Source organism: Streptomyces sp. NPDC027185, assembly GCF_055567035.1.
Window position 1 is genome coordinate 759,430 of sequence record NZ_JBVHRF010000001.1, and the last position, 230,686, is coordinate 990,115.

173 protein-coding genes, 6 tRNA genes and 2 pseudogenes (2 of these 181 running past the window's edge) are annotated in these 230,686 nt (G+C 73.1%); 65 read left to right on the forward strand and 116 right to left on the reverse strand.

Annotated elements, in window-relative coordinates:
• Positions 1-971 carry the 5' portion of a carbohydrate kinase family protein gene (locus ACZ4M8_RS03260; protein ID WP_467602928.1) on the reverse strand. It extends 175 nt beyond the left edge of the window, so the window shows 971 of its 1,146 coding nt (coding positions 1-971); its start codon is at positions 969-971; the stop codon falls past the left edge of the window.
• Between the two features lie 106 nt (positions 972-1,077).
• On the opposite strand from ACZ4M8_RS03260, the gene ACZ4M8_RS03265 reads away from it, so the two are divergent.
• Positions 1,078-2,415: a family 4 glycosyl hydrolase gene (locus ACZ4M8_RS03265; protein WP_467602930.1), complete on the forward strand. Its 1,338-nt coding sequence runs from the start codon at positions 1,078-1,080 to the stop codon at positions 2,413-2,415.
• Positions 2,416-2,705: 290 nt separating this feature from the next.
• On the opposite strand, the gene ACZ4M8_RS03270 is transcribed toward ACZ4M8_RS03265, so the two are convergent.
• The 3 genes from ACZ4M8_RS03270 to ACZ4M8_RS03280 all read right to left on the reverse strand — a co-directional run bounded on the left by ACZ4M8_RS03270 (position 2,706) and on the right by ACZ4M8_RS03280 (position 5,908).
• Positions 2,706-3,335 carry an MBL fold metallo-hydrolase gene (locus ACZ4M8_RS03270; RefSeq protein ID WP_467602931.1) on the reverse strand — a complete coding sequence of 210 codons (630 nt, stop codon included), beginning with the start codon at positions 3,333-3,335 and terminating at the stop codon, positions 2,706-2,708.
• Complete coding sequence (locus ACZ4M8_RS03275; RefSeq protein ID WP_467602933.1) at positions 3,335-4,420, reverse strand: S-(hydroxymethyl)mycothiol dehydrogenase; 1,086 nt, start codon at positions 4,418-4,420, stop codon at positions 3,335-3,337. Before ACZ4M8_RS03275 ends, ACZ4M8_RS03270 begins: the two co-directional genes overlap by 1 nt.
• Positions 4,421-4,579: 159 nt before the next feature.
• Positions 4,580-5,908, reverse strand: coding sequence for an enolase C-terminal domain-like protein (locus ACZ4M8_RS03280; RefSeq protein ID WP_467602935.1), 1,329 nt, complete (start codon positions 5,906-5,908; stop codon positions 4,580-4,582).
• Positions 5,909-6,362: 454 nt separating this feature from the next.
• Between ACZ4M8_RS03280 and ACZ4M8_RS03285 the strand changes: the two genes are divergently transcribed.
• Entirely contained in the window at positions 6,363-7,196 is an 834-nt protein-coding gene (locus ACZ4M8_RS03285; RefSeq protein WP_467602936.1) for an HAD family acid phosphatase, read from the forward strand.
• A gap of 25 nt (positions 7,197-7,221) precedes the next feature.
• Here ACZ4M8_RS03285 and ACZ4M8_RS03290 read toward each other — a convergent pair whose 3' ends face one another.
• The 4 genes from ACZ4M8_RS03290 to ACZ4M8_RS03305 form a co-directional block, all read right to left on the reverse strand.
• Positions 7,222-8,388: an FHA domain-containing protein gene (locus ACZ4M8_RS03290; RefSeq protein ID WP_467602938.1), complete on the reverse strand. Its 1,167-nt coding sequence runs from the start codon at positions 8,386-8,388 to the stop codon at positions 7,222-7,224.
• Between the two features lie 4 nt (positions 8,389-8,392).
• Positions 8,393-10,201 (reverse strand): serine/threonine-protein kinase, encoded by a 1,809-nt coding sequence (locus ACZ4M8_RS03295; protein ID WP_467602939.1) that lies wholly within the window; start codon positions 10,199-10,201, stop codon positions 8,393-8,395.
• A gap of 162 nt (positions 10,202-10,363) precedes the next feature.
• The gene (locus tag ACZ4M8_RS03300; protein ID WP_467602941.1) at positions 10,364-11,269 is read right to left on the reverse strand and encodes a ribonuclease Z; all 906 of its coding nucleotides are present in this window, start codon (positions 11,267-11,269) and stop codon (positions 10,364-10,366) included.
• Positions 11,270-11,287: 18 nt separating this feature from the next.
• Complete coding sequence (locus ACZ4M8_RS03305) at positions 11,288-11,644, reverse strand: histidine triad nucleotide-binding protein (RefSeq protein ID WP_467602942.1); 357 nt, start codon at positions 11,642-11,644, stop codon at positions 11,288-11,290.
• A 267-nt stretch (positions 11,645-11,911) separates the two neighbouring features.
• Between ACZ4M8_RS03305 and ACZ4M8_RS03310 the strand changes: the two genes are divergently transcribed.
• On the forward strand, positions 11,912-12,343 hold the full coding sequence (locus ACZ4M8_RS03310) for an OsmC family peroxiredoxin (RefSeq protein ID WP_467602944.1): 432 nt from the start codon (positions 11,912-11,914) through the stop codon (positions 12,341-12,343).
• A gap of 236 nt (positions 12,344-12,579) precedes the next feature.
• On the opposite strand, the gene ACZ4M8_RS03315 is transcribed toward ACZ4M8_RS03310, so the two are convergent.
• The 4 genes from ACZ4M8_RS03315 to hrcA all read right to left on the reverse strand — a co-directional run bounded on the left by ACZ4M8_RS03315 (position 12,580) and on the right by hrcA (position 16,819).
• A complete protein-coding gene (locus ACZ4M8_RS03315) occupies positions 12,580-13,323 on the reverse strand; it encodes a 16S rRNA (uracil(1498)-N(3))-methyltransferase (protein WP_467602945.1) in 744 nt (247 codons plus the stop codon).
• Complete coding sequence (locus ACZ4M8_RS03320) at positions 13,320-14,414, reverse strand: nitronate monooxygenase (RefSeq protein ID WP_467602947.1); 1,095 nt, start codon at positions 14,412-14,414, stop codon at positions 13,320-13,322. The genes ACZ4M8_RS03315 and ACZ4M8_RS03320 overlap by 4 nt, the downstream gene beginning before the upstream one ends.
• Positions 14,415-14,662: 248 nt before the next feature.
• Positions 14,663-15,802, reverse strand: coding sequence for a molecular chaperone DnaJ (gene dnaJ, locus ACZ4M8_RS03325; RefSeq protein WP_391643679.1), 1,140 nt, complete (start codon positions 15,800-15,802; stop codon positions 14,663-14,665).
• On the reverse strand, positions 15,803-16,819 hold the full coding sequence (gene hrcA, locus ACZ4M8_RS03330) for a heat-inducible transcriptional repressor HrcA (protein WP_030283805.1): 1,017 nt from the start codon (positions 16,817-16,819) through the stop codon (positions 15,803-15,805).
• A 182-nt stretch (positions 16,820-17,001) separates the two neighbouring features.
• Here hrcA and ACZ4M8_RS03335 point away from each other — a divergent pair, with 182 nt between their 5' ends.
• Positions 17,002-17,736, forward strand: coding sequence for an MBL fold metallo-hydrolase (locus ACZ4M8_RS03335; protein WP_467602949.1), 735 nt, complete (start codon positions 17,002-17,004; stop codon positions 17,734-17,736).
• 59 nt (positions 17,737-17,795) lie between these two features.
• Positions 17,796-18,629: a DUF3097 domain-containing protein gene (locus ACZ4M8_RS03340; protein WP_467602950.1), complete on the forward strand. Its 834-nt coding sequence runs from the start codon at positions 17,796-17,798 to the stop codon at positions 18,627-18,629.
• Here ACZ4M8_RS03340 and ACZ4M8_RS03345 read toward each other — a convergent pair.
• The 5 genes from ACZ4M8_RS03345 to lepA form a co-directional block, all read right to left on the reverse strand.
• Positions 18,607-19,212, reverse strand: coding sequence for a Uma2 family endonuclease (locus tag ACZ4M8_RS03345; protein WP_467603458.1), 606 nt, complete (start codon positions 19,210-19,212; stop codon positions 18,607-18,609). The genes ACZ4M8_RS03340 and ACZ4M8_RS03345 overlap by 23 nt on opposite strands.
• 79 nt (positions 19,213-19,291) lie before the next feature.
• Positions 19,292-20,524 carry a radical SAM family heme chaperone HemW gene (hemW, locus tag ACZ4M8_RS03350; RefSeq protein ID WP_467602951.1) on the reverse strand — a complete coding sequence of 411 codons (1,233 nt, stop codon included), beginning with the start codon at positions 20,522-20,524 and terminating at the stop codon, positions 19,292-19,294.
• Positions 20,525-20,813: 289 nt separating this feature from the next.
• Complete coding sequence (locus ACZ4M8_RS03355; protein WP_467602953.1) at positions 20,814-23,060, reverse strand: SpoIIE family protein phosphatase; 2,247 nt, start codon at positions 23,058-23,060, stop codon at positions 20,814-20,816.
• A 212-nt stretch (positions 23,061-23,272) separates the two neighbouring features.
• On the reverse strand, positions 23,273-25,162 hold the full coding sequence (locus ACZ4M8_RS03360) for an AMP-dependent synthetase/ligase (RefSeq protein ID WP_467602954.1): 1,890 nt from the start codon (positions 25,160-25,162) through the stop codon (positions 23,273-23,275).
• A gap of 310 nt (positions 25,163-25,472) precedes the next feature.
• Entirely contained in the window at positions 25,473-27,341 is a 1,869-nt protein-coding gene (gene lepA, locus ACZ4M8_RS03365) for a translation elongation factor 4 (protein ID WP_345084007.1), read from the reverse strand.
• A 281-nt stretch (positions 27,342-27,622) separates the two neighbouring features.
• On the opposite strand from lepA, the gene rpsT reads away from it, so the two are divergent.
• Positions 27,623-27,889 (forward strand): 30S ribosomal protein S20, encoded by a 267-nt coding sequence (gene rpsT, locus ACZ4M8_RS03370; RefSeq protein ID WP_030283819.1) that lies wholly within the window; start codon positions 27,623-27,625, stop codon positions 27,887-27,889.
• 1,096 nt (positions 27,890-28,985) lie between these two features.
• Here rpsT and holA read toward each other — a convergent pair.
• A complete protein-coding gene (holA, locus tag ACZ4M8_RS03375; protein WP_467602956.1) occupies positions 28,986-29,969 on the reverse strand; it encodes a DNA polymerase III subunit delta in 984 nt (327 codons plus the stop codon).
• Between the two features lie 79 nt (positions 29,970-30,048).
• On the opposite strand from holA, the gene ACZ4M8_RS03380 reads away from it, so the two are divergent.
• Complete coding sequence (locus tag ACZ4M8_RS03380) at positions 30,049-30,294, forward strand: hypothetical protein (RefSeq protein ID WP_467602958.1); 246 nt, start codon at positions 30,049-30,051, stop codon at positions 30,292-30,294.
• Positions 30,295-30,797: 503 nt separating this feature from the next.
• Here the strand turns inward: ACZ4M8_RS03380 and ACZ4M8_RS03385 are convergent.
• The 7 genes and pseudogenes from ACZ4M8_RS03385 to ACZ4M8_RS03415 all read right to left on the reverse strand — a co-directional run.
• Positions 30,798-33,422, reverse strand: a pseudogene (locus ACZ4M8_RS03385) (ComEC/Rec2 family competence protein); the annotation flags it as partial.
• Positions 33,419-34,153, reverse strand: coding sequence for a ComEA family DNA-binding protein (locus tag ACZ4M8_RS03390; protein WP_467602959.1), 735 nt, complete (start codon positions 34,151-34,153; stop codon positions 33,419-33,421). The gene ACZ4M8_RS03390 and the pseudogene ACZ4M8_RS03385, both read right to left, overlap by 4 nt.
• 684 nt (positions 34,154-34,837) lie before the next feature.
• Positions 34,838-35,683, reverse strand: a complete 846-nt coding sequence (locus tag ACZ4M8_RS03395; protein ID WP_467602961.1) for a DegV family protein — start codon at positions 35,681-35,683, stop codon at positions 34,838-34,840.
• 209 nt (positions 35,684-35,892) lie between these two features.
• A complete protein-coding gene (locus ACZ4M8_RS03400; RefSeq protein ID WP_467602962.1) occupies positions 35,893-36,654 on the reverse strand; it encodes a hypothetical protein in 762 nt (253 codons plus the stop codon).
• Positions 36,655-36,806: 152 nt separating this feature from the next.
• Positions 36,807-39,698 (reverse strand): leucine--tRNA ligase, encoded by a 2,892-nt coding sequence (gene leuS, locus ACZ4M8_RS03405; protein WP_467602963.1) that lies wholly within the window; start codon positions 39,696-39,698, stop codon positions 36,807-36,809.
• Positions 39,699-39,986: 288 nt separating this feature from the next.
• Positions 39,987-41,945: a S53 family peptidase gene (locus ACZ4M8_RS03410; RefSeq protein WP_467602965.1), complete on the reverse strand. Its 1,959-nt coding sequence runs from the start codon at positions 41,943-41,945 to the stop codon at positions 39,987-39,989.
• A 574-nt stretch (positions 41,946-42,519) separates the two neighbouring features.
• Positions 42,520-42,592, reverse strand: a tRNA-Ala gene (locus tag ACZ4M8_RS03415).
• A gap of 152 nt (positions 42,593-42,744) precedes the next feature.
• On the opposite strand from ACZ4M8_RS03415, the gene ACZ4M8_RS03420 reads away from it, so the two are divergent.
• Positions 42,745-44,052: a glycosyltransferase 87 family protein gene (locus ACZ4M8_RS03420; RefSeq protein WP_467602966.1), complete on the forward strand. Its 1,308-nt coding sequence runs from the start codon at positions 42,745-42,747 to the stop codon at positions 44,050-44,052.
• Positions 44,053-44,188: 136 nt separating this feature from the next.
• Here ACZ4M8_RS03420 and ACZ4M8_RS03425 read toward each other — a convergent pair whose 3' ends face one another.
• The 9 genes from ACZ4M8_RS03425 to ACZ4M8_RS03465 all read right to left on the reverse strand — a co-directional run bounded on the left by ACZ4M8_RS03425 (position 44,189) and on the right by ACZ4M8_RS03465 (position 49,622).
• Positions 44,189-44,422 carry a hypothetical protein gene (locus ACZ4M8_RS03425; protein WP_030283838.1) on the reverse strand — a complete coding sequence of 78 codons (234 nt, stop codon included), beginning with the start codon at positions 44,420-44,422 and terminating at the stop codon, positions 44,189-44,191.
• A 3-nt stretch (positions 44,423-44,425) separates the two neighbouring features.
• A complete protein-coding gene (locus ACZ4M8_RS03430) occupies positions 44,426-44,644 on the reverse strand; it encodes a hypothetical protein (RefSeq protein ID WP_467602968.1) in 219 nt (72 codons plus the stop codon).
• Positions 44,645-44,880: 236 nt separating this feature from the next.
• A tRNA-Ala gene (locus ACZ4M8_RS03435) sits at positions 44,881-44,953 on the reverse strand.
• 114 nt (positions 44,954-45,067) lie between these two features.
• A complete protein-coding gene (locus ACZ4M8_RS03440; protein ID WP_467603460.1) occupies positions 45,068-45,721 on the reverse strand; it encodes a histidine phosphatase family protein in 654 nt (217 codons plus the stop codon).
• Positions 45,718-46,152, reverse strand: coding sequence for a ribosome silencing factor (rsfS, locus tag ACZ4M8_RS03445; protein ID WP_467602969.1), 435 nt, complete (start codon positions 46,150-46,152; stop codon positions 45,718-45,720). The genes ACZ4M8_RS03440 and rsfS overlap by 4 nt, the downstream gene beginning before the upstream one ends.
• 365 nt (positions 46,153-46,517) lie before the next feature.
• Positions 46,518-48,458, reverse strand: a complete 1,941-nt coding sequence (locus ACZ4M8_RS03450; protein WP_467602970.1) for an LCP family protein — start codon at positions 48,456-48,458, stop codon at positions 46,518-46,520.
• Between the two features lie 24 nt (positions 48,459-48,482).
• Positions 48,483-49,094 (reverse strand): nicotinate-nucleotide adenylyltransferase, encoded by a 612-nt coding sequence (gene nadD, locus ACZ4M8_RS03455; protein ID WP_467602971.1) that lies wholly within the window; start codon positions 49,092-49,094, stop codon positions 48,483-48,485.
• A 50-nt stretch (positions 49,095-49,144) separates the two neighbouring features.
• Positions 49,145-49,294, reverse strand: a complete 150-nt coding sequence (locus ACZ4M8_RS03460) for a hypothetical protein (RefSeq protein ID WP_467602972.1) — start codon at positions 49,292-49,294, stop codon at positions 49,145-49,147.
• Positions 49,295-49,436: 142 nt separating this feature from the next.
• Positions 49,437-49,622, reverse strand: a complete 186-nt coding sequence (locus tag ACZ4M8_RS03465; protein ID WP_467602973.1) for a hypothetical protein — start codon at positions 49,620-49,622, stop codon at positions 49,437-49,439.
• Positions 49,623-49,753: 131 nt separating this feature from the next.
• Between ACZ4M8_RS03465 and ACZ4M8_RS03470 the strand changes: the two genes are divergently transcribed.
• Entirely contained in the window at positions 49,754-50,848 is a 1,095-nt protein-coding gene (locus tag ACZ4M8_RS03470) for a M48 family metallopeptidase (RefSeq protein ID WP_467602974.1), read from the forward strand.
• Here ACZ4M8_RS03470 and ACZ4M8_RS03475 read toward each other — a convergent pair.
• The 5 genes from ACZ4M8_RS03475 to proB all read right to left on the reverse strand — a co-directional run bounded on the left by ACZ4M8_RS03475 (position 50,811) and on the right by proB (position 56,288).
• Positions 50,811-51,935 (reverse strand): SCO2583 family membrane protein, encoded by a 1,125-nt coding sequence (locus tag ACZ4M8_RS03475; RefSeq protein ID WP_467602975.1) that lies wholly within the window; start codon positions 51,933-51,935, stop codon positions 50,811-50,813. The genes ACZ4M8_RS03470 and ACZ4M8_RS03475 overlap by 38 nt on opposite strands.
• 102 nt (positions 51,936-52,037) lie before the next feature.
• Positions 52,038-52,604, reverse strand: a complete 567-nt coding sequence (locus ACZ4M8_RS03480) for an SCO2584 family spore wall biosynthesis protein (RefSeq protein ID WP_467602976.1) — start codon at positions 52,602-52,604, stop codon at positions 52,038-52,040.
• A gap of 106 nt (positions 52,605-52,710) precedes the next feature.
• Positions 52,711-53,979 (reverse strand): glutamate-5-semialdehyde dehydrogenase, encoded by a 1,269-nt coding sequence (locus tag ACZ4M8_RS03485; protein WP_467602978.1) that lies wholly within the window; start codon positions 53,977-53,979, stop codon positions 52,711-52,713.
• A 464-nt stretch (positions 53,980-54,443) separates the two neighbouring features.
• Positions 54,444-54,935: a hypothetical protein gene (locus tag ACZ4M8_RS03490; protein ID WP_467602980.1), complete on the reverse strand. Its 492-nt coding sequence runs from the start codon at positions 54,933-54,935 to the stop codon at positions 54,444-54,446.
• A 276-nt stretch (positions 54,936-55,211) separates the two neighbouring features.
• Positions 55,212-56,288 (reverse strand): glutamate 5-kinase, encoded by a 1,077-nt coding sequence (gene proB / locus ACZ4M8_RS03495; RefSeq protein WP_467603462.1) that lies wholly within the window; start codon positions 56,286-56,288, stop codon positions 55,212-55,214.
• A gap of 539 nt (positions 56,289-56,827) precedes the next feature.
• On the opposite strand from proB, the gene ACZ4M8_RS03500 reads away from it, so the two are divergent.
• The 5 genes from ACZ4M8_RS03500 (at position 56,828) to ACZ4M8_RS03520 (ending at position 63,193) form a co-directional block, all read left to right on the forward strand.
• Positions 56,828-58,897: a hypothetical protein gene (locus ACZ4M8_RS03500; protein ID WP_467602981.1), complete on the forward strand. Its 2,070-nt coding sequence runs from the start codon at positions 56,828-56,830 to the stop codon at positions 58,895-58,897.
• A 182-nt stretch (positions 58,898-59,079) separates the two neighbouring features.
• Positions 59,080-59,844 carry a FadR/GntR family transcriptional regulator gene (locus tag ACZ4M8_RS03505; protein WP_467602982.1) on the forward strand — a complete coding sequence of 255 codons (765 nt, stop codon included), beginning with the start codon at positions 59,080-59,082 and terminating at the stop codon, positions 59,842-59,844.
• Between the two features lie 399 nt (positions 59,845-60,243).
• The gene (locus tag ACZ4M8_RS03510; RefSeq protein ID WP_467602984.1) at positions 60,244-61,011 is read left to right on the forward strand and encodes a (Fe-S)-binding protein; all 768 of its coding nucleotides are present in this window, start codon (positions 60,244-60,246) and stop codon (positions 61,009-61,011) included.
• A complete protein-coding gene (locus ACZ4M8_RS03515; RefSeq protein ID WP_467602985.1) occupies positions 61,008-62,561 on the forward strand; it encodes a lactate utilization protein B in 1,554 nt (517 codons plus the stop codon). The genes ACZ4M8_RS03510 and ACZ4M8_RS03515 overlap by 4 nt, the downstream gene beginning before the upstream one ends.
• Positions 62,558-63,193: a LutC/YkgG family protein gene (locus ACZ4M8_RS03520; RefSeq protein WP_467602986.1), complete on the forward strand. Its 636-nt coding sequence runs from the start codon at positions 62,558-62,560 to the stop codon at positions 63,191-63,193. Before ACZ4M8_RS03515 ends, ACZ4M8_RS03520 begins: the two co-directional genes overlap by 4 nt.
• 88 nt (positions 63,194-63,281) lie before the next feature.
• Here ACZ4M8_RS03520 and obgE read toward each other — a convergent pair whose 3' ends face one another.
• The 8 genes and pseudogenes from obgE to ACZ4M8_RS03560 all read right to left on the reverse strand — a co-directional run.
• Entirely contained in the window at positions 63,282-64,718 is a 1,437-nt protein-coding gene (gene obgE / locus ACZ4M8_RS03525) for a GTPase ObgE (protein WP_467602988.1), read from the reverse strand.
• A 132-nt stretch (positions 64,719-64,850) separates the two neighbouring features.
• The gene (gene rpmA / locus ACZ4M8_RS03530; RefSeq protein WP_009717948.1) at positions 64,851-65,108 is read right to left on the reverse strand and encodes a 50S ribosomal protein L27; all 258 of its coding nucleotides are present in this window, start codon (positions 65,106-65,108) and stop codon (positions 64,851-64,853) included.
• Between the two features lie 14 nt (positions 65,109-65,122).
• On the reverse strand, positions 65,123-65,443 hold the full coding sequence (gene rplU, locus ACZ4M8_RS03535; RefSeq protein WP_399091067.1) for a 50S ribosomal protein L21: 321 nt from the start codon (positions 65,441-65,443) through the stop codon (positions 65,123-65,125).
• Between the two features lie 229 nt (positions 65,444-65,672).
• Entirely contained in the window at positions 65,673-69,488 is a 3,816-nt protein-coding gene (locus ACZ4M8_RS03540) for an Rne/Rng family ribonuclease (protein ID WP_467602990.1), read from the reverse strand.
• A gap of 216 nt (positions 69,489-69,704) precedes the next feature.
• Positions 69,705-70,508, reverse strand: coding sequence for a TIGR03936 family radical SAM-associated protein (locus ACZ4M8_RS03545; protein WP_467602991.1), 804 nt, complete (start codon positions 70,506-70,508; stop codon positions 69,705-69,707).
• A 146-nt stretch (positions 70,509-70,654) separates the two neighbouring features.
• Entirely contained in the window at positions 70,655-71,386 is a 732-nt protein-coding gene (locus ACZ4M8_RS03550) for a hypothetical protein (RefSeq protein ID WP_467602993.1), read from the reverse strand.
• 290 nt (positions 71,387-71,676) lie between these two features.
• Positions 71,677-73,605 carry a TIGR03960 family B12-binding radical SAM protein gene (locus tag ACZ4M8_RS03555; protein ID WP_467602994.1) on the reverse strand — a complete coding sequence of 643 codons (1,929 nt, stop codon included), beginning with the start codon at positions 73,603-73,605 and terminating at the stop codon, positions 71,677-71,679.
• A 194-nt stretch (positions 73,606-73,799) separates the two neighbouring features.
• Positions 73,800-74,684: pseudogene (locus ACZ4M8_RS03560) on the reverse strand (CHAD domain-containing protein); the annotation flags it as partial.
• A gap of 526 nt (positions 74,685-75,210) precedes the next feature.
• On the opposite strand from ACZ4M8_RS03560, the gene ACZ4M8_RS03565 reads away from it, so the two are divergent.
• Positions 75,211-75,753 (forward strand): ATP-binding protein, encoded by a 543-nt coding sequence (locus ACZ4M8_RS03565; protein WP_467602996.1) that lies wholly within the window; start codon positions 75,211-75,213, stop codon positions 75,751-75,753.
• Here ACZ4M8_RS03565 and rodA read toward each other — a convergent pair.
• The 9 genes from rodA to ACZ4M8_RS03610 all read right to left on the reverse strand — a co-directional run bounded on the left by rodA (position 75,663) and on the right by ACZ4M8_RS03610 (position 86,349).
• On the reverse strand, positions 75,663-76,853 hold the full coding sequence (gene rodA, locus ACZ4M8_RS03570) for a rod shape-determining protein RodA (RefSeq protein WP_467603463.1): 1,191 nt from the start codon (positions 76,851-76,853) through the stop codon (positions 75,663-75,665). The genes ACZ4M8_RS03565 and rodA overlap by 91 nt on opposite strands.
• A 20-nt stretch (positions 76,854-76,873) precedes the next feature.
• Positions 76,874-79,018, reverse strand: a complete 2,145-nt coding sequence (mrdA, locus tag ACZ4M8_RS03575) for a penicillin-binding protein 2 (RefSeq protein WP_467602997.1) — start codon at positions 79,016-79,018, stop codon at positions 76,874-76,876.
• 42 nt (positions 79,019-79,060) lie between these two features.
• Positions 79,061-79,780, reverse strand: coding sequence for a rod shape-determining protein MreD (gene mreD, locus ACZ4M8_RS03580; protein WP_467602998.1), 720 nt, complete (start codon positions 79,778-79,780; stop codon positions 79,061-79,063).
• Positions 79,781-79,783: 3 nt separating this feature from the next.
• On the reverse strand, positions 79,784-80,716 hold the full coding sequence (gene mreC / locus ACZ4M8_RS03585; RefSeq protein WP_467603000.1) for a rod shape-determining protein MreC: 933 nt from the start codon (positions 80,714-80,716) through the stop codon (positions 79,784-79,786).
• 284 nt (positions 80,717-81,000) lie between these two features.
• Positions 81,001-82,020: a rod shape-determining protein gene (locus tag ACZ4M8_RS03590; RefSeq protein ID WP_003985182.1), complete on the reverse strand. Its 1,020-nt coding sequence runs from the start codon at positions 82,018-82,020 to the stop codon at positions 81,001-81,003.
• 298 nt (positions 82,021-82,318) lie between these two features.
• Entirely contained in the window at positions 82,319-82,732 is a 414-nt protein-coding gene (gene ndk, locus ACZ4M8_RS03595) for a nucleoside-diphosphate kinase (RefSeq protein ID WP_467603001.1), read from the reverse strand.
• A 161-nt stretch (positions 82,733-82,893) separates the two neighbouring features.
• Positions 82,894-83,247 (reverse strand): DUF4233 domain-containing protein, encoded by a 354-nt coding sequence (locus tag ACZ4M8_RS03600; protein WP_467603002.1) that lies wholly within the window; start codon positions 83,245-83,247, stop codon positions 82,894-82,896.
• Positions 83,248-83,249: 2 nt separating this feature from the next.
• A complete protein-coding gene (folC, locus tag ACZ4M8_RS03605) occupies positions 83,250-84,761 on the reverse strand; it encodes a bifunctional tetrahydrofolate synthase/dihydrofolate synthase (RefSeq protein ID WP_467603004.1) in 1,512 nt (503 codons plus the stop codon).
• Between the two features lie 139 nt (positions 84,762-84,900).
• Positions 84,901-86,349: a peptidoglycan D,D-transpeptidase FtsI family protein gene (locus ACZ4M8_RS03610; RefSeq protein WP_467603005.1), complete on the reverse strand. Its 1,449-nt coding sequence runs from the start codon at positions 86,347-86,349 to the stop codon at positions 84,901-84,903.
• 224 nt (positions 86,350-86,573) lie between these two features.
• Here ACZ4M8_RS03610 and ACZ4M8_RS03615 point away from each other — a divergent pair, with 224 nt between their 5' ends.
• A complete protein-coding gene (locus ACZ4M8_RS03615) occupies positions 86,574-87,794 on the forward strand; it encodes a hypothetical protein (protein WP_467603465.1) in 1,221 nt (406 codons plus the stop codon).
• Here ACZ4M8_RS03615 and ACZ4M8_RS03620 read toward each other — a convergent pair.
• The gene (locus tag ACZ4M8_RS03620) at positions 87,760-90,378 is read right to left on the reverse strand and encodes a valine--tRNA ligase (protein ID WP_467603006.1); all 2,619 of its coding nucleotides are present in this window, start codon (positions 90,376-90,378) and stop codon (positions 87,760-87,762) included. The two genes, ACZ4M8_RS03615 and ACZ4M8_RS03620, sit on opposite strands and share 35 nt — an antisense overlap.
• Before the next feature lie 137 nt (positions 90,379-90,515).
• On the opposite strand from ACZ4M8_RS03620, the gene ACZ4M8_RS03625 reads away from it, so the two are divergent.
• Complete coding sequence (locus ACZ4M8_RS03625) at positions 90,516-91,466, forward strand: hypothetical protein (RefSeq protein WP_467603008.1); 951 nt, start codon at positions 90,516-90,518, stop codon at positions 91,464-91,466.
• A 75-nt stretch (positions 91,467-91,541) separates the two neighbouring features.
• Here ACZ4M8_RS03625 and clpX read toward each other — a convergent pair whose 3' ends face one another.
• The 5 genes from clpX to ACZ4M8_RS03650 form a co-directional block, all read right to left on the reverse strand.
• The gene (gene clpX, locus ACZ4M8_RS03630) at positions 91,542-92,825 is read right to left on the reverse strand and encodes an ATP-dependent Clp protease ATP-binding subunit ClpX (protein ID WP_467603009.1); all 1,284 of its coding nucleotides are present in this window, start codon (positions 92,823-92,825) and stop codon (positions 91,542-91,544) included.
• A gap of 158 nt (positions 92,826-92,983) precedes the next feature.
• Positions 92,984-93,661, reverse strand: coding sequence for an ATP-dependent Clp protease proteolytic subunit (locus ACZ4M8_RS03635; protein ID WP_467603010.1), 678 nt, complete (start codon positions 93,659-93,661; stop codon positions 92,984-92,986).
• 67 nt (positions 93,662-93,728) lie between these two features.
• Entirely contained in the window at positions 93,729-94,331 is a 603-nt protein-coding gene (locus ACZ4M8_RS03640) for an ATP-dependent Clp protease proteolytic subunit (RefSeq protein ID WP_467603468.1), read from the reverse strand.
• A gap of 287 nt (positions 94,332-94,618) precedes the next feature.
• Complete coding sequence (gene tig / locus ACZ4M8_RS03645) at positions 94,619-96,004, reverse strand: trigger factor (protein ID WP_467603012.1); 1,386 nt, start codon at positions 96,002-96,004, stop codon at positions 94,619-94,621.
• 300 nt (positions 96,005-96,304) lie between these two features.
• Positions 96,305-96,381, reverse strand: a tRNA-Pro gene (locus ACZ4M8_RS03650).
• Positions 96,382-96,517: 136 nt separating this feature from the next.
• Between ACZ4M8_RS03650 and ACZ4M8_RS03655 the strand changes: the two genes are divergently transcribed.
• Both ACZ4M8_RS03655 and ACZ4M8_RS03660 read left to right on the forward strand, forming a co-directional pair.
• A tRNA-Gly gene (locus tag ACZ4M8_RS03655) sits at positions 96,518-96,588 on the forward strand.
• 77 nt (positions 96,589-96,665) lie between these two features.
• Positions 96,666-97,043: an arsenate reductase family protein gene (locus ACZ4M8_RS03660; RefSeq protein ID WP_467603013.1), complete on the forward strand. Its 378-nt coding sequence runs from the start codon at positions 96,666-96,668 to the stop codon at positions 97,041-97,043.
• A gap of 77 nt (positions 97,044-97,120) precedes the next feature.
• On the opposite strand, the gene ACZ4M8_RS03665 is transcribed toward ACZ4M8_RS03660, so the two are convergent.
• Positions 97,121-97,315, reverse strand: a complete 195-nt coding sequence (locus tag ACZ4M8_RS03665) for a hypothetical protein (protein WP_030283919.1) — start codon at positions 97,313-97,315, stop codon at positions 97,121-97,123.
• Between the two features lie 699 nt (positions 97,316-98,014).
• On the opposite strand from ACZ4M8_RS03665, the gene ACZ4M8_RS03670 reads away from it, so the two are divergent.
• The 3 genes from ACZ4M8_RS03670 to ACZ4M8_RS03680 all read left to right on the forward strand — a co-directional run bounded on the left by ACZ4M8_RS03670 (position 98,015) and on the right by ACZ4M8_RS03680 (position 101,457).
• Complete coding sequence (locus ACZ4M8_RS03670; RefSeq protein WP_467603015.1) at positions 98,015-99,232, forward strand: acyltransferase family protein; 1,218 nt, start codon at positions 98,015-98,017, stop codon at positions 99,230-99,232.
• Positions 99,233-99,286: 54 nt separating this feature from the next.
• A complete protein-coding gene (locus ACZ4M8_RS03675; RefSeq protein WP_467603016.1) occupies positions 99,287-99,877 on the forward strand; it encodes a hypothetical protein in 591 nt (196 codons plus the stop codon).
• Between the two features lie 344 nt (positions 99,878-100,221).
• Entirely contained in the window at positions 100,222-101,457 is a 1,236-nt protein-coding gene (locus ACZ4M8_RS03680) for a cation:proton antiporter (RefSeq protein WP_467603017.1), read from the forward strand.
• Here ACZ4M8_RS03680 and ACZ4M8_RS03685 read toward each other — a convergent pair.
• Complete coding sequence (locus ACZ4M8_RS03685) at positions 101,438-102,583, reverse strand: SpoIIE family protein phosphatase (protein WP_467603019.1); 1,146 nt, start codon at positions 102,581-102,583, stop codon at positions 101,438-101,440. The genes ACZ4M8_RS03680 and ACZ4M8_RS03685 overlap by 20 nt on opposite strands.
• 126 nt (positions 102,584-102,709) lie before the next feature.
• Here ACZ4M8_RS03685 and ACZ4M8_RS03690 point away from each other — a divergent pair, with 126 nt between their 5' ends.
• Positions 102,710-103,939 carry a GNAT family N-acetyltransferase gene (locus ACZ4M8_RS03690; protein ID WP_467603020.1) on the forward strand — a complete coding sequence of 410 codons (1,230 nt, stop codon included), beginning with the start codon at positions 102,710-102,712 and terminating at the stop codon, positions 103,937-103,939.
• A gap of 88 nt (positions 103,940-104,027) precedes the next feature.
• Here ACZ4M8_RS03690 and ACZ4M8_RS03695 read toward each other — a convergent pair whose 3' ends face one another.
• On the reverse strand, positions 104,028-104,846 hold the full coding sequence (locus tag ACZ4M8_RS03695; protein WP_467603022.1) for an Fpg/Nei family DNA glycosylase: 819 nt from the start codon (positions 104,844-104,846) through the stop codon (positions 104,028-104,030).
• Positions 104,847-104,923: 77 nt separating this feature from the next.
• On the reverse strand, positions 104,924-105,409 hold the full coding sequence (locus ACZ4M8_RS03700) for a ribose-5-phosphate isomerase (protein WP_467603023.1): 486 nt from the start codon (positions 105,407-105,409) through the stop codon (positions 104,924-104,926).
• A 190-nt stretch (positions 105,410-105,599) separates the two neighbouring features.
• On the opposite strand from ACZ4M8_RS03700, the gene ACZ4M8_RS03705 reads away from it, so the two are divergent.
• The gene (locus ACZ4M8_RS03705; RefSeq protein ID WP_467603024.1) at positions 105,600-107,048 is read left to right on the forward strand and encodes an amino acid permease; all 1,449 of its coding nucleotides are present in this window, start codon (positions 105,600-105,602) and stop codon (positions 107,046-107,048) included.
• A gap of 134 nt (positions 107,049-107,182) precedes the next feature.
• Here ACZ4M8_RS03705 and ACZ4M8_RS03710 read toward each other — a convergent pair whose 3' ends face one another.
• Positions 107,183-107,779, reverse strand: a complete 597-nt coding sequence (locus ACZ4M8_RS03710) for a biotin transporter BioY (RefSeq protein WP_467603026.1) — start codon at positions 107,777-107,779, stop codon at positions 107,183-107,185.
• Between the two features lie 307 nt (positions 107,780-108,086).
• On the opposite strand from ACZ4M8_RS03710, the gene ACZ4M8_RS03715 reads away from it, so the two are divergent.
• The 3 genes from ACZ4M8_RS03715 to ACZ4M8_RS03725 all read left to right on the forward strand — a co-directional run bounded on the left by ACZ4M8_RS03715 (position 108,087) and on the right by ACZ4M8_RS03725 (position 112,077).
• Entirely contained in the window at positions 108,087-109,499 is a 1,413-nt protein-coding gene (locus tag ACZ4M8_RS03715; RefSeq protein ID WP_467603027.1) for an amino acid permease, read from the forward strand.
• 292 nt (positions 109,500-109,791) lie between these two features.
• Positions 109,792-111,237 carry an amino acid permease gene (locus tag ACZ4M8_RS03720; protein ID WP_467603029.1) on the forward strand — a complete coding sequence of 482 codons (1,446 nt, stop codon included), beginning with the start codon at positions 109,792-109,794 and terminating at the stop codon, positions 111,235-111,237.
• A gap of 198 nt (positions 111,238-111,435) precedes the next feature.
• Positions 111,436-112,077, forward strand: coding sequence for a superoxide dismutase (locus ACZ4M8_RS03725; RefSeq protein WP_450957907.1), 642 nt, complete (start codon positions 111,436-111,438; stop codon positions 112,075-112,077).
• Between the two features lie 155 nt (positions 112,078-112,232).
• On the opposite strand, the gene ACZ4M8_RS03730 is transcribed toward ACZ4M8_RS03725, so the two are convergent.
• Positions 112,233-112,877 (reverse strand): mycothiol-dependent nitroreductase Rv2466c family protein, encoded by a 645-nt coding sequence (locus tag ACZ4M8_RS03730; protein ID WP_467603030.1) that lies wholly within the window; start codon positions 112,875-112,877, stop codon positions 112,233-112,235.
• Positions 112,878-113,027: 150 nt separating this feature from the next.
• On the opposite strand from ACZ4M8_RS03730, the gene pepN (ACZ4M8_RS03735) reads away from it, so the two are divergent.
• Positions 113,028-115,607: an aminopeptidase N gene (pepN, locus tag ACZ4M8_RS03735; protein ID WP_467603032.1), complete on the forward strand. Its 2,580-nt coding sequence runs from the start codon at positions 113,028-113,030 to the stop codon at positions 115,605-115,607.
• A 360-nt stretch (positions 115,608-115,967) separates the two neighbouring features.
• Complete coding sequence (locus ACZ4M8_RS03740; RefSeq protein WP_467603033.1) at positions 115,968-116,984, forward strand: hypothetical protein; 1,017 nt, start codon at positions 115,968-115,970, stop codon at positions 116,982-116,984.
• A gap of 173 nt (positions 116,985-117,157) precedes the next feature.
• Here the strand turns inward: ACZ4M8_RS03740 and ACZ4M8_RS03745 are convergent, their stop codons facing one another.
• Entirely contained in the window at positions 117,158-118,903 is a 1,746-nt protein-coding gene (locus ACZ4M8_RS03745) for a TIGR03767 family metallophosphoesterase (RefSeq protein WP_467603034.1), read from the reverse strand.
• Between the two features lie 332 nt (positions 118,904-119,235).
• Between ACZ4M8_RS03745 and ACZ4M8_RS03750 the strand changes: the two genes are divergently transcribed.
• A complete protein-coding gene (locus ACZ4M8_RS03750) occupies positions 119,236-120,267 on the forward strand; it encodes an aspartate-semialdehyde dehydrogenase (protein WP_467603036.1) in 1,032 nt (343 codons plus the stop codon).
• Positions 120,268-120,355: 88 nt separating this feature from the next.
• On the opposite strand, the gene ACZ4M8_RS03755 is transcribed toward ACZ4M8_RS03750, so the two are convergent.
• Positions 120,356-120,919 (reverse strand): Uma2 family endonuclease, encoded by a 564-nt coding sequence (locus ACZ4M8_RS03755; RefSeq protein ID WP_467603037.1) that lies wholly within the window; start codon positions 120,917-120,919, stop codon positions 120,356-120,358.
• A 119-nt stretch (positions 120,920-121,038) separates the two neighbouring features.
• Here ACZ4M8_RS03755 and pepN (ACZ4M8_RS03760) point away from each other — a divergent pair, with 119 nt between their 5' ends.
• Complete coding sequence (gene pepN / locus ACZ4M8_RS03760; protein ID WP_467603039.1) at positions 121,039-123,609, forward strand: aminopeptidase N; 2,571 nt, start codon at positions 121,039-121,041, stop codon at positions 123,607-123,609.
• Positions 123,610-123,955: 346 nt separating this feature from the next.
• Here pepN (ACZ4M8_RS03760) and alc read toward each other — a convergent pair whose 3' ends face one another.
• The 7 genes from alc to ACZ4M8_RS03795 all read right to left on the reverse strand — a co-directional run bounded on the left by alc (position 123,956) and on the right by ACZ4M8_RS03795 (position 129,466).
• The gene (gene alc, locus ACZ4M8_RS03765; protein ID WP_467603040.1) at positions 123,956-125,098 is read right to left on the reverse strand and encodes an allantoicase; all 1,143 of its coding nucleotides are present in this window, start codon (positions 125,096-125,098) and stop codon (positions 123,956-123,958) included.
• 110 nt (positions 125,099-125,208) lie between these two features.
• A complete protein-coding gene (locus tag ACZ4M8_RS03770) occupies positions 125,209-126,210 on the reverse strand; it encodes a LysR family transcriptional regulator (RefSeq protein ID WP_467603041.1) in 1,002 nt (333 codons plus the stop codon).
• 59 nt (positions 126,211-126,269) lie between these two features.
• Complete coding sequence (locus ACZ4M8_RS03775) at positions 126,270-126,479, reverse strand: EamA family transporter (RefSeq protein WP_467603043.1); 210 nt, start codon at positions 126,477-126,479, stop codon at positions 126,270-126,272.
• 238 nt (positions 126,480-126,717) lie between these two features.
• Positions 126,718-127,695 carry an acyl-ACP desaturase gene (locus tag ACZ4M8_RS03780; RefSeq protein WP_467603044.1) on the reverse strand — a complete coding sequence of 326 codons (978 nt, stop codon included), beginning with the start codon at positions 127,693-127,695 and terminating at the stop codon, positions 126,718-126,720.
• 206 nt (positions 127,696-127,901) lie between these two features.
• Positions 127,902-128,150, reverse strand: coding sequence for a hypothetical protein (locus tag ACZ4M8_RS03785; RefSeq protein WP_399090942.1), 249 nt, complete (start codon positions 128,148-128,150; stop codon positions 127,902-127,904).
• A gap of 199 nt (positions 128,151-128,349) precedes the next feature.
• Positions 128,350-128,616, reverse strand: a complete 267-nt coding sequence (locus tag ACZ4M8_RS03790; RefSeq protein WP_399090939.1) for a hypothetical protein — start codon at positions 128,614-128,616, stop codon at positions 128,350-128,352.
• Positions 128,617-128,929: 313 nt separating this feature from the next.
• Complete coding sequence (locus ACZ4M8_RS03795) at positions 128,930-129,466, reverse strand: HNH endonuclease (protein ID WP_030283966.1); 537 nt, start codon at positions 129,464-129,466, stop codon at positions 128,930-128,932.
• 319 nt (positions 129,467-129,785) lie between these two features.
• On the opposite strand from ACZ4M8_RS03795, the gene ACZ4M8_RS03800 reads away from it, so the two are divergent.
• From ACZ4M8_RS03800 to ACZ4M8_RS03845, 10 genes are all read left to right on the forward strand, one after another.
• On the forward strand, positions 129,786-130,874 hold the full coding sequence (locus tag ACZ4M8_RS03800; protein WP_467603046.1) for a mechanosensitive ion channel family protein: 1,089 nt from the start codon (positions 129,786-129,788) through the stop codon (positions 130,872-130,874).
• A gap of 294 nt (positions 130,875-131,168) precedes the next feature.
• A complete protein-coding gene (locus tag ACZ4M8_RS03805) occupies positions 131,169-132,305 on the forward strand; it encodes an ROK family transcriptional regulator (RefSeq protein WP_467603047.1) in 1,137 nt (378 codons plus the stop codon).
• A 58-nt stretch (positions 132,306-132,363) separates the two neighbouring features.
• Positions 132,364-133,704 carry an extracellular solute-binding protein gene (locus tag ACZ4M8_RS03810; RefSeq protein WP_467603048.1) on the forward strand — a complete coding sequence of 447 codons (1,341 nt, stop codon included), beginning with the start codon at positions 132,364-132,366 and terminating at the stop codon, positions 133,702-133,704.
• Between the two features lie 11 nt (positions 133,705-133,715).
• Positions 133,716-134,669 carry a carbohydrate ABC transporter permease gene (locus ACZ4M8_RS03815; RefSeq protein WP_467603050.1) on the forward strand — a complete coding sequence of 318 codons (954 nt, stop codon included), beginning with the start codon at positions 133,716-133,718 and terminating at the stop codon, positions 134,667-134,669.
• 4 nt (positions 134,670-134,673) lie between these two features.
• The gene (locus ACZ4M8_RS03820) at positions 134,674-135,579 is read left to right on the forward strand and encodes a carbohydrate ABC transporter permease (RefSeq protein ID WP_467603051.1); all 906 of its coding nucleotides are present in this window, start codon (positions 134,674-134,676) and stop codon (positions 135,577-135,579) included.
• A 16-nt stretch (positions 135,580-135,595) separates the two neighbouring features.
• The gene (locus ACZ4M8_RS03825; protein ID WP_467603052.1) at positions 135,596-136,849 is read left to right on the forward strand and encodes a 6-phospho-beta-glucosidase; all 1,254 of its coding nucleotides are present in this window, start codon (positions 135,596-135,598) and stop codon (positions 136,847-136,849) included.
• Entirely contained in the window at positions 136,840-137,820 is a 981-nt protein-coding gene (locus ACZ4M8_RS03830; protein WP_467603054.1) for an N-acetylglucosamine kinase, read from the forward strand. The genes ACZ4M8_RS03825 and ACZ4M8_RS03830 overlap by 10 nt, the downstream gene beginning before the upstream one ends.
• Positions 137,821-138,114: 294 nt before the next feature.
• The gene (locus tag ACZ4M8_RS03835) at positions 138,115-139,398 is read left to right on the forward strand and encodes a hypothetical protein (RefSeq protein ID WP_467603055.1); all 1,284 of its coding nucleotides are present in this window, start codon (positions 138,115-138,117) and stop codon (positions 139,396-139,398) included.
• Positions 139,399-139,576: 178 nt separating this feature from the next.
• A complete protein-coding gene (locus ACZ4M8_RS03840) occupies positions 139,577-140,962 on the forward strand; it encodes a PP2C family protein-serine/threonine phosphatase (protein ID WP_467603470.1) in 1,386 nt (461 codons plus the stop codon).
• Positions 140,963-141,317: 355 nt separating this feature from the next.
• On the forward strand, positions 141,318-143,252 hold the full coding sequence (locus tag ACZ4M8_RS03845; RefSeq protein WP_467603056.1) for an FHA domain-containing protein: 1,935 nt from the start codon (positions 141,318-141,320) through the stop codon (positions 143,250-143,252).
• A 50-nt stretch (positions 143,253-143,302) separates the two neighbouring features.
• On the opposite strand, the gene ACZ4M8_RS03850 is transcribed toward ACZ4M8_RS03845, so the two are convergent.
• The gene (locus tag ACZ4M8_RS03850) at positions 143,303-144,322 is read right to left on the reverse strand and encodes a methyltransferase domain-containing protein (protein WP_467603058.1); all 1,020 of its coding nucleotides are present in this window, start codon (positions 144,320-144,322) and stop codon (positions 143,303-143,305) included.
• Positions 144,323-144,384: 62 nt separating this feature from the next.
• Here ACZ4M8_RS03850 and ACZ4M8_RS03855 point away from each other — a divergent pair, with 62 nt between their 5' ends.
• The 4 genes from ACZ4M8_RS03855 (at position 144,385) to ACZ4M8_RS03870 (ending at position 152,147) form a co-directional block, all read left to right on the forward strand.
• Positions 144,385-144,789, forward strand: a complete 405-nt coding sequence (locus tag ACZ4M8_RS03855; RefSeq protein WP_467603059.1) for a globin — start codon at positions 144,385-144,387, stop codon at positions 144,787-144,789.
• Between the two features lie 119 nt (positions 144,790-144,908).
• A complete protein-coding gene (locus ACZ4M8_RS03860; RefSeq protein ID WP_467603060.1) occupies positions 144,909-148,223 on the forward strand; it encodes an FtsX-like permease family protein in 3,315 nt (1,104 codons plus the stop codon).
• Position 148,224: 1 nt separating this feature from the next.
• Positions 148,225-150,900, forward strand: coding sequence for an FtsX-like permease family protein (locus tag ACZ4M8_RS03865; protein WP_467603062.1), 2,676 nt, complete (start codon positions 148,225-148,227; stop codon positions 150,898-150,900).
• Between the two features lie 182 nt (positions 150,901-151,082).
• The gene (locus tag ACZ4M8_RS03870; protein WP_467603472.1) at positions 151,083-152,147 is read left to right on the forward strand and encodes an ABC transporter ATP-binding protein; all 1,065 of its coding nucleotides are present in this window, start codon (positions 151,083-151,085) and stop codon (positions 152,145-152,147) included.
• A gap of 280 nt (positions 152,148-152,427) precedes the next feature.
• Here ACZ4M8_RS03870 and ACZ4M8_RS03875 read toward each other — a convergent pair whose 3' ends face one another.
• The 7 genes from ACZ4M8_RS03875 to ACZ4M8_RS03905 all read right to left on the reverse strand — a co-directional run bounded on the left by ACZ4M8_RS03875 (position 152,428) and on the right by ACZ4M8_RS03905 (position 162,417).
• Positions 152,428-153,165: a DUF8010 domain-containing protein gene (locus ACZ4M8_RS03875; RefSeq protein ID WP_467603063.1), complete on the reverse strand. Its 738-nt coding sequence runs from the start codon at positions 153,163-153,165 to the stop codon at positions 152,428-152,430.
• A complete protein-coding gene (locus tag ACZ4M8_RS03880; protein ID WP_467603064.1) occupies positions 153,162-153,596 on the reverse strand; it encodes an acyl-CoA thioesterase in 435 nt (144 codons plus the stop codon). Before ACZ4M8_RS03880 ends, ACZ4M8_RS03875 begins: the two co-directional genes overlap by 4 nt.
• 4 nt (positions 153,597-153,600) lie before the next feature.
• A complete protein-coding gene (gene ettA / locus ACZ4M8_RS03885) occupies positions 153,601-155,265 on the reverse strand; it encodes an energy-dependent translational throttle protein EttA (RefSeq protein ID WP_467603066.1) in 1,665 nt (554 codons plus the stop codon).
• Between the two features lie 304 nt (positions 155,266-155,569).
• Positions 155,570-156,958 (reverse strand): LAETG motif-containing sortase-dependent surface protein, encoded by a 1,389-nt coding sequence (locus ACZ4M8_RS03890; protein WP_467603067.1) that lies wholly within the window; start codon positions 156,956-156,958, stop codon positions 155,570-155,572.
• Positions 156,959-157,352: 394 nt separating this feature from the next.
• Positions 157,353-158,003 (reverse strand): single-stranded DNA-binding protein, encoded by a 651-nt coding sequence (locus ACZ4M8_RS03895; RefSeq protein ID WP_467603068.1) that lies wholly within the window; start codon positions 158,001-158,003, stop codon positions 157,353-157,355.
• Between the two features lie 380 nt (positions 158,004-158,383).
• Positions 158,384-160,627, reverse strand: a complete 2,244-nt coding sequence (locus ACZ4M8_RS03900; RefSeq protein ID WP_467603070.1) for a GTPase — start codon at positions 160,625-160,627, stop codon at positions 158,384-158,386.
• Positions 160,624-162,417 (reverse strand): ATP-binding protein, encoded by a 1,794-nt coding sequence (locus ACZ4M8_RS03905; RefSeq protein ID WP_467603473.1) that lies wholly within the window; start codon positions 162,415-162,417, stop codon positions 160,624-160,626. The genes ACZ4M8_RS03900 and ACZ4M8_RS03905 overlap by 4 nt, the downstream gene beginning before the upstream one ends.
• Positions 162,418-162,728: 311 nt before the next feature.
• On the opposite strand from ACZ4M8_RS03905, the gene ACZ4M8_RS03910 reads away from it, so the two are divergent.
• A tRNA-Arg gene (locus ACZ4M8_RS03910) sits at positions 162,729-162,804 on the forward strand.
• A gap of 721 nt (positions 162,805-163,525) precedes the next feature.
• On the opposite strand, the gene ACZ4M8_RS03915 is transcribed toward ACZ4M8_RS03910, so the two are convergent.
• A complete protein-coding gene (locus tag ACZ4M8_RS03915) occupies positions 163,526-164,491 on the reverse strand; it encodes a hypothetical protein (RefSeq protein WP_467603071.1) in 966 nt (321 codons plus the stop codon).
• Positions 164,488-164,685 carry a helix-turn-helix transcriptional regulator gene (locus ACZ4M8_RS03920; protein ID WP_467603072.1) on the reverse strand — a complete coding sequence of 66 codons (198 nt, stop codon included), beginning with the start codon at positions 164,683-164,685 and terminating at the stop codon, positions 164,488-164,490. The genes ACZ4M8_RS03915 and ACZ4M8_RS03920 overlap by 4 nt, the downstream gene beginning before the upstream one ends.
• Before the next feature lie 582 nt (positions 164,686-165,267).
• On the opposite strand from ACZ4M8_RS03920, the gene ACZ4M8_RS03925 reads away from it, so the two are divergent.
• The 5 genes from ACZ4M8_RS03925 (at position 165,268) to ACZ4M8_RS03945 (ending at position 169,700) form a co-directional block, all read left to right on the forward strand.
• The gene (locus tag ACZ4M8_RS03925; protein WP_467603074.1) at positions 165,268-165,750 is read left to right on the forward strand and encodes a hypothetical protein; all 483 of its coding nucleotides are present in this window, start codon (positions 165,268-165,270) and stop codon (positions 165,748-165,750) included.
• A 100-nt stretch (positions 165,751-165,850) separates the two neighbouring features.
• Positions 165,851-166,174, forward strand: coding sequence for a hypothetical protein (locus tag ACZ4M8_RS03930; RefSeq protein WP_467603075.1), 324 nt, complete (start codon positions 165,851-165,853; stop codon positions 166,172-166,174).
• On the forward strand, positions 166,171-166,869 hold the full coding sequence (locus tag ACZ4M8_RS03935) for an ATP-binding protein (protein ID WP_467603077.1): 699 nt from the start codon (positions 166,171-166,173) through the stop codon (positions 166,867-166,869). The genes ACZ4M8_RS03930 and ACZ4M8_RS03935 overlap by 4 nt, the downstream gene beginning before the upstream one ends.
• Before the next feature lie 738 nt (positions 166,870-167,607).
• Entirely contained in the window at positions 167,608-168,000 is a 393-nt protein-coding gene (locus ACZ4M8_RS03940) for a plasmid mobilization protein (protein ID WP_467603078.1), read from the forward strand.
• 5 nt (positions 168,001-168,005) lie between these two features.
• Entirely contained in the window at positions 168,006-169,700 is a 1,695-nt protein-coding gene (locus ACZ4M8_RS03945) for a relaxase/mobilization nuclease domain-containing protein (RefSeq protein ID WP_467603080.1), read from the forward strand.
• A gap of 76 nt (positions 169,701-169,776) precedes the next feature.
• On the opposite strand, the gene ACZ4M8_RS03950 is transcribed toward ACZ4M8_RS03945, so the two are convergent.
• From ACZ4M8_RS03950 to ACZ4M8_RS03965, 4 genes are all read right to left on the reverse strand, one after another.
• Positions 169,777-170,322 carry a class IV adenylate cyclase gene (locus ACZ4M8_RS03950; protein WP_467603081.1) on the reverse strand — a complete coding sequence of 182 codons (546 nt, stop codon included), beginning with the start codon at positions 170,320-170,322 and terminating at the stop codon, positions 169,777-169,779.
• A gap of 28 nt (positions 170,323-170,350) precedes the next feature.
• Positions 170,351-171,445: a radical SAM protein gene (locus tag ACZ4M8_RS03955; RefSeq protein WP_467603083.1), complete on the reverse strand. Its 1,095-nt coding sequence runs from the start codon at positions 171,443-171,445 to the stop codon at positions 170,351-170,353.
• A 168-nt stretch (positions 171,446-171,613) separates the two neighbouring features.
• The gene (locus ACZ4M8_RS03960) at positions 171,614-171,820 is read right to left on the reverse strand and encodes a hypothetical protein (RefSeq protein ID WP_467603084.1); all 207 of its coding nucleotides are present in this window, start codon (positions 171,818-171,820) and stop codon (positions 171,614-171,616) included.
• A gap of 107 nt (positions 171,821-171,927) precedes the next feature.
• Positions 171,928-172,494 (reverse strand): ATP-binding protein, encoded by a 567-nt coding sequence (locus tag ACZ4M8_RS03965; protein ID WP_467603086.1) that lies wholly within the window; start codon positions 172,492-172,494, stop codon positions 171,928-171,930.
• Between the two features lie 465 nt (positions 172,495-172,959).
• On the opposite strand from ACZ4M8_RS03965, the gene ACZ4M8_RS03970 reads away from it, so the two are divergent.
• Positions 172,960-173,955, forward strand: coding sequence for a transcriptional regulator (locus ACZ4M8_RS03970; RefSeq protein WP_467603087.1), 996 nt, complete (start codon positions 172,960-172,962; stop codon positions 173,953-173,955).
• Positions 173,956-174,098: 143 nt separating this feature from the next.
• On the opposite strand, the gene ACZ4M8_RS03975 is transcribed toward ACZ4M8_RS03970, so the two are convergent.
• Together ACZ4M8_RS03975 and ACZ4M8_RS03980 are read right to left on the reverse strand one after the other, a co-directional pair.
• A complete protein-coding gene (locus tag ACZ4M8_RS03975) occupies positions 174,099-175,187 on the reverse strand; it encodes a hypothetical protein (protein WP_467603088.1) in 1,089 nt (362 codons plus the stop codon).
• Positions 175,188-175,916: 729 nt separating this feature from the next.
• Positions 175,917-176,804: an HNH endonuclease signature motif containing protein gene (locus tag ACZ4M8_RS03980; RefSeq protein WP_467603090.1), complete on the reverse strand. Its 888-nt coding sequence runs from the start codon at positions 176,802-176,804 to the stop codon at positions 175,917-175,919.
• A gap of 923 nt (positions 176,805-177,727) precedes the next feature.
• Here ACZ4M8_RS03980 and ACZ4M8_RS03985 point away from each other — a divergent pair.
• Positions 177,728-177,916: a hypothetical protein gene (locus ACZ4M8_RS03985; RefSeq protein WP_467603091.1), complete on the forward strand. Its 189-nt coding sequence runs from the start codon at positions 177,728-177,730 to the stop codon at positions 177,914-177,916.
• 229 nt (positions 177,917-178,145) lie between these two features.
• On the opposite strand, the gene ACZ4M8_RS03990 is transcribed toward ACZ4M8_RS03985, so the two are convergent.
• Entirely contained in the window at positions 178,146-178,604 is a 459-nt protein-coding gene (locus tag ACZ4M8_RS03990; protein WP_467603092.1) for an ASCH domain-containing protein, read from the reverse strand.
• Between the two features lie 17 nt (positions 178,605-178,621).
• Positions 178,622-180,679, reverse strand: coding sequence for a GNAT family N-acetyltransferase (locus ACZ4M8_RS03995; RefSeq protein ID WP_467603093.1), 2,058 nt, complete (start codon positions 180,677-180,679; stop codon positions 178,622-178,624).
• A gap of 177 nt (positions 180,680-180,856) precedes the next feature.
• Here ACZ4M8_RS03995 and ACZ4M8_RS04000 point away from each other — a divergent pair.
• From ACZ4M8_RS04000 to ACZ4M8_RS04010, 3 genes are all read left to right on the forward strand, one after another.
• Positions 180,857-180,954 (forward strand) — tRNA-Arg (locus ACZ4M8_RS04000).
• 792 nt (positions 180,955-181,746) lie between these two features.
• Positions 181,747-182,388 carry a GNAT family N-acetyltransferase gene (locus tag ACZ4M8_RS04005; protein ID WP_467603095.1) on the forward strand — a complete coding sequence of 214 codons (642 nt, stop codon included), beginning with the start codon at positions 181,747-181,749 and terminating at the stop codon, positions 182,386-182,388.
• A 312-nt stretch (positions 182,389-182,700) separates the two neighbouring features.
• Complete coding sequence (locus ACZ4M8_RS04010; RefSeq protein ID WP_467603096.1) at positions 182,701-184,527, forward strand: hypothetical protein; 1,827 nt, start codon at positions 182,701-182,703, stop codon at positions 184,525-184,527.
• A gap of 263 nt (positions 184,528-184,790) precedes the next feature.
• Here ACZ4M8_RS04010 and ACZ4M8_RS04015 read toward each other — a convergent pair whose 3' ends face one another.
• Positions 184,791-186,977 carry a tetratricopeptide repeat protein gene (locus tag ACZ4M8_RS04015; protein ID WP_467603098.1) on the reverse strand — a complete coding sequence of 729 codons (2,187 nt, stop codon included), beginning with the start codon at positions 186,975-186,977 and terminating at the stop codon, positions 184,791-184,793.
• Between the two features lie 469 nt (positions 186,978-187,446).
• On the opposite strand from ACZ4M8_RS04015, the gene ACZ4M8_RS04020 reads away from it, so the two are divergent.
• Both ACZ4M8_RS04020 and ACZ4M8_RS04025 read left to right on the forward strand, forming a co-directional pair.
• Positions 187,447-188,358, forward strand: a complete 912-nt coding sequence (locus ACZ4M8_RS04020) for an SAM-dependent methyltransferase (RefSeq protein WP_467603099.1) — start codon at positions 187,447-187,449, stop codon at positions 188,356-188,358.
• Between the two features lie 2 nt (positions 188,359-188,360).
• Complete coding sequence (locus ACZ4M8_RS04025; RefSeq protein WP_467603101.1) at positions 188,361-189,506, forward strand: terpene synthase family protein; 1,146 nt, start codon at positions 188,361-188,363, stop codon at positions 189,504-189,506.
• A 127-nt stretch (positions 189,507-189,633) separates the two neighbouring features.
• On the opposite strand, the gene ACZ4M8_RS04030 is transcribed toward ACZ4M8_RS04025, so the two are convergent.
• From ACZ4M8_RS04030 to iolC, 14 genes are all read right to left on the reverse strand, one after another.
• Positions 189,634-191,037, reverse strand: a complete 1,404-nt coding sequence (locus tag ACZ4M8_RS04030; RefSeq protein WP_467603102.1) for a cytochrome P450 — start codon at positions 191,035-191,037, stop codon at positions 189,634-189,636.
• Between the two features lie 25 nt (positions 191,038-191,062).
• On the reverse strand, positions 191,063-191,686 hold the full coding sequence (locus ACZ4M8_RS04035) for a GTP-binding protein (RefSeq protein WP_467603104.1): 624 nt from the start codon (positions 191,684-191,686) through the stop codon (positions 191,063-191,065).
• Positions 191,667-192,029, reverse strand: coding sequence for a DUF742 domain-containing protein (locus ACZ4M8_RS04040; protein ID WP_399090823.1), 363 nt, complete (start codon positions 192,027-192,029; stop codon positions 191,667-191,669). Before ACZ4M8_RS04040 ends, ACZ4M8_RS04035 begins: the two co-directional genes overlap by 20 nt.
• Positions 192,030-192,093: 64 nt before the next feature.
• Positions 192,094-192,501 carry a roadblock/LC7 domain-containing protein gene (locus tag ACZ4M8_RS04045; RefSeq protein WP_399090820.1) on the reverse strand — a complete coding sequence of 136 codons (408 nt, stop codon included), beginning with the start codon at positions 192,499-192,501 and terminating at the stop codon, positions 192,094-192,096.
• 2 nt (positions 192,502-192,503) lie between these two features.
• Positions 192,504-194,120, reverse strand: coding sequence for a sensor histidine kinase (locus ACZ4M8_RS04050; protein ID WP_467603475.1), 1,617 nt, complete (start codon positions 194,118-194,120; stop codon positions 192,504-192,506).
• A gap of 595 nt (positions 194,121-194,715) precedes the next feature.
• Complete coding sequence (gene mreB, locus ACZ4M8_RS04055) at positions 194,716-195,795, reverse strand: rod shape-determining protein MreB (protein ID WP_467603105.1); 1,080 nt, start codon at positions 195,793-195,795, stop codon at positions 194,716-194,718.
• A 312-nt stretch (positions 195,796-196,107) separates the two neighbouring features.
• Positions 196,108-198,222 carry an FUSC family protein gene (locus ACZ4M8_RS04060; protein ID WP_467603107.1) on the reverse strand — a complete coding sequence of 705 codons (2,115 nt, stop codon included), beginning with the start codon at positions 198,220-198,222 and terminating at the stop codon, positions 196,108-196,110.
• Positions 198,223-198,737: 515 nt separating this feature from the next.
• Positions 198,738-199,628 (reverse strand): ABC transporter permease, encoded by an 891-nt coding sequence (locus ACZ4M8_RS04065; RefSeq protein WP_467603108.1) that lies wholly within the window; start codon positions 199,626-199,628, stop codon positions 198,738-198,740.
• Entirely contained in the window at positions 199,625-202,327 is a 2,703-nt protein-coding gene (locus tag ACZ4M8_RS04070) for an alpha/beta fold hydrolase (RefSeq protein WP_467603110.1), read from the reverse strand. Before ACZ4M8_RS04070 ends, ACZ4M8_RS04065 begins: the two co-directional genes overlap by 4 nt.
• Before the next feature lie 412 nt (positions 202,328-202,739).
• On the reverse strand, positions 202,740-203,981 hold the full coding sequence (locus tag ACZ4M8_RS04075; RefSeq protein ID WP_467603111.1) for a hypothetical protein: 1,242 nt from the start codon (positions 203,979-203,981) through the stop codon (positions 202,740-202,742).
• Positions 203,982-204,085: 104 nt separating this feature from the next.
• Positions 204,086-205,579, reverse strand: coding sequence for a CoA-acylating methylmalonate-semialdehyde dehydrogenase (locus ACZ4M8_RS04080; RefSeq protein WP_467603112.1), 1,494 nt, complete (start codon positions 205,577-205,579; stop codon positions 204,086-204,088).
• Positions 205,580-205,616: 37 nt separating this feature from the next.
• Positions 205,617-207,491: a 3D-(3,5/4)-trihydroxycyclohexane-1,2-dione acylhydrolase (decyclizing) gene (iolD, locus tag ACZ4M8_RS04085; protein WP_467603114.1), complete on the reverse strand. Its 1,875-nt coding sequence runs from the start codon at positions 207,489-207,491 to the stop codon at positions 205,617-205,619.
• Positions 207,488-208,423, reverse strand: coding sequence for a 5-deoxy-glucuronate isomerase (gene iolB / locus ACZ4M8_RS04090; RefSeq protein ID WP_467603115.1), 936 nt, complete (start codon positions 208,421-208,423; stop codon positions 207,488-207,490). Before iolB ends, iolD begins: the two co-directional genes overlap by 4 nt.
• Positions 208,424-208,595: 172 nt before the next feature.
• Positions 208,596-209,588, reverse strand: coding sequence for a 5-dehydro-2-deoxygluconokinase (gene iolC / locus ACZ4M8_RS04095; RefSeq protein ID WP_467603117.1), 993 nt, complete (start codon positions 209,586-209,588; stop codon positions 208,596-208,598).
• A gap of 360 nt (positions 209,589-209,948) precedes the next feature.
• On the opposite strand from iolC, the gene ACZ4M8_RS04100 reads away from it, so the two are divergent.
• The 5 genes from ACZ4M8_RS04100 to ACZ4M8_RS04120 all read left to right on the forward strand — a co-directional run bounded on the left by ACZ4M8_RS04100 (position 209,949) and on the right by ACZ4M8_RS04120 (position 214,180).
• Positions 209,949-210,869, forward strand: a complete 921-nt coding sequence (locus tag ACZ4M8_RS04100; RefSeq protein ID WP_467603118.1) for a sugar phosphate isomerase/epimerase family protein — start codon at positions 209,949-209,951, stop codon at positions 210,867-210,869.
• Positions 210,870-210,911: 42 nt separating this feature from the next.
• A complete protein-coding gene (locus tag ACZ4M8_RS04105; protein ID WP_467603120.1) occupies positions 210,912-211,925 on the forward strand; it encodes a Gfo/Idh/MocA family protein in 1,014 nt (337 codons plus the stop codon).
• Positions 211,926-212,195: 270 nt separating this feature from the next.
• Positions 212,196-212,588: a peptidoglycan-binding domain-containing protein gene (locus tag ACZ4M8_RS04110; protein ID WP_467603121.1), complete on the forward strand. Its 393-nt coding sequence runs from the start codon at positions 212,196-212,198 to the stop codon at positions 212,586-212,588.
• A 349-nt stretch (positions 212,589-212,937) separates the two neighbouring features.
• Positions 212,938-213,132, forward strand: coding sequence for a helix-turn-helix transcriptional regulator (locus ACZ4M8_RS04115; RefSeq protein WP_143940123.1), 195 nt, complete (start codon positions 212,938-212,940; stop codon positions 213,130-213,132).
• 124 nt (positions 213,133-213,256) lie between these two features.
• On the forward strand, positions 213,257-214,180 hold the full coding sequence (locus ACZ4M8_RS04120; RefSeq protein ID WP_467603123.1) for a 2-dehydropantoate 2-reductase: 924 nt from the start codon (positions 213,257-213,259) through the stop codon (positions 214,178-214,180).
• Between the two features lie 195 nt (positions 214,181-214,375).
• Here the strand turns inward: ACZ4M8_RS04120 and ACZ4M8_RS04125 are convergent, their stop codons facing one another.
• The gene (locus ACZ4M8_RS04125) at positions 214,376-215,092 is read right to left on the reverse strand and encodes a DedA family protein (protein ID WP_467603125.1); all 717 of its coding nucleotides are present in this window, start codon (positions 215,090-215,092) and stop codon (positions 214,376-214,378) included.
• Between the two features lie 262 nt (positions 215,093-215,354).
• Between ACZ4M8_RS04125 and ACZ4M8_RS04130 the strand changes: the two genes are divergently transcribed.
• Positions 215,355-215,648 carry a heavy-metal-associated domain-containing protein gene (locus tag ACZ4M8_RS04130; RefSeq protein ID WP_467603126.1) on the forward strand — a complete coding sequence of 98 codons (294 nt, stop codon included), beginning with the start codon at positions 215,355-215,357 and terminating at the stop codon, positions 215,646-215,648.
• A 556-nt stretch (positions 215,649-216,204) separates the two neighbouring features.
• On the opposite strand, the gene ACZ4M8_RS04135 is transcribed toward ACZ4M8_RS04130, so the two are convergent.
• On the reverse strand, positions 216,205-217,494 hold the full coding sequence (locus ACZ4M8_RS04135; protein ID WP_467603476.1) for a citrate synthase: 1,290 nt from the start codon (positions 217,492-217,494) through the stop codon (positions 216,205-216,207).
• A gap of 157 nt (positions 217,495-217,651) precedes the next feature.
• Positions 217,652-219,889: an SF1B family DNA helicase RecD2 gene (recD2, locus tag ACZ4M8_RS04140; protein ID WP_467603127.1), complete on the reverse strand. Its 2,238-nt coding sequence runs from the start codon at positions 219,887-219,889 to the stop codon at positions 217,652-217,654.
• 216 nt (positions 219,890-220,105) lie between these two features.
• Here recD2 and ACZ4M8_RS04145 point away from each other — a divergent pair, with 216 nt between their 5' ends.
• A complete protein-coding gene (locus tag ACZ4M8_RS04145; RefSeq protein WP_467603129.1) occupies positions 220,106-221,935 on the forward strand; it encodes a glycoside hydrolase family 3 protein in 1,830 nt (609 codons plus the stop codon).
• 84 nt (positions 221,936-222,019) lie between these two features.
• Here the strand turns inward: ACZ4M8_RS04145 and ACZ4M8_RS04150 are convergent, their stop codons facing one another.
• The 3 genes from ACZ4M8_RS04150 to ACZ4M8_RS04160 form a co-directional block, all read right to left on the reverse strand.
• Positions 222,020-223,432 carry a S28 family serine protease gene (locus ACZ4M8_RS04150; RefSeq protein WP_467603130.1) on the reverse strand — a complete coding sequence of 471 codons (1,413 nt, stop codon included), beginning with the start codon at positions 223,430-223,432 and terminating at the stop codon, positions 222,020-222,022.
• Between the two features lie 115 nt (positions 223,433-223,547).
• The gene (locus tag ACZ4M8_RS04155) at positions 223,548-227,456 is read right to left on the reverse strand and encodes an ABC transporter ATP-binding protein (RefSeq protein ID WP_467603132.1); all 3,909 of its coding nucleotides are present in this window, start codon (positions 227,454-227,456) and stop codon (positions 223,548-223,550) included.
• A gap of 473 nt (positions 227,457-227,929) precedes the next feature.
• Positions 227,930-230,686, reverse strand: the 3' portion of a protein-coding gene (locus tag ACZ4M8_RS04160; protein ID WP_467603133.1) for a discoidin domain-containing protein. Its footprint extends 63 nt past the window's final position; 2,757 of the gene's 2,820 nt are visible here — the last part of the coding sequence; its start codon lies beyond the right edge, outside the window; the stop codon is at positions 227,930-227,932.

The window sequence follows — 230,686 nt, forward strand, 5'->3', positions numbered from 1 at the left end:
GCGGCGAGGGAGCCGCCGAACTCCTGGACGGAGAGGGCGGCGGTCAGCCCGGCGAAGGCGAGCCGGTCGGCGAGCGGCCAGGCGGCGAGGGTGCCGGTGACGAAGCCCGCGACGAAGACGTCACCGGCGCCGGTCGGATCGAGCGCCTCCACGGCGATGGCGGGCACCTCGGCGCTCTCGCCGGTACGGCCGTCGACGGCGCAGGCGCCCTCGGAGCCCATGGTGACGACGGCGAGCGGCACCCGCTCGGCGAGCTTGCGGGCCGCGGCGCGCGGATCGGAGGTGCGGGTGTAGCGCATCGCCTCCTCGGCGTTGGGCAAGAACGCCTCGCAGTGGGCGAGCCCGTCGAGGTCGGCCGGGTCCCAGCGGCCGGTGTCGTCCCAGCCGACGTCGGCGAAGATGCGGCTGCCGCGGGCGGCGGCGCAGCCCAGCCACGCCTCGGGGCGGCCGGGCACCAGCGAGGCGACGCAGGCGCGGGAGGGCGGCGGGCAGCCGGGCGCGTGGCCGCCGTCGAAGGCGGTCTCCGGGGGCGGCGCCTCGTGGCCGTGCGAGACCATCGTGCGTTCGCCCTCGTACGCCATGGAGACGGTGACGGGGGAATGCCAGCCGGGGACGGTGCGGGAGTGGGTCAGGTCGATGCCCTCGCCGTGACTGAGGGCGTCCCAGCAGTACTCGCCGTACATGTCGTCGCCGAACGCGGCGGCGAGGGAGGTGCGCAGGCCGAGGCGGGCGAGGGCGGTGGCCATGTTGGCGACGCCGCCGGGGCTGGAGCCCATGCCGCGGGCCCAGGACTCGGTGCCGCGGACCGGCGCGGAGTCGAGGCCGGTGAGGATGATGTCGAGGAAGACGGTGCCGGTCAGATAGACGTCGGTGGCCGGGTCGGCGGCGGTGCGCACCCCGGCGAGGGGGTCGAGCACCGGCGTCGTGGCGCCCTGCCGTGCGGGCTGCTGCTTCTGTCCCCGTCCGCTCACCGTGCTCGCCTCTCTCCCGCCGGTCCGGTCCCGGTGGTTCCCGTCGCGTGCGTCCCCGTCCCGGCGGTGCCGACAGTGTGCCTGATGCTGCGGTACGTTCCGGCCCATGAGGCTCACGATTCTCGGCGGGGGCGGCTTCCGGGTGCCGCTGGTGTACCGCGCGCTGCTGGACGACCCGGCCCGCGCGGTGGACGAACTGACCCTGTACGACACCGATCCGCGGCGGCTCGCGGTCATCGGCGAGGTGCTCGAACGGCAGGCGCAGGGGCACCCGGCGCCGGTGCGGGTACGGCGGGCGGAAAGCCTGGAAGCGGCGGTGACCGGCGCGGACTTCGTCTTCTCGGCGATCCGGGTGGGCGGCACCGCGGGCCGGGTGCGCGATGAGCGGATCCCGCTGGCCGAGGGCGTGCTGGGTCAGGAGACGGTGGGCGCGGGCGGGGTGCTCTACGGGCTGCGGACGGTCCCGGTGGCGCTGCGGATCGCGGAGTTGGTGGCACAGCTGGCACCGCGCGCGTGGGTCATCAACTTCACCAACCCCGCGGGGATGGTGACGGAGGCGATGGCGGAGGTGCTGGGCGAGCGGGTCATCGGGATCTGTGATTCGCCGGTGGGGCTGGTGCGGCGGGCGGCGCGGGCGGCGGGCGTGGACGGCGCGGCGTTCGCCGAGGGCCGGGTCGCGTACGACTACACGGGTCTCAACCACCTCGGGTGGCTGCGGTCGTTGACGCTGGACGGGCGGGAGCTGCTGCCGGGGCTGCTGGCCGATCCGGCGGCGCTGGGCTCGTTCGAGGAGGGCCGGCTGTTCGGCGCCGAGTGGCTGGCGGCGCTGGGCGCGCTGCCCAACGAGTACCTGCACTACTACTACTTCCGCCGGGAGACGCTGGCGTCGGTGCGGGAGGCGGCCGTCACGCGCGGGGAGTTCCTCGACGGGCAGCAGGGCGGGTTCTTCGCGCGGGCGGCCGAGGCGGGCGGTCCGGAGGAGGCGTACGCGCTGTGGGAGGCGACCCGGCGCGAGCGCGAGGAGACGTACATGGCGGAGAGCCGGGAGGCGAGCGGCGGCTGGCAGCGCGACGCCTGTGATCTGGAGGGCGGCGGGTACGACCGGGTGGCGCTGGCGCTGATGCGGGCGTTGTCGGGCGGTGCGGGCGGCCGGCTGATCCTCAATGTGCGCAACGGGACGACGGTGCCGGAGCTGGCGCCGGACGCGATCGTGGAGACGGTCTGCGAGGTGGGCGCGGACGGGCCGGTGCCGCTGCCGTGCGCGCCGCTGCGCGCCGATCAGCTGGGGCTGATGCTCCAGCTCAAGGCGGTGGAGCGGGCGACGGTCGAGGCGGCCGTACGCAAGGACCGGGCGGCGGCGCTGCGGGCGATGGCGCTGCACCCGCTGGTGGACTCCCCGGCGGTGGCCGCCCGGATCCTGGAGCGGGCGGCCGCCGAGGGGTGAGGGTCGGGCCGAGCGGGGCTCCGGGGCCGGATCGTGGACGGCCCCTCTCCCGATCGGTGGCGGGTGCGCTTTCGCCCGGTGGCGGGTGCGGTGGTGGGGTCGGGGGTGGGGTTACGGACTGCTCCGCTTTACGTCCGTAACCCCACCCCCGACCCCACCACCTTCTCGCCGTGCAGAGGGTTCCGGTCGGTTGTGGCCGGGGCGGGCGCTTCGCCTTCGGCGAAGGCCGGAGGCCGGGAGGGGCGGCGCGGGCGTCGGAGCTGACGGTCCGGCGCCCGCGTCTGTTGGGCTCAGTGCCCCCGCTTCACCCATTCCTCCAGGTGGGGGGCTTCGTCGCCGATCGTGGTGGGGTCGCCGTGGCCGGTGTGGACGAGGGTCTCCGGGGGGAGTTTCAGCAGTCGGTCGCGGATCGAGTCGATGATCGTCGGGAAGTCCGAGAACGACCGGCCGGTGGCGCCGGGGCCGCCCTGGAAGAGGGTGTCGCCGGTGAAGACGGCGCCGAGGCCGGGGGCGTACAGGCTGACGGCGCCGGGGGCGTGGCCCGGGGTGTGCAGCACCGTCAGGTCCGTACCGGCGATGGTCAGGACCTGGCCGTCGGAGAGTTCCCGGTCGGGCGGGGTGCCGGGGTGGGTCTGCTGCCAGAGGGGCAGGTCGGCGGGGTGGAGGTGGATCAGCGCGCCGGTGCGGGCCGCGAGGGCGGGGGCCGCGTCGATGTGGTCGTTGTGCGCGTGGGTGCAGACGATGGCGCGCAGGGTGCGGCCGCCGAGCGCGGTGAGGATGGCGTCGGCGTCGTGGGCGGCGTCGATGACGATCGCCTCGTCGTCGTCCCCGACGATCCAGACGTTGTTGTCGACGTCCCAGGTCCCGCCGTCGAGGGAGAAGGTGCCGGAGGTGACGAGGTGGTCGATGCGGGCGGCCATCAGAGCGTCACCACCGAACGCAGCACATCGCCGGCGTGCATCCGCGCGAAGGCGCCCTCGACGCCGTCGATGCCGATGGTCTCGGTGACGAAGGCGCTCAGGTCGATCCGGCCCTGCTGGTGCAGGTCGATCAGCATCGGGAAGTCGCGGGACGGCAGGCAGTCGCCGTACCAGGAGGACTTGAGGGAGCCGCCGCGGCCGAAGACGTCGAGGAGCGGCAGTTCCAGCTTCATCTCGGGGGTGGGGACGCCGACGAGGACGACGGTGCCGGCCAGATCGCGGGCGTAGAACGCCTGCTTGTACGTCTCGGGGCGGCCGACCGCCTCGATGACGACGTCCGCGCCGAAGCCGCCGGTCAGCTCGCGGATCGCCTCGACGGGGTCGGTGGTGCGGGAGTTGACGGCGTGGGTGGCGCCCATGGTGCGGGCGGTGTCCAGCTTCCGGTCGTCGACGTCCACCGCGATGATCTTCGCGGCGCCGGCCAGCCGGGCGCCGACCACCGCCGCGTCACCGACGCCGCCGCAGCCGATGACCGCGACGGTGTCGCCGCGCCCGACGTTGCCGGTGTTGATGGCGGCGCCGATCCCGGCCATCACCCCGCAGCCCAGCAGCCCGGCGACGGCGGGCGAGACGGACGGGTCGACCTTGGTGCACTGCCCGGAGGCGACCAGCGTCTTGTCGGCGAAGGCGCCGATGCCCAGCGCGGGCGACAGCTCGGTGCCGTCCGTCAGCGTCATCTTCTGTTCGGCGTTGTGGGTGTTGAAGCAGTACTGCGGGCGGCCACGCAGACAGGCCCGGCACTGGCCGCACACCGCGCGCCAGTTGAGGACGACGAAGTCGCCGGGCGCCACGTCGGTGACGCCCGCGCCGACGGACTCCACGATCCCGGCGGCCTCGTGGCCGAGCAGGAACGGGAAGTCGTCGTTGATGCCGCCCTGCTTGTAGTGCAGGTCGGTGTGGCACACCCCGCACGCCTGGATCTGCACCACGGCCTCACCGGGGCCGGGATCGGGCACCACGATGGTCTCCAGCCGGACCGGTTCGTTCTTCCCCGGCGCGATGACGCCGCGTACTTCCTGTGCCATGGGACAGCCCCTCTCGAAGATCAGTACGGGATCACTGTGGCGTACCACCACCGAGCCGTGCCACACCGTACGCGGGGCGGGCGGCCGTCCGCAGGAGCCGGGACGGATTCCGTGATCTTGGCTACGCGAACGGGCGCGGGCCGCCCCGCCCACCCCCGCTCACCAGCGCGGCACGGCCGGAACCCGCCACTTCGGATCCGCCCGGCGCATCGCGGCGGCGTCGTCGCGGGAGCGGAGCGCGCCGTCGTCCTCGCGCCAGCGGCGGTGCAGGGCGGCGAGCCGGTCACGGTCGAGGGTGACGCCGAGGCCCGGCGCGTCGCTCACCGTCAGCGCGCCGCCGTGGAAGGCGAGGCGTTCGGTCAGGACGTCCTCGGTCTGCCACGGGTAGTGGGTGTCGCAGGCGTGGTCGAGGCGCGGGACGACGGCGGCGGCGTGGGTCATCGCGGCGAGGGAGATGCCCAGGTGGGTGTTGGAGTGCATGGACAGGCCGACGCCGAACGTGGCGCAGAGCGCGGCGAGTTCGCAGGTGGCGCGCAGTCCGCCCCAGTAGTGGTGGTCGGAGAGGACGACCTGTACGGCGCCGCGGGTGAACGCCTCGGGGATCTCCTCGAAGGTCGTCACGCACATGTTGGTGGCGAGCGGCAGCGGGGTGGTGCCCCGGGCGCGCAGCGCGGCGGCGATCTCGGCCATCGGGCCGGTCCCGGCGGCCGGGTCCTCCAGGTACTCCAGGGTGCCGTCGAGCGCGGCGGCGACACGCAGCGAGGTGGCGACGGACCAGGCGCCGTTGGGGTCGAGCCGCAGCGGTGCGCCGGGGAAGGCGGCGGCGAGAGCGCGGACGGCGGCGATCTCCTCGTCCGGCGGGAAGACGCCGCCCTTGAGCTTGAAGGAGCCGAAGCCGTGCTCGGCGGCGAGGCGGCGGGCCTGGGCGACGACACCGTCCGGGTCGAGGGCCGCGCCCCAGCCGTCGGCCTCGCCGCGGCCCTGCGGGTGCGCGGCCCACCGGTAGAAGAGGTAGGCGCTGTAGTCGACACGGTCGCGGACCTTGCCGCCGAGGAGCGCGTGGACGGGCAGCCCCGCCGCCTTCCCCCAGGCGTCCAGGCAGGCCACCTCGACGGCGGAGACGACGGAGCGGCGGAGCTTGTCGGCGGTGCGCACGCCGCGCAGTCCGGCGGCGTCGACGGCGCCGGGCCCGCCCGCGTCCGGGGAGTCGCCGCAGACCCGGGCGGCGAGCGCGGGCAGGGCGTTCAGATCGGTGACCCGCAGGCCGGGCAGCGCGTCGGCCAGCGGCCGGGCCAGTTCGAGGTAGGCGGCATCGCCGTACGTCTCGCCGACGCCGGTGACGCCGTCCGCGGTGACCACCTCGACGATCAGCCGCGGGGTGTACGGCTGGTGGACCCCCTGGGTGTTCAGCAGCGGCGGATCGGCGACCAGGACGGGGGTGAGCCGGACCTCGGTGACGGTGAGGCCGTGAGCACGGGTGGCGGCCAAGGGACGCACTCCTGTCTCAGAGGGGCGCCGCCGTCCGGCGGCACCACACATGTCCGCGTATGTGGACGGCGTCCACGGACGGGAAGGGAGGCTAGGAGGGCGGGAGGGGGCCGTCAACGGGGCGTCGGGCCGGGGAGCCGGGCGTCCCGGCGTGCGGCGGGCGGGAGTTGACGTGTCCGGCCGGGAGCCGGGGCGCTCCCTTCCGGGCGCGGGCGGGCCCGGACCGTCCGGCCACGGGCGCGGCGCGCGTCCACCGGGGCCCCGGCCCCGGCCCCCGGCGGCTCGCGGGCCCGGCCCCCGGCCCGCCCGGCAACCCCGCCTCTTTGCCAATCGTTGAATCTTCGCGCGTAGATCCCGCGCCGCGCCTCTGCTACATCTACCTGGTCCGGGCAGGTCAGGCCCGGCCCCGCGCGGACCCCGCGCGGATCCCCACCGCTTCCCGAAGGAGCCGCGCATGCCCCGCTCTTCCCTGTCCCGCCGCCTCCCGGGCGCCCTCCGCTCCCGCCGGGCGCGGATCGGCGCCGTGACGGTCGCCGCGCTCGTCGCCGGCACCGCCGCGTTCGGCGCCGGCCAGGCCACCGCGGAGCACTCCGTGCCGCGGACCGACAAGGAGATCCCCAACCTCACCCTCGTCCAGGACAGGATCAAGGCGTACTACGGCGACACCGTCACCGCCGACGGCGAGCACTACGCCTCCCCGAAGAGCAACTACGCCCGGCAGGTCCGCGCGATCGAGACGAAGGCGCGCGCCTACCTCGACCGCGTGCTCGCCCGGCACCACGCGCACCCGGACAAGGGCGGCGCCAAGCCCGCCATCGTCCTCGACATGGACGACACCACGCTGCTGACGTACAACTACGAGCTGCGCGAGGGCTTCCACTTCACCGAGAAGAGCCAGGACGCCTACCTCGCCTCGACCGACATGGCCCCGGTCTTCGGCATGGACCGCCTGGTCAACCGGGCCCACGCCAAGGGCGCCGAGGTCTTCTTCCTCACCGGGCGCAAGGAGGCCCAGCGCGAGTGGAGCGTGCGCAACCTCAAGAACGTCGGCTACGGCGTCCCGCTCGACCGCGGCCACGTCTACCTGAAGGACAAGGAGCACCCGCCGGCGTACCTGCCGTGCGGCGCCACCTGCACCACGGTCGAGTTCAAGTCCGGCACCCGTAAGCACATCGAGTCGCTGGGCTACGACATCGTCGCCAACTTCGGCGACCAGTACAGCGATCTGCGCGGTGGCTACGGCGACCGGACGTTCAAGCTGCCGAACCCGATGTACTACCTGCCGTGAGGGCGCCGGGAGTGACCGGCGCCGGTCACTCCCACCGCGTCCCGGCGCGGGCGGACGCCTCCGGCACCCGCCGCGCCGCCCGCTGCCACGCCGCGGCGATCTCCGCCGGATAGCGCCGGGCGCTGCGGGTGAGCCGGACCCCGGCGGTCAGCTCGACGATGTCGTTGACCCGCAGCATCGCCGGCTCCGCGCCGCTCAGCGCCGACCAGTCCCGGGCGCCGTACGGGAGCAGACGGCTGCCGTGGGCGCTGAGGTTGCGCAGCCGCAGGGTGCCCGCCGCGTCGACGGCGACCTCCACATGGCGGCGGCTGACGCGGGCCAGCAGCCGCTCCGGCAGGACGCCGTGGAGCGCGATGCCGCTCTCGCCGGGCGCCCGGCCCAGCACCGCGGTGGTGCCGGCGTCGAGGGTGACGCGGTGGACGCAGGCGTCGTCGGCCATCACCTTCAGCTGGGCGACGCCGGTGCGCGGCCCGTCGTCGGTCAGCGGGGCGCGGTGCAGTTCGCACACCGGCACCCCGCGCCGCATCACCGGGAGGCGGACGGCGTCGCCGCGGCGGGTGTCGTAGAGGGTGCAGCCGCGCTCCGGGCAGCGCCAGGAGCGTTTGACGACGGCGGTGAGCGGGCGGCGGTGGCGGCCCTCCAGCAGACCGTGCGCCTTGAGGTCGGACTCCTCGATCTTCCGGGAGATCTGTGCGGGGGTGCGCACGCCCATGTCCCGCTCGTACAGCTCGACGGAGCGGCCGGGGCCGGGCCGCATGCCCAGGAACTGGGTGGTGTTCCCCTGGATCCAGGGGTGGACGAGCCGGAAGTCCTTGAAGTCGTCGCCGGAGACGACCGGCAGGCCGGTCACGTCGGCGAGGTCCAGCAGCGGTTCGTCGGCGTCCGGCACCTCCGTGACCAGGCCCTGGCCGATCCAGTCGGCGAGCAGCCGCGGTTCGGACCGGTCGGGGTACTCGTGCGCGGGGTGCCGCAGGCTGCGGTCGGCCAGGGCGTGCACCCGGACCTCGCGGTCGCTGGTGCGCTGCGCCAGCGCCTCGACGACCAGCCGCAGCCGGTCCAGGGAGCGCGGGTGGCGGGCGCCGAAGCGGTCGTCACGGACGACGTTGGAGAGGTCGATCAGCGCGTCGGCGTCCCGGGCGGTGGGGGCGAGATGGCGGACCAGTCCGGCCGGTCCGGCGGGGTGACGGGTCAACGGATCAGCCCTTCTTCCAGACCGTCAGCCGCGTCTCGACGTCCGGCAGATCGCCGTCGTGGGTCGGTGTGACGGCGGTGACCTTCAGCATCGCGAGGTTCTTGTCCTTGGTCACGGTGCACAGCAGGGTGCCGACCGGGATGGTCTTGGCGAACTCGCCCTCGTCGACGGAGGACGGCAGCGCGTTGGACTGCGCGCCCTCCAGACACTTCTCGGGCGTCTCCCCGGCGGCCTTGCCCATGGGTGTCTGGAACTCCCAGCGGTCCTTGAGGACACTGCCGATCATGATCTCGTCGTTGTCGTAGTCGGTGCCGTTGCTGTTCACCCGCGGGACGTCGAGGTCGACGCCCGCGTCATCGGACGCGCGCGGCGCCCGCAGCGCGAACGGACGGCCCTTGACCAGCGCCTTGTACGCGGGCGGCGGCGGGCCGGTCGGCCCGGTCGGGCCCGTGGTCGGATCGGTCGGCGTCGGCGTCGGACTGTCCGTCGGCCCCGGGCCCGGCCCCGGCGTCGTCCCCGGCCACACCGCCTTGACCACGACGACGGCCAGCACCACCGTGACGACCGCGGCCACCGCTATCAACGCCCGGCTGCGCAGCGCCGCCGGGCCGCCGCCGGGCGGCGCCGCGGGCCCCTGGCCGTATCCGGCGCCCGGCCCACGGACCGTCCCGTACGGGGTGGCGGGCCCCGCGCCCGGCGGGTACCCGGAGCCGGAGGTGAACCCCGGTCCGGACGGCGGCCCCGGGGGCGGCGGGACGGTGGTGCGGTCCCGCGTCCGCCGCTCGTACGGCGGCGGGGTGGCGCCGGGCGGCCTCGTCTCCCGGTCCGCCTCGTCGGTGGCGCCACCGGACGGGCCGGGGCCCGGCGCCCCTGGGGCGGGCCCGGTCTCCGGCTCCGGAGGATGCGCGGCGGCCCGCTCCCGCCGGTCGATCGCGGCGGCCAGCGGGGCGGGCAGCCAGCCGTCGGTGTCCCGCAGCGGGCGCCCGGCGCCGCGCTCGCACAGGGCGGCCAACTCATCTGCGGTGATCCGCGCCGCCGGATCCACGGCCAGACAGCCCGCCAGCAGCGGCCGCAGCGCCTCGGGGTAGCCGGAGAGGTCCGGCGGCCGGGCCGCGCTGTTGGCGATCTTCGCGGCGACCGTCATCCCGCCGCCCTCGCCGTACGGATGCCGCCCGGTCGCCGCGACCGCCGCGATCAGCCCCAGCGCGAAGAAGTCCCCCGCGTACCCCACCTCCTCGCCGAGCGCGTGCTCCGGCGACATGTAGTGCGGGGTGCCGATCCGGCCGCCGGTGCTGGTCAGCTGGGTGGCGTCGGCGGCGCGGGCGATCCCGAAGTCGATGACGTACGGGCCGGACGCGGCGAGCATGATGTTGCTGGGCTTGAGGTCGCGGTGCACGACCTCGGCGGTGTGGATCGCCGCCAGCGCCCGCGCGACGCACCCCACCAGCTGGAACACGACGGGCAGCGGCAGCGGCCCGTACTCCTCCAGCGCGGCGTCCAGCGGCACACCTGCCACGAACTCCGAGGCGATCCACGGCAGTTGCCCGGTGGTGTCGTGGTCGACGACCGGTACGAGGTGGTAGCCCTGCACCCGGCGGGCCGCGCGCACCTCCTGCTCGAAGCGGAGCCGGAATCCGGCGTCGCGGCGGTACTGCGGCAGGATCAGCTTGAGCGCCACCGGCTGCCCGCCGCGGGTCCGCGACAGATAGACGGTGCCCATCCCGCCCTCACCCACCCGGCCGAGCAGCCGGTATCCGGCGATCTCGCGCGGATCCTCGGGCAGCAGCGGTCCGATGGCGGCACCGGCGTCCATAGCGATGACGACCTCCCCGTATGCCGCCGCGCCCGCGGCACCGGCCCCCCGGCCGCACCCGCGCCCCCGCGGCGGCTTCCTTCTCGTCCGCCGACCATCTCAGCACATCGGCGAGGAAGATCCCAGCGGTCCACCGGGAGCGGCCGGCCAACGCCCCGGCGGTCAGCGCCTCTTGGGCACCGGCACCCGCATCAGGTCCCGGGCGACGGTCAGTTCACCGGTGAACCCGGCGTCCCGCGCCTGCTGTTCGAAGACCGACGGATCGGAGTAGCGCTGCGAGAAGTGCGTCAGCACGAGATGGCGCACCCCGGCCTCCACCGCCACCCGCGCCGCCTGACCAGCCGTCAGATGACCGTGCTCGGTGGCCAGCCGTACGTCCTCGTCGAGGAAGGTCGACTCGATGACCAGCAGGTCCGCCCCCTCGGCCAGCGCGTACACCCCGTCGCACAGCCGGGTGTCCATGACGAACGCGAACCGCTGCCCGCGCCGCACCTCGCTGACCTCGTCCAGCCGCACCCCGCGCAGCTCCCCCTCCCGCTGGAGACGGCCGACGTCGGGCCCGGCGATGCCGTGTGCCGCGAGCCGGTCCGGCAGCATCCGCCGCGCGTCCGGCTCCACCAGCCGGTAGCCGAACGCCTCGACGGGGTGCGACAGCAGCCGCGCCTGGAGGGTGTACGCCGGCGTCCTCACCAGCACCCCGTCCGCCGCGACCGGCTCCTGCCGCAGCCGTACGGTCTCGCGGTACGCGGTGGAGTACCGCAGCCGGTCGAAGAAGCGCTGCCCGCTCGCCGGGTAGTGGGCGGTGACCGGGTGCGGCACCCGGTCGAGGTTGATGCGCTGGATCACCCCGGCGAGGCCCAGCGAGTGGTCTCCGTGGAAGTGGGTGACGCAGAGGCGGTTGAGGTCGTGGGCGGCGACCCCGGCGCGCAGCATCTGCCGCTGCGTGCCCTCACCGGGGTCGAACAGCAGCCCCTCGCCGTCCCAGCGCAGCAGATAGCCGTTGTGGTTGCGGTGCCGGGTCGGCACCTGGCTCGCGGTGCCGAGGACGACCAGTTCGCGTACGGACAACTCTCCGCCTTCGCCCCGTCAGACCAGGCTCTGCAGGTCACGCCCGCCGAGCACATGGGCGTGGGCGTGGAAGACCGTCTGCCCGGCGCCGGGGCCGGTGTTGAAGACGATGCGGTAGCCGGTCGCGTCGACCTTCTCGTCGGCGGCCACCTCACCCGCCTCGCGCAGCACGTCACCGGCGATGGCCGGTTCGGCGGCGGCCAGTTCGCGGGCGTTGGCGTAGTGCACCTTCGGGATCACCAGGACGTGGGTCGGCGCCTGAGGGTTGATGTCGCGGAAGGCGAGGGTGGTCTCGCTCTCGCGGACGACGGTCGCCGGCACCTCCCCCGCCACGATCTTGCAGAACAGGCAGTCGGCCTGCGGTTCTCCCGCCACCGGTGGGCTCCTCCCGGGTCATCGGCCGCCGCACCCGCCGGAGCGGGAGAGCCGCGCGATGGCCGCCCTCGTCACGTCCCGGCACACCCGGCGGACCCCGTACGCACCCTGCGTACGCCCTCGGATGCTACCGGCCCGGCCCGCCGTACGGCCGGTCGGGCCGACCACGCCGGAGCGCGGGTCCGGGGACCGCCGGGGCGGACCGCCCGGCACCTAAGCTGACCGCGCACACCCGCCATTCCCCCACAAACCGGGAGTTGACGCACCATGGCAACCACGCGCACCGCCACCACCCACTGGGAGGGCAACCTCCTCCAGGGCAAGGGCGCCGTCACCCTGAACTCCTCCGGCGCCGGGACCTTCCCCGTCAGCTGGCCGGCCCGCGTCGAGCAGCCCAACGGCGTCACCAGCCCCGAGGAACTGATCGGCGCCGCGCACTCCGCCTGCTACTCCATGGCCCTGACGCACGGCCTCGCCGAGCAGGGCCACACCGCCGAGATCATCGACACCCAGGCCGACGTCACCCTCCAGGTGGGCGTGGGCATCACCGCCATCGCCCTGACCGTCAGGGCCCGCGTCCCGGGCCTGTCGGAGGGCGACTTCCAGGCGGCGGCGCAGAACGCCAAGGCCAACTGCCCGGTCAGCCAGGCGCTCAAGGGCGTCGGGAACATCACCCTCGACGCCGAACTCGTCGGCTGACGGCAGCCCGGCCGGTACGGGCGCCGGCCGCCCGGCGCCCGTACCGAGGGGCGGGCGGGCCGGATACGGGGCGGATGACCGGCGCCACGCACCGGGCCCGGCAACCGGCGGACCGAGCGGACAAGCCGGGTGGCGGGCCGGACACGCGACGCACGGCCGGTGCGGTGCGGCCTGGTGGGCGGGCAGGCGGCCGGTGCGGGCGGGCGGTGGCACACCCGGCCCCGGCCCGCCCGCCCTCAGCTCCAGCGCCCGGTCCGCCCCAGCAGCAGCGCCGTCGCGGCCGTACCCGCCGTGGAGGTGCGCAGCACCGTCGGTCCCAGCCGGTACGGGGCGGCGCCCGCCGCGGCGAAGGCGGCCAGCTCGTCCGGGGCGACGCCGCCCTCGGGGCCGACGACCAGCACCACCGAACCGGCCGCGGGCAACTCCGCGGTGGCCAGCGGGGTGGCGCCCTCCTCGTGCAGCACGGCCGCGAAATCGGCCGCCGCCAGCAACTCGGCCACCTGCTTGGTGGAGTGCGCCGCGGCCACCTCGGGGAAGGTCAGCCGCCGCGACTGCTTGCCCGCCTCCCGGGCCGTCGCCCGCCACTTCGCCAGCGACTTCGCGGCCCGCTCACCCCGCCACTGCGTCACACACCGCGACGCCGCCCAGGGCACGACGGCGTCCACCCCGGTCTCCGTCATCGTCTCCACGGCCAGCTCCCCGCGGTCCCCCTTGGGCAGCGCCTGGACGACGGTGATCCGCACCGGCGGCGCGGGCTCCGTACGGACCTCCGCCACCGCGACCGTCAGCCGGTCCTTGCCCTCGGCCGCCGCGACCGTGCCGTACGCGCCGGTCCCGGCGCCGTCCGTCAGCACCACGTCCTCACCGGCCCGCAGCCGCCGCACCGACACCGCGTGCCGACCCTCGGGGCCGTCCAGCACCAGCGTGCCGCCGGGCCGCGCGCCCGCCAGCGAATCCACCACGAAAACCGGTGCCGTCATCCCTCGTCCCTCACCTTACGACCGTTCAACTCCCCGAGCGCCGCGTCCAGTTCGGACGCCAGCAACGCCACCAGCGCACCGGCGGGCAGCTCCCGCGCCAGCCGGTGCCCCTGCCCGGCCCACAGCGCCATCCCCTGCGCGTCCCCCGCCTGCGCGGCAGCCTTCCGCAGCCCGGCGGTCAGCTGATGCACCGCCGGATAGGCGGCCGGGGCGTACGGTCCGTGCTCCCGCAGGAAGCGGTTGACCAGGCCCCGCGCCAAACGCCCCGTGAACGCGCGGGTCAGCTCGGTACGGGTGAACAGCGGGTCGGTCAGCGCGCTCTTGTGCAGCGGGTGCGCACCGGACTCGGGGGTGGCGAGGAAAGCGGTGCCCAACTGCGCCGCGGTGGCCCCGGCGGCGAGCACCGCGGCGATCTGCGCACCGCGCATCAGCCCTCCGGCGGCGATCACCGGCAGCCGCACCGCCGCCCTGACCTGCGCGATCAGCGAGAGCAGCCCGAACGGCGCGCCGGTGCCGTCGGCATGCGGATCATCCCGGTGGGTGCCCTGATGACCACCCGCCTCGACGCCCTGCGCACAGACCGCGTCCGCACCCGCCGCCTCGGCCGCCCGCGCCTCGTCCGGCGTGGTGACCGTGACGACGGTGTACGTCCCGACCGCGGCGAGCGAGGCGAGCACCGCGCGGGAGGGACAGCCGAAGTGGAACGACACCACCGGCACCGGATCCTCGCGCAGCACCGCCAGCTTCGCCTCGTACCCGTCGTCCGAGCCGCCGTACGGATCGACCTCACCGAGACCCGCCCCGTACCACGCGGCCTCCGCGGCGAGCTGCTCGCGGTAGACCTCGACGGCGGCGGGGCCGGCGAGTTCGGGCTGCGGGAGGAAGAGATTGACGCCGAAGGGGCGGCCGGTCAGCCCGCGCACCCGCTTGATCTCCTGGTACATCCCGTCGGCGGTCTTGTGCCCGGCGGCGAGGAACCCGAGCCCGCCCGCCTCACCGACGGCGGCGGCCAGCTCCGGACCGGAACCGCCGCCCGCCATCGGCGCCTGCACGATCGGATGACGGCAAAGAGCGGTCAGCGCGGTGGACATGGCCACATCGTGTCATGCCCCGCGCACCGCACCGAAACGGGCAGACCCACCCGCCCCGGCCACCGCACAAGATCGGCCACCTGTCGCCGGACACACGTGAGGCCCGGGAGAACCCCGGGCCCCACCTGCACAGATCCCCAACGGCCTACCGCCCGTTGAACGCATCCTTCAACCGCGAGAACAGCCCCTGCTGACCGGGCTGACGGTGCCGCCCCGGAGGACGACCCCCGGACCCCCGGCCGGTACGCCTACCGCCCGTTGAACGCGTCCTTCAACCGCGAGAACAGCCCCTGCTGCCCCGGCTGGAACTGGCCCGTCGGGCGTTCCTCGCCGCGGAGCTTGGCCAGGCGGCGCAGCAGCTCCTCCTGCTCGGGGTCGAGCTTGGAGGGGGTCTGCACCTCGACGTGGACGATCAGATCGCCGCGGCCGTTGCCCCGCAGATGGGTCACACCGCGCTGGTGCAGCGGGATCGACTGGCCGGACTGCGTGCCGGGCCGGACATCGATCTCCTCCACCCCGTCCAGCGTCTCCAGCGGGCACTTCGTGCCCAGCGCCGCCGCCGTCATCGGGATGGTGACCGTGCAGTGCAGATCGTCGCCGCGCCGCTGGAAGACGGGGTGCGGCTGCTCGTGGATCTCGACGTAGAGGTCACCGGCGGGACCGCCACCGGGGCCGACCTCGCCCTCGCCCGCGAGCTGGATACGGGTGCCGTTGTCGACACCCGCCGGGATCTTGACGGTCAGCGTGCGGCGCGAGCGGATGCGGCCGTCACCGGCGCACTCCGGGCACGGCGTCGGCACGACCGTGCCGAAGCCCTGACACTGCGGGCACGGCCGCGACGTCATGACCTGACCGAGGAAGGACCGCGTGACCTGCGAGACCTCACCGCGACCGCGGCACATGTCACAGGTCTGCGCGGAGGTGCCGGGGGCCGCGCCCTCACCGGTGCACGTGGTGCACACGATGGCGGTGTCGACCTGGATCTCCTTGGTCGTCCCGAACGCCGCCTCGTCCAGCTCGACGTCGAGACGGATCATCGCGTCCTGGCCGCGCCGGGTCCGCGAGCGCGGTCCGCGCTGCGAGGAGGCACCGAAGAACGCGTCCATGATGTCGGAGAAGTTGCCGAAGCCGGCACCGAAGCCACCGGCTCCGCCGCCACCGCCGCCCGCCTGCGAGAGCGGGTCGCCGCCGAGGTCGTAGACCTGCTTCTTCTGCGGGTCCGACAGCACCTCGTAAGCGGCGTTGATCTCCTTGAACCGCTCCTGGGTCTTCGGATCCGGGTTCACATCCGGGTGCAGCTCGCGCGCCAGCCGCCGGAAAGCCTTCTTGATCTGGTCCTGCGAGGCGTCGCGGCCGACACCGAGGACCGTGTAATAGTCCGTGGCCACTTACGACTCCGCCAGGATCTGTCCGACGTAACGTGCCACTGCGCGTACCGCTCCCATCGTTCCGGGGTAGTCCATGCGGGTCGGTCCGACCACGCCGAGTTTGGCGACTGCCTCGTCGCCCGAACCGTAGCCGACCGCGACCACCGACGTGGACGCAAGTCCTTCATGGGCATTCTCATGCCCGATACGTACGGTCATGCCCGAGTCCTTGGCCTCCCCGAGCAGTTTGAGCAGCACCACGTGCTCCTCAAGAGCCTCCAGCACCGGCCGGATCGTCAGCGGGAAGTCGTGCCCGAAGCGGGTCAGATTGGCGGTACCGCCGATCACCAACCGCTCCTCGGTCTCCTCCACCAACGTCTCCAGCAGCACCGACAGCACCGTCGAGACCGTGCCGCGGTCCTCCTGCTCGAAGGAGTCCGGAAGATCCTGCACCAATTGCGGCACATCCGCGAACCGGCGCCCCACCACCCGGCTGTTGAGCCGGGCCCGCAGATCCGCCAACGACGCCTCGCCGAACGGCCCCTGGCAGTCGATCAACCGCTGCTCGACCCGTCCGGTGTCGGTGATCAGTACGAGCATCAGCCGCGCCGGGGCCAGCGCCAGCAGTTCGACGTGGCGGACGGTGGAGCGCGTCAGCGACGGGTACTGCACCACCGCGACCTGCCGGGTCAGCTGCGCGAGCAGCCGGACCGTACGGCCCACGACGTCGTCGAGGTCGACCGCGCCGTCCAGGAAGTTCTGGATCGCCCGGCGCTCGGGGCTGGAGAGCGGCTTGACGCCGGCGAGCTTGTCGACGAAGAGGCGGTAGCCCTTGTCGGTGGGGATCCGGCCCGCGCTGGTGTGCGGCTGGGCGATGAACCCCTCTTCCTCCAGGACCGCCATGTCGTTACGGACCGTGGCCGGGGAGACACCGAGCCGATGGCGCTCGGTCAGCGCCTTCGAACCGACGGGCTCCTCCGTGCCGACGTAGTCCTGGACGATGGCACGCAGCACCTCCAGCCTGCGTTCACTGAGCACCGCGCACACCTCCAGTCCCGCCGTCCTGCGGCTCCCTCGCCTGGCACTCCACCGGTCCGAGTGCCAGTACCGCTCCAGTGTACGGCCGGGGCGCACCGGCAGGGCAAGGGTCCCGCGTGCGACACCGGCCACGCCCCGTGATCCGCCGGGCGTCACCACCGCGCTACCGATAGCGTCTCGGCATGCGCACGACTTGGGAAGAGGCGGGGTGGGAGCGGCTCGGCGACGGCGTCGCCCGCCGCCGGATGCCGGGCTGGGACGAGACCGTGGGCGTCGTCGAGGGCAACGGCGGCGTGCTGCTCGTCGACACCGGCGCCACGCTCCGCGACGGCGTCGCCCTGCGGCTCGCCGTCCGCCGGGTGCTGGGCCGTGACGTCACCCACATCGCGCTGACCCATCCGCACTTCGACCACGTCCTGGGCACCGCCGCCTTCGCCGGGGTGCGGGTCTTCGCCGCCGCCGGAGCCGCCGCGCTGATGGCCCGCGGACAGGAGGCGCTGCGCGAGGACGCGGTGCGCCACGGCGCCGACCCGGACGCGGCCACCGAAGCCACCGACATCCTGGTGCTGCCGCACCACGGCGTACACGGCGAGCTGACCCTCGACCTCGGCGACCGGCAGGTGCTGCTCGCCGACGTCGGACCCGGCCACACCGCGCACGACCTCGCGGTGCTCGCCCCGGGGCGCGGCGCGGAGCCCGCAACCGTCTTCTGCGGCGACCTCGTCGAGGAGTCCGGCGCCCCGTCCGCCGGGCCCGACGCCCTCGGACGGCAGTGGCCCGCCGCCTTGGACCGGCTGCTGGCCCTGGGCGGCGAGGACGCGCGGTACGTCCCCGGGCACGGCGCCGTGGTGGACGCCGCGTTCGTCCGCGCCCAGCGGGACGCGCTCGCCGCCCGCTTCGGCGCCCCGCCCGTCTGAACCACCCCCGTACCCGCCCGCCCCGGCCCGACCCGTCACAGAACAGGCATCCCGACACCATGCAGAGCAAGCGGTACAGCGCCGACCTCACCCCGCCCTGGAAGAAGCAGCGGCCCGCGCCCGAGGTCGAGGCGGAGACGGATCTGGTGGTCGAGGAGGTGACCACGGGGTTCTGCGGGGCGGTGATCCGCTGCGAGAAGTCGGCGCAGGGGCCGACGGTCACCCTGGAGGACCGCTTCGGCAAGCACCGCGTCTTCCCCATGGAGCCGCGCGGCTTCCTGCTGGAGGGCGAGGTCGTCACGCTCGTACGGCCCCGGGGGCGTGCGGCGGCGAGCACTCCGGCGCGGACGGCGTCCGGCTCGCTGGCGGTGCCCGGCGCCCGCGCCCGGGTCGCCCGCGCGGGGCGGATCTACGTGGAAGGGCGGCACGACGCGGAGCTGGTCGAGCGGGTGTGGGGCGATGACCTGCGCATCGAGGGCGTCGTCGTGGAGTACCTGGAGGGCATCGACGATCTCCCGGAGATCGTCCGCGCCTTCTCCCCCGGACCCGACGCACGCCTGGGCGTCCTCGTCGACCATCTGGTACCCGGCTCGAAGGAGTCCCGGATCGCGGCGGAGGTGAGCGATCCGCACGTGTGCGTGGTGGGCCATCCGTACATCGACGTGTGGGAGGCGGTGAAGCCGTCGTCGGTGGGGATCGCCGCGTGGCCGGTGGTGCCGCGCGGCCAGGACTGGAAGACGGGCGTGTGCCGGGCGCTGGGCTGGCCGGAGAACACCGGCGCCGCCTGGCAGCGGATCCTGTCGGGCGTCCGCAGCTACAAGGACGTGGAACCGGCGCTGCTGGGCCGGGTCGAGGAACTGATCGACTTCGTCACGGTCGGCGGTGCTTCCTGAGAGGCGGGAGGGTGCGGAAATCCTTGGTGTCCAGCTCGATGCCGAGTGCTTCCAACGACACGGGAAGTCCGAATTTCGTGATCGCCTCGGCGTCGTAGTCGGCATCCGGGCCGCTGCCCGCCGGCTTGCTGAGCAGCATGCAGTGGGCCTCCATCGGGTCGATGATCAAGTAGTACGGGACCCCGCCCGCCGCGTAGAGCGCGCGCTTGTCGCCGTAGTCCCGGTCGACGCTGCTCCGGGACACGACCTCGACCAGCAGCGTCACCGCCTCCACAGGGGCCAGACGGCCGGGGCCCTCGAAGGCTCCGCGCTCCAGCACGACGAGGTCGGGCTGCGGCTCGCTGGACTCCTTGGGGATCGCGATGTCCTGAGTCTGCTTGCGATGCCACCTGGCCCGGGGAATCTGGTCCATCACCTCTTCGATGATGTCGTTGTGGACCCAGTCAGGCCCGGCCATCATCACAATGTCCCCCCACAGAAGTTCCGCCTTGAAACCCTCGGGAACCTCCAGGTTCGCGAAGATCTCGGCAACGTCGGTCACCGGTCGTTCATCCACAGCGGTCATCTCCGTGGCCCTCCACATCACGCCGCGTCTTTGCCGCAAGCGTAGGGAGAGCGGGACGGGGGCGCAGAGCGCCCGCAGCGGTTCACTCTTTCGGTAATCAGTCCACCAGATCCCGCACCACCGCGTCAGCCAGCAGGCGTCCGCGGAGTGTCAGGACGGCGCGGCCGGCCTCGTACGGGGCCGCTTCCAGGAGGCCGTCGGCGAGTGCGCGGGCGGCGGCGCGGGTGCCCGCGGGGGCGAGGAGGTCCAGGGGGCAGCCGTCGGCGAGGCGGAGTTCGAGGAGGATGCGTTCGACGCGGCGGTCCTCGTCGGCGAGGAGTTCGCGGCCGGCGCCCGGGGAGCGGCCCTCGGTCAGGGCCTGGGCGTAGGCGCCGGGGTGCTTGACGTTCCACCAGCGGACGCCGCCGACGTGGCTGTGGGCGCCGGGGCCCGCGCCCCACCAGTCGGCGCCGGTCCAGTACAGCTCGTTGTGCCGGCAGCGGGCGGCGTCGGTGGTGGCCCAGTTGGAGACCTCGTACCAGCGGAAACCGGCGGCGGCGAGGCGTTCGTCGGCGATGAGGTAGCGGTCGGCGTGCACATCGTCGTCGGTCATCGCCACCTCGCCGCGGCGGATGCGGCGGGCGAGCTGGGTGCCCTCCTCGACGATCAGGGCGTACGCGGAGACGTGGTCGGGCCCGGCGCCGAGGGCGGCGTCCAGGCTGGCGCGCCAGTCGTCGTCGCTCTCGCCCGGGGTGCCGTAGATCAGGTCGAGGTTGACGTGTGCGAACCCGGCGGCGCGGGCCTCGGCGACGCAGGCTTCGGGGCGGCCGGGGGTGTGGGTGCGGTCGAGGATCTTCAGGACGTGCGGGCGGGCGCTCTGCATGCCGAAGGAGATCCGGTTGAAGCCGCCCTCGCGCAGTCCGTCGAGATAGCGCGGGTCGACGGTCTCCGGGTTGGCCTCGGTGGTGATCTCGGCGTCCGGGGCGAGCCCGAACTCGTCGCGGATGGCGGCGAGCATCCGGCCGAGGTCGGCGGCGGGCAGCAGGGTCGGGGTGCCGCCGCCGACGAAGACCGTATCGACCTGCCGCGGGTCGTCGCCGAGCACCTTGCGGGCGAGCCGGATCTCCGAGACGAGGTGGTCGGCGTAGGTCTCCCGGGAGGCGAGGGCGCCGCCGGGGCCGCGCAGTTCGCTCGCGGTGTAGGTGTTGAAGTCGCAGTAGCCGCAGCGGGTCGCGCAGTACGGGACGTGCAGGTAGAAACCGAGCGGGCGGCCGGCGGCGCCGGTCAGCGCGGCGGCGGGCAGGGCCCCGTCCCCGGGCATCGGCTCCCCATCGGGCAGTGCGGAAGGCATGGGGACCATTGTCCGTCATCCGGGGAGGTTCCCGGGCCGGGCCGTTCCGCGGGCACCGGGCCGGGGGCGGCGGGCCGCGGGCACGTCACGGCGCGGGCGCGCGGGCGGGCCGCAGGGGGCGCTGCCGCTGGACCGCGTGTCCGGCGGCTCCCGCGCCCCGCAGCCGGTGCGCAGGGGACGCGGGCCCGTGCGGCCGAGGCCGGGCCGGGGCTCGTTCCGCGGCCGGGAGGGGCCGGGCGCCGGGCCCGTCAGCGGTCCGGTCCGGTCCGGTCCGCGCGCTCCCGCCCCGTCACGGCGCCGGGTCGTCCTCCTCCCGCTGTCCCTTCGGGAGGGCCTGGAGGACGAGGAGGGCGAGGTCGTCGTCGGGCGGGGTCGGGGAGAAGCCGTGGACGGCGCGGCGGATGTGTTCGGCCACATCGGTCGCGGGCAGGCCCGTGCAGGCGGCGAGAGTACGGGCCAGACCGTCGTCGTCATCGAACTGGTTGCGGCCCGAGCGGCGTTCGGTGACGCCGTCGGTGACGCAGAGCAGCGTCTCGCCGGGCGCGAGATCGAACACCTCGCTCTCGTACGTGGCGTCGCCGACCACGCCCAGCAGCATCTGCGGCGCGGCGACGACCCGGACCGTGCCGTCGGTGCCGAGCACCAGCGGCAGTGGGTGGCCGGCGCTGGCGAGGGTGCAGCGGACGCCGCCGGAGCCGTCCGGGTGCGGCACGATCTCGCCGTAGAGCAGGGACAGGAAGCGGGCCTGTTCGCCCTCGTCGCGCAGGCCGACGGAGGACTGCACACCGGCCTCGGCGGCGACGGCGGCGGCCACCGCGGCGACGGAGTCGGCGGCCTCGCGGGCCATGGTCTCGTTGAGCCGGTCCAGGACCGCGCCGACCCCGAAGCCGTCACGGGCCAGCAGCCGCAGCACCGGCCGGGCCAGACCGGTGACCGCCGCGGCCTCCGGGCCGCTGCCGCAGACGTCGCCGAGGGCGAAGCACCAGCGGCCGTCGCCCGCGTCGAAGAGGTCCCAGAAGTCGCCGCCCGCCCAGGCGCCGGCGCGCGGTTCGTAGACCACCGCGGAGGCGACGCCCGGGACCCGCGCCCGGCCGTGCGGCAGCAGCCGCCGCTGGAGGACCCGGCTGATCCGCTCCTGCCTGCTGTACGCGCGGGCCGTGGCGACGGCGCGGGCGACCCGGCGGCACAGGTCCTCGGAGAGGCCGACCGCCGCGTCCGGGAAGCGTGGCAGCCCGGCCCGGCCCAGCAGCACCGTGCCCAGCCGCAGACCGCCGCTGATCAGCGGACAGGCGAGGGCGGCGCCGGGGCTCGCCGCACCGTCCGCGGGCGGTTTTCCGGGACCGTCGGGCCCCGCAGCGGCGTCCGGATCGGGCGGCTCCTCGGGTACGCCGGTGCCGTCCGCGTCCCCGGGCGTACCGGTCTCGTCCGCGCCCTCCGGCCACGCCCAGGGGACGGCCGAGCCGTCGGTGGCGCGGGACCGCGAAGGCGCCCCCGGCGGCGGGGCCTTCTCCAGGGCCAGCCGCAGCGGGTCGATGAGGTGCTCGCGGGAGTGCCAGACGTGGGCGAGGCGCGGCGGTTCGTCGCCGCCGGGCGCGCCCGGCGCCGGGCCGCCCGCCTCGCCGTCGTAGAGCCAGACCGCACACCAGTCGGCGAGCCGGGGCACCGCGAGCTGGGCGGCGAGTGAGGCGATGCGGTCGGCGTCGAGCGGGCCGGAGAGCAGGTCGGACGCCTCGGCGAGGAAGGTCGGCGCGCCGTGCGTGAGCCAGTCGGCCGCCGCACCCGAGGGGTCGCCGTCCGGCGCGGCGTACCCGTAGGAGGTGTCGCTGTAGCTGCCCGCCCCGTAGGCGGCGTCGGCGTATCCGGCGGCGGGACGGGCGTCCGCCGGGGCCCCGGGATCCGGGCGGACGCCGCCGGGGTCCGCGGGCGCCGGGCGGTGGGCGTCCTCGGCTCCGGAGAGGGCCGGGCCGTCCGGGTGGCCCGCGCCGCGGTACGCCACCGGGGCGTCGTCCGGGGCGGTGCGGGCGGCCGGTACGTGGCCGGGCGTACGGTCGCCGGGGGCCGGGGCGGCGGTCGCCAGGCGGAACCAGACGGCTTTGGTGGCGCGGCCGTAGGTGATGCCCCAGGAGGCGGCGACCGCGCCGACCAGTTGCAGGCCGTGGCCCGCGCCGCCGGGCAGCTCACCGTGGTGCGGTCCGCACACCGGCCGGGTGGGGTGGCGGTCACAGACCTCGACGAGCAGCCCGCCGGGCCCGTCGGCGTCGAGCCGGCAGCGGATGTCCACGTCGGTGCCCGCGTGCACCACGGCGTTGGTCACCAACTCGCTGACCAGCAGCACCGCTTCGTCCGTCAGCCGGGCGTCCAGCAGTTCCGCGCCCGGTGGCCGGTGGGCGGCCCAGTCGGCGAGCGTGGCGCGGACGAAGCGGCGGGCGTCGGCCGCCGCCCGCGCCGTACCGGGCAGCGCGAGGGAACGGGCCGCCCCCGCCGTACCCGCCGCATCCGTGGCTTCGGCCTCCGCCGGTAACGCAGTCGTCGTCATCCCCGCACCTCCCGCGCGGCACGGCCGTCCGCCGCGTGCCGCACGGACAGGGTGACAGACCGAGCGCGGGGGACGACACCGTGTCATCGCCGAACGGCGCGCGGGCGGTGGGCGACCGGCCGGGAAGCGCAGGCTACGGGCGTGCGGGCGGATCCGTCACCGGACGGCCGAGGGGGCGCGCACCGCCCCGCCGCCCGCCCGTACGGGCGCCCTCACGCCTCCCGCGAGCCCGCGTACATCTCGTCCAGCAGGTCCTTGAAGGAGCGCTCGACGACCGGGCGCTTGACCTTGAGGCTGGGGGTGACCTCGCCGTGCTCGATGTCCAGGTCACGCGGGAGCAGGCGGAACTTGCGGATCTGCTGCCAGCGCTGGAGGTCTGCGTTGACCTGCTCCACGTAGCCGTCGATCAGATCGCGGGTCCGGGAGTCGGCGACGACCTCGGCGTACGGGCGGTCGGACATGCCGTGGTCGGCGGCCCAGGCGAGCAGCGTCGGCTCGTCGAGGGCGATGAGCGCGGTGCAGAAGTTCCGGTTCGCGCCGTGCACCAGGATGTTGGAGATGAACGGGCAGACCGCCTTGAAGCGGCCCTCGACCTCCGCCGGGGCGATGTACTTGCCGCCGGACGTCTTGATCAGGTCCTTCTTGCGGTCGGTGAGCCGCAGGTAGCCGTCGGCCGACAGCTCCCCGATGTCGCCGGTGTGGAACCATCCGTCGGATTCGAGGACCTCGGCGGTCTGCGCGTCCAGGCCGTGGTAGCCCTGCATGATGCCGGGGCCGCGCAGCAGGATCTCGCCGTCCTCGGCGATCCGCACCTCGGTACCGGGCAGCGGCTTGCCGACCGTGCCGGTGCGGTACGCCTCGCCCGGGTTGACGAAGCTGGCGGCGCTGGACTCCGTCAGGCCGTACCCCTCCAGGATGTGGATACCGGCGCCGGCGAAGAAGTAGCCGATCTCCGGGGCGAGGGCGGCGGAGCCGGAGACGGCGGCGCGCAGTCGGCCGCCGAACGCCGCGCGCAGCTTGGCGAAGACGAGGGTGTCGGCGACCTTGTGCTTGGCGGCGAGCGCGAAGGGGACGGAGGCGTTTCCGGTGCGCCGGAAGTTGTCCTGGGAGACCTTGGCGTACTCGCGGGCCACCTCCGCCGCCCACTGGAAGATCTTGTACTTGGCGGCGCCGCCCTCCCGCGCCTTGGCGGCGACGCCGTTGTAGACCTTCTCGAAGATGCGCGGGACGGCCGCCATGTAGGTCGGCCGGACCACCGGCAGATTCTCGATGATCTTGTCGACCCGGCCGTCCACGGCGATGACATGGCCGACCGAGATCTGCCCGGCGGTGAGCACCTTGCCGAAGACGTGGGCGAGCGGCAGCCAGAGGTACTGCACATCGTCCGCGGTGACCATGCCGGTGGCCTGGATCGCGCGGGCCATGTACGACCAGCAGTCGTGCGCCAGCCGGACGCCCTTGGGACGGCCGGTGGTGCCGGAGGTGTAGATGAGCGTGGCGAGCTGGTCGGCGCGGAGGGCGGCGACGCGTTCGGTGACACAGTCCGGGTGTGCCTCCAGGTAGGCGGCGCCCCGCTTCTCCAGATCGGCGAGGGAGAGCACCCAGCCCTCCGGGTCGCCCTCGTCCGGCCGGGCGTCGGCCTCCTCGATGACGACGACATGGGCCAGCTCGGGCAGGTCGGCGCGGCGCTCGCGGACCTTGGCGAGCTGGGCGGCGTCCTCCGCGATCAGCACCCGGCTGCCGGAGTCGGCCAGGATGTAGGCGGTCTCCTCGGCGTTGGTGCTCGGGTAGACGGTGGTGGTGGCGGCGCCGGAACAGAGCACGCCGAGGTCGGCGAGGATCCACTCGACGCGGGTCGCCGAAGCCAGCGCCACCCGCTCCTCGGGGCGGACCCCCAGCGCCATCAGACCGGCCGCCGTGGCGTACACCCGCTGCGCGGCCTCGTGCCAGGTGAGCGACTTCCAGTCATCGGGGCCCGAGCCCGAGGCGGGCGGGACGGGGTGGCGGAACGCCTCCGCGTCGGGCGTCGCCGCGACCCGCTCCAGGAAGAGGCTCGCCACCGAAGGCGGGCGGTTGTCGATCAGCGTGTGGGTGTCCGTCACGGCATCCTCCGGGGCCCGCTTCATTGCTGGTGACTCGCGAGTAACCTTTGAGCAGGGATCAGAGTAGGCCCCGTTCCGCCGCCATGTAAGGGTCTGCGGCCGACTGGTTCACGAAGTGATCCGTACGCCGTACGCGCAGATGCGCCCTCGCCGCATCCACGGCATTTCCCCCGCAAACCCGCCGTCCGGGACGTCCTCCCTCCCCCGGATACGCCGAAGGGCGCCGGCCTCGCGGGGCCGGCGCCCTGTCCGGTACGCGCCCGCACCCTTCCGGGAGGCGGGCGCGCAGCGCTGCTTCTTCGTGTCGCCGCTACTTCTTCTTGTCGCCGTCGGAGTCCGAGGAGAGCACCGCGATGAACGCCTCCTGCGGCACCTCCACGCTGCCGACCATCTTCATCCGCTTCTTGCCTTCCTTCTGCTTCTCCAGCAGCTTCCGCTTACGGGAGATGTCACCGCCGTAGCACTTGGCGAGGACGTCCTTGCGGATGGCGCGGACCGTCTCACGGGCGATGACCCGGCTGCCGATCGCCGCCTGGATCGGCACCTCGAAGCCCTGCCGCGGGATCAGCTCCCGCAGCTTGCCGACGAGCCGGACGCCGTACGCGTACGCCTTGTCCTTGTGGCAGATGGCGGAGAACGCGTCGACCTTGTCGCCGTGCAGCAGGATGTCGACCTTGACGAGGTCGGCGACCTGCTCGCCGGTGGGCTCGTAGTCCAGCGAGGCGTAGCCGCGGGTCTTGGACTTGAGCTGGTCGAAGAAGTCGAAGACGACCTCGGCGAGCGGGAGGGTGTAGCGGATCTCGACGCGGTCCTCGGAGAGGTAGTCCATGCCGAGGAGGGTGCCGCGCCGGGTCTGGCACAGCTCCATGATCGCGCCGATGAACTCGCTGGGCGCCAGGATCGTGGCCCGTACGACCGGCTCGTGGACCTTGTCGATCTTTCCGGTGGGGAACTCGCTCGGGTTGGTGACCTCGTGGTGCGCGCCGTCCTCCATGTCGACCTGGTAGACGACGTTGGGGGCGGTGGCGATCAGCGCCAGGTTGAACTCGCGCTCCAGGCGCTCGCGGATGACCTCCAGGTGCAGCAGGCCCAGGAAGCCGACGCGGAAGCCGAAGCCGAGCGCCGCGGAGGTCTCCGGCTCGTAGACCAGCGCCGCGTCGTTGAGCTGGAGCTTGTCCAGCGCCTCGCGCAGCTCCGGGTAGTCCGAGCCGTCGAGCGGGTACAGGCCCGAGAACACCATCGGCTTGGGGTCCTTGTAGCCGCCCAGCGCCTCGGTCGCACCGTTGTTGAGCTGGGTGATCGTGTCACCGACCTTGGACTGCCGGACGTCCTTCACCCCGGTGATCAGGTAGCCCACCTCGCCCACGGACAGGCCGTCGGCGGCCGTCATCTCCGGCGAGTTGGTGCCGATCTCCAGCAGTTCGTGGGCGGCGCCGGTGGACATCATCCGGATGCGCTCACGCTTGGTGAGGGTGCCGTCGACGACCTTCACGTACGTCACGACGCCGCGGTAGGCGTCGTAGACCGAGTCGAAGATCATCGCGCGGGCGGGGGCGTCCTTGACGCCGACCGGCGCGGGCACGTCGCGGACCACGCGGTCCAGCAGCTCGGGCACGCCGACGCCGGTCTTGGCGGAGACCCGCAGCACGTCCTCCGGCTCGCAGCCGACGAGGTTCGCCAGCTCGGCGGCGAACTTCTCGGGCTGGGCCGCGGGCAGGTCGATCTTGTTGAGAACGGGGATGATCGTGAGGTCGTTCTCCATCGCCAGGTAGAGGTTGGCGAGGGTCTGCGCCTCGATCCCCTGGGCTGCGTCGACGAGGAGGATGCAGCCCTCGCACGCGGCGAGCGAGCGGGAGACCTCGTAGGTGAAGTCGACGTGGCCCGGGGTGTCGATCATGTTGAGGATGTGGTGGGTACCGCTCCCCTCCTCACCCTCGGACGGCGACCACGGGAGCCGCACCGCCTGGGACTTGATCGTGATGCCGCGCTCGCGCTCGATGTCCATGCGGTCGAGGTACTGCGCGCGCATCTGCCGCTGGTCGACGACACCGGTGATCTGGAGCATCCGGTCGGCGAGCGTCGACTTGCCGTGGTCGATGTGCGCGATGATGCAGAAGTTACGGAGGAGGGCCGGATCGGTACGGCTCGGCTCCGGCACGTTCGTAGAGGTCGCGGGCACGCAGGGTCCATTCAAGGCGGGTAGGCGGAACAGGGTGCGTCCGGCGGACCCGCCATGATCCGCAAGACCACCCTCGGGTGTGACGTCCTCCCCATGGTCCCATGAGCGGCGCCCCGGCCCGTTCCGGGCGCTCCACCACCGCCCCGGACACGGTCCGTACGGGCGGAAACGGCCTGGATTGGGTGGCCGAGGAGCCGGCTGGTAGCCTGGTCCACTGCGCTTCGCGCCCTCTCAGTGCGTGGCGCAACTCGAAACTCCAACGAACCTGAAAAGGCTCTTTCGTGGCGAACATCAAGTCCCAGATGAAGCGGATCAAGACCAACGAGAAGGCTCGTCAGCGCAACAAGGCTGTCAAGTCCACTCTGAAGACCGCGATCCGTCGCACCCGCGAGGCCGTCGAGGCCGGTGACCTCCAGAAGGCCACCACCGCCCAGGCCGAGGCTGCCAAGAAGCTCGACAAGGCCGTCAGCAAGGGTGTCATCCACAAGAACGCCGCCGCCAACAAGAAGTCGGCGCTGGCCAAGAAGGTCGCCGGCCTCAAGGGCTGAACGACCTCCGTCGGACGGTCCGCCGTCTGATTCTCTTTGCACCACCCCGCCGTCGGGGACCCAGCGGCCCCTCTCTCCGCTCCTCGCCGGTGCACCACCGCGCCGCACACGGCCTGCGTTCGCCACGCGGGTGCGGCGCCCCCGACCCTCCGGCTCTCCGCCGGATACGTCGGCACATCACGCATACGGAAAGCCCCGCCTTCGCCCTTCCCCAGGGCGGGCGGGGTTTTTCGTTGGGGGCGTGGGGTGGGGCGCAGGCGGGGCGCGAGCGGTTGCATGCTGCGGCGCGTGGGGTCGCGGCCTTACATGGTTCGGGGGCGGAGCGTCGGGGTGGGCCGGTTGAACGGCTGGAGGCGGCCAGGGGCTGGGCCGGGGCGGGTCGGCGTATGGGCGTGGGGCCGGGCTCGGGGTGAGTGCTGGGCCAGGCGCGGGCTACGGGACGGGGGCAGGCCGGGGCCCGAGCCGGCCAAGGGGTGAGGGCGGTCCGAGGGGGTACCGGGGCCGGCGCGGCCGGTCGGTGTGAGGCCGGAGCCGGGCTTTCGGGCACGGGTGGCCGGGCGGGGGCGCGGGAGAGCCGCGGGCGTGAGAGGGCCCGGGTCGGCCAAAGCGTGAGGTACGGGCCCGGTCGGCCATGGGCAAGGGGTGAGATACGGGCCCGCCGGGCGCAGGGCCCGGGGTGAGCGCTGAGCCGGGCGGGGCACGGGTGGCTGGGTGCCGGGCTCTTTACGCGCGGCCGGCCGGGCGGGGGCGCGGCCGGCCAGGCGGGGGCGCGGGAGAGCCGCGGGCGTGAGGGCCCGGGTCGGCCAAAGCGTGAGGTACGGGCCCGGTCGGCCATGGGCAAGGGGTGAGATACGGGCCCGCCGGGCGCAGGGCCCGAGGTGAGCGCTGAGCCGGGCAGGGCACGGGTGGCTGGGTGCCGGGCTCTTTACGCGCGGCCGGCCGGGCGGGGGCGCGGGAGGGCTGCGGGCGTGAGAGGGCCCGGGTCGGCCAAGGGCAAGGGTGAAGTGCGGGCCCGCCGCGGGCCGGGCCCGGGGGAGGCCGGCCGGTGGCGCCGGGGTCGGGTACGGGCTGGAGACCTGGGCGGGGCGTGGGGCGGTCAGCGGGAGCGGGCCGCGCGGGCGACGGCCACCACGGCCTTTTCCAGGGCGTAGGCGGGGTCGCCGCCGCCGCCCTTGACGCCCGCGTCGGCGGTGGCCACCGCGCGGAGCGCCGTCGCCACGCCATCCGCCGACCAGCCGCGCATCTGCTGCCGTACGCGGTCGATCTTCCACGGCGGCATGCCCAGGTCACGGGCGAGATCGCCGGGGCGGGCGCCGCGCGGGGCGGAGGCCAGCTTGCCGATGGCGCGGACGCCCTGGGCCAGCGCGCTGGTGATCATGACGGGGGCGACACCGGTCGCGAGCGACCAGCGCAGCGCCTCCAGCGCCTCGGCGGCCCGGCCCTCGACCGCCCGGTCGGCGACGGTGAAGCTCGACGCCTCGGCGCGGCCGGTGTAGTACCGCGCGACGACCGCCTCGTCGATGGTGCCCTCGATGTCGGCGGCCAGCTGCGAACAGGCCGACGCCAGCTCCCGCAGATCGCTGCCGATCGCGTCCACCAGCGACTGGCACGCCTCGGGCGTCGCGGAGCGCCCCGCGGACCGGAACTCGCCCCGCACGAACGACAGCCGGTCGGCGGGCTTCGTCATCTTCGGGCACGCCACCTCGCGCGCCCCCGCCTTCCGGGCGGCGTCCAGCAGCCCCTTGCCCTTGGCCCCGCCCGCGTGCAGCAGGACGAGCGTGATCTCCTCGGCGGGCGCCGTGAGATACCCCTTCACGTCCTTGACGGAATCCGCCGACAGGTCCTGGGAGTTGCGCACCACCACGACCTTGCGCTCCGCGAAGAGCGACGGGCTGGTCAGCTCGGCGAGCGTGCCGGGCTGGAGCTGATCGGAGGTGAGGTCCCGCACATCGGTGTCCGCGTCGGCGCTGCGGGCGGCCGCCACCACCTGCTGCACCGCGCGGTCCAGCAGCAGTTCCTCCTGGCCCACCGCGAGCGTCACGGGGGCGAGCGGATCGTCGTTTGCACTCTTCCTGGCCATCGCGTTCCAGCATCCCACGCCCCACTGACACCGCCGCCCGCGCGCTCGGCGTACCGGTCCGCTGACCGACAATGGCCGGGTGAGCGATGCACGACACGTACTGGTACTGCCCGACCGCGACGCCGCCGAGGAGGTGGCCGAGGCCCTCGGCGAACGCTTCGGTGTCCGCGAGGAGCCCCAACTCGTCCGGGACGCGCTGGCCGGGGAGGACGACGCCGAGGACGCCCAGTGGCTGGTGGTCGTCGAGGACCCGGACGGCCGCTACGACGCCCGGCAACTGGACGCCTTCGCCGCCGAACACGAAGGGTGGCGCGAGGCGGAGTAACGGTTCCCGGGAGGCCGGAGGGTATGCCGTCCGCGGGCCTGGGGCGGGGGCTGGTTGGTCCCGGTGGACGGCGGGCGGTGGACGGCGGGCGGTCCCGGAGGTTCGGCAGAGCGGCCGGGTGATCGCGCGGAGCCGGTTCCGGGGGCAGCCGGTTCCGGAGCCGTCCGAAGCGGGGGGATGCCGAAACGGTGCCGCGGGACGACGCCCGGTTCGCCTTCGGCGGCTCGCGCTCCTTCCGGGCCCGTCGGGACCGGCCCGGTGGGCGTGCGGCTGACGGGGATGACGCGTCCGGGACCGTACGGCCACGGGCGCGGGAGTCGCGGCCGGGCCGGTGCGGAGGAGGCCCGGGGCCGTCGGGAGAGGCCGCGGAGCGGGCGGGGACGGAACCGGTCGCGGAGCCGACGAGCGGTGCGGGGACGGCGGGCGCCCCGGGCCGGGTGAAGGACGCGCGCCCGGCGGGAGCCGCCCTCCGTACGCACGCGGCGGCCTCCCCTGCGGCGGCCTCCTGCGGTCACCGACAGGCGGGCGTGAGTGCCGAGGACGGCCAGCGCGCCCCCGGTGTCGGTACGCAGGACCGTGGCACCACCGTGCCGCAACGCCTCGACCGTGCGCGGTGCCGGGTGGCCGTACGGGTTGTCCGCGCCGACCGAGATGAGCGCGAGCCGTGGTGCCAGACGGTGCAGAAGAGCCGGGTCCTGATGCGCGGAGCCGTGGTGGGCGACCTTGAGGACGTCCACGGCGGGCAGCTCCGGGTGGGCGTCCAACATGGCCTGCTGAGCGGGGGGTTCGAGGTCGCCCAGGAGCATCAGGGTCATGTCGCCGCTGCGGACGAGCAGCGTCACGCTGGCGTCGTTCGGGTCCGACGCGCTCCCCGTGCCGTCCGCCGGCGGCCACAGGACCTCCCAGCTCAACTGCCCCAGGCGACGCCGCTCGCCCGGTGCCGCCTCGGCCACCGGGACGCCCGCACCGGCCGCCGTGCGCCGTACGAACTCCGCCTGTCCGGGCGGCTCCCGGAGCGTGGTCGTCTCGATCAGGCCGACCGACCTGCCGTGGAGCACGCCCGGTAATCCGTCGACGTGGTCGGCGTGGAAGTGGCTCAGCACCACCACGGGCACCCGCCACACCCCGAGCGACGTGAGGCAGCGGTCCATCGCACGGGGCTCCGGTCCCGCGTCCACCACCAGCGCGGTGCCGTCGCCCGCCGCCAGGACCAGGCCGTCGCCCTGCCCGACGTCGCAGGCCACCATCCGCCACTCCGGCGGCGGCCAACCCGTCAGCACCCGGGCCAGCGGTACCGGCCGCCACACCACCAGGGCCAGCGCCACCGCGCACAGGGCGCACAGCCAGCGGCGGCGCAGCACCCGCCGACCGAGCGGTACGAGGAGAGCGGTGACGGCGGCGAGCGCGAGCCCGCCCGCCCAGCCGCCCGGCCAGCGGAACTCGGCGCCCGGCAGTGACGCCCCCGTACGCGCCACCCAGGCGATCCAGCCGGCGGGCCACCCCGCGCACCACGCCAACGCCCCGGCGGCGGGCGGCAGTACGGGCGCCACGGCGAGCGCCGCGTACCCGAGGACCGTCGCCGGGGCGACGGCCAGCTCCGCGAGGAGGTTGCAGGGCACCGCCAGCAGGCCGACCCGGGCGGCGAGGACCGCGACGACCGGGGCGCAGACCGCCTGGGCGGCGGCAGCGGCGGCGATCACCTCGGCGAGGCGCGGCGGCACCCGGCGTCCGCGCAGGGCGGCGCTCCAGCGGGGCGCGAGCAGCAGGAGCGCACCGGTGGCCAGGACCGACAGCAGGAACCCGTAGCTGCGGGCCAGCCACGGGTCGTAGAGCACCAGCAGCAACACCGCCGCACCCAGGGCGGGCAGCAGGGAGCGGCGCCGCCCCGTACCGATCGCCACCAGGGTGATCAGGCCGCAGGTCGCGGCCCGCAGCACGCTGGGGTCCGGCCGGCACACGAGGACGAAGGCGAGCGCGAGGGCACCCCCGGTGAGGGCGGTGGCCCGCAACGACAGACCCAGGCGCGGGGCCAGGCCTCGGCGTTCGGCCCGGGACGCGAGGTGCGGCGGGCCGATCAGCAACGCCAGCACGATGGTGAGGTTGCTGCCGGAGACGGCGAGCAGATGGGTGAGGTCGGTTGCCCGGAACGCGTCCTCGAGGTCGGGCGGCACCCGTGAGGTGTCCCCGACCACCAGTCCGGGCAGCAGCGCGCGGGCGTCGGGCGGCAGGCCGTCGCAGGCGTCGCGGAGCCCGGTCCGCAGGCTGCCGGCCAGGCGCTGGAGCCCGGACGGCTCGCCCGTGACCTGCGGCGGACCGTCCGCGGTGACCCGGAGGACGGCGGCGATCCGGTCGTCGGGCGGCATCGGCGGGGCGGCGCGGACCGGCACCCGGACGCGGGTGGTCGGCAGCAGTGCCCGCCATCTGCCGAGGTCCTCGCCGCCTGCGGCCCGATCCGGCGCCCCCGTGCCCGCCTGCCCCGCCCCCACACCTGTGGCCTGGGGATTCGCGCCGGGTTCCGGGGTCCTCTCGCCCTCGTCGTCCCGGCCCGCCACGACGACGAGGGCGGGGGTACGGAGCGCGGTCACCGTGCCGTCCGGGGCGGTGAGGCGCACCACGTCCGCGGTGAACACCGAGGACGGCGGCAACCGGTGTGATCCGCGGATCTTCGGGCGGACCGTCCGCGGGTCCCCGGTCACCTCCACCTCGGCGATGAGCCGGGCGTGCCGCGCGGCCCAGGAAGGCAGCGGTCCCCGCCGGGCGTCCGCCGCGTGCAGCGCGGCGGACGCCGCACCCGCTGCCGCGCAGAGCAGCACCGTCGCCACGGCCACCCACGCTCCGGCGGACCGCGCGTACGGCCCGGGTCCCCCGGCGCGCGACCCGTCCGCCGGCTCCGGGCCCGCCGCCACCCGGCGGCGCCTCGCCGCCCACAGGGCCGTTACGGCGAGGGCGATCGCGGCGGCGCAGCCCGTCGTCACCACCCCCGCCGGGGCGCCCAGGGCGAGCGCCGCCGCACCCCACGCCGCCAGCGCCGGGGCCACCAGGCGCAGATCGGCCGGGCCCTCCTGACGCGGTCGTGCGGTGGTGTGCGGGGCGGCCGACAGGCGCACGGCCGTGCGTCCGGTGCTCATGGCTGCACCAAGGGACGGAGGTCGGCGAACTTGCGGTCACCGATGCCGGTCACCTCGCGGAGCTGGTTCACCGAGGTGAACCCGCCGTGCCGGGTGCGGAATTCGACGATGTGCCGCGCCAGTACGGGGCCGACGCCGGGCAGGGTGTCGAGTTGCTCCACGGTCGCCGCGTTGAGGCTGACCGGCTGCCCCGGCGCGGCGGCGCCCGGCCCGCCGGGGCCTCCCGAGGCGCCGGACGACGCCGCGCCGGGCGGCCCGTTCGCACCCCCTCCCGGGCCCGTCCCGCCGACGGGCCCGCCGACGACGATCTGTTCCCCGTCGGCCAGCACCCGGGCTCGGTTCAGCCCTTGGGTGCTCGCCCCGCGCAGCACCCCACCGGCCGCGGCGAGCGCGTCCATCACCCGCGCCCCCACCGGTAACCGCCGCACCCCGGGGTGCGCGACCTTGCCCACCACGTCGACCACCAGCTGCCGGCCCGCGCCGCCGCCCGTCGCCGCACCGGGTACGGAGGCCGTCCCCGAAGGCTCCGGCCGCCGCGCTGCCGCCGCCCCCGGCACCGCCCGCTCCGCCGCCGGGGCCCGCACCTGCTCCGGCCCGCCCGACCAGAAGTGCTGCACGGCGAACACGAGCGCCACCACCAGCACCAGCCCCAACGCCGCCAGCGCCCTCGGCTCCGTCCCGCACCGCGCCTGCACCCACACCGGCACCCGCTCCCCCACCACGAGCCGCACCCGCTCCCGGACGCCGAGCCCGGGGGGACGGGGATCGCCGCCGTACCGCGTGGGGGCGAGGGCGGCGGTGTGCCCGTCGTCGGACTCACGGCCGGGGGCGGGAGCTACGCCGGGGCCAGGCCCGGGGGCCGTCTTCCGCCCCGGCTCGGCTCCCCGTCCCCCGCCTTCCTCGCGAACCGGCCCCGCCGCAACGCCCCCCGCGCCGTGCCCGGAGCGAACCGCCCGCTCCGCCTCGGGGACGGAGCTGAGCACCGGTACCGCGCCGCCACCATCACGCCGCTCCCCCGCCGCTCCCACCGCGCCGAAGAGGGCAACGGCCCGAGCCCGTACCGCCGCGGCCGCCGTGGCACGACGCGCGGTACGACGGCTCGCACGGCGGCCGCGCCCGGTCAGCGGCGGGGCAGACCCCCCGGCCGGCACCTCCCGGGCACCGGCGCCGGAGCCGGCACCGTCCACCCGGCCTCCGGCGCCGCCGACCGCGCCGCCACTCCCCACTCCGGGGCGTGACGCACCATCCACCGAACGTGACTCTCTGCTCATGTCGGCTGACGGTAGGCCGTCTCCGCGCACCGCGCTGAGCCGCGTCGGATCCGGTGGATAACCAGCCTCTTGTGGATAACCGCGCCCCTCGGAAGGGTGACGGCCCGCCCTCCCGGCAGCGCTCCCACGGCGTCCGGCCCGGCGCTACCGCGGGGCGATCACGGCCCCCAGCAGGCCCGGCCCGGTGTGCGCGCCGATCACCGCGCCGACCTCGCTGACGTGGAGTTCGCGCAGGTGGGGCACGCGTTCGCGCAGACGGGCGGCGAGGGCGTCGGCGCGCTCCGCGGCGGCGAGGTGGTGCACGGCGATGTCCACCTCACCCTGGCCCGCCCGCTCCGCGGCGATCTCCTCCAGCCGTGCGATGGCCTTGGACGCCGTACGGACCTTTTCGAGGAGTTCGATCCGCCCGTCGGACAGCTGGAGGAGCGGCTTGACGGCGAGCGCGGAGCCGAGCAGTGCCTGGGCGGCGCCGATCCGGCCACCGCGTCGCAGGTAGTCGAGGGTGTCGACGTAGAAGTAGGCGGAGGTCGCGGCGGCGCGGCGCTCGGCGGCGACGACCGCGGCGTCCGCGTCGCCCCCCGCCTCGGCGGTCTCGGCCGCCGCCAGGGCGCAGAAGCCGAGGGCCATCGCGACCATGCCAGTGTCCACGACCCTTACGGGGACCGGCGAGTGCCGCGCGGCCAGCACCGCGGCGTCGTAGGTGCCGGAGAACTCGGAGGAGAGGTGGAGCGAGACGATGTCGGTGGCGCCGGCGGCGGCGACCTTGCGGTAGGTGTCCGCGAAGGTCGTCGGGGCGGGGCGCGAGGTCGTCACCGGGAGCCGCTTCCGCAGCGCCTGGGCGACGGATCTCGCGGAGATCTCGGTGCCCTCCTCCAGGGCCTGGTCCCCCAGGACGACGGTCAGCGGAACGGCCGTGATGCGGTGGCGCTGCAGTGCCACCGGCGGCAGGTAGGCCGTGGAATCGGTGACGATGGCGACATGGCGGGACATGAAGGGGAGGTTATCGGGGGCGGACCCGCAGCCGACAGTGCGGGGCCCTCCGCCCCACGCCGGGCCGGGAGCCCACCGGCTCCGCGCGGCAGGACAGTTCACGGCCCTCCGCACCGCTCACCGCCCGGGGCACACCCCGCGCCGCGGGAACCGCCCCGCCGCGCCCGGCGGAGCCGCGCCGGGCTCTCGGCTCGGCCGACGGGCCGCTCTCAGCCGACGCGCCCCGTCCCCGGCGACTTCTGCCACGAGGGCGCCTTCTGCCAGGGGTACGAGGAGCGGCCGCTCCCGTCCGCGGCCGGTATCGCCTCCGGCTGGGCCGCGTCCGGCCCCGGGGCGGCGGACGGCCCGGCACCCGCCGCCGACCGGCCCGCGCCGACGGCACCTTCGGTGGAACCGCTGCCCGCCGCGGCGCCGGCGTCGTCCGAGGCGCGGGTCCAGTGGCGCAGCGCGCCCGCCTCGACGTCGATCTGATCGCTCAGCGCCGCCAGGTCGTCGTCGGCGAACTTCCGCTGCCGGTCGCGCGCCGCCCAGCGGAGCGATTCGGCGGAGCGGGTGATGCGCTCCAGGCGTTCGCGCAGCTCCGGCAGGCGGGCGGCGGTGGTGGCGCGGTCGGGCTCCCGCTCCAGACGCTTCAGCTCGTCGTCCAGGGCGTGGCCGTGGGCGCTGAGGCGGTCGAACAGGCCGAGCGCCTCGCTCAACGACGCGTCCTCGGCCGCGCCGCCCCGCAGCGCCTCCTGGGTCGCCCGCATCGACGTCCGCAGGGACAGCCGCAGCTGCGCCAGCTCGCCCGGAACGCCCGGCCTGGTCATCTGCCGGGCCCGCAGACCGGTGTCCTCGACCGTCCGGCGGGCCTGGGTGACGGTGCGGTCGACGCCGCGCTTGGCCACCTGAACCGCCTTGACCGTGGCGAAGACCCCGGCGACGACGCACAGCAGGAAGAGCAGCCCCACGATGGCGATGGCGGCTTCCATGGGCTCTCCCGGAGAGGTCGCGGCGCCGGTCGGTCACCCGCGCCCGTCCCTCCACCGTAAACGGCACGGGCAGGTTGCGGGCCCTGAGAGAACCCCCAACCTGCCCGTAGGGGAAAACCCCTACAACCGTGGCCGCGCCCGGCCGCGCCGCGTCACGCCGGGACGATGTTGACCAGCTTCGGCGCCCGGACGATCACCTTGCGGATACCGGCACCGCCCAGCGCCGCCACCACCGCGGGCTCGGCCAGCGCCGCCGCCTGAAGGTCCTCGTCGGAGATCGTCGGCGCGACCTCCAGACGGGCCTTGACCTTGCCCTTGAGCTGGACGACGCAGGTCACCGTCTCGTCGACGACGTACGCCGGGTCGGCCACCGGGAAGTCGGCGTGCACCACCGAGCCGGTGTGGCCCAGCTTGCGCCACAGCTCCTCGGCGATGTGCGGCGCCAGCGGGGCGATCAGCAGCACCAGGCGCTCCGCGACGGTCCGCGACACCGGTCCGCCCGCCTTGGTCAGGTGGTTGTTCAACTCCGTGACCTTGGCGATGGCGGTGTTGAACCGCAGGTTCGCCATGTCCTGGGTGACACCGTCGATCGCCTTGTGCAGCGCGCGCAGCGTCGCCTCGTCCGGCTCGGCGTCGACGACGGTGACCTCGCCGGTCGCCTCGTCGACGACATTGCGCCACAGCCGCTGGAGCAGGCGGTACTGGCCGACGACGGCGCGCGTGTCCCAGGGGCGGGAGACGTCCAGCGGGCCCATCGCCATCTCGTACAGGCGCAGCGTGTCGGCGCCGAACTCCGCGCAGATCTCGTCCGGTGTGACGGCGTTCTTCAGGGACTTGCCCATCTTGCCCAGGACGCGGCTGACCTTCTCGCCCTGGTGGAAGTAGCCGCCGTCGCGCTCCTCGACCTCGGCCGCCGGGACGGCGATACCGCGGCTGTCCCGGTAGACGAACGCCTGGATCATGCCCTGGTTGTACAGCTTGTGGAACGGCTCGGAGGACGAGACGTGCCCCAGGTCGAAGAGGACCTTCGACCAGAAACGGGCGTACAGCAGGTGCAGCACGGCGTGCTCGGCACCGCCCACGTACAGGTCGACGCCGCCGTGCGGCTGCCCCTCGCGCGGGCCCATCCAGTACTGCTCGATGCCCGGGTCGACCAGCGCGCTGTCGTTGTGCGGGTCCAGGTACCGCATCTCGTACCAGCACGAGCCGGCCCAGTTGGGCATGGTGTTGGTCTCGCGGCGGTAGCGCCGCACGCCGCGGCCGTCGCCGAGGTCCAGCTCGACGTTGACCCAGTCCTCGTTACGGGAGAGCGGGGTCTCCGGGGAGGTGTCCGCGTCGTCCGGGTCGAAGGTGCGCGGGGAGTAGTCCTCGACCTCCGGCAGCTCCAGGGGCAGCATCGACTCGGGCAGCGCGTGCGCCACGCCGTCCTCGTCGTAGACGATCGGGAACGGCTCGCCCCAGTAGCGCTGGCGGCTGAACAGCCAGTCGCGCAGCCGGAAGTTGACGGTGCCCTCGCCGATGCCCTCGGCGGCCAGCCACTCGGTGATCTTCGCCTTGGCCTCGGTGACGCCCAGCCCGTCCAGGCTGATCGTGCCGTTGGAGGAGTTGACCAGCTTCGCCTCGTACGAGGAGAACGCGTCGTCCCAGGTGGCGGTGTCGGTGCCGCGGTCGTCGGAGGGCTGGACGACGCAGCGCATCGGCAGCTCGAAGGCGCGCGCGAAGGCGAAGTCGCGGCTGTCGTGCGCCGGGACGGCCATGATCGCGCCGGTGCCGTACCCCATCAGGACGTAGTCGGCGATGAAGACCGGCAGCCGCTCGCCGCTGACCGGGTTGGTGGCGAAGATGCCGGTGAAGACACCGGTCTTGTCCTTGGCCTCGGCCTGCCGCTCGACGTCCGACTTGGCGGCGGCCTGCTTGCGGTACGCCGCGACGGCCTCGGCCGGGGTGGCGTGGCCGCCGGTCCAGACGTCGTGGGTGCCCTCGGGCCAGGCGTCCGGCACCAGGGAGCCGTCGGCGATCAGCTCGTGCTCCGGGGCCAGCACCATGTACGTCGCGCCGAACAGGGTGTCCTGGCGGGTGGTGAAGACCGTGATCGCGCGCTCCCCGGCGGGGAAGTCGACGCGGGCGCCCTCGGAGCGGCCGATCCAGTTGCGCTGCTGGAGCTTGATCGCCTCGGGCCAGTCCAGGCCGTCCAGGTCGTTCAGCAGGCGGTCACCGTAGGCGGTGATGCGCATGTTCCACTGGCGCAGCTTCGACTTGAAGACCGGGAAGTTGCCGCGCTCGGAGCGGCCCTCGGCGGTGACCTCCTCGTTGGCCAGCACGGTGCCCAGCCCGGGGCACCAGTTGACCGGCGCGTCCGAGGCGTAGGCCAGGCGGTACTCGCCCAGGACTCCGGCGCGCTCGGCGGCGGACAGCTCACCCCAGGGGCGGCCGTCGGGGGTGGCCCGGGTGCCGGCCTCGAACTGCGCGACCAGGGTGTCGATGGGCCGCGCCTTGTCGGCCTCCGGGTCGTACCAGGAGTTGAAGATCTGGAGGAAGATCCACTGGGTCCACTTGTAGTACGCCGGGTCGATCGTCTCGATCGAGCGGCGCTGGTCGTGGCCCAGACCCAGGCGGCGCAGCTGGCGCCGCATGTTGACGATGTTGGCCTCGGTGGAGACCCGCGGGTGGGTGCCGGTCTGCACGGCGTACTGCTCAGCGGGCAGGCCGAAGGCGTCGAAGCCCAGGGTGTGCAGGACGTTGTGGCCCGTCATGCGCTGGTGGCGGGCGTAGACGTCGGTGGCGATGAAGCCCAGCGGGTGGCCGACGTGCAGGCCCGCGCCCGAGGGGTAGGGGAACATGTCCATGATGAACTTCTTGGGGCGGGCCACCACGGCGGGATCCCCGGCCAGGTCACCGCTCGGGTTGGGCGCCTCGTAGGTGCCCTCCGCCTCCCAGAAGTCCTGCCAGCGTGCCTCGATGTCCGCGGCCAGCGCGGCGGTGTAGCGGTGCGGGGCCGCCTCGGGTGCGCCCTCACCGGCGGGGGAGGTGGTCGTCTCGCTCATCTCTTCAAAGCTCCATCGATCGTCTCTGCCTGCGGCTGCCGCGGACACGGTTGCTGCGGAAACAAAAAGACCCCTCGCACAGGAGGGGACGCCGCGCCGATGCCGACCCGGACGGCCACCGCGGGTGGCCCGGTCGGAACTGATCAGCGCGGCCCGCTAAGCAGAAGGCGTACGGCACGCATGGCGCCAGGGTACCGCAGGGGGCTCGGGGCCCGCGTCGAGGATTCCCACCCGGCGCGGGCCCCGGCCCGCGCGCCCCCCGGAGTCAGGAGCGCGCCGGCCTGGACATCAGTGGCGGTACGACGCGATGTAGCCGTCCGCCGGGGAGCCGACGCCGGTGACGTCGTCGTAGCCGGGCCGGGCGCTCAGGGAGCTGTCCTGGCCCAGGCTGCGCAGCGAGGTCGTGGTGCCCTCGGAGGCGTCGGTGCCGTTGACGTAGTCGGTCCGGACGACCGCCAGACCACGGCCCGCGCCGAGCGGGTGGTCCGTGACGTCGTGGTACGCCGGGGTGCCGTACCGCTGGTAGATGGCGGGGTTGGCGAAGCCGATCGGGATGCCGTGGCGGGCCTGCTGGGCGAGCGCCTGGATACCGGCGATCACGGGCGCGGCGAGCGAGGTGCCGCCGATGCGGTACTCGTCGTAGCCCTGCTTCCCGCCGGGCAGGGTCTGGGTCTGGCCGACGAGGAAGCCGGTGTTGGGGTCGGCGACGGCGGCGATGTCCGGGACGGTGCGCATGGCCTTGCCGCCGCCCGCCTGCGCGAGCCCGTCGGGGACGACTCCGCGCTGGTAGAAGGGTTGCGCGACGGTCTTGCTGGTGCCGCCGCCCGCGCCGCCGCCGAACGCGCCGGGGAAGCCGTCCCAGCTCGCGCCGTCCTTGGCGAGCACCGCCTTACGGGTGCCCCAGCCGGTCTCCCACCGGTACGTGTCGTGCTTGCCGACGGCGAGCGCGGTACCGCCGACGGCGGTGACCCACGCGGAGTTCGCCGGGGTGTCCACCTGCTTGGTGCCGGTGTTGTCGACCTCGTCCCCGTTGTCACCGGAGGAGAAGTAGAAGCCGATGCCCTCGACCGTGCCCTGCTGGAAGACCTGGTCGTAGGCGGCGGCCACGTCCGGCGTCTCGTTGGCCTCGATGTCGCCCCAGGAGTTGGAGACGATGTCGGCGAGACGGCCGTCGACGACCCGGCCGAGGGTGTCGAGGAGGTCGTCGTCCATGCAGGAGGCGGCCCCGGCGTAGACGATGTCGGCGGCGGGCGCGACGGCGTGCACCGCCTCGACGTCGAGGGTCTCCTCGCCGTACCACCCGGCGGCACCGCACTCGTCGAGGTGTGTGTAGTCCTCGGGCAGCACCTGCGAGAGCTGGCCCCGGCGGTAGGCGGCGTCACCGTTGCGGGCCGCGTAGCGGGCGGCGTCGGCGGCGATGGTCGGTGAGGCGTAGGCGTCGGTGATCGCGACGGTGACGCCCTTGCCGGTCCACCTCCCCGCCCCGTAGGCGGCCCGCAGCTGCCTGCCGGTGTAGCCCTTGACCGCGTACGGCGCCTTGGCTCCGTACGCGCTCGGCAGCCCCGTCGCGGTCCGGGAACCGTGGTACGTGGAGAACGGGCCGGCGTTGCGGAAGACGGCGGGCGGCGGGGGCAGCTCGGTGGAGTGGTGGCGGGCCATCCGGGGCGCGTTGTCCAGGCCGGTGACGGTCAGCACGGCGGCGCCCACCGAGGCGGGGGCGGACGCGGTGACCGAGGGCGCGTGGTAAGTGTGGCCGTCCTTGCGGTAGTTGTGCAGGTCGGTGGCGAAGGCACGCTCAGCGGCCGCGGCCGGACCGTGGACGGTGAGGTAGCGGCCGCCCGTCCCGGTGACCGTCAGCCCGGCGCCGCGGAGCCAGTCGCGTACGGCGTTCACCTGCTGCCGGGTGGCGCCGTAGCGCGCCTTGACCTGGCCGGGGGTCAGGTACTTCCCGTAGTGGTCGGAGCGCGGGTCGGAGACCGCCCTGGCGTACGCGGCGAGCCCGTCGGCGTCCCGGCCCGCGAGGTAGACCCGGGCGGTGATGCCGGTGCCCGCGGCGGTGGCGCCGCGGTCGGACTGCTGGGTCGCCCAGGCCGGTTTGGTGCCGCGGAGCTGATGCCGGCCACCGTCTTGACCTGCGGCGTCGGCGGCGGGCGCGCCCAGCGCGAGCGCCCCGGCGATCAGCGGCAGCGCCGCCGCCCACACCGTCGCGGTACGCGCCCGCCCGGCTCTGCTGCGGCTCGATCTCATGGAACCCCCTGTGGTGACGATGCGGTGGATACGGACGACGGCACCGCGACCGGCTCCGCGACGCTCGCCGTACGCGCCGCCGTACACCGGCGTCCGGTGCCTCGCGTGCGGCGTGAGGCGAGGGAGGTGACATGCACGCGATGCGTCACTCTTTCGGTGAACTGTCCATGTCAGGGGCATGAGCACGCCAAGAAGACCCCAAGGAACGACAAAGGAACGTAAGGAACGGCCGGATACGGAAAAGGGTCGGAAAGGGCTGCGGGCACACACCGGAGAGGCCCCAACGGAGGGACGCCGGGGCGAAGGTGATCAGCCGTCAGAGTAGAGCGAACCGCCGCGGGCACCCGGGAGGCCGTCTCGCGCGGCGCGGAACACCCCTCCACCGCCTCCCCGGCGGCGCGGCACACCCCCGGAAATCCCGCGCCATGCCGTAGGTCACACCGCCGCGCCCCCTGCCCGGCGCGCCACGGAACACCCGCCCCCGTGGCGCACACCACATCCGACGACCACACCAGGGAAAGGCGTACACAACGAAGAGCGGGCCGCCCTTTCCGGACGGCCCGCTCTCTTTCTGTGGAGCTAAGGAGAATTGAACTCCTGACCTCCTGCATGCCATGCAGGCGCTCTACCAACTGAGCTATAGCCCCAGGTCTTCTCCGCTGCGGTCTCCCGCGGCGACATCGACTACATTACACGGCCCTCCCGGGCTTCTGCCAAATCGCTCCTGCCGCGGCCCCCGGAGCGGCCCGGGGTACTGTCGGCGGACCGTGCCCGATTCGTCCCTGGGGAGCCGTACGCCGTGACCGCGCCGGAGCTGGAACAGTCCACCGATTCCGGCGGGCGCACCCCGCCGACGGGGGCGCCGGGGCGCCGTGCGGTCGTACGGGCCGCGGTCGGCTGCCTCCTCTCGTTCGCGGCGTTCTGGACCGCTCAGCGGCTGGCGCACGTGACCATGATCGACCTCATGGTCTACCGCGCGGAGGGCTGGACCGCGCGCACCGGCGCGGACCTCTACGACATGGTCGCCACCTCCGCGCACCTGCCGAACACCTACCCGCCGTTCGCCGCGCTGCTGTTCACCCCGCTGACGCTGGTCGGCGTCGGCACCATGCGCACCCTGGCCACGGCCGGCAACCTCCTGCTGCTGGTCGCCGCCGTCCACCTCTCGCTGCGGCTGGCGGGACGGCCGCACCGGCTGCCGCGCGCCGCCGTCACCCTCGCACTGTCCGCGCTGCTGGTCTGGTGCGAGCCGGTCTGGACGACGCTGCGCTACGGGCAGATCAACCTGCTGCTCGCGGTGCTCGTCCTGTGGGACCTCACCCGCAGGGACACCAACCGCTGGGCCGGGATCGGCATCGGCATCGCGGCGGGCATCAAGCTCACCCCCGCGCTGTTCGCCGTCCTCCTCGCACTCGCCGGGGTAGTACGGGCCGTCCGGCTGCTGCGCGGCGGCGCCCCGCTCCGTACGGCGCTGCGGGTGCCCTGGCTGCGGCAGGCGGCGGTGGCCACCGGCACGTTCCTCGCCACCGCCGTGCTCTCCGCGCTCGTCCTGCCGCACGACGCGCACCGCTTCTGGACCGAGATCGTCTTCGCCGCCGACCGCGTCGGTGAGGTCGAGATCACCGCGAACCAGTCGCTGCGCGGCGCCCTCGCGCGGCTGCTGCACACCCACGACCCGGGCGGCGCCTGGCTGGTTGCCGCCGCCGCGACGGCCGTCGCCGGTCTGGCCCTCGCCACCGCCGCACTGCTGCGCGGCGACCGCGCCTGGGCCGCCGTCAGCTGCGCCGTGACGGCCCTGCTGGTCAGCCCGATCTCCTGGTCGCACCACTGGGTGTGGTGCGTACCGGCGCTGATCCTCACCGGCTCCGAGGCACTGGCCCGCACCGGCGGCGCGGCACGGCGCTGGTGGGCGGCGACGGGCGCACTGGCCGTCCTGTTCGTCAGCTTCGCCCTGTGGTGGGTCCCGCACGCCTGGCACCGCCACGAAGAACTGCACCAAAGCCCGCTCCAGCTGCTGCTCTCCGACGTCTACCCGCTCGCCGGGATCGCCCTGCTGGCCCTGTGCGGACTGCGGCTGCGCCGGGCGGGACGCGTCGGGCGGGCGTAACCCGGGACCGTACGGCCCGGCCGCCCGGCCGTACGTGACGTGACGTCAGGACGGGCCCGGGGCCGGCTCACGCGCCGTCAGGCCGGGCCGCCCGTACGGCTGCCGGGCGCGGTGCGGAGCGCACCGCCGCTCACGCTCAGGCCGTGGCGAAGGAGTAGAAACGCTTCAGCGTGCAGTGTTCGTCGAGGAGGCGGCCGTAGATCGGCTCACCGTCCAGTTCGCGGTAGGTCTCGATCGGGTCGCCCTTGATGACCAGCGCGCGGGCGCACTCCTCGCACCAGTACTGGAACGCGGAGTTGAGCGGCTCCATGTCGCGGACGATCGGCGTACCGCTGCCGCACCAGTCGCATTTCCTGCTGTGGGCTCCCATCGGTCAGCTCCAACTGTGGCCGCAGGACGTACAGACGAAAGAGACGCCGCCGTTGTCGCCGAGCATCTGCGCCACCCGGGCGGAGCCGCAGGCGGGGCACTGCAACGACGGGAGCGCGCCGCACGGGACGGGGCGGGGGGCGACGGCGTCCGGGAGCCGGTGCGGGCACGGCGGCCCGGCGGCGGGCAGGTCGACGACCATCCCGAGGATGCTCCTGGGCATCGCGTCCTCTCCTCCCCTGCCGGCGGTCCGATTCTGCCACGGGCCGCCCGGCGGGACGGTCCGGTCACGGCACCGCCCCGGACGCGACGGTCCCCGCACCGAATCTGCCCGCGCCGCCGCGGCCGAACCGTTCGGCACCCGGCCCGGCACGACGCCGCCTGCCGGATACAGCAATGATCCCGCCTCACGCGATCCAGTGCGGGACTGGAATCCGTGAGACGGGATCATCCGGGTTGTGGAGCTAAGGAGAATTGAACTCCTGACCTCCTGCATGCCATGCAGGCGCTCTACCAACTGAGCTATAGCCCCGGGTCTTGTTCCGCCCCTCCGGGTTTCCCCCGGCGGCGCCGCGAACAAGAAGAACTCTAGCCTGCGACCTGCCCAGATGTGAAATCCGGGCCCACGGAACGTTCCGCGGGCGGCTCAGGCGTCGTCGCCGAGCACCGGCTCCGGCAGGGTGCCGGCGTTGTGCTCCAGCAGGCGCCAGCCCCGGGCGCCCTCGCCCAGCACCGACCAGCAGCAGTTCGACAGCCCGCCGAGCCCCTCCCAGTGGTGCGCCTCCAGGCCGAGCAGCCGCCCGATGGTGGTGCGGATGGTGCCGCCGTGGCTGACGACGACGAGGGTGCCGTTGTCGGGCAGCTTCGCGGCGTGGTCCAGGACCACCGGGGCCGCCCGGTCGGCGACCTCGGTCTCCAGCTCACCGCCGCCGCGCCGCACCGGCTCGCCGCGCTTCCAGGCGGCGTACTGCTCGCCGTACCGCTCGACGATCTCCTCGTGCGTCAGCCCCTGCCAGGCGCCGGCGTACGTCTCCCGCAGCGCGGCGTCGTGTGCCACGTCGAGTCCGGTCAGGGCGGACAGCTCACCGGCGGTCGCCGCGGCCCGGCGCAGGTCGGAGGCGACGATGGCGTCCGGGCCCAGGGCCGCGAGGAGCCGGGCCGCGCGCCGGGCCTGCTCCAGGCCGGTCGCGGTCAGCTCGATGTCCGTGGAGCCCTGGAAGCGGCGCTCCAGATTCCAGGCGGTCTGGCCGTGGCGCCACAGGACGATGCGGCGGCCGCGGCCCGCGGAGGTGCCGTTCAGTTGCCCACTCCCTCTGCCTCGCCCGCCGTGGCCTCGGCGTGCGCGGCGGCCTTGCCGCGGGTCGCCTTGGCGTCCTCGGGAAGATCGATCTCGGGGCAGTCCTTCCACAGGCGCTCCAGCGCGTAGAAGACGCGCTCCTCGCTGTGCTGGACGTGGACGACGATGTCGACGTAGTCGAGGAGGACCCAGCGGGCCTCGCGGTCGCCCTCACGGCGGACCGGCTTGGCGCCGAGCTCCTTGTTGAGGCGCTCCTCGATCTCGTCGACGATCGACTTGACCTGGCGGTCGTTGGGCGCCGACGCGAGCAGGAAGGCGTCGGTGATCGAGAGGACGTCGCTGACGTCGTACGCGATGATGTCGTGCGCGAGCTTGTCGGCGGCCGCCTGGGCGGCGGCGTTGATGAGCTCGAGGGAACGGTCCGTGGCGGTCACAAGCGGCTTTCGGGTCGGGGACGGGCCGCCGGCCCCGGGCACACGGCCCACGGCGCCACCGCCCGAGCGGGCGGTGCGAGCGGCTTCGGATTCCCCTCAAGGGTCTCACGGACCACCGACACCCCGGCCGGGGATTTTCGTCACCCGGGGACGCCGGGCCCGTACGGAAGCGAGCCCTCCGCCGCGGGACCGGCGCCGTACGCCACGGGCCACCTGCTCCAGCAGCAGGTGGGGCCGGGTCCCCACGGAAGAGGGGCCGCCGCCCGGTCTCCCCGGGGGCGGCCCCTCACGCCGTGGGCCGGGCCCGTCCGCCACGGGGCCGCCGCCTCCCGCTCCGGGAGGTCGGTGGGCCCGTTCCGCGTCCGTCAGCCCCGGTAGTCCTGGCCGAGGACGACCGTGATGTCCGCGTTGGCGGCGCCGTCGGCCTTGCGGACCGCGCCGGCCGGCAGGCCCAGCGTCTTGGCGACCTCGTCGGCCTTGCCCCGGTCGGCGGCGTCCGCGTAGGTGACCTGGGAAGCGGCCTGGGCGGCGCCCGCGGTGCCGCCGCTGACGTAGGTGTAGCCGCCGTTGACCAGGGCCGCCTGCGCCTTGGCCGCGGTCTTGGCGTCGCCGGTGGCGTTGCGTACCGAGACCCGCGGGGCGGCGTCCGGGTCGGTCTTCCTGACCGTGCCGCCGAGGACGTTCTTGACGACGGAACCGGCCGCGTCCGGGCCCAGGGTGCCGTTGGCCCGCACCGGCAGCAGCAGCGTGCCGTACGCGCCGGTCTTCGCCAGTTCGGCGCGGACCGCCAGCGAGCTGCCCAGCTGCGCCTCGGTGAGCGGCGGGTCGAGCACCTGGAGCAGCGACTTCACGGTGGCGGTGGCGCCGTCGGCGTCGCTGGAGACCTTCTTCAGCGTGGCCTGCATGACCTGGCCGAACCGTGTGAGCTGCTTGTCCTGGGTCTCGCCGGGGCCCCGGTAGGTGGCGTAGGCGACCGCCGACTGGCCGTTGAGGAGCCGGTCGCGGCCCGGCTTGACCAGGGGCGCGTCGCCCTTCTTCACCCCGGGGACGGTGGTGTCGGTGTCGACGGAGACGCCGCCGACGGTCTCGACGAGGTTCTCCAGGTACGGGGTGTCGAGCCGCCAGGACGCCTTGAGGTCGGCGCCCAGGAGGGTGCCCAGGGCTTCGCGGGTGGGTTCGGTGCCGTCGTCCTTGACGGACTTGCCGAGGGTGGTGGCGGTGCCGTCGTCCTTGGTGAGGACGAGGTTGTTCGGCAGCAGGACGGTGGTGCCCTTGCCGGTGGTCTCGTTGTCGACCAGCAGGGCGGTGGAGCTGTCGCCGGTGCGGGTGTCGCGGAGGTGGACGACGAGGACGTCGCGCTTCTGCCCGGCGCCCGCCTCGGCGGCGGGGGCGCCCGGACCGCTCAGCCCCGGCAGCTTCCCGGCCCACCAGAGGTAGCCGACGCCGCCGGTCACCAGCAGGACGAGCACCACCACGAGGGCCACCCGGCGGCTGCGTCCGCGGCGCTTGGCCTCCTCGCGGCGCTCGGTGCGGCTCTCGGTGAACTTCAGCCAGTCGATGACGTCCTCGGAGTCCTCGTCGGGCTCCTCGATGAACGCGAACTGCTCGGTGCGGTACTCCGCATCCCGTCCGGCGCCGGACGCGGACCGACCGGAACCGCCGTCCGGGTCCGCGTCCTCGGGTGACCGGCGCTGCTCCGGAGGGCGCGGCGGCTGCTCACGGTGGTGCTGCGGCTCCTCGGGGTAGCCCGGCGGCACGTCCTGCTCCACCGGGCGACCGCCCTGGAGCGGGTCGCCGTATCCGGGCTGCGCGTACCCTTGCGCGCCGTACTGCTGCCCGGCGTGGCCCTGCTCCCCGTAGGGGGCCCGGCCGTAGGCGTCCTGCCCGTAGGCGGAGGGCTCGTACGACCGCTCGTACGACCGCTCGTACGACGGCTCGGGGGCGGACGGCGCGTAGGGCACCTGCTCGTACGGGGGGCGGGGGGCCTGCTGCGGGACCCAGTTCTGCTGCGGTGCGGGGGCGCCGGGCGCCGGGGTCCCGTAGGGGTCGTAGCCCTGGGCGGGGACGTCGTAGCCCTGGCCCTGGCTCCCGTAGGGGTCGTGGCCGCCGTAGGACGCCGGGTCGCCGTAGGGCGCGGCGGGCCGCCCGTAGGGGTCGTAGTGCTGGTCGTGGCCGGGTGCGGTGTCCTGCACCGGCTGCCCGTACGCGTCGTAGGTGTACTCCGGTCGGCCCTGCCGCCGTTCGCGGGCGTACGGGTCGGGGGTGTACGGGTCCTGCGGCCCGTACGGGTCCTGTCGGTCGGTCACCGGTGCCCCTTTCGATCCGCCCCGTCAGCCGTTGTCGCGGTAGAGCTGCTTCTTGTCGATGTAGCGCACCACGCCGTCGGGGACCAGGTACCAGACCGGGTCGCCCTGGGCGACACGTGCCCGGCAGTCGGTGGAGGATATGGCGAGCGCGGGCACCTCGACGAGGGAGACCGCGCCGTCGGGCAGCCCCGGGTCGGCGAGGACGTGGCCGGGCCGGGTGACGCCGATGAAGTGCGCCAGGGAGACCAGTTCCTCGGCGTCGTGCCAGGTGAGGATCTGTCCCAGCGCGTCGGCGCCGGTGATGAAGAACAGATCGGCGTCGCTGTGCAGCGTCCGCAGGTCACGCAGGGTGTCGATGGTGTACGTCTTGCCGCCGCGGTCGATGTCGATGCGGCTGACGGAGAACTGCGGGTTCGACGCGGTCGCGATGACCGTCATCAGATAGCGGTCCTCGGCCGGGGACACCGTTTTGTGGCTCTTCTGCCACGGCTGCCCGGTCGGGACGAAGATGACCTCGTCGAGGTGGAACTGGCTGGCCACCTCGCTGGCGGCGACCAGGTGTCCGTGATGGATCGGGTCGAAGGTCCCGCCCATCACTCCGAGTCGCCGCTTCACGGGCTCTGTGTGCTCTCCCATGCGAGCAGACCCTACTGGGCGCCGCGCGCCGCCGGAGGCCGGGGACCGGCTCAGCGGTCCCGGTTGAAGCGGGTGGTGATGACCAGCAGGAGGAGCAGGACGATGAAAGCCCCGCCGCCGGTGACGAGCGGGTTGAGGCTGTCGTGCTGGCCGCCCTCGGCGAGGGAGACCAGGGACTGTGCGGGGGTGTGCAGGCTCATTGTCGGGGGACCAATCCGGGCTGGGGGCGGGCAGAGACTTCCGCCACATCGTAAGCGCCGGGCCCGCGCGGGCTCACGGCGACTCCGCCGCCGGCCGGCGCGGACGGCCGCCCGGCGGGCGCGCTCCCCCGGCCGCGTCCGGTCAGCTGCCGTCCGAGTCGCCGTAGCCGCGCAGCAGGAGCCAGGCGAGGAGGGCCGCGCCGAGGACGCCGACGATGATCACGCCGCGGAGCAGCCATCCGGGGCCGTCGTTGGCGTGGGAGACGCCGGTGGCACCGGCCGTCGCGGCGGCGTCGGAAGCGGCGAGCAGCACGCTCGGAATCGTCATGGCGGGGCGCTCCGTTTGTACGGGACTGTGCGGTCATGTGGTGCGAGGTCAGCGTACGCCCGAGCATCCAATCGGCTGTCAGTGGCGTCCTCTAGTCTGAATCACACGCAGTCGAACAGGGGGAGGCCCCAATGACGGAGAGCCCAGGCGGCGAGCGCGTACCGAGCCGGGACCGCAGGCGGTTCCCCGGTATCTCGTCCCGTTCGTACGAACACCCGGCGGACCGGTCGGCGCTGGTGGCGCTGCGCAAGCTCAGCGGGTTCGACACCGTCTTCAAGACGCTCAGCGGCTTGTTGCCGGAGCGCAGCCTGCGGCTGCTCTTCCTGTCGGACTCGGTGCGCGTCGGCGACCGTCAGTTCGCCCACCTCAACGACATGCTGCGGGACGCCTGTTACATCCTGGACCTGGAGAAGGTCCCGCCGATGTACGTCAACCAGGACCCGCAGCCCAACGCCATGTGCATCGGGCTCGACGAGCCGATCATCGTGGTCTCCACCGGTCTGGTCGAGCTGCTGGACGAGGAGGAGATGCGGGCGGTCATCGGCCACGAGGTCGGACACGCCCTGTCCGGGCACGCGGTCTACCGCACCCTGCTGCTCTTCCTGACGAAGATGGCGCTGCGGGTGGCGTGGATCCCGCTCGGCAACGTCGCGGTGATGGCGATCGTGACGGCCCTGCGCGAGTGGTTCCGCAAGTCGGAGCTGTCGGCGGACCGCGCGGGTCTGCTGGTCGGGCAGGACGTCCAGGCGTCGATGCGCGGTCTGATGAAGCTGGCGGGCGGCAACCACCTGCACGAGATGAACGTCGACGCGTTCCTGGAGCAGGCGGAGGAGTACGAGTCCGGCGGCGATCTGCGGGACTCCGTGCTGAAGATCCTCAACGTCCTGCCGCGCAGCCACCCCTTCACCACGGTGCGCGCCGCCGAGCTGAAGAAGTGGGCGGCCAGCCGCGACTACCAGCGGATCATGGACGGCCACTACCCGCGGCGCGACGAGGACAAGGACACCTCGGTCTCCGACTCCTTCCGCGACTCCGCGTCCCACTACGCCGACTCGGTGCGCAACAGCAAGGACCCGCTGATGGGCCTGGTGCGGGACATCGCGGGCGGTGCGGGCGACCTCGGCGGCAAGCTGCGGGACACGGTCTTCCGCAGCCCCCAGCGCCCCGGTGACTCCGGCGGCGACGGCGCTAGCGGACCGGGTGGCTCGGGCTCGGCTGGGAAGTAGCGGCCAGCCGGCCGCAGAGCGAGGGGTTCGCCCACTGGCGGGAGTAGGGATCGGTGCCCGCCGGGCGGGCGTCCCCCGCGCGCTGCCCGGCCAGCAGCGGGCGCAGGACGTCCGCCTGGGGCGAGCAGGTCATCGGCCCGGCCTGAAGGGTGCTCTGCGCGACCTCCAGCCGGTGGTCGGCGAGGTCCTCGCGGTCCAGGCGGAAGCGGATCTCGCGGCGGACGGTGAAGAGCGAGGAGGCGCCGGGCACGGGCTTGCCGGTGCCGTGCTCGGCGTGCTGCGCCGCCCCGTCGGCGGCCCGTACCGCGTAGACGAAGGTGTAGTCGGCGGTGACCTCCAGGGAGTCCGGGCCGCTCTCGGAGGTGGCGAGGGTGCCGGAGACCCGGACGTTGCGGTCGGCGAGTGCCGTCGTGGAACGGTCGAGACGGACCAGCCAGCCGGTCGCCGCGTGCCGTCCGTCGTCGACCGGGTGCGCCATGGACCGGTCGAACTGATCGAGCTGCCCGGTGTCCAGCAGCAGCCGGACGGAGCGGACGTCCCCGCCGGTCAGGGTGGCCGGGTCGACCGAGGAGCGGATCAGGTACTCCTTCGCCAGCCGCAGGGCCTCGATGACCTGGCCGCTGGAGAAGTGCGCGGTGCGCGAGGCGTCCGCGGGGATGGTGATCCCGTCGGCGCCGACCTTGAAGCGGGCGGCCGGGCTGTGGGCGAAGAGGTCACCGGGGGCGCCGCCCGGCACCGCGGCGGGCGGGGTGAGCGGCACCACCGACGACCGCAGCGGCTGGGCGCCGGGCCCGGGGTCGACCGCCTTGTACGGGTGGCGGACGCCCATGTAGATCGCGGTGCCGAAGGCGATGACGATCAGCAGGACCAGCAGCAGCGCCTGGCGTGAGCCGGGCAGCCGCATCCACGGGCGGCGGGGGCGGACGGCAGGGGCGTGGTGTTCGCCGAGGCGTTCGTCGGCGGAGTTCTCCTGGAGCCGGGCAGCGCGGATGAACGACTCGTCGAAGACCATCGACCGGTATTCGTCCTCGCCGCCTCCCGGAGCGCCTTCCGGCGTCCCCTCGGGAGGGTCACCTCGTCCGCTCATATCACCAGAGTAGGTCGGCGGGGTGGGACGTAAACGTCGTGGGGCGGACGGATGCGGCCCGGCGGCGCGGGGTGCGCGGTGGCCGGGGAGGCGCCAAAGGCATCAGGGCGTACGGGACGGCCCGGACGACGGGACGGCTCCGGTGGGCGCGGGCGGCGGCAGGCCGGGGCGGGCCGGGCCGCGACCGGGCGCGGGGCCGCCGGACGGGGCGTCCGTGGAGGCCGGGGGCCGCGCCGGGGCGGTCCCGCCGCCGCGCTGCACGGCCGTGAAGGCGAGGGCGACGAGGCCGACGCCCATGACGACGGCGAGCACCCAGGCCACCGGGCGGTGCCAGTGGGCGGTGCCGCGGTAGGGGCGGAGCGCGCCGCCGTAGGGGCCGTACGGGCCGTGGGGCGCGAAGGTGTCGTCGTCGTACGGGCTCGGGCCGCGGGGGTCGGCGTAGGGGTCGCCGCCGTCGTACTCGGGGCCGGCGGCGAGGCCGGCGCGGGCCTCGGCGGCGGCGACGAGGCGTTCGACGGCGGAGGGTTCGTGGATCTGCGCGGCGCGGACGAACGCCTCGTCGAAGACCACGGAGGCGAAGTCCTCGTCCGCCGCTCCGTGGCTCCCGTGGTCGTGCTCGTCGGGCTGTTCGCCGTCCGGGAACGGCGTGCCCCCCGCGTCGTCCGGCACGCGTCCAGATTAACCGCGTCCGGGCGGCTTGGGCAGGGAGCGGGGCTGACGGGCTCGCCCCCGACGGCCGGGGGCGCCGGGGGCGGGGCCGTCGTCCGGCGGGGGGTCAGCGGGTGTGCCCGTCGCCGGTGACCAGGTACTTCGTGGAGGTCAGCTCGGGCAGTCCCATGGGGCCGCGGGCGTGCAGTTTCTGGGTGGAGATGCCGATCTCGGCGCCGAAGCCGAACTGGCTGCCGTCGGTGAAGCGGGTGGAGGCGTTCACGGCGACCGTGGTCGAGTCGACCAGTTGGGTGAAGCGGCGGGCGGCGGCCTGTGAACCGGTGACGATGGCCTCGGTGTGGCCGGAGGACCAGCGGCGGATGTGGGCGACGGCCGCGTCGAGGTCGGGGACGACGGCGGCGGCGATGTCGTACGAGAGGTACTCGGTGGCCCAGTCCTCCTCGGTGGCGGGGGCGACGAGGCCGGGGCCGGCCTGCTGCCAGACGGCGTCGCCGTGGACGACCACCCCGGCCTGGGTGAGGGCTTCGAGGGCGCGGGGCAGGAACGCCTCGGCGATCCCGGCGTGCACGAGGACGGTCTCGGCGGCGTTGCAGACGCTGGGGCGCTGGGCCTTGGAGTTGATGAGGATGTCCAGCGCCATGTCGATGTCGGCGGCCTCGTCGACGTAGACGTGGCAGTTGCCGGTGCCGGTCTCGATGACCGGGACGGTGGACTCCTCGACGACGGTGCGGATGAGCGAGGCGCCGCCGCGCGGGATCAGTACGTCGACCAGGCCGCGGGCGCGCATCAGCTCCTTGACCGCGTCGCGGCTCTCGCCGGGCACCAGCTGGACGGCGTCGGCGGGCAGCCCGGCACCCGCCACGGCGTCGCGCAGGACGGTGACGAGGGCGGTGTTGGAGGCGTACGCGGAGGAGGAGCCGCGCAGCAGGACGGCGTTGCCGGACTTCAGGCAGAGGGCGGCGGCGTCGACGGTGACGTTGGGCCGGGCCTCGTAGATGATGCCGACGACGCCGAGGGGGACGCGGATCTGCCGCAGGTCGAGGCCGTTGGGGAGGGTCGAGCCGCGGACGACCTCGCCGACCGGGTCGGGCAGGGTGACGACGTGCCGGACGTCACCGGCGATGGCGGCGATCCGCTCCGGGGTGAGGGTCAGCCGGTCGACCAGCGATTCGGGGGTGCCGGCGGCGCGGGCCTTGGCGGTGTCCTCGGCGTTGGCCGCGACGATCTCGTCGGTGCGGGCGACGAGGGCGTCGGCGATGGCGAGCAGGGCGCCGTCGCGGTCGGTCCGCGGCAGCGGCGCGAGGAGGGCCGCGGCCTCCCGGGCGCGGGCCGCGGTCGCGAGAACGGGTGAGGAGTGCGAGGCGCTGCTGGTCATGGGCGGAAGACTAGACGAGCGGCGGCGCGGATCCACGCGGTGGTTCACGGAGCGGACGGGACGGACGGGACGGACGGGACGGACGGGACGGACGGGACGGACGGGGCGCGGACCCGGCGGGCGGGCGCCGCCGGGCCTGGCGGTACGGGCGGGGCGCGGGGCGGTGGGCGCGGGGCTGCGGGTGCGGGACTGCGGGCGCGGGGCTGCGGGTGCGGGGCTATGGACGCGGGGCTGTGGGTGCGGGTCGGTCCGGCGTGCTCCGGGGCCGGTGCGCCCGGTCGGCTCGGCGCCGCGGTACGGGCGGCGCCCCGGCGCCGTGGGGGCGGGGACCGGCCGCCCGGCGCCGTGGGGACGGGAACCGGCCGCCCGGCGTCAGCCGGGGCCGGGCCCGGCGTGCCGTACCGCGGCACGCGCCCCGTGCCGGGCGGGCCACCCGCAACCGCGTCGTCCGGCCGCCCCGCCTCTCAGTACGGGTGTACCCCCACCGGTGCCGCCGGCGGGGGGCCGTAGCCCTCCGCGATGCGTTGGTGGTAGGTGTCGCGGTCGATGACCTCCAGGCCGACGATCTCCCAGGGGGGCAGGCCCGCGGTGGAGCGGTGTTCGCCCCAGAGGCGGAGGGCCACGGCGGCGGCGTCGTGCAGGTCGCGGGCCTCTTCCCAGTACCGGATCTCGGCGTGGTCGTTGGCATAGCGGCTGGTCAGCAGGAACGGGTGGTCGTGGGCGAGCTGTTCGAGGGCGCGGCGGACGTCGGCCAGCGGGGCGTCGGCCCCGGAGACGCTGAGGGTGACGTGCCACAGGCGGGACAGCTCGCGGCCGTCGGGCGCCGGGCGCGGTGCGGCGTGTGGCCGGTCGCGCGGGGTGTCGGGCCGGTTGTCCGGCGGGGTGCCGGTCCCGACGCTGGTCAGTCCGGGCCCCGCCGTACCCCGGCGCGGTGCCCCTGGACGCCCTCGTACCACGGCGGCCTCCTGTGCTGCGAATGATGCGAATCGCCTCGCGCGGGCGCGGGGCCGATCGGTGCGGTCTTCCTCGGCGTGCTGCGGGCGCCCCTCAGCTGCGGCGCCTCCGCAACAAAGTGGACCAGTCCACGGAGCGTCGCGGGGGCGTTTTGCCGAAGGTCCCCGCGGAAAGGGGGCACACCGCTCCGGTTCGGGTGCCGCCGCGCCCGCCGGCCGCCGGCTGCTGACAGCGGCGTCACCGGCGGGGCGGGCGGGTCCGGCGGCGCGGGCGAGGCGTCAGCGGTCGAGGAGGACGAGGTCGTCGCGGTGCACGACCTCGCGCTCGTAGGCGGGGCCCAGTTCGCGGGCGAGGTCGCGGGTGGAGCGGCCGATCAGCCGGGGGATCTCGCGGGCGTCGAAGTTGACCAGTCCGCGGGCGACGGCGGCGCCGGAGGTGTCCCGCAGCTCGACCGGGTCACCCGCGGTGAACTCGCCCTCCACCGCGGCGATCCCGGCGGGCAGCAGCGAGGAGTTCCGCTCGACGACCGCGCGCACCGCGCCGTCGTCGAGGGTCAGCGCGCCACGCGGGGTGGAGGCGTGCGCCAGCCACAGCAGGCGGTCGGCGGAGCGGCGGCCGGTGGGCAGGAAGTGGGTGCCGGTGGGGCCGCCGGCCAGCGCCTCGGCGGCGTGCACCGCGGAGGTCAGCACGACGGGGATACCGGCGGCCGCGGCGATCCGGGCGGCCTCGACCTTGGTCACCATGCCGCCGGTGCCGACCCCGGCCCGCCCGGCGCTGCCGATCTCGATGCCTTCGAGGTCCTTCGCGCCGCTGACCTGCGCTATCCGCGAGGTGCCGGGGGTGGACGGGTCACCGTCGTAGAGCCCGTCGACGTCGGAGAGGAGGACGAGGAGGTCGGCGCGGACGAGGTGGGCGACGAGGGCGGCGAGGCGGTCGTTGTCGCCGAAGCGGATCTCGTCGGTGGCGACGGTGTCGTTCTCGTTGACGATCGGCACGGCGCCCATGGCCAGGAGCTGGTCCAGGGTGCGGCAGGCGTTGCGGTAGTGGGCGCGGCGGCTGGTGTCGTCGCCGGTCAGCAGGATCTGGCCGACGCGGCGGCCGTGGCGCGCGAAGGAGGCGGTGTAGCGGGCGACGAGGAGGCCCTGGCCGACGCTGGCGGCGGCCTGCTGGCGGGCGAGGTCGCGGGGGCGCCGGTCGAGGCCGAGGGGGGCCAGGCCCGCGGCGATGGCACCGGAGGAGACCAGCACGATCTCCTTGTCGCGGTACTTCGCCAAGGTGTCCACCAGCGCGTCGACGCGGTCGGCGTCGAGTCCGCCGACGGCGGTGGTCAGCGAGGAGGAGCCGACCTTCACCACGACCCGGCGCGCCTCGGCGACGCCCTCGCGCGGCCCCGCGGCTCCCGAGGTCCCGCCGGCCGCCGTCCCCTGATTCGCCCCTGCCACCTGCTACCCCTGTGCTCGCGTCCGTTGCCGCCGTGCGGGGCGGCCCGCGGGCCGCCCGTGCGGGCAATCTACGGCAGCGGGCGGGGCGCCCGCGTGGCGATATCGCCTGGCGGACGGCGTGGTGGACGGCGTACGCGGGCGGCGGGCGGGGTGTGCTCCGGCTCACGCCGGGCGGCGCGGGGTGCGACGGCGGTGCGCGGCAAGGGCGTTGACGTTCCGGGAGGTGATGACAAGTCGGTTAAGACGCCGATGACGGCTTCGGGGTTGCGCGCGTTTGGTCCGCATTCGCGGTGATGAGAACCACAGCAGATTGTCACCGGAGCCAACAAGGTCATACGGTCGGGTGTCCACCGGTCCCGTTTCCGCCGCCCAGGCGGCGTCGCAGCGCGGGGCCCGGCCGCCCCCTCGGCCTCCACCTGACCTTCTCTTTTTGCTGCCAGGAGCCCTCCCCCGTGCCTTCCGCCGGAATCGCCCCCCGACGAGCCGTACAGCTCGCGGCGCTGTTCGCGATGATGGTCGCCTTCATCGCCCAGCTGCTCGGTGCGCTGTTGCCCGTCATACCCCTGTTCATCGTCGCGTCCGTGGTCAACCTCGGCCTCGACCTGGTGCTCCAGCACAAGCAGCCCGGACTGCTCGCCGTGCTGGGCCGGGTCCGCTTCGATGTAACGGTTCGTCAGCTGCTGCGCGACATGCTGATCCTCGTCGGCCTGCTGCACATCGACGGCATCAACCCGCTCGTCGAGCAGGCGCCGCTCACCATCGCCCTGCTGGCCTTCTACGGCACGCACTTCGTCTGCCAGGCCCTCGCGGTGCTGGTGCGGCGCAGTCGCGCGCTGCCGTTCGTGACGCGGAACGTCGACGCGAGCGCGCTGGGGCTGTCCGACGCGCCGCCACGGCTGCTGTCCCGGCAGACCGGCCGCCGGCTGCTGCGGTTCTCGGTGCCCACCACGGTCGGCATGATGGTCACCGCGATCACCACGGACGCGTTCTGGGGCGGCATCGGACTGGCCGTCTCGCTGCTGCTGTCGATCGGCGGCTCGCTCTACCTGAGCACCTGGCTGATGCCGAAGAAGCGCGTCCTCGGCGAGGCGCGGGCCCTGGAGTGGCTGGACCGGTGGCTGGCCGCGTACGAGCCGACGGTCGGGATGTACTTCTCCGGCGGCGCGTCCTCCGCGTACCAGGCGAACATGTGGCTCTCCACCCTCGCCGGTCTCGACGGCAAGCCGATCATCGTGCTCCGTGAGCGGTTCATGGTGCAGAAGATCGAGGCGACGGACATCCCGATCGTCTGCATCCCGAAGGTCGCCAACCTGATGCGCCTGGAGCACTCCGCGCTCAAGCTGCTGCTGCACCCGGCGAACTCCGGCAAGACCTCGCAGATCCTGCGGATCCCCTCCATCAAGCACGCCTTCATCAACCACGGTGAGAGCGACAAGCTGTCGTCCTGCAACCCGTACGCGAAGGCGTACGACGAGGTGTGGGTCGCGGGTCCGGCGGCCCGCGACCGCTACCAGCTCGCCGACATCGGCGTGGAGGACAAGGACGTCGTCGAGGTCGGCCGCCCGCAGCTGGCGCCGATCCTGCCGTACGCCGGCCCGCCCGCCGCGGACCGGATGACGACGGTGCTGTACGCCCCGACCTGGGAGGGCTGGGACGGCAACCCGGGCAACACCTCCGTGATGCTGGCCGGCGAGAACATCGTCCGGGCGCTGCTGGCCGACCCGAAGGTGCGGCTGCTGTACAAGCCGCACCCGATGACCGGCTCCGTTGACCCGCGGGCGGGCGCCGCCAACGCCCGTATCCAGGCGATGATCGCGGAGGCCAACGCCCGGCGCGGCGGCGAGCGGCCGGACGCCGGGGCGGCGGCCGAGCTGGAGCGGTGCGAGGCGGAGCTGGCCGCGCTGACCACCTCGGCGTTCCGCAAGAGCGCGGACGAGCTGGAGCGGATGCGGCTCCAGGGCACGCCGCCGCAGGGCCGCGCGGCCGCCGTCGCGGCCGCCGCCGACGCCTGGGAGCGCGCCTACTTCGCGTCCTTCCCGGCGTGGGAGCACCTCGTCATCACCACCGCGCGCCCCGGCATCTTCGGCTGCTTCAACCAGGCGGACGTGCTGATCAGCGACGTCTCCAGCGTGGTGTCGGACTACCTGACCAGCGAGAAGCCGTACGCGGTCGCCAACACCTCCGGGATGACGGAGGAGGAGTTCCGTACGCAGTTCCCGACGGTGCGCGCCGCGGCGATCCTCACGCCCGAGGCGGACGGCGTCGCCGGGCTGCTGGCGAGCGTCCGCAACCCGGAGCTGGACACCCTCGCGGCCGAGCGCGCCGCGCTCAAGGAGCACCTGCTCGGCCCCTCGGACCCGCCCTCGTCGGTCCGCTTCAACCAGGCGTCACTGAAGCTGTGCGCCAAGGCCGACGCCCGCCGTGCCCGCATGGAGCACCGGCTGGCCGGCATCCCCGGGCAGCGCGCCCAGGAGGAGAGCCCGGCGGAGCCCGACGCCCCGGAGGCGCCCGCGGCGGTCTGAGCCACGGCAGCGCGCACACCGGCCCGACGGGGCCCGCCGGTCAGCGGCGGGCCCCGTCGGCGTTCGCGGGCCCCGGGCGCCCGATCCCGGCGACCGTCCGTACGCGGTCGGACCATAGACTGGACGGGACATCCGCAGGCGCAAGTCGCCGGTCCGGTACGAGAGCGAACCGAGGGAATCCGATGGCCGAGTGGCGCCCCGTGCGGCAGGTCCGCACGCATGAGCTGGTGCTGGAGAGCATCGAGGCGCAGGTGCTCGCCGGGGAGCTGAAGGCCGGCGACCGGCTGCCGCCGGAGCGGGAGCTGGCGCCGGTGCTCGGGGTCAGCCGCTCGGCGCTGCGCGAGGCGCTGCGGGTGCTGGAGACCATCGGGGTACTGGTCGCCCAGGCGGGCCGGGGCGCGGACGCCGGGGCGCGGATCGTGCGCCATCCGGACGACGCGCTCGGCCGGCTGCTGCGGCTGCACTTCGCGCTCGGCAGCTACAGCCTCCACGACGTCCTGGAGGCCCGGGTCACCCTGGAGCGCTCCAGTTTCGAGGCGGCGGCGCGGCACGGCTCGCCCGAGGCCCTGGACGAGGCCGGTGAGCTGCTGGAACGGCTGCGCGCCGAGGGACTGTCCGCCGCGGAGTTCAACGATCTGGACACCCGTTTCCACGTCGCCGTCGCCCGCAGCTCCGGCAACGACCTCACCTCGACGCTGACCTCCGCGGTCCGCGAGTCGGTCCGCCCGCTGATCCTGCGCGCCCTGGAGGACGCCGAGGACTGGCCGGCCACCGCCGCGGCCCTCAACGACGACCACACCGAACTGCTCCGCCTGGTCCGCGCGGGCGACGGCACCGCCGCCGCCGACCTCGCCGAACGCCACATCCGCGGCTTCCACGGGACGCTCGTGGAGGACGGGGGCGAGGACGAGGACGGGGGCGAGGACGAGGACGGCGCGGGCGCGTAACCCCGCGCGGGCGCCGCCGGGGGCGCCCGTTCCCGTCACCTACGCCGGGGCCCGCGCCCCGGGCCCGGCCCGCTTCCCGGCGGTCCTGCGCTCCGGCGCCACGCCCCCGGCCCGGCCCGCTTCCCTGCGCTCCGCCCCGGCCTTCCGGCCCGGCCGCCTCCTCCCGGCGTCCCCGTCATTCCCGGCCCCCGGCCCACCCGCCACCGGGCTCCCGCGCCCGCACGCCGCACCCCGGCTCCGCCCTGTCCGAGCCGGGGCGCCCCCCATCCGCGCAGCCCTCCGGCGCCCGCACCGCCCACCCGTGGCCGCGTCCGACCCGCCCGTTCCGTACCGCCTTCCGCCCGCGCTTCCGGACTGACGCTAGAATGGTCGGACCGTAAATCTAGTGGGAGGCGCTCCATGCGTATCGGACTCTTCGCCACCTGCCTGGGGGACACCCTCTTCCCCGACGCGGTGAAGGCCACCGCCCTGCTGCTCGCCCGTCTCGGGCACGAGGTGGTGTTCCCGCCGGAGCAGACCTGCTGCGGCCAGATGCACGTCAACACCGGCTACCAGCGCGAGCCGGTCCCCCTCGTCCGCGGCTTCGCGGACCAGTTCGGGGACGCGTCGATCGAGGCGGTGGTGATGCCGTCCGGTTCCTGTGCCGGCTCGGTCCGCCACCAGCACGAGATCGTCGCCGCGCGCTACGGCGACGCAGCCCTCCGCTCCGGCGTCGCCACCGTCAAGAAGAAGACGTACGAACTCTCCGAACTGCTGGTGGACGTGCTCGGCGTCACCGACGTCGGCGCGTACTTCCCGCACCGCGTCACGTACCACCCCACCTGTCACTCGCTGCGGATGCTGCGGGTCGGCGAGAAGCCGCTGCGGCTGCTGCGCGCGGTCGAGGAGATCGACCTCGTCGAGCTGCCGGAGGCCGACGCCTGCTGCGGCTTCGGCGGCACCTTCGCCGTCAAGAACGCCGACACCTCCTCGGCGATGCTGCACGACAAGCTCGGCCACATCGCCGAGACCGGCGCCGCCGTCTGCACCGCGGGCGACTCCTCCTGCCTGATGCACATCGGCGGCGGACTCTCCCGCATCCGGTCCTCCGCCCGCACCCTGCACCTCGCACAGATCCTCGCCGCCACCCGCACCGCGCCGTACGTCCCGACGGAGGCCGTCCGATGAGCACCTTCCTGGGCATGCCCGCAGCCCCGCCCCGCGCCCCGTACGGCGCCGGCAACCTCCGCGGCGACCGCAGCTTCCCCAAGGCCGCCCATGACGAGCTGCGCAACGAACAACTGCGCCGCAACCTCGGCCGGGCCACTCACACCATCCGCGCCAAGCGGCTCGCGGTCACCGGCGAACTCCCCGACTGGGAGCGGCTGCGCGACGCCGGCTCCGCGCTGAAGACCGCCACCATGAACCGCCTCCCCGACCTGCTGGAAGAGCTGGAGCGCAAGGTCACCGAGCGCGGCGGCACCGTCCACTGGGCGCGCGACGGCGTCGAGGCCAACGCGATCGTCACCGAGCTGATCGAGGCGACCGGCAGCCGCGAGGTCATCAAGGTCAAGTCGATGGCCACCCAGGAGATCGGCCTCAACGAACACCTCGAAAGCCGCGGCATCACCCCGTACGAGACCGATCTCGCCGAGCTGATCGTGCAGCTCGCGCACGACAAGCCGTCGCACATCCTCGTCCCGGCGATCCACCGCAACCGCGACGAGATCCGGGAGATCTTCCTCAAGGAGATCCCGGGCGTCGACCCGGCGCTGGACGCCGTGCCCGCGCAGCTGGCCGCCGCCGCCCGCGCCTATCTGCGGGAGAAGTTCATGACGACGAAGGTCGCCGTCTCCGGCGTCAACTTCGGCGTCGCCGAGACCGGCACGCTCGCCGTCGTCGAGTCCGAGGGCAACGGCCGGATGTGCCTGACGCTGCCCGAGACGCTGATCACCGTCATGGGCATCGAGAAGGTCATCCCCCGCTACCAGGACCTGGAGGTCTTCCTCCAGCTGCTGCCGCGCTCCTCCACCGGCGAGCGGATGAACCCGTACACCTCGATGTGGACCGGCACCACGCCCGGCGACGGACCGCAGAACTTCCACCTGGTCCTCCTCGACAACGGCCGCACCGCCGCCCTCGCCGACTCCGTCGGCCGCGAGGCGCTCAACTGCATCCGCTGCTCGGCCTGTCTCAACGTCTGCCCGGTCTACGAACGCGCCGGCGGCCACGCCTACGGCTCGACGTACCCGGGCCCGATCGGCGCCGTCCTCACCCCGCAGCTCGCCGGGATGCACGCCGCCAAGAACGACCCCAACAGCTCGCTGCCGTACGCCTCCAGCCTCTGCGGCGCCTGCTTCGACGCCTGCCCCGTCAAGATCGACATCCCGTCGCTCCTGGTCGAGCTGCGCCACCAGAAGACCGAACAGTCCGGTACCACCGCGGAGAAGCTCGCGATGAAGGCGGCGGCCGGCGTGATGAAGCGGCCCAAGGTCTACACCGCCGCGCAGAACGCCGCCCGCGTCGGCCGCGTCGCCGGGGGCCGCGACGGCACCATCTCCCACCTGCCGCCGCCGTTCAACGGCTGGAGCGAGAGCCGCGACACGCCCGTCCCGCCCCGGCACACCTTCCGCTCCTGGCTCAGCTCCTCCGAAGGCGCCGCCGCCCTGCGCGACGCCGCCGCCGAAGGCGCCCGGCAGCGCACCGCACACCCCGACACCCCCGAGGAGGAACGGTGACCACGACCGCACGCGAGACGGTCCTCGGCCGCATCCGCGACGCCCTGGCGCTCGCCCCCGCGCCTCAGGTGGACATCCCCCGCGCCTACCGCACCGGCCGCACCCTCCCCGGCGCCGACCGCCTCGCCCTCCTCACCGACCGGCTCGTCGACTACCGCGCCGAGGTCCACCCCTGCACCGCCCAGGAGACCGCCGCCACCGTCGCCGCCGTCCTGGCCGCCCGCGGCGCCCGCCTCGTCGGCGTCCCCGCCGGACTCGACCGCACCTGGCTGGCCGCGTACGACGGCGAGGTCCGCGAGGACGATCCGGCGGTGCCCCCGCCCGCGCTCGACGCCCTCGACGGGGTCGTCACCGCCTCCGCCGTCAGCTGCGCCGAGACCGGCACGATCTTCCTCGACGGCTCCCCGGACCAGGGCCGCCGCGCCCTCACCCTCGTCCCCGACCTGCACGTCTGCGTCGTGGACCTCTCCAGCGTGGAGGTCGGCGTCCCCGAGGCCGTCGCCCGCCTCGTCCCCGAACGGCCGACGACGCTGATCAGCGGCCCGTCCGCCACCTCCGACATCGAACTGGAACGCGTCGAGGGCGTCCACGGCCCCCGCACCCTGGACGTGATCATCCGGACGGACGTCTGACCGGACGCGGCGCAACGGTGAGGGCCCCGGGGAACACGCTCCCCGGGGCCCTCACCGTGTGCCGGATACCTCAGCACGGGCGGATGCCTCAGAACGGGCGGAAGCCGTCGTACTCCTGCTCCGCCTCGTCCCGCGCCGCGTCGCGGTCGCGGCGGCGCTGGGCCGCGGGCCGCGGGGCCTCCAGCCGGTGGTCCTCACCACGCCGGCCGAGCATCTCCGCACCGGCGGCCATCGTCGGCTCCCAGTCGAAGACCACGGCGTTGTCCTCGGGGCCGATCGCCACCCCGTCGCCGGTGTGCGCACCGGCCTTGAGCAGCGCGTCCTCCACACCGAGCCGGTTGAGCCGGTCCGCGAGGTAGCCGACCGCCTCGTCGTTGTTGAAGTCCGTCTGCCGCACCCAGCGCTCCGGCTTCTCGCCCCGCACCCGGTAGAAGTGGTCGCCCTCCTCCGTGACCGTGAAGCCGGAGTCGTCCACCGCCTTGGGCCGGATGACGATACGGGTCGCCTCCTGCACCGGCTTGGCGGCACGCGCCTGCGCCACGATCTCGGCGAGCGCGTACGACAGCTCCTTCAGGCCCTGGCGGGCGACGGCCGACACCTCGAAGACGCGGAATCCGCGCTCCTGGAGATCGCCGCGGATCATGTCGGCGAGGTCCTGCCCGTCCGGGATGTCGACCTTGTTGAGGACGACGAGGCGCGGCCGGTCCTCCAGACCGCCGTACTGCGCCAGCTCCTCCTCGATCTTGTCGAGGTCGGAGAGCGGATCGCGGTCCGACTCCAGCGTGGCGGTGTCCAGCACATGGACCAGCACCTCGCACCGCTCCACATGGCGCAGGAACTCCAGCCCCAGCCCCTTGCCCTGGCTGGCGCCCGGGATCAGACCGGGCACGTCCGCGATGGTGTAGACCGTCGAACCGGCCGTCACCACACCGAGGTTGGGCACCAGCGTGGTGAACGGATAGTCCGCGATCTTCGGCTTGGCCGCCGACAGCACCGAGATCAGCGAGGACTTACCGGCGCTCGGGAAGCCGACCAGCGCGACATCCGCGACGGTCTTCAGCTCCAGCACGATGTCGCGCGTCTCACCGGGCTCCCCCAGCAGCGCGAAACCGGGCGCCTTACGGCGCGCCGAGGCCAGCGCGGCGTTGCCGAGCCCGCCGCGTCCGCCCTGCCCCGCGACGAAGGTGGTGCCCTGCCCGACGAGGTCGGCGAGGACGTTGCCCTTGCGGTCCAGGACGACCGTGCCGTCCGGCACGGGCAGGACGAGGTCCTGGCCGTTCTTCCCGGCGCGGTGGTCACCGGCGCCGGGCTGGCCGTTGGTGGCCTTGCGGTGCGGGTGGTGGTGGTATTCGAGGAGGGTGGTGACGTCCTGGTCGACGACGAGGATCACATCGCCGCCGCGCCCGCCGTTGCCGCCGTCCGGCCCGCCGAGCGGCTTGAACTTCTCCCGCATCACGGAGGCCACGCCGTGGCCTCCGTTACCCGCGGCGACATGCAGTTCGACGCGGTCCACGAAGGTGGTCATGGTGAGGTGCCTCCAGATAACTACGGGAATGTCTCTGTACTAACACGCCAAGGGCGGACCGGCCTTCCCGCACGTGCGAGAAAGGCGGTCCGCCCTCGGAGTGGTGCTGCTGAGCTGTCGCCCGGCGGCTGATTACTCAGCGACCGGAACGATGTTCACGACCTTGCGACCACGGTGGGTGCCGAACTGCACCGCGCCCGCGGCCAGGGCGAACAGGGTGTCGTCGCCGCCGCGACCGACGCCCGTGCCCGGGTGGAAGTGGGTGCCACGCTGGCGGACCAGGATCTCACCGGCGTTGACGGCCTGACCGCCGAAGCGCTTCACGCCGAGCCGCTGAGCATTGGAATCGCGACCGTTCCGAGTGGACGATGCGCCCTTCTTGTGTGCCATGTCTCCTCAGTCCCTTACTTCGCCGGAGCGTCGATGCCGGTGATCTTCAGCGCCGTGTGGAGCTGGCGGTGGCCGATCCGCTTCTTGTAACCGGTCTTGTTCTTGTACTTCTGGATCCGGATCTTGTCGCCCTTGTGGTGGTCGACGACCTCGCCCTGGACCTTCACGCCGGCCAGGACCCACGGGTCGCTGGTGACCGACTCGCCGTCGACGACCAGCAGCGTCGAGAGCTCGACGGTGTCGCCGACCTTGCTGGTGGAAATGCGGTCAACCTCGATGACGTCGCCGACAGAGACCTTCTGCTGGCGTCCGCCGGTGCGCACGATCGCGTACACGCGGAACTCTCTTTCGCTAGGAACGGATCCTCTGATGCCAGCCGCTCACACGGGCCTGGGAGACTCCCGTGACATCCGAGTGGACGAGCGGCCTCCCCCGGCGGAGAGCCGGGAGGTCTTTGCTCAGGGGTTTGGTGTCACACAGACACCGACGGTCAAGGTTACGGGGCCTTGACCTGGGGGTCAAACCGGCCCCGGGCCGTCACCGACCCGGGGCGCGGTGCGTCCGTCAGTCCTCCGCGGCGGGCGACGCGGGCTCGGCGGCGGCGGTCTTCTTGGCCGCCGTCTTCTTCGCCGTCGTCTTCTTGGCCGTGGTCTTCTTCGCGGTCGTCTTCTTCGCGGCGGTCTTCTTGGCGGCGGTGGTGGTCTTCTTCGCCGCCGTCGCCTTCTTGGCCGTCGTCTTCTTGGCCGCGGTCTTCTTCGCGGTCGTCTTCTTGGCCGCCGTCTTCTTCGCCGCCTTCTTCGCCGTCTTCTTGGCGGCGGGCGCCTCCTCGACGGACTCGGCGGGCTCGGCGGACTCGACGGGCCCCGCCGGCGCCTCGGGCTCGGCCACCGGGGCCTCCACCACGGGCGCCTCCGCCTGCGGCGCGGCGCTCTCCGGCGCCTCGACCACGACGACCGCCGCCTCCGCGGCCTGCGGGGAGCCCGCCGGGGCGGACACCTTACGGGTCGCCCGGCGACGCGGACGGGCCGGCGCGGGCTCCGGCGCGGCAGGCGCCTCGGGCTCCGGCGCGGGCGCGGCCTCCGGCTCCGGGGCGGTCTCCACCACCGGCACCACGATCGCGGCGGCCTCGGCGGCCTTCGGCGCGCCCGCCGGGGCGGACGCCTTCCGGCTCGCCCGGCGACGGCCCCGGCCACGGGTGGCGGCCGCCTCGGCCTCGGCCGGGCTGCCGAACCACTCGTCGGCGTCGGCCACCGCGGGCACCAGCTCCGCCTCGGTCACGGCCACCGGCTCCAGCTCGGGCGCCTCGGGCTCGGCCGCCTGCTCCACCGCGGGCTCCACGGCCTGCTCGGCCGCGTGCTCGTGGTGGTCGTGGCGCTCGCCGCCGCCCTTGCCCTTCTTCTTGCGCTTGCCGCCACCGCCGGTGGTCGTCGGCTGGTCCATGTGGACGATGACGCCGCGGCCGTTGCAGTGGACGCAGGACTCGGAGAACGACTCCAGCAGCCCCTGGCCGACCCGCTTACGGGTCATCTGGACCAGGCCCAGCGAGGTGACCTCGGCCACCTGGTGCTTCGTCCGGTCGCGGCCCAGGCACTCCAGCATCCGCCGCAGCACCAGATCGCGGTTGGACTCCAGGACCATGTCGATGAAGTCGATGACGACGATGCCGCCGAGGTCACGCAGGCGCAGCTGGCGGACGATCTCCTCGGCCGCTTCGAGGTTGTTCCTCGTCACGGTCTCTTCGAGGTTGCCGCCCTGACCGGTGAACTTGCCGGTGTTGACGTCGATCACGACCATCGCTTCGGTCTTGTCGATCACCAGCGAACCGCCGCTGGGCAGCCAGACCTTGCGGTCCAGCGCCTTCATCAGCTGCTCGTCGATCCGGTACGTCGCGAAGACGTCCACGTCCGACGTCCACTTCTGGAGCCGGTCGGTGAGGTCCGGGGCGACGTGCGCGACGTAGCCGTGGATGGTCTCCCAGGCGTCGTCACCGCTGACGATGACCTTGGAGAAGTCCTCGTTGAAGATGTCGCGGACGACGCGGACGGTCATGTCCGGCTCGCCGTAGAGCAGGCTCGGCGCGCTCGTCGAGGGCGTCTTCGCCTTCTTCTGGATCTCTTCCCACTGCGCCTGGAGGCGCTCCACGTCACGGCGCAGCTCGTCCTCGCTGGCGCCCTCCGCGGCGGTACGGACGATGACGCCCGCGTCCTCGGGGACGATCTTCTTGAGGATCTGCTTCAGCCGGGCGCGCTCGGTGTCGGGCAGCTTGCGGCTGATACCCGTCATCGAGCCCTCGGGCACGTAGACGAGGTAGCGGCCGGGCAGCGAGACCTGGCTGGTCAGGCGGGCGCCCTTGTGGCCGATGGGGTCCTTGGTGACCTGCACCAGCACCGACTGGCCGGACTTCAGCGCGGTCTCGATGCGGCGCGGCCCGTTGGCCATGCCCAGCGCCTCGAAGTTGACCTCACCGGCGTAGAGCACGGCGTTGCGGCCCTTGCCGATGTCGACGAAGGCGGCCTCCATCGACGGCAGGACGTTCTGCACCTTGCCGAGGTAGACGTTGCCGACGTACGAGGTCGACTGCTCCTTGTTGACGAAGTGCTCGACGAGGACGTTGTCCTCCAGCACGCCGATCTGGGTGCGCTCGCCGCTCTGGCGGACGACCATGACCCGCTCGACGGCCTCACGGCGCGCCAGGAATTCCGCCTCGGTGATGATCGGCACCCGGCGGCGGCCCTGCTCACGCCCCTCGCGGCGGCGCTGCTTCTTCGCCTCCAGACGCGTCGAGCCCTTGATCGACTGGACCTCGTCGGCGCTGGTGGACTCGGCCTTGCGCTCGCGCGGCTCGCGGACCTTGACGACGGTGCGCTCGGGGTCGTCGCCGTTGTGGGCGGCGTCCCCGCCGTCGTCCCCGCTGCGGCGGCGACGGCGGCGACGGCGACGGCTGCTGCTGGAGCCGCCGGACGGCTCGTCGGCCCCGTCCTGCTCCGGAGCGGCCTCCTCGGGCTCCTCGTCCTCGGCGCTCTCCTGCGGCTCGGCGGCCTCGGCTGCCTGCTCGTCCGCGTCTGCGGCCTCACCGCGACGGCGACGGCGGCCACCGCGGCGGCGACGGCGCGAGGGGCGGTCGCCCGACTCGTCGTCGTGCGCGGCCTCGCGCTGCGCCGTCTCCTCGGCCTCCTCGGCCTCCTCGGCGCTCTCCTCCGGCTCCTCGACGGGCGCGACGGCGACGGGCTCGGCGGCCCGCTCGGCACGGCGCCGGCGACGGCGGCCGGACGGCTGCTCCTCGCGGGGCTCCTCACGGGGCCGCTCGATCTCGGCCTCGGCCTCGGCCGCGGCGGCCTCCTCCTCCCGGCGGGCCGCGGCGGCGGCAGCGGCCGCGGTCTCCGGCGTCTGGAACATCGGCTCGGCGAAGACCGGCGCCTGGAAGACGGCCGTCGGCGGACGCTGCGCACGGCGGCGCCCACGGGCCGGGGCCTCCTTGACCGGCGCCTCCTCGGCGGCGGGCGCCTCGGCGACCGGCTCGGCTCCCCGCTCACCACGGCGACGGGCCTTACGGCGCGGCACCTCGTCGGCCTCCGCCTCTGGCGCGGCCGGGGCCGGCTCGGCGGTCTGCGGGGCCTCCTCCGCGGCCTGCGGGGCACCGGCGGGCGCGGTGGCCTTACGGGTCGCCCGGCGGCGGGCACGCGGCGCGGGCGCCTCCTCGGCGACCGGCGCGGCCTCGGCGACCGGGGCCTGCGGCGCCTCCTCGACGGGCGCGGCGGCCGGCGCCTGCGCCACGGTCTCCTCGGCGCCGCGCGGGGCACCGGCCGGGGCGGTGGCCTTACGGGTGGCGCGGCGGCGCGGCCGGGCCGGAGCGGCGTCCGCGGCGGGCGCCTCGGCGGGCGTCTCCTGCGCGGGGGCCTCGGCGGCGGGCACCTCGGCGGTCTGCGGGGCCGCGTCCGCGCTCTGCGGCGCACCGGCGGGCGCGGTGGCCTTACGGGTCGCGCGACGGCGGGTGCGCGGCGCGGGCGCCTCCTCGGCGGCGGGCGCGGCCTCGGCGGCCGGGGCCTGCGGCGCGGGCGCCTCGGTGGTCTCGGCGGCGGGCTGCGGGGCACCGGCCGGGGCGGTGGCCTTACGGGTGGCGCGGCGGCGCGGCCGGGCCGGAGCGGCGTCCGCGGCGGGCGCCTCGGCGGGCGTCTCCTGCGCGGGGGCCTGCGGCGCGGCCGCGGTCTGCGGGGCGTCGCTCACCTGGACGGTGGCGCCGGTGCCCTGCGGCGGGCCCGCCGGGCGGGAGGCCGCGCGGCGCCTGCGGCGCGGCGGCAGCGTGTCGCTGGGGGAATTGTTGTCGTCCGCGCCACGGTCCGTGGACGGCGCGGGTGCGGTGGGCTCAATGGGTTCGAGCATGCGGGCGGTTCTCCCGTCACGCTCCCGGGCGCCGGGCCTGGTCCGGCCGCAGTGCCGCGTCATGAGCGCGGCCCTGCGGTCCGGGGCGCGGGCGCCGCACGGGAGCTGTCGTCTCGCTCACCGGGCCCGTGGTCCGGGCCGGCGAAAGTCTCCTGGTCAGTGCGTCTGCCGCACCGGGGTGGCTCCCTGGTTGGTCGGCGACGCGACGACGGCGCTCTACGCGGTGCCGTGCCCGGCACCGGCCGGGTTGTCCCCGCTCGGCGCCGTCGCGGCACGTGGCCCGGCGGCCGTGGTTGGGGCGGCCGTGGCAGCGTCGCGGTCGGGCGCCAGCGGGTCGGTCACCGCGCCGGTCTCCTCATCGAGCAGCCCCTGCGCCAGCCTGGTCACCGCTGCGGGGACCGGCGGCGCCAGGTCGGCCGCGGCTCGGAGGCCGGACAGGACGTCGTCGGGTCGAACGGCAGGTGTCACATGCCGAACAACCAGCCGCAGTATCGCACAGGCTTTGCCGTCGGGCCTATCGCCGTCCGCGGCGGTGACCTCCAGCGCGCTCACCGCGGCGCGCGCGTCGAAGGTCCGCATGCCGTTCTTCGTACGCCGTTCGACCAGCACTTCCTCGGCGGCGAGGAACGCCGCCACGGCCCGCTCGGCCGCCGCCGGCTCGACGCCGTCGAGCCGCAGCTCCCAGACCGAGGCCTGGAGCCGGTCGGCGAGGCCGCTGGTCCGCGCCTCGACGGCGTCGGTCACGTCGAGGCCCGCGGGCAGCGACGCGTCCAGCAGTTCGCGCAGGATCGCGGGGTCGCGCTCCTGGGTGAGCTGGATCTCCAGGTACTCGGCCTCACTGCCCGTACCCGTCGGGGCGGCGTTGGCGTACGACACCTTGGGGTGCGGGGTGAAGCCCGCCGAGTAGGCCATGGGGACCTCGGCGCGGCGCAGGGCCCGCTCGAAAGCGCGCTGGAAGTCGCGGTGGCTGGTGAACCGGAGGCGGCCGCGCTTGGTGTAGCGCAGACGGATGCGCTGCACCGCCGGTGCGGGCGGCGGGCCTTCGGGCTGTCGCTTGCCCAGTGTCGTTCAGTCCTTCGTGAGTGCGGTCGTACTGCTACCAAGAGTACGTGCCGCGCGCGCCGCCGGTTCCCCGCGGTGCGCTCCGGCCGCCGCCGAAGGCTCGCTCAGCCGCCGAACAGGGAGCGCCGGACCTCGCGCGCGGTGTCCCGCGCCAGCCGCAGCGGCGGTGCGAGAACGGCACGCAGTCCATGACCCAACGGAGTGAGCACCGTGCGGTACAGCCACCGCGACGGGCGGGCCACCAGCCACCGCCAGAGGAACGCCAGGCCCCGGCCCACCGCCCGGGAGATCCGTCCGGCGATCCGCCAGCAGCCGGCGAGGAACGCCCCGAGGGCGCGGAGCGCCGGCCACAGTACGTACTGCCACACGGCGGTGGCGGGGATCACCACGAGCCACCGGAAGAGGGGGGCGAGGATCCAGTGGTACACCCAGCGGGCCGGGACGGCGATCAGGTACCGGGCGAGGAAGCGGGCCGGGATCACCAGGACGTGGTGGAGCAGCCAGACGGTCGCCCGGCCCAGCGGGGTCAGGACCCAGCGGTACAGCCAACCGGCCGGGACGACGATCAGGTACCGGACCAGGAACGCCGCCGGGATCACGACCAGGTGGCGGAGGAGCCAGGCCACCGCCCGGCCCACCGGCGCGAGCACCCACGCGTACAGCCACCGGCCGGCGGGGGCGAGGACGTGCCGGCCGAGGAGGCGCAGTCCGTCGCCGAGGAGCCGCAGCGGCACCATGACGAGCACCACCGGCACCGCGAGAAGCCGGGCGAGGCAGCAGCCCGGTGCGAGCGCCCCGCCGGGCCCGGCCGTCCTCGATACGCCGCCGTGTGTCATCCGCCGTTCCCCCGTGCCGTTCCGTACCGCCGTCGTTCCGCGCGGCCTCGTCCGGGGCCCCACCCGGAGCTTCGTCGCGCGCGCCTCGCCGACCTTACGGGAGGCGGTCGCGGCGGCGTCGCGGGAGGTCGGGGCCGGTGTGCGGCAATGCGAGCGGCCCGGCACCGCGGAGCGCGGTGCCGGGCCGAACTGCTTCATCCGTACGGGGACTCGGGGAGCCGATCGCCCCAACTCCCTTTCCGGTACAGGGAGTTGACGCACCGGTGGCGGCAACTCCCCTTCTCCTCCGGTTACTTGTTGACCACCGAGAGAGGGAGCAGCTTCTTGCCGGTCGGGCCGATCTGGATGTCGAGGTCCAGCTGCGGGCAGACGCCGCAGTCGAAGCACGGGGACCAGCGGCAGTCCTCGACCTCGGTCTCGTCGAGGGCGTCCTGCCAGTCCTCCCAGAGCCAGTCCTTGTCGAGACCGGAATCGAGGTGGTCCCAGGGCAGGACCTCCTCGTAGGTGCGCTCGCGCGTGGTGTACCAGGCGACGTCGACGCCGAACTCCGGCAGCGTCTTCTCCGCCGCCTGCATCCAGCGGTCGTACGAGAAGTACTCGCGCCAGCCGTCGAACCGGCCGCCGCCCTCGTAGACGGCGCGGATGACGGCGCCGACGCGGCGGTCACCGCGGGAGAGCAGGCCCTCGACGATGCCGGGCTTGCCGTCGTGGTAGCGGAAGCCGATGGAGCGGCCGTACTTCTTGTCGCCGCGGATCTTGTCGCGCAGCTTGGCGAGGCGGGCGTCGGTCTCCTCGGCGGAGAGCTGCGGGGCCCACTGGAACGGCGTGTGCGGCTTGGGGACGAACCCGCCGATGGAGACCGTGCAGCGGATGTCGTTCTGCCCGGAGACCTTGCGGCCCTCGGCGATGACGTTGACCGCCATGTCGCCGATCTGGAGGACGTCCTCGTCGGTCTCGGTGGGCAGTCCGCACATGAAGTACAGCTTCACCTGGCGCCAGCCGTTGCCGTACGCCGTGGAGACCGTGCGGATCAGGTCCTCTTCCGAGACCATCTTGTTGATGACCTTGCGGATGCGCTCCGAGCCGCCCTCGGGCGCGAAGGTCAGTCCCGAGCGACGGCCGTTGCGCGTCAGCTCGTTGGCCAGGTCGATGTTGAACGCGTCGACCCGGGTGGAGGGGAGGGACAAGCCGATCTTGTCCTCCTCGTACCGGTCGGCGAGGCCCTTGGCGACGTCGCCGATCTCGGTGTGGTCCGCGGAGGACAGCGACAACAGGCCGACCTCCTCGAATCCCGTGGCCTTCAGGCCCTTGTCCACCATCTCGCCGATGCCGGTGATGCTTCGCTCCCGGACGGGACGCGTGATCATGCCTGCCTGGCAGAAACGGCAGCCGCGGGTGCAGCCACGGAAGATCTCGACCGACATCCGCTCGTGGACGGTCTCGGCCAGGGGGACGAGCGGCTGCTTGGGGTAGGGCCACTCGTCGAGGTCCATGACGGTGTGCTTGGACACCCGCCACGGGACGCCGGAACGGTTGGGCACGACGCGGGAGATCCGCCCGTCGGCCAGGTACTCGACGTCGTAGAACTTGGGGACGTAGACGTTGCCGGTCTTCGCGAGGCGGAAGAGCAGCTCGTCACGGCCGCCGGGGCGGCCCTCGTTCTTCCACGCCCGGATGATCTCGGTGATCTCCAGGACCGCCTGCTCGCCGTCGCCGACGACCGCGCAGTCCAGGAAGTCCGCGATGGGCTCCGGATTGAACGCGGCGTGGCCGCCCGCGAGGATCAGCGGGTGGTCCTCGGTGCGGTCCTTGGCCTCGATCGGGATGCCCGAGAGGTCGAGGGCGGTGAGGAGGTTGGTGTAGCCCAGCTCGGTGGAGAACGAGACACCGAGCACGTCGAAGGCGCTGACCGGGCGGTGCGCGTCGACGGTGAACTGCGGGACGCCGTGCTCCCGCATCAGCGCCTCCAGGTCCGGCCAGACGCTGTAGGTGCGCTCGGCGAGGACGCCCTCGCGCTCGTTGAGCACCTCGTAGAGGATCATCACGCCCTGGTTGGGCAGGCCGACCTCGTACGCGTCCGGGTACATGAGCGACCAGCGGACATCGCAGTCGTCCCATTCCTTGACGGTGGAGTTCAGCTCGCCGCCGACGTATTGGATCGGCTTCTGGACGTGCGGGAGAAGGGCCTCCAGGCGCGGGAAGACCGACTCGACAGGCATCGCGGGATCTTTCGTCAGCGGGCAGGGGTGACCCTCAAGCCTAACGCGTCCGAAGGGGCGCCCTTGACGTGTGCCGGGGGTGATGCGGAGGGTGCGGTGGGTGACGGGACGGGGCCGCGGTACATCCGGGCGGGCGCGGGGTCCGGCGGTGCCGGACCGGGCGTGAACGGCGTACGGGCCGTACGGGCCGCACGTCAGCGGTCCGGCCGGGAGCCCGGCGGCGCGTCCTCCTCGGCCTTCTTCCACAGCCGGGGCAGGCGGGCCTCGCAGGTCGCCGCCAGCGTCTCCTGTCTGCCGTGCAGCAGGCCGTAGGTGAAGGCGTTCTCACCCACCGCGTGCGCCTGACCGGCGAGGTCGCGCAGGGCGGCGCGGGTCAGCACGGTGTCGTGGTGGTCGCCGAGCACCTCCTGGAGGGCGGTGACGCGGCGGACGCAGCGGGCGGCGGGCCGGCCCAGCGCCGGGCGGGCCGCCTCCGCCGCGTACCGGAGGCGTTTGGCCGCCTTACGGGCCTCGTGCAGCGCCCGGTCGCGCTCCGGGCCCGGCGGGGCGTCCAGCGCGCGGCGCATCCGCCCGGACAGCCGCCGGAAGTCCTCGCGCAGCGCCCGGGTCAGCTCCTTCTCCGGGGCGCGGGCGGCGGGCGGGCGCAGCGGCGGATCGGCGAGGAGCCGGTCCAGGGTGCCGAGCAGCGTCCGGTAGCGGGCCCCGTCGAGCACCGCGGTGAGATGCCGGGCGGCGCCGCGGCGGGGCCGTGCCCAGATACGCACCCGGGAGCGGACCGGGCCGGCCCGCAGCTCCCGCGGCAGCGCGGCGAGGCCGTCACCGATCCGCGCGAGCAGCACCTCGCGGTCCCGGTCGAGTCCCAACTCCCCTGCCAGCCAGGAGAGTTCGGCAATGACGGGATCGGTCACCGTACGGTCGAACAGCCGCCGGTAGGACCGCAGCGCGGCGCGCAGCCGACGGGTCGCGACCCGCATCCGGTGCACCGAATCGGGCAGCTCCCGGCGGACCGCGGGGTCGAGCGCGACGAGCGCCCGCAGCTGCTGCCGGAGATAGCCGAGGACGATGTCCCCGGCGGTGCGCGCCATATTTCGAATTTAGTCGCGAATTCGGAGGGAGGGGGAAGGAGGAAGGGGAGCGCGAGGTGCCCGGGTGCAGCCGGGCCCGGAGCGCGAGGTGCCCGGTACGGCCCGGCCCGGGAGTGCGAAGTGCCCGGTACGGCCCGGCGCCGGAGCGCGAAGTGCCCGGCATGCCCCGGCGGCGCCCGGCCCCGAACACGGGGCGCCCGAAGCCCATCGGTACCCCCACCCGTACCCCGCCCCGGAGACCCGCCGCAGGTCACCCCCGCTCTCCCCCGAGCGCACCGCCCCCGCGCCGGGGCGAGCGGGGACCGGCGCGCTTCCCGTCGCGCGCCACCGTTCCGCGCCCCCGTGCGCCCCGTCTGCTGACGGCGCGCCCGGCGGGGCGGGGAGCGGTCCGGGGGCCCTGAATTACGGTGTGCGAGGGCCGGTGACGGAGGGTGTGTCGCCCTCTCCGGTCCGCCCGATGCCGTCCGTCCGCCGGGGCCCGCGCGGCTCCCGGTGGCCGTCCTCCCTGAAGGGAGAACCCGTGCACCCGACCCGCACCACCGGCGCTCGGGCACCGGTCCGCTCCGCGGCCGGTACCCGCCCGCATCTGCTGATCGCGCCCAGCGGCCCGGCCGCCGCCCGGACCGCCCGCGACTTCGTCCGCGCCGTACTGCGCGGCACCCCGGTCGAGCCGCTGCGGGACACCGCCGTCCTGCTCACCTCGGAGGCGGTCACCCGCGCGCACCCGCTGACGGACGGCGCGCCCGACGTCCTGGTCCGCGTGGTGACCGGCGACGGCGCGGCCGGGCTGCGGGTCAGCGTGTACGGCGGGCCCGGCGCCGCCCGGCCCGGTGAGCGGGGCCACGACGGCGCGGCCGACCTCTCCGGCCTGCTGTTCGGCGCCCTCGCGGACGCCTGGGGCACGGCGGAGCCCGGCGGGACGGACCGCCCCGCCGGGCTCTGGTTCGAACTGCGGACGCCGCGGGTGGGGCGTCAGCGGGAGGCCGACACCGGCCGCTCCACCCGGATGGACTGCAGCAGCCCTATGGCGATCCAGACGGCGAACATCGACGTACCGCCGTAGGAGACGAACGGCAGCGGCAGGCCGGTGACCGGCATGATGCCGAGCGTCATACCGATGTTCTCGAACGCCTGGAACGCGAACCACGCGATGATCCCCGCGGCGACGATCGTGCCGTACAGCTCGGTCGTCTCGCGGGCGATGCGGCAGGCGCGCCACATGACCACGCCCAGCAGGACGATGATCAGGCCCGCACCGAGGAAGCCCAGCTCCTCACCGGCGACGGTGAAGATGAAGTCCGTCTGCTGCTCGGGCACGAACTGGCCGGTGGTCTGGCTGCCGTGGAAGAGACCGGAGCCGGTGAGCCCGCCGCCGCCGATGGCGATCCGCGCCTGGTTGGTGTTGTAGCCGACGCCCGCGGGGTCCAGGCTCGGGTTGGCGAACGCGGCGAAGCGGGCGATCTGGTACTCGTCGAGCAGGTTGAGCTGCCAGATCGCGAGACAGCCGGCGACGCCGGCGCCCAGCAGACCGAGGATCCAGCGGTTGGAGGCGCCGGAGGCGAGCAGCACGCCGAGGATGATGGCGCCGAGCACCATGATCGAGCCGAGGTCCGGCATCAGCAGGATGATCAGCACCGGGACGGCGGCCAGGCCCAGCGCCTGGACGACGGTCCGGTGGCCGGGGTGCGGGGTGTCCCCCGCGTCGACCCGGGAGGCTAGGATCATCGCCATCCCCAGCGTGATGGTGATCTTGGCGAACTCCGCAGGCTGCAACGAGAAGCCGCCGGGAATCGCCAGCCAGGACCGCGAGCCGTTGATGGTGGCGCCGATCGGCGTCAGCACCAGCAGCGCCAGCACCACCGACACGCCGTAGAGCACCGGGATGGCGCCGCGCAGTGTGCGGTGGCCCAGCCAGATCGTTCCGGCGGCCAGCGCCAGACCGATGCCGGTGTTCAGCAGATGCCGCAGGAAGAAGTAGTACGGATCGCCGTGGTTGAGCTCGGTGCGGTTGCGCGTCGCGGAGAAGATCAGCAGCGAGCCGAGCAGCGACAGCGCCAGGCAGGACAGCATCAGCGGCCAGTCGAGCTTGCGGACGGCCGAGTCACGGTCCATCAGCTTGCCCCAGGCGCCCGTCTCGGGGGCGTACCGCCGGACGTTGAACATCCGGGACGTGGGACTCGTCGTCACTCTTCCGCCTCCGCTCCGTCGCCCTCGTCGGCCGACGGGTCGGCGACCGGCTCGATGGGCTGCGCCTGGATGGTGCCGTCCCGCTCGATGACCGGCAGCGACGACTGCGGGGCCGGCAGCAGCGCCGCCTTGTTGTCGATCTCGCCCTTGTCGTCGACGCCGTAGAGCGCGTTGTAGATCTTCCGGACCGCGGGTCCCGAGGCGCCGGAGCCGGTACCACCCTGGGAGATGGTCATGACGATGGAGTAGTCCTTGGTGTACGTCGCGAACCACGAGGTCGTCTGCTTGCCGTAGACCTCGGCGGTACCGGTCTTGGCGTGCATCGGGATCTTCTCCTGCGGCCAGCCCTGGAAGCGCCAGGCGGCGGTGCCGCGGGTGGCGACGCCGGCGAGCGCCGCGTCGATCTGCTTGAGCGTCGCCGGGGAGTCGGGCAGCTTGCCGTGCGCCTTCGGCGTGATCTTCTCGATCTTCTTGCCGTCGGGGCTGACGATCGCCTTGCCGAGGGTCGGGTCGTGGAGGGTGCCGCCGTTGGAGAGCGCGGCGTAGATCGTCGCCATCTGGATCGGGGTGACGAGGGTGTCGCCCTGGCCGATGGAGTAGTTGACGGAGTCACCGGCGCGCATCTTCATACCGGACTCGCAGTTCTCCTTGGCGATCTTGGAGACGTAGTCGTCGGCGTTCTTGCCCTGGGCGCACCAGCCGGTCTTGTTCGCCTCCCAGTAGTCCTTCTTCCAGCGGCGGTCCGGGACCCGGCCGCTGACCTCGTCCGGCAGGTCGATGCCGGTCTTCTTGCCGAGGCCGAACTGATGGGCCGTCTTGTAGAACCAGTCGGCGGGGTTCTTGGGGTTGTTGCCGCCGTCCTTCTTCCACTGGTCGTAGGCGATGTTGTAGAAGACCGTGTCGCAGGAGACCTCCAGCGCGCGGCCGAGGCTGATGGGGCCGAAGTTCTCCGACTCGAAGTTCTTGAAGACCTGGCCGCCGATGTTGAACGAGCTGGTGCAGGGGTAGCGCCCGTTGAACGGGTAGCCCGCGTTGACGGCGGCGGTGGTCGAGATGACCTTGAAGATCGAGCCGGGCGCCGCCTGCCCCTGGGTGGCGCGGTTGAGCAGCGGGTAGTTGGACTTCTTGCCGGTGAGCTTGGCGTAGTCCTTGCCGGAGATCCCGCCGACCCAGGCGTTCGGGTCGTACGAGGGGTTGGACGCCATCGCGACGACGCGGCCGGTCTTCGCCTCCATGACGACGACGGCGCCGGCGTCGGCCTTGTAGTTGGTACCGGTGTTCTTGTCGTGCTCCAGGCGGGCGTCCTTCATCGCCTGGTACAGCTCCTTCTCCGCGACCGCCTGGACGCGGGCGTCGATGCTGGTGACGACGTTGGCGCCGGGGACGGCCGGATCGCTGTGGGCCTTGCCGATGACCCGGCCGAGGTTGTCGACCTCGTAGCGGGTGACGCCGGCCTTGCCGCGCAGCGCGCTGTCGTACGTCCGCTCCAGCCCGGAGCGGCCGATCTGGTCCGAGCGCAGCAGCGGCGAGCGGGTGTGTTCGGCCTTCTTGATCTCCTCGTCGGTGACCGGCGAGAGGTAGCCGAGGACCTGTGCGGTCTGCGCCTTCGCCGGGGCGGCGTAGCGGCGGACGGCGGTCGGCTCGGCGCTGATGCCGGGGAAGTCCTCGGAGCGCTCGCGGATCTGGAGGGCCTGCTGGGTGGTGGCCTTGTCGGTGATCGGGATGGGCTGGTACGGCGAGCCGTTCCAGCAGGGCTGCGGGGTCTTCGCGTCGCAGAGCCGGACCTTGTTACGGATCTCCTGCTCGGGGATGCCGAGGACGTCGGAGAGGCGGCCGAGGACGGCCTTGCCGTCGTCCTTCATCTTCAGCAGTTCGGTGCGGCTGGCGGAGACCACCAGCCGGGTCTCGTTGTCGGCGAGCGGCACCCCGCGGGCGTCGAGGATCGAGCCGCGGGTGGCCGGGTCGACGACCTGCTGGACGTGGTTGCTACGGGCCTTGCTCGCGTACTCCTGGCCGTTGCGGATCTGGAGGAACCAGAGACGGCCGCCGAGGGTGAGCAGCAGGGAGAAGACGAGGATCTGGAGGGCGATCAGCCGGGCGGTGACGCGGGTGGTCCGGCCGGTCTCAGGAATGTTGCTCATGGCCCCTCCGCTGCTCGGTGCGGACGCGGGGCGGTCGGTCGGTCACAGGCGCTTGACCCCCTTGATGCGCGCGGCCTTGTTCCGGGCGGAGCGGCCGAGGAGGCCGCCCCGGGAGGGCCGGGGCGGCTTCGGCGTCCGCCCGGCCTTCACCCCGCCGCGGCTCGCCTTGAGGCCGGTGCCGGTGGTCATCCAGCCGTACGCGGGCTCCCGGCCGGCGACCGGTCCGCCCGTGCCGCCGGAGCCGTCGCCGGTCAGCGGCTCGCCCTCCAGCCGGCGGGCGAGCGCCATCACACCGGGCACGATGAACGGCGCGAGCAGCAGGTCGTAGACGGTGGCGCTGAGGACCAGACCGCCGACGCCGACGTGCCGGGCGGTGGTGTCGCCGACCAGCGCGCCGACGCCCGCGTAGAGCAGCGTGGAGACGACGGCGGCGCCGAGGACGGTGAGCAGCGGGACGGTCGCCGAGCGGTGGCGGCCGTTCTCCGGGCGGGTCAGGCCCGCGGCGTACCCGACGATGCAGAGCACCAGCGCGTAGCGGCCGACGGCGTGGTCGGAGGGGGGCGCGAGGTCGGCGAGGAGCCCGGCGGCGAAGCCGACGAGGCAGCCGCCGACGTGCCCGTGGACCAACGCGAGGCCGACGACGACGAGCAGCAGCAGGTCCGGTACGGCGCCGGGCAGTTGCAGCCGGGCCAGGACGCTGACCTGGAGGACCAGGGCGATGAGGACGAGCGGGACGGTCAGCAGGATCCGGTTGATGCGCATCGGTCAGCTCCTGGGGGATTCGCCGTCGGTGGGCGTGGCGGTGACCGTGACCGTGGGCGTCGGCCGGGGCTTCGCCGGCGGCGCGGGGAGCACGGTGTCGCGCGGGTCCTTGCGCGGCGGCTGGACGACCACACCGACGACGTCGAGCTGGGAGAAGCCGACGTACGTACGGACCTGGACGGTGCGGGTCAGGTCCCCGTTGGACGGCTCGACCTTGACGACGCGGCCGACCGGCACACCGGGCACGAACGGCTTGTCCCGGCTGGAGCCGAAGGTGACCATCCGGTCGCCCTTCTTCACCGACGCCTTGCCGTTGAGGAGCTGGACGCGCATCGCCCGGCCGCCCTGGCCGGACGCGAAGCCGATCTCGTCGGTCTTCTCCATCCGGGTGCCGACGGTGAAGTCCGGGTCGTTGGCGAGCAGGATGGTGGCGGTGGAGGTGCCGACGGTGGTGACGCGGCCGACGAGCCCGTCACCGTTGAGCACCGTCATGTCACGGGCGATACCGTCCCGGCTGCCCGCGTCGATGGTGATCGTCCAGGAGAAGCCCTGGGCCGCGCCGATGGCGATGACCTGGGCGCCCTTGATGCCGTACTGGCCGGCGCCGGCGGTCTTGAGCATCTTGTCCAGCTCGGCGGCGCGGTTGCGGTTGCGGTCGGACGAGCCGAGCTGGGCCTTCAGGGCGGCGTTCTCGCGTTCCAGCGCGGCGATCCTGGTGTGCCGTTCGCCGGAGTCGCGGACCGCGCCGATGGCGTTGCCGATCGGGTTGACCGCGGAGGCGACGCCGTTCTCGACGGGGCCGAAGGCGGAGGCGGCGGCCTGGCGGGCGCCGTCGAGCGGGGACTGTTCGCCACCGCGGATGTCCACCGTGATCAGCGCGAACGCGATCGCGACCAGCAGCACAAGTAGCAGCCGGCTCTCTCGTGTGTCCCTCACGTGCGGCGGCCGTGTCCTTCCTCGTAGGACCGGCCGGCTGCGGGCCCGCGCCGGTCTCGTTCGGGAGTGCAGAGTGTTGTGCCTGTGTACGCGGTGGCTGGTGGTGCGGGGTCAGTCCACCGGGTTTTTCCGGGGGTTGGGCGGTGCCCGGGGCCGGACACCGGCCGCTTCGGGGTGGTGCCTGTATATCAGCGGGCCGCGGGAAGAGGAGGGCGGCCCTCCGCCATGGTGCCCGCCCGGACCGGTCGCCGCAGGACGTCCGCGGCGCCGGCGGTCCGGTCGGGTTACCTGCGCGGCTGAGAGTCGAGAACCTGCTGGAGCGCCTCGAACTCCTCGACACACTTGCCGGAACCGAGCGCGACGGAGTCGAGCGGGTCCTCGGCGATGTGGATGGGCATACCGGTCTCGCGGCGCAGCCGCTCGTCCAGACCGCGCAGCAGCGCACCGCCGCCGGTGAGGACGATGCCGCGGTCCATGACGTCGCCGGACAACTCCGGCGGGCACTTGTCGAGCGTCGTCTTCACCGCGTCGACGATGGAGTTGACGGGCTCCTCGATGGCCTTGCGGACCTCGGCGGCGGAGATGACGACGGTCTTCGGCAGACCGGAGACCAGGTCACGCCCGCGGATCTCGGTGTGCTCGTCCTGCTCCAGGTCGTACGCCGAGCCGATGGTGATCTTGATGCTCTCGGCGGTCCGCTCCCCGAGCAGAAGGCTGTACTCCTTCTTGATGTGCTGGATGATCGCGTTGTCCAGCTCATCGCCGGCGACGCGGATGGACTGGGCCGTGACGATGCCGCCGAGCGAGATGACCGCGACCTCGGTGGTGCCGCCGCCGATGTCGACGACCATGTTGCCGGTGGCCTCGTGGACCGGCAGACCCGAGCCGATCGCGGCGGCCATCGGCTCCTCGATGATGTGCACCTGACGCGCACCCGCCTGCGTCGACGCCTCGATGACGGCGCGGCGCTCGACACCGGTGATCCCGGAGGGGACGCAGACCACGACGCGCGGACGGGCCAGATACCGCCGCTTGTGGATCTTGAGGATGAAGTACCGGAGCATCCGCTCGGTGATCTCGAAGTCGGCGATGACGCCGTCCTTGAGGGGCCGTACGGCGACGATGTTGCCGGGCGTGCGCCCGATCATCTTCTTCGCCTCGGCACCCACCGCGAGGATGCCACCGGTGTTGGTGTTGATGGCCACCACCGACGGCTCGTTCAGCACGATCCCGCGACCCCTGACGTACACCAGCGTGTTGGCGGTGCCGAGGTCGACAGCCATGTCACGGCCGATGAACGACATGTTGTTCCCCATGAGGATACGTCTGGCCTTCCCAACTGGAGCGAATGCTTACTGGAGGTCGGCAGGAGGTGATGCGCCGGCACGGCGCGGAAGCTTCATCGTAGTTCGTCACGCCGCCCGTCCGAACACGGCGGTGGGCGCTGCTTCCGCCATTGTCGGCGGTAGCCGCACCCGCCTTACTCAATGGTGACGTCGTGTCGCGGGGGCGCGTTCCCCCGAATGCGGCGGATATGCCGAGGGGCGACCGGAGATTTCCTCGGTCGCCCCTGGTCACGAGGGGTATACGCGCGATGATGTATCAGGCGAGGCCGGGAAAGAAAATCTTGATCTCCCGTTCGGCGGACTCCTCGGAGTCCGACGCGTGGATCAGGTTCTCCCGGGTGATCGTGCCGAAGTCCCCACGAATGGACCCGCTCGGTGCGGTAATCGGGTCGGTCGGTCCGGCGAGCGCGCGGACGCCCTCGATGACCCGCTCACCCTCGACGACGAGGGAGACCACCGGGCCGGACGACATGAACGTCATCAGCGGCTCGTAGAAGTCCCGGCCGACGTGCTCGGCGTAGTGCTGCTCCAGGATCGCGCGGTCGAGGGTGCGCAGCTCCAGGGCACCGATCGTCCAGCCGGCCTTCCGCTCGATCCGGCCGATGATCTCGCCGACCAGGCCACGACGGACCGCGTCAGGCTTGAGGAGGACGAGGGTGCGCTGGCTCATGAAGAAAGCTCCTTGCGAAGAACGGGTGCGGTGAGGCGAGGCTACAGGGAGGCGGCCGGAGCCCGGCGCCCGGGACCGTACGGGGCGCGGCCCCCGGCCGCACGGGGCGACGGGCTCCGGTCACCGGAGCGGCGCGGGAGCGGCGCCCGCGCCGCGGGGCGCTACGCCGCCTCCGCCTCCGCCTCGGCCATCGCCGCCCAGCGGGCCTTCGCCTCGTCGATCTTCCGGCCGTAGTGCACCGACGCCCACCACAGCGCGGCGAAGACCACGCCGAGGAAGAACATCGTCGGGACGACGAAACCGCTGGCGATCAGGGCTATCTGGAGCGCCCAGCCCAGCTGCACGCCGCCGGGGCGGGTCAGCACGCCGCAGAGCAGGACGCAGAGCAGCATCGCGATACCGCTGACCGTCCAGACCGTGGCCGCCGGGAGGTCGTTGAGCTGCATCGCCACCAGACCGGCGAAGCCGATGACGAAGAACTCGCCGATCAGGGTGCTCGCACAGAGCGTCCGCATCGTCAGCCCCTCCCCAGCAGCAGCCGTGCTTCGCCGACCGTGATCACCGAGCCGGTGACCAGCACGCCCGCCCCGGAGTACTCGCCCTCCTCCTCGGCCAGCGTGATCGCCGCCTCCAGCGCGTCGTCGAGCCGCGGCTCGACCTGGACCCGCTCACTGCCGAACACCTCGACGGCGACCGCGGCCAGCGCGTCCGGGTCCATCGCGCGGTGGCTGGAATTACGCGTGATCACAACCTCGGCGAAGACCGGCTCGAACGCCTCCAGGAAGCCCCGGACGTCCTTGTCGTCGCTGGCGCCGACCACGCCGACCAGGCGGCTGAAGCCGAACGCCTCGGTGACACCGTCGGCCGCGGCGCGGGCGCCCGCCGGATTGTGCGCGGCGTCCAGCACGACCGTCGGGCTGCGGCGGACGACCTCCATCCGGCCCGGCGAGGCGACCGAGGCGAACGCCCGGCGGACGGTGTCGATGTCCAGGCTGCGGGCGTGCGCCGAGCCGATGCCGAAGAACGCCTCGACCGCGGCGAGCGCCACCGCGGCGTTGTGCGCCTGGTGGGCGCCGTAGAGCGGCAGGAAGATCTCCGGGTACTCACCGCCCAGACCGCGCAGCGTCAGCATCTGCCCGCCGACCGCGACCTCGCGGGAGAGCACCCCGAACTCCATGCCCTCACGGGCGACGGTGGCGTCCACCTCGACCGCGCGCTTGAGCATCACCGAGGCCGCCTCGACCGGCTGCTGCGCCAGGACGACGGTCGCGTCCTTCTTGATGATTCCGGACTTCTCGACGGCGATCTTCTCGGGGGTGTCCCCCAGCCGGTCGGTGTGGTCCAGCGCGATCGGGGTGATCACCGCGACATCGCCGTCGATGACGTTGGTCGCGTCCCAGGTGCCGCCCATGCCGACCTCGACGACGGCGATGTCCACCGGGGCGTCGGCGAACGCGGCGTACGCCATCGCCGTCAGCACCTCGAAGAACGACAGCCGGTACTGCTGCTGGGCGTCGACCATCTCGATGTACGGGGCGATGTCGCGGTACGTCTCGATGAAGCGCTCGGCGGAGATCGGTGCGCCGTCCAGGCTGATCCGCTCGGTGACGGACTGGACGTGCGGGCTGGTGTACCGGCCGGTGCGCAGGTCGAAGGCGCCGAGCAGCGCCTCGATCATCCGGGCGGTGCTGGTCTTGCCGTTGGTGCCGGTGATGTGGATGGCGGGGTAGGCGCGGTGCGGGGAGCCGAGGATGTCCAGCAGCGCCGCGATGCGCTGCACCGACGGGTCGAGCTTGGTCTCCCCCCAGCGCCCCGCCAGCTCCTCCTCGACCGCGCGCAGCGCACGGTCGGTCTCGGGGTCCTCGGGCCGGCTGGGCACGTCCCCCTGCGGGGGTCCGGCCTGGGCGCGCAGGGTGCGGCTGCCGGCCTCGATCACCGCGAGATCGGGGTCGCGCCGGGTCTCGGCGTCGACCATCTCCTCGAAGGCGTCGGTCTGCTCGGGGTCGTCGTTCTGGGGGCTCTCGCTCACGCCGACCAGTCTACGAGCCACCCCTGACAACGGTCTCGCCCGCACCACGGCCCGCGGCCCCACCGCGGGCCCCGGCCGCGCCACCGCAGGCCAGCCACCCGGCGCACCCGCCCCCGGCCCGTTCACCGCAACGCGGTCCTCACCGCAGCGCCGCCTTCATCATGGCGCGGGCGACCGGCGCGGCCAGGCCGTTGCCGGAGACCTCGGCGCGGGCGGCGTCGCTGTCCTCGACCATCACCGCGACCGCCACCTGACGCCCCCGGTCGTCCTGCGCGTACGAGACGAACCACGCGTACGGGGTACCGCTGTTGTCGACGCCGTGCTGGGCGGTGCCGGTCTTGCCGCCGACGGTCAGGCCGTCGATCCTGGCGTTGGAGCCGGTGCCCTTGTCGACGACGGTGCGCATCGCGGAGCGCAGCTGCCCGGCGGTGCGCTCCGACATCGTCCGGCCGTACGTCGTGGCCCCCGGCTCCTCCAGGGTGTTGCCGGAGCCGTCGGTGAGCCGGTCGACCAGCTGCGGGGTCTTCAGCTCGCCGCCATTGGCGATGGCGGCGACGACCATCGCCATCTGCATCGGGGTGGCCTGGTCGTCGAACTGGCCGATGCCGGAGAGGGCGGTCTGCGCCTCGTCCATGTCCTTCGGGTAGACGCTCCTGCCGGCCCGCACCGGGGTGTCGACCTTCCTGTCGTTGAACCCGAACTTCTCCGCCTGCGCCCGGACCTTGTCCTTGCCCAGGTCGGCGGCCATCTTCGCGAAGACGGTGTTGCAGGAGTACTGGAGCGCGGTACGGATGTCGGCGTTCTCGCACGGCGCCGAGGCACTCTCGTTCCGCAGCTGGGTGCGGGTGTGCGGCAGCGTGTACGGGTCGGGGCTGCGGGTCGGCTCGTCGACCGAGGAGTACAGCCCGTCCTCCAGCGCCGCCGCCGCGACGACCAGCTTGAAGGTGGAGCCGGGCGGCAGCGCCTGCCGCAGCGCGCGGTTGACCTCCGGGCTGTCCGGGTCGTCGCTCATCTTCTGCCACGCCGCACGGTCCGCGTCATCCGATCCGGCGAATTTCCCCGGGTCGTACGAGGGGGTACTGACCATTCCGAGGATCTTGCCGGTGGCCGGGTCGAGGGCGACGGCGGCGCCCTTCTTGCCGCCGAGCGCCGCGTACCCGGCCTTCTGCACCGACGCGTCGATGGTGGTGGCGACGTCGCCGCCCTTGGGGCGACCGCGGGTCAGCGCGTCCGCCGGGGACCGCAGGCGGCTGTCGGTGCCGTCGAGGAGGTCGCCGTAGAGCGCCTCCAGCTGGTTGGAGCCGTAGATCTGCGAGGCGAAGCCGGTGACCGGGGCGTAGAGGGAGCCGTCGGTGTAGGTGCGCTTGTACCGCAGTGAGCCGGAGGTCTCGGCGGAGCCGGTGACGGGGCGGCCGTCGACGAGGATGTTGCCCAGCGGGGCCGCGTACTTCCCTATGGTGACCCGTGGAATGTCCGGATCACTGCGGTACGTACCGGCCTGGGCGCCCTGGATCCAGGTGGCCCAGCCCATCAGCGCGACGATCAGCGTCAGGCAGAAGACCGAGACCCGGCGCAGAGGTTTGTTCATGATCGGCGCTGCTCCTCACGGTTCGGGCGGTTCCTCCGGAAACTCCCGGGGCCCCGTCCAGGGTTCCTCCGTTCGATGAGAGCGCGATGAAAATGACCGTCCGTCCCGGCCAGGCAACTTTTCCCCGCATTCCCCCCTCTTCGTCGCGGGGAGCGCCACGGGCCCTCCCCCACCGGAACGGACGGAATACGGGAGCGAAGAACGTGCCGCCGACACGTCAGCGGATGCATCTGGTGCTGCTCACCGCCTGGACGGTGCTCTGGTTCGCCGTCGTCGAACCGCACGGCGGCTTCTCCTGGCACTACCTGCGGGACGGCGGGGAACTCCTCTACCAGGGCTCCGCCGGCGACGGCACCGGCGGCCTCAACCTCTACGCCCACCATCCCGAACTCCAGATGGGCCCGGTCAGCTTCCTGGTCGCCGGGGTCTTCAACCCGTTCCCCGAGGCCACCGGGCAGTTCCTGGCCGCGGCGCTGATGTCGCTGCTCGGCCTGGTGATCACGGTGCTGGCCGGGCGCAGCGCCGCCGAACACTTCCTGGGCACCGGCACCAACCACCGGCGGCTGCGGCAGCGCGTCCTGATCGCCGGGCTGGCGTTCATCCCGATGTGGATCGAGGTCGCGGTCCGCTTCGGCCACCTCGACGACGTCCTCGCGCTGTTCTTCACCGCCCTCGCCGTCCGCTTCCTGACCCGCGGCAACCCCGTCGCGACCGGCGCCTGCCTGGCGCTGGCGATGGACGCCAAACCCACCGCGCTCGCCTTCCTGCCGCTGCTGCTGGCGCTGCCCCGGCGGCAGTGGCTGCGGGCCGGGCTGTGGTGCGCCGCGCTGGTCGCGCTCGCCTGGCTGCCGTTCTTCCTGGACTCCCCCGGTACGGTCGCCGCGGCGCGCTTCACCATCCCCAACCACCCGGCGTCCGCGCTGCGCTGGCTCGGCGTCGGCGACCCCGAGACACCCGGCTGGGACCGCCCCGCCCAGGCGGTACTGGGCCTGACCCTCGGCTCGCTCGCGGTGTGGCGGGGCCGCTGGGCCGCCGTCGTCCTGCTCGGCGCCAACGCCCGCATCGTCCTCGACCCCAGCGTCTACACGTACTACACGGCATCGGTGCTGCTGGGCACGTTGCTCTGGGACGTCATCGGGCAGCGGCGGCTGGTGCCGTGGTGGAGCTGGCTGGCGCTGCTCACCCTCTACGGCAGTGTCTTCGCCGTCCCGGACGACGCGGCGCGCGGCCTGATCCGGCTGGGCTTCGTGGCGGTGTCCACCGCGTACGTCCTGCTGTGGCCGGTACGCGAGCGGGGCACGCGGGCCGGGCGCCGGGGGGCGGACACCGGCGCCGCGGCACGGCCGAGGCCCCCCGCCCGGACGGACGAGGGGCCTGCGGTGCGGATCCCGGGGCAGTCCCCGGGCGCGGTCACGCCTGCGGCAGCGCCGCCAGCTGAGCGGTGATCCGGACGAGGTCCTCCTCGGCGGTGGCCAGCCGGCCGCGGATCTTGTCCACGACCTTCTCCGGCGCCTTGGCGAGGAACGCCTCGTTGCCGAGCTTGCCCAGCGCCTGCGCCTTCTCCTTCTCGGCGGCGGCCAGGTCCTTCGTCAGCCGCTTGCGCTCCGCCTCGACGTCGATCGCACCGGAGAGGTCGAGCGCGACGGTGGCACCGGCGACGGGCAGCGACGCGGTGGCGCTGAACTCCTCACCCTCAGGCTGGAGGCGCAGCAGCGACCGGATGGCCGCCTCGTGCGCCGCCAGCGCCGTACCGGCCACCTCCAGCCGCGCGGGCACCTTCTGACCGGGCTGGAGCCCCTGGTCGGAACGGAACCGGCGGACCTCGGTGACGACCTGCTGGACCAGCGCGATCTCCTGCTCGGCGGCCGTGTCCCGGAAGCCGGAGTCGGCCGGCCACTCGGCGACGACCAGCGACTCCCGGCCGGTGAGCGTCGTCCACAGCGTCTCGGTGACGAACGGCACGATCGGGTGCAGCAGCCGCAGCGTGGTGTCCAGCACCTCGCCCAGGACCCGCGCCGAGACCTTCGCCGCCTCGCCGCCGGCCAGGAACGTCGTCTTCGACAGCTCGACGTACCAGTCGAAGACCTCGTCCCACGCGAAGTGGTAGAGGGCGTCGGCGAGCTTCGCGAACTGGTAGTCGTCGTAGTACGCGTCGACCTCGGCCACGACGGTGTTCAGCCGGGAGAGGATCCAGCGGTCGGTGGCCGACAGCTGCTCGGCCGGGGGCAGTTCGCCCTCGATCGTGGCGCCGTTCATCAGCGCGAACCGCGTGGCGTTCCAGATCTTGTTGGCGAAGTTCCGGGACGCCTGGACCCAGTCCTCACCGATCGGCACGTCGGTGCCGGGGTTGGCGCCGCGGGCGAGCGTGAACCGCAGGGCGTCGGAGCCGTACTTGTCCATCCAGTCCAGCGGATTGACGGTGTTGCCGAACGACTTCGACATCTTCTTGCCGTGCTCGTCCCGGACCATGCCGTGGAACGCGACGGTACGGAAGGGCACGTCGTCCATCGCGTACAGGCCGAACATCATCATCCGGGCGACCCAGAAGAACATCAGGTCGTAGCCGGTGACCAGCACCGCGTTCGGATAGAACTTCTCCAGATCCGGCGTCCGCTCCGGCCAGCCCAGCGTGGAGAACGGCCACAGACCGGAGGAGAACCACGTGTCGAGGACGTCGGTGTCCTGCTCCCAGCCCTCACCGCTCGGCGGCTGCTCGTCGGGGCCGACGCAGACCGTCTCGCCGTTCGGACCGTGCCAGACCGGGATGCGGTGGCCCCACCACAGCTGGCGGGAGATGCACCAGTCGTTGAGGTTGTCGACCCAGTCGAAGTAGCGCTGCGTCAGCTCAGCGGGGTGGATGTTGACCCGGCCGTCGCGGACCGCGTCGCCCGCCGCCTTGGCCAGCGTCTCCACCTTCACCCACCACTGGAGCGACAGCCGCGGCTCCAGCGTCGTCTTGCACCGCGAGCAGTGGCCGACGGAGTGGACGTACGGCCGCTTCTCGGCGACGATCCGGCCCTCGGCGCGCAGCGCGGCGACGATCGCGGACCGCGCCTCGAAGCGGTCCAGACCCTCGAAGGGGCCGTGGGCGGTGATGACGCCCCGCTCGTCCAGCACCTTGATCGATTCGAGGTCGTGGCGCTGGCCGATGGCGAAGTCGTTCGGGTCGTGGGCGGGCGTGACCTTGACGGCGCCGGTGCCGAACTCCGGGTCGACGTGGGCGTCCGCGACGACCGGGATGGTGCGGCCGGTCAGCGGCAGCGCGATCCGCCTGCCGATGAGGTGGGCGTAGCGCTCGTCGTCGGGGTGGACGGCGACCGCGGTGTCACCGAGCATCGTCTCGGCGCGGGTCGTCGCGACGACGACGGTGTCCTCGCCCTCGCCGTACTTCAGCGAGACCAGCTCGCCGTCGTCGTCCTGGTAGTCGACCTCGATGTCCGAGATGGCCGTCAGACAGCGCGGGCACCAGTTGATGATGCGCTCGGCGCGGTAGATCAGACCCTCGTCGAACATCTTCTTGAAGACGGTCTGGACGGCGCGGGAGAGGCCCTCGTCCATGGTGAAGCGGTCCCGGTCCCACGCGACGCCGTTGCCCAGGCGCCGCATCTGCCCGGCGATCTGCCCGCCGGACTCGGCCTTCCACTTCCAGACCCGCTCGACGAACGCCTCACGGCCCAGGTCGTGGCGGGACTTGCCCTCCTTGGCCAGCTCCCGCTCGACGACGTTCTGCGTGGCGATGCCCGCGTGGTCCATGCCCGGCTGCCACAGCGTCTCGTAGCCCTGCATGCGCTTGCGGCGGGTGAGGGCGTCGATCAGCGTGTGCTCGAAGGCGTGGCCCAGGTGGAGCGAGCCGGTGACGTTGGGCGGGGGGATGACGATCGTGTACGGGGGCTTCTCGCTCTTCGCGTCGGCACTGAAGTAACCGCGCTCTACCCAGCGCTCGTACAACGGCCCCTCTACGTCGGCCGGCGTGTACTGGGTCGGCAGTTCGGGGGCGCTGTGGGGGCTCTGCTGAGTGTTCTCGGTCACGACCGACAGTGTACGGGCGCGGATGTCGCAGCTTCGAATCGGTTTCGCCCCCGGGGCCCTCGCTGTCACCGGCGTCGTACAGGATGTGTCAGAGCAGGAAAAGCCCTGCCGCCAGCAGTCACGAGGGGAACCGCTCCATGAGCTTCAACCAGCCGCCGCCCGGACCGTACGGCCAGCAGCCGCAGCAGCCCGGACCCTACGGCCAGCCGCAGCCCCCGGCCCCGCAGCCCGGTTACGGCTATCCGCAGCAGGGCGGCCAGGTGCCCCCGCAGCAGGGCTACGGCTACCCCCAGCAGGGCGCCCCCCAGCAGGCCCCGTACGGCGCGCCGCAGCAGCCGGGCCCCTACGGCCAGCAGCCGCAGGCGCCGTACGGCCAGCAGACTCCGTACGGCGCGATCCCGCAGGGCCCGCCGTCCTCCGGTGGCGGCGGCAAGAAGATCGGCATGATCATCGGCGCGGTGGCCGTCGTCGCGGCCATCGGCGTCGGCGCCTACTTCGCCTTCGGCTCCGGCGGCAGCGTCCCCCCGTACACCATCGTCCTCAAGGACAAGCTGGTGAACGGCGAGTACACCAAGGCCCCTCAGCAGCCCGGTGCCCCGAGTGGCGACAAGAACTTCTCGAACGACAAGGAACTCCGGGCCATGGGCATCACCAACAGCAAGGTGGTGCAGGGCTCCTACTCCAACGCCGGCGGCCAGGGCCTGAGCGTCACGGGCGTCTACGGCGAGGTGGCGGACCCGGATTCGGCGGTGGACACCCTGTTCGCCAAGGTCGACGCGGACCAGAAGAAGAACTCCTCGCGGGTGAAGGTCGAGACGACGGTGCCGATCACGTCGTTCTCCCCCGACGACTTCGACGGCGCCGTGATGAAGTGCCGTACGCAGAAGGGCACCTACTCCGCGTCGAACGGCATCAGCGGGGCGGTGACGGCGACCACCTGCGTCTGGGCCGACAGCAGCGCCGTCGGCATCGTCAGCTCCGCCGCCAAGCCCGACCCGTCGGGCTCCTCCGCCTCGCAGGCGCTCACCACCGAGCAGCTGTCGGAGAAGACCGCCACGCTCCGCAACGAGGTGCGCCAGGAGAAGTAGCCGCCACGGGCCCGACGAAGAGCCGCCCGGCAGCGCGTGCGCTGCCGGGCGGCTCTCGTGTGTACGGGGGGGGCGCTACGCGCTCTTCTCGTGCGGCTCGCCCGACTCGCCGCGGCTGCGCGGCACCAGGGTCGGGTTGACGTTGGAGTGCACGACGTCCTCGGTGATGACGACGCGGGCCACGTCCTTGCGGGAGGGGACCTCGTACATCACCGACTGGAGGACCTCCTCCATGATCGCGCGCAGTCCGCGGGCGCCGGTCCCGCGCAAGATCGCCTGGTCGGCGATGGCCTCCAGCGCCGGACGGTCGAAGTCCAGCTCCACGCCGTCGAGTTCGAAGAGGCGCTTGTACTGCTTGACGAGGGCGTTGCGCGGCTCGACGAGGATCTGCAGCAGCGTCTCGCGGTCGAGGTTGTGCACCGAGGTGAGGACGGGCAGTCGGCCGATGAACTCGGGGATCAGCCCGAACTTCACCAGATCCTCCGGCATGACGTCCTTGAGCTGGTCCTTCGACTCGATCTCACGCTTGGAGCGGATCGTGGCGCCGAAGCCGATGCCCTTGGCGCCGGACCGCGCCTCGATGATCTTGTCCAGTCCGGCGAACGCGCCGCCCACGATGAACAGCACGTTCGTCGTGTCGATCTGGATGAACTCCTGGTGCGGGTGCTTGCGCCCGCCCTGCGGCGGCACCGAGGCGGTGGTGCCCTCCAGGATCTTCAGCAGCGCCTGCTGGACGCCCTCGCCCGAGACGTCACGGGTGATCGACGGGTTCTCGCTCTTCCGGGCGACCTTGTCGATCTCGTCGATGTAGATGATCCCCGTCTCGGCCTTCTTGATGTCGAAGTCCGCGGCCTGGATCAGCTTGAGCAGGATGTTCTCGACGTCCTCGCCGACGTACCCGGCCTCGGTGAGGGCGGTGGCGTCCGCGAAGGCGAACGGGACGTTCAGCATCCGGGCGAGGGTCTGCGCGAGCAGTGTCTTGCCGGAGCCGGTGGGGCCGAGCAGCAGGATGTTGGACTTCGCCAGCTCGATGCCCTCGTCGCCGCGACCGCCGCCGTTCTCGCCCGCCTGCACCCGCTTGTAGTGGTTGTAGACGGCGACCGAGAGGGCCTTCTTGGCGGGCTCCTGACCGACGACGTAGCCGCCGAGGAACTCGTAGATCTCGCGGGGCTTGGGAAGCTCCTCCCAGCGCACCTCGGAGGTCTCGGCCAGCTCCTCCTCGATGATTTCGTTGCAGAGGTCGATGCACTCGTCGCAGATGTACACACCAGGTCCCGCGATGAGCTTCTTCACCTGCTTCTGACTCTTTCCGCAGAACGAGCACTTGAGCAGGTCGCCGCCGTCACCGATGCGTGCCACGAGGTGCTTCCCCTTCGCCTGGGATCCGCATTGCTCCTACGGACCCGGGTGCTTGCCTATCGACGGTACCTTGCCGGGCCCTTCGTACGGGCCCCCCTTGGACCGACTCCGTCGACTCGGTCCAAGGGGGCGGGCGCCCGGCGCCTGTACGGGTACCGCTAACCCATCGAGACCGACGACTTGCGCGTCGACACGATCTGGTCGACCAGACCGTACGCCAGGGCCTCCTCGGCGGTCAGGATCTTGTCGCGCTCGATGTCGTCCCGGATCTTCTCGATCGGGGTCGAGGAGTGCTTGGCCAGCAGGTCCTCAAGCTGCGAACGCATCCGCAGGATCTCGTTGGCGGCGATCTCCAGGTCGGAGACCTGACCGGGACCGGTCTCGCTGTACGGCTGGTGGATCAGCACGCGGGCGTTGGGCAGCGCCATCCGCTTGCCGGGGGTGCCGGCGGCGAGCAGCACGGCGGCGGCGGACGCCGCCTGGCCCATGCAGACCGTCTGGATGTCGGGCTTCACGAACTGCATCGTGTCGTAGATCGCGGTGAGCGCCGTGAAGGAGCCGCCCGGGGAGTTGATGTAGATCGAGATGTCCCGGTCGGGGTCCATCGACTCCAGGCACAGCAGCTGCGCCATGACGTCGTTGGCCGACGCGTCGTCGATCTGCACGCCGAGGAAGATCACCCGCTCCTCGAAGAGCTTCGCGTACGGGTCGTACTCCCGCACGCCCTGCGAGGTGCGCTCGACGAAACGCGGAACGATGTAACGGGACTCGGCGCGCGGGCCGGAAAACTCGGACTCGGCGCCCTGGTACAGGCCGCTGCCGGGGAAGTTGTTCATCGGAAGGTTCACCGTCCTGGTGGCGATCAAAGGGCTGGGGTGGCTGTGGGGCGAGTGGTCCGCGGGCTCAGGCCCCGGTGCCGCCCCCGCCCGGAACGCCGGAGGCGGAGGTCATGACGTCGTCGATGAGGCCGTACTCCTTCGCCTCTTCGGCGGAGAACCAGTGGTCGCGGTCGGAGTCACGGGTGATCTGCTCGACGGTCTGACCGGTGTGGAAGGCGGTCAGCTCGGCCATGCGCTTCTTGGTGTGCAGCAGCCGCTCGGCGTGGATCTTGATGTCCGACGCGGAGCCGGCGAGACCGGCGGAGGGCTGGTGGATGAGGATCTCCGCGTTGGGCAGCGCGAACCGCTTGCCCGGCGTACCGGCGCTCAGCAGGAACTGCCCCATGGAGGCGGCCAGGCCCATGGCGATCGTCACCACGTCGTTCTTGATGTACTGCATGGTGTCGTAGATCGCCAGGCCGGCCGAGATCGAGCCGCCCGGGGAGTTGATGTAGAGGAAGATGTCCTTGTCCGGGTCCGCGGCCAGGAGAAGCAGCTGCGCGGTGATCTTGTTGGCGATGTCGTCGTCGACCGGCTGGCCGAGGAAGATGATCCGCTCGCCGAGCAGCCGGTTGTAGACCTGGTCGCCGAGGCCACCGAAGGTCGGCTCAGCGGCGGCGGAAGGCATCGGGATCGTCACGTGTCCACCTGCTCGTTGTCGGACGGTACGAAAACCGTCTCAGCGTCGTCTGCCGGGGCGTGGGGGTCTGCGCCGTACGGTATGGCCCCGGCGCGTTCGGAGACTCCCCTGCCCTCGTATCTACGGACCCTAACGCGCAGGTCGGACAACGCCATCCCGCTTGGAGAACTGTTCGCTGTGAGCGCAGGCTCACCGGGCGGTGACGAACACGGGCCCGAACGCGCGCAGCGGCGCGTCCGGGCCCGTGATCAAGGGGTGCGGGAGGGTGCCGGAGCTCAGCTCTCGGTCTTCTCCGCGGCCTCGGCGCCTTCGGCCTCGGCGACGACGCTCTCGGCGGCCTCGGCCTCCTCCTCGTCGTCCAGCTCGACGATCTCGCCGTTGCTGTCCTTGACGGTGGCGGCCTCGACGACGACGGCGAGCGCCTTGCCGCGGGCGACCTCACCGACGAGCATCGGCACCTGGCCGCCCTCGACGACCGCCTGGGCGAACTGGTCGGGGGACATGCCGGAGGACTGCGCGCGGCGCATGAGGTGCTCGGTGAGCTCCTCCTGGCTGACGTTCAGCTTCTCCTTGTTGACCAGCTCATCGAGGATGAACTGGGTCTTGATGCCCTTCTCCGCCTGCTCCTTGGTCTCGGCGTCGAACTCTTCCTCGGTCTTGCCCTGGATCTCCAGGTACTTCGCGAGGTCGAGGCCCATCTGGCCGAGCTGGTGGTTGACCAGGTTGTGCTTGCGGGTGTTGATCTCGTCCTCGAGCAGCTTCTCGGGGATCGGGACCTCCACGAGCTTCAGCAGCTCGTCCAGCACCTTCTCCTGGGCCTGGGTGGCCTGGTCGTACTTCTTCATCTGCTCAAGGCGCTTGGCGCTGTCGGCCTTCAGCTCGTCGAGCGTGTCGAACTCGCTGGCCAGCTGCGCGAAGTCGTCGTCCAGCTCGGGCAGTTCGCGGGCGGCGACGGCGGTGACGTCGACCTTGACCTCGGCCTCCTTGCCCTGGGCGGAGCCGCCCTTGAGCTCGGAGGTGAAGGTGGCGGTGCCGCCGGCCTCGACGCCCTTGACGGCCTCGTCGATGCCGTCCAGCAGCTCACCGGAGCCGACGGTGTAGCTGACGCCCTTGGCGACGCCGTCCTCCAGGACCTCGCCGTCCACCTTGGCCTCAAGGTCCAGCGTCAGCACGTCGCCGTCCTGCGCGGCGCGCTCGACCGGGGAGGTGGTGGCGAAGCGCTCACGGAGCTGCTCGACGGACTTGTCGATGTCCTCGTCCGACACCGTGACGGCGTCGACCTCGACCTCGATGCCGGAGTAGTCCGGGATCTCCAGGGCGGGGCGGATGTCGACCTCGGCGGTGAAGGCCAGCAGCTCGCCGTCCTTCAGCTCGGTGATGTCGACCTCGGGCTGACCGAGGACGTTCAGCTCACCCTCGTTGACCGCTTCGGTGTAGAACTTCGGGAGCGCGTCGTTGACGGCCTCCTCCAGCACGGCGCCACGACCGAACCGCTGGTCGATGACGCGGGCAGGGATCTTGCCCTTGCGGAAGCCCTTCACCGTGACCTGCTGGTTGATCTTCTTGTACGCCGCGTCGAGGCTGTCCTTGAGCTCCTCGAAGGGCACCTCGACAGTGAGCCGAACCCGGGTCGGGTTCAGGGTCTCCACGGCGCTCTTCACGGTTCGGTCTCCTTGGGGCTGACTTCTTGGGGTTCTGCTGGGATCTTCCGGGACGCTCCCGCAGGCGCGGGCCCCGGCCGATCGCACCCGGTCCTGAGACACACGGGCACGCAGCTTGCATAGTAACCGCAAGGAGGACGGCACCGACAACGCGACCTCGCGGGCCCGTGCGGCGGGTGAGCGCACCGCGTGGAGGCCGTGGCCGCGCAGAGTCACCTACGAAAATCCGTAGGTGACATCGAGAGGCGGGTCGCGCCCCGGGGAGCCGGTCCACCGGGGCGTACGCCGAAGTCATACTGCTGGTCGGGGTGGCCGGATTCGAACCGACGACCTTCCGCTCCCAAAGCGGACGCGCTACCAAGCTGCGCCACACCCCGTCGGTGCGACACGTAGGGTACATGCCCGATGGCACTGCGGCTGCCGGATATCCGGCGCGGCCGACCGGTGTGCGGTGGAGGGGTCCGACCCGCTACAGTGCACTGCGTGCCGGGGTCGCGACGACCTGTGGCACATGCGGGCGTAGCTCAATGGTAGAGCCCCAGTCTTCCAAACTGGCTACGCGGGTTCGATTCCCGTCGCCCGCTCAGAGAGAGGTGAGAGGCCCCGGATCCGATGGTCCGGGGCCTCTTGTCGTACGCGGGACGCCCATAAGGTGAGCGGTATGGAGATCTGGATCAATCCCGCGTGTTCCAAGTGCCGTTCGGCGGTCGACCTGCTCGACGAGGAGGGGGCGCAGTACACCGTGCGCCGCTATCTGGAGGAGCCCCCGACGGCGGACGAGCTGCGCGCCGTGCTGACGCGCCTGGGGCTGGAGCCGTGGGACATCACACGGACACAGGAGGACGAGGCGAAGGAGCTGGGGGTGGCGTCCTGGGAGCGGTCGGACGCGGAGCGGGAGCGGTGGATCGGGGTGCTGGCCGCGCATCCGCGGCTGATCCAGCGGCCGATCATCACCGCCGATGACGGTACGGCGGTCGTGGGGCGCAGCGAGGAGGCGGTGCGGTCCGCGCTGACGCGGGGGGCTGCGTCCGGGAGCTGACACGGATCCGGGGCCGGGCCGCGGGTGCGGTCCGGCCCCGGGCCGGCGGGGCGCCGCCGGTGGGCGGCGGGCTGCGCTCAGAAGGTGATGTGGTTGATCGTGTCCGCGAGGGAGTTGAAGAACCGGTTTATGGACGGGGCCATGCCGGTGGACGCGAGGAAGAACCCGAAGAGGATGGCGACGATCGCCGGGCCGGGCTTGATCGTCTTGCCGCGGATCAGCACGATCAGCACGATCCCCAACAGCAGCACCACTGACAGCGAAAGAGCCACAACTGATCACACCCTCGGTCGGAAGCCTCACCGGCCGGGAAGTGTGCAGCCGCACACCCCCGCAGGCACCCATCGTGCCACCAAGTGGCTTCCCACCGCATACGGGTGACGAATCATCGGCCAACGCTTTGCCCGCTTCGTACCGTTGACGGGAGAAGGGGGTGTACGTCGCGCTCGCCCGGTGGGACGGGGGCGGCGCGGCAAGGTGCCAGGAAGCGGGCGTGGGGGTGGCCGGGCGGGGCACCGTACGGGGTGGGCGGGGCGGAGGGAAACGGCCGGCGCCGCACGCAAGGTAATTCGGCCGGATCACTTCGCCACGGGCGGCTGATAAGTGAGCTTCGCCACTGCGATATTCGGGTGGCGGCTCCGGTGTATTCACCTCGTGAACGGCGGAGTGCGTTTTCCCGGCGTGGCGCCACTCACATCGCGGGCGGTGGCGCGGGTACGGGAAGGGGACATTCCCGGTGACGGCTCCCGCGGACGGTATCGACCGTTTTAAGGGGGTGAAATGGCACAGAACTCCGCGTGGATCGGGGTGGGCTCCACGGTGGGTGCGGTATTCGGGCGGGATATGGCGAGTGCGACCGGGGAAACGGATCACGCGTGCCGGCGGCTGCGTACGGCGCTTACCTGGGGAAATGCCGAATTACCTGACGGCGGGTTTTACGCATTCGGCGGATCGCCACTAGGGTGCCTCAGATGTTTCAGCCTGCGGCCCCTTCGCGACGTGCCCTTCCCGAGGCCCGGGAGGGGGTGGTCGCGGACCGGACGGCGTCTCCGTCGAGCGGACCCGCGGCCGGAGGTCTCGACGGAGCGGCACCGGCGCGGGGCCGGGACGCGTTCTTCGACAATGCGAAGTACCTCGCCATCGTGCTGGTGGCGATGGGGCACGCGTGGGAGCCGCTGACCGACGGCAGTCGCGCGGCCGAGGCGCTGTACATGACGGTGTACGCGTTCCACATGCCGGCGTTCATCATCATCTCCGGGTACTTCTCGCGCAGTTTCGATATGCGCAAGGACCGGTTGCAGCGGCTGGTCACCGGCGTCGCCGTTCCGTACGTCCTCTTCGAGACGGCGTACACGCTCTTCGCGCGGTGGGCGAATGACGATCCGAAGATGCCGGTCAGTCTGCTCGATCCGTGGTTTCTGACGTGGTTTCTGGTCGCGTTGTTCCTCTGGCGGCTGACGACGCCGTTGTGGAAGATCGTCCGTTGGCCGGTGCCGCTGGCGCTCGTCATCGCCGTCGCGGCGTCCGTGTCGCCGGAGATCGGTGACGATCTCGATCTGCAGCGGGTGCTGCAGTTCCTGCCGTTCTTCGTGCTGGGACTGAATCTGAGGCCGGAGCATTTCGCGTGGGTGCGGCGGCGGGCGGTGCGGATCGCGGCGGCGCCGGTCTTCGCGGCGGCGGTGGTGCTGGCGTACTGGGCGGCGCCCCGGATGACGTCGGCGTGGTTCTACCACCGTGACAGCGCGCAGGAACTGGGCACCACCTGGTGGGCCGGTGCCGTGATGACGCTGGCGCTCTTCGGGTGTTCGCTGGTGCTGACGGCGTGCTTCTACGCCTGGGTGCCGACGCGGCGGACGTGGTTCACGGTGCTGGGCGCGGGCACGCTCTACGGCTATCTGCTGCACGGTTTCCTCGCCAAGGGGTCCCGTTTCTGGGGCTGGTTCGACGACTACGCCTGGCTGCACACCCCGCTCGGGGAGGTCGCGGTCACGGTGATCGCCGGTGTGGTGGTGACGGCGCTGTGCACGCCGCCGGTCCGTAAGGTCTTCCGGTTCGCGATGGAGCCGACGATGGCGTGGGCGTTCCGCAAGGATCCGGAGGGCGTCCGGCGGGCCGCGGCGGAGCGGAGCGGGGCCGGGGCGGGTGCGCCGGTGAAGGCGGACGCGGGCCGCGGGTCCGCCACCCGGTAGCCGGGCGCCGGGGAAGGCCCTCGCCGGTGCCGGGCGGCGCCTATCCTGTGCGGCGTGCCGGCCTCGATCTACCACGTACGCAAGACCTCGCTCGGTCCCAAGCGCAAGTACCGGATCTCCGCCGATGACGGGGAGGGGAAGCCGGGTGAGCCGCTCGGCTACGCCGAGAAGCAGCTGAAGCTCTCCGATGTGCTGGACCTCTACGAGGACGAGGGGCGCGGCGAGAAGCTGGTGACCGTCCGGGAGAGTTCGCAAGGGTGGCTCGCCGCGCTGACCGGTTACGAGGCGTTCGACGGCGGGGGCCGGTTGCTCGGCTCGTTCGGGGTGCTGCCGAAGAGGTCGGTCGACCGTACGACCTGGGAGTTCGAGCAGCCCGGTCTCGGCAGGCTCACCGGTACCGAGCGCAGTGCCGCGACGGCGCGGGCCCGGCGGCTGCTGACGCTCCTCGACGCGGTCGGGGAGATCGCCGGGGCGCTGGTGAAGTACCACTTCGACTTCGTGCGGGACGGCGGCGAGCCGGTGTTCAGCATCGACAAACCCAAGGTGTTCGACGACTGGTACCGCCTGACCGTGGACGAGGACGCCGTGGACCGGCGGCTGCTCTTCGCGCTGGCCGTGACGATGGAGGCGCGCCAGCGGGGCTAGCGGCCGCACCGGGCCTCGCGGGGGCGAACGGCCGCGCCTGACCGTGAGGCCGTGCCGGGCCGTGGCCGCGCCGTGCGGGCGCGTGCGGCCAACTCCTTCTCCTTTCCGCTGTGTTGAGGTCGCGCGTCCGGGCGTGCGGGTGGTCCGCCCGCCGCTCCGGTCCGCGCTCCGCCGCGCCCGAAATCTCCTTTGGTAAACTAATTATCGACCATTTCTTGACCTTCTCTTGACTTTAGGTGCCGGTTCCTGGCTGCGGTTCCGTTCCGGTCCCGTGTCGGCGCCGTCCATCCGTCCACCCGTCAGACCTTGGAGGAGCCATCGGTCACGCACAGACCCTGATAGCCATGGGCGGAGCCTTTCTGGCCGCCGCCGTGCTCGCCCGGACCGGCCGCCGGATCGGCCTGCCGACCATTCCCCTCTTCATCCTGGCCGGGATCCTGCTCGGCCCGCACACCCCCGGCCTGGTGCTGGTCGCCGACCCGCACGACCTGGAGATGCTCTCGCTCCTCGGGCTGGTGCTGCTGCTCTTCTACCTCGGCCTCGAATTCCATGTGGACGACCTCAAGAACGGCGGGCGCGCGATGGCGCTGGCCGGCGGCGCCTATCTGGCGCTGAACGTCGGCGCGGGCCTCGCCTTCGGCTTCGCGCTCGGCTGGGGCACGTCCGAGGCACTGGTGCTCGCCGGGGTGCTCGGCATCTCGTCGTCCGCGATCGTCACCAAGGTGCTGGTCGACACGGGGCGGCTGGGCGGTCCCGAGGCGAAGCCGATCCTCGGGATCATCGTCGTCGAGGACATCTTCCTGGCGCTGTACCTGGCGGCGCTCCAGCCGGTGATCTCCGGTGCGGACTCGTTCGGTGCGGCGGCGCTCGACGCGGGCAAGGCGTTCGGGTTCCTGCTGCTGCTCGCCGCCGCGGCGCGGTGGGGCACCCGGGTCGTCGACCGGCTGATCGCCACCCGGGACAACGAACTCCTCGTCATCTCCTTCCTCGGTGCGGCCGTGCTGATCGCCGGGGTCTCCGAGTGGTTCGGGGTCGCGGACGCCATCGGCGCGTTCATGGTCGGTCTGATGCTGGGCGGTACCAGCTGCGGCGACCGGATCCGGGAGCTGGTGCATCCGCTGCGGGACGCGTTCGGCGCGATCTTCTTCTTCGCCTTCGGGCTCTCCATCAACCCCGGTGACCTGCCGTCGGTGCTGGTGCCCGTACTCATCGCCGTCACGCTGACAGTGGTGATGAACGTCCTCGCCGGGCTGGTGGCCGCGCGGATCCACCGCTTCGGGCCGCGGCCCGCGGCGGGCATCGCCACCTCGCTGCTGGCCCGCGGCGAGTTCGCGCTGATCCTGGCGACGATGGCGGCGGCCGCGGGGCTGGACGAACGGCTGTCGCCGTTCATCGCCGGGTACGTGCTGATCCTCGCGGTGCTCGGGCCGCTGGCCGCCGGGCGGGCGGAGCTGCTGGCGCGGGTGCTGCCGGGCGGCCGCCGCGCGACGGATCGGGCGGCGGCACGTGCGGCGAACGAAGCGGACGGAGCGGACCAAGCGGCGGCCGAGCCGGCCGGCGCTACGCGTCCCGGCAGATGAGGAGCAGCGCCCGGTCGTCGTTGACGTCCTTGGCGACCGCCTCGATCAGATGCCAGGCGGCGCCCGCGAAGCCGCCCGTGACGTAGCGGTCGGCCTCGCCGGTCAGCCGGTCCATGCCCTCGGCGATATCGCGTTCGGCGGACTCGACCAGGCCGTCGGTGAACATCATCAGGACGTCGCCGGGGCGCAGCCGGCCCTTCACCGGGTCGAACTGCGCCCCGTCGTACACCCCGAGGAGCGGGCCCTCGCCGGACTTCTCCTCCCAGCGGCCGGTCCCGGCGCAGAGCTGGAGGGCCGGGAGGTGGCCCGCGGAGAGCAGTTCGTAGTCGCCGGACTCCAGGTCGAGGACGAGGTGGATGGAGGTGGCGAAGCCCTCGTCCCAGTCCTGGCGCAGCAGGTAGCCGTTGGCCGCGGGCAGGAAGCCGTGCGGCGGCAGCGAGCCGAGGAGGCCGCCGAAGGCGCCGGAGAGCAGCAGTGAGCGGGAGGCGGCGTCCATGCCCTTGCCGGAGACGTCGGTGAGGACGACCTCCAGGATGTTGCCGCCCTGGGTGCGGGAGGCCACGACGAAGTCCCCGGAGAACGACTGCCCGCCGGCCGGGCGCAGCGCCATCTCGTGGTGCCAGCCCTCCGGCAGTCGGGGCAGTTCGCTCTGCACCCGGATGCGTTCACGCAGGTCGAAGAGCATGGTGGAGCCGCGCCGCCAGGGCACGCCGACGCGGCTGCGGAACTGCGCGATGAGCAGGCCGATCAGCCCGACGGCGGCGACGATCAGGACCGTGCCGGGGGTGATGCGCTCCGTCCCCTCGTCGTACGGGCCGAAGAGCGCCGCCTCCACGATCAGGGCGGTCGCGGCGGCGGCGTAGAGGACGAGGAGGTTGGCGGGGCGCAGCAGGAGGCCGCCGGCGATCACCGGGAGGACCAGTGCGGTCGGCCCGAACCACTCCGTGTGCCAGAGCGTGCCGCCCGCGATGAGCACCACCGAGACCAGCAGCGCGACGACCGCGGGGCCGTCCGAGCCGTCGCCGCGGAAGTAGTCGACCCCGGCCTTGCGCACGCCGACGCGGGCCCGGTGCAGCGCCTTGTGCAGCCGGGCCGTCAGGGGTTCCGATCCCGGGCGGCGTGTCATGTCACGGGGACTTTATCCACCCGTTCGGCGGCGCGTCGATTCGCCGGACGCGGCCCGGTGTGATTGCCGGGAATCCCGTTCGAAATGCGGTCGCGCTGCCGGAGACCCTCCTGGTACAGGTGGCGTATGACGACAGAGTTGCGGATGTTGCAGCCGGACGAAGGAGACGCCTGGTACGGGAAGCTGGAGCGCGCCTTCGGCGAGGAGGAGACCGACGAGGAGCGGGCGCTGTGGCGGGAGCTGATGGAGCCCGGCCGCTCCCTCGCCGCGTGGGACGACGGCGAGATCGTCGGCACCGCGGGCGCCTTCTCCTTCGGCGTGACGGTGCCGGGCGGCGCGTCCGTACCCGCCGCCGGCGTGACGATGGTCAGCGTGCAGCCGACGCACCGCCGCCGCGGGGTGCTGACCGCGATGATGCGGCGGCAGCTGGACGACGTACGGGAGCGGGGCGAGCCGCTGGCGATGCTGACGGCGTCGGAGTCCGCGATTTACGGGCGGTTCGGGTACGGCGCGGCCACACAGGAGATGCGGATCAAGGCCGACACCACCCGGGTGGCCCCTGCTGCCCTGCCCGGTTGTGACGACGTACGGCTGCGGCTGAGGGAGCCGGACGAGGCGCTGGCGGCGTGCGAGGCGGTCTACGCGCGCACGATCGCCGGGCGCGCCGGGATGCTGGCGCGGCAGCCGGGCTGGGAGCGGATGGTGATCCTCGACCCGGAGGACGACCGCGACGACGACGAGGGGCCGCTGCAGTGCGTGGTGGCCGAGTCCGGCGGCGAGGTGGCCGGCTACGCCCGGTACTCCGTGGTGAGCGACTGGGCCGAGGCGGGTCCGCAGGGCACGGTCCGGGTGTGGGACCTGGCCGCGCCGGATCCGGTGGTGGGCGCGGCGCTGTGGCGCTACCTCTTCGGCATCGACCTGACGACGTGGGTGACGGCGCGCAATCTTCCGGTGGACGATCCGCTGCTGCATCTCGTCGCGGACATGCGGCGGTGTCTGATCGGGCTGCGGGAGGCGGCGTTCGTCCGGCCGGTGGAGCTGGGCGCGGCGCTGTCGGCGCGGACGTACCAGCGGCCGGTGGACGTGGTGCTGGACGTGGCCGATCCGTTCTGCCCGTGGAACGAGGGCCGCTGGCGGCTGTCCGGCGACGGCTCCGGCGCGCTCTGCGAGCGGACCGCCGACCCCGCCGACCTGGCGCTCTCCGTACGGGAGCTGGGCTCGGCGTACCTGGGCGGCTTCACGCTGTCGGCGATGGCGGGGGCCGGGCGGGTGCGGGAGCTGCGGCCGGGTGCGCTGGCGGCGGCGTCGGTGGCGTTCGGCTCGGACGTCGCGCCGTGGCTGCCGCACGAGTTCTGACGGAGGGACGGCGGGCTTCCCGGCGCGTGTGCCGGGACGGCGGCTTCCCGGCGCGTGTGCCGCGCCGGGGGCCGGGCGTCCGCCGCGCTCAGCCGCCGTGTGCCGGCTGGCAGCGAGGGCACCAGAAGAGGTTGCGGGACGCCAGGTCGGCGGTGCGGATCTCGGTGGTGCACAGGTGGCAGGGCTGGTGGGCGCGGCGGTAGACGTACACCTCACCGCCGTGGTCGTCGACGCGCGGCGGGCGGCCCATCGCCTCGGGCAGATGCTCGGGCCGGACGGTGTCGATCCGGTTGTGCCGGACGCCCTCGCGCATCAGGGCGACGAGATCGGCCCAGATCGCGTCCCAGTCGTCGCGGGCGAGGGACCGGCCCGGGAGGTAGGGGTCGATGCCGCGGCGGAAGAGGACCTCGGCGCGGTAGACGTTGCCGACGCCCGCGACGACCTTCTGGTCCAGCAGGAGCGCGGCGACGGTGGTGCGGCTGCGGGAGATGCGGCGCCAGGCCCGTTCGCCGTCGTCGTCGCCGCGCAGCGGGTCGGGGCCGAGGCGGTCGTGTATCGCCTGCTTCCCGGCGTCGGTGATCAGCTCGCAGGCGGTGGGTCCGCGCAGGTCGGCGTGGTGGTCGCCGGTGGCGAGGCGGAGCCGGACGGTGTCGGCGGCGGGCGGCGCTGGGGCGGTGCCGAAGCCGAGCTTGCCGAAGAGGCCGAGGTGGATGTGGATCCAGCCGGCGGGTCCGAAGCCGAGGAAGAGGTGCTTGCCGTGGGCCTCCGCGCACTCCAGGACCCGGCCGTCGACGAGGGCCGCGCCGGCCGCGAACCGGCCCTGCGGGCTGCTCACGCGGACCCTCTCGCCCACGAAACGCTCGTGGTGGTCGAGGGCGAGGCGGTGGATGGTGTGCCCCTCGGGCATGCGGTGCGTCCTTCAGGTGTGGGTGCGCCCGCTCCCCCGGCGGCCGGGGGAGCGGGCGGCGTCGGGCTCGCGGGCGGTCAGCCCTGCGGGTGGTGGGCCGGGATCGGGGGAAGTTCGCCAGTGGTCTCGTACGCCGAGAGCATCTCGATGCGGCGGGTGTGACGCGCTTCGCCGGAGTACGGCGTGGCGAGGAAAATCTCCACGAAACGGGTGGCCTCTTCAAGGGTATGCATCCGGCCACCGATGGAAATCACGTTTGCGTCGTTGTGCTCGCGGCCCAGCTTCGCGGTCTCCTCGCTCCAGGCGAGTGCGGCCCGCACGCCCTTGACCTTGTTGGCGGCGATCTGCTCACCGTTGCCGGAGCCGCCGATCACGATGCCGAGGGCGTCGGCGTCGGCCGCCGTCCGCTCAGCTGCACGGAGGCAGAACGGGGGGTAGTCGTCCTGGGCGTCGTAGAGGTGGGGACCACAGTCGACGGGCTCGTGGCCGTGGGCCTTGAGCCAGTCGACGAGGTGGTTCTTGAGGTCGAAACCGGCATGGTCGGAGCCGAGATACACGCGCATGGCATGAGTGTGGCATGCGGAATGCGGCTCTGTGGCGCCGGGTCTTCGTACATATGGCGGGAAGGTTTCAGCCACTCTTCATACAGCTGAACAGGAACGACAACGATCCGGAGTCGGATCTTCCTAAGCGGTCGGTACCGACTGTCTAATGCGGGGACTCGAAACCGAGAACCACTGAAGGACGGTGCACATGGGCACGCACCCGCCTACCACGGACGGGCTTCAGGCAGGACTCAAGAACCGGCATCTGTCGATGATCGCCATCGGTGGCGTCATCGGAGCCGGACTGTTCGTCGGGTCCGGCGCCGGTATCAAGGCCGCCGGACCGGGCATTCTCCTCTCTTACGCACTGACCGGACTTCTGGTCGTGCTCGTCATGCGGATGCTGGGTGAGATGGCCGCGGCCTCCCCCACGTCCGGTTCGTTCTCCGCTTACGCGGACCGTGCGCTCGGCCGCTGGGCCGGGTTCACCATCGGCTGGCTGTACTGGTTCTTCTGGTCGGTCGTGCTGGCTGTCGAGGCGACCGCGGCTGCCGCGATCTTGACCAATTGGGTCCCCGCCGTCCCGCAGTGGGCGTGGGCACTGTTGGTCATGATCGTGCTGACCGGTACCAACCTGATCTCCGTCAGCTCGTTCGGCGAGTTCGAGTTCTGGTTCGCCGGTATCAAGGTCGTCGCGATCATCGTCTTCATCATCGTCGGCGCGCTGGCGATATTCGGTCTGCCCCCGGGCGACCACGCGGTCGGTCTGACCAACTTCACCGGTCAGGGCGGGTTCCTGCCGAACGGTCCGGGCGCGATCCTCTCCGGCATGCTGCTGGTGGTCTTCTCCTTCATGGGCAGTGAGATCGTCACGCTGGCGGCCAGCGAGTCGCCGAACCCGGTGAAGGCCGTGCGGCAGGCCGTCAACAGCGTCATCTGGCGGATCGCGCTCTTCTACCTCGGCTCGATCGCGGTCATCGTGACGCTGCTGCCGTGGAACGACCCGAAGCTGGACGCGAGCCCGTACGTGGCCGTGCTGGAGTCGCTGAAGATCCCGTACGCGGGCACCGTGATGGACATCGTGGTGCTGACGGCGGTGCTGTCCTGTCTCAACTCGGGTCTGTACACCGCGTCCCGGATGGCGTTCTCGCTGGGTGAGCGCGGTGACGCGCCGAAGTCCTTCGCGAAGCTGAACAAGGGCGGCGTGCCGTCCGTGGCGATCTGGGCGTCGGTGGCCTTCGGCTTCGTCGCGACGATCTTCAGCTACACCTCGCCGGACACCATCTTCCAGTTCCTGCTCAACTCCTCGGGCGCGGTCGCGCTCTTCGTGTGGCTGGTCATCTGCTTCTCGCAGCTGCGGATGCGCAAGGTCATCGAGAAGGAGATGCCGGAGCGGCTGACGGTCCGGATGTGGATGTACCCGTGGCTGACCTACGCGACGATCGCGCTGATCCTCTTCGTCGTGGGCTACATGTTCTACGACCCGGACGGCCGTAAGCAGATGGTGCTGTCCGTCGTCGCCGCGGTGGTCGTCCTGGCCATCGGTCTGATCCTGGACCGGCGCCGTCCCCGCGAGGCCGCCGCCGGCGCACCGGCGCAGGCCGTGGGCGACGGGGCCGCGGAGGCCGCCCCCGAGCCGGCCGCGGACCGCGCGTAGCCACCGGGAGCGCACGGACACCGGAACGGGCCGGGCCCCGCAGTCACCTGTCAGGTGGGTGCGGGGCCCGGCCCGTTCCGTGGTGCCGGGGCCGGCGGGTCTCCCCCGGGCCCGGCCCCGTACGCGAGGCCGGGTCAGCCGCGGCGGCCGGCCAGTTTCCAGGCGGTGGGCAGGGCGCCCATCGCCAGGGCCGCCTTGAGGACGTCGCCGATGAGGAACGGCACCATGCCGACGGCGAGCGCCTGGCCGAAGGAGATGCCGGTGCTCAGCGCGAGGTAGGGGACGCCGACGGCGTAGATCACCGCGAGGCCGGCGGCCATCGTGCCGGCGGTGCGCAGCGCGCCGCGGTCGCCGCCGCGGCGGGCCAGCGCGCCGACGACGACGGAGGCGAGCAGCATGCCCAGGACGTAGCCGAAGGTGGCGCCGCCGGGACCGGACTTGCCCTCGGCGAACCACGGGACGCCCGCCATGCCGACCGCCGCGTACAGGGCGAGGGAGGCGAGGCCGCGGCGGGCGCCGAGGGCGGTGCCCACCAGGAGCGCGGCGAAGGTCTGGCCGGTCACCGGCACCGGGGAGCCCGGTATCGGCAGGGCGAGCTGGGCGGCGACGCCGGTCAGGACGGCGCCCCCCGCGACCAGCGCGGCGTCACGGACGCGGGCGCGGGTGGCGGTGGCGGCGGGCAGCAGGTCGGCGAGGACCGCACCGGGACGGGTGAGAGCTGCAGTGCTCATCAGGACTCCGCGAAGGTCGGAAGGGATACGGACAGGTCGGACCCGATGGACGTTAGTCCAGCGGAGCCACCGCGATCATCGTGTGGCGGCGACAAAGCGGCGCCGGGTGGCTTGGAGAGTTCCGAACAACCCCTACCCGTGCCCGGCACCGCCGTCCCCTGGGTCTTTTCGCAGGTCACGTGATGCTCGTCACCAAGCGGGCAGTGGACGCCGGAGCATTTTGCGGCGGTCGCCGGGGCGAGGAAACTGAGGTGGTCCACAGGCCACGCCGTCCGCGGGGCCCCGCACCGCGCGAGAGTGACGAGCCATGCCTGACGCACCGACCCCCTCCGGGACACCGCCGCTCGGAGAGGGCGCCGGCGAGCGGGAGCCCCTTTCCGGCGGGCTCAAGCAGCGCCATCTGACGATGCTGGGCCTGGGCGGGGTGATCGGCGCCGGGCTCTTCGTCGGCTCCGGCGCGGGGATCGCGGTGGCCGGGCCCGGCATCACGGTCTCGTACCTGATCGCGGGCGCGCTGGCGATGCTGATCATGCGGATGCTGGGCGAGATGTCGGCGGCGATGCCGGCGTCCGGGGCGTTCTCGGTGCACGCGGAGCGGGCCCTGGGCCGCTGGGCCGGGTTCAGCGTCGGCTGGCTGTACTGGTTCCTGCTGGTCGTGGTGCTGGCCGTGGAGGCGACGGGCGCGGCGCAGATCGCGCACGGCTGGGTGCCTGCGGTGCCGCAGTGGGGCTGGGTGCTGCTCTTCATGGTGGTGTTCACCGGCGCCAACCTCGCGGCGGTGAAGAACTTCGGTGAGTTCGAGTTCTGGTTCGCCACGCTGAAGGTCACCGCGATCGTGCTGTTTTTGGTGCTGGGCCTGCTGGCGGTCTTCGGGGTGCTGCCGGACACCGAGCCGGTGGGCCTGGCCAATCTGACCGGGCAGGGCGGCTTCCTGCCGCGCGGCTGGTCCGGGGTGGTCTCCGGGGTGCTGGCGGTGGTGTTCGCGTTCGGCGGTCTGGAGGTCGTGACGATCGCCGCCGCCGAGTCGGACGACCCGGCGCGGGCGGTGGGCCGTGCGGTGCGCAGCGCGGTGTGGCGCATCCTCTTCTTCTACGTCGGCTCGATGCTGGTGATCGTCACGCTGCTGCCGTGGTCGAAGCTGGTGCCGGGGCAGAGCCCGTACGTCGCGGTGCTCGACCACATCGGGATTCCGGGCGCCGGGCTGATCATGAACATCGTGGTCTTCGTGGCGCTGCTGTCGGCGCTCAACGCCAATCTCTACGGCGCGTCCCGGATGGTCTTCTCGCTCGCCGAGCGGGGCGAGGCACCGCGCGGGCTGCTGAAGGTGGCGGGCGGCGGGGTGCCGCGGCGGGCGGTGCTGGCGTCGGTGGCGTTCGGCTTCGTGTCGGTGCTGCTGAACCTCAAGTGGCCGGATTCGGTTTTCCTCTATCTGCTCAACGCGGTCGGCGCGGTGCTGCTCTTCGTCTGGGCGCTGATCGCCGTCTCGCAGCTGCGGCTGCGGCGCCGTATCGAGCGGGAGGCGCCCGGGAAGCTGACCCTGCGGATGTGGGCGTTCCCCTATCTGACCTGGGCGGCGCTGGCCGGGATGGCGGCGGTGCTGGTGCTGATGCTGACCGACGCCACCGCCCGGCCGCAGTTGCTGTGGTCGGCGGGGGCCACCGCGCTGGTCCTGTTGGTCGCCGGTGCCCGGGAAGTACGCGACCGGACAACCCGGCGCTGAAGCGAGTTGTCCCGCGATGGCGGGGCTTGTGGTGGCATACCACGATGACCTGGACACGTACGGTCACGATCGCGTCTGAATACCGAACATTCGCTGCATGCCTGTTGCCCTGAGCGGACACCGACGCCCAAACTGAGCGCGCTTCACCGAGGACCCCTCGTTCACGCCATGCGCAGGGCTGTATTCCTGCCGTCGCGGGCGGGGGGCCGGGGGTCGGCGGCGGAGGCGTACTGGTCGCAGCCCCGGGAGAACGCAGGTTCCGCTCCGCTCTCACCACTGGGACAGGTACGACATGAATCGGATATCCCCGTCCGCCGCGACCGCGCGTGAGCGGTCCGACGCGGGCCAGGGAGGCGACGGCGGCGGCACGCTGTCCAACGGCCTCAAGCAGCGCCATCTGTCGATGATCGCCCTGGGCGGGGTGATCGGCGCGGGGCTCTTCGTCGGCTCCGGTGCGGGCATCGCCGCCGCCGGGCCGTCGATCGTCCTGGCCTACGCGGTCTCCGGCGCGCTGGTGATGCTGATCATGCGGATGCTGGGCGAGATGGCCGCGGCCAACCCGGCGTCCGGTTCCTTCTCCGTGCACGCCGGGCGGTCGATCGGGCCGTGGGCGGGGTTCACCGCCGGCTGGATGTTCACCGCGCTTTTGTGTGTGGCGGTGGCCGCCGAGGCGATCGGCGCGGCGGGCATCATGACGCAGTGGTTCCCGGGCACCCGGACGTGGATGTGGGTGCTGCTCTTCATGGTGATCTTCTGCGGCGCCAACCTCGCGGCGGTCAGCAACTTCGGTGAGTTCGAGTTCTGGTTCGCCGCGCTGAAGGTCGCCGCGATCGGCATCTTCCTCATCCTGGGCCTGCTGGCGATCTTCGGCGTACTGCCGGGCACCGCCGCGCCGGGCGCCTCCCACCTCACCGGCGACGGCGGCTTCCTGCCCAAGGGCGTCGACGGGCTGATGGTCGGCCTGCTGGCGTCGGTCTTCGCGTACGGCGGTCTGGAGACGGTGACGATCGCCGCCGCCGAGTCGAAGGACCCGGTGCGCGGGGTGGCACGGGCGGTGCGGACCGCGATGTGGCGGATCGCCCTCTTCTACGTCGGCTCGATGGCGATCATCGTCACCGTCATCCCGTGGAACGAGCCGTCCATCCTCAAGAGCGGCCCGTACGTCGCGGTCCTGGACTACCTGGACATCCCGGCGGCCGGGCAGATCATGAACGTGGTCATCCTGGTGGCGCTGCTGTCCGCGATGAACGCCAACATCTACGGCTCGTCCCGGATGGCGTTCTCGCTGACCTCGCGCGGACAGGGCCCGGCGTTCCTGCGCAAAGTCAGCGGCGGGGTGCCGCGCCGCGCGGTGGTGCTGTGCTCGGCGTTCGGTTTCCTCGCGGTGCTCTTCAGCTTCTGGTGGCCGACGACGGTCTTCCAGTGGCTGCTGAACATGGTCGGCGCCGCGGTGCTGGTGGTGTGGGGCTTCATCGCCGTCGCGCAGCTGCGGATGCGCCGGCAGCTGGAGCGGGAGGCTCCGGAGAAGCTGGTCGTGAAGATGTGGGCGTTCCCGTTCCTGACGTGGGTGGCGCTGGCCGGTATCGCGGCGGTGCTGCTGCTGATGCTGCGCGACGGTGACCAGCGCGTCCAGCTGCTGTTCACCGGCGGGTTCGCGGTGGTGCTGGCGGTGATCGGGCTGCTGCGGTCGAAGCTGGGCCGGACTCCCGTGGAGGGCAACGGGCCGGCGGCCGGCTGATCCGGGCGCACGCACCGCACGAGGCGGGGCGGGACTCCTACCGGGGTCCCGCCCCGCCTCCGTCTTTGGTACCAGGCAGGCCGCCCTTACCGGGCCGGTGATCACCGCTGCTGGTAGCGTGGCGACCGTTCTTGCACACCAATTGCAATAGCTCCCTGTTGCAATAAGAAGGCGTAAGCAGTTGGAGAGGCTGGGCACATGGCGACCTACACCCTTCCGGAACTCCCCTACGACTACTCGGCGCTGGCCCCGGTCATCAGCCCCGAGATCATCGAGCTGCACCACGACAAGCACCACGCGGCCTACGTGAAGGGTGCGAACGACACCCTGGAGCAGCTCGCCGAGGCCCGCGACAAGGAGCAGTGGGGCGGCATCAACGGGCTGGAGAAGAACCTCGCGTTCCACCTCTCCGGGCACATCCTGCACAGCATCTACTGGCACAACATGAGCGGCGACGGCGGCGGCGAGCCCGACGCCAAGGACGGCGTGGGTGAACTGGCCGACGCCATCGCCGAGAGCTTCGGCTCGTACGCCGGTTTCAAGGCGCAGCTGACGAAGGCCGCCGCCACCACGCAGGGCTCCGGCTGGGGCGTGCTCGCCTACGAGCCGGTCAGCGGCCGGCTGATCGTCGAGCAGATCTACGACCACCAGGGCAACGTCGGCCAGGGCTCGGTGCCGATCCTGGTCTTCGACGCCTGGGAGCACGCCTTCTACCTGCAGTACAAGAACCAGAAGGTCGACTTCATCGAGGCGATGTGGCAGGTCGTCAACTGGCAGGACGTGGCCAAGCGCTACACCGCCGCCAAGGAGCGCGCCAACACGCTGCTGCTGGCGCCGTGACACCCCTCATGCGTCCTGCCTCGTGATCGTCTTCTCAACCTTCACCCGGCAGGCGGAAGAACGGCAGGGCCCCGCGAGGACGTGACTCGCGGGGCCCTGCCCATACCCGGGACGGGGCCCGGGGCGGCAGGTCACCGCCCCGGGCCCCGCCGGCGTCAGTCGAAGACCGGACCGGCCGTACGGGTCCGCTTGATCTCGTAGAAGCCCGGGATGGAGGCGACCATCAGGGTGCCGTCCCACAGCTTGGCGGCCTCCTCGCCCTTGGGGGCGGGGGTGACGACCGGGCCGAAGAACGCGATCTGCTCGCCGTCCGCGCCGGGCACCGCGATGACGGGCGTGCCGACCTCCTGGCCGACCAGCTCGATACCCGCCTTGTGGGAGGCGCGCAGCTCGGTGTCGTACGCGTCGGAGTCGGCGGCGTCGATCAGGTCGGCCGGCAGCCCGGCGTCGGCGAGGGCCGCCACGATCGCGGCGCGGTCCCGGCCCATGCCCTCGTTGTGCATACGGGTGCCCAGGGCGGTGTAGAGGGGGCCGAGGACCTTGCTGCCGAAGCGCTGCTCGGCGGCGATGCAGACCCGCACCGGGCCCCAGCCGCTGCCGCCGGGCCGCATCGCCTCGGCGTACTCCGGCGGGAGGTCGTCGAGACGCTTCTCGTTGAGCACGGCCAGGCTCATGACGTGCCAGCGGACCTCGATGGGGCGGAGCTTCTCGACCTCCAGGATCCAACGGGACGTCATCCAGGCCCAGGGGCACAGCGGATCGAACCAGAAGTCGGCGGGGGTCTTCGCGGTGTCGGACACGTGCTCTCCTCGTGTGCGGTGGACGCCGGACGTACGCCGGCCGGCGCCCGCTTCAACAGAGAGCCGGCGTGCCATGATTCCCGTGTCGGGCCGGTGAACGACGGAACCGGAAGAAGACGGCGAAGACGAAGAGGACGAAGGAGTCACAGCGTGCCAGGTGAGAATCTGTCCCGGGACGAGGCCCACGAGCGCGGACGGCTGCTGAGCGTCGACGGGTACGACGTGGCGCTGGACGTCCGGTCGGCGGTGAGGGGAGAGGAAACCTTCCGCTCGCTGACCACGATCCGCTTCCGCTGCGCCGAGCCGGGCGCCACCACCTTCGCGGACCTGGTGGCCCCGTCGGTGACGTCGGTGACCCTCAACGGCACCGTCCTCGACCCGTCGGCGGTCTTCGACGGCGCCCGCATCACGCTGGCCTCTCTGGCGGCGGAGAACACCCTGACCGTCGACGCGCAGTGCGCCTACAGCCGCACCGGCGAGGGCCTGCACCGCTTCGTGGACCCCGAGGACGGCGAGGTCTACCTCTACACGCAGTACGAACCGGCCGACGCCCGCCGGGTCTTCGCGAACTTCGAACAGCCCGACCTCAAGGCACCGTTCACCTTCGAGGTGACCGCGCCCGAGGAGTGGCTGGTCCTCAGCAACGGCGCCGAGGAGGGCGAGCCGTCCGGCGGCCGTCACCGCTTCGCGACGACGCGGCCGATCTCCACGTACATCACCGCCGTGGTCGCCGGTCCGTACCACTACGTGAGCGACAGCTACCGGCGGACGTTCGAGGACGGCACGGAGCTGGACATCCCGCTGGGCGCGCTCTGCCGCAAGGGGCTGGCCAGGCATTTCGACGCGGACGACATCTTCACCGTCACCAAGCAGGGCCTGGACTTCTTCCACGACCACTTCGACTACCCGTACCCGTTCGGCAAGTACGACCAGGCGTTCGTCCCGGAGTACAACATCGGGGCGATGGAGAACCCGGGCTGTGTGACGTTCCGCGAGGAGTTCGTCTTCCGCGGCAAGGTCACCGAGGCGGCGTACGAGCGGCGGGCCAACGTCATCCTGCACGAGATGGCGCACATGTGGTTCGGCGACCTCGTCACCATGGAGTGGTGGGACGACCTGTGGCTCAAGGAGTCCTTCGCGGACTACATGGGCGCCCTGGCGCTGGCGGAGGCGACGCGCTTCACCGACAGCTGGATCACCTTCGCCAACCACCGCAAGGCGTGGGCCTACCGCGCCGACCAGCTGCCCTCCACCCACCCGGTCACCGCCGACATCCGGGACCTGGAGGACGCCAAGCTCAACTTCGACGGCATCACGTACGCCAAGGGCGCCTCCGTCCTCAAGCAGCTGGTGGCGTACGCGGGCCGGGACGCCTTCCTGGAGGGCGCCCGCCGCTACTTCAAGCGGCACGCCTACGGCAACACCCGGCTGAGCGATCTGCTGTCCGTGCTGGAGGAGACCTCCGGCCGCGACATGACCGCCTGGTCGCGCGCCTGGCTCCAGACCGCCGGGGTCAACGCGCTGACCCCGCAGGTCACCTATGACGCGCAGGACCGCATCACCGAGCTGAGCGTGCTCCAGGAGGCCGCCGCCTCCCACCCGGAGCTGCGCCCGCACCGGGTGGCCGTGGGCCTCTACCGGCGCCAGGACGCCGACGGCTCGCTGGTCCGCTACGCCCGCGCCGAGGCCGACGTCACCGGCCCGCGCACCGTCGTCACCGAGCTGGCGGGCGCCGAGCGGCCCGAGCTGATCCTCGTCAACGACGACGATCTGACGTACGGCAAGACCCGCTTCGACGAGGGCTCGCTCGACACCCTCCGGGCCCACCTGGGCGACCTCACCGACCCGATGGCCCGCGCCCTGTGCTGGGCGGCGGTGTGGGGGCTGACCCGCGACGGGCTGATGCCGGCCCGCGACTACCTGGACCTGGTGCTGCGGTTCGCCGGGCGGGAGAGCGACATCGGCGTGCTCCAGACGCTGCACGCGCAGGCGCAGGGGGCGCTGGAGTCGTACACCGCGCCGGAGCACCGGGAGGCGGCGGCCCGGGAGCTGGCCGAGGGCGCGCTGCACGAACTGCGGCTCGCGGCGCCCGGCAGCGACCACCAGCTCGCCTGGGCCCGGCACTTCGCCGCGGTCGCCGACCGGCCGTCCGACCTCCAGCTGCTGCGGGGTCTGCTGGACGGCACCGCGCGGATCGACGGGCTCGACGTGGACCAGGAGCTGCGCTGGGCGTTCCTGGTGGCGCTGGCGTCGAAGGACGCGGCCGACGCCGCCGCCGTGGACGCGGAGCTGTCCCGTGACGACACCGCGTCCGGCAAGCGGCACCAGGTGCGCTGCCTGGCCGCCCGCCCGGACGCCGGGGTGAAGGCGCGGGCGTGGGCGGACGTGGTGGAGTCGGACACCCTGTCCAACGCGCTGGTGGAGGCCACCATCAGCGGTTTCGCCCGGCCCGGCCAGTCCGCTCTGCTGGCGCCGTACGCCGAGCGGTACTTCGCCGCGATCGAGCGGATCTGGCAGGAGCGGTCGATCGAGATCGCGATGGCCGTCGTCCGCGGCCTGTTCCCGTTCTGGCAGCTGGAGCAGGCCACGCTGGACGCCACCGACGCCTGGCTGACCGGGCGCGCCGACGCCGCGCCCGCCCTGCGCCGCCTGGTGTCGGAGCAGCGCGACGACCTGGCCCGCGCGCTGCGGGCCCGCGCGTGCGACGCGGCGGCGGGGGCACGGGGCTGACGGCCACGGCCCGGCGCCCCGCGGTCTCGAGGCGCCGGGCGCGGGGGCCGGGGCGCGGCCGGGCGGGCGGGGCGCCGGGGCGCGGCCGGGCGGGAAGGAGGTCGGGGCGCGGCCGGGCGGGAAGGGGGTCGGTCCAGGCGTGCGGCTCACGGCCGGGCGGACGGCTCACGGCCCGGCCCCGCCCGGCCCTGGCCCGGCCCCGCCCGGCCCTGGCCCGGCCCCGCCCGGTCCGAAACCGGCCCTGGCCCGGCCCCGTCCTGCTGCGGCGAACCCCCGCGCTCCGGAACGGAGTTGTCCGCTTCCTGCCACAGATGTGTAACAACGGTGAACCTGCGCCCCGCGCGCGGGAAAGTGCCCCGCATGACCCAGGACACCCCGCTCTCCCCGCTCCCCCGTGCCGACGGCAGCCGCTGCCTTCTGGTCACCGCGCACCGGTTGCGCGAGCGGGGCGTCACGGCCGCCGAGACCGCCGGCCGCTGCCGCCCCGGCGGCCCCTGGCGTGAGGTGCTGCCCGGCGTGTATCTGCTCCGCCCGGATCCGCCGTCCACCGAGGAGCGGCTGCGCGCCGCCGTGCTGTACGCGGCGGAGCGCGGCCCCTCGGTCCCGTACCAGGGCGGCGGGGTGCGTCCGGAGGCGCGGGCGATGCTGACCGGTCCGGCGGCGCTGGCGCTGCACGGCGTCACCGCCGCTCCCCCGCTGCCGTCGCTCAACCGGCTGCACGTCCTGGTGGGCCGCGGGCGGCGGCTGCGCTCGGCCGGTTTCGTGCGGGTCGTACGCTCCGCGGAGCTGCCCGGGGCCGAGGAGATCGACGGGCTGCCGGTGGCGCCGGTGGCGCGGGCGCTGGCCGACACGGTGGCGACGCAGACCGACGCGGCGGCCGTGCGCCATCTGCTGACGGAGGCGGTCCGGGACGGGCACACCGAGGCGGCCACCGTCGTCGGCGAACTGCGCCGGGCCCACCTGGCCGCCCGCCCGGAGGTGGTGGACACCGTGACGCTGCTGCTGGCCGGGGACCGCTCCCGCGCCGAGGACCGGCTCTACGCGCTGGTCCGTGACCACCGGCTGCCCGACCCGCTGTGGAACGTCGGCCTGCGGCTGCCGGACGGCCCGCACCTGGGCGGTGTGGACGCCTACTGGCCCGCCGAGGCGGTCGCGGTGGAGATCGACACGGCACCGGCCGACGGCGACGGCACCCTCCCCGGCCCGGCCTGGTCCCGTAAACGCGCGCTCCTGGAACGGCTGGGCATCACGGTGGTCCGCTGCACCCCCGACGGTCTGCGCCACGCCCCGCGCGAACAGGCCGTCGTCCTCCGGACCGCCCTGATGGCGGCGGTGGACCGGGATCCGGCGGAGCCGGTGGTGATCGCCCCGCGGTAGGGCGGGGGCCGTCGGCGGACCGGGCGGACGGAGCCCAGAACGCGTGGGAGACCGCCTCGGCCCCGCACCGCCCGGCGCCGGACCGGTCAGGCCCCGCACCGCCCCGTACCGGGCCGCGCCCGGCGTCGTGGCCGACCCGCGGCGCACCGCCTCGGGAACCGGCCCCGGGCGCCTCACCGCCGCCGCAGGACCAGTTCCAGGTTGCGGTCGGTGGCCTCGCCGGCCAGGTCCTTCCGGGCCTTGGGGGCGTTGGCGGCCAGTTCGCGGTAGAGGGCGGCCAGGCCGGTCTGCGAGAGGTCGGCGGGGGCGGCGCGGTGCGGGGCGGCGGATTCGACGAGGGTGGTGAAGAGCGACAGCGTGCCGTCGTGGTTGTCGGTCAGCTCGATGACCCGGGCCAGCTGCGGGAAGTCGATGTGGGAGGCGGTGGAGACCTCCCAGAAACCCGGGTGGGCGATGACCTCGTTCCGGTGGGTGTGGCCGTTGATCCAGGCGACGACGGAAGGGTGCGCGGAGAGCAGCGCGGCCAGTTCGGTGCCGGTGTGCCGCTTCTCGCGGGGGCGGGCCGGGTCGGGGCGGGTGTTGTCCATCGTCGCGGAGGTGTGGTGGCTGAAGACCAGCACGTGCCGGGCGCCGCCGCGCTCGTTCTCCGCCAGCGTCCGGCGCAGCCAGGCGAACTGCGCCGCACCGACGGAACCGGTGTAGTGCCCGGCCGGGTCGGTGGTGTCGAGGCTGATACCGAGGACGTCGTCGGCGACCGGGAAGGTGTAGTACAGGCGGCCGTCGTCGAGGTGGTCCGCGGTGTAGCCGTGGCCGTGCGGGCCGGGGCCGGTGTGCGCCGGGTCGAGGTGGGCGCGCAGGTACTCGGCGCGGGTGAAGGGCGCGCGCCGCGGGTCCGCGGTGACGTGCCGGGCCTTCTTCGCCTGGGAGCGCAGCAGCTCCTTGAAGTCCTCACCGCGCGGATCGAGGCCCTTGCGGACGGCCTTCCAGACCTGCGCGGCACGGTCGGCGGGGAGCGTCTCCAGCTTGCGGTCACCGGTGGCGACGGCGGTGAAGAACGGGTCCCCGGGCGCGTAGCAGCCGCCGGGCAGCTGGTCGTGGTTGCCGACGGTGGAGTACCACGGCATCCGCAGGCCGGGGCTGTGGACGGGGCGGATCGCCGCGTCGAGAAAGCCGTCGATACGGGGGAAGCCGAGGCGTTTGTCGGCGTCGCGCAGGGCGCTGCCGGGCTGCCAGTACAGGGGCAGTCCGCTGTCCTGGACGCCCTCGTAGCGGCGCGGGTCGCCGGAGTTCGGGGTGATCCGGCCGCCGCTCATCGCGGTGAGGAACCACTCCAGCTCCAGGCGGGAGTTGTTGTCGGTGTTGTCACCGGTGGTCATCACGAAGGCGAGGGGCGCGCCGGTCGCCGGTCCGCCGGGCAGCGCGTTGACCCGCTCGATCAGCGAGACGACACCGGCGACGGAGAGCGCCTCCTGCGGCCGCCAGGCGCTGGCCGTCTCGGCGCGCAGGTACTCGTACCGCAGCGGACTCTGCACATCGACCAGGTGCAGGTCGGTGAAGTGCACGAACGAGGCGAGGGCGGTGCGGCGCCCGGCGCGCCCGGCGTGGGCGGGGGCCAGCTCGGTGCGGACCAGCCGCCGCCAGCCGGGGCCGTCGCCGAGGTGCCGGTAGCCGCCGGAGCCGTGCGGGGTGGCGACGGAGGTGAGGGTGGTGCCCCGGGTGTACGGGGTGCCGGGCGCCGGCGGTGCGTCGACGGGGGCGGGCGCCACGGGGGCGGCGCCGTCCGGCGGGGTGGCGGCAGCGGCGGGCCGGTCGCCGCCGCCGAAGGCGAGGCCGAGACCGGCGGCGGCGCCGACCGCGCCGGTCGCGGCGAGGAAGGCGCGGCGGTCGAGGGCGGAGGCGGCGGACCGTGTGCGGGACATGCGCGGACTCCCCGGTTGCGTACGCGTAGGTGGCCGGGCAGCTCAACTGCCCGCTCACCGGGGATGTTTGGCAGCGGGGGTGTCGTCGGCGTGAACGCCACCGCAACTCCGGTGGCCCATCACCGCACAGGGATCACCGCGCCGGCCCGCCCGCCGCGCGGCCCGGCCCGGCGCCGCGGGAGGACATCGTGACGCGGACCACGTACCGGCTGTGTACCGGCCACGTACCGGAACGGATTGGACAAGGCGACGGGGTTCACACACATGATGGACACACTTCTGAGCAGGTGTTCCCCGGAGCAGCACCGAGTCAGATCAGGAAAGGGAGTCCCATGAGGATCGGAATCGTCGGAGCCACCGGTCAGGTCGGTGGCGTGATGCGGGGCATTCTCGCCGAGCGGAAGTTCCCGGTCGAGCAGCTGCGCCTGTTCGCCTCGGCGCGGTCCGCGGGGCGCACGCTGCCCTGGCAGAACACCGAGATCACGATCGAGGACGCTGCCACCGCCGACTTCTCCGGCTTGGACATCGTGCTGTTCTCGGCGGGCGGGGCGACCTCCAAGGCGCTGGCGCCGAAGGTCGCGGACGCCGGCCCCGTCGTGATCGACAACTCCTCCGCCTGGCGCCGTGACCCCGAGGTCCCGCTGGTGGTCTCCGAGGTCAACCCCTCCGCCGTCACCGAGCGCCCCAAGGGCATCATCGCCAACCCGAACTGCACCACCATGGCCGCGATGCCGGTGCTGCGCCCGCTGCACGACGAGGCGGGTCTGGTGTCGCTGGTGGCCACCACCTACCAGGCGGTCTCCGGCAGCGGTCTCGCCGGTGTCCAGGAGCTGGACGGGCAGGTCCGCAAGGCGATCGAGCAGGACGCCACCCGCCTGACGCACGACGGCGCGGCCGTGGACTTCCCCGCGCCCGACAAGTACGTCCGCCCGATCGCGTTCAACGTGCTGCCGATGGCCGGCTCGATCGTCGACGACGGGCTGAACGAGACCGACGAGGAGCAGAAGCTCCGCCACGAGAGCCGCAAGATCCTCGGTATCCCGGAGCTGAAGGTCTCCGGCACCTGCGTGCGGGTCCCGGTCTTCACCGGCCACTCCCTCCAGCTCAACGCCCGCTTCGCGAGCCCGCTGAGCCCCGCCCGCGCCCAGGAGCTGCTGGCCGGCGCCCCCGGCGTCGCCCTCTCCGACGTCCCCACCCCGCTCCAGGCGGCCGGTGCGGACGTCTCCTTCGTGGGCCGGGTCCGCGAGGACGAGACGGCGGAGAACGGCCTGGCGCTGTTCGTCTCCGGCGACAATCTCCGCAAGGGCGCCGCCCTCAACGCCGTCCAGATCGCCGAACTGGTCGCGGCGGAGCTGCGGGGCTGAGCAGTCCCTCGCACGTCACGAGGCGCCCGCCGGGAGGTTTCCCGGCGGGCGCCTCGGTGCGTTTCCGGCACGATCCGTCACGCCCTGCTCACTCAGCGGGGCGCCCGGCCGTCTCTCCCGGGAAGCCGCTGGTGTCGATGGCGAACTTCCGGCCGTCGGCCAGCTCCATCTCGACCACGTCCCCGTACCGGTACGTGCTGCTCTTCTCGTACTGCGTGCCCGTCGCTCCCTCGTGCAGGGTGCACACGCGGGTGAACGGGTCGATGATCAGGTAGGTCTCGATACCGAAGCGGCTGTACTTGGCCACCTTCGTCACGTAATCGTTGGTGTCGGCCGCCGTCGAGACGACTTCGATGGCCGCCACGACGTCCATGTAGACGTAGCGCTTGCCACGCGGCTGGGCGTCGAGGTCGAGGATCGCGAGGTCCGGAGCCAGGGAGGTCTCTCCCGGGAAGTCGATGCCCACGTCGAAGACGAGGGGGACCTCCTCACCCAGCTCGCGTTCCGCCTGCCGGATCAGGCTGCGGATGGTGTTCGACCGGGTCGGGCTCTGCGGCGTCATGATCACCTTTCCGTCGATGATCTCAACGACGTAACCCTCGATATGGCTCTGTGCCTCGACATCCCGCCAGAGCCGGTCGAGAACCGCCATGGCCACCACCTCCTAGTGCCGACTGCCTCTTCGGCCACAGTACCCACCGCCTCTGACAATGCGGGCGTGGAAGGATGGCCGCACCCCGCAGACGAGGACTCTTACGAGGAGATGACCTGGTGCCTGGCACGAACCTGACCCGCGACGAGGCACAGCAGCGGGCGCGACTGCTGACCGTGGACGCGTACGAGATCGTTCTCGATCTCTCCGGCGCGCAGGAGGGCGGCACCTTCCGGTCCGTCACGACGGTGCGCTTCGACTGCGCCGAGGCGGGCGCCGAGAGCTTCATCGACCTGATCGCGCCGACCGTGCACGAGGTACACCTCAACGGCACCGAGCTGGACGTGGCCGAGGTCTTCGCCGACTCGCGGATCGCGCTGCCGTCCCTGCTCGCCGGGCGCAACGAGCTGACCGTCGTCGCCGACTGCGCGTACACCAACACCGGCGAGGGGCTGCACCGCTTCGTCGACCCGGTCGACCAGCAGGCGTACCTCTACACGCAGTTCGAGGTGCCGGACGCCCGCCGGGTGTTCGCCTCCTTCGAGCAGCCGGACCTGAAGGCGACGTTCACCTTCACCGTCACCGCGCCCGAGGGCTGGACGGTGATCTCCAACTCCCCGACGCCGGAGCCCGAGGGCACGGTCTGGAAGTTCGCGCCGACGCCGCGCATCTCGACGTACATCACCGCGCTGATCGCCGGTCCGTACCACAGCGTGCACAGCGCCTGGGAGGGCTCGGACGGGCGGAAGGTGCCGCTGGGGATCTACTGCCGGCCCTCGCTCGCCGAGCACCTGGACGCCGAGGAGATCTTCGACGTCACCCGGCAGGGCTTCGACTGGTTCCAGGCGAAGTTCGACTACGCCTACCCCTTCGCCAAGTACGACCAGCTCTTCGTGCCGGAGTTCAACGCCGGGGCGATGGAGAACGCGGGCGCGGTCACCATCCGCGACCAGTACGTCTTCCGCTCGAAGGTGACGGACGCGGCGTACGAGACGCGCGCCGAGACCATCCTGCACGAGCTGGCGCACATGTGGTTCGGCGACCTCGTCACCATGGAGTGGTGGAACGACCTGTGGCTGAACGAGTCGTTCGCCACCTACACCTCGATCGCCTGCCAGGCGTACGCGCCGGGCTCGAAGTGGCCGCACTCGTGGACGACGTTCGCCAACTCCATGAAGACCTGGGCCTACCGCCAGGACCAGCTGCCCTCGACGCACCCGATCATGGCCGACATCCGTGACCTGGACGACGTGCTGGTCAACTTCGACGGCATCACGTACGCCAAGGGCGCGTCCGTCCTCAAACAGCTCGTCGCGTACGTCGGCATGGACGAGTTCTTCCGGGGCGTGCAGGAGTACTTCAAGGCGCACGCCTTCGGCAACACCCGGCTGAGCGATCTGCTGGGCGCGCTGGAGAAGACCAGCGGGCGGGATCTGAAGACCTGGTCGAAGAAGTGGCTGGAGACCGCGGGGATCAACATCCTGCGGCCCGAGATCACCCTCGCCGCGGACTCCACCGTCGCCTCCTTCCAGGTGCGGCAGGAGGCCCCCGCGCTGCCCGTCGGCGCCACCGGCGAGCCGGTGCTGCGCCCGCACCGCATCGCGATCGGCTGCTACGACCTGCGCGACGGCAAGCTGGTCCGCACCGACCGCATCGAGCTGGACGTGGACGGTGAGCTGACCGACGTGCCGTTCCCGGCGGGCACCCGGCGGCCGGACGTCGTGCTCCTCAACGACGACGACCTCTCGTACGCCAAGGTCCGTCTCGACGAGGAGTCGCTGAAGGTCGTCACCGGCCACCTCGGCGACTTCACCGAGTCGCTGCCGCGGGCGCTGTGCTGGGCGTCGGCGTGGGACATGACCCGCGACGGCGAACTGCCCACCCGCGACTACCTGGCGCTGGTCCTCTCCGGCATCGGCAAGGAGTCGGACATCGGCGTCGTCCAGTCCCTGCACCGCCAGGTGCGGATGGCGCTGAGCATGTACGCGGACCCGGCGTGGCGTGAGACCGGTCTCGCGCAGTGGGCGGACGCGGCGCTGGAGCAGCTGCGAGCGGCGGCGCCGGGCAGCGACCACCAGCTGGCGTGGGCCCGCGCGTTCACCGCGGCGGCCCGCTCCGACGCCCACCTCGACCTGGTCCAGGCGCTGCTGGACGGCGCGGAGACGGTCGAGGGGCTGGAGATCGACACCGATCTGCGCTGGACGCTGCTGGGCCGGCTGGCGGCGACCGGCCGCGCCGGTGAGGAGGCCATCGCGGCGGAGCTGGAGCGCGACCGGACCTCGGCGGGTGAGCAGCACGCGGCGTCCGCGCGGGCGGCCCGGCCGACGGCGGAGGCGAAGGCCGCCGCGTGGGCGGCGGTCGTCGAGGCGGACACGCTGCCGAACGCCGTGCAGGAGGCCGTCATCGGCGGCTTCCAGCAGCACGACCAGGAGGAGCTGCTGGAGCCGTACGCCGCGAAGTACTTCGACGCGGTGAAGACGGTCTGGGAGGCGCGCAGCCACGAGATGGCGTCGCAGATCGCGATCGGGCTCTTCCCGGCGCTGCGGATCTCCCCGAAGACGCTGGAGGAGACCGACGCGTGGCTGGCGTCGGCGGAGCCGAGCGCGGCGCTGCGGCGGCTGGTCGTGGAGTCCCGCTCGGGCATCGAGCGCGCCCTGAAGGCCCGCGCGGCGGATGCGGCGGCCGGCTGACGGGCCGACGCGGGCGACCGACGGCTGAGGGCTGACGGCTGACGGCTGACGGCTGACGGCTGACGGCTGACGGCTGACGGTCGGCTCGTACACAGGCGGGGCGCCCGGGACCATCTGGTTCCGGGCGCCCCGTTTCCGTACGCGGCAGGCGGGCGGACTTCCGTACGCGGCGGCGGGCGGAGGGTGGCTGACCTGGCCTTACGGGGCCGGGGCCGGCCTCGGGGCGTCGGTGCCGGGCGGCGCAAGCGGGACCGGCGCACCCGGGGCCGCTCGGGCGGCGTCGGCGGCCGGGCGCCCCGGCCCCTCGTCCCGGCCCCTCGTCCCGGTCCCGTCCCGCCGTGCCCCGTCAGCCGCCGAGCGCCGTGAAGCGGTCGGTGAGGGCGGTGCGGCCGGCCTCGGTGAGGCTGCCGTGGACGCGCATCCGGGCGAGACCGCCGTCGGGGAAGACGTCGAGCCGGACGTGGGTGGCGGTGACCGTCCCGGGCAGCACGAAACGGTGCGGGGTGTCGGGCTGGAGCTTGGTGCGGGGCAGGATCTCGAACCAGGACGCCGCGTCCTCGGGGGTGCCGTCGCAGCCGTACAGCGCGGCCCAGCCCGCGGAGTTGCCCTTGAGGTAGGCGGTGTCGATCTCGACCGCGCGGATCTCGCCCTGGGCGGCGAGACGGAAGCGGACCCAGTCGTGGGTGCCCTTGACCCGGCGGCGGCGGTTCTCCCAGCCGTCGTCCATCTTGCGGGAGAGGTCGGGCCGGATGATCTGGGTGGGCGAGGAGTAGAAGCGGTCGGAGGCGTCCTCGACCGCGCCGCCGTTGAGGACCGACGCCAGGTCGACGGTGCCGAGGGCGGCCAGCCACGCCGGGTCGGGCACGACCTCGCCGTGGACCCGCAGCCGGGCGATGCCGCCGTCCGGGTGCTGCTTGAGGCGCAGATGCGTGAAGCGGCGCTCGGCGGTGACCTCGAAGCCGTTGGCGGCGTGGCCGCGGACCGGTGTGCGCGGGACGATCTCCTCCCACTTCACGTCATCGGCGAGCAGTTCCTCGGGGCTCGGGCTGCCGGGCAGGGCGGTCGCCTCGACGGTGACCTGCTGCGGGTAGTTGCCGCGGAAGTGGGCGGTGTCGACGATGACGCCGCGGATCACGCCGGGGGCGGCGAGGCGGATCAACGCCCAGTCGTGCTCGTCGTCGGCGGGGAAGGGGTGGTCGGCGTCCGCGCCGCGGCGCCGGCGGGTCTCCCAGCCGTCCATGATCTTGCCCTTGTGGCCGAAGTGCTCGGGGTCGAAGACCGCCGGGCCGGGCTTGAGCAGGTTCTCGCGCTCGGCGAAGAACTCGTCGTTCGCGGCGATCACCCCGGCTCCGAACCGCCGGTCGGCGAGGTCGACGAGGGAGGTGAAGGCGAAGTCGCCGCCGCGGTAGTCGGCGAAGGGGTCGCCGCCGCCGTACGGGTTCGCGTCGCCCGCGTGCGGATCGGTGGAGTCGGCCGGTGTGGTGGTCATCGTCGCCCTTCGGTGGAGTACTGGCGCCCTTCGGTGGTGCGGCGCTGCGGACCCCTCCACCGTCGCAGCGCCCACCGGGCAGGTCCATCGACAGTTCGTGAGGTCGTCGTTCAGCCGGACTGAACGGTGGGCTCCTCGTCAGGGGGCGCGTCGCCGCCCGCGGGCGCCGTACGGGCCCCGGCGCGCGCCGCCGCGGCCTGCTGGAGCGCGGCCAGCACCCGGGACAGGCCCGGCGCCCCCTCGGAGCCGCGGCGGGTGGCCACGACGACATGGCGGCGCGGCTGATCGGCGTGGAGCACCCGCAGGACGACACCGGGGCCGCCGGCCGGCCCCCGGGCGGGCCCGCCGGTCCCGCCCGGCCGCGCCATCCGGGGCACCAGCGCGACGCCCATGCCCGCGGCGACCATCGCCCAGATCGCGTTCCAGTCGGCGGCGGCGTGCGCCTGCTCGGGCACGAACCCGGCGTTCTCGCAGGCCGTGGTGGTGATCTGCGACCAGGGGCCGCTGGAGCCGAAGATCCACGGCTCGCCCGCCAGATCGGCCAGCCGCAGCCCCGGCTCGGCGGCGAGCGGATGCCCGGCGGGCAGCGCCACGTCCAGCGGGTCGGCGAGCAGTTCGAGGCGGCTGAACCGGGGATCGCGGGGCGTGGGCGCGTGCGCGGCGAGGGAGAGCGCCAGATCGACGCTGCCCTCGGCCAGCAGCTCGTACGCCGCCTCCGCCTCGGCCTCGCGGACGGTGACGGTGAGCGCGGGGTGGGTGCGGCGCAGCTCCCGGACGGCGGGGACGACGAGCGCGGGGATGGCGGTGGAGAACGCGCCGATCCGGACCCGGCCCGCCTCACCGCGCAGATAGCCCAGGAGTTCCGCGTCGGCGCGTTCCAACTGGGCGAAGACGACATCGGCGTGGCGGAGCACCAGATGGGCGGCGTCGGTCAGCCGCACCCGGCGGCCGTGGGCCTCCAGCAGCGGGACGCCGAGCGCCTTGGCCAGTCCGGTCAGCTGCTGGGAGACGGCCGACGGCGTCAGGTGCAGCGCCTCGGCGGTCGCGGTGACCGTGCCCAGCTCGTGCAGCGTGCGCAGGATCCGCAGCTTCTTGATGTCCCAGTCGGCCATGCGGGCAGCGTACGCATCCGGGGGCGCGCCCGGCCTCCCCCGGCGGCCCCGGGGCCGGCTCACCGCCTGCCGCCCGCCCCCGGGGTCACCCCGGCGACGATCAGCGCCATGCACACCGGCCGCACGGCGCCGGCGTCCTCGCCGAGGACCGCGTACGGCTGGAGGGCCGCGCATACCGGCTGGAGGTGGTGGACGGCCCCGGCGCGGGCGGCGCCGACCAGGGCGATCGCCTTGTTCCAGGTGACGAGGGCGACGGCGGAGAAGAGCACGCCGACGTGCCGGAGCGGGCCGGCGGTGGCGCCGACGAGCGGACCAGACGCCGGTGGCGGTGAGGGCGAGCGTCATGGCGACGGCGCGCCGTGCCCGCGCGCGGGGCGCGAGGCCGTTCCAGCACTGCCACGGTGTCCTTCCGGTCGGCGGGTTGCCCGCCCACCGTGGCAGTGCCGGAATTCTCAGGTCCATCGAAATATTCGATGCGTTCTGTTCAGGAACGCTGAACAGTACAGCTCAGGACGCCTTGGCCGCCCGGCGGGCCTCGATGGCGGCGCGGCGCTCGTCGAACTTACGGGCCTGATCGTCGAGCCCGCCCATGAACAGCCCCAGCTCCTCCTGCGCCGCGAGGCCGACGGGCCCGAGCCCGCCGATCTCCAGCACCTTGAGGTGGCGCAGCACCGGCTGGATCACGTCGTCGTGGTGGATGCGGAGGTTGTAGATCCCGCCGATGGCCATCCGGGCGGCGGCCCGCTCGAAGCCGGGCATGCCGTGACCGGGCATCCGGAAGGCGGTGACGACATCGCGGACGGCGGCCATGGTCTGGTCCGGCGCCAGCTCGAAGGCGGCCCGCAGGAGGTTGCGGTAGAAGATCATGTGGAGGTTCTCGTCGGTGGCGATCCGGGCCAGCATCCGGTCGCAGACCGGGTCGCCGGAGTGGTGTCCGGTGTTCCGGTGCGAGATACGGGTGGCCAGCTCCTGGAACGCGACGTACGCGACGGAGTGCAGCATGCTGTGGCTGTTGTCGGACTCGAACCCCTCCGACATGTGGGCCATCCGGAACCGCTCCAGCTCGACGGGGTCGACGGCGCGGCTGGTGAGCAGGTAGTCGCGCATCACGATGCCGTGCCGCCCCTCCTCGGCGGTCCAGCGGTGCACCCAGGTGCCCCAGGCGCCGTCGCGGCCGAAGAGCGTGGCGATCTCGTGGTGGTAGCTGGGGAGGTTGTCCTCGGTGAGGAGGTTCACCACGAGCGCGATGCGGCCGATGTCACTGACCTTGGACTGCTCGGGCGCCCACGCCTCGCCGCCCATGACGCCGTCGAAGTTCCGGCCGTCGCTCCACGGCACGTACTCGTGGGGCATCCATTCCTTGGCGACCTTCAGATGGCGGTTCAGCTCCTTCTCCACGACCTCTTCGAGTGCGTAGAGGAGATGGGCGTCGCTCCAGGCGCTGAGGCCAGGCTCTCCGTCGTGGCGGGCGGGGGCGATGGTCACGGGGGAACTCCTGGGGGGACGATGACCTACGGAACCGTAGGTTGGACCTACGGCTCCGTAGGTTACGGCATCGTAGGTGAGGCCCAGTTAAGTGCCCGACCACCCCAAATCGCCCTAAAATGCCGCATTGACCTGCGGAAACGACAAAGGGCGCCCTTCGGTTCGTACGAACCGAAGGGCGCCCTTCGAAGGCGTCGGTGGAGGCGTCAGCCCTTGGAGCCGGCCTGCTTGCGGGACTTGTCGCCCGCCATGACCAGCCCGGCGATCACCAGGAAGAGAACGATGGGGGCAGCGACGTAGAGGCCGAGCGTGGAGAGCACGCTCAGACCCGGACCCGGGTCGTCACCGTCGTCGCGGGTGAGCGCAAACGCGGGGGACGACATCAGCAGCATCAGCGCGGTGCCGGCCGTGATGGTTCCGGCGCGCAGGGCATTCTTCTTGACCTTGTTGCTCACGGACTCAACGTATAGGACGCCCCCGCCGCCCGCGCGCCCGGGGTGGCGCAAGCGGGACCGGCCGGACCCGGGACGTCCGCGTACGGCGACCGCCCCGCTCCCCCGGAGAACGGTCCGGGCGGCGCGGGGCGGTGGAAGGCGGTGCGGGCACGGGCATCAGGCGGCGCCGGGGCGCGCCGAGCCACGCGGTCCGGGGTCGTCAGACCTCCATGGACTCCGTGCCCAGGCCGGTGACCGTCGGTTCGCTGGTCAGCGGCGCTTCGGCGGAGATCGGGACCTCGCTGGTCAGCGGGGCGGCGTCGGCGAGCGGCGGCTCGCTGGTGAGGGGCGGCTCCATGAAGCTGGCGGAGCCGGAGCCGTCCAGACCGTCGGGGCCGGAGAGCCCCGCGAAGAGGTCCGGCTCCACCGGTCCGTCGCCGGGTTTGGAGGACAGGGCATCGAGGAGCAACTGAGCGGACGCGGCCACGAGGGCCTCCCGTTCATCGGCAGTGGGACAAGGGCTGGACTACCCAGCGAACCGGAACACAGACGTTTTCGCCCGCCGAACGTGACCCACCTCACACCTTCCGGACGGGCGATTTCGCGGTACGCCCCGGCCCGGAGCGAACGGATTGCCGCCCGAGCGGCCCCGGACGGCAAGTTCTGCGGGGTGTGCCACCGGCCGGTGATCCACGGGGCGGCCGCACGCGCGAGGGCGGGCCCGGCCGTCCGTACGGGCCGGCCCGGCGGCGGAGTCGGGTCCGTGCGCCGGGGCGGGCCCGGCGCACGAAGGCCCGGATCTATGCCGTCACGGCACTGATCCGGGCCAGGGCGTCGTCGGCGCCGTACGGCTGCAAATAGGGCAGCCACCGCGGATCGCGGTGGCCCGTCCCGATGATCCGCCAGGCCAGGCCGGACGGCGGGGCGGGTTGATGGCGCAGCCGCCAGCCGATCTCGGCCACGTGCCGGTCGGCCTTGACGTGGTTGCAGCGGCGGCAGGCGGCGACGACGTTCTCCCAGGTGTGCTGGCCGCCGCGGCTGCGCGGGATGACGTGGTCGACGCTGGTGGCGACCGCGCCGCAGTACATGCAGCGACCGCCGTCGCGGGCGAAGAGCGCCCGCCGGGTGAGAGGGACAGGACCGCGGAAGGGCACCCGGACGAACCGCTTGAGGCGGACCACGCTCGGGGCGGGGATGACGCGGGTCGCACTGTGCATCAGGGCGCCGGACTCCTCAAGGCTGACGGCCTTCTCATTGAGGACGAGGACGAGCGCGCGGCGGAGCGGTACGACGCCGAGCGGCTCGTACGACGCGTTGAGGACCAGGACATGCGGCACGGGTGCCTCCTTGTACGCCGGCGGCGCGTGGCTCGCGCCGGGACGATCTCCCCCAGTGTCACCCGGTGTCCGGGCGCGGCGCCACCATGACCGCGTAACGGGTCGGAGGTGTTTTCCGGCACACCCCCTCAGTTCGCGCGGCACCGTGTTACTTCGCCCTCACTCCGGCGCACTCGGGGCAGTTGGGGAACCGTCCGGAAAGCGTCGCCGTTCGAACAGGGGCGCGGTTCGGCCGGGTTGCCCCGTTAGTGTGGTGGGTCTGCCCGAGCCGCGGCGCCCCCTCGGTCCGGGCCCCTCGTCCCACACGGAAGGTTCTGCTGTGCACTGGTCAGTCCTGCCGGTCGCCGCCGCGCCCTACAGCGCCGCCCCGGCGCCCGACGCCACCGGCCCGACCTCCCTCGACGACGCGACGGAGAAGGCCACCAACGCCGCCGGGTGGATCCAGGAGAACTGGGGGACGTGGGTCACCTCCGCCCTCCAGATCGTGCTGATCATCGTGATCGCGGTGGTGCTGCGGCATGTGGTGCGCCGCACCCTGACCCGGCTCATCGAGCGGATGAACCGCACCGCGAACGCCGCCCAGGGCACCGCCCTCGGTGGGCTGCTGGTCAACGCCGAGCGGCGGCGGCAGCGGTCCGAGGCGATCGGTTCGGTGCTCCGTTCCGTCGCCTCCTTCGTGATCATGGGGACGGCGGCGCTCACCGTGCTGTCGGTGCTCAACATCAACCTGGCGCCGCTGCTGGCCAGCGCCGGTGTCGCGGGCGTCGCGATCGGTTTCGGCGCCCGCAACCTCGTCACCGACTTCCTCTCCGGCGTCTTCATGATCCTGGAGGACCAGTACGGCGTCGGTGACGAGATCGACGCCGGCGTGGCCACCGGCACCGTCATCGAGGTCGGGCTGCGGGTGACGAAGCTGCGCGGTCCGAACGGCGCCATCTGGTACATACGCAACGGCGAGGTGAAGCGGATCGGCAACCTCAGCCAGGGCTGGGCGACCGCCCACGTCGATGTGCAGCTCGCCGCCGACCAGGACCTGGAGCGGGCCCGCGAGGTCATCACCGCCGTCGGCGAGGAGATGTCCAAGGCGGAACCGTGGAACGAGCAGCTGTGGGAGCCGGTGGAGGTACTGGGCCTGAGCGAGGTCTCCTTGGACACCGTCACGCTGAGCCTCTCCGCCAAGACCATGCCGGGCAAGGCCGCGGGGGTGGAGCGGGAGCTGCGCTGGCGGGTCAAGCAGGCGCTGGACCGCGCCGCCATCCGGCTGGCTCCGCGCCCCGAGCCGGAGGAGGAGGACGAGGCGCCGGCGGATCCGTCCGCCGCGGTGGCCGCGCCGTCCGCGCTCAGCAACCCGGACTCGCCGCAGTCGCTCGCCACGGCGCCGATCACCCGGCCGAAGCTGGGCAAGTAACGGCCCGCCCGGCGGCGCTCCACGGCCCCCGTACCGCACCGCGCGGTACGGGGGCCGTCCGTATGCGGCAGGGCCCGCCCGCGGGGCGGCGGACGGGCGGGTGACACCCCGGCCACCTCCGGGGAAAGTCTTCGCGCGTAAACCATTGACGGCCGCTCGGGGCGCGCCCTACGGTCCTTGCAACGATTGGAAAGTTTCCTAACAGATGGTGGCGGGGCCACCGTAAACGGGGTGGGTGCGCACATGGCGGCAGCGGGGCAGGGGATGCCCGGAACGCCTCGGGTACTGCGGGCGATGAACGACCGGGCCGCGCTCGACCTGCTCGTCTCCCAGGGGCCGTTGACCCGTACCCAGATCGGCGAACTGACCGGGCTGTCCAAACCGACCGCGTCGCAGCTGCTGGCGCGGCTGGAGGCCGTCGGGCTGGTGCGGTCCACCGGCAATGTCACCGGCCGCCCCGGTCCCAACGCCCAACTCTACGAGGTCAATCCGTTCGTGGCGCAGGTCGCCGCGCTCGCCGTGGATCAGGAGGGGATCACGGCGGCCGTGGCCGACATCGCCGGACAGGTGCGCGGCGAGGCCCGGGTGGGGACCGACGCGGTCGCCGAGGACGTCCCGCACCGCACCGCGCAGCTCGTCGCGGCGGCCGTCGACGGGGCGCTCGACAAGGCCGGACTCGGCCGTGAGCAGCTGCACGGCGCGGTGATCGGCACACCCGGCGCGCTCGACCCGAGCACCGGGCGGCTGCGGTACGCGCCGCATCTGCCCGGCTGGCACTCGCGGGCCCTCAAGGAGGAGCTGGCGGAGGTCCTCGGCACGCCCATCGAGATCGAGAACGACGTCAACCTCGCCGCCATCGCCGAGCAGCACGACGGCGCCGCGCAGGACTACGACGACTTCGTACTGGTCTGGGCGGACGAGGGCGTCGGCGCGGCGATCGTGCTCAACGGCGTCCTGTTGCGCGGGGCGACCGGCGGTGCCGGGGAGATCGGCTACATGCCGCTGCCGGGGGCGCCGCTGGCGCGCGGCGGGGACCGCAGCGCCGCGCGGGCCGACGCCGGGGGCGGCTTCCAGAGCCTGGTCGGCGCGCCCAGCGTCGTCGAACTCGCCCACGCCCACGGCGCCGCCCACGTCCGCACCGTCGAGGAGGCGCTGCGCGTGGAGTCCGTACGGGCCGAGGTCGCGGGGCGGCTGGCCACCGGGCTCGCGTCCGTGATGGCCGTCGTCGATCCGCAGCTGGTGGTGTTGTCCGGGTCGGTCGCGCAGGCCGGCGGGGAGGAGCTGCGGGCGCTGGTCGAGGAGGAGTTCACCGGTCTCGCGCTGCCCCGGCCGGAGCTGCGCATCAGTCATCTCGACGGCAATCCGATCCTCACCGGTGCGCTGCGTACCGCACTGGCCGCCGCCCGCGACACCGTCTTCAACACGGCCTGAATTCCCGCCCCGGTACTCTTCCTCTTTTTCATTCCTCCCGCCGTAAAGGAAGTACGCCATGTCGCTCACGCGCGTACGCCGCGCTCTGATCGTGGCGCTGGCAGGTGCCGGGCTCCTTGTCTCGGGATGCGCCCGGCCGAGTACCGGCAGCGACCGCGACGATCCGACGAAACCGGTGACGCTGAAATTCTGGCACGGCTGGGCGGAGCCGGGTGAGGTGAAGGCGGTGAACGACAGCATCGCCCGTTTCCGCGAACTCCACCCGAACATCAGGGTCGAGACGGTCGGGAACGTCACCGACGAGACGATGAACCAGGCGCTGCGGGCGGGCGGGGACGACGCCCCGGACGTGGTGTCGTCGTTCACCACCAACAATGTCGGGCAGTACTGCTCCTCGGGTATGTGGGCGGACCTCGATCCGTTCCTGCACAAGAGCGGGCTGGAAAAGAAGAAGATCTTCCCGAAGACGCTGCTCGACTACACGCAGTTCCGTGGCCGGCAGTGCGCGCTGCCGCTGCTCGCCGACGCGTACGGGCTCTACTACAACAAGGACGCGTTCAAGGCCGCCGGAATATCCCGGCCGCCGCGGACCATGTCGGAATTCGAGCGGGACGCCGCGAAGCTGACCCAGCGCCGCCCCGACGGCTCGTACCAGCGCGTGGGTTTCATGCCGTCCTTCCGGATGTACGAGAACAGCCCGGACCGGCTGTACGGCCAGTGGGGTCCCTCGTATTTCGACGCGAAGGGCAAGGCGATGCTGGCGAAGGACCCGCGCAGCAAGAAGTTCTACGCCACCCAGCTCTCGCTGATCAAGGCGCAGGGCGGTTACGGTCCGCTGGAGAAGTTCCGCACCACGTTCGGTGCGGAGATCTCGTCGCAGAACGCCTTTCTGACGCAGAAGGTGGCGATGCATCTGGACGGTGAGTGGCGCGGGCTGATGCTCAAGGACGCGAAGGCGAAATTCCACTGGGACACCGCGCCGCTGCCGGTCCCCGACGACCAGGCGGACACGTACGGGCGCGGACTTCTCACCGGCACCGTCGTCGGCATCGCGCACAGCAGCATGCACCAGAACGCCTCCTGGGAGCTGGTGAAGTTCCTGACCACCGACACCAATCAGGTGGTCGAATTCGCCAACGCCATACACAACGTTCCCTCGACGTTCGCGGCGCTGAAATCACCGGAGCTGGACACCGATCCGACGTTCCGCAGCTTTCTGGACATCGCGCAGAACCCGTACAGCTCGGCGCTGCCGCCGTCCATCAACGGCGGGCAGTACGTGACCGCGTTCCAGGACTTCTCCTACGACGTCGAAGCCGGAAAGGTCCCCGACCTCGACGAGGGACTGCGAAAACTCGACGAGCAGATCGACGCCGACAACCTCCAGTCCGAGAACTGACGGAGCCCGCCATGGCACTTTCCACCCGCGCGCCCGCGCTGCGCCGTAAGAAGCTGCGCGAGAAACTGCGCACGATCGGTTTCCTCTCCCCCTGGCTGGTCGGTTTCTCGGTCTTCTTCGGCTATCCGCTCATCGCCACCGTCTATTTCTCGTTCATGCATTACAACCAGATCGAGGAGCCCTCTTTCGTCGGGCTGAAGAACTGGAAGTACGTGCTGACGCAGATGCCGCTGTTCGGCCCGGCGCTGTGGAACACGCTCTGGCTGGTCGTGGTGATGGTCGCGCTGCGGGTGGTCTTCGGGCTCGGTATCGGACTGCTCGTCACGAAGGTCAAGTCGGGGGCGGGGTTCTTCCGCACCGCGTTCTACCTGCCGTACCTGGCGCCGCCGGTCGCCGCGACCGTCGCGTTCGTCTTCCTGCTGAACCCGGGCACCGGGCCGGTCAACGAGATCCTCGGCGCCGCCGGCATCGACGCGCCGTCGTGGTTCAACGACCCCGACTGGGCGAAGCCGTCGCTGGTGCTGCTGTCGCTGTGGGGCATCGGCGACCTGATGGTGATCTTCATGGCGGCGCTGCTCGACGTCCCGCGCGAGCAGTACGAGGCGGCCGAGCTGGACGGCGCCGGGGCGTGGGGGAAGTTCCGCTACGTCACCTGGCCGGCGATCATCCCGATCGTGATGTTCGCGGTGGTCACCGGCGTCGTGCAGACCATGCAGTACTACACGCAGGCGCTGGTCGCCGGGAAGCTCGCCTCCGGCGTCTCCCTCACCGCCGGCACGGTCGTGCAGCCCGGATATCCCGACCACTCCACGCTGACCGTCCCGCAGCTCGTCTACTCGCTGGGCTTCCAGAACTTCAACACCGGCGCGGCGTGCGTGCTCTCGCTCGTGCTCTTCGTCATCGCCATGGCCGTCACCACCCTGCTGATGCGCAAGCGCGCGGGCCTGCTCCCGGCGGAGGACTGAAACCATGACCACCACGACCCTGAGCGGCCCCGGCGCCCCGGCGCGGTCCGGCGGCGACGCACGCGGTCCGGCGCGGCGGGCCCGCCGCGCCCGGCTGCTGCACTGGATCGCCGTGCACACGGTGGCGATCGCCGCCGCGCTCTTCTTCGTGCTGCCGTTCGTCTTCGTCTTCCTGACGTCGGTGATGAGCGACGGCCAGGCGATGAGCGGTGAACTGTGGCCCACCGCATGGCACTGGTCGAATTACGTCACCGTCTTCCGCACACCGGGATTTCTGGACTGGTGGAAGAATTCCCTGATGTACGCGGGACTGGGCACGCTGTTCACGGTCTGCTCGGCGATTCCGGTGGCGTACGCGCTGGCGAAGTTCCGTTTCCGGGGGCGCCGGACGGCGATGATCCTGGTGATTTCCACGATGATGCTGCCGCCGCAGGTCATCGTCATCCCGATGTATCTGGTGTGGGCGCAGCAGCTGCATCTGTCGGGGTCGCTGTGGCCGCTGATCATCCCGATGGCGTTCGGTGACGCGTACTCCATCTTTCTGCTGCGGCAGTTCCTGCTGACGATTCCGCAGGAGTACCTGGAGTCGGCGAAGGTGGACGGCTGCGGTGAGGTCCGTACGCTGCTGAAGGTCGTCGTGCCGATGGCGAAGCCCGGTATCGCCGCCATCGCGCTGTTCCAGTTCTTCTACTGCTGGAACGATTATTTCGGCCCGCAGATCTACGCGGCGCAGAATCCCGGGGCCTGGACGCTCTCCTACGGCCTGGAATCCTTCAAGAGCGCGCACAGCGTCGACTGGAACATCACCATGGCGGCGACGCTGCTGGTCATGGCGCCGGTCATCCTCGTGTTCTTTTTCGCACAGAAAGCCTTCGTCGAAGGCGTCACTCTCACCGGAGTAAAGGGCTGAACCTGTGGCTGTTCCCATGAAACTGGCAGTGGTCGGCGGCGGGTCGACCTACACCCCCGAACTCATCGACGGCTTCGCGCGGCTGCGGGACGTCCTGCCGCTGGCGGAACTGGTCCTCGTCGACCCGGCGGCGGACCGGCTGGAGCTGGTCGGCGGTCTGGCCCGCCGGATCTTCGCCGAGCAGGGGCACCCGGGCCGGATCACCTGGACCTCCGACCTGGACGCGGGCGTGGACGGCGCCGACGCGGTCCTGCTCCAGCTGCGTGTCGGCGGGCAGGCGGCCCGCAACCAGGACGAGACCTGGCCGCTGGAGTGCGGCTGCGTGGGCCAGGAGACCACCGGCGCGGGCGGGCTCGCCAAGGCGCTGCGGACCGTCCCGGTGGTCCTCGACATCGCCGAGCGGGTCCGGCGCCGCAATCCGGACGCCTGGATCGTGGACTTCACCAACCCGGTCGGCATCGTCACCCGGGCGCTGCTCACCGAGGGCCACCGGGCCGTCGGCCTGTGCAACGTCGCCATCGGCTTCCAGCGGAAGTTCGCCCGCCTGCTGGGCGTCACACCCGACCGGGTCGAGCTGGAGCACGTCGGGCTCAACCACCTGACGTGGGAGCGGGCCGTCCGCGTCGGCGGCGAGGACGTGCTGCCGCGGCTGCTGGCCGAGCACGGCGCCGCGATCGCCGAGGACCTGCACATGCCGCGCTCACTGGTGGAGCGGCTCGGCGTCGTCCCCTCGTACTACCTGCGCTACTACTACCAGCACGACGAGGTGGTGCGGGAGCTGCGGCGGAAGCCCTCGCGGGCGGCGGAGGTCGCCGCGATCGAGAAGCAGTTGCTGGAGATGTACGGCGACGAGAGCCTTACCCAGAAGCCGGAGCTGCTGGCGAAGCGCGGCGGGGCGTTCTACTCGGAGGCGGCGGTGGCGCTGACGTCGTCGCTGCTGCGGGACACCGGTGACACCCAGATCGTCAACACCCTCAACAACGGGACGCTGCCGTTCCTGCCGGACGACGCGGTGATCGAGGTCCCCGCGACGGTCGGCGCCGGCGGCGCGGAGCCGCTGCCCGTGCGCCCCCTGGAGCCGCTGTTCTCCGGGCTGGTCGCGGGCGTCACCGCGTACGAACACCTCGCGCTGGAGGCGGCGCTCAAGGGAGGCCGCGAACGGGTCTTCCAGGCGCTGCTGGCACACCCGCTGATCGGCCAGATCGCCTACGCCGAGCAGCTGACCGACGATCTTCTCGCACACAACAGGGAGCACCTCACGTGGGCCTGAGCGGCGCGGCACTCGCGATCGACGCGGGAAACAGCAAGACGGACGTGGCCCTGGTGGGCGCCGACGGCCGGGTGCTCGGCACGGCCCGCGGCGGCGGCTTCCGGCCGGCGGCGGTCGGCGTCGGCCCCGCGGTGGACGTCCTGGCGCCGCTGGTGGCGTCGGTCCTGGCGCAGGCGGGGGCCGAGGGGCCGGTGGCGCACGTCTCGGCGTACCTCGCCAACGCCGACCTGCCCGCCGAGGAGAGCGCGCTGGAGGCGGAGATCACCGGCCGCGGCTGGGCGGCGACGGTGACCGTCGCCAACGACACCTTCGCGCTGCTGCGCGCCGGACTGCCGGACGGCGCCGAGCCGCGCGGGGTGGCCGTGGTGTGCGGCGCCGGGATCAACGGCGTGGGCCTGGGCCGGGACGGTGCGACGGCGCGGTTCCCGTCGGTCGGCCGGATATCCGGCGACTGGGGCGGCGGCGGCCATCTCGCCGACGAGGCGCTGTGGTTCGCGGCCCGCGCCGAGGACGGCCGCGGCGCGCCCAGCGCGCTGGCCCGCGCCCTCCCCGCCCACTTCGGGCTGACCACCATGGCCGAGCTGATCGAGGCGCTGCACCTGCGCCGGCTGCCCGACCACCGGCGGTACGAGCTGACGCCGGTGCTGTTCGCCGTGGCGGCGGACGGCGACGCGGTGGCCCGGTCGGTCGTCGAGCGGCAGGCCGAGGAGGTGGTGCTGCTGGCCGCGGTCGCGCTGGAACGGCTCGGACTGCTCGACGAGGAGATCCCGGTGGTGCTCGGCGGCGGTGTGCTGGCCGCCCGTCACCCGCTGCTGCACGACGAGGTCGTACGGCTGCTGGCGGAGCGGGCGCCGAAGGCGGTCACGCAGGTGGTGACCGCTCCCCCGGTGCTGGGTGCCGCGCTGTCCGCCCTGGACCACGCCGGGGCGCCGGCGGCGGCGTACGCGCGGCTGCGGGAGACCTGGGCGTAGAGAGGGGACGGAACCGCGTGTGCGGGGCGCGGGGCGGTGGCGCGGCGGCTCGGGGGCCGCGTCACCGCCCCGCGCCCCGTTCGTGTGCGCGGCCGGTGCGGGCCGGGCCCGCGCCCGCCCGTTCCGGGCATTTCCGGCATCGCGGGAGCACCGTCGGCGAATTGCCCCCGCCGATCGCCCCCACACGGGGCGCCGGGGCGTCACTATGGAGGAAAAGCGGGGGCGGCAGCTCCCCGAGAGGCGGCCGAAGCGCACCAACCACCGCGCCCCGTACGCAGTTTGGAGAAGTGATCGATGGGGGTCTTGGGACCCTTTCCCGAATCCGCCGAGCGGCCGTCCGGTCGGACGCTGGACCGCGAGGAGGCCGACCGCGCGCTGGAACGGCTGAGCGCCGAGTACGAAGCGATCGAGTCCTCCCTGGAGGCGCTCCAGGACCACGCGGGGCGAAGACTCCTGGAGGGCGCGGAGCTGACCGGCGTCACCGCGGAACGCTGGGCGGCCACCGAACGCTCCCTCACCGCGCTGTGGGCGGACTTCGACACGTACACCGAAGCGCTCGCCACCGTCCGGGCGCTGCGCGAGCGGCGCCGCTGGCTCTCCCCCGCCGACCTCGCCGAACTGACCGGCCTGCTGCGCGACGCCCGTATCCCGGCCCCCGACGGGTCCGGCGGCGCGCCGTGCACCCTGCGGGAGCTGGTGGCGCGGCTGACCGCCCGCTACGCCGGTGCGCTGGACACCATCGTCGCCGCGGACGCGGTCTGGTCCACACTGCCCGCCCGGATCGATCTGCTCGCCGAGGAGCTGCGGCGCACCCGCTCGCTGGCGCACTCCGTGGGCGTCCGCCCCGGCACCCACCCCTCCGGTGACGACCTGGAGGACATCACCGCCGAACTGACCCGGCTGCGCGCCGAGGTGATCCGCGACCCGCTGGCGTTCTGGGTGGCCCCGGCGGGCGGCAGCGCCGCACCCGGCGGCGGACGCCCGGACACCACCCGCTACGACCGGGCCGCCCGCGCGCTGGAGGACGTCCGGCGGGAGGTCGAGGCGGTGCTCGACGTACGGCAGGACGCCGAGGCACGGCTGATGCGGCTGCGGGACGTCCTCTCGCGGGCCGAGCGGACGCTGACCGAGGCGCGGCAGGCGCGCGGTGAGGTGCTGGCGAAGATCGCGGCGTGCGAGGTGCCGGCGGTCAGCGGCCCCTCCACGGCGCTGCACGAACAGCTCGCCGCCGCCGCGGACTTCCGGCGGCGCGCCCAGTGGCACCGCCTCTCCCCCCTCCTGGACCGGCTGGAGGTCAGCGCCGAGGACGAACTGCTGCGCGCCCGGGAGTCGCTGACCGCGGTGACCGCGCCGCTCGCGGTCCGCGCCGAACTCCGCGGCCGCCTCGACGCGTACCGGGCGGAGCTGGCCCGGCACGGTCTCGCGGACGATCCGCTGGCCGCCGAGCGGTACGACGCGGCGCGGCGGCTGCTGTGGAGCGCCCCGTGCGATCTGCGGGCGGCCGAGGCGGCGGTGGCGCGTTACCAGCGGGCGGTGGCGGAAGCGCTCGGCGCGGAGCGGCCGGGCCCCCGGGGGTAGGGCGTGCCCGCGACCTCCCCGGACCGCGCCGGCCACCGGCCGGGCGGCGGCGCGCCACGGGCCCGCCGCCCCGCCGTTCCCCGCGCAGCCCGCCCGGCTCCCGCGTCCGGTGGCGGGCCCGCCACCGAACGGACCGGCCGGTCCGACGACTTCGGGCGGGGCGGACGGCACCGGGAGGATCCGGCCAGCGGGGAGTCCCGGAGTACGGCCCCGCGGTGCGGACTGGGTACTCTCCGGGGGCCACGGTGCCCGTCCGGCCGGCGGACCGTGCCGTGCGGCGCCACCGGAGCCGGCGTACGGCCGGGGGCGGGACGCACGGCCCCGCCGGGGCGGCGCCGACCGCGCGGCAGGGCGCGGCGTGGCGAGACAAGGATCGAGCTGGTGGAGCGGGCCGACCGTTTCCGCCCCGGGACGTGGGTGTGACATGGGTGTGACTGGGCCGTCCAGGTGTCCGAGCTGCGGCGAGCCGCCGGAGGGGGAGGGCGCGGCCTGCGGACGCTGCGGCGCCGCGGCCCCCGCGCCGCCCGACCCGCAGACCCGGATCCCCGACGCGGCGCTGGGCGACGAGGAGGCCGGGCGGCGACCGGCCGCCGATCCGCGGGTCGCCGGGTACGAGGCGGTCGCCGACGCCGCCGAGCAGACGCCGGTACGCGGCACCCGCCGGTGTGTGCTGTGCGGCGCGGGCGGGGTGGACGCGGCCGGGTACTGCCCCCGCTGCGGGCAGGCCCAGCCGCGCGAACGCGACCACATGGAGCGGGAGTTGGAGGGCGTCGGCGCGGTCAGCGACCTCGGCCGCCGTCACCACCGCAACGAGGACTTCTTCGCGGTGTCGGCGACCGCCCTCCAGGACGGCTCGCCCGCCGTCGTCGCCGTCGTGTGCGACGGGGTGTCCTCCGCGACCCGCCCCGACGAGGCGTCCGCCGCGGCGTGCGAGGCGGCGTGCGAATCGCTGCTCCAGTCGCTGCCGCGCGGCGTCCACGCGCAGCGGGCGATGCACGACGCGGTGGTGACGGCGGCGGCGGCGGTGAACGCGCTGGCCGGGCCGGACGACCCGCAGGAGCCGCGCCGGGAGAACGCCCCGGCCTGCACCTTCGTCGGCGCGGTGGTCGGCGGCGGACTGCTGACCGTCGGCTGGGTCGGCGACAGCCGCGCCTACTGGGTGCCCGACGACCGCAGCGTCCCGCCGACCCGGCTGACCGAGGACGACTCGTGGGCGGCGCAGATGATCGCGGGCAATCTGATGTCCGAGGCGGAGGCGATGGCCGACGAGCGGGCGCACGCCATCACCGGCTGGCTGGGCGCGGACGCGTACGAGGTCGAGCCGCACACCCGGCACTTCCGGCCGGACGGGCCCGGTGTCGTCGTGGTCTGCACGGACGGGCTGTGGAACTACGCGGAGTCCGCCGGGCAGATGGCCGCGGTGCTCCCCGCCGACGCGCACGCCCGCCCGCTGGAGAGCGCCCGGACGCTGGTGACGCACGCCCTCGACGGCGGCGGCCACGACAACGTCACCGTCGCCGTGGTGCCGTTCCCGGCGCCGGCGGGTCACGGCACGGCGGTCTGAGCCCGGTCCGCCCCGGGGCGCGGCGAAACGTTGCACGCGCCCCGGGGCGGCTCCTGGTGGTCCGGGTGATTTCACCGGATCGGCACCGTTTCGTAAGGGTGGGTGACGCACTCCACACCCCGGGGCGGACGGGTGGCGCGACGCCCGGTGACGCCCCGGCGGGAGCGGGCCGGGGTCTTCCGGGCGGGCGGCGGTCGCGGGGCGGCGAACGGTACTGTGCGACGGGGCGGCGGCTCCGGCACGGACGGGGCGCGCCCGCGGTGGCCGGTGCGACGGTCCGCCCCACGCCATGACAGACCAGCCAGAACACCGGCCACGAGCGCCGGAGACACGGTACGGAGGGGGAAGAACCGACATGCCTACCTGCCCGAACGGACACCAGTCGGTGGCCGAGGACTGGTGCGAGGTGTGCGGCCGGCCGATGGCGGGCGCCGTCCCCCCGCCGCCCTCCCTGCCCGCCGGCTTCCTGAACACCCCGGCCGCCGGAACCCCCGGCCCGCCGCCCCCGGGCCAGACCCCGCCGCCCGGCGGCCCCCAGGGCGGTCCGCCGCCCCAGGACGGCCAGAACTTCGCCCCGCCGCAGGACGGCCAGGGCTTCCCCCCGCCGCCCGGCGCTCCCCAGGACGGTCCGGGCTTCCCGCCGCCGCCCGGTGGTACGCAGGGCGGCCCCGGCTTCCCGCCGCCGCCCGGTGCGCCGCAGGACGGTCCCGGCTTCCCGCCGCCCGGTGGTACGCAGGGCGGTCAGCCGCAGGGTGCGCCCGCCGGTCCGCCGCCCGGCCAGACACCGCCGCCTCCGGGCCCGCCGCAGGGCGGGTACGGCTTCCCGCCCCCCGCACCCCAGGACGGCCCGCCGCAGGGCGGATACGGCTTCCCGCCCCCGGGTGCGCCGCAGGACGGTCCGGGCTTCCCGCCGCCGGGGCAGGCCGGTCAGCCGCAGGGCGCGCCCGCCGGTCCGCCGCCCGGCCAGACACCGCCGCCTCCGGGCGCACCGCAGGGCGGGTACGGCTTCCCGCCCCCCGCACCCCAGGACGGGCCCCCGCAGGGCGGATACGGCTTCCCGCCCCCGGGGGGTCCGCAGGGCGCGCCCGGTTTCCCGCCGCCCGGCGGTCCCCAGGGCGGCCAGAACTTCGCCCCGCCGCAGGACGGCCAGGGCTTCCCCCCGCCCCCCGGCGCTCCCCAGGACGGTCCGGGCTTCCCGCCGCCGCCCGGTGGTACGCAAGGCGGCCCCGGCTTCCCGCCGCCTCCGAGTGCGCCCGGACCGGGGGGGCCGGGTGCGCCGCAGGGCGGGTACGGTTTCCCGCCGCCGCAGGGTGGTCCCGGGCAGCCGCCGCAGGGTGGCCCCGGCTTCCCGCCGCCAGGTGGGCCGCAGGGGGCGCCCGAGACGTGCCCGCAGTGCGGTACGCCGCGGGCCGCGGGTGCGCCGTCCTGTGCGGAGTGCCACTTCGCGTTCGCCGGGCAGGCGCCCGCGTCGTTCGCGCCGCCCGTCGGTGCCGGACAGCCGGGCCCGCCGCCCGGTGGTGGCCCCGGCTTCCCGCCCGCCCCGGGCCCCGGCCCGCAGGGCGGTCAGCCGCAGGACGGTTACGGCTTCCCGCCGCCGCAGCAGGGCCCGCCGCCCGGTGTGCCCGGTCCCGGTGGTCCGGGGGCGCCCGGTCAGCCCGTACCGCCGCAGCAGCCCGGGGACGACTGGCCGCTGAGCCCGCCGGAGGCGCAGGGCGGGCCGGCCGCGCCGCCGGCGCCGTTCGGGCAGCAGCCCGGTCCGCCGCCGGGGCAGGTGCCGCCGCAGCAGTCCGGTCCGTACGACCCGCAGCAGCAGCCCGCTCCGGGTGAGCAGCAGTGGGGCGGCGGTCCGGGGCAGGCGCCGCAGGGGCCGGCGCCGGTCGTCGGGGACGGCTGGGTCGTCGCCATCGCGCCGGACCGTGAGTACTTCGCCGCGATGATGCAGCGCAGCGGCCCGGAGGCGGCGGGGCTCAACCTTCCCGCGTACGGGCCCGAGCAGCAGTTGCCGCTGACCGGCGGGCAGATCGCGATCGGCCGGCGGCGCAACAGCACCGGTGAGTCGCCCGACGTCGACCTGGGGCGCGCGCCGGAGGACCCGGGCGTCTCGCACCAGCACGCGCTGCTGGTGCAGCAGCCGGACGGCAGCTGGGCCGTGGTGGACCAGGAGTCCACCAACGGCACCACGCTCAACCTCGCCGAGGAGCCGATCCAGCCGTACGTCCCCGTCGCCCTGCACGAGGGCGACCGGGTGCACGTCGGCGCGTGGACGACGCTGACCGTCCGCCGCGCCTGACCCGCCGGGCCGTCCGCGGCCCTGCCCGGACGGGGCGTGACCCGCGCAGGTCACGCCCCGTCCGGGTACCCGCCCAGCTCCCACACGTAGGGGCCGGCGGGGTCGTCGAGCCAGAACCACTGGCGGTCGCCCTCCACCGTCACGCCGTACCGCTCCCGGCTCGGGCGCCGCTCGCGGCGCCACAGCGCGTACGCCTCCTGCGGCAGCAGTCCGGCCGCGCCGATGCCCAGCAGGAACCGGAACCGGTCGTCGCCCAGCGCCTGGCGCGGCAGGCCCAGCCCCACCGCCTCCGCCTCCAACGCGCCGTCGGTGCCGGCCGCCGGGCCGGTGGTGCGCAGCGGGACGAAGTACGCCGGGGTGGCCAGGAAGCGGCCCTCGGCGCGGCCGTCCGCGGTCATCGCCAGCTTCAGCAGACCGGTGCCGAGCGGCGCGAGGATCACCCCGCCGGGCGTGCACTGCCGGGGCCAGGCCACCGGTACCGCGCCCAGGGAACAGGTCGCGAGGATCCGGTCGAAGGGGGCGCGCGCCGGGCAGCCGAGCGCCCCGTCGCCGGTCACCACGTACGGCCGGTAACCGGCGGCCGCCAGGCGTTCCCGGGCCGCCGCGGTGATCTCCTCCTCCAGGTCGACGGTGGTCACCCGCGCGGAGCCCAGCCGGTGGGCGAGGAGGGCCGCGTTGTAGCCGCTGCCGGTGCCGACCTCCAGGACCCGGCAGCCGTCGGTGACGTCCAGCGCCTGGAGCATCAGCGCCATCAGCGACGGCTGGCTGCTGGACGACACCAGCCGCCCCGCCGCGTCGACGCGGAGCGCGAGCGGCGCGTCCCGGTAGACGCCGCGCAGCCAGGCGGCCCGGCGCAGCGGATCGGCGTCGTCGCCCGCCAGCCGCTCGTGGCCGCCGAGCACGCTCTCGTGGAAGACCGGGACGAACACCTCGCGCGGCACCTCGGCGAACGCCGCCCGCCAGCGCGGATCCCGCAGCCCGCCGCCGCGTTCGATACCCCGCACCAGCCGTTCGCGCGCCGCGGCCGCCGCCTCGGGCCCGGCCGGGTCGCCGTCGCGTTCCGCGTCCATGTCTCCACTGTCCACCCGGCGGCCCGGCCCGCGCCGCCCGGCGTGTCTGACACCATGGACGGGTGACACACGACCCGCGCGCCACCGATCCGGAGCAGACCTTCTACGACCAGGTCGGCGGCGAGGAGACCTTCCGCCGTCTGGTGCGCCGCTTCTACGAAGGCGTGGCCGGTGACCCGCTGCTGCGGCCGATGTACCCGGAGGAGGACCTCGGTCCGGCCGAGGAGCGGCTGGCGCTGTTCCTGATGCAGTACTGGGGCGGGCCGCGTACCTACAGCGAGGGCCGCGGCCACCCGCGGCTGCGGATGCGGCACGCGCCGTTCACCGTGGACCGCGCCGCCCACGACGCCTGGCTGCGCCACATGCGCGACGCGGTGGACTCCCTCGACCTGTCCGAGGAGCACACCGCGCAGCTGTGGAACTACCTCACGTACGCCGCCGCCACGATGATCAACTCGCCGGGGTGAGCGGCCCGGTGGCGCGGCGCGTCACGATCCGGACACGTCCGGACGGACCGCTGACGGCGGCGCCCCCGCTCTGACAGCATCCGAACAGTGTTCGGTTGCTGACCGGTGCAGGGGGATCCGTGTTCGGCTTCGTCCTTCCGCGGCTGCGCGCGCACCGGCTCCTGCCGGGCGCCGCGTTCCTCGCCGTGCTGCTGACCACCACGGTCCTGACCACCCTCGCCGGCTACGCGGACGCCGTCGGCGACGCCGGACTCCGCCGCGCGCTCACCACCCGCGCCGCGCCCGCGGCCGCCCTCCGCGTCACCGCGCAACTGCCCGCGGACGCCACTCCGGCCGCCGACCGCGCGGTACGCCGCGGCGCCGCCCGCGCCTTCGACGGACTGCCCCGCACCGTCCGCACCCTGCTCCGCTCCGGTCCGTACGCGCTGCCCCGCGGCCTCCCGGCGCACGGCGCCCGGCGCGGCGGGGACCCGGATCTCACCCAGCTCGCCGCCCTCGACCGCTCCCGCCTCACCTTCACCGCGGGCACCGCGCCCGCCGCGCCCACCGGCGGCGCTCCGCTCCAGGTGGCGGTGCCGGAGGCGGCCGCCGCCCGGCTCGGCCTCACCCCCGGCCGCCGCCTCACCCTCACCGACCGGCTCTCCGGCCCCGACCTGACCGTCGAGGTCACCGGCGTGTGGCGCCCCGCCGACCGCACCGACCCCTACTGGCGGCTCGACGAACTCGGCGGCCGGGGCGTGCGCACCGCCGGGTTCACCACCTACGGGCCGCTGCTGACCGCCCCGGAGGCGTTCCGCGGCGGACGCGTCGCCCAGGAGGCGGCCGGCTGGCTGGTCACCGGCGACTTCCGCACCCTGACCGCCGGACGGCTGGACGCGCTGACCGCCGCCGCCCGCCCGGCCGCCGCGGCGCTGATGGCCGATCCGGCGTTCGCGGGGCGCGCCACCGCCGCCACCGAACTCCCCGCCACCCTCGACGGACTGCGGCGCGCCCTGCTCGTCAACCGCGCCGGCGTCCTGATCGTCGCACTCCAGCTGATCCTGCTCGCCGGGGCCGTACTGCTGCTGGTCGCCGGGGCGTTGGCCGCCGAACGCGCCGCGGAGAGCGCCCTGTTGCGGGCGCGCGGCGGCGCCCGTCGCACCCTGGCCGCCGCCGCGCTGGCAGAGGCGGCGCTGCTCGCCCTGCCCGCCGCGCTCGCCGCGCCGCCGCTGACCGTCCCGCTGCTGCACCTCCTCGCACGCGGCGGCCCGCCCCTCGGCACCGCGCCGACCGCCGCCACCTGGGCCACCGCCGCGGCCGTCGCGGCGGGCTGCGCCCTGATCCTGGCGGCGCCCGCGCTGCGCACCGGCGTGGCCGGGCCCGGCCGCCGGGCCGCACCGCCCGGGGTGCTGCGGGCCGGGGCCGATCTGGGGCTCGTCGTCCTCGCCGCGGTCGCCCTCGTCCAGCTGCGGCGGCACTCCGCGGACGGCGGCGGGGTGCTGACCGAGGACGCCGCCGGGCGGCCGGTCATCGACCCGGTGGCGGTGGCGGCGCCCGCGCTGGCGCTGCTCGCGGGCGCCGTGGTGACGCTGCGGCTGCTGCCGCTCGCCGCCCGCCTCGCCGAACGCGCCGCGGCCGCCGGACGGGGCCTGAGCGCCGCGCTCGCCGCCTGGCGGATCGGCCGCCGCACCGCCGGCGCGGCCGGACCCGTGCTGCTGCTCGTCCTCGCCACCGCCCTGGGCATGCTCGCCCTGGGCCAACGCGCCTCCTGGGACCGCTCCCAGGACGACCGGGCCGACTTCCTGGCAGGCACGGCCGTCCGCGTCCTGGCCGGCCGCGCCCCGCAGTTCGGCACCGGCGGCGCGCTGGCCGCCACCCCCGGCGTCGCGGCGGCACTGCCCGCCGGGCAGGCCCCGCTCACCCTCTCCGACGGCCACACCGCCACCCTCCTCGCCGTCGACACCCGGGCCGCCGCCGGTGCCCTGCTGCTCCGCGGCGACCTCGTCGGCGGCCCGGCCGACGCCCCGCCCGGCCGCGCCGCCGCCCCCGTCCTGCGCGCCCTCGCCCCCACCGGCACCCCGCCCGGTGTCGCCGTGCCCGAACACACCACCCGGCTGCGGCTGACCTTCACCCTCCGCTCGCTGCGCACCCTGGGCACCGCCCACGGCGCCCCGGCCCGCGACACCGGGCCGGTCCCCGCCGACGTCACCGTCCAGCTCACCGACGGGTACGGCGCGCCGTACCCGCTGGCCCTGGGCCGCGTCCCGGCCGACGGGCGGCCGCACACCCGCACCGCCGACCTCACCGCCGCCGCCGGGCCCGGCGGCACGCCCGTAGGACCACTGCGGCTGACCGCGCTCACCGCCACCATGGCCCAGCCACCCATCGCCCACCGCCAGCGGCTGACCCTCACCGCCGCCCGCGCCGACCTCCCCGACGGCACCGGCCGCGCCCTGCGCCCGCCCCGCGGCCCGGCCTGGACCGGCCGCCTCGGCACCAAGAGCACCTACGCCGACGAGGACTTCGGCCCCCGCGCCCGCGCCGCCACCGTCCCGCCCGGCGCGCTCGCCGCCCAGACCTACGACACCGGCGCCCGGCCCCCGGACGGCTACGGCGCCGCCGTCACCACCGTCCGCACCCTCGCCGCCCACCCGCCGCGCGGCCCGCTGCCCGCCGTCGCCACCGACGCGTATCTGCGGGCCGGCGGTTCGAAGGCGGGCGCGACGGTGGACCTGACCGTCAGCGGGCAGCCGGTGCGGGCCCGCATCGTGCGCGCCGTGCGGGCGCTGCCCGGCCCCGCCGACCGGCCCGCCGACGGCGCGGGCCTCCTCGTCGACCTCGGCGCCCTCGACGAGGCACTGACCGACCTCGACGCCGCGCCGCTGCCCGCCACCGAGTGGTGGATCACCCCCGCGGGCGGCGACGCGGCGCGCGCCGCTGCCGCCCTGCGCACCCGCGCCGACACCGAGCCGGGGCAGGTCCTGGTCCGCGACGAGAGGGCCGCGGCGCTCCACGGCGACCCGCTGGGCCGCGGCCCGCGGGCGGCGCTCGCCGCGGCCACCGTGGTCGCCGTCGCGCTGGCCGCGGCGGGCTTCGCGGTCGGCTGCGCCGCCGCGCTGCGCGCCCACACCGCGGAGTCCGCCGTCCTGCGGGCGCTGGGCGCGTCCCGGCGCCGCCGGGCCCGCGCGGTCCTGGCCGAACAGGGCCTGCTGATCGCGGCGGCCACCGCCGTCGGCGCGGCCCTCGGCACCCTCCTGACCCACACCGTCGTCCCCCTGATCGTCCTGACCGAGCACGCCGACCGCCCCGTCCCGCCGGTGCTGGTGGAACTGCCGGGCGGACAGGTGGCAGCGCTGATCGCCGCGGTCGTCACGCTCCCGCTGCTGGCCACCGCCGCCGTCGCCACCCGGCACGGCGACAGCACGGGTGACCTGCGGGGACGGAGGGCCGCCTGACATGACCGGCACCCGCCGTCCGCGCGCCGCGCGGCATCCCGCGTCCGGGCCCGCCGTGGCGCTCGGTGTGCTCGTACTGGTCACCGCCTTCCTCGCCGCCGCGTTCGTGCGGGGGATCGACGCGTACGAGACCCGGGGCGCGCGGGCGGCCCTCGGCGGAGCCCCCGCCGAGCAGCGCGTTCTTCAGATCTCACTGTCCCGCGGCGACGCCGGTCCGGGTGCGGCGTCCGACCCGGACCGCGCCGACCGGGCCCTGCGCCGCGTCCTGGGCGTGCCCGTCACGCCCGGTGACACGATGCACGGCGTCCGCACCACCACCGCGCTGACCACCCCGGATCCGGCGCTGCCCCGGCCGGACGGCGCGCCCGCCGCGTTCGCCCTCTACGCCCCGTCGGACCTCGGCGGGCACGCCACGCTCACCGCGGGGCGGCTGCCGCGCGCCGCCGCGCCCGGCACCCGGGTGCTGGAGGCCGCCGTCACCGGTGACACCGCCCGCACCCTGCGGCTGCGGCCCGGCACCGTCCTGCACCCCGGCGCGCTGACCGTACGGATCACCGGCCTGCTCACGCCCCGCGCCGCCACCAGCGCGTACTGGTCCGTCGACGACCTGCTGACCGCCCCGCGCCTGGGCCCCGCCGGCGGCGTCCCCCCACAGCGCGCCTGGCGCGGCGCGCTGCTGCTGGCGCCCGGCGACGGCGCCGCGCTCGCCGCCGGCGGACGCGGCGCCCCGGAGACGTTCTGGTGGTACGGGCTCGACGCCCGGCCGCTGACCGCCCGTCAGGTGCCGGTGCTCCGCGCCCGGCTGGCATCCCTCGAACACGGCGCGGGTCTCGCCGCCGTCCGCACCGCCGTCGGCCCCGGCACCGTCGTCGACACCGCCGCAGACACCCTCCTCGCCGACCACGAACGCTCCCGCGCCGCCCTCACCCCGGTGATCGCCGTCGCCGCCTGCACCGTCGCCACCACCGCCGCCGTGGTCCTCGTCATGGCCGGGTCCCTCGCCGCCGCCCGCCGCCACGACGAACTCGCCCTGCTGCGGGCCCGCGGCAGCTCCCTGCCGGGCCTGGCCGGGCGGCTCGCCGCGGGCAGTTGCGCGGTGGCGCTGCCCGCCGCCGCGGCCGGCTGGGCCGCCGCCGTCCTCCTCGTCCCCGGCGTACCCGGCACCCCGGCCACCGGGCCGCTGCTCGCCGCGGGCGCCACCGCCGGGGCGGGCGCCGCCGTCCTGCCGCTGCGCGCCGCCCACGCCCACCGGCGCCCGCGCCCCGCCACCCGCCACGACACCGCCACCGCCCGGCCCTCCCGCCGCCGCGCCGTCGCCGAACTCACCGCCGCCGCCCTCGCCGCCGCGGCCGTCGTGGCGCTGCGGCGGCACGGACCGGCGACCGGCCCCGACCTCCTGGCCAGCGCCGCCCCCGTCCTCGTCGCGGTGATCGCCACCCTGCTGCTGCTCCGCCTCCACCCACTGCCGCTGCGCGCCCTGGCCCGGCCCGCCGCCCGCAGCCGCGGCCTCACCGGCTTCCTGGCACTGGCCCGCACCGGCCGCGCCCGCACCGCCGCCGCACTGCCGCTCCTCGCCCTGCTGACCGCGCTGACCTGCGCGTCCTTCGGCGGCGCGGTGCTGCGAGGCATCGGCCACGGCCGGGACGCCGCCGCGCTGGCCGCCGTCGGCGCCGAGGCCCGCATCACCGCCGACCGGCCCCTGTCGCCGGACCTGCGCACCGCCCTGACGCGGCTGCCCGGCGTCACCGACGCCGTCCCCGTCCACACCGAGATCCAGCCCGCACCGGACAACGGCCCGCCGCTGACCCTCGTCACCGCCGACCCCGCCGCCTACGCCCGGCTCGCCCGCGCCACCGGCCTCGGCGCGTTCCCCGCCCGCACCCTCGCCGACCCGGGCGGCGACACCCCGCTGCCCGCCCTCGTCTCCCCCGACGTACCGCGCCGCCTCGGCCACGACCCGATGCCGCTCCAGCCCGAGGCCGGGGCGCTCGTCGTGCAGCCCGCCGCGGTCCGCGCCGACACCCCGGCCCTGCCCGGCGGCTCCTTCCTCGTCGTCAGCGCCGCCGCCGTGCACCGCCTCCACCCGGACGCCGACACCGCCCCCACCGCCCTGCTGCTCTCCGGCACCTCCCCCGACCCCGCGGCCCTCCGCGCCGCCGTCCGCGCCCACACCCCGCCCGGCGCGCACCCGGTGACCGTGGTGCGCGACGAGGTCCGCGCCCGCCTCGCCGACGCGCCGCTCCAGCAGGGCGCCCAGCGGCTGTACGGCGCGGCGACCGCCGCCGGCGCCGGGTACGCGCTGCTGGCCCTGCTCCTCGACGGAGTGCGCGCGGCGCCCGGACGCGCCCCGCTGCTGGGCCGGTTGCGGGCCCTGGGCATGCCCCGGCGGCAGGCCCGGCGGCTGCTGCTCCTGGAGGCGCTGCCCCCGGCGCTGCTCGCCGCGGCGGGCGGCGCGGCGACCGCCGCCGTCACCCTGTGGCTGCTGGGCCCGGCGACCGACCTCACCCCGCTCGCCCTGCCCGGCGGCGCCCCCGGCACCGTCCCGCTGCGGCCCGGTCCCGCCACCGTGCTGCTGCCCTCGGCGGGCGTCCTCCTCCTCGGCCTCGCCGCCGCCCTCGCCCACGCCGGACCGTACGGCCGACGGCAACCCCCCGACCGGAAAGCTGGTGACCTGTGACGGAGCGACCCACGTCCCACGACGGCACGACCGGTGGCGATCCGGCGAAGGGCGGTACGGAGGGCCGTGTGCCCCGCGGCGTGACGGACTGCGGCGCACCCGACGGTCACCCGCCCCACACCGCACCGGCCCCCGCCGCACCGGACGGCCGCACCCCGGCCCCCGCCGTCACCCTCGCCGACCTGGAGCGCCGCGCCGCCGCCCGGGGAGACCGGCCCGCCTACGGGCACGACGCGCTGATCGTCTGCGACCGGCTGGTCCGGGTCTTCGCCACCGACGGTGTGGAGGTCCAGGCCCTCCAGGGCCTCGATCTGCTGGTCGCCGAGGGCGAGTTGATGGCCCTGGTCGGCGCGTCCGGCAGCGGTAAGTCGACGCTGATGAACATCCTCGCCGGGCTGGACGTCCCCACCGCCGGAGCCGCCCGCGTCGCCGGCCACGACCTGCTGGCGATGGGCGCCCGCGACCGCCTCGCCTACCGCCGCGACACCGTCGGCTTCGTCTGGCAGCAGACCGCCCGCAACCTCCTGCCGTACCTCACCGCACTGCAGAACGTGGCCCTGCCGATGCGGCTGGCCGGCGGGCGGCGCCGCGCGGCCCGCGTCCGCGCCGCCGAGGAGCTGCTGGCCATGCTGGGGCTCGGCCACTGCCGCGACCGCCGCCCGCACGAGATGTCCGGCGGCGAGCAGCAGCGCGCCGCCATCGCCGTCGCCCTCGCGGGCACCCCGAAGGTGCTGCTCGCCGACGAACCGACCGGCGAGTTGGACTCCGCCACCGCCGAGCAGGTCTTCGCCGCGTTCCGCACCGCCAACGCGGAGCTGGGCACCACCGTCGTCATCGTCACCCACGACCAGGCCGTCGCCGACGAGGTCCGCCGCACCGTCGCCATCCGCGACGGCCGCACCTCCTCCGAGGTCCTGCGCCGCACCGAACGCGACGCCGCGACCGGCGCCGAATCCCTGGTCTCCCGCGAATACGCGATGCTCGACCGCGCCGGCCGCCTGCAACTGCCCGCCGACCACCTGACGACCCTGGGCATGGCCCACCGCGTCCTGCTGGAACTGGAGCCCGACCACATCGGCGTCTGGCCCGACCACACCGCCGACGACGCGGCCCGCAGCCGTACGGAGGAGGCCGCCGGCAGCCGTACGGACGCCTCGCCCCGCAACCGGACGGACGGCACGGCGAAGAGCGGAGAGCGAGGCGACGGGGGCGGGAGCAGGGGCGGCGGAGGCGCGCCGGGGGCGTGAGCCGGCACCGTCCTGGCAGCAGGCACCGGACCTCACCGGTTCTCCGCCAGGTGGCGCCGCGTCCCGAGCGGGCGCCGGACCCACGGCATGCCGCGCCCGACCCGCCCGACGGCCCGGCCACCCGGCCACCCGGCCACCCGGACCGAGGAGAGAAACAGAACGGGCCGGGCCCTCACAGACCCGGCCCCACTCGGCTCGGTTCACCAGGCCGCCGGCCCGGCCCTCCGCCGCCCGCCGAACCGGACGCGTCGGCCCGACCGGCCCCGACCCGCCCGTCGGCTCAGCTCGGCGTGACCGTCAGCCCGGACAGCCCCGGCCCCGTCACCCGTACCGCCACCGACCCGTAGGCGGTGGACAGCCGCAGCCAGCCGGCGGCGGCGAGCAGCGCGGGCGGCTGCGGGACGGGTTCGGTGAGGGTGGCGCCGCCGGGCGCCGCCGTGACCGGCGCGGGCCGCAGGAAGCCCAGGGACCGCGCGGCGTGCACGGCGCGCAGCGGCAGCCGGGTGTCGCCGATCGTCCGCGACCAGATGTCCCGGCCGATCGCGTCCCGCGCCGCCCGGGTGCGCTCCTGCGGGGCGAGCGCCTCGTCCCGGGCCCGGAACTCCGCGACCGCCGCGGCTACCGCCCGGCCCAGCGCGTCCGGACCGGGCAGCCCCGGCACCCGGCGCCAGCCGCCCCGCGGCGGCAGCACCCCGGCCCACGGCGGCCCGGTGACCGCCGCCGGCACCGTCACCACGACCTGACCGGCGTCCTCCGGAGCGATCGCCTCCAGCAGGTCACCGGCGGAGACGGTGGTGTCCAGCCGCATCCCGTCGGGGCCGCCGGGGCCCCGCGGATCGGCCAGCCGCGCCGTGCGGATCGCCAGGACCTCGAAGGACGGCGGCCGCCCGAAGACGGCCAGCGCCCCGCCGCCGCCCTGCAACCGCACCGCGGCGGCCTTGTCGTAATGCAGCAGCCTGGCCAGGAAGGCGACGAGGTCCGCCGCCTCCCCGGCATCGGCCAGGCGCAGCACCGTCATCCGGCGACTGCCCCCTTCGCCTGCGCGGCGTCGTCGAGGTACTCCTTCAGATACGCCTTCTCCTCCGCGGTCAGCCGACGGGGCCGCTCGGCCGCGAAGTCGTACGGCACCACGACGGTCGAGGCGCGGAGATACAGCGTCCCCTCGTCCTTGACCTCGTAGGCGACCGTCATCGACGCGGCACTGATCTTCGTGACCCACATCTCGATGGTGACCGGCGCGTGCCGGTGCACCAGCGGGCGGACGTAGTCGATCTCGTGCCGCGCGACGACCGAGCCCCCGGTGAACGACACACTGCCGTTCCCCGGCGCCAGCCGGTCCATGAAGTCGATCCGCGCCTCTTCCAGATAGCGCACGAAGACCGCGTTGTTGACATGGCCGAACGCGTCCATGTCCGACCAGCGCAGCGGGCAGGCGTAGGTGTGACGCACGATGTCAGCCCCGGGTCAGCTTCTTGTACGTCGCACGGTGCGGACGGGCCGCGTCGGCACCGAGCCGCTCGACCTTGTTCTTCTCGTACGACTCGAAGTTGCCCTCGAACCAGAACCACTTGGAGTCGCCCTCGTACGCCAGGATGTGCGTGGCGACGCGGTCGAGGAACCAGCGGTCGTGGGAGACGACCACGGCGCAGCCGGGGAAGTCCAGCAGCGCGTTCTCCAGCGACGACAGGGTCTCGACGTCGAGGTCGTTGGTCGGCTCGTCGAGGAGCAGGAGGTTGCCGCCCTGCTTGAGGGTGAGCGCCAGGTTGAGGCGGTTGCGCTCACCACCGGAGAGCACCCCGGCGGGCTTCTGCTGGTCCGGCCCCTTGAAGCCGAACGCCGACACGTACGCCCGCGAGGGCATCTCGACCTGACCGACGTTGATGTAGTCCAGCTCGTCGGAGACGACGGCCCACAGCGTCTTCTTCGGGTCGATGTTCTCGCGGCTCTGGTCGACGTACGAGATCTTCACCGTCTCGCCGACCTTGATCGAACCGGCGTCCGGCGTCTCCAGCCCCTGCAACATCTTGAACAGCGTGGTCTTGCCCGCGCCGTTCGGACCGATGACGCCGACGATGCCGTTGCGCGGCAGCGTGAACGACAGATCGTCGATGAGGACCTTCTCGCCGAACGCCTTGGAGAGGTTCTCCACCTCGACGACGACATTGCCCAGCCGCGGGCCCGGCGGGATCTGGATCTCCTCGAAGTCCAGCTTCCGCATCTTGTCCGCCTCGGCGGCCATCTCCTCGTACCGCGCCAGACGCGCCTTCGACTTGGCCTGGCGGCCCTTCGCGTTGGAGCGGACCCACTCCAGCTCGTCCTTGAGCCGCTTGGCGCGCTTGGCGTCCTTCTGACCCTCGACCTTCAGACGGGTCTGCTTGGTCTCCAGGTACGTGGAGTAGTTGCCCTCGTAGCCGATGGCGCGGCCGCGGTCCAGCTCCAGGATCCAGCCCGCGACGTTGTCGAGGAAGTACCGGTCGTGGGTGACGGCGACGACGGTGCCCGGGTACTTCGCGAGGTGCTGCTCCAGCCACTGCACGGACTCGGCGTCCAGGTGGTTGGTGGGCTCGTCGAGGAGCAGCAGGTCGGGCGCCTCCAGCAGCAGCTTGCACAGCGCGACACGGCGGCGCTCACCACCGGAGAGGTTGGTGACCGGCCAGTCACCGGGCGGGCAGCCCAGCGCGTCCATCGCCTGCTCCAGCTGGGTGTCCAGGTCCCACGCATTGGCGTGGTCAAGGTCCTCCTGGAGCTTGCCCATCTCCTCCATCAGCTCGTCGGAGTAGTCGGTCGCCATCAGCTCGGCGACCTCGTTGAAGCGCTTCAGCTTGCCCATCACCTCCTTGGCACCGTCCTGGACGTTCTCCAGCACCGTCTTCGACTCGTCCAGCGGCGGCTCCTGCAGGAGCATGCCGACGGTGTAGCCGGGGGAGAGGAACGCGTCACCGTTCGAGGGGTGCTCAAGACCCGCCATGATCTTCAGCACCGTGGACTTACCGGCGCCGTTGGGGCCCACGACACCGATCTTCGCGCCCGGCAGGAAGCTCAGCGTCACGTCATCGAGGATGACCTTGTCACCGTGCGCCTTGCGCGTCTTGCGCATCGTGTAGATGTACTCAGCCAAGAGAAACCGTCCGGCAGTCTGGATCGTGCGGGTCTGTAGGGCTCCGCCGCGTGGGCCATGAAGCGGCGTGGCCGCGCGAGGGCAGATACACCCATCTTGCCGTACGGCCCTGCCCTGGCGGAAACGCGTCGGGCAATCCCCGGGGAGGAACGGGCCGCGCCGCCGGGCCCGCGGAGACCACCGGGCCCGGGACCGCGCGGCGCGGCACGCCCCGGCGCACGGCGGCACGGCGCACCCCGGCATACGGCGGCGGGCGGCGCCCCGCCCAGGGGAGCCGCCCGCCGTCGCTCACAAGGAGGAGGTGTTACGCGGTCTTCTTCTTACGGAGGAAGAACACCGCGCCGCCGCCGATCAGCACCAGCACGACCGCGACACCCGCGATCACCGGGGTGGCGCTGCTGGAGCCCGTCTCGGCGAGGTCACCGCCGGTGGTGTCGCCACCACTGACGCCACCCACCGACGCGGGACTGGGCTGCGGGGTGGGCTTGCCGCCACCGGAACCGGCGGTCTTGCAGTCCAGCACCCCCGAGAACGTCTTCTCGAAGCCGCCCGCACCCTTCACCGTGATCTTGTACGGCTGGTCCTCGCCCACCGGCACCGTCACGGTCTTCGAACCACCGGGCGCGACCTCGTAGTCCTTACCGGACACCGAGAAGGGGAACGCCTCGTCGCCACGGTTGGTGGTGGTGACGTCCACCCCGCCCTTGGCGCAGTTCTTCTGCGCGGTCACCGCGGGCACCGCGCCCTGCTTCTTCCACGACGCCGTCGCCGTCGCCGACACCGTCGACTCACTGGAGCCGGCCAGGATCTGCGTCTGGCTCTTGGCGTGCTCACCGATACCGGTGAAAGCCCGGCCGACCGGCACCTTCGTGGCGGCCTGCGCGGTCAGCGAGGTGCTGCCGTCCTCCGCGCCCTTCGGCACGTCGAAGAAGAGCTGCGCACCGTCGGCGGCGCTCGTGACGGGCTTGCCGTCCTTGCCGACGACCTTCACCCCCGCCGGCAGGTCCGCCGCCGGGGAGACCGCGACGCTGTCCGCGTTGGTGCGCACCGTCACCGGGCCCAGCCGGCTGCCGGACTTACCGGAGACCGCGGGCGGGTCCAGCGTCAGCGACGCCTTCGGCTCCGCGAGGTTGCGCGCACTGCGCTCCAGGTAGTCGGCGAGCTTCTCCGCCGCCGGGTTCACCGCGTCCACCTTGACGTGGTCGGAGAACCGCCAGATCGCGACCTGCGTACCGGCCGCCGCGGTCTTCTCGCTCAGCCCCCGCGCACCGGCCTTCTGCGCCAGCGCCGCCAGGTCGTTGACCTGCGGGTAGGAGTTCTGCAGGATCCAGCGGATCTTGCCCGCGTCCGCGTTGTCGTGCAGCGACGAAGCACTCCACGGCACTTCCTGGTACTTCGCCTGCTGCTGCGTCGGGTTGTGCACGTCGATGCAGTACGTCTGCAGCGTGCCACCGTTGTCCACGGACATCTCGAACAGGCCCGCGCCGAGGGGCTGGTCCCCACCCTCACCGTGCACGATCGCCTGGTCGTAGATCTTCAATCCACCGAGCGTGGCCGTGGCACCGCCGTGCCCCGCGACCGTCTCGTCCGCCGCGGCAGGTCCCGCCGTGGCTATCGCACCCGCCGCGACCAGGCCCGAGGCCAGGACCGCGGCGGCAAGGCGGGCTGCGCCCCGCCTCTTCCTCGAAAGCATGAATTTCCCCTCTGGGCGAGGCGGTCGAGTGGGGAGAAGCCTCGCCGGAAAGATCCCAGACAACTCAACAGCTGAACAGATCAGCCCCCGTGAGTACTCGTCGGATCCTAGGGAGAAGCCGCAACACGGTCCCCGGGATCACACCCCTGCAAGCGATCCGAATCGCAATCGTTATCGAGGGTCGCATGTGGGGGCTGGGTTTATCGATAAATCCCTGGGGGGGCTCCCCCCCCCACCCCCTCCCTCCCCCACTCCCCCGCCTCACCCCGCCCAGCCCAAGCCGACGCCCGAAGGCCAGGCCGAGCCCAGGGCGGGCCCAGGTCAGCCCAGACCCAGACCCAAAGGGCAAGGTGCACGACCCAAGCCCACCCCGGCCCGCCCTCCCTCCACTCGCCTAAACCTCCACCGCCACTTCCCCCTTCACCGCACCCTCTTCCACCGCACCCCCTCCCCTGGCGCTCTCCGTATTCCTCCCCTTCTGCTCTCCCGCAGCCGCTCCCGCCGCCGCGCCATCAACCCTCGCGGCGACCTCAGCCGCAGCCCCGCCGCCACCTCCGCCGTCCGGCGCGGACGGTGCCGCGCTCCCCCACACCGCTCCTGCTGTCGACCAGTCCGGGGCCGGCCCGCTTCCCGCTCCCGCACGTTCGCCCGACTCTGATGCGGTACGGGACCGGGGCGCTGTCCGGCGGAACGCGGTCGTCCCCCGGGCGAGGTCGTGGCCGATCGCGACCGCTTCGACCTCCGCGGCGATCCATCGTTGTCCGCCGCGGTCCGCGGACTGTTCGCCCTCCCGTACGCGCAACCTGCCCTGGACCAGGAGGGGTTCGCCCACCGTCACGGATGCCGCGACGTGGTCGGCGAGTGCGCGCCATGCCTTGACGGTGAAGAAGCTGGTGTCCCCGTCCGTCCACCGTTCGCGGGCCCGGTCCCACCGGCGGGGTGTCGCCGCCAGCCGGAACCGCGCCACCGGTACGCCCGTCGGTGTCTGCCGGTGTTCCACCGCCGTGGCGGCGTTCCCCACCAGCGTGATCATCGTGTCGTTCATCGCGCCCCCTTGCCGGGCCACCGTCACCGGCGCCCTTCGCTGCGTTTCTCCGTGGCGCGGCCGCTTCCGGGTCGCCCGGACCGCCGCTGCCTGCGTGACCGTTCTCATGCTGCGGGCATCGGCCGGACGCCGCTCGGCCCTGTGGACGACGGACCGCCATGGGGACAACTGCGCCACTCGAACGGGAAGTTCACGGCGCAGAAATGCAGGAGAGCCGAGAAGGCAGGGAACCCGAGAGGCGGAGGAACGAAGAGAACGAGCGGCCGGAGAAGAACGCGGAGAGGAACAAGGAGGCTCAACCGCACGAAGCCCCCGGAACACCGCGCCCCCTCGCCCCCCCCGGAACACCGCGCCCCTCCCGCCCCCGGAACTCCGCGCTCTCACGCCCCCGACGCGACCGCGTACTGTTCCCGGACCTCCTGGTAGCGCAGCAGTTCCGCGGCGACCGGTTCGAGGACGTGGGCCCGGCCGCAGTCGGCCGCCGCGTCCCGCAGGCGCCGCTCCGTCTCCTGACCGTGACGGCGTGCCGGGGCCCGCGCCGCGAGCGCGCACGCCCAGGTCAGGGCAGGTGCGCCCGCGGCGCTGAGGAGCGTCACGGCCAGAGCGGCGGGCCATCCCGTGGCGTGCGCGGGGCCCGTCACCGTGCTCAGCAGCCATACCGTGCCGACGACCTGGAGGACGCAGAGCAGCGCCTGGAGCGCGGCCGTCACCGTCCACCATCTCGGCCGCTCGGGCCCCGGCAGCAGTGCCTCCTCCGCCTCGGCGGCGACCGTGTCGAGCGCCGCGGGCAGTTCCCTGGCGCCGCGCCCGGCGGCGTCGCGTACGGCCTGGGCCCACGGCGCGGGCAGGGCGCGGGTCGCCTCACCGGCCAGATTCCGTACGGCCTGTTCGACGACAGGGCGGGCCGTGGCGCGGTCGAGCGGGGGTGCCGGGGTGGGGGTGATGGTGCGGGTGTGGCGGTCGCGGAGGCGGGTCCAGGGGGTGGCGCAGGCCCGTTCGGCGTGGCGTAGCCAGTCGTGTTCGGCGGTACGGCCGGTCGCGGCGGCGCCGACGGCTTCGGCGAGCCGGTCGTCGAAGGCGCGGCGGGCCTGTGCGGTCAGGGTGACGCGGCCCTGGGTGGTGCAGGCGGGGCGCAGGCGGGCGGCGGCGGTGTCGAGGTCGGCGGTCAGGCGGCGGTCGGCTGCGGTGTGGCCCGCGACGAACCGGCCGAGGGTGTCGCGGAGGTCGTCGACGCCGGTGCCGGTGGCGGCGGAGAGGGCGAGAACGGTGGCGCCCGGTTCGCCGTGTTCGCCCAGTGCCATGCCGTCGTCGTCGAGCAGTCGCCGCAGATCGTCGACGACCTGGTCGGCGGCGTCGCCGGGCAGCCGGTCGATCTGGTTGAGGACGACGAAGGTGACCTCGGCGTATCCGGCGAGGGGCCGCAGGTAGCGCTCGTGCAGGACCGCGTCGGCGTACTTCTCCGGGTCGACGACCCAGATGACGGCGTCGACGAGTTGGAGGAGCCGGTCGACCTGTGCGCGGTGGCCGGTCCGGGCGGAGTCGTGGTCGGGCAGGTCGAGGAGGACGAGGCCGTCGAATCCGGTGGCGTCCGGGGCGGGGGTGTGGCGGCGGTGCGGGGGGATGCCGAGCCGGTGGAGGAGGCCGTCGGCGCCGGGCCGGCCGCCGGTCCAGACGCAGGCGACGGGTTCGCCGGTGGTGGGCCGTTGGGCGCCGGCCGGGGAGCGGGGTGCGCCGGCCAGGGCGTTGAAGAGGGAGGATTTGCCGCTGCCGGTGGCGCCGGCGAGGGCGACGACGGTGTGGCGGGCGGACAGCCGGCGGCGGGCGTCGGCGGCGTCGAGGACCTGTCCGGCCTCGTCGAGGGTGGCGCCGTCCAGACGGGTGCGGGAGAGGACGGTCAGTTGCCGCAGGGCGTCCAGGCGGGTGGGCAGGGTGTCGCCGGGGCCGTGGCCGTCGCGGTCGGGGTGGCCCTCGAAGCCGTAGGCGCCGGGGAGCGCTCGTTCGTCGGCGGGGTCCGGGGGGACGTCGCGGGGTGCGGGCCCGGTTGTTTCCAGTGGGGTGGCGGGGGGTGTGCCGTTCCCCTGGGGGCCGATGCGGCCGCTGCCGGGGGGCGGGCCCGTTTCCTCCGGGGTGCGGGGGCTCCAGGGGGTGGGCAGCCGTCGGCGCCGGCGGGCAGGGCCGCCGGCGCGCGGGGGGCCGGCGGGGGCGCGGCGGGCGATGAGGCCGTCGTCCCAGGCGGTGGCGCGGGGGACGAGGCGGCCGTCGGTGCGGACCGCGGCGCCGGCCGCCCGGTCCCGGTGGTCCTGCGGTACGTCGGTGTCGCGTCCGGTACCGGGGCGGGCGGGCGCCGGGGGCGGGCCGGTGTCCGGGGCCCCGTCCGGCTCCGGTGGGGCCAGGGCGGGTGCTGGGGCCGGGGCCGTGCCGGCGCGTTCGCCGGGGGCCGGGCAGGCGCGGCACCCGCCGGTGGGGCCGCACGCGGCGCAGTTCCCGGCGGCGGGCGGCGGTACCGGGGCGGGGATGCCGGGGGCGGCCGGGCCGCCGTCCCGGGAGACGCCCCCGGGTCCGCCCGCCGCCGCGTCCGTCCCGTCCCCCGTGTGGTGTCCGCGGTCGTCGGCCGGCCCGGTCATCCGGTCACCTTCTCCCTCTGCAGTACGGACAGTGCGGCGATGAGTTCGGCCTGCTGGTCGGGGGGGACGGCGAGTTGTTCGAGGGGGGCGAGGCGGCGTTGGCGTTCGGCGGTGAGGGCGCGGTCGAGGTGGGCGGTCAGGAGGCGGGTGCCGCGGTCGTGGAGGCGGAGGGTGCTGCGGGCGCCGAGGAGGGTGGCGAGGCGTTCGGCGGCGGTGCGGGCGCGGTCGCCGCCGAGGAGGGCGGTGGCCAGCAGGGCGGTGGGTTCGTCGGGGGTGACGGAACCGGGGCGGTGCGCGGCCCGGCCGCCGCGGGCCTCGCGGATCTCCTCCTCGGCGAGTTCCTCCAGGCAGCGGCGCCAGCGGCGGACGGCGACGCCGAGGCGGTCGGGTGCGCCGGTGGCGGCGCCGTCCGGGGCGATGCCGGCGGCGGCCGGGTCGTGGCGCCAGGCGTCGGCGGTGTGCTCGTCGGCCCGTTCGACGGCGCAGGCCAGGAGGGCGGTGAGGCCGCAGGTGAGGGCCGTGAGGAGGTCGTCGGGGCGGCCGCCGCGGGCGTGGTCGCGCCAGTGGGCGCGGGCGTCCCCGGCGAGGACCTCCCCGGCGGCGATCTCGCGCCGTACGCGGGTGGCGGCCTGTGCGTACGCCTCCTCGACGCGGGCGGCGAGGCGCAGTGCGGCGGCGTGCTGGGCGGCGGCGGCGCCGGCGAGTGCGGGCAGGCGGCTGCGGAGGGAGGCGATGACGCCGGCGGTGGTGCGGTGGGCGGCGGCGGTGCGGGCGGGCGGGTCCTGGGCGTGGCGGGCGAGCCAGTCGCGGAGGGCGGCGACGGCGCTGGCGGGCAGCAGTCCGGTGCCGCCGCCCGCCGATTCGGGGAGTTCGGGGATGGTGAAGCGGGGGACGTGGCCGAGCCCGGCGCGCCGGAGGAGGGCGGCGTAGCGGTCGGAGATGTCCGCGGCGATCTGGTGCGGTACCCGGTCGAGGACGGTGACGAGGGTGACGTCGTACTCCTTGGCGGTGCGCAGCAGGTGCCAGGGGACGGCGTCGGCGTAGCGGGCGGCGGTGGTGACGAGGATCCAGATGTCGGCGGCGCAGATGAGTTCGGCGGCGAGTTCGCGGTTGCGGGCGACGAGCGAGTCGATGTCCGGGGCGTCGAGGAGGGCGAGTCCGGCGGGGAGGGCGGGATCGGTCTCGATACGGAGGGTGGGGACGGGCGGCTCGTCGCGGGCGGTGTGCGGCATGTCGTCCGGGTACGCGGGGTGGCGGTCGCTCGGCGGGCGCGGCGCCCCGTGCCGTCCGGGTGCGGCGCCGTGGTCCCCGTCGTACGGTCCGTCCGTCCCGTGGGCGGGGTACGGGGGTGTGGTGGCGGGGCGGGGCCGGGCCGTGTTCCGGCGGGGTTCGCGGGTGCCGGGTCCCGGGCCGTCCTGTTCGGGGACCCAGAGGCGGGCCAGGTGGGGCAGGACGCGGCGGCCGGCGAACCAGTGGAGGTCGTCGGGGTGGCAGACGAGGACGGGGGTGCGGGTGGTGGGGCGCAGCACCCCGGCTTCGGAGACGCGGCGGCCGACGAGGGAGTTGACGAGCGTCGATTTCCCGGCGCCGGTGGAGCCGCCGATGACGGCGAGGAGCGGGGCGTGGGGTGCGCGCAGCCGCGGCATGACGTAGTCGTCGAGTTGGGCGAGCAGTTCGTCCCTGCTGCGCCGGGCGCGGGCCGCGCCGCTCAGCGGCAGCGGGAAACGTGCGGCGTCGACGCGGTCGCGCAGTACGGACAAGGCGTCGATGAGTCGGGGTCGTACGTCCAAGGTCGCCACATGTGCAGAATGCCCAATTTAATTGGGTTTTTGAAGCGTATACACCTGTGTGCGCGCCATAAAAACCACCACAGAACGGCACAAGCAGCACATGAGACGATCGAGGCAAGCACCCCGCAGGCATAACGACTGCACAACAGCCGCCGCCCGAGCGGCCAAAACCGATGCAGGATTCGTACCTGCCTGCGATTATCGGGACCGCTTCACGGAATCTCCACAACGTGCCACGGAGGTGAAGCAACCGGGACGAGGCACCCGGACCTCTATCCTTGTCCGCGGTCCGTGATCCACGTCCACCACCGGCCCCCGTAGCTCAGCGGATAGAGCAGGTGCCTTCTAAGCACTTGGCCGCAGGTTCGAGTCCTGCCGGGGGCGCCATGCCTCAGACCCTCCTTCGGGAGGGTCTTTTTGCTGGTCGGGGCGGTTTCCCGGCGTCGTGAGCCTCTTCCGGGACCGGTCCGGCGTCGCCTTGGAATGTCCGGCTGAGGCCGGTCGGAGGCGGCTTCCGGCGGCCGTTCGGCCCGAAAACGGCCCGAAAATCGGGCCGCCCGCTGTGGTCCTGGCTCCCAGCGCGAAGACGCGTGACTCGGCACCGATTCGGCGAGGGGGACCGCCGAAGGCCCCTTCTCCGCCCACCGCCGGGACGGCGCTGTACTCAGCGACCTCGTCCCTTCGCCGTGCCCAGGTGGGGCAGGGCACCGGGGAGCTTCTGCGGGCCTTCGATGCGCCGCTGGAGTTCGGTGATCTGGCCGGTGACGCAGCGGGCGTACGTGGAGAGCAGGACGGGGACGCTGTTGCCGGCCCATTCGGCGACCTGGGCGGGCGGGATGCCGTTGTTGAGCCAGGTGGTCAGGCAGGTGTGCCGGAGGTCGTAGACGCGCTTGCCGACCGGCGAGCGGAACTCGTGCTCGGGCAGTACCGCCTCGCGGGCCTTGGCCCAGGCCCGCCGGTAGACGGAGCCGGCCAGGAGACCGCCCTTCTCCCCCGGAGAAGAGGAGGCTGCCGGGCTTGAGCTGGTCGTGGGCGATGAGGGCGCGGAGGGTCGTCGCGAGGGCGGGGTGGACGGGGACGATCCTTGTGTCGCCCGACGCGCGGCCCTTCAGGGTGCGGGTCTCATGGGTCTCGCCGTCGTCGGTCCAGTGGCCGCCGACCTCGGGCTCGGCGGTGTGGACGCGCAGCTCACCCCAGCCGGTCGCAGGCAGGACGGCGTCCTCGATCCGCAGGGCGACCGCTTCCTCGGGCGCAGACCGGCGTAGTAGAGGGTGGCGTAGAACGCCGCGAGCCGGTGACCGGTTCGGGGGCGGGCCGCGGTCCAGGTGAGCAGAGCCGCGACTTGGTGCGGGTTGAGCAGGGAGCGCTTGTCGACGGCGCCTGAGGTCTTCGGCGCGGAGTTCCCACTCTTGCCCGTGGGTAGGGGGTTGACCTGGAGGGCCTTCTGGCGGACGGCGTACTCCAGGGCGACATTCAGGATGCGGCGGTACCGCTTCGCCGAGCTGGCGGCGGCCGACGTGCCGTCGAGCACGGTGTCGAGCGCCTGCAGGACGGCATCGACGTGCTTGGTGTCCTCCCAGGCGCTCATCGGCAACGAATTGCGCCGGACCCACGCCAGGATCGCCCGGTACTCGGGCGGGGCCTCGTCCCGCCGCTTCTTGTTGAAGGCGTACTCCCGCAGCGCCTTGCGGACGTCCACGCCCTCGTACTGCACGGGCTCGGTCCGCAGGAGCGCGAGCGTGGCCTTGGTCAGCGCCTTCGCGGTACTGACCCGGTTGTTCGCCGAGATCCGGGACCACTTCATGTCGACGTACTGCAGGGCGAAGTCGTACCAGGTGATCCCGGCTACGGATGCTCCGTGGGAGACGGGCCGGCCCGTGTTCTGGTCGAACGGCTCGCCGTTGTTGGCGGCGACGAGGAGCGTGGCGCGGAAGGACTCGGCCGCCGCGCTCGTCTTGAACGCCTCGCCGTGCCGCTGGCCGTTGACCGACCAGCGCACGGTGTACGTGGTGCCGCGCTTCCCCTTGTAGACCTCGGTCTTGCGGAACCGGACGTTGTAGTACCGGTTGGTCACGCGCCGCCCTCGCAGTCGGTGAGCCAGTTCTCCAGGTCACTGCGGCGGATACGAAGGCTGCCGTTCGGGAGTTTCACACAGCGGGGCGCCCGGCCTTTCTGGCGCCAGTCGTAGAAGGTCGACCGGGAGATCTGAAGTTCGGCACAGATTTCGTCCACGGTCAGTTTGTCGCGCGAGCGGGTGGTGCCCTTCATCGGGCGCTCCACCTCCTCGACGCGGAGGGAGTTTCGGGAAGAGAATATCGGAGATCGGGGCAAGTGTTTCCTCGCATGGATGGAACGGGCTAACCGCGAACGGCAGGAAGCGGCGCCGGGTATGCATTCAATGATGCGAAGAATTGGCTTTTTGCCCAACCGACGATCGTCGGCTATGTTGCCCCGCTCCGCCTGGCTCCGATTCCAGGAAAGAGGTGCAAGAGAGTCCTGAGCGCAGTGACGGTCGACGACCCGACCTGGTCAGCAGGGGGGGGCAGGCACAGATGCGTACGAGAGTCCGGCCGCGGCCTTCCCGCCCGCCGGGTCGGCTTCGAGGGAATCGACGGGACGGATGTGTCCCAGCGTGCTTTCTCCGATTCCGGGTACGCTTTCCCTTCTACTCCGAACCCCTCCGAGCATCGGATATTCCGAAGGGACTGTTCGGTCAGCCGGAGGCTCAGGTCTACCGTTTTCGACCGACCAAAAAACTTCTGGGGAGTTCGTGAATTAACTCTGGACTTTTGCGCCCCTGGTGTGGCTTCCTGTCCGTGCCCCGGCCCGACCGGGGAACCTGCCCCCGATTTGCAGCGAAGGTGGTCGTTCGACATCGCCCGTATCCGCACCATCAAGCCCGAGGCATTCCACTCGGAGTCCCTCGCGGAGGTTTCTCTCTCCGCCGAGCGGACGTTCTTCGGGCTGCTCACCCAGGCCGACGACCACGGCCGGTTCCGCGACCAGCCCGCCGTCATCGCCGGCCTGCTCTGGTCCCTGCGCCCCGGGCACGGCCCGATGGGCGTCGAGGACGACCTCGCCCAGCTCCACGCCGCCGAGCTGATCTGCCGTTACCAGGGCGCCAACGGCAAGCAGTACCTGCACATCGTCACCTTCGGCCAGCACCAGAAGGTCAACCGCCCCAGCGGGAGCCGGCACCCCGGCTGCCCGCACCACGATCACGGCGTTCCGCGTGAGCCCTCACCGATGACGCACGCACCCGTCACCGAGTCCTCCACACCGGCTCACGGAGGACGAGGCGAGCAACAAATCTGCAGGTCAGAGGCGATTTAATGCAGCCTCATCGCGGACGCAGGGAGACCTCACGGAGCCCTCCGTGAGGGCGCACGATCCGGATCTAGGATCTAGGAACAGGGATCTAGGATCTACTCCGTTGGAGGGCGCGAGCGCCCCCGCGCCTCACGCGGTCTCGGCCAAGGACCTCATCGGGGAGTACACCGCCGCCTGCAGCCACCGACCGCCCGCGAGCGTGCTCGGCCAGCTCGGCAGCGAAGTCAAAAAGCTCCTCGATGAGGGCATCGAGCCGGACCACGTGCGTGCCGGTCTCGACCGGCACCAGGCCAAGGGGCTGCACCCCCGGACCCTGCCCAGCCTCGTCCACGAGGCAATGAACGCCGCCACGTCCGCCCCCGGCACCGTCCACCGGTCGTGGACCAATCCTGCCGACGTCGCCGCAGCCTACGGCGGTGACCTGTGACCGCCACCCTCACCGATGCCCCGAACCGCCGCGGCCCGATCCCCCGACGGCTCGACGCCATCCTCGCCGCACGCGGCATCGACCCCGCGGCAGTCGGCACACAGGAGCCACCGAGCGAACCGGTCACCGCCCTGGAACTGGCCGATGCCCGCATCCCCGCCCGATACCGCACGGCCCTGAGTGACCACCCGCAGGTCACCGCCTGGGCCGACGCAATCGCCGCCGCCGGGCGCCCCGGCCCCGGCAACGCGCCGGGCATCGCCGAAGGCCCGTCCCTGCTGATCGCCGGCCCCACCGGCACCGGCAAGACCCACCAGGCGTACGGCGCCGTCCGCACCCTGCTCGCCGCCGGAGTGCGGCTGCGCTGGGAGGCCGTCACCGCCGCCGACCTCTACGCCCGCCTGCGCCCCCGCTCCGGCCACGACGCCGAACGCGACCTGCAGAGCCTCGCGCGCTGCCCGTTGTTGCTCCTGGACGACCTCGGCGCGGCCCGGACCAGCGAGTGGACCGAGGAGCTCACCTACCGGCTCATCAACCATCGGTACGAGCACCTGCGCCCCACCCTCATCACCACCAACCTCCCCACCGACGCCCTCCGCACCACCCTCGGCGACCGCATCGCCTCCCGCCTCGCCGAAATGACGGAACGCGTCATCCTTACCGGCCCCGACCGCAGGCGCCGCGCCCAAGCCTGACCGGCCTTGGGACCGGTCCCCATCGCGTAGGGGACCGGGAGATCTCACCTCACGGGACAGTGCGACACCGTCCAGGGGACCGAGCGTGGAGGCAGGCGGGGACCGTCCCGCTCACGGCCCCCACCGGAGGCGGTCCCCCTGACACACCGTCGGGGACCGTCCCGCCAAGAACCGGGGACCGTCCCGGCCGGACACGGGGACCGGTCCCCGACGATTCGGGGACCGGTCCCCATCGGACATCACGGATGTGGGGACCGGTCCCCGCAAAGGTGCAGGTCACCGCCGCTTAGAGGCACCAATCACCAGTTCCTGGAACGGAATTGAAAGGGCGCACCGGTGGTGGGGCCCGTATCAACGCTGCCGGTCCCCTCGCTCGCGGGAAGCGACGCCGAGCCACAGGAGCGCGGTCCCCGAACGCAGTGAGTCACGGGGACCGGTCCCCAGATGCACCGCCCTTCCCCTGCAACGACCACGTCCGGCCACGGTCCCGAGAAGTCCACCCGAGCACCATCACCTCGCACACACCCGAGCCCTCTCCCACCCTCACCTCACCAGAAAGAGCCCATGCACCGTCAGCACCACGAACCCCACACAGACCCCAGCGCGGAAACCGCCACCCCTGCCCCAGGCGGAGCAAGCTGTAGCACTGGACCGTCCAAGGGCCGGTCCCGTGCGCTTGCCCCCGCCCCAGGGGTGGCGGCGGAGGCCCCACGCCAGGGGGCGCGGGACCAGCAGCTCGTGGCCGAGGGCGGCCACGAGCGGAAGGCGAAGCAGGGGCGACGCCGCTCCCGTCAGCCGCAGCAGCGCGGCGTGCGCCTGACCTTCCGCGCCAGCGCAGCCGAAGCCACCGAGATCCAACAGGCCGCCGACGCCAAGGGCGTCTCCAAAGCCCGCTTCATCGCCCAGGCCACCGACGCCGCCCTCCACGGCCGTCCGGGAGCCGACCGGGACGAGGCCCTCGACCGGCTCGAAGCCGCCCGCATCCAGCTCGTGCGCACCGGAACGAACCTCAACCAGATCGCCAGGATCCTCAACTCCGGCGGCGACGCCTCCCACATCGCACGGGCCTCGGACGCCGTGGCAGAGGCCGCCGTCGAGATCCGCACCGCAGCCCGGAAGGTGGTGAGCTGAGCCTCTTGGTCCCCGACGTCTCCCGCGGCAGCCGCACCATCGGCCTGCTCCACTACCTCTACCGAACCAGCGACATCGAAGCCCACGTCGACCCGCACCTCGTCGCCGCCTACGACCCCCACCTGCCCGACCCCGGCCGCGACCCGAACGCCACCTTCGACGAACTGGCCGCCGACCTCGACCTCTGGGTCGACGCCCTCGGCGACACGGCACCCAAGAAGCACGTGTGGCACTGCCCCGTCCGCACCGCCCCCGGCGACCGCCACCTGACCGACGCCGAATGGGCCACCGTCGCCCGCCGCATCCTCCACGCCACCGGCATCACCCCCGACGGCGACGACCACGCCTGCCGCTGGATCGCCGTCCGCCACGCCCCCGACCACATCCACCTCGTCGCCACCCTCGTCCGCGCCGACCGCACCCGCCCCCGCCACCACAAGGACGCCACCCGCGCCCAGGCCGAATGCCGCAAGATCGAGAAGGAGTTCGGACTCCGCCGCCTCAAGGAAGGCGACGGCACCGCCGCGAAGCGGCCCACCAGCGCCGAGCAGCGCAAGGCCGAACGCCTCGGCCAGGAAGCCACCTCGCGCGAGCTGCTGCGCGAACACGTCCACCGGGCCCTCGCCGGGGCCGCCGACGAGCGGGAGTTCTTCGACCGGCTCACCACCGAAGGCGTCCGCATCAAACAGCGCGTCGCACCCTCCGGCGACGTACTCGGCTACTCGGTCGCCCTGCCCGGCGACCGCAACACGGCAGGCGAACCCATCTGGTTCTCCGGCTCCAAACTCGCCCCCGACCTCTCCCTGCCTCGCGTACGCAAGCGCCTCACAGCCACCTCGGACATGCCCGAGCCGTCTTCGCCCCTGGAGCGCAGTGGTGCTTCCGCGCCGGTCCGCGCCCGCCACGTCGCCACCCAGGCCACCGACGAGGCCGTAACCGTCATGGCCTTCGGCGACGAAGGCGCCGCAGCCGCTCAGCTGATCGGCGTCGGCGAAGTCCTCGACGCCCTCGCCCAGACCTCCATCAGCCACACCCGCAACGAACTACGAGAAGCCGCACGCCACTTCGAACGCGCCACCCGCTCACACATCCGTGCCCAGAAGGTCGAGGCATCCGCCCTGCGCCGCGCCGCCCGCCAGATCGTCCACTCCGGCCCGGCCCTCGGCCGCGGCCAGGACGGCGCCGCAACTGCCCTCCTCCTCCTCGACATCCTGATCCTGGCCACCCTCACCGCCGCCCACTGGCACGCCACCCGCCACCACGCCCAACAAGCCGAAGCCGCCCGACGCACCGCACTCCACCTACGCACCGCCTACGAAGCGTCCGCCGCAGCACCGCTCGCAGCCCTCCGCACACACGGACAGCGCCTCCCCGACCAGATCCGTAAACGCCACGCCGGCACCGTCCGCAGCACGCTCCCGCACCTCGCCGACCGCCTCCAGGCCGAACCCGGCTGGGATGCTCTGACCGCAACCCTCGACCAGGCCGAACGCGCAGGTCACAACCCCAGCACACTCCTGGCCAAGGCCGCCGCACACCGCGAACTCCGCACCGCCGACTCCCTCATCGGCGTCCTGGTTTGGCGGCTGCACCACCTCAGCTACGTCACGCCGCCTGCTTCCGGCCCCCGGGCCCCGTACAGCAGTGCTGCCCCTGTTGCCGTCGTGCCCCGGGGAGCGCCGCGACCACAACGCCGCTGACGGACAGCTCCAGGGGACTGGCACTCTCTGGGGGCGTGACTGGCCGCAGCGGTCACGCCCCCAGAAGAGGGTCGGCCTACGCGAAGAGGAGCGTGGGCTGGGCCAGGATGTCCCGGCCCCTTTCGCTCTTGTAGATCAGGTCGACGCTGCCGAACCGGGCCTCGGTGTAGTCCAGCCCGAGCGCTGCTACGGCGTCGCGTACCGCGGCCTCCGACGTCCCCTCGACCTCCAGAAAGGTGGGCAGGTCAGGCCAGGTGTCGAAGTCGTAGGTGACGCCGTCGAGGCGCCACTCCTCGCGGTAGTTCTGCTGGAAGCGCACCTGGCGCAGCCCGAGGGCGCCAAGGAGTTCGGCGGTCTTGTTGAGGTCACTGACCTCGATTTCGATCTCGGTGGTGCCGTTGATGTGGCTCGCGTCGGTGACCTGCTTGAGGGTGAGCGTGGTCTTGCCGCCCTCGTCGCGGAGCCGCAGCCACTGCTCACCCTGGACGGCGTCGTTCTCGAAGATCAACCGGGTGAACATCGTCTTCGGGAAGACCTGCTCCGCCCCGGCGCCGCGCAGATGCTCGCGCAGACCATCCACGTCGATCTCCAAGAACTTTGCTTCGTACTCGTGGTCCGCCATTGTTCTGTTCTCCTCCAACTGATGAGTGCTACGCGGTCAGTTCGTGGAAGTCCTGCTCGCGGATCTTGCGGATCTCGCTGGACACGCCGCCGGCCACGAACTCTTCCACAGGAAGGCAGAGGTCCATGCGCTGAATGCAGATGCCTACGGGGAAGGTGCCTTGCCGGTCGCGGTAGAGGCGCACGCCGTAGTACCCCTCGTGGCAGTCGACACTGTTGTTGAACCGGCACCCAGCGCAGGTGTCGGGGAGCCGCAGCGGACGGATGTGCTTGACGATGAGCGGGCGGCCGTTGGGGAGCTGGTAGGCGACTCGGAAGCCGGAGGTACCAGCTATGAGCCGCACCTCCGTCGGGCGCGCGTGGAGTCCTTCCAGCAGCAGGTCGATGGCGTCGAGGGAGTCGTCTCCGTCGGCGAGCGAGGACAGGACACGGACGGACAGCTGCGGCGAGTACTTCTCCATCAGGTGGTGGACGCGCTGAACGTGGTGTTCATTCGGAATGACGACGTTCGCCCGTGTCCCGAGGCCGAGTTCGAGCGAAATCCGGATCGAGTCCTCCAGGGCCTCGATCTTGCGCGCGGCGAGAGATCGCGCCCGGTACCGAACGTTTTGGACCTGGGCCAGCTCCTCCGGCGTGGTGCCGAAGACCGAGAAGTTGACGTGATCGAGTCCGGCGAGGACGCAGTCGCGGAGGATTCGTCGGCCGTTCTCGCCGTTCGAGGTGATGCTGGCCGAGTAGCCGGCATCCCGTGCGAGGGCGACGAGCTGCGGCAGTCGGGGATGGAGCGTCGGCTCCCCTCCGGTGAGGTGGACCTCTTCGAAGCCCAGCGCGTGCCTGAGCTGGATGAGAGCTGTGCGGAAGGCCGGATCGGGGAAGACGGGGGCCGAGGCGAAGCGCGCCCCGTTCGTGGCGAGGTAGATCGAGACGCGTCCGGAGCGGCCGGCGGCACCGAACTCGCCGACGTGATCGGCGTGGTTGTCAGCGCTGACCGGCGTCCCCTCGTTATGGCAGAACGTGCAGGTCATACCGCATGCGTCGATCACTTTGACGCGTAGGGTCCGGTCCATTTCGACGCGGACAGGGACGGAACTGCCGAGGCCGCGTAATGCGCGGTGCTCAAACATCTGGCGTTGCTCCTCCTTCGTTGGGAGGTGGGTGGACGGTGTGCTCCGTCGGAGGTCATCCGTGCAGCAGGACAGGCGGGCCAAGACGAGCTGGGAGCAGCAGCTGGCTCCGCCATGTCAGCGCGACCTCTTACGTGAAGGGCCGACGGGGCACAAGCTCGGTGGTGATCAGGTGTGGTCGGCGCTCCGGCCGGGCGCCGCGTACGGCGCGGGAGCTGCCTCCACGGCGTGGTGGCCCATCTCGGACTGCATGATCTGCCCCAGCAGAATCACCGTCGTGCCGGCCCCCAGGGCCCACAGCCAGCCCAGGGCGGCGGTGACAGGGTCGCTTCGGTGGTGGGCGGAGGCACGGGCGTACCCGCGTTGCGCGATCACGGCCAGTGGATTCACAAAGGGCCCTTTCTCGTGAGAATTCGCCACGCTGGACGCGGCGTTCTTCCAGGTGGGTGCGTCGTCGTTCAGGGGTCTGGGGTGCCGAAAGGTCAAGGAAGGGGCGAGGGATCGACGCCGTGTGACACGGCCAGCGGTACGTGCGCCTTGTGCTTCCTGCGCGGTACAGGTGCGAGTGCTCGTGGCGGCCCACCAGCAGGCGCGCATTCGAACCAGACCGCCTTGCCTTCGGGCATAGGGACCACGCCCCAGGCCGCGGCCACTGCCTCCACGAGCTGAAGCCCCCGCCCCCCTTCCGCCTCCGGACCAGTGGTCGTGGGGAACGGGAGTTCCGGATCGGCGTCGGTCACCTCTACCCGCACCCTGCCGCCGACGGCACGCACGCACACTGCACAAGCCGCAGCGGTATGAGTCACCGCGTTGCCGACGACCTCGCTGGTCAGCAGCCGTACGTCCGCGAGCTCGTCCTCCGTGAAGCCGAGTCGGCGGCCGCGTACGAACTCCACAACCTTCCGTCGCGCTTCTCCGACCGACTCGCCGGTCGGCGCCACGCAGAAGCCGTATGCAGTCGCTCTCAGAAGGCGTCGGGGCACAGGGGGCCGCACCTCAATCCGTCGCTCGCCTCGCCCGGGAGGTCCGGGCGAGGTACGACCATCCACCCGAGAGTCCCCAACCCATAAGGTTTCAAGGGGGTTTCAACGCCAGAAGGTGGCGGCGCGAATGCGGGAGCGCAGCGCTAAGTTGAAACGGCAGCCAGGCCATGACGGGAGCCTCTGATGACCGGTCGTCCACAGGAAACGGTGCGGCACCCACTCACTCACGCCCGAGCGGAAGCGGGCTTGGGGAAAACGAAGTTCGCCGAGATGATCCGCCTCCAGGGCAGGGTCCTGGGCCACAACCTGGGAACCACTCGGTCGACGGTCTTCAAATGGGAACGCGGCGATCACGCACCGGACGACGTCACCCAGATCGTGATCGCCAGGGTGCTCCACATCCCAGAGTCCGTCCGTTCATCAGCCCCATGGCCGTACTGGCTACCCGTCCGGAACAGTTACGACTTTGCCGCTCCATGGACGCAGGGGGCTACGCTGAAATCTCTGACCTCGCTTGCTGGGAGTGGACCCATGGACCGGAGGGCATTTCTCGGAATCGGCGGTGTGGTGCTCGTGGGCATCGGCGCCCAATGGGCCGCTGCAGAACCGGCCATCGCCGCAGCCGCAACCGGCGACCGGGTCACCGCCGCCACCGTCGACCGTATGCGCGACAGGGTCGAATCCCTGCGGGGAATGGAGCAGGAATCCGGCGGAGGGGACTTCCTGGAGTCCGCGCGCACAGACCTTCGACTGATCACGACCATGCTGAAGAACGGCCGCTACTCAGAGGCAACCGCCCAGCGGCTCTACGTCCTGGCCGCCGAGGTCTGCTGCCTGCTGGGCTGGATGAGCTACGACACCAGCCTGCACAGCGCCGCTCAGCAGCACTACACCGCCGCCCTCCGCTCCGCCAAGGTCGCCGGCGACGACACTCTCGGCGTCCACACCCTGTGCTTCATGGCCACCCAGGCCGCCGGTCAGCGTGAACAGCGTGCCGCCGCTGGCTTGATGGACACCGCCGACGCCGTCCGCACCCGTGTGCCCGCGGTGATGCAAGCGTCCCTTGCCGCCCACCAGGCAACCGTCTACAGGAAGGCCGGCGACCAGCGGAAGGCAGCCGCAGCCCTCAACCGCGCCTTCGACGCCCTCGGTCGCGACGACCACTCCGATACCCCTGCCTACCTTGCATGGTTCGGCGAGGCGCAGCTCCGCTCCACCGAAGGGCGCTTCCTGCTCGCCACCGGGCAGGCCGAAAAGGCCACCGCCGCGCTGGAACGCTCGGTCACCGAAGCCGCACCCCGCGACCGCGCCGTCCGCTACGGCACCCTGGCCCTGGCCCACCAGCAGACCGGCGACCTCGACGGCGCACTCGAAGCCACCCACAAGGCAGCCGACCTCATCGACCAGGGCATCCACTCCCGCCGCGGCGTGGAACGCCTCGAAGAGGTCCGCCGGGCGTTCCGGCCGTATCAGCGGGAGACCAAGGTCAGGGAGGCGACCGAGCGGATCGCGGTGCTGGCGGCGTAGTACGGCAGGTCAGTGGCCCTTCCTGCGCTCCTCGCACGCCCCCATCGCAGCGGACACGCAGGCTGCGCCACCTGGTTCCTGCCGGGCATCTGGCCTCTCGGTCACCGAGCTCCTGACACGAGGCGTTGCGACGTCGCAAGCGTCTACGAGGCGCTGCTGCTGCCGAACAGACTAAGCAGGTGAAACCGGCGCCGAGCTCGCCGTCCGTACACGAGCATCAGCGCGAGCAGTCCGACACCAGCGATCGCCGGACCCTCCGCAGCCTCAGGAAGGCCGAGCAGCGAGACGACTACTGCTCCCGCAACGGTCAGCAGGACGACTGCGATCATTTGTATCGGCTCAGGATCCCGTACCGGATCGATTCCGTCCAGTTCCTCATGATCCAAGAGTGCGCCAACCCGACCGTCCGTGTACCGCTCCGCCACGGTAAGCATCAGCTCGGCGAGTTCCGGGAGAGCCTCGTCGCCATCGATGTCCAACCGCGCTTCCGCTGACCTTAGACGTGATGCCACGAGCCGTGCATGAGCCCGCAGGGCCTTTCTCCGGTGGGACCGGAACGGAACCGTCCCGCGACTGCGAGGCGCTCGCAAGAGCGCCATCTCCAGCGCTGCAACCTTTGCCGCCACATTCCGACGCAGCGATGTTGCCCGTCGCGAGCCACCTGCCCCATATGCCTCTCCGCACGCCGTGACAGCCTCCGCAACCCTGGCCACCAGCCCGAACCTCCGGTCCATGGCGTGAACCCCTTCGTCCACTACCTGCGCTGGATAGGCACGCGCCCACACCATATATGCCAGAACTATAGGACCAAAAAGAAATATGCAGTAGTAACCTACTGCATACGGAATCATGACTATGATCGCGAAGGTGTAGCCGCCGACAAGGATCGCTGGGGTTTCGTTGACCTTGTCGGCGAGAATCTCAAGTAAATTGTCCCTGATCGTAAAACCGCCCACCATACGGCCACTACTGACTGCCTGCCGGATGACCCCGCCGGCCCAGAAGACGCCCATCAACATCGTCGGGATGTAAATGAGGAAATTCCGACCACTGAATTGCAGTGCCCACGCGTTGAACCGCAGCGCGGCCCGCACTTTAGAAACGACTGGTCTGCGGGATCCGATCTTGATGAGCGCCGCCTGCATATCTGCGACCTCTTTGTCTGCTTTCTTGAATGCCTTGCTGCGCCGTCGCGCCTTGAGGGCCCTTAACGGTCGTATGCGTATCACCATGGCCGAAGGATCGCACTGCGTGGTGACAACTGCGGTCGTATCCACCAGAACGAGCCAGTAGGGCCGGTAGCTGGTGAGGACGGCCGGGCCACTCCAGCCGGGTGCACCGGAGCTGCACTCTGCTTCCTGACGAGCAGGGTGCGGCTGACATCCGGGGCCCCGGTCGGTTAGGTGGCGGACGTTCGTGTCACACATGTGGTGCTGAGGTGACGGAGGGCGCTGAGCTGGCCGCCCGGCTAAAAAGGTCGCCGTCCCGGTGTCACCATCGATGAACCGCTCGTCAGGCTGCGGAGCGGTGTGGTTTCGCGTGGGGCATGCCCGCCGGACGCTCAGCAGCTCCTTCCGTCATGACCAGTCGAGGGTGGAGCTGGCGGGCAGGTGCTCTACGAAGTTGTCGCTGTTCCTCTCTTCGTTCTCCGCCCCCGCCAGCATCAGCGCGGATTCGCACCCTGTTCTGCACCGCCACCGAGGCGGTCCGCTCGGCGCCCAGCGCGGCGATCGCTGCTGGGGGCTCTGGGAAGGCGTTCTTCCTGTGTGTCACTGCGGCGCCTACCGCCAACCTATATCCGTGACGACATGCCTCGCGCAGGCCGAACGAATGACCAACGCCCGCTCGCACCGCTTGAAGTATCCGATTAAGCTTGCTGCCGCTCCCGCTGCGTCGAGTAGTCCACAGACCCGCTTCCCGATTCCGTTGGCCACAGCCACGGCGAGCCGGATCTGCCGGCCTCAGAAGCGCGTATGAGTCAGGGTTTCAGCGGCTTTCAGGGCCTTATTCGCGGCCCCTGAAAGGAGCTTCGCGTTATCTGGAAGATTCTCCAGGGATTCGGCGGCTTTCAGGGTCTTATTGGCAGCATGCCAAAGGATCCTCGCATTGTCATCGAGGTTCACGAGGGAGTCGGCGGCGTCGGCGAGGGTGTCCGCCCCCTCTTGGAGGTTCTTGAGGCCATCAGCCGCCTCAGCCAGCCTGTTGGCGCTGTCTTCCAGGTTCCTGAGGTTTCCCGCTGCCTTGGCCAGCACGTTGGCGCTGTCTTCCAAATTGGCGAAGGTACGCGCTGACTTGTGCAGCATATTTATCCCGTCCTGGGAGATCCCGAAGCCGTGGACTCTTGGATCTGTCAGCTCCTTCACGACGACCTTGAGCAGGGAGGCGAGCTCCGGGGCGGTCTTGGCGAACTCGTCCAGTGCAGGTCCGATGCGGTCGACGAGCTGGCTTTGTGCAGCCGCGATCATCTCGCTGAGTTCGGCCTTGGTGAGCTCCCCCAGGCCCGCTAGGGCCTCCAGGCCATCGGCCTCGCGTGTGTGCTTCCAACCCAGTAGTACCTCCACGGGGTACTCATCGCTTTCAGGGCCGTCGACTTCCTCGTGGTGGGGATTACACAGCAGAAGGAGGTTGTCAAAGCTGTTGCGCTCCCTCACCGAGCTTGTCGGGTCGAATCGCTTGCCTCCTTCTTCGAATGCCCGGATGTGGGCGATCTCAAGGTTGAGCCTGGGATTTCCGTTGATCAGACGGATGGTGGGGACCTTGCAATCGGGCCAGTAGCACCCGCCGCGAGCTAGGGTCATGAGTGCGGCGATGGTGGCGTTGCTGTAGTAGCGGCGCGGCTTCTTGTCCATGGGGCGCTCCCTCTGACGCGTGGTGGTGGGGACCGTATCGGCGGGCTCTGACAACGCCCGACGTCTGCGCCGCTCAGTGGTTATTTCAAGCCATGCGCGTTGCGGAAACTGTGCTGGAGGGCGCGCCCCAGACATGGGGGACTGGGAGCTGTTCCGAATCCGTCCCCTGATCAAAAGCGGGCAGAAGCCGCAGTGCAGCCTTCCCGGCCTCGGATGTCTCACCGCATCCTTGGCCTCGGCGCCACCGCCACTACGACAAGCAGCTGCGACACCGGCGATAGGCGACGAGCTGCGTGTTCCCCTCCGTGGCCTGCACCGGGCGCGTTTCGTCTATGTCCTCCCACATGCCCGCTGACGGCTGCGGAACCCACCCCCAATTGGCGTCTCGGTGACTCTGCTCCGGGTGGTGGTTGCACTGATCCGGGAGGTGGGCCACGCCGTGTGGAGAGATCAGAATGCGCTCAGGACGTACCACGGGCTTCCGCCCTGCTTGCACAGGAACTGCGATGCCATACACACGCGGAGCAGATCCATCTGGAGGGCAGTCGCAACCTTGCCCGATGAACAAATCACAGCGATCACATCTCTTGGCGGCCATAGCAGCCATGATTGCAGGAGCCTCTGACAACCTGTTGCTGCACCAAGTGCTGCGCCAGCTAATGGACTTGGTCACTTCGCTTCAAACGCGAATACAGCTGCGATCTGCAACAACGCTCCAAGGGGTGACGAAGAGATGTGCGCCCGGCGGCACGGCAAGAGCCGCCCCGTCGAAGACATGAGGGCGCGTTGATGGCGGCGGCCTGGAGGATGGGGATCTGCGCGGATGGCTCCGGCAAGGACGCCCAGGAGGAAGCATCTGCGGGCGACCGGGGCGCGGTCGCCCGCGCTACTGGCCCGAGGGCGCTGGTGGTCAGGGGGCCAGCGTGAGGGCGAATATCGGAGGAGAGCCGGACATCTGCATCACCATGGCCTGCAGCGATGTCTGCCCGGCCCTCCCCAATAAGCGGTACCTGGGCTGGAAGCTGGAGATCCCGTCCTGCCGGGGCGTCGAGGCGGTCTGCCGGGCTCCTATCACCACAACGGCTTCCTGGTCCGCCGCCCGCCACGCGTGAGCGATGCGTTAGCGGACGGCGTGACACGGGCCGGTTGGGTGCTGGACCTGGCGTCAGCGATATGCCCAGCGACAAGGGAAAACGGGCCGCTTGCCGACTGCGTGGGACCGTCCAGCACGGCCCCGCCAGGACTTGCAAAGCGGTAGTTCCGAACATCAGCACCGCCCCGAGTCAGCCGACTCGTTACCCGCCCTGTCGGCTCTGAGCGCCATGGCTCCGCTCAGACGCCTCAGGCCGAAACGAGCTGACTGAGGGCCCCGTGGAGGACCGTGCCTGCCCCTGGCGCCGTAGCAGTCACCTTCCGCAGATCCTCGCCGGTCAAGTACCGGTAGCTCTGCGGAGGATGGAACGGACCGGATTCTCGGAGAGCGGCGAGCGGCACGGGTTCCTCGAAGGTGACCGGGTCTTCCAGCGCGAGGCCGCTCGCCTGTGCCGCCCCGCTCATGTAGTCGTCGTACTCCCGCCGGCTGATACCGACACTCTTACGGCTGGTCGACCAGACTTCACGGGGGGACGCCACCTGAATCGACGCGATGCGTGCCATGCCCACAAGGGCCATTGTGGGCGCCGTCGCGTACAGGAAGACCGGAGTGTCGGGTGGAGCGGCGACGCGCTGACGGCGCACCTCAACCGTCTTGGTTCCGGCCAGGATCGCCGTGGCGAACCTGGGGTGGACGGACAGCAGCATCGCGCGCTCCGGACCGCTCACGTCTTTCGGTGCCCCTCTTCGTAGACCGCCTGGAACAGCGCGTTGCTGATCTTCGACAGCGACATCAACGACAACGGTAGACCCAGCTTCTTCGCCAAAGCGACCAGCCGTCCATGCGTCACCTGTACGGGAAAGATCTCGGTGTCGGAGAACCTCAGGGCCATGACCTTGCCTGACGAGTCTGCTGCCGCACGCACCTCGTCACGACCATATACGCCCAGGTGTTCGAATCGCGAGAAGAGGGCGTCGGGTTCGTCGATGAGCACTTCGTCCAGCCGCGAACAGCCGATCGCCATCTTGCCCTGGTGCCTGGCCCCGCCTTCGCTGACGTACCAGAGGATCCTTGCGGGGACGCTCTCGCCTCGGTGGCCGGACGACCGATAGTAGACGTGCTCCCGGCTGATACCGAGCACGTCGTCGCGGGGCACGAGCATGGCCGGAACGTTGAACAGCTCTGTTGACCAACGGGGTTTGACGGGAGCGATGAAGGACGGCAGCGCCGTGTCCATGAACTTCGCCGGCCACAGCATCCGCTCGGCGACGCTCGTGATCTCCGCCGACGCCCCGGAGCTCAGATGAGGCACCGCACGCGCCGCCCGTTTCGCGATCTCTCCGGCCACCTCTGAGACGGCTTCGGCCGATCCGCACGCATCCACCAGGAGAGCGGTGAAGCTGCTGGCGTCTTCAGCGAAGCCGTCAGCCCCGGCAGCCTCCGCAGCGGCCGTGGAAAGGTGAGTATCGGCGATGCGGACGACCTGGGCCTCTCGCTCCCGCCCCAGCCTTTTGAGCATGAAGAGCAGCTGCCGGGCGAGTGTCTCCTCCAGCGGGTGAGCTGCCGTCCGCAGGATCGGGACGTTCAAAGTGCGACCGTCCAGCGCCCACGCGTACAGGGCAGCAGGGCGCCCTTCCCCGTCACGTAGCAGCTCCCTGCGCCACAGAACTCCGTCACCCGAGAGCGCCTTCAGTCGCTCGGTAAGCACGGCCCCACTGTCGTGTCCGTTCTGGTCGAAGAAGGCGACCAGCTCCGCCTCGGTGCCGGGTTCGACCTCTTCGGTCGAGAAGGCCGTGCCCATCAGATCTGCCGGGCGGTACAGCTGGGCTTGGCGCAACTCGTCCACATGAAGCGTCACAGCCGCGGGCGAGACCACCCTGACGCGGGCGACGCCCCAAGCGACGTCTGCCAGCCGTGCCAGCTCAGGATCGCGGGTGACCAGCACTTGGAGGCCGGCGCAGGATGTCTCGGCCACGTACGCCAGGCGTCGGTGCAGTTGGCCATCGGACGGCACGTCCGGGACGTTCTTCTTGACGGCGTCGACCAGTTCTTCCTGGCGGGCCGCCACCACCGCACCGGGTGGCGACAGCGACCGCAGACCGGCCAGACCAGCACGCTGGTGCTGACGCTCCTCACGGCTCTTGATCTCACGAACGTCGTGGAGGAGTTGCGGCGTGACCGCAAGCTCAATCAGGTCGGCAAGCCATCCTGCTTCAAGCGCCCGTGACTCCTCGACGGCCTGTTCCGCCCCGGCGCCGTGCAGTCCGGCGAAGACACTGTGATCGACGGCCACCACCAGCAGGGCATCGCTCTTGACCTCGGTGAAAAGATCCTGATGACCGAGATCGAGCCACCAGGCGTCGAGGGTTTCCTTGTCCTTGCCGCGCCCCAGGCTCTCGCCCTTCGGAATGAACCCCAGGGCGGTCCACATAGCGCTGAGCCCGTAGTCGCGTCGGCACTTCGCGCGGATGCCGAGCCTGTGCGCGTGCCGCTCCCGGATCGCCCCCACCAGCAGACGGGCAATGTTCCTTCCTCGGTGCTCCTCGGCCACACACAGGTGCGCGAGGCGGACATAGGGGTTCCGCTTGGGTAGCCCGAAGAGCGCGTAACCGACGACTTCACCGTTTTCCACGGCGGCCAGCAGACCGTCGTCCTCGGCATGCTTGCGGTAGGCCGGCGGCGTGAGCAAGCCCAGGAATTTCGTGTACCGGTCCCCCAAGGCGATGACGGCATCGAGTAACTCGGACTGCTCCCCCGCCACTGACAGCACCTTGATCGCCATGTCTCCCCCTCCGATTACCCCACTCAGACTGATCACGGCCGACCGCATCCTGCCCAGGATCAGGTCTCAAGCCACCGATCGACCAAAACCGACAAGGCCGCACCAAATCGCTCCCCACGAAGGGAGATCGGACGACGCGTCGTCCCGAAAACGCTGAAAGTTTTGGACAGCAGTCAGGCCATGGAGGCATTCGAGCAGGTCAGAACCTTTCCGCTCCCCCAACCACCAGGTGCCTTCTAAGCACTTGGCCGCAGGTTCGAGTCCTGCCGGGGGCGCACCAGATCAGACCCTCCTTCGGGAGGGTCTTTTTGCTGGTCGGGGGCGACCGGCGAGAACAGGACCAACACTTCGGTGCCACCGGGTGACAGGCCGGCCCACGTGACGCGGGCGGGGTGGGCGGGGTGCGGCGAGGGAACCGCGCGGGGATGGCGCGGCCACCTCCAGGGCGGCGGTGAGGACTTCCCGGGTGGCTGATTCGGAGCGCTCAAGCGAAGGGGCGTCAGCGCGCCACCGAGGGGAAAGTGCAGGTCGCGCTATATCACCCCACCTAGGTGCGCACTACATCCATATGGAGGTGTGAGCGATGTCAAGCCATTGACAGTCTGTGTCCGGGACCGCACATACTGTTGATCATGTTCTGCCCCGCCGGGTCGGCGACCCGTGGGGCGCACTCCCTGATCACGCTTTGGAAGCCTCGCCATCGTCGCCGAAGGCGTCCGCCGGTCCCGCCCGTGAATCACGGCTGCACCCACGGTGAGTGGTGACACAGAGGGAGTTCAGGGATGTCTCAACGGATCGACCCGCGCCGCGGAAGACCCTACGGCCCGAATGCGGGCCCCGAAGCACCGGTGACCGGCGGCGCCGCGAGGCTTGAGGGCTGCGATCGGGCGGCGGGCACGGGCGCATCGGCCGAAGCCGGGCAGCAGGTCGGCGCCCTTTCCGGCGAGCGGGGCGGGGCGCTCGCCGTACCGCCCCTCAGCCCTCCCGGCGCCCGGCGGCGAGACCGGCGGCTCCCGGCCCCGACGGAGGCCGGCCGGCCGCTGCCCCCGCCCGCCCCGGCGGTCTCCGTGGAAGTACTCGACCCGGCCCATCCGGACGCCGCCTACTGCCTGGGCACCTACACCTCCGAGCTGCACGGAATCCTCGACGGCGGTTTCGACCCCGCGAACAGCCTGCTGCCCGACCTGGCACCACTGCGCGCGCCCCGCGGACTGTTCCTCGTCGCCCGGCTGCACGGCGCGCCGGTCGGGTGCGCCGGTCTCAAACTCCCGCCCGGGGAACCCGCGGAGATCAAACGGCTGTGGGTCAGCCCCCGCGCCAGAGGACTCGGCCTCTCCCGGCACCTCCTCGCCGCCCTCGAAGGGCACGCCGCCCGTCACGGCAGGGACCTGATACAGCTCGACACCAACAACGCCCTGCAAGCGGCCGTCCGGCTCTACCGGAGCAGCGGTTACGTCGAGGTCCCCGCCTTCAACGACGAGCCCTACGCGAACCTCTGGTTCGGGAAGCGGCTCTCCCCCACGGGCACGGCGGAGAACCATGGTGACGCCTCCCGGCCATGCACCAACGGCGGTTCGGTGGCGTCTCTCCCCCCGGCTCCCGCCCCTGCCCTCCGTCACTCGATCCCGCCGCCCTCCGCCGCCCGGACCAGGCCGGTGCCCTCCGCCGCCGGCCGGTGCAGGAACTCACCGAAGTCCCCCGCTCCGTAGAGCGATCCCACCGGACGCGCCGAACGCGCCGCGTCCGCCACAGGAGAGGGCGGCAGGCCCGTTCGAAGTGGTGCGGAAGGACCACGAGCGGCCGACGGGGCGGGCCCGTGGCTCCGGGCCCGGCCCGCAGCGGAGGCGCCTCCGTAAGGGAAGCGCCTCCGCCCGCTCCCCGCGCGGCGCCGCCCTCCCCGCCCCACCTCCCCACCGCACCCCGCGCGGTGACGCCCGATGAGATCATGACCCCTTGCGCCGCACCCGGCGGGCCAGGCCGGCGCCCCGCGCGGGCGGACACAGGGCGACGGAGGGGGACCAGTGAGCGAGGCGTGGATACGGGTGCCCGTGGGGGCCGAGGCGGGGCGGTGGGACACCCGGGGGTCGGTGCGACGGGTGCTGCTCGTGGTGCACAACGTGACGTCCGCGACCCGGCTGCTCGACGTCCTGCCGTTGCTTCGCGACTGGCGTATCCAGTTGCTGGCCACCTGCACCGGTTCCTCCCCCTTCCAGGCCGGCGTACCGGAACTGCTGGCCGAGGTCGGGGTCCCCGTACTCCCCTGGGCACAGGCGCTGCGGACGCGGGTGGATCTCGCCGTCTCCGCCAGCTTCGGCGGCCAACTCCATGAAATTTGCGGGAAGTTGGCCGTTCTGTCCCATGGTGTCGGATATAATAAGACACTGGCGACGCCGGACGCCGGACGCCGGACGCCGGACGCCGGACGCCGGACGCCGGACGCCGGACGCCGGACGCCGGACGCCGGACGCCGGACGCCGGACCCGGTGTTCGGGATGTCGGACGCGTGGCTGCTCGTGGACGGGGAGCCGGTCGCGGACGCCATGGTGCTCTCGCATCCGGAACAGCTCACGAGGCTGCGGGCGGCGTGCCCGGCCGCGGCGCACACCGCCGTTCTCGCCGGGGACCCCTGCTTCGACCGGATGCTGGACGCCCGTCCCTACCGCGACCGCTACCGCCGGGCCCTCGGCCTGCGGGACGGGCAGCGGCTCGTCGTCCTCAACTCCACCTGGAATCCGGCCTCGCTCTTCGGTGACGGCGGCGACGATCTGCTGCCGTCCCTCCTCCCCCGCCTGACCGGCGAACTCCCCGCCGACGACTATCGCCTCGCCGCCGTCCTCCACCCCAACATCTGGCACGGCCACGGCCCCGGCCAGGTACGGGCCTGGCTGGAGCGGGCGCGCCGCGGCGGGCTGGCGCTCCTCGACCCGCTGACCGACTGGCGGCAGGCGCTCCTCGCGGCCGACCTCGTCCTCGGCGACCACGGTTCGGTCACCTACTACGCCGCCGCGCTCGGCACCCCCGTCCTCCTCGGCGCCGCCCCGCTCGACGGCCTCGACCCCGCCTCGCCGGTCGCGGACTTCGTCCGCACCGCACCCCGCCTCGACCCGCTCCGGCCCCTGCGCCCGCAGTTCGAAACCGCGATCACCGCCCACCGTCCGCACCCCGGGCCCGCCGCCCTCACCACCTCCGTCCCCGGAAAGTCGGCCGCCCTCCTGCGCACCCTCTTCCACGACCTCCTCGGCCTGACCGAACCCGACGCCCCCGCCCTCCTCGACCCGCTGCCGCTGCCCGCGTACGACCCGCCGCACCACACCACCGCGCTCCACGTCCTGACCCGGCTCCTCGGCCCGTACGAGGTGGCGCTGCGCCGCTACGCGGAGCCGTCGTACGAACCGGAGGAGACGGAGGGGGACCCGGAGGGGCGGGGCGGCGCCCCCGTCCAGGCGCACACGGCGGCCCATGAGGACACCGCGGACCGGGCGGCGGTGGCCGCGGCGGATGTGATCTTCCGTCACGGTCCGGACGGCGATCCGCGGTTGGGCCCGCCCGCGGCCTGGTGCGCCGAGGTGCTGGCCCGTCACCCGCAGGCCACCCTCGCCTGCTACGTCAGCGCCCCCGGCACCTGCACCGTCCGCACCCGTACCGGCGTCGCCCTCACCCTCACCGCCGACGCCGCGGCCGCCGACCCCGCCGCCCACGCCTCGGCGCTGTTCGCCTGCCTGTCCGCCGGTGCCACACCGCGGAGCCTGATCGCGAACGGCCTGACGGTACGGACGGCCCGAGCCCGCCACCGGGTCACGGTCGCCCCGGCCGCCCCGGCGACGGAGGGCACCGGAACCCTCGGGTGACCAGGCGCGGGCACCGCCGGTCCGGAACCTCGGGTGACGGGAGGAGACGCGGCCCGTCCGGAGAACGTCGAGGCCGCCCCGGCGAGCGGCGGCAGCCAGGACCGCGGGCCCGTCCGGAATCGCCGGTGACCGCGGGTGGAGGGACGGCCTGCCCGGAACCTGCGGGTGCCCACGGCAGAGGGGCGGCCCGTCCGCCCAGCGGCGGCCCGCACCGGTGCCCGGCGGCAGCGTTCCGGGGAGCCGAAGCCCGCCGCCCCGGCCCGCTACCGCCCCCCGTCCCCCTCGACGGTCCCGCGCAGCTCCCGCAGGCGGATCAGGTGGTACCCCGCGCCGCCCTCGCCGAGCAGTCCGGCGGCCTCCTCGAAGTGGGCCCGCGCCTCCTGAAGCCGTCCGGCCTCGCCGCACACCTCACCGAGGTCGGTGAGAGCGCGGGCGGTGTTGTACGGGTCCTCGGCACGGAAGAACTCCAGGGCCCGCCCCAGCCACCGTGCGGCCTCGTCGTAACGGCCCAGACCGCGCAGCGCCCGGCCCCGGTGGCGCTCCAGCAGGGCGCGGGCGCGCGGGACACTGGCGCGGTCCTTGCCGTCCTCCGGGACGGTGACGAGGACGGCGTCGGCCTCCTCGAACAGCTCCAGCGCCTCGGCGTACCGCCACTGCCGCAGCCGCAGCAGGCCCAGGGTCTCCACCGCGGTGGCCTGTCCGAGGCGGTGCCCGGCCGACCGCGCCGCCCGTGCCGCGTTCCGGAACTCCTCCTCGGCCTCGGCGAAGTGGTCGGAGCCCTTCTCCATGAGGGCCATGGCGAGTTGGGTGTGCATCCGGGCCCGCACCCCGGCCGGCCCGCCGGACACCTCGGGCCCCGGCGTGCCGTCCGCCCCGGGCGCCAGGGTGCGGGCCGCGCGGACGCCCGCCCGCAGCGCCGGCAGGACCTCCTCGTGGCGCCCGGCCTTGAGCTGCACCGCCCACAGCGCCTCGCACAGCTGCCAGACGCTGTCGTGGTCGCCGTACGCCTCCGCCGCCGACACCGCCGCCACCAGCGTGGGCAGCTCGCAGTCCAGGACGCCGAGCGCCGCCCGGGGACCGTCGTACGGGCCCCGCGGCAGCAGCTCGTAGAGCGGGCCGAGGTGCCAGCGCTCCGGCAGGGCGGCGCGGTCGGCCGACACCGCCAGGCGCAGCGCCCAGGTCACCGTGCGGGCGACGGCGGCGGCGCACCCGTTCGGCCGGTCCTCCTGGGCGGCGAGGGCCTCCGCGTGCTGCCGGACGAGGGGACGGTGGTGGTACCGCACCCCGTCCCGGGTCTCCAGCAGGCCGCGCTCGGCCAGTATCCCCAGGAGGCGTTCCGCCTCCGCCTCGGTGGTCTCCGCGGTGGCCGCCGCCTGCGCGGGCCCGACGGCCGGCCAGGGGTGCAGGGCCAGCAGCCGGTGGAGCCGGGCGGCGTCCGCGGGGAGCGCCCGGTAGGCACCGTCGACGGCGGCGCGCACCGGGTCGGGGTCGCCCGCGGCGGGCAGCCCGAGGGGCGGTGCCCCGCCGTCCGGGCCGGGATCCCGCGTCAGATCCAGGGAGGCGGCGGCGGTCCGCAGGGCGTACGGGGAGCCGCCGCACCGGTCGAGGATGTCCTGGAGCACGGCCGCGTCGTCGCCGCGCCACCGCAGTCCGGTGAGATCACCGAGGAGGGACCGCGCGTCCTTGGCGTCGAGCGGCCCGACCGGTACGGGCACGGCGTCGAGCCCGGCGAGCGGACGGCGTGCGACGACGACGGTGAAGACGCCGGGCGCGCCGCTCAGCAGCGGCCCGACCTGCGCGGCCGAGCGGGCGTGGTCGAGGACGACGAGCAGCCGGCGGTCCGCGACGAGGGTGCGGAACAGGTCGGCGCGGTCCTCGGCGGCGGGCGGTACGTCCTCGTCGTCCACGCCCAGGGCGCGCAGGAAGCGGCGGAGCGCGGCGGGGGCGTCGAGACCGCCGCCGGCCCGCAGGTCGAGGTAGAGCTGACCGTCCGGGAAGCGGTGGGCGTTCCGGCTGCCCCAGTGGATGGGTACGGCACTGGTGCCGATGCCGGCGGGCCCGTACACGACGGCGACGCGGGGCAGGCCGTCCGCCTTGCGTCCGGCCTCCTTGTCGAGCTGTTTGAGGGGCAGGCGGCGGTCGGTGAAGAAGCGCACGGTGGCGGGGAGCCGGCGCGGCACCTCCGTCGGCCGGACGCGGACGGGCGCGGTGCGGAAGAGGACGCCGAGGGCGCGGGCGTACTCGGGATCACCGGCGGCGGCGCCGGCCAGCGTCGCCGCCAGCTCGGCGCGCTCACCCGCCCCGACCGGTGCGGGGACCTCGCGTCCGGTGATCCGGCGGGCGAGCGCGCCGAGCGATTCCCAGCCACGTTTGCCCGCTTCTGTCGCCATGGACGCCGCCATGGTGGACAACAGGGCCGAAACCGCCCCCATCGACGTGGGATCCAGCATGCCGTCACTCCCCCCGTACGCCGCCCCGCATCCCTGCCGGGCGGCCGTGCCGATCCGTATCTCCGCCTGCGCTCCACGGTAGTGGCGAACCTCCGCGCGCCGCGTCCTTCCGCACATCCTGCCGCGAGCGGCGCCCGCCCGGAACACGCCTCGGCCGAGACCTCACCCCAGGCACCCCACGGCTCACTCCGGGGCACAACTGACGCTCCGTCCATTCCCGTACCCGCTGCGCCTTCTGACGCCATATCGCCCTACCGAACGAATCGTTGGCCGTATCCACCTCGCCGATAAATGTTTATCTTTGGCTGGTTTGCATATGACTCTGGTCACGTGAGGTCCGTAACCAGATTGCGAATGATCATTACCGGGCAGACCGTGTGGGCCCGGACTGTCTGGTTCCGGCCTACCCCCCGACCGGGGCGCCGGATGCTACCGGCGCACCGGACTGTCTGCCCCTCGGAGTTGAAACATGGACAACCACCTCGTCATCGACGCGGCCGTCCCCGGCCAGTCCGGGTTCGACGAGAAGCAGGTCCCCCTCTACTACACGCGCAAGACCTCCGACATCCTGCACAAATACGGCCCCGGGCCACGTGTGCACTTCCATATGGGGATATTTGCCGAAGGCGACCACCCCAACACCACGGTCGCGCAGCGCGTCCTCCGGCGGCGCATCGTCGCCTCGCAGGAAGCCGTACTCGACCACGCCGCCAGACTCTGGGACATCCCGCGCAACCCGCCCGGCCACCTCCTCGACATCGGCTGCGGCGTCGGCGGCGGCTCGATCTACTGGGCGCAGACATACGGCGCCCAGGTCACCGGAATCACCGTCACCGGCGAACACATACCGGTCATCGCCGACTTCGCACGGCAGGCCGGAGTCAGCGACCGGATCACGCCAGTGCTCGGCGACGTCCACGACCTGACCGACGAGAACCGCTACGACGGCGCCGTGGCCATCGAAAGCTCCGGCTACATGGACCGCGAGCGGCTCTTCGCCGTCGTGGCCAAGGCCCTCAAGCCGGGCGGCTGGTTCGGCATCCAGGAGCACTTCCTGTGCCGCCCGGAGTGGACCGAGTTCATCGACGGCTACTACAAGACCCGCCTGGGCACCCTGACCGAATACCTCACCGCCGCCCACGCGGCCGGTCTGGAGCTGGAGCAGGACGAGGACATCACCGACCGCGTCGCGGAGTTCTGGATGCAGTCGATGGCCTGGAGCACCGCGGAGGTGGAGACGATGGACCGTACGGGCGTGGCCTCCCCCATCGCCCGCGACCGGCTGCTGGAGTCGGAGCGCACCCACGGCAAGCTGTTCCGCATCTGGCGTGACCACGCGGTCGAGACGCGACTGCTCCTCTTCCGCCTGGGAGGCAACTGACCATGAGCCTCGCCCCCGGCACCCGTACCGCCCCCGACGGGGACCGTACCCGGCCCTCCCCCATCGGCTGGCAACTCCCGCCGTTCTACTGCCCGATCGCCACCCTCGGCGACATCCACCCGCACTACGCCGAGCTGGAACGGCGCGCCGTGGAGTGGATCGACGGCCACGGTCTCTACCCCGACCCCACGGAACGCGCGTGGGGGCTGGCCACCGACAGCGCGAGATTCAGCAGCCTGCTCATCCCGCGTGGTGAGCCGGAGTACCTGTTCATGTTCATGCTGTGGAACTACTGGGCCTACACGGTCGACGACTGGCTCGACTCCGGCAGCAACGCCACCGCCTCCGGCCAGGCCGTCGACGCCGGCATCCGGATGGTCCGCGCCCTGGAATACCCGGGCTCGTCGATGGCGCCCCCCGGCCCGGTGACCGAAGCGCTGCACGATCTGGTGGAGCGGACCCGGGCGCTCCTCACCCCCTGGCAGCTGCGCCGGTTCATCGACGGCACCCGGGACTGGCTGTTCGCCTCCGCCTGGCAGACCAGCAACACCGAACGCGGCGTCATGCCGTGCCTCAACGACTTCGCCGGTATGACCGTCTCGCTCAACGGCACCCGCTTCTCCCTCGCCTGGAGCGAGGCGGCCAACGGCGTCGAGCTGCCGCCCGACGTGCTCTGCTCCCCGGCGGTCCAGGCCGCGACCGACGCCGCGGGCTTCATCGTCAGCAGCGACAACGACCTGTTCTCCTACGCCAAGGAGGACCACCTGAAGTTCCCCGAGCAGAACCTCGTCAACGTCATCGCACACGAGCGGGGCCGCACCCCGGCCGAGGCACTGGCCGAAGCGGTCGGTCTGCGCGACCGGGCCATGACCCTCTTCCTCCGGCTGCGCGACCAACTCGCCGCAGGCGGCGACCCGATGATGCGCCGCTATCTGGAGCTGCTCGGCGACTACATCGCCGGATGCATCGTCTGGCAGAACGCGGCCCCGCGCTTCGCCAGCCCCCGCAACCGCAATCCGCTGCCGGTGCCGGGCGCGTCGTTCCACGTCACCTACCGGGACACGCCCAGCGATCCTTCGACGGACGCACCGCGGATTCCGGCGATCGCCTGGTGGTGGGAGCAGCTGACGGCCCCCGCCGCTCCCTGAGTGTGGTGTCCCGTCCCCACCGGGACACCCCCGCCAACGACGGAACGGCGGCACCTGCGTACCGCCGTTCCCGGTCGAACCCCCGGCCGCCGCGCGCTCCGTACGCCGCGGATCCGGGATCTCTCCCTCAGTGACCGCTGAACAAGCGGCGCCACCAGCTGCGCTTCGCCGGCACCGCCGGCACCGCGTGGGCCGTGACCGGCGGCCGCGGACCCGCGGCCTCGGGCAGCGGCTCCGAACGGCGCGGCGCGGGCAACTCCGTACCGGCGGTCTGCGTCGGCAGGCTCGGCTTCGGCGTGAACTTCACCGGCAGCTCGACCATATGACGGGACATCAGCGACGACCGGTACGGGATGTCGTGCTCGGCGACCGACAGCTGAAGGTCGGGCAGCCGGGCCAACAGCGTGTCGATACCGGTGTCGGCGATGGCGCGGCCCACGTCCTGACCGGGGCATTCGTGCGGACCGCCGCTGAAGGCGAGGTGCGAGCGGTTGCCGTGCACCGGCTCGGTGAGATCGGGCCGGATCTCCGGGTCGACGTTGCCCGCCGCCAGCCCCAGGAGCAGCATGTCGCCCTCCTTGATCCGCTGACCGCCCAGCTCCGTGTCGCCGGTGGCCCACCGTCCGAGGATGGTGGTGAACGGCGGCTCGTCCCACAGGACCTGCTCCAGCGCGTCCGGCAGCGTCATGTGACCGCCGGAGAGGCTGGCGCGGAACCGCCGGTCGGTGAGCACCATCCGCACCGTGTTGGCGATGAGGTTGGCGGTCGTCTCGAAGGCGGCGATCAGGACGACGCGGAGGTGCTGCGCCGCCTCGTCGTCGGTCAGGGCGGAGCGGTGCTCCAGCAGCCAGGTGGTGAAGTCGTGGCCGGGGTTGGCGCGCTTGCGCTCCACGAGCTGTGTCAGCGTCTGCATGACGAACTCGTTGCTGGCCACCGCGGTCTCGGTGCCCTTGAGCATGTCGCGGGCGGCCTCGACGAGCCGGGGCCCGTACGACTCCGGCATGCCCAGCAGCTGCGTCATCACCAGCATCGGCAGATGCTCGGCGAACCGGCTGACCAGATCGGCCTGGCCGGCGCCGGCGAACTCGTCGATCAGCTGGTTGGCGAAGCGGGTGACGTAGCGGCGGATGCCGCGCCGGTCGAAGCGGTTGATGGAGTCGGTGACCGCGGCCCGCAGCCGCTCGTGGTCGGCGCCGTCGACGAGGTTGCACACCGGCTGCCAGGCGGTGAGCGGGGCCAGCGGGTGCTCCGGGCCGACGCGGCCCTCCCGCATGTCCCGCCAGCGGCGCGAGTCACGCGAGAAGCGGGACGGGGTACGCGCCACGTCCAGGTTCTCGCGGTGCCCCAGCACCAGCCACGCCGGAAGATCGCCTTGCAGCAGCACCGGCGCGACCTGACCGTGCTCGGCGCGCAGCTTCTCGTACAGCCCCATCGGGTCGGCCTCGGCCTCCGGGCCGTACAGCCGGCGCAGCCCGTCCGGGCCGAGGCCGTGGGCCGGGCAGCCCGGGGGCGGGGTGGGGGAAGTGCTCACAGTGGCTCCTTGGCTCCTCGCCGGCTCACGCCACGGCGAGGGAATGCAGATACCGCATCAACGTCATCAGAACGTCGCGGCTTGACGGGCGCAGCCGGGCGTCGCAGTCGACTATCGGGACATCGGCCGGCAGATCGAGGGCGGCGCGGACCTCCTCGACCGGGTGCGTCGGCGCGTCCGGGAAGGAGTTGATGGCGACGACGAAGGGGACGCCGCGCTCCTCCAGCCGCCCGATGACGTCGAAGCTGACCTCCAGCCGGCGGGTGTCGATCAGCACGACGGCGCCCAGCGCACCGTCGAACAGGCCGTTCCACAGGAACCAGAAGCGCTGCTGGCCGGGGGTGCCGAAGAGGTAGAGGACGAGTTCGTCGTTGAGACTGATCCGGCCGAAGTCCATCGCGACGGTGGTGGAGGTCTTGCGTTCCACCCCGACGGTGTCGTCGACGCCGACACCGGCCTGGGTCATCGTCTCCTCGGTCGTCAGCGGACGGATCTCACTGACGGAACCGACGAGCGTGGTCTTGCCGACACCGAACCCGCCGACGATGACGACCTTGACCGCCGACGCCGCGGTATCCGGCAGTACGTCCTCGGTCCGTGGGCCCTCGGCAGGGTGCTCGACAAGCGTCTCAGAGCTTTTGAAGTCCATGGATCACCGCCTCAATAAGGGCACGGTCGGGAAGTTGAGCGGGGGGTACGGGTGCCCGTGCGACGACGCGGCCGTCCGCCAGCAGGTCACCGAGGAGGACGGTGAGCACGCTGACCGGCAGACGCATGTAGGCGGAGAGCTCCGCGACGGACAGCGGGGAGTGACACAGCCGCATGATCGTGGCGTGCTCGGGCTGCAGGCCCGGTTTGGGGGCGTTCTTGGACACGATCAGCGTGACCAGGTCGAGGGAGGCCGACTTTCCGGAGGATCCGCTGCGCCCGCCGGTGATCACATAAAGCCTCTCCGGGTTCTCGTCCTCCCAGCCCTCGTCCGCATCGCTCACTCCGGAGACCCTCTTCCCCCTCGGCGGGGACGCCGCATGTCCGCAACATGTTCGACGACCCCGCTCATACGACCTGTCCGTTGTGGCGCGGCGGGCTGCTCAGGTGCTCGCCGATGCGGGCTACGAGGTCCCGCATCCGCGCACCGATCAAGCCGGCGTCCACGTCCTCATCGGCCAGCACCGCGAGGTACGCTCCGGCACCCGCTGCCATCAGGTAGAAGAACCCGCCGTCCAGTTCGATCACGACCATACGCATCCGGCCGTCACTGCGCGGGAACTCCGCGGAAACCGCACCGGCGAGGCTCTGCAGCCCGGCGCAGGCGGCCGCCAGCCGGTCCGCGGTGTCGGTGTCGGTGCCGTGCTGAGCCATCCGCAGGCCGTCCGACGACAGCACGATGACATGACGGGTCTGCGGCACGCTCTCCGCGAGGTCCTTGAGCATCCAGTCCATGTTGGGCCGGTGCTGAATCATGGCTACTCACTCTTTTCCGACGACTCGTCACTCTCACGGGCTGTACCGGCCTCACCGGCGGGGCCGGTGGGCGCGGGCGTCTGACTCTCGCCGGACAGGCCACTCTGGAATGCCGCCAGCCACATACCGGGCTGCACGGGTGGTGCGTTGTCCGGGGCGGGGGTGGGGGCGGGAACAGCAACGGGGGCCGGCGCCGGGGTGGGGGCGGGGGCCGCCGGAGGCGTCATGGGGGCGCTCGCGCGGGCCTTGCGCCGCCGCTGCGGAAGGCCGGTGGCGGTCCGCTCCGTCACCACGGGGATGTCGTCCGCGGTGTCGCCGGGGTAGCCGCCGTTGACCGGTGCGGGGGCCGGCGCCGCCACGGGGGCGGGCGCGGGGGCCGGCGCGGGCCGGACGGTCCGGGCGGGGCTCTCGGTGCGGGCGGTCAGCGGGCCCGAGGAGGCGCCGATGCCGTGGGCCCGGCCGGTGGCGGGGGCGGTGGTGATCAGGTCCTGCGGGACGATCAGCACGGCGCGGACGCCGCCGTAGGCGGAGGTACGCAGCGACACCTGGAAGTTGTAGACCTGCGCGAGGCGGCCGACGACGGCGAGGCCGAGGCGCGGGGTCTCGCCGAGGTCGTTGACGTCGATGCCCTTCTGGGCCTGTTCCAGCATCCGCTCGGCGCGCTTGCGCGCCTCCTCGCTCATGCTGACGCCGCCGTCCTCGATCTCCACGGCGATACCGGACTGCACCTCGACGGCGGTCAGGTGCACCCGGGTCTGCGGCGGGGAGTAGCGGGTGGCGTTGTCCAGCAGCTCGGCGAGCGCGTGGATGAGCGGCTCGACGGCGGGGCCGACGACGGCGACCTCGGAGACCGAGTGCAGTTCGACGCGCTGGTAGTCGAGGATGCGGGACATGGCGCCACGCAGCACGCTGTAGAGCGGGACGGCGCGGCTCCACTGACGGCCGGGGCGGGCGCCGCCGAGGACGGCGATGGAGTCGGCGAGACGTCCGATGAGGGCGGTGCCGTGGTCCAGCTGGAGCAGGTCGCCGAAGACCTCGGGGACGTGGCCGTGGCGGTCCTCCATCTCGCGGAGTTCCTGGGCCTGCTGGTGGACGATCGCCTGGACGCGCCGGGCGATGTTCACGAACGCGCGCTGGGCGGCGTCACGGAGGTCCTCCTCCGCGACGACGGCTTCCATCACGGACCGCAGGACGGCCTGGTGGGCGCCGTGGAACTCGGGGGTGAGCTCCGCCTCCTTGGCGTGCTTGCCGAGCCGCTCCACCATGGCGTTGAAGACGTCTTCGGGGAACTCGCCGCGGCTGAGCCGGTTGACCATCTCGGGCAGCAGGTCCTTGGCCAGGCGGATGGTCTCCGACTCCTGGCGCGACAGGGACGTGCGGTACTCGCGCTCACGCTGCCGCAGTCCGCTGATCACCGCTGCGCGGCGGGCCAGTTCGGCCGTGACCAGTGCGACCGCCACGGTGGCGATGACCCCGACCCAGGCGACCGGCGTGGTCGCCTGGGAGGGGACCGTCACCGCGGCGATAACTCCGGCCACGGCCGTCACCGCGGCGGGCACCACCCATGCGAGAACCGAGACGGGACGTGACCCCCCGGGTGACGATCCTTCTCGAACCATCTGCACCCTCAAAACCCTCAAACATTGAAAGATCGGGACGACTTGCCGGGCCCGCGGCACAACGGACAGCGCTGTCACGGGCGTTACCGTGCAACGCTTCCAGGGGGGCGGCGGACCGGAAGTAGCATAACCGGGTTTGATCGCAGGCTGACGCCAGGTCACTACGCCCTGAACAAGCGGAAATCGAACCTCCCCTTCATATTCGACACTCCGTCAGTTCTCTTCCGAATACGGGTGAGTCGTGTCATCGGACGCGCTTTCGGCGCTCCGGCAGGGATGGTCCGGCAGTGCGATGCGCCGGGTGGCCGCCACCGCGCGCCTGGTCCGGCGGCACATGCCCCTGGTGTGTTCGACGGAGCGTGGCGGGCGTCGACCGTCCGCCGGTCGCGGGGTGCCAAAGACTCTCCGACCTGGTGTCCGCCGCGCCGTCGCAGGGTGACGTAGGGCCGTCTCCGCCGTTCGTGGCGGACGGGGGCGGGACAGGGCGTCCCGGGCGGCGGAGAGTTCACCCTTGAGGGGGTAGGCGCCCTTTGGCGCCCCGGGGGCATACGCCGCATCCGGGGCGTCGCCGCCCGCCGGGGCGGGCGGCGTTCCGCTACAGACGTACGGTCCGGCGGGGCGGCTCCTTGGCGTCGGAGAGGAGGCCGCGGAGGGCGGCGAACTCGTCGACGCACTTCGCGGTGCCGTTGACGACGCAGTCCAGCGGCTGGTCGGCGACGGTCACCGGCACCCCGAGCTCCTGGCGGAGCCGCTGGTCGAGGCCGCGCAGCAGGGCGCCGCCGCCGGTCAGGGCGATACCGCGGTCGACGATGTCGCCGGACAGCTCCGGCGGGCACTCGTCCAGGGTGCGGTGGACCGCGCGGACGATCGCGTCGACCGGCTCGGCCAGCGCCTCGCGGATCTCCTCCTCGGTGACCTCCTGGACGCGCGGCAGGCCGCCGACGTGGTCACGGCCGCGGACGGTGTACGTGGTGGGGCGCTCGGGGACGCCGTCCTCGTCCTTGGGGACCGGGCTCCACACCGCCGAGCCGATCGCGATCTTGATGTCCTCGGCGGTGCGCTCCCCGATGGCCAGCGCGTGCTTCTTCTTGACGTACGTCATGATCGCGGCATCCAGGGCGTCCCCGGCGACGCGTACGGACTGGGCGGTGACCAGGCCGCCGAGGGAGATGACGGCGACCTCGGTGGTGCCGCCGCCGATGTCGACGACCATGCAGCCGACCGGTTCGGCGACCGGCAGTCCGGCGCCGATCGCGGCGGCCATGGGCTCCTCGATGAGGTGCACCTCGCGGGCGCCCGCGCCGCGCGCGGAGTCGATGACGGCGCGCCGCTCGACGCCGGTGATCCCGGAGGGGACGCAGATGACCACGCGCGGCCGGGAGAAGCGGCGGGTGGGCAGCGCCTTCTTCATCAGGGCGCGCAGCATCTGTTCGGCGGCGTGGAAGTCGGCGATGACGCCTTCGCGCAGCGGGCGCAGCGCGGTGATGCCGGACGGAGTGCGGCCGATGGTGCGCTTGGCCTCGGCGCCGACGGCGATGACGTCACCCGCGGCGTTGACGGCGACGACGGACGGTTCGTTGAGCACGACGCCTTTGCCGCGTGCGTGGACCAGGGTGTTGGCGGTGCCGAGGTCGATGCCTATGTCGTACGTGCCGGACGAGGTGCTGGACGCCATGGGAGGTTCGTTCGCTCTTTCTCAACTGGATGACAGGACCCGGCGGGGCCAGGTCCTCGGACATCGCGGCCCAGACGGCACCAAGGGATCACCAATGGCGTCAATTGCGGGCATTTATCAAGACTACTGGGGGCGCGGATTGGTTCCTGCGGTGGGGAAACGGGCGGGCCACCGGGCGGGTTCCGGCCGGGGCGCGCCGGGGAGTTCCCGCGCCGCGCCCGGGGCGCGGGCCGGTTCCGTGGGCGCCCCCGGGGCGGGCCGGTTCCGCGTACGTGCCGGTGCCTCGGCCCGGGGGCGTCGCGGGGCCGCCGGTCAGTGGCTGCTGCTGCCGAGTCTGCCGCGGGCGGCGCGGTTGCGGCCGCCGGGGCCGCGGGAGAGGGCGTGGGCGAGGTCGTCGAGGGCGTCAAGGAGGAGGTCGGCGCCGCGCAGGGCGACGCCCTGGCTCTCGTCCTCCGCGTCCCAGCGCTCCCAGACGGCGCGCAGTTCGCTCCAGTCCAGCTCCTCGCGGTCCAGGACCGCCCGGGTGGCGCGTTCGAGGGATTCGCGCAGTTCGTAGGCGAACGCGGTGGCGCCGACGGAGGGTTCGGCGTCCTTCTTGGGGAGGTGGGCCTCCAGGATCATCGCGACGCGGCCCATGGTGGCGAGTGCGGTGGTCGCCGCGGCGGCCGAGGTGCGGGACAGTCCCCGGTGGCGTACGGGTTCCTTCTCCGCGCGGGCCTCGCTCTCCTCCCAGGCGGCGCGGGCGGCGCGGGAGTCCAGCAGGGCGTCGCGGACCTGGCGGGGGCGGCGTTCGGCGGGGCGGGCGTGGAGTTCGAGGACGGCGAGGGCGTAGCGGCCGTTGGCGTCGAGCCAGTCGGCGAGGCGGTTGCGGAGCCGGGGCGTCTCCCAGGTGGGGAAGAGGGCGTAGGCGGCCATGGCGAGGAGTCCGCCGACGAGGGTGAGGACGACGCGTTCCAGGACGGTCTGTTCCCAGCCGGCGCCCGCGATGCCGAGGAGGAAGACGACGTACGCCGCGACGCACGCCGAGGTGACGGAGACGCCGGTGCGCATGAGCAGGTACATCAGCAGGACGCAGGCGAGGGCGAGGGCGGCGGCGACGTAGGCGCCGGGGTGGAAGAGCGCCATCAGGGCGCCGCCGACGGTGACGCCCACGAGGGTGCCGCAGAACCGGGCGACGCCGCGGGCGTAGGTCTGGGCGAAGTCGGGGCGCATCACCATGACGGAGGCGAGCGGCGCCCAGTAGCCGTGGCCGAAAGGGAGCGCGGTGCCCAGCAGGTAGCCGGCGGCGGCGACCACGGTGACCCGTACGGCGTGCCGCAGGATGCGGGAGGACCAGCGCAGTTCGCGGTGGAGGGAGTGCAGGGCGACCGGGATCAGCCGGGGCACGCTGGGGCGCAGCAGGTGGCCGCGTTCCTCCTCGGTGGTGGGGCGGGTGGACTCGACGGGCTCGTCGGTGGATTCGACGGCGTCGGCGAGGAGGGCGATCAGGCGGTACGCGGAGCGGCGGGCGGCGCCCTTGAGTACGGGCCCGGACTCGGGGACCTCCAGGGTGGCCATCGCCTCCGGGGGCAGCCGGACGGGACGGTCGTGGCGGATGGCGTGGGCGACGGCGTCCAGGACGGTGCCGGCGGCGCCCAGCAGGTCGCGGGTGCGGTCGCGTTCGGGGCCCTCCAGGGGCGCGCCGACGACCGGGTCGGCGAGGGAGGCGAGGACCGGCCGGATCTGTTCGGCGATGCCGCGGGGTCCGTGGAGCTGGACCGGGCGCCGTTTGGCCTGGCGCGGGGTGACGGCGGAGGCGAGCCGGGCGTCCATGAGGGGCTGCGGGTCGAACGGGGCGACGGGGTCGTGGCGCAGCCGCCGGGCGTAGTCGGCCTCGGCGGCGAGCGCGTCGGCGAGGGCGTCGCGCTGGACGCCCCAGGGGCGCACCGGGAAGACGATGATCAGCGTGGCCTGGATGAGGCCGCCGAAGGCGATCAGGGCGGCGTGTTCGAGGGCGCCGAGCACGGAGGTCGGCAGGGTGACGGTGACCAGCATGATCGAGACGGTCTGGGTGCCGACGAGTCCGGAGACCGGGCCGATCGCCCAGGCCAGCCCGGCGAGGAAGGTCCAGCCCGCGAGCAGCAGGAGGAAGGCGAGGAGGTGGGCGGCGGCGAGATAGCCGAGGAAGGTGGAGAGGGCGCAGCCACCGGCGACGGCGAGTGCGAGAACGGGGCGCGGGCGCCAGCTGCGCTGGAAGGTGACGATGCCCGCGGCGAAGGCGCCGAAGGCGGAGGAGACGGCGAGGGTGGGCGTCCCGCGCCACAGGCAGAGCCCGATGACGAGGGCGACACCGGCGGTGCCGCGCACCGCGATGACCGGGGTGAGTTTGGCCCGCTCGATGGTCAGCCCGGAGCGGGCGGTCTGCTTCAGCGCGCGCGACCAGGTCATACCGGGAGAATACGGTCTGAAATCCCGCGATTCGGGGCGGTGGGGACCGGCGCCCGGCGTGGCGTCGGGGCCGTGCGGGAGGCCGGGCTCCGGTCCCGGCCGGGGCGCGGCGCGGGGGCGCGGCGCGGGGGCGCGGCGCGGGGGCGCGGCGCGGGGCGGCCCCGCCCGCGGATGCGCGGGGTGCACCGGTCCGGTGCGCGTTCGTGGCCGCGCGGTTCCGATGCCGTACGCCGGGCCCCGTACGGCGGTGGGGAGGCGCCGTACCCGGGCGCACCCGGCGTGGACGCGCCTGTGACGCGCCCCGCGGGCGGAGCGTCTCCGGCGCGGCACCGGGCCGGGCCGGCCGCCGTGCCCGAGCGGCCGGTCCCGCCCGAAGCCGCCGCACCCGGCGGGCGCCCCCGGCGCGTGGGTTCGCGCCACGCGCCCCGGGGGCCGGGCCGGGCCGAGCGCGACGGAGCGGCTCCGTCCCTGGTCGGGACCGTCGCCGGGTCAGCCGGACCGTCCCGGGCCGTCGTTCAGGACACCACGTCCTTACGGGCGAAGCCGCGGAACGCCAGGGCGACGAGGACCAGCGCGTAGGCGACCGAGACGGACGCGCCCTGGAGCATGCCGGACCACTCCATGCCGGGCTGGAGTGCGTCGGCCCAGGCGAACTGCCAGTGGGCGGGCAGCGCGGCGCGCCAGCCGCCGAGGGCGGTGACCTGGTCGAGGACGTTGCCGATGATGGTCAGGCCGACGGCGCCGCCGACCGCGCCCAGGGGCGCGTCGGTGACCGTCGACAGCCAGAACGCCAGCGCCGCCGTGACCAGCTGACTGACGAAGAGGTACGCCACCACGACCGCGAGCCGCCCCACCGCCGTGTCCGCCGGCAGCGCGCCACCGGTGGGCAGGGTGAGCGGCCCCCAGCCGTACGCGGCGGTGCCCACCCCCAGGGCGACCAGGGGCAGCAGCACCATCGCGGCGGCGCTGAAGAGCAGGCCCACGGTGAGCTTGCTCAGCAGCAGCCGGGCGCGCGGCACCGGCGCGGCGAGCAGATAGCGCAGCGACGACCAGCTCGCCTCGGACGCCACCGTGTCGCCGCAGAACAGCGCCACCGGCACGACCAGCAGGAAGCCCGCCGAGACGAACAGCGCGGTGGCGGTGAAGTTGCCGCCGGACGCCGTCGCGGTCTCCATCAGGGTGATCCGGCCGTTCGCCCGCCGGCCCGGGGTGCCGCCGACGGCGAAGGCCACGGCCAGGACGAACGGCAGCAGCGCCAGTCCGGCACCGATCACCAGCGTCCGGCGGCGCCGCAGCTGGCGCAGCGCCTCGACGCGCAGCGGCAGGGTGCGGCGGGCGCGGTATCCGGGGGCGGCGGCCGGAGCGGGGTGGCCGGTGGCCGGTTCCGGTGGGGTGACGGCGGTCAACGGTCGCCTCCGATCAGGGTGAGGAACGCGTCCTCCAGGCGGCGGTGCGGCCCCACCCGGTGCACCGGCAGGTCGAGGCGCAGGAGTCCGGCGAGCAGCCGCGGGGTGGCCGCTCCGTCGTCGAGGCGGACCAGCAGCCCGTCCTCGGCGCGGGCCGCGGCGACGACACCGGGCAGTTCGCGGACCTTCTCCACCACCGCGTCGGTGAGCGCCCCGGGGTCCGTGACACCGATGAGGACGGTGTCGTGGTCACCGGTGATCTCCGCGACCGGACCCGACCTGACCAGGCGTCCGCGGTCCATGACGACCAGATGCGTACAGCTCTGCTCGACCTCGGAGAGCAGATGGCTGGAGACGATGACGGTGCGTCCGGCCGCGGCGTAACGGATCATCACCTCGCGCATCTCGCGGATCTGGGGCGGGTCGAGGCCGTTGGTCGGCTCGTCGAGGATCAGCAGGTCGGGCAGGCCCAGCATGGCCTGGGCGAGGGCCAGGCGCTGGCGCATGCCCTGGGAGTAGGTGCGGACCGCGCGGTCCAGGGCGGTGCCGAGCCCGGCGATCTCCAGGGCCTCCTCGGCGTGCGCATCGGCGGCGGGCCGCCCGGTGGCGCGCCAGTACAGGTCGAGGTTGGCGCGGCCCGTCAGATGCGGCAGGAACCCGGCGCCCTCGACGAACGCGCCGACCCGGGACAGCACCGGGGCGCCGGGCCGGATCGCGTGCCCGAAGACCCGGATCCCGCCCTCGTCCGACCGGATCAGGCCCATCAGCATCCGCAGCGTGGTGGTCTTGCCGGCGCCGTTGGGGCCGAGCAGTCCGAGGACCTGCCCGGCCTCGACGCGGAACGACAGGTCCCGCACCGCGTACCGGTCGCTCGCCCCGGCGTACTTCTTGCTCACTGCGTCGATCACCAGCGGGACGTCCGCCAGCGCCGGATCGGGGGGCGGGGCGGTGGTGCGGCGGCGGGCGGTGAGCAGCAGGGCGGCGGCGAGGACGGCGGCGGCCGACGGCAGCAGCCACGTCCAGGCGGGCAGCGGAGCGGCGGCCGCGTGGACCCGTGTGTCGGTGGGGACGCTCAGGGCGCCGCCGCCGGCCAGTGCGACGGTGTGGGTGGCGGGCTTCGCGGGCGAGGCGTAGCCGAGGTCGGTGGCGGCCAGGACCAGCCGGAGCCGGTGCCCGGCGGCGAAGTCGTGGTCGACGGCGGGCAGCCGCAGGTCGACGCGGACACCGCGGTCGGCACCGGAGAGGCGGTACGGCGTGACGAGTTGGGCGGGCAGCACCTGCTTGGTGCCGTCCGGGGCGACGTCGTAGAGCTTGGCGAAGAGCACCGCGTCGCGGGAGGTGGAGCGTACGGTCACGGCGGCGCGCGGGGCGCCGGTGAGGTGGACGGGCGCGGTGAGCGGCGCCGTCTCGAAGCGGGCGTACTGGCCGGGGAAGTCGACCGCGAGACCGCCGGTGCCCAGGGCGGAGAGGGCGCCGAGGGCGCCGGTGCCGGGGACCGCGGAGATCGCGGGCGGGCTCGCGCCGGGCGGGTTGGTGAAGCGCTGTTCGGGGCCGGTGAGGCGGAGGCGGCGCGGGTCGTGGCCGAGTCCGGGGTAGGCCGGGCCGCTCGCGCCGCGCAGTTGCAGGGCGCCGTTGGTGGAGTCCACTCCGCCGCCGCGGCTGACGCGGAACGCGGGCCCGGTGCCGGCGCCCTTGTCGCCCTTGAGGTAGCGGTCGAACCAGGCGCGGGTGCGGTCGGTGAGCCGATCCCGCTCGCGGTCGCCGCCGTCGTGGCCGCCGGCGATCCAGTCGACGGAGACGGGGGCGCCGTTGCGGCGCAGCGCCCGTGCCATCGCGTCGGACTGGTCGAGGGTGAAGAGCGAGTCGGTCTGCCCCTGCATGAGCAGGGCCGGGGCCGTGATGCGGTCGCCGACGGCGGACGGGCTGCGTTTCTCCAGCAGGGCGCGGGCCTCGGCGTCCGGTTTCCCGGCGACCGCGACCCGTTCGTACATCGCGCACAGTTCGGCGGCGAACCGGCCGCAGCCGCCGGACGGGGCGGGGGCGCGCCCCGGCGCGGTGGCGGGGGTGCCCGCCGAGCCGGTGGTGAAGAAGATGCCGGCCCACAGCTTCTTGAACACGCCGTGGGGGAAGAGCGCGTCGGCGAGGTTCCAGTAGGTGATCTGCGGGGCGAGGGCGTCGATCCGCAGATCGTGCCCGGCGGCGAGCAGCGCGACGGCGCCGCCGTACGACGCCCCGGCGATGCCGACGCGCGGGTCACCGGCCTTGTCGAGCCGCACCTCGGGACGTTTCGCCAGCCAGTCGACGAGGCGGCGGACGTCGGCGACCTCGCGGTCCGGGTCGTTGAGCCCGATGCGCCCGGTGGAGGCGCCGAAACCCCGCGCCGACCAGGTGAGGACCGCGTAGCCGTCGCGGGCCAGCCGCTCCGCCTCCGGGCGGACCTCCTTCTTGCTGCCGCCGAAGCCGTGCGCGAGCAGCACGGCGGGGCGGCGCGCGGTGAAACTCCCCGCGGTGAAGTAGGAGGTGTCGATCCGTACGGTCTTCGAGCCGCCGGGCTTCTCCGGCATCGTCAGCACCCGGTCCTCGCGGTGCACGGCCGGGGCGGCGCCGGAGGACGCGGCCGTCCACACGCCGCCGCCCATGAGCAGGGCCAGAGCGCCGACGGCCGCGTACAGCCGCCGCCCGCGCAGTCGCAGATCCATACGGGGATCCTAGGGAGCGGCCCGTAAAGGGGGCATCGGGGGCGGGCGGGACGCGCGGCGGGAGCCGCGGGACGCTCACGGGGCGTCAGGCGGCGCCGGGCGGAGGCGGAATCGCCCGGACCGGGAACGCGCTGTGCCGGGTGGCGCCGCGTTGCCGGTCCGGGCGGGAGCGAGCGGTGCCGGGCGGCCGGTACGGCTGGTTCCGGTACGGCGGCGCAGCGGGGCGCGCGGCCGGGGTGTGCGTACGGCGAGGAGGCGCCGGTACGGCGTCGGGGGCCGGCGGCCGGTGCGGGGCGGCGGACCGGCGGCCGGTGCGGCGGCGAGGGCGGCAGGTGGTGGTCCCGGACGTGACGCAGCCCGTACCGCCGTCGGCCGTACGGGCTGCGTCACGCGCGGGGTGGTCCCGTCTCCGTCAGTGGTGCGGAGGTCCGAAACCGCCGGGGGCAGGCGGGTTGCCGGGTGGCATCGGCGGGGCGGCGGGCGGGACGGGCGGCATCTGCGGGGCGGGGCCCTGCGCCGGCATCGGCGGGACCGGGCCCGCCTGCGAAGGCACCGGACCGCCGGGCACCGGACCGCCCGGCGGCGGGACCGGCTGCTGCCAGCCGCCCTGCGGCGGACCCTGCGGGCCGGGCGGGACGAAGCCGGGCCCGCCGAACTGCGGCGCGGCGGCGGGCGGCTGCCAGCCGGGGGCGACCGGCTCCCCCTTCGCCATCAGCGCGAACAGGGCGAGCGAGCCGAGGAGGTCCAGCATCAGCTGCACGATGCCGAGGATGCTCTGACCGGGCGCCGCGTCGCTGATCTCGAACAGCCGGCCGGCACCGCTCAGCCCGATCACCGACAGCACGGCGTTCGGCAGCATCATCGTCGCCAGCCCCAGGGCCAGGCCCCGGGCGGCGTTGCCGCGGATCAGGCAGCCGAGCCCGGCGATGCCCGCCAGCACCAGCAGCACCAGGGCGTGCAGGCCGGGTGCGAGCGACGTCAGGGACGTCAGGATGCCCTTGCCCAGGTAGAACATGAAGGCGGCGTCCGCCGCACCGCCGCCCTGCACCAGCATCAGGATCTGCCAGATCACCGAGCACAGCGCCACCGCACCGAGGACGAGACCGCCGACGGCCCCCGCGGCCTTGGCCGGACGCGCCGGCGGCAGGCTGGGGGTGGGCCGCGGCCAGGACCGCATCCCGGCGAGCAGCACGAACCCGCCGAGGAAGGCCAGCAGGGCCAGCGGCAGACTGCCGAGGAAGACCGCGTCGAAGGGGCCCTCACCGGCCCGCGCGCGCAGGAACCAGCGGTCGCTGTCGGTGTGGAAACCGACGCTGATCATGGTCTGTACAGCGGTGGCGAGGGTGAAGGTGGTGGCCACGGCCATCAGCCCACCGGCCGAACGCCGCCCCGTGAACGCCGCGATCGCGCCGCTCAGCTGCACCAGCGCCAGGCAGAACTGCGTGGAGTTGCTGACGGTGTTCACGCCTGGGGGACGCGCACCCGTCCAGTAGTCCCACACCGCGGGGAGGCCCGACTCCGAAAGGTCGTAGCAGAGCCAGAACCCGGTGTAGAGGAAGAAGACCAGGCAGAACACGCCGCCCGTGATCCGTGCGCCCTTGGCCAGCGCCGTACTAGGTGGCATCGCGTCCCCCGGTAGTGGTGTTGTGTACACGCCCGGTCACCGTAGCCGATGGCCGACCCGCCCGGAGGCCGCGCCCGGCGGGGCACGGGCGCCGCTGCCCGCCGGCCGGCGACCGGCGGGCAGCGGACGGACCGTCAGTGGTTGCTGGGGAAACCGAGGTTGATGCCGCCGTCGGACGGGTCGGGCCAGCGGGTGGTGACGACCTTGCCGCGGGTGTAGAAGTGCACGCCGTCGTTGCCGTAGATGTGGTGGTCGCCGAAGAGCGAGTCCTTCCAGCCGCCGAAGGAGTGGTAGCCGACCGGCACCGGGATCGGGACGTTGACGCCGACCATGCCCGCCTCGACCTCCAGCTGGAAGCGGCGCGCCGCGCCGCCGTCCCGCGTGAAGATGGCGGTGCCGTTGCCCCACGGCGAGGCGTTCATCAGCGCGATGGCCTCGTCGTACGTGGCGACGCGGACGACCGAGAGCACCGGGCCGAAGATCTCGTCGCGGTAGGCGTCCATCTCGGGCGTGACCTTGTCGAGCAGCGACACCCCGATCCAGTGGCCGTCCTCGAAGCCCTCGACGGTGAAGCCGGTGCCGTCCACGACGACGTCGGCGCCCTGCGCCGCGGCGCCCTGGACGTACGAGGCGACCTTGTCGCGGTGGACCTTGGTGATCAGCGGGCCCATCTCGGACGCCGGGTCGTCGCCGGGGCCGATGCGGAGGGCGGTGGCACGCTCCTTGATCTTCTCGATCAGCGGGTCGGCGGTCTCCCCGACGGCGACGACGACGGAGACCGCCATGCAGCGCTCACCGGCCGAGCCGTACGCGGCGTTGATCGCCGAGTCGGCGGCCAGGTCGAGGTCGGCGTCGGGCAGTACCAGCATGTGGTTCTTGGCGCCGCCCAGCGCCTGCACCCGCTTGCCGTTGGCGGTGCCCGTGGTGTGGATGTACTTGGCGATGGGGGTGGAGCCGACGAAGGAGACCGCGGCGATGTCCGGGTGCTCCAGGATACGGTCGACCGCGGTCTTGTCGCCGTTGACGATGTTCAGCACGCCGTCGGGCAGCCCCGCCTCGGCGGCCAGCTCGGCGAGCTTGAGGGCGGCGCTGGGCACCTTCTCGCTCGGCTTGAGGACGAAGGTGTTGCCGCACGCCACGGCCAGCGGGAACATCCACATCGGCACCATGGCGGGGAAGTTGAACGGCGTGATGCCGGCGACCACGCCGAGGGACTGACGGATCGCGGCGACGTCCACCCGGGTGGAGACCTGCGTGGACAGCTCACCCTTGAGCTTCTCGGGGATGCCGCAGGCCAGCTCGATGATCTCCAGACCGCGGGCGACCTCGCCGAGGGCGTCGGAGTGCACCTTGCCGTGCTCGGCGGTGATCAGCCGGGCCAGCTCCTCGCGGTGGGCGAAGACCAGCTCGCGGTAGCGGAACAGCACCGAGGTCCGCTTGGCCAGGGAGCTGGTGCCCCAGGTGGCGAACGCCTCCTTGGCGGCGGCGACCGCGGCGTCGACCTCCTCGGCGGAGGCGAAAGCGACCTGCTTCTCCTGGGCGCCGGTGGCCGGGTTGAACACCGGGCCGAAGTTGCCGGACACACCCTCGACGGGCTTGCCGCCGATCCAGTGGCTGATGGTCTGCATGCGGGGGCCTTTCGGTGGTGACGACTACGGGCTGAGATCAGAGGTACCGGCGGCGGTCGGCGGCGTGGCGTTCGTACTCCCGGCGCGCGGCGACCGCAGCCGGACGCGTCGCGGTCTCGGCAACAGGAACATCCCACCAGGACTGGGCGCCCGGCGCGCCCGGCACAGTGTCGGCCGTTTCGGTCTCGACGTAGACACATGTGGGACGGTCCGCGCCGCGCGCCTCGGCGAGGGCCTCGCGCAGCGTCCCGACGGTGGGCGCGCGCAGCACCCGCATGCCGAGGGAGGCGGCGTTGGCGGCGAGATCGACGGGCAGCGGGGCGCCGGTGTAGGTGCCGTCCGCCGCGCGGAAGCGGTAGTCGGTGCCGAAGCGCTCCCCGCCGGTCTGCTCGGAGAGCCCGCCGATGGAGGCGAAACCGTGGTTCTGCAGCAGCACCAGCGTGAACGCGACGCCTTCCTGGACCGCCGTGACGATCTCGGTGGGGTTCATCAGATACGTGCCGTCGCCGACCAGGGCCCAGACCGGGCGGCCGGGGGCGGCGAGCGCGGTCCCGAGGGCCGCGGGGATCTCGTAGCCCATGCAGGAGTAGCCGTATTCGAGGTGGTACTGGCGGCGGGAGCGGGCGCGCCAGAGCCGGTGCAGGTCGCCGGGGAGGGAGCCGGCCGCGTTGATCACGATGTCGGTGTCCCCGACGACGGCGTCCAGCGCGCCGAGCACCTGGGTCTGGGTGGGCCGGGCGGCCGGATCGGGAGCGGCGTACGCGGCGTCGACGCGGCGCTCCCAGGCGGCCTTCGCGGTGGTGTACCCCGCCTCGTACGCGGCGTCGACGCGGTGGCCGCGCAGGGCACGGGTGAGGGCGGTGAGCCCTTCGCGGGCATCGGCGACCAGCGGCAGCGCGGCGAGCTTGTGGGCGTCGAAGGCGGCGATGTTGAGGTTGACGAAGCGGACGCCCGGGTCGGCGAAGAGGGTGGCGGAGGCGGTGGTGAAGTCGGTGTACCGGGTGGCGACGCCGAGGACGGCATCGGCCTCGCGGGCGAGCGCGGCGGCGGTGGCGGTCCCGGTGTGGCCGATACCGCCGACGTCGGCGGGGTGGTCGTGGCGGAGCGCCCCCTTGCCCGCCTGGGTGGCGGCGACGGGGATGCCGGTGGCGTCGGCGAGGTCCCGCAGGGCGTCCTCGGCCTCGCTGTGGTGGACGCCGCCGCCGGCGACGATCAGCGGGCGGCGGGCACCGCGCAGCACCCGGACCGCCTCAGCGAGGGCGCCTGCGTCGGGCGCCGGGCGGGGCACCCGCCAGACCCGGTCGGCGAAGAACTCCGCCGGCCAGTCGTACGCCTCGGTCTGGACGTCCTGCGGCAGGGCGAGGGTGACCGCCCCGGTGCCGGCGGGGTCGGTCAGCACCCGCATCGCCTGGAGGGCGGCCGGGATCAGCGCCTCGGGCCGGGTGACGCGGTCGAAGTAGCGGGAGACGGGGCGCAGCGCGTCGTTGACCGAGAGGTCGCCCGCGTACGGGACTTCGAGCTGCTGGAGGACGGGGTCGGCCCGGCGGGTGGCGAAGGTGTCGCCGGGCAGCAGCAGGACGGGCAGGTGGTTGACGGTGGCGAGGGCGGCGCCGGTGACGAGGTTGGTGGCGCCGGGGCCGATGGAGGTGGTGACGGCCTGGACACGGAGCCGGTCGCTCTGCCGGGCGAAGGCGGTCGCGGCGTGCACCATGGACTGTTCGTTACGGCCCTGGAGGAACGGCAGGGCCCCGGGGTCCTCGCGCAGCGCCTGACCGATCCCGGCGACGTTGCCGTGGCCGAAGATGCCCCAGCAGGCGTTGACCAGGCGGTGACGGCGGCCGTCGCGCTCGGTGAACTGGCGGGCCAGGAACCGCACCAGGGCCTGCGCGACGGTGAGGCGGAGGGTGGTCATCGGTCGTCTCCCGGGGGCGCGGTGTAGCGGGGCAGGCGGGGGTCGGCGGGCTGCTCCGCCCAGGTGGAGCGGATCCAGCCGTGGTCGGGGTGGTCGCGGATCAGCCACTCGCGGGTGGCGCCGGGGCCGGCCATGACGTTGAGGTAGTAGAGCGTGTGGCCGGGGGTGGCGATGGACGGGCCGTGCCAGCCGTCGGGGATGAGGACGGCGTCGCCGGTGCGGACCTCGGCGAGGACATCGGTGCGGTGGCCGGGCCCGGAGGGCGTGACGCGTTGGTAGCCGGTGCCCGGGGTGCCGTGGACGGTCTCGACCTCGAAGTAGTAGATCTCCTCCAGCTCGGACTCCTCACCGGGGCGGGCGGTGTCGTGTTTGTGCGGCGGGTACGACGACCAGTTGCCACCCGGGGTGAGGACTTCGACGGCGATGAGCTTGTCGCAGGCGAAGGCCCCGGCGGCGGCGAAGTTGTTGACCTGGCGGGAGCAGGCCCCGGCGCCGCGCAGCTCCACGGGGACGTCGGCCGCGGCACCGCGGCGCGCGGGCAGCCGGCGGCCGCAGCGGGCCCCGGCGAGGGCGAACCGGCCGCCCGCCCCGCTGGTCAGCTCCGCGCGCGCCCCGCGCGGGACGTAGGCGAAGTCCGTCAGGCCGCTGAAGACGCTCTCGCGCCCGGCGAGTTCGTACGGAACGCCGTCGGTGGTGACGGTGCAGCCGCCGGCGAGGGGCAGCACGATCCATTCGCTCTCCCCCGCCTCGAAGGCGTGGTGGCCGCCGGGCGGCAGGTCGAGGACGCGCAGCGAGGAGTGGCCCCAGCCCGCCCGCTCCGGTGTGATGTCCAGGGCGTACTGCCCGGACCCGCCCTGACCTGCGGGGATGTGGAGGCTGAGGGCCCGGCCGGAGCCGGGCGGGGACGCGGATGACGCGGATACGGGGTTCATGACCACAAGTCTCCACCCGACCACTGACAGTGAGGGAAACGCGGAGGCGGTGACGGCACCCGGCGGCCCGCGCGGGATCGCCGGACCAGGCCCGGCGCCGGGCCCCTGGCGCCCCGGCCCGGCCCGGCGGCCCGGCCCCCGCCCGGTGTCCGGCCGCCGGAGCACGGCGGGTTCACCGCCCGGCGAGGAACGCGTCGATCTCGGCCGGGACCGGCATGGCGGGCGCACAGGCGAGACGGGTGGCGACGAGGGCACCGGCCGCGTTGGCGTAACGCATCATCGGCGCCAGCTCCCAGCCGTGCAGCAGACCGTGGCAGAGGGCGCCGCCGAAGGCGTCACCGGCGCCGAGTCCGTTGACGACGTCGACGGGGAAGGCCGGGACCTCGGCGCTGCGGCCGTCCCGGTGCACCGCGAGGACGCCCTTGGGTCCCTGTTTGACGACGGCGAGTTCGGCGCCCAGCGCGAGCAGCGCCTCGGCGCAGGCCCTCGGCTCGCGCAGCCCGGTGGCGGCCTCGGCCTCGTCGATGTTGCCGACGGCGACGGTGACGTGGGCGAGCGCCGCCTCGTAGTGGGGGCGGGCGGCGGCCATGGCGGCGGCGCCGGTCGCCCCGCCGTCCCCGGAGGCGCCGCCCGCGCCGCCCCAGAACAGCGGCCGCCAGTCGAGGTCGAGGACGGTGGGGCCGCGCCTGCCGCGGGCGGCGAGCGCGGCGAGGGTGGCGGTGCGGCTGGGCTCCTCGCACAGCCCGGTGCCGGTGGTCCACAGGATCCGGGCGGCACGCAGCGCGTCGTGGTCCAGCTCGTCCGCGCGGAGGGTGAGGTCGGGGGCGGTGGGGCGGCGGTAGAAGTAGAGCGGGAAGTGGTCCGGCGGGAAGATCTCGCAGAACGTCACCGGGGTGGGCAGGCCGTCCACGGCGGTCACCCACCGGTCGTCGACGCCGAACGCCCGCAGCTCCCGGTGGAGGTAGTCGCCGAAGGGGTCGCGTCCGGTGCGGCTGATGACGGCGGTGCGGCGGCCCAGGCGCGCGGCGGCCACCGCGACGTTGGTGGCGGAGCCGCCGAGGAACTTCCCGAACGTCTCCACCTCGGCGAGCGGCACGCCCGTCCGGAGGGGGTAGAGGTCCACCCCGATACGGCCCATGGTGATGAGGTCGAACGGTTCCGGCATGGGTCCCCTTCGCTTCGCCCGGTGCGGCACGGCGGTGCCGGGCGGCGCGCCCGTGCCCTGTCGCGGGCACAGGTCTAGTGGGGCCGCCGGACCGTGTCAACGGCGCGCCGCACCGCCCTGACCTGTACGGGGACGGGCGCACGGACGAGCGGGCCCCAGGTGCGGGCGCCTCCGCCACGACCGTCCGCCCGGGGCGCGACACGGGCGGAATCACCCCGTCCGGGAGGGCGCCCCGGCCGGTCACGGCGGGAGATCCTCAGGGCCGGAGGGAATCTTGACACCCCCCGGGGCGCCCGGGAGGCTGAGGCCACCACTCCCGCGCCCCCGGTCACCGCCGACCGGCGAGAGGAGAGCCGCCACATGACCGCAGCCCGTGCCGGTGTTCCCGTTCTGGACCGCATCCGGGTGGGTTCCGCGCCGGATTCGTGGGGTGTGTGGTTCGCCGACGACGCCCAGCAGGTCCCCTGGCGGCGCTTCCTCGACGAGGTGACCGAGGCGGGCTACGACTGGATCGAACTGGGCCCCTACGGCTACCTCCCCACCGACCCGGCGGTGCTGCGCGACGAGACCGCCCGGCGCGGCCTCGGCATCTCGGCCGGAACGGTCTTCACCTCGCTGCACCACGGACCCGCCGTCCGGGACGCGACATGGGCACAGGTGTCCCGGGTCGCCGCGCTCGCCCGCGCGACGGGCGCCGGGCACCTCGTCGCCATCCCGTCCTTCTGGCGCGACGACCGGACCGCCGAGCTGCTGGAGCCGCCCGAGCTGACCGCCGCCCAGTGGCGCCACCTCACCGAGGGCACACAGTGGCTGGCGCGGCGGGTCCGGGAGGAGTTCGGCCTGACGCTGGTGGTCCATCCGCACGCCGACACCCACCTCGACACCGAGGAACACGTCACCCGCTTCCTCGACGCCACCGACTCCGGTCTGGTCTCCCTCTGCCTGGACACCGGCCACTACGCCTACTGCGGCGGCGACAGCGCCGCACTGATCCGCACCTACGGCGAACGCATCGGCTATCTCCACCTCAAGCAGGTCGACCCCGCCGTCCTGGCCGGTGTCCGCGCCGAGGGCACCGCCTTCGGGCCGGCCGTCCGGCAGGGTGTGATGTGCGAACCGCCGCTCGGGGAGCCCGCGTTGCCACCGGTCCTGCGGGCAGCGCAGGAGCTGGGCGGCCCGCTCTTCGCCATCGTCGAACAGGACATGTACCCCTGCCCGCCGGAGCGGCCGCTGCCCATCGCCCGGCGCACCCGCCGCTACCTGCGCTCCTGCGGCGCCTGAGCGGCGGACCGGACCGGACACCGACGGGAACGGGAGGACGACATGCACCGAACGCTGGGGGTGGCCGTCATCGGCGCCGGGCGGATGGGCGCCGACCACGTACGCCGGATCGACGAGGTGATCAGCGGAGCGCGGGTGGCGGTCGTCGCCGATGTGGACGGCTCTCGCGCGAAGGCGCTGGCAGGCCCCATCGAGGGGGCCGTGGCCCGTACCGATCCGGTGGCCGCCATGGACGTGCCGGGGGTGGACGCGGTCCTCGTCGCCTCGCCCGGGGCGGCCCACGAGGCGGCGCTCATGGCGGCGTTCGACCGTGGTCTGCCGGTGCTGTGCGAGAAACCGCTGACGCCGGATCCGGACTCCGCGCTGCGGGTGCTCACCGCCGAGCAGCGCCACGGCCGCCGCCTCGTCCAGGTGGGTTTCATGCGCCGCTACGACAGCGACTACCGCACCCTCAAGGCACAGCTGGCGCGCGCCGCGTACGGCCGTCCGCTGATGCTGCACCACGTCCACCGCAACGTCTCCTCGCCGCCCGGCTGCACCGACGCGCAGACCCTGCACGACTCCGCGGTGCACGAGATCGATGTGACGCGCTGGCTGCTGGACACCGAGATCACCGCCGTACGGGTGCTCCGTCCGGCGCCCTCCGGCGGCGCGCCCGAGGGGCTGCACGATCCGCAGCTGATCGTCTTCGAGACCGCGGACGGCCATCTCGCCGACACCGAGCTCTTCGTCAACTGCGGCTTCGGCTACCAGGTTCGCTGCGAGGCGGTCTGCGAGCGGGGCACCGCCCGGATCGGCGACGACCGCGGCGTCCTCGTCGACGCGGCGGGCCGCTGGGGCGGCACCATCCCGCCGGGCTTCGTGGAACGGTTCGCGGGGGCGTACGACCGTCAGGTGCAGCGCTGGGTGGACGCCACCCGACGCGGCACGGTGGAGGGCCCCGACTGCTGGGACGGCTACGCCGCCGCGGTGGTCTGCCGAGCGGGCGTCCGGGCCCAGCGCACCGGCGAACGCGTCCCCGTCGAACTGCCCGAACGGCCCGCGCTGTACCGCTGATCCGCCCGCTCTCCTGCCCGTGCGGCACCGCCCCGGGGGCGGCCGCCCGTCCGCGCCCCCTGGCCCGCCGGGCGTTCGCCGCAGAGCGACCGGTCCGCAGCGATTGCTCCTCGTCCCCCTCCTGCGTAGGGAAGTCGGCACACCGGACTCCACGGCTCCGGCAACCGCGGCTGGAGCGGGTGGCGTGCCCGTAGACGCACGGCATCCCACTGCGGAGCGGTCCGGCGCGGGTACCCCCTGGGGGTGGCCGGACGGGCACCATACGGATGCATGGCACCCAACGGGGGGAAAGAGGACATCATGCGCATCACCTCACCGCATCGCACCATCCGCCGCCCGGCCGCCCTGGCAGCCGCCGCCGGCCTGATCACCGCCACCCTGCTGACCGGTACGGCCTCCGCGGCCCAGAGCGCCGCGGGCCCGGACCCCATGGCGGCCTGCGCCTACTACGACGGGACCGCGCTCACCGTGTACGGCCAGCGCAACGACCGGGTGAAGCAGGTCCAGTGCCTGCTGGCCAACCGCAAGTACCTGCCCTGGAGCAGCCTCACCGGCTACTTCGGCAACCAGACGCTCGCCGCCGTCAAGAAGTTCCAGAAGGCGGCCCACCTGACGGCCGACGGGAAGGTCGGCAAGAAGACCTGGAAGGCGCTCTACTCCTGATCCGGAGCGGGCCCCGCTCCGGCGGGGCCCGGCACCTCTTCCCACGGCGGGCCGTCCCGAACGGGGCGGCCCGCCGCGCACGTCCCGCCCGGATCCGTCCGGACCCGCCCGGCAGGCCACCGTTCCTCGGCGCCTCCGCCGCTCTCCTTCCGTTCCGCCTCTGTCACATCCGTCCCCGGCGCGTCACATCCGTCACGGTTACACGGGTTTTCCGTCACAGGTGATCAACAGCCGCTGTCCGTACGGCGGCCGGTGTCGTTGATCCGGCGCAGGTCACAGGTACACCCGACCCGGCGCGCCGCTCACGGGCCGCGCGGCCGGGGTCCGGATCCAGGGAGGCGAGGCAGCGATGACCGACCGGAGGCTCTGGTCCTACAAGGACATCGCCGCGCACATCCGGGTACGGCCGGACACCGTGCGCTCCTACCGCAAGCACGGACTGCTTCCCGAGCCGGACCTCGTCGAGGGCGGCAGACCGTACTGGTTCGCCGACACCGTCCGCGACTGGGTGACCCGCAGACCGGGTCACAGCCGGCGGGGCTGACCCGGCCCGGGGCACGGGCCACCGCCAGCCGGTGGCCGCGGCTCCCCCACCAGGCGCCCGGCGTGCGGGAGGGGGATCCGCCGACCGCCGGACACACCCGGCGGCCCCCTCCTACGATCGCCCCATGCCCACGCCCCCTCGCTCCCCCTCCGTCCGTCTCGCGGTGATCGGCGCCGGCGGGATCGGCGGCTACACCGCCGCCCTGACGCACTGGGCCGGCCTCGACGTCACGCTGTGCGTCCGCACCCCCGTCGACGGGGTCGCCGTCACGCTCGACGGCGCCGAGCGGCACGCCGCCGTCCCCGTCCTCACCGACCCCGCGCAGGCCGGGCCCGTCGACTGGGTCCTGCTGACCACCAAGGCGCAGGACACCCCGGGCGCCGCGCCGTGGCTGCGGGCTCTGTGCGGGCCGGACACCACCGTCGCCGTGCTCCAGAACGGCACCGGGCTCGCGGAACGGGTGGCCCCGTACGTCCCGGCAGGGACCGCGACACTGCCGGTGATCTGCTACCTCTCGGCGGAGCGCACCGCACCGGGCCGGATCGTCCACCACCTCGCGAGCGAACTCCATGTGCCGCAGGGACCGTCGTCCGAGGCGTTCGCCGCGCTGCTGGAGGGCACCGGGCTGAACGTCACGCAGGTGCCGGACTTCACCACCGCCACCTGGCGCAAGCTGTTCTTCAACCTCGCCGCCAACCCCCTCACGGCGCTGCTCGGCCAGCGGATGGACATCTTCCGGGAGGCGGAGATGGCCGGGCTCGCCCGCGCTCTGCTCACCGAGGCGGCGGAGGTCGCCCGCGCGGAGGGCGCGGACATCGGCGACAGCGACATCTCCGGGACGCTGGAGATCTACGCGATGGCTCCGCCCGGCGGTGGTTCGTCGATGCTCTACGACCGTGAGGCGGGACGGCCGCTGGAACACGAATACCTCACCGGAGCGGTCGTCGAGGCGGGAGAACGGCACTCCCTCCCGACGCCCCTGAACCGCATGCTGCTCACCCTGCTGCGCGCCGTCGACCGCGAATTGCGGGCCCCGGACGGCGCCTGAACCCGGACGCCCCGGAGGGCCGGCCCGGCATCCGGCGACCACCCGCGCACCACGCCGCCTGCGGTGTGTTCCGCTCCCCCGGCGAAGCCACCCGGGAGCCCGGAAGGCCCGCGACGGAACACACAGGACGCGCCGCGCCCGGACCGGCAAGGACCCCGACACGGCGAGGATTACGGAGAGTTCGTAAGTCATGACTCAACGGTAGGGGCGACCACTGACAACGGGCCGGGGACGCGGCTCCGCACCCGCGGCACGGGAGCCTCCCCGCCCCTCCGCACCCGAGGGCTCCGTCCGTCCGGGACCATCGCCCCGGACCGGCTCCCCGGTCGCAGGCACCTTCCGTACCTGCGCTTTCCGCGTCCGGGCGGTCCGGCGGCGCGCCAGCCACGGCACGGCCGCGCCCAGTGCGGCGACGGCGCACGAGATCCCGAAACCCAGGGCGGCGGCGTAGAGACGGTTGCCCATCGCGGCGCTGCCGAGATATCCGAGGCCGATCGAGTAGGCCGCCCAGACGGTCTCGGCGAGGGCGGTGCCGGGCAGGTAGCGGCGCAGCGGGTGGCGCAGGACGCCGCAGGCGACGGCACCGGCGATCCGCCCGCCGGGCAGGAAGCGCACCCCGAGGACGAACGGCAGGCCGTAACGCTCGATGCGCCGGGAGGTCCACTCCAGGAGGACGCGGCGTCGGCCCCGGCGTCGCATCCAGGCGCGGGCCGGGCCGCCGAAGCGGCGGGCGAGCAGGTACATCAGAGCGTCGCCGAGGGTGGCGCTGCCCGCGACGGCCACCAGGACGAGGGGAAGGAAGAAGGCGCCGTGCGCGGCGAGGACTCCGGCGGTGACGAGCAGCGCGGAGTTGGGCACCAGCGGTGGCAGGGTGGTGAGTACCAGCAGCCCGTACAGGGCCGGTACGCGCATCCGGCGCGCCTCCTTCGATCACGCCGGTCCGGGCCGCTCCGGGCCGGTACCTCCCAGGCTGACGCGCGGCGCCCGGGGCGGCAACGCCTGCCGGACGGAGCGGTGCGGCGTCACTGGATTGATACCCCCATGGGGTATAGAGTGCATCTCGCCGGGCGCCACCGGCCACCCCGCCGCACCCCGGCGGTGCGCACTCCGGCGAGCCCGGCTCACGTACGGCACTTCGACGTCCATGGAACACCGGCACCACGAGGAGACTCCCATGACCGCCGCATCGACGAACGGCTCCTGCTGCACGCCCGACGGCTCCTGCCACTCCGGCGAGAGCGCGGCGCAGGCGGGCGAGATCACCACCGCCTACAAGGTGACCGGCATGACCTGCGGGCACTGCGAGGGCGCGGTCACCTCCGAGATCTCGGAGCTGGCCGGCGTCGTCTCGGTGCGCGCGGAGGCCGCGACGGGCCTGGTGACCGTCGTCTCGCGGACCGCCCTCGACGAGACCGCGGTACGCGAGGCGGTGGATGAGGCCGGTTACGAGCTGGTCGGCCCGGCCTGACGCCCTCGCGGCGCCGACCGGAGGCTTTTTCGCCACAGGGGCCACGACGCAGCCCACACGGCTCACACGTTCACAAAATTCCCACAATGGGCACAACACCCATACGTCAGGGCCGCGATATTCAGATCGCGGCCCTTGACCGTTTTCGCCCTCATATGGCAGGAGACCCAGATCACAGCGATCCGAACGTAACCATCGAGGGGGGTCGAGAGTCTAACCGGGTGTGCAGGCACCCCGGCGGGGCCTGCTCGGCAACAGCCGTGCCGGTCTTGGGGGACCGGCCCCGGCTACGCGTGGCCGGGGCGACGTGCCCGGGGAGCTTTGAGCGGCCCTCCCGAACGTGCGCGTCCCGGCAGATCGCGGTGCACCCTGAACGCCCGGACGGATCCCGTGGGGGGAATCCGACCCGGGACAAGGGAAGCGCCCCGCGCTCTGGACCCGTGGGGGGATCTGGAGGCGGGGCGCTTCTCGTTTCCGCACGCCGCAGACGCAAACGGCCCCCGCCCTGGACGGACGGGGGCCTCGCGCATTCCGGGCGCGCGGGCGCCCGGACGGGTCAGCGCTGCTCGACGGGGATGAAGTCGCGCTCGACCACGCCGGTGTAGATCTGCCGCGGGCGGCCGATCCGCGAACCCGGCTCCTTGATCATCTCGTGCCACTGGGCGATCCAGCCCGGAAGGCGGCCGAGGGCGAAGAGGACCGTGAACATCTCGGTCGGGAAGCCCATGGCCCGGTAGATCAGACCGGTGTAGAAGTCGACGTTCGGGTAGAGCTTGCGCTCGACGAAGTAGTCGTCGGAGAGCGCGTGCTCCTCCAGCTTCAGGGCGATGTCCAGCAGCTCGTCGGACTTGCCGAGCGCCGAGAGGACGTCGTGCGCCGCCGCCTTGATGATCTTCGCCCGGGGGTCGAAGTTCTTGTAGACGCGGTGCCCGAAGCCCATGAGCTTCACGCCGTCTTCCTTGTTCTTCACCTTGCGGATGAAGGAGTCGACGTCGCCGCCGTCGCGCTGGATGCCCTCCAGCATCTCCAGCACGGACTGGTTGGCGCCGCCGTGCAGGGGGCCCCAGAGCGCGTTGATGCCGGCGGAGATCGAGGCGAAGAGGTTCGCCTGCGAGGAGCCGACCAGGCGCACGGTGGAGGTCGAGCAGTTCTGCTCGTGGTCCGCGTGCAGGATCAGCAGCTTGTCGAGGGCGCTGACCACGACCGGGTCCAGGTCGTACTCGGCGGCGGGCACCGAGAACGTCATGCGCAGGAAGTTCTCGACGTAGCCGAGGTCGTTGCGCGGGTAGACGACCGGGTGGCCGACCGACTTCTTGTAGGCGTACGCCGCGATCGTCGGCAGCTTGGCCAGCAGACGGATCGTGGAGATGTGCCGCTGCTGCTCGTCGAACGGGTTGTGGCTGTCCTGGTAGAAGGTCGACAGGGCGCTGACGACCGACGACAGCATCGCCATCGGGTGGGCGTCCCGGGGGAAGCCGTCGTAGAAGCGCTTGACGTCCTCGTGCAGCAGGGTGTGGTACGTGATGTCCTGCTTGAAGTTGGACAGCTGGTCGACGGTCGGCAGCTCGCCGTTGATCAGCAGGTACGCGGTCTCGACGAACGTGCTGCGCTCGGCGAGCTGCTCGATCGGGTAGCCGCGGTAGCGCAGAATCCCCTGCTCACCGTCCAGATAGGTGATCGCGGATTTATACGCGGCGGTGTTGCCGTAACCGGAGTCCAGGGTCACCAGACCGGTCTGGGCGCGCAGCTTCGAGATGTCGAAGCCCTCATCGCCGACGGTGCTGCCGACGACCGGGTAGCTGTATTCGCCGTCCCCGTAACGCAGTACTACAGAGTTGTCGCTCACGTCATCCCTCACCGACGTTGTGCCTCTTCTTCGAGGTGCCCTGACTGCCTCTACCTTCCCCCATTTGGACATGGGATGTGCACTCGGGGTCGGCAATTCGGCCTTCGGGCGGCACTGAGTGCCGTTTACCTGACCATCCTGCGCCCCTTCGACCCGATTAGGGAAGCTGGGCGACACCGACGGCACCCGCGAGTCGCCGATCGAGCGCCGTGCACCGCCGACCGGCGGACACGGTGCGTACGGCCTGCCCCAGAGCCTTTCGGGACCCCACCAGCACCACCAGGCGTTTTGCCCGGGTTATCGCCGTATACAGCAGATTCCGCTGCAACATCATCCAGGCGCCCGTCGTGACCGGAATCACCACCGCCGGATACTCGCTCCCCTGCGAGCGGTGGATCGTCACCGCATAGGCGTGCGCCAGCTCGTCCAGCTCGTCGAAGTCGTACGGAACCTCCTCGTCCTCGTCGGTGCGGACCACGAGCCGCTGGTCGTCGAGGTTCATATCCGTGACCACGCCGACGGTGCCGTTGAAGACGCCGTTGGCGCCCTTCTCGTAGTTGTTGCGGATCTGGGTGACCTTGTCGCCCACCCGGAAGATCCGGCCGCCGAAGCGGCGCTCCGGCACCTCAGGGCGCGCCGGCGTGACCGCCTGCTGGAGCAGGGCGTTGAGCGCGCCCGCCCCGGCCGGTCCGCGGTGCATCGGGGCGAGCACCTGGACGTCCCGCCGGGGGTCGAGGCCGAAGGTCGCGGGGATGCGGCGGGCCACCACGTCGACGGTGAGCCGGCCGGCCGCCTCGGTGTCCTCCTCGGCGAAGAGGAAGAAGTCCCGCAGGCCCTGGGTCAGCGGCGGCTTCCCGGCGTTGACGCGGTGCGCGTTGGTGACCACGCCGGACTGCTGGGCCTGGCGGAAGATCCTGGTCAGCCGAACGCACGGCACCGGGCCGCCGTCGGCGAGCAGATCCCGCAGCACCTCCCCCGCACCGACCGACGGGAGCTGGTCGACATCGCCCACCAGCAGCAGATGGGCGCCCGGCGGAACCGCCTTGACCAGCTTGTTGGCGAGCAGCAGATCGAGCATGGACGCCTCGTCGACCACCACCAGATCGGCCTCCAGCGGCCGGTCGGCGTCGTACGCGGCGTCCCCACCGGGCTTCAGCTCCAGCAGCCGGTGAACGGTCGACGCCTCCGCGCCCGTCAGCTCCGCCAGCCGCTTGGCGGCCCGCCCGGTGGGCGCGGCCAGCACCACCCGGGCCTTCTTGGCGCGGGCCAGTTCGACCACCGAACGGACCGTGAAGGACTTGCCGCACCCCGGGCCTCCGGTGAGCACCGCCACCTTGCGGGTCAGCGCGAGACGTACCGCCTCGCGCTGCTCCGGCGCCAGGTCGGCGCCGGTGCGCCGCGCCAGCCAGGCCAGCGCGCGCTCCCAGTCGACGTCGCCGAAGACCGCCAGCCGGTCCTCGGGGGTGCGCAGCAGCCGCGTCAGCCGGCCGGCCAGGGACAGCTCGGCGCGGTGGAAGGGGACCAGGTAGACGGCGGTGACGGGCTCCTCCCCACCGCCCTGCCGGATCTTCTCGCGCACCACGCCCTCCGGGTCCGCCGCCAGCTCGGCCAGCGCGTCGATGACCAGGCCGGTGTCCACCTGGAGCAACTTCACCGCGTCGGTTATCAGTTGCTCCTCGGGCAGGAAGCAGTGCCCCTGGTCCGCCGACTGCGACAGGGCGTACTGGATACCGGCGCGGACCCGCTCGGGGCTGTCGTGCGGGATGCCGACCGCCTGCGCGATGCGGTCGGCCGTCAGGAAGCCGATGCCCCAGACGTCGGCCGCCAGGCGGTAGGGGTGCTCGCGCACCACGGCGATGGCGTCGTCCGCGTACTTCTTGTAGATGCGTACGGCGAGGGAGGTGGAGACGCCGACGCCCTGGAGGAAGATCATCACCTCCTTGATGGCCTTCTGCTCCTCCCAGGCCGCGGCGATCTTCTTCATCCGCTTCGGGCCGAGGCCGGGCACCTCGATCAGCCTGGCCGACTCCTCCTCGATGACGTCGAGGGTGGCGACGCCGAAGTGCTCGGTGATGCGGTCGGCGATGCGCGGGCCGATGCCTTTGATCAGGCCCGAGCCGAGGTAGCGGCGGATGCCCTGAACGGTGGCGGGCAGGACGGTGGTGTAGTTCTCGACGGTGAACTGCTTGCCGTACTGCGGGTGGGAGCCCCAGCGGCCCGTCATCCGCAGGGATTCACCGGGCTGCGCCCCCAGCAGCGCGCCGACGACCGTCAGCAGCTCGCCCGCGCCGCGCCCGGTGTCGACGCGCGCGACGGTGTAACCACTCTCCTCGTTGGCGTAGGTGATCCGCTCCAGGACCCCTTCGACCACCGAGGCGTTGACCGCGTTGCCCATGCTCCGAACGGTACCGCCGGGGTCTGACAACGCGGTCCGCGCGGCGTTCGGTCGGAAGCCGGCGGACGGTCCCGCCGTGCGGGCACGGCGCCGTCCGGGGCGCAACCGCCGGGCGGCGCCGGTCAACCGGTCGTTGACCGGGCGGCACTTTCGGGCTATCCGTGATCCTCCAACCGTCCCTCATTTCGCCGGGGAAGCCCGCCGGAAGGAGCGCACATGCACTCCAGACGTGCCGTCCTGACCACCGCCGCGGCGGCGGCCGCCGCCTGCGCCGCGGGCGCCGTCCCCGCGGCCGCCGCGGGCCCTGCCCCAGCCCGCCCGGGGGCCGCCCCCACCGCCGTACGGGAGCGGATGCGGCGTCTCATCGCCCGTATGACACCGGAGGAGAAGGCCGGTCAGCTCTTCGTGATGCGGGTCTACGGGCACTCCGCCACCGATCCGGACCCGGCCGACGTGGACGCCAACCGCAAGGAGATCGGCGTCGCGAACGCGGCCGAACTCATCGCGAAGTACCACGTCGGCGGCATCATCTACTTCAGCTGGGCGCACAACACCCGCGATCCGCACCAGATCGCGGAGCTGTCCAACGGCATCCAGCGGGCGGGCGCGGCGCAGCGGCTGCCCGTCCCGCTGCTGATCTCCACCGACCAGGAGCACGGCATCGTCGCCCGGATCGGCGCGCCCGCCACCCTGTTGCCCGGGGCGATGGCGCTCGGCGCCGGCGGTTCGCGCGCCGACGCCACGACCGCGGCCGCGATCAGCGGCGCCGAGTTGTACGCGATGGGTATCCGGCAGGACTTCGCCCCGGACGCCGACGTCAACGTCAACCCCGCCAACCCGATCATCGGCGTCCGTTCCTTCGGCTCCGACCCGCAGGCCGCGGCGCGGATGGTCGCCGCTCAGGTGCACGGCTACCAGGGTGCGGGGGTCGCCGCCGCCGCCAAGCACTTCCCCGGGCACGGCGACACCGACGTCGACAGCCACGTGGGGCTGCCCACCATCCACCACACCGCCGAGGAGTGGGAGCGGCTGGACGCGCCGCCGTTCCGGGCCGCCGTGGCCGCCGGCATCGACGTGATCATGACGGCGCACCTCGTCGTCCCCGCCTTCGACCCCAGCGGGGACCCGGCGACCCTCTCGCACCCCATCCTCACCGGACTGCTGCGCGAACGGCTCGGCTACGACGGTGTGGTGATCACCGATGCGCTGGGGATGCAGGGCGTCCGCGAGAAGTACGGCGACGACCGGGTGCCGGTGCTGGCGCTCAAGGCCGGGGTGGACCAGCTGCTCAACCCGCCGGACCTCGCCGTCGCGCACGCCGCGGTCGTCCGCGCGCTGAAGGACGGTGAGCTGTCCGAGGAGGCCGTCGACGCCAAGCTGGAGCGGATCCTGCTGCTCAAGGAGCGCCGCGGACTGTTCGCCGACCCGTACACCTCGCGGGCCGCGGTCGACCGGGTGGTGGGCGTCCGCCGCCACCTGGACACGGCCGACGCGCTCGCCGACCGGACGACGACGCTGCTGCGCAACACCGGCGGGGTGCTGCCGCTCTCCCGCCGCCGTGAGCGCCGGGTGCTGGTGGTGGGGGCGGACCCGGCCGCGCCGTCCGGGACGGGCGGCCCGCCCACCGAGGTGCTGGCCCGGGAGCTGACCGGCCTCGGTTTCGCCGCGACCGCGCTGTCCACGGGCACGGCACCGGACGGGGAGCTGATCGGCGCGGCGCTGGCGGCGCTGACCGGGCGGGACGCCGTGGTCGTCGCGACGTACGACGTCACGCCCGGCTCCCCGCAGCGCACGCTGGTCGAGGCGCTGCTCGCCACGGGAAAGCCGGTGGTGCAGCTCGCGGTCCGCAATCCGTACGACCTCGCGCAGCTCGACGGGGTACGCGCGGGGCTGGCGTCCTACGGGTGGACCGATGTCGAGGTGCGGGCGGCGGCGCGGGTGATCGCCGGGCGGCGGTCGCCCCGGGGCCGGTTGCCGGTGCCGGTGATGCGGGCCGACACACCGGACGAGGAGCTGTACCCGGTCGGCCACGGACTGACGTACTGACATCGCGGTACGGGGCGCGCCCCTCCCGGGCAAAGGGGCGCGCCGTATCGTTTTGTCAACCGTGGCCGTGCCGGAATGCGCAGGTCAGGGGCGCAGGGGCGGGGTGCGGCGCAGTTCCTGGCGGTCCAGCTTCCGGTCGTGGGGGGCCTGTGCGGTGGCCTTGCCGCCGGTGTCGACGCCCGCCCACTTCAGGAGGGAGGCGGTGGCCTTCGTACGGTCCGCGTCCTTGAGCTTGGCGATGTTGGAGCCGTGGTTGCCGCCGGGGACGGTGTAGACGTAGGAGTCCCGGGCGCCCTTGCCCAGCTCGAAGTGTTCCGAACTCCACGGGTCCCACTGGCCGTTGACGAACATCATCCGCTGGGCGTGGTGGCGCACCCAGCGGTCCACGTCGGGCATGGCGCGCCGGTCGAAGCGCATCGGGATCTCGCGCGGCACGAAGGTGCGGGAGTTGTTGATGCCCGGGTACTTCAGCAGGCCCTTGAGGTGCGGGTAGCCGTATCCGGGCTCACCGAGCTGGGTGCCGGCCTGGTAGTAGTACGGCGTGTACGGCTCCATGCCCTGGTCGGTGTAGCTGTCGAAGCCGCCGACCTCGTCCATCCACGTCCACAGCGCGTCGGTGGAGACGTCCGGGGCGGGCACGTCCTTGCAGGCGGTCGCGGCCGGCTGGTACTGCCAGAAGCCGAACTCCAGGTCCGTCACCATCACTTCGTAGGCGCGGTCGACGGAGCCGAAGAGGCGGAAGGTCTTCTTCTCCTTCTCGGCCCAGCGGGCGAACCGCTCGTCCATCTCGTCGCGGCGGTTGAGCGCCTCGCGGGTGATGTCGTGCAGCGCGCTGCGGCACTCCTGGGTACCGACGGTGCGGAAGAACCGGTCGTACGCGGAGTCCTCGTCGTTGACGACGTCGTTGGGCGCGACGTAGGCGACGGTGCCGTTCATGTCGCCGGGGTGGAAGCGGCGGTAGTACGTCGCCGTCATCCCGCCCTTGCTGCCGCCGGTGGCGATCCAGTTCTTGCCGTAGATGCCGTGCAGTGCCCGGTAGATGCGGTGCTGGTCGTCGGCGGCCTGCCGGATGTCCAGCTTCTTCCAGTCGGCGGGCTGCGGCCGGGAGGGCGTGAAGTAGCGGTATTCCAGGGACACCTGGTTGCCGTCGATGATCTGCGTCGGCTCGGTGCGGGACGGAGTGGTGCTGACGTTGTAGCCCGAGGTGTAGAAGACGGTCGGGCGGTCGACCGCCTTGTGCAGCACCGTCAGCCGCTGCTCGAACGTGCCCCGCGCCGGGTGGCGGTGGTCGATCGGCTGGGTGTACGTGAGGACGAAGTAGCGGTAGCCGTCAACCGGCTTCTCCTCCACCAGGTGCATGCCCGGTATCGCGAGCAGGCGCTCCTTGATGTCCTTCGCCTCCGGCGCGGCGGTGGCCGCTCCGGCCGGAACGCTGGTCGCGCCCGCCGTGCCGATCAGCACGGCGAGCGGCACCAGCCAACGGAACGTTCTTCGCATGATCCCTCCCCAGGGGTCGCGGAATTCGCGCCGAACCTACCCGGGGGAATCGGGGCCGACCAGCACCGATGGGTAACGTCTGACTGGCGGAGGAGCGCCCCGCCGGCCGTACGGATCAGACCCGCGCCGTCACCTCCCCACCGGTGAAGGCGCGCCACAGGGCGGCGTAGCGGCCGTCGCGCGCCAGGAGTTCGGCGTGGGAGCCGTCCTCGGCGACGCGGCCGTGGGCCATCACCACGACCCGGTCGGCGCGGGCCGCGGTCGTCAGGCGGTGGGCGACGACGAGAGTGGTGCGGCGCCCGGCGAGCCGGTCGGTGGCCTGGTTGACGACGGCTTCGGAGGCGAGGTCGAGGGCGGCGGTGGCCTCGTCGAGCAGCAGGATGTCGGGGTCGACCAACTCGGCTCGGGCCAGGGCCAGCAACTGGCGCTGACCTGCGGAGAGGTTACGGCCACGCTCGGCGACCTCGTGGAGGTAGCCGCCGTCGAGGGCGGCGATCATCGGATGGGCGCCGACCGCGCGGGCCGCGGCCTCCACCTCCGCGTCGGTGGCGTCCGGCCGCCCGTAGGCGATGGTGTCGCGGACCGTACCGGCGAAGAGGTACGACTCCTGGGGCACGACGCCGAGGCGGTGACGGTAGCCGGTGAGATCCAGCTCCCGCAGGTCGATGCCGTCGACGCGGACGGCACCGCCGGTCGGGTCGTGGAAGCGGGCGACCAGCTTGACGAGGGTGGACTTGCCGGCGCCGGTCTCACCGACGAAGGCAACGGTCTGACCTGCGGGGATCGTCAGATTGATGTCGGACAGCGCCTGTTCGGCGCCGTCGGGGTCCGTGCCGTAGCGGAAGTCCACACGGTCGAAGGTGATCTCGCCGCGCAGCTCGGGCACCGGGCGGGGGTCCGCGGCGGCGGGTGTGGTGCTCGGCTCGCGCAGCAGCTCCTGGATCCGCCCGAGCGAGACGGATGCCTGCTGGTAGCCGTCGAAGACCTGGGAGAGCTGCTGGACGGGGGCGAAGAACAGGTCGATGTAGAGGAGGTAGGCGACGAGCGCACCGGCCGTCAGGGTGCCCGCGCCGACCCGTCCGGCGCCGACGATCAGCACCAGGGCGGCGGCGACCGACGACAGCAGCTGCACGAACGGGAAGTACACGGATATCAGGAACTGGCCGCGGACCCGGGCCTGGCGGTAGGCGTGGCTGCGGTCGGCGAACCGCGCGGCGCCCATGCCCTCACGCCGGAACGCCTGGACGATCCGCAGCCCGGCGACGCTCTCCTGGAGATCGCCGTTGACGACGCTGATCCGCTCACGGGCCAGCTCGTACGCCTTGACGCTCTGCTTGCGGAAGACGTACGTGCCGAGGATCAGCGGCGGGAGGGTGGCGAAGACGACCAGGGCCAGCTGGACATCGATGACGAGCAGGGCGACGAGGATGCCGCCGAAGGTCAGCACCGATACGACGGCGGTGACCAGGCCGGTCTGCAGGAACGTCGACAGCGCGTCGATGTCCGTGGTCATCCGCGTCATGATCTTGCCGGTCAGCTCGCGCTCGTAGTAGTCGAGGCCGAGCCGCTGGAGCTGGGCGAAGATCTTGACGCGGAGGGAGTACAGGACGCGCTCGCCGGTGCGGCCGGTCATCCTGTTGCCGCCGATCTGCGCGGCCCACTGGACGACCACCGTCACCAGGGCGAGAAGCGCGGCCGTCCACACCCCGGCGAGCACCCCGCGGCGCACGCCTTCGTCGATGCCCTGCCGGATGAGGACCGGGACGAGGAGACCGCCGAGGGCGTCCACCGCGACCAGGCCCAGGGCGATCAGCAGCGGCCCGCCGAAGCCGCGCAGCAGCCGCCGCAGACCGTACGAGCCCTCGGCCGCGGCGGCCCGCTCCTCGTCGATGTCCGGGGTGTCGGTCGCCGGCGGGAGGGCGGCGACCTGTGCGAGGAGTTCGGGGGTGGCGGCCGGTCCGGTCATGCCCTCCGGGGCGCCGTCGGGGTCGCGGCGGACCCACAGCTCGGGGGTGATGCCGTCCGGCCCGGGGGCGCCTTCCGGGGCGGCAGGGCGCGCGCCGTCGGGGTGTGCGCCGTCGGGGTGAACGGCGTCCGGGAGTGCGCCGTCGGGGCGGACCTCCCCGAGGTCCGTGGGGAACGGGTCCAGCAGACCGGTCGCGGCGGATTCGCCGCCGAAGGCGCCCGCCACCTCCCCGGCCGGATCGTGCGGGACGCCGCCCAGCTCGTCCGGGTCGGTCAGCAGGCTCCGGTAGAGCGGGCAGCGGGCGGTGAGTTCCTCCTGGGTGCCCACGTCGACGAGGCGGCCGCCGTCGAGCACGGCGATGCGGTCGGCGAGGGCCAGGGTCGAGGCCCGGTGGGCGATGAGCAGCGTCGTACGGCCCGCCATCACCCCGCGCAGCGCCTCGTGGATCTCGTGCTCCACCCGGGCGTCGACGGCGGAGGTCGCGTCGTCCAGCACCAGCAGCCGGGGGTCGGTGAGGATGGCGCGGGCCAGCGCTATCCGCTGCCGCTGGCCCCCGGAGAGCGTCAGGCCCTGCTCGCCGACCTTGGTGTCGTACCCCTCGGCCAGCTCACGGATGAAACCGTCGGCCTGCGCGGCGCGGGCGGCCGTACGGATCTGCTCGTCGGTGGCCTCCGGGTGGCCGTACGCGATGTTGTCGCGCACCGAGTCGGAGAAGAGGAAGCTGCTCTCGGGCACCAGGCCGATGGCGGAGCGCAGCGACTCCAGGGTGAGGTCGCGGACGTCGTGGCCGCCGATCAGGACGCGCCCGGCGGAGACGTCGTAGAAGCGGGGCAGCAGCAGGGAGACGGTGGACTTGCCGCTGCCGGAGCGCCCGACGACGGCGACGGTCTCGCCCGGGGCGATGCGCAGCGAGAAGCCGTCCAGTACGGGGCGGGAGGTGGCTCCGCCCGGGGCGGGCTCGCCGGAGGTGCCGTCGGCGGCCGGGGTCCCGGCGTCGGGCTCGGGCCCGGTGGCCCCGCCGTAGCCGAAGGTCACGGCGTCGAACTCGACGGTGGCGGGGGCGTCGGCGGGGAGGACGTGGGCGTCGGGCCGCTCCTCCACCACCGGGTCGGTGTCGATGAGCTCGTAGACCCGCTCGACGCCGGCCCGTGCCTGCTGGCCGACGGTCAGCACCATGGCCAGCATCCGGACCGGGCCGACGAGCTGGGCGAGGTAGGTGGAGAAGGCGACGAAGGTGCCGAGGGTGACCTCGCCCCGGGTGGCCATCCAGCCGCCGAGGGCCAGCATCGCGACCTGGCCGAGAGCCGGGACGGCCTGGAGAGCGGGGTTGTAGACGGCGTTGAGGCGCACCGTGCGCAGCCGTCCGGCGAAGAGCTTGCGGCCCGCCTCCCGGAGCTTGCCGGTCTCCTGCCGCTCCTGCCCGAAGCCCTTGACGACCCGGACGCCGGAGACCGCGCCGTCCACGACCCCCGCGACCGCGGCGGCCTGGCTCTGGGCGTACCAGGTGGCGGGGTAGAGCCGTGCGCGGCTGCGTTTGGCGACGAACCACAGGGCCGGGGCGACGGCCAGCGCGATGACCGTGAGCAGCGGCGAGAGCACCAGCATCACGACCAGCGAGACCAGGAAGAGCAGGACGTTCCCGATCATCATCGGGGTCATGAAGAGCAGACTCTGGATGAGCTGGAGGTCGCTGGTGGCGCGGCCGACGACCTGACCGGTGCTCAGCTCGTCCTGGCGCCGGCCGTCGAGGCGGGCGATCGAGCCGTACATACGGGTGCGGAGGTTGTGCTGGACGTCGAGGGCGAGCCGCCCGCCGTAGTAACGGCGGACGTAGGTGAGGGCGTAGACGACGACCGCTGCGACGATCATGAGGGAGGCCCAGGGGGCGAGCGAGCGGTCGTGGCGGACGATCACGTCATCGATGATCAGCTTCGGGATGAGCGGGACCAGCGCCATGACCGCCATCCCGCCCAGCGAGGAGCCGAGGGCCAGCAGCACATCCGTCCGGTGCCGCCAACAGTCGTACGCCAGCCTCCGCGCCCAGCTCTGTTCTGCCATGTCCGTCCCCGCCACCCGGTGCCTCCCGCGCCTTGTCCTTGACGGAAATCTCCAACATCGCGGTCGGCCGATTTCATCCCGCCGTAACACTTCGCGCGGCGGTCGGTGCGGAAATCAGGGTTCGTCCCCGAGAAGGTGTCAGGGCCGTCAGGGGCGATATCAGGGACATCCCTGATGGCGTCCACGCCCGCCGACCGTCACGCTGAGTGACATGAGAACACGGAATCGCACACGCGGCCTCTTCAGCGGCGGCCTCTTCAGTCCCGTAGCCGTACTGCCCGAGCGGTACGGCGCCGTCTCCTTCGGCCTGCTGGCCGGCGCTCTCCTCCACGTGCGCGGGCAGGGCGGGGGTGCGGCCGGCCGAGCGGAGGGCGCGATATCCGGCCGACCGTGACACGGGCGGTGTGCGGGGGCGGCCGGGCAGCGGGTCCCGTTCCGGCCGCCCCCGCGGGGCGCGGTGGTGGCGGTGCGGGTCAGTTCCCGGCGCGGCCCTCGCGGGCTTCGTCCACCGTCAGCTCGGTGATGCCGGGGCGCTTCTTCGGCGTCCCGTCAGGGTTCGGCCGCGGATCGCCGTGAACCGTGACGCGGACGTACCGCGCCGGTGTGCGGCCCGCGTATCCGGTGCCGGTCCAGTGGCTGCCGTCCCGCGAGACCTGCACGGTGTAGGAGACGGGCTGCGTCGCGTTCCAGTGCGGGGTGATCTGTCCGACGGTCGTGACGCGGCCGAGGTCGGTGGTGAGCGTGCCGTCGGCGGCGTCGGGCACCCACGCGGTGGTGGAGTTGCCGTCCACGGCGGCGCCCGCGTACATACCGGGCTCCTCGGACGTCGCCGTCGCCGGGGTGCAGCGCGCGGCGTTGTCCGTGGGCGTGAGGTCGGGCCGCCGGGTCGTGAGGACGGCGGGCGCGCCGATACGGGCCGTCCGGGTGCCCTGCGGTGTCTCGACCGGCAGGGGCGCGCCGGCGGTCAGCCGGACGCGTGTGCGGTGCGCGCCGATCTCCACGTCGTAGGTCCGGCCCTGCCAGCGCAGACCGCGCAGGGTGACACCACGGGAGAGCTGCGGCGGCAGCGTCGGGTCGAGGTGTACGGCGTTCTCGCGCAGCCGCAGCCCGGTCAGGCCGTGGGTGAAGGTCTGCAGGAAGCCGCCCTTGCCGGTGAGGAAGTCCTGGGCGGGCTGCCCGGCGTGCGGGTCCTCGGCACCCGCCTTGTCGCCGCGTGCCTCGGAGAACTGCGCGAACGGGCCGCGGACGAACGGCTTGATGGACCGTTGGAGGTAGGTGTAGGCGGCGCAGCCGGGTTCCCCGAGGGCGGCGGCGTCGATGGCGTGGACGGAGTCGGTCATGGCCGGGCCGTCCGGGTCGGTGCGGGCCGCGTAGTAGTCGAGTGTGTCCGCCGCCTGCTGTGTGGTCATGGGCCATTCCAGGGGGTACATCAGCAGCACGGTGTCGGCCTGCTTGATGGTGGTGCCCCGGTATCCGGCGTACTGCGCGAAGACCTTGTTCTTGGCGTCGTAGGGGATGCGCAGCTTGTCGGCGATGGTGCGCCAGGCCGCGGGGGCCGGCTCACCGAGGACGGCGGCGACGCGCAGGGCGTGCCGCAGCGCGGTGGCGGCGCCCGCGTTGGTGAAGACCCCGTCGTCGACGCCGTTGCTGTACTCGTCGGGACCGGCGACGTTCTTGACGGAGTAGCTGCCGTCGGCGTTTCGGGTGGCGCGGGAGGCCCAGAACTCCGCGATGCCCTTGAGCACGGGCCAGCCGCGCGACCGCAGCCAGGCGGTGTCCTTGGTGGCGAGGTAGTACTGCCAGGTGGCGAGGGAGATGTCGCCCATGAGGTGGTTCTGGGTGCGGCAGTGCGGCGGGTCCCAGCTGTGGCACTCGCTCCACAGATCGCCCTTGCTGCCGCTGGTCCAGGAGTAGAACAGCCCGGCGTAGCCGAGCTTGCGGGCGTTGGCGCGGGCGCCCGCACGGGTCCGGTAGCGGTAGTCGACGATGGACCGGGCGAGCGCGGGGTGGCTCGCCAGCAGGCTCGGGTACATCCAGGTCTCGGCGTCCCAGAAGACCTCGCCCGCGTAGTTGTCGCTGGTCAGTCCGGTGGGACCGATGCTGTTGCGGTTTCCGGCGCGGGTGGCGGAGAGCAGTCCGTACTGCGCCGAGCGGAGCCAGGACTGCAGTTCGGGCTGGCCGGCCACCTCGATGTCGCTGCGCCACAGGGCGCGCCAGGCGGCGGTGTGGCGGGCGAAGAGCGCCGGCCAGCCCCGTCCGGCGGCCCGCAACGACGCCGAGCGGGCGGCCGCGCGGGGCGAGCGGGAGGTCAGGGCGGTGTCGACGCCGATGTATTTGGTCAGTTCGTAGCCGCGGCCGCTGCGGACGGGGAAGGTGACGCGCTGCCGGTTGGTCAGCCCGGAGGCGCGGGCCGGGACCCGGGCCGGGCGGGCGTGGATCCGCGGCCCGGGGCGCAGCGTCGAGGCGACGGCGCCATCGGTGGCCGTGCCGTCGGTGCGGAAGGCGACGTCCATGGTGCCGTGCGCGGAGGAGGTTCCGGTGGCCTTCATCCGGCGGGCGCCGCGGCCGTCGAGAGCGTCGGTGACGGTCGCCGTGCCGCTCCAGTGCGGGGTCATCCGCAGGCGTACGGCGCCGGTGTGGGCGTCGGTCCGGTCGGCGAGGACGTCGTAGACGAGGTCGGTGGCGCGGCCGTCGGCGGTGGTCCAGGTCAGGGAGGTGCGGAGGTAGCCGCAGCGCAGGTCGAGGATCTGCCGGTAGTGGGATATGCGGGCGGCGGGGGTGGCGGAGGAGTAGGTCTCGGCGCCCGGTCCGCCGGCGGTCACGTCGAGTGTGGTCCAGGTGGGGATCGCCGCGACGGCCTGCCGGCCCTCGACGTTCGCGGGGCCCTTGGCGTAGAGCCCGGAGACGAACGATCCGTCGTAGGCGGGGGTCTTCAGCGGCCAGCCGGTGACCCCGCCGGGGGCGGCATAGCCGGTGCCGTTGGGCGGAACGCGTTGGCCGAGATAGCCGTTGCCGACGTACGCGTGGTGGCTGTCCTCGGGGTCGATACGGGTCGAACCGGCCGTCCATCCCGGGCCCTTTCCGCAGGGCGCTCCCCGGTCGGCCCCGGCGTGCGGGGCGGCGCCGGGCGCGGCGGCCCGGGGACGCACGGTGGCCGACGCGGGGGCCGCGGCCGCGAGCAGGGTCACCGCGACGAGCGGTGCGAGCACCCTGCGGGAGCGGGCGGCCGT

Bases quoted from the DNA above. Each gene is read 5' to 3' on its own strand.
- ACZ4M8_RS03845 (WP_467603056.1), top strand. From the start codon at position 141,318: ATGCCTACCTGCCCGAACGGACACCAGTCGGTGGCCGAGGACTGGTGC.
- ACZ4M8_RS03810 (WP_467603048.1), top strand. From the start codon at position 132,364: ATGTCGCTCACGCGCGTACGCCGCGCTCTGATCGTGGCGCTGGCAGGT.
- mreD (WP_467602998.1), bottom strand. From the start codon at position 79,780: ATGCGCATCAACCGGATCCTGCTGACCGTCCCGCTCGTCCTCATCGCC.
- ACZ4M8_RS03295 (WP_467602939.1), bottom strand. From the start codon at position 10,201: ATGGACGCCGGTGCCGCCATCGGACCGCTGCTGCCCGAGGATCCGCGC.
- ACZ4M8_RS04130 (WP_467603126.1), top strand. From the start codon at position 215,355: ATGACCGCCGCATCGACGAACGGCTCCTGCTGCACGCCCGACGGCTCC.
- ACZ4M8_RS04115 (WP_143940123.1), top strand. From the start codon at position 212,938: ATGACCGACCGGAGGCTCTGGTCCTACAAGGACATCGCCGCGCACATC.
- ACZ4M8_RS03875 (WP_467603063.1), bottom strand. From the start codon at position 153,165: ATGACGGTGCTGCGCCTGGCCGATGCCGGGGAGGCGGCGGACCTCGTC.
- iolC (WP_467603117.1), bottom strand. From the start codon at position 209,588: ATGCCGGAACCGTTCGACCTCATCACCATGGGCCGTATCGGGGTGGAC.
- ACZ4M8_RS03320 (WP_467602947.1), bottom strand. From the start codon at position 14,414: ATGTCCACCGCGCTGACCGCTCTTTGCCGTCATCCGATCGTGCAGGCG.
- ACZ4M8_RS03900 (WP_467603070.1), bottom strand. From the start codon at position 160,627: ATGACCGGGCCGGCCGACGACCGCGGACACCACACGGGGGACGGGACG.
- ACZ4M8_RS03970 (WP_467603087.1), top strand. From the start codon at position 172,960: ATGGACCGGAGGGCATTTCTCGGAATCGGCGGTGTGGTGCTCGTGGGC.
- leuS (WP_467602963.1), bottom strand. From the start codon at position 39,698: ATGAGCGAGACGACCACCTCCCCCGCCGGTGAGGGCGCACCCGAGGCG.
- ACZ4M8_RS03515 (WP_467602985.1), top strand. From the start codon at position 61,008: ATGAGCACCTTCCTGGGCATGCCCGCAGCCCCGCCCCGCGCCCCGTAC.
- ACZ4M8_RS03590 (WP_003985182.1), bottom strand. From the start codon at position 82,020: ATGTCGTTCATCGGCCGTGACATGGCTGTCGACCTCGGCACCGCCAAC.
- ACZ4M8_RS03835 (WP_467603055.1), top strand. From the start codon at position 138,115: ATGGGGGTCTTGGGACCCTTTCCCGAATCCGCCGAGCGGCCGTCCGGT.
- ACZ4M8_RS03285 (WP_467602936.1), top strand. From the start codon at position 6,363: ATGCCCCGCTCTTCCCTGTCCCGCCGCCTCCCGGGCGCCCTCCGCTCC.
- ACZ4M8_RS03425 (WP_030283838.1), bottom strand. From the start codon at position 44,422: ATGGGAGCCCACAGCAGGAAATGCGACTGGTGCGGCAGCGGTACGCCG.
- ACZ4M8_RS04035 (WP_467603104.1), bottom strand. From the start codon at position 191,686: ATGGACTTCAAAAGCTCTGAGACGCTTGTCGAGCACCCTGCCGAGGGC.
- ACZ4M8_RS04060 (WP_467603107.1), bottom strand. From the start codon at position 198,222: ATGACCTGGTCGCGCGCGCTGAAGCAGACCGCCCGCTCCGGGCTGACC.
- ACZ4M8_RS03475 (WP_467602975.1), bottom strand. From the start codon at position 51,935: ATGAGCGGACGAGGTGACCCTCCCGAGGGGACGCCGGAAGGCGCTCCG.
- ACZ4M8_RS03955 (WP_467603083.1), bottom strand. From the start codon at position 171,445: ATGTTTGAGCACCGCGCATTACGCGGCCTCGGCAGTTCCGTCCCTGTC.
- ACZ4M8_RS03550 (WP_467602993.1), bottom strand. From the start codon at position 71,386: ATGACACACGGCGGCGTATCGAGGACGGCCGGGCCCGGCGGGGCGCTC.
- ACZ4M8_RS03850 (WP_467603058.1), bottom strand. From the start codon at position 144,322: ATGGACGCGGAACGCGACGGCGACCCGGCCGGGCCCGAGGCGGCGGCC.
- ACZ4M8_RS03315 (WP_467602945.1), bottom strand. From the start codon at position 13,323: ATGACGGCACCGGTTTTCGTGGTGGATTCGCTGGCGGGCGCGCGGCCC.
- ACZ4M8_RS04080 (WP_467603112.1), bottom strand. From the start codon at position 205,579: ATGCAGACCATCAGCCACTGGATCGGCGGCAAGCCCGTCGAGGGTGTG.
- ACZ4M8_RS03505 (WP_467602982.1), top strand. From the start codon at position 59,080: ATGGCCGAGTGGCGCCCCGTGCGGCAGGTCCGCACGCATGAGCTGGTG.
- ACZ4M8_RS03485 (WP_467602978.1), bottom strand. From the start codon at position 53,979: ATGACCAGCAGCGCCTCGCACTCCTCACCCGTTCTCGCGACCGCGGCC.
- ACZ4M8_RS03895 (WP_467603068.1), bottom strand. From the start codon at position 158,003: ATGAACGACACGATGATCACGCTGGTGGGGAACGCCGCCACGGCGGTG.
- ACZ4M8_RS03345 (WP_467603458.1), bottom strand. From the start codon at position 19,212: ATGTGGAGGGCCACGGAGATGACCGCTGTGGATGAACGACCGGTGACC.
- ACZ4M8_RS03310 (WP_467602944.1), top strand. From the start codon at position 11,912: ATGGCAACCACGCGCACCGCCACCACCCACTGGGAGGGCAACCTCCTC.
- ACZ4M8_RS03805 (WP_467603047.1), top strand. From the start codon at position 131,169: ATGAACGACCGGGCCGCGCTCGACCTGCTCGTCTCCCAGGGGCCGTTG.
- ACZ4M8_RS04025 (WP_467603101.1), top strand. From the start codon at position 188,361: ATGAGCCTCGCCCCCGGCACCCGTACCGCCCCCGACGGGGACCGTACC.
- ACZ4M8_RS03700 (WP_467603023.1), bottom strand. From the start codon at position 105,409: ATGCGCGTGTATCTCGGCTCCGACCATGCCGGTTTCGACCTCAAGAAC.
- ACZ4M8_RS03710 (WP_467603026.1), bottom strand. From the start codon at position 107,779: ATGAGCACTGCAGCTCTCACCCGTCCCGGTGCGGTCCTCGCCGACCTG.
- ACZ4M8_RS03555 (WP_467602994.1), bottom strand. From the start codon at position 73,605: ATGCCTGTCGAGTCGGTCTTCCCGCGCCTGGAGGCCCTTCTCCCGCAC.
- ACZ4M8_RS03695 (WP_467603022.1), bottom strand. From the start codon at position 104,846: ATGCCCGAGGGGCACACCATCCACCGCCTCGCCCTCGACCACCACGAG.
- ACZ4M8_RS03755 (WP_467603037.1), bottom strand. From the start codon at position 120,919: ATGGCGGTTCTCGACCGGCTCTGGCGGGATGTCGAGGCACAGAGCCAT.
- ACZ4M8_RS03750 (WP_467603036.1), top strand. From the start codon at position 119,236: ATGAGGATCGGAATCGTCGGAGCCACCGGTCAGGTCGGTGGCGTGATG.
- ACZ4M8_RS03815 (WP_467603050.1), top strand. From the start codon at position 133,716: ATGGCACTTTCCACCCGCGCGCCCGCGCTGCGCCGTAAGAAGCTGCGC.
- ACZ4M8_RS03685 (WP_467603019.1), bottom strand. From the start codon at position 102,583: ATGACACGCCGCCCGGGATCGGAACCCCTGACGGCCCGGCTGCACAAG.
- ACZ4M8_RS04050 (WP_467603475.1), bottom strand. From the start codon at position 194,120: ATGGTTCGAGAAGGATCGTCACCCGGGGGGTCACGTCCCGTCTCGGTT.
- ACZ4M8_RS03625 (WP_467603008.1), top strand. From the start codon at position 90,516: ATGAGCTTCAACCAGCCGCCGCCCGGACCGTACGGCCAGCAGCCGCAG.
- ACZ4M8_RS03950 (WP_467603081.1), bottom strand. From the start codon at position 170,322: ATGGCGGACCACGAGTACGAAGCAAAGTTCTTGGAGATCGACGTGGAT.
- ACZ4M8_RS03980 (WP_467603090.1), bottom strand. From the start codon at position 176,804: ATGGACAAGAAGCCGCGCCGCTACTACAGCAACGCCACCATCGCCGCA.
- hemW (WP_467602951.1), bottom strand. From the start codon at position 20,524: ATGCCTTCCGCACTGCCCGATGGGGAGCCGATGCCCGGGGACGGGGCC.
- ACZ4M8_RS03705 (WP_467603024.1), top strand. From the start codon at position 105,600: ATGGGCACGCACCCGCCTACCACGGACGGGCTTCAGGCAGGACTCAAG.
- ACZ4M8_RS03400 (WP_467602962.1), bottom strand. From the start codon at position 36,654: ATGGAAGCCGCCATCGCCATCGTGGGGCTGCTCTTCCTGCTGTGCGTC.
- ACZ4M8_RS03430 (WP_467602968.1), bottom strand. From the start codon at position 44,644: ATGCCCAGGAGCATCCTCGGGATGGTCGTCGACCTGCCCGCCGCCGGG.
- ACZ4M8_RS03680 (WP_467603017.1), top strand. From the start codon at position 100,222: ATGGGCGGAGCCTTTCTGGCCGCCGCCGTGCTCGCCCGGACCGGCCGC.
- ACZ4M8_RS03825 (WP_467603052.1), top strand. From the start codon at position 135,596: ATGAAACTGGCAGTGGTCGGCGGCGGGTCGACCTACACCCCCGAACTC.
- ACZ4M8_RS03715 (WP_467603027.1), top strand. From the start codon at position 108,087: ATGCCTGACGCACCGACCCCCTCCGGGACACCGCCGCTCGGAGAGGGC.
- ACZ4M8_RS03355 (WP_467602953.1), bottom strand. From the start codon at position 23,060: ATGACGACGACTGCGTTACCGGCGGAGGCCGAAGCCACGGATGCGGCG.
- ACZ4M8_RS03340 (WP_467602950.1), top strand. From the start codon at position 17,796: ATGCAGAGCAAGCGGTACAGCGCCGACCTCACCCCGCCCTGGAAGAAG.
- alc (WP_467603040.1), bottom strand. From the start codon at position 125,098: ATGACCACCACACCGGCCGACTCCACCGATCCGCACGCGGGCGACGCG.
- ACZ4M8_RS03640 (WP_467603468.1), bottom strand. From the start codon at position 94,331: ATGCCTTCCGCCGCCGCTGAGCCGACCTTCGGTGGCCTCGGCGACCAG.
- ACZ4M8_RS04110 (WP_467603121.1), top strand. From the start codon at position 212,196: ATGGCACCCAACGGGGGGAAAGAGGACATCATGCGCATCACCTCACCG.
- ACZ4M8_RS03540 (WP_467602990.1), bottom strand. From the start codon at position 69,488: ATGCTCGAACCCATTGAGCCCACCGCACCCGCGCCGTCCACGGACCGT.
- ACZ4M8_RS03745 (WP_467603034.1), bottom strand. From the start codon at position 118,903: ATGTCCCGCACACGGTCCGCCGCCTCCGCCCTCGACCGCCGCGCCTTC.
- mreB (WP_467603105.1), bottom strand. From the start codon at position 195,795: ATGGCGTCCAGCACCTCGTCCGGCACGTACGACATAGGCATCGACCTC.
- iolB (WP_467603115.1), bottom strand. From the start codon at position 208,423: ATGAACCCCGTATCCGCGTCATCCGCGTCCCCGCCCGGCTCCGGCCGG.
- nadD (WP_467602971.1), bottom strand. From the start codon at position 49,094: ATGGGAGAGCACACAGAGCCCGTGAAGCGGCGACTCGGAGTGATGGGC.
- mrdA (WP_467602997.1), bottom strand. From the start codon at position 79,018: ATGAGCAACATTCCTGAGACCGGCCGGACCACCCGCGTCACCGCCCGG.
- obgE (WP_467602988.1), bottom strand. From the start codon at position 64,718: ATGACCACCTTCGTGGACCGCGTCGAACTGCATGTCGCCGCGGGTAAC.
- ACZ4M8_RS03610 (WP_467603005.1), bottom strand. From the start codon at position 86,349: ATGAACAAACCTCTGCGCCGGGTCTCGGTCTTCTGCCTGACGCTGATC.
- ACZ4M8_RS03995 (WP_467603093.1), bottom strand. From the start codon at position 180,679: ATGGCGATCAAGGTGCTGTCAGTGGCGGGGGAGCAGTCCGAGTTACTC.
- ACZ4M8_RS03660 (WP_467603013.1), top strand. From the start codon at position 96,666: ATGGAGATCTGGATCAATCCCGCGTGTTCCAAGTGCCGTTCGGCGGTC.
- ndk (WP_467603001.1), bottom strand. From the start codon at position 82,732: ATGAGCCAGCGCACCCTCGTCCTCCTCAAGCCTGACGCGGTCCGTCGT.
- recD2 (WP_467603127.1), bottom strand. From the start codon at position 219,889: ATGGGCAACGCGGTCAACGCCTCGGTGGTCGAAGGGGTCCTGGAGCGG.
- rpmA (WP_009717948.1), bottom strand. From the start codon at position 65,108: ATGGCACACAAGAAGGGCGCATCGTCCACTCGGAACGGTCGCGATTCC.
- ACZ4M8_RS03265 (WP_467602930.1), top strand. From the start codon at position 1,078: ATGAGGCTCACGATTCTCGGCGGGGGCGGCTTCCGGGTGCCGCTGGTG.
- ACZ4M8_RS04070 (WP_467603110.1), bottom strand. From the start codon at position 202,327: ATGGATCTGCGACTGCGCGGGCGGCGGCTGTACGCGGCCGTCGGCGCT.
- ACZ4M8_RS04100 (WP_467603118.1), top strand. From the start codon at position 209,949: ATGACCGCAGCCCGTGCCGGTGTTCCCGTTCTGGACCGCATCCGGGTG.
- ACZ4M8_RS03770 (WP_467603041.1), bottom strand. From the start codon at position 126,210: ATGGCCGACTGGGACATCAAGAAGCTGCGGATCCTGCGCACGCTGCAC.
- rodA (WP_467603463.1), bottom strand. From the start codon at position 76,853: ATGTTCAACGTCCGGCGGTACGCCCCCGAGACGGGCGCCTGGGGCAAG.
- ACZ4M8_RS04120 (WP_467603123.1), top strand. From the start codon at position 213,257: ATGCCCACGCCCCCTCGCTCCCCCTCCGTCCGTCTCGCGGTGATCGGC.
- ACZ4M8_RS03865 (WP_467603062.1), top strand. From the start codon at position 148,225: ATGACCGGCACCCGCCGTCCGCGCGCCGCGCGGCATCCCGCGTCCGGG.
- ACZ4M8_RS03690 (WP_467603020.1), top strand. From the start codon at position 102,710: ATGACGACAGAGTTGCGGATGTTGCAGCCGGACGAAGGAGACGCCTGG.
- ACZ4M8_RS03270 (WP_467602931.1), bottom strand. From the start codon at position 3,335: ATGGCCGCCCGCATCGACCACCTCGTCACCTCCGGCACCTTCTCCCTC.
- ACZ4M8_RS03740 (WP_467603033.1), top strand. From the start codon at position 115,968: ATGACCCAGGACACCCCGCTCTCCCCGCTCCCCCGTGCCGACGGCAGC.
- iolD (WP_467603114.1), bottom strand. From the start codon at position 207,491: ATGACCACCCTCCGCCTCACCGTCGCGCAGGCCCTGGTGCGGTTCCTG.
- ACZ4M8_RS03460 (WP_467602972.1), bottom strand. From the start codon at position 49,294: ATGAGCCTGCACACCCCCGCACAGTCCCTGGTCTCCCTCGCCGAGGGC.
- ACZ4M8_RS03890 (WP_467603067.1), bottom strand. From the start codon at position 156,958: ATGCTTTCGAGGAAGAGGCGGGGCGCAGCCCGCCTTGCCGCCGCGGTC.
- ACZ4M8_RS04045 (WP_399090820.1), bottom strand. From the start codon at position 192,501: ATGATTCAGCACCGGCCCAACATGGACTGGATGCTCAAGGACCTCGCG.
- ACZ4M8_RS03470 (WP_467602974.1), top strand. From the start codon at position 49,754: ATGACGGAGAGCCCAGGCGGCGAGCGCGTACCGAGCCGGGACCGCAGG.
- ACZ4M8_RS03975 (WP_467603088.1), bottom strand. From the start codon at position 175,187: ATGGTGATACGCATACGACCGTTAAGGGCCCTCAAGGCGCGACGGCGC.
- ACZ4M8_RS03615 (WP_467603465.1), top strand. From the start codon at position 86,574: ATGCATCTGGTGCTGCTCACCGCCTGGACGGTGCTCTGGTTCGCCGTC.
- ACZ4M8_RS04125 (WP_467603125.1), bottom strand. From the start codon at position 215,092: ATGCGCGTACCGGCCCTGTACGGGCTGCTGGTACTCACCACCCTGCCA.
- ACZ4M8_RS03670 (WP_467603015.1), top strand. From the start codon at position 98,015: ATGTTTCAGCCTGCGGCCCCTTCGCGACGTGCCCTTCCCGAGGCCCGG.
- ACZ4M8_RS03990 (WP_467603092.1), bottom strand. From the start codon at position 178,604: ATGCTGCTGTCCGTCCACCCCAGGTTCGCCACGGCGATCCTGGCCGGA.
- ACZ4M8_RS04015 (WP_467603098.1), bottom strand. From the start codon at position 186,977: ATGCTGGATCCCACGTCGATGGGGGCGGTTTCGGCCCTGTTGTCCACC.
- ACZ4M8_RS03820 (WP_467603051.1), top strand. From the start codon at position 134,674: ATGACCACCACGACCCTGAGCGGCCCCGGCGCCCCGGCGCGGTCCGGC.
- ACZ4M8_RS03335 (WP_467602949.1), top strand. From the start codon at position 17,002: ATGCGCACGACTTGGGAAGAGGCGGGGTGGGAGCGGCTCGGCGACGGC.
- ACZ4M8_RS03725 (WP_450957907.1), top strand. From the start codon at position 111,436: ATGGCGACCTACACCCTTCCGGAACTCCCCTACGACTACTCGGCGCTG.
- ACZ4M8_RS03275 (WP_467602933.1), bottom strand. From the start codon at position 4,420: ATGGCACAGGAAGTACGCGGCGTCATCGCGCCGGGGAAGAACGAACCG.
- holA (WP_467602956.1), bottom strand. From the start codon at position 29,969: ATGGCCAGGAAGAGTGCAAACGACGATCCGCTCGCCCCCGTGACGCTC.
- ACZ4M8_RS03920 (WP_467603072.1), bottom strand. From the start codon at position 164,685: ATGAAGGGCACCACCCGCTCGCGCGACAAACTGACCGTGGACGAAATC.
- ACZ4M8_RS04150 (WP_467603130.1), bottom strand. From the start codon at position 223,432: ATGCGAAGAACGTTCCGTTGGCTGGTGCCGCTCGCCGTGCTGATCGGC.
- ACZ4M8_RS03465 (WP_467602973.1), bottom strand. From the start codon at position 49,622: ATGACGATTCCGAGCGTGCTGCTCGCCGCTTCCGACGCCGCCGCGACG.
- ACZ4M8_RS04020 (WP_467603099.1), top strand. From the start codon at position 187,447: ATGGACAACCACCTCGTCATCGACGCGGCCGTCCCCGGCCAGTCCGGG.
- ACZ4M8_RS03600 (WP_467603002.1), bottom strand. From the start codon at position 83,247: ATGCGGACGCTCTGTGCGAGCACCCTGATCGGCGAGTTCTTCGTCATC.
- ACZ4M8_RS04105 (WP_467603120.1), top strand. From the start codon at position 210,912: ATGCACCGAACGCTGGGGGTGGCCGTCATCGGCGCCGGGCGGATGGGC.
- ACZ4M8_RS03395 (WP_467602961.1), bottom strand. From the start codon at position 35,683: ATGTCCCGCCATGTCGCCATCGTCACCGATTCCACGGCCTACCTGCCG.
- ACZ4M8_RS03720 (WP_467603029.1), top strand. From the start codon at position 109,792: ATGAATCGGATATCCCCGTCCGCCGCGACCGCGCGTGAGCGGTCCGAC.
- ACZ4M8_RS03635 (WP_467603010.1), bottom strand. From the start codon at position 93,661: ATGAACAACTTCCCCGGCAGCGGCCTGTACCAGGGCGCCGAGTCCGAG.
- ACZ4M8_RS03510 (WP_467602984.1), top strand. From the start codon at position 60,244: ATGCGTATCGGACTCTTCGCCACCTGCCTGGGGGACACCCTCTTCCCC.
- ACZ4M8_RS03410 (WP_467602965.1), bottom strand. From the start codon at position 41,945: ATGAGATCGAGCCGCAGCAGAGCCGGGCGGGCGCGTACCGCGACGGTG.
- ACZ4M8_RS04155 (WP_467603132.1), bottom strand. From the start codon at position 227,456: ATGGCAGAACAGAGCTGGGCGCGGAGGCTGGCGTACGACTGTTGGCGG.
- ACZ4M8_RS04145 (WP_467603129.1), top strand. From the start codon at position 220,106: ATGCACTCCAGACGTGCCGTCCTGACCACCGCCGCGGCGGCGGCCGCC.